We start from the raw sequence: 183,083 nt of genomic DNA, 5'->3' as shown, positions 1-183,083 counted from the left end.
GTCTAGCGACAATAGCATTGTGGTACCACCTGATCCCATGCCGAACTCAGAAGTGAAACGCAATTGCGCCGATGGTAGTGTGGGAGTTCCCATGTGAGAGTAGGACATCGCTAGACTTCTATTAAAAAGCCCAGCTCAAGTAGCTGGGCTTTACCCTGTTTGGAGGGGTTCCCGAGTGGCCAAAGGGATCAGACTGTAAATCTGACGGCTCCGCCTTCGGTGGTTCGAATCCACCTCCCTCCACCATCATTAAAAAGCCTGCTGTTTAGCAGGCTTTTTTGTTTCTGTAATCCAGAATTCAAGTTTATACGTAATGGTATAATAATTTATTAAAAATAAAAAAGCCGGTAATGTTAACTACCGGCTTAGATACTCTTTCGAAAATAAATTTATAACAAGCTATTCGCTGCTTTGCGCTAATTTACTTTCTAGTTCCGAGAGTTTTGTTTCTAATTGCGTTAATTGAGCTCGGGTTTTTAACAATACTTGAGTTTGCACATCAAACTCTTCACGGGTAACAACATCAAGTTGTGATAATTTATTTTGTAGTACTGTTTTTGTTTTTTCTTCAAAGTCATTCGCTAAGTTTTTTAAACCAGGTGGAATAGCCTCAGTTACTTGTTTTGCGATGTCTTCAATTTTTTTTGCATTTATCATGACGGTTCTCATTCGTAGTTCATTATGACTATTGTAAACACATTTACTGATTATATAAGTGATTATTTTAAGCTAACAGTATTGCCATGGCATAAAAACAGGTAAAATTGTTCTTTTGATTAATACCTAGTTATTTCCATGAAGTTAAACCCTCGCCAAGATGAAGCTAAAAAATATGTTACCGGTCCTTGTTTAGTACTTGCTGGTGCGGGTAGTGGTAAAACCGGTGTTATATGTCAGAAAATAGCTTACCTGATCCAAAAGTGCGGTTATAAGGCGCGTAATATTGCAGCCGTTACCTTTACGAATAAAGCTGCTCGTGAAATGAAAGAGCGGGTCAGCAAGATGCTAGGTCGAGATTTAACCCGTGGCTTAACCGTTTCTACTTTCCATTCTCTTGGCTTAGAAATTATCCGAAAAGAAATTAAAACCTTAGGCTATAAACCAGGTTTTACCTTATTTGATGATCAAGATACCTTATCGCTATTAAAAGAGCTGACCATTGAAGAGTTAGATGGTGATAAAGATTTATTATCTAAATGTCAGAATATGATTTCGCATTGGAAAAATGAATTAATGTTACCTGATGTCGCTGTTAAAACGTCGACAGATTCTGATACGGCACAATATGCAGAGTTTTATGCTCGCTATCAGCAACACATGAAAGCTTATAACGCCCTAGATTTTGATGATTTAATTTTAATCCCAACGTTGATGATGAAAAACTATCCGGAAGTGAGAGAGCGTTGGCAGACCAAAATTCAATATATGCTGGTTGATGAATATCAAGATACCAATGCTAGCCAGTATGAATTAGTAAAACAGATCACGGGTAAAGAAGGCTTATTAACTGTGGTTGGTGATGACGATCAATCAATCTATTCATGGCGTGGCGCTAAGCCTCAAAATCTTGTGTTATTAGGTAAAGACTACCCTAATCTTAAGTTGATTAAGTTAGAGCAAAATTATCGCTCTAGTGGCCGAATTCTCCAATGCGCTAATATTCTTATTGCTAATAATCCACATGATTATGAAAAAGCCTTATTTAGTGAGTTAGCCTATGGTCCTGAACTGAAAGTTATCGCGACCAAAAACGAAGAAAACGAGGTTGAGCGTTTAATTGGTGAACTTATTGGTCATCGTTTTATGAATCGCACTCAGTACCGTGATTATGCGGTATTGTATCGTGGTAATCATCAATCACGTTTGCTTGAAAAAGCCTTAATGACTAACCGTATTCCATACAAAATAAGTGGCGGTACCTCATTTTTCTCAAGATCAGAAATTAAAGACGTTATGGCGTATTTAAGGCTGTTAGTTAACCCAGATGATGATAATGCCTTCATTCGTGTTGTTAACGTGCCACGACGCGAAATAGGGCCTGCTACGTTAGAGAAACTTGGTAGTTATGCCAATATGCGACAGATCAGTATGTTTGCTGCCAGTTTTGAATTAGGACTTGAGCAACATTTAACAGGGCGTGGTTTAACCCACGTACAAAAATTTACCCGTTGGTTAGTTGAAACTGGTGATAGTGCGGCAAGAGGTGATACTCCTGCGGTATTACGTGGCATGATCCGCGCGATGAACTATGAAGATTGGTTATATGATTCATCACCGAGCGCAAAAGCGGCGGAAATGCGGATGAAAAATGTCACGGAACTGTTTAGTTGGGTAACCCAAATGTTAGAAGGCAGTGAAACCGACGAGCCAATGACGTTACCCGAAGTAGTTACGCGCTTAACTTTACGTGACATGATGGAGCGTAACGAAGAAGAAGAAAATACCGATCAAGTTCAATTGATGACTTTACATGCTTCAAAAGGTTTGGAGTTTCCGTTTGTTTTTCTTATTGGCATGGAAGAAGGGTTATTACCGCATCAAACGAGTATTGATGAAGGCAATGTTGAAGAAGAACGCCGGCTTGCTTATGTGGGGATCACCCGTGCGCAAAGAGAGCTTATTTTCACTTATGCTAAAGAACGCCGTCAATTTGGTGAAGTAGCGCGGACAGAGCCAAGTCGATTTTTACATGAATTGCCGCAACAAGATCTGATTTGGGAAAAAGCGCCAAGCGCAGCTTCAAAAGAGCAGATTCAAGAAAAAGGTAAAATGGGCGTTGCAAGTTTACGCGCTATGTTGAATAAAGGTAAATAGGCCAAATATGATACAGACTAAAGTCTCGAAAGAAGTACAAGAACAAGCAATGAAAGTAGCTAAAGCAACACAAAAACCTGGTCAAACAAAAGAGCAAACTAAATTAATTGCTCAAGGTATTGAAAAGGGTATTGCGGAATATAAAAAACAACAAAGTAGAAAAAACCGTGAACGGGATAAAGCCAAGAAGCAAGCACAAAAAGTTCAAGAGCAGGAAATTAAGCCTAAAGTAGAAACACCAATAACTACAGAACCTAAAATCAGATATTTGCCGTGGGGGCTCTTAATAATGAGTTGGTTGGGGTTTGTGGTTTATATAACAATGATGACTTAGGCGTGCTATATCAATAAATTAAGCTTGTTGATGCTCAAATTTTCCTTGTACTAAGAAAAACCATCTGACTAGAATAGGGGAAATATCAAAAATATATGTATTTTATATTGTTAGCTAATTTATTATCCCGTGTTTAGGTTAAATAGTTAATCGAACAAAAATGAAATATATCAGCCGGATTTTATGTCGGTGATTTACAGGATGTAATGATGAACAACGAAGTTCAAGCGCTAAAAGCAGAATTGATTTTACTCAAGTCACAATTCAGTGAACGAGTTGAGGCGGTTGAGCAGCGTTTAAATATCTTATTAGCAAAAGAATTAGCCCAGCAACAAGTAGAAAACACTTCCTCAGAGTCAGAACCGACTGAATCGAAAACGGCTAGCCGACAAGTAAAAACTCCTGAACAATCTAAGCTAGAAGATAAGCAAGTAAATTTTTCAGCTGAGCGGTCTAGTGTTCAATGGCAATTAGCTGAACAGGACGAAGTTCCGCACAAAGATCCTAGTCCAACCTTTATTTATCTGTTTTTTAAGACCTTATTAAGCGCATTATTTGATTGGTTATCGCCATTAATAACCGTTTATCACTCATATAAAGAGCGTGGCATGTTAGGTATTTTTAGCTTAACACTGGTTGGTATTGCTTTAACTCTTGCTGGCTTTGGCTATTTAATGCAGCTGTTAATTGATCAACTTGGGGTAGGCCTTAAAGTTTTATTGATGTGCATTGCCGCTGTGTCGGTTATCGGTTTGGGAATTATAATAAAATTAAAAACGCGCTTTAGTGAATTTTCAACGGCTATTGTTACTCTAGGTGTTTTGTTGTCATACAGCACTGTGTATTTTTCCGGTAGTGTTTATGGTCTTTTACCGAATATGGCCATGCTGTTGTTATATTTAGTTGTTGCGCTAACTTGTCATGGCTTAGCGTTGTGGTTAGACACCAAAATAGTAGCGGGTTTGGGTGTTATAGGTATTGCTACTATGCCGATTTTATCAAACACCTTACAATTAGCGCCTTTTTATTATTTATTATCGTTAGCGTTTATTACTGCCAGTAGCTTAATCTTGGCTTATCGACATACTGGTCGTTGGCTAGCACAGTTGAGTTTGGCGTTTACTTTTGTTGCCCTTGAATGGATCCTAAGCGTTGAACATGTCCAAATTTCTGCTTGGCTGGTAGATGTTTTCTATTTGTTATTTTTTGCTTATGTTGTGGTGGCGTTATTTCAAAATAAAGACTCAAGCAAAAGTTTATTAATATTTTTATCGGCTTTAGTTGGCGCGACTATTTTATTATTTTTTCAAGCCAGTGATGTGCTCTCGTCTAGCGTAAGTATTTGGTTTTCATTGAATGCCTTGCTAGCCATAGCAGTGAGTTATGTATTTTATAAAGTGCGTCACCAACAAAGCCATTTTCTCATTCTACTGGCGGCAATATGGTCGGTGTTAGCTGTGATCAGTGCCATCAGTGATGCTTATTGGGGCATTGCTTGGGCAATTGAAGGTTTGCTGTTGTTATTTATTGGCCGCCAATACTTGTTACCGCCAGTGGTAAATCAAGGGCAAGTGTTAGTTGCCATTGCGTTATTATATTCATGGTCAGCCTTATCGTTATACTTCCCTTTGCCTGCGTTAAAGTCGCTTGATGGCTGGCTGTTATCGTTAGTAATTGTTGGAGTTATTGCGGTTTGGCAACGAATGATTAATAGCTCTGCTGTATTTAATCAGTTGACTTTAACCCGAATAAAGCCTGTTTTACAATTGCTGGAAGTTACTTGGTTAACCATTTTGTGCTTGGCTAGTGCTCAGCTCTGGTTAGGGGAATGGACCGGGGCTGTGTTCATTTTGGTACAACTAGCGGTATTATTTCGAGCGCGTTATTACCAACAAATAAGCATCGAAATATTGGCTGCTAGTTTGATCTTAGTACCTTTGTTTTACGTTTATAATGGTGCCATGCTCGTTGGTAGTTTTCGTTTCACTGAGTTACCGTTATTTGCTCAATTATCACTGCTGTCAGCTTTTGTCCAATTATGGCTGTGGTCAGCTTTTTATCGTCAATATTATCCCAACAGTTCAGTAAAAAAGTGGCTGAAGTGGCACGTATACTGTTTTATTTATTGCTACCGGTTTGCTGGCTAGGCTCGGTAATACGTCGATTGGAAGAAGATGCTGTATTGCTGTTATGGCTGTCGCCGTTAGTCGCCTTAATTTTATCGTTAGTGATCAAACACCGTTATTTGTTACTTGAAACAAAAATTTTAACCGGCCTAGCTAGTTTAAGCTTGATCAGCTTGATTGCCTTTTTAACCCCGTTAAACAGTGTGATTGCATTATGTGGCTTTATCCTCTTCTATGGTGTGGCTTTTTATCAGCATAAACTATTAAGCCAAGCTTTAGCTGAGCCGCCTGATAGTAATGAGGAACATTCGCCTGAGGTATTTACGACTTTAAAAAATAGCTTGTATCAATTTATTTGTAGCTGGGGGTTAATCACTTTAGGCATTGCATTACCTGTTACTATGGGTGTCTATACCAGCAGCTTTTTTGTAGGCCTTATGTTTGCCGCCGTATATTGGGTAATACTGTTTAAATTATTACCGGTTTCTGCTCATGTGAGACGCAATGAAAGGACGGTAACGCTGAGTAACTTTTTACTGATTCTTAGTGCTTGGTTTTTAATTCAGCAGGATGTTTATTTTGCCTTGTTACCTGGATTATTTATTGTGGCATGTTTATATCAAAAACAGACCACGTTTAAAGACCGAATGTTAGGCAAACGTTTAGGTTTAAATAGTGATTTGTTTTTACATTCTATTGCCGCGATAACTTATGTTTTATTCTGTTTAGCGGTTAAACAATACCCTTGTGACTTATTAATTGCCCCCTTGCTTGCGGTACATGGTGCGACTATTTTATTTGTTAAAGATCGCCGCTTAACCACTGTAAAGTATAGTTTTTTCTTAATGTTGTTAGGTATTGTTAAATTAGCCTTTTTTGATGCAGCCAATGCGTTACTTTGGCAAAAAGTGATTTTATTTATGGGGATCGGTGTTTTTATTTTAGCGGCCTCATTTTGGTATCAAAAATTAGTGAGTAAAACGGAATGAAATTATTAATACTAATTTTTGTTTGTTTACTGGTGAACGTGCCTAAGGTGATTGCACAGGAAAGTGTTTGTTACGGTACTACTTTAAAAGGCTATTTAGTTAACGGTGTTGAGCTGCCAAGTTCAGGCGAAAACTTTGTTAGTTATAGTTTTATTGCTCGATTGGCGGGGCGTACTTATGTTCATTCAACAGTAAATAATATTATTGTTGACGCCTACCAAAAGCTGGCGATTGAACAGCCAAGTAAAATATATAAATATGCTGAAACCGGCTTGGAAGAGGGCGGGCAATTTAAACCTCACAAATCGCATCGTAATGGCTTGTCGGTTGACTTTATGACACCAGTCATTGATGAAACTGGTGCTTCAGTGCATTTGCCGACCCATCCTTTTAATCGTTTTGGTTACGATATTGAATTTGACAATACTCATCAATTTGACGGTTATCATATTGATTTTGAGGCAATTGCTGCACACTTAGTGGCGCTCCACCAAGCGGCAATAAGCCACGGTGTTGATTTAGGTATTATTACTTTTGATCCAAAATTACAACCGGAATTATATAAAACACATTATGCTGATTATTTAACAAAACACCTCAAGTTTTCAACAAAGCCGTCTTGGGTGCGTCATGATGAACATTATCATGTTGATTTTGCTGTGCCTTGCCAAGCCTATGATAAAAAGCCGTAAATAACTAAGCTGTTCTGCGTTATTATGTGTTATTTGTTAGGGTCTGTTGATCTTTGTTGATATTTTCAGCAATAGGCTATTTTAAGTGATAGCAAAGCAGAATGAACGTTGTTTGCTTATTCCAAATGCGTGAATTCCAAATGAGTGAAATTCTAATGCAGCTAGCGCAAAAAATAGCCATTGCCCTGTGGGCTGAGGCTAAAATCGTTTTACTGGGCGTTAAAAATTATTGGTTTAGATGACTAAACGACATAATTTCAGCCTTAATTAAAACGATTTTATCTCTCAGCTGAATTATTAAACAAAGATAAACAGACCCTAATTAATCAGGTTGGCTATGACGTTAGAAACTCAATTAAAATCCTTACTCAACGACCCTTCCATTGTTTGCCAAGAACAGCTTCAGTCGTTGTGGAGTGGTTATGGTCAGATTGTCCGCTGTCAAAGTATGGCAAAACAGCAAAGTTATATTGTTAAAGAGATAATTCCGAAAGCTGCAGGTACTCACCCTAGAGGTTGGAATACGGCAACCAGTCATCAGCGAAAATTGCAGTCATATCAAGTTGAGGCGAATTTTTATCAGGGTTATGCGGGTTTAGTGGATCAGCATAACAAAATTCCTAAGCTAATCGCGTGTTGTCAAACTAACGATGTTAATGTGCTGGTGTTGGAAGATCTTGATGCTGCCGGCTACTACATCCGTAAAGATGCAGCTTCGTGGCATGACTTAACTATTGCTATACGTTGGTTAGCCTATTTTCATGCACGATTTATGGGATGCGAGGCAACAGAGCTTTGGCCGATAGGCTGTTATTGGCATTTGGCAACACGACAAGATGAATTATCAGCCATGCCAGCAAGTGAGTATAAGCGTTATGCCCAACAACTTGATGATAAATTAAATAATGCCACCTTTAAAACGCTAGTGCATGGTGATGCTAAATTTGAGAACTTATGTTTTCATCACAATGGCAAAACAGTTGCTGCGGTAGATTTTCAGTATGTGGGGGCGGGAAGTGGTGTTAAAGACTTAGCGTATCTTGTTGGTAGTTGTTTATCGCAAGAGCAACTTATTGAGTTTGATCCGTTAATTTTGCCGGAATATTTAAATCATTTACAACAAGCATTAGCACATTACCAAGTGGCGGTTGATTTTAACGCTCTTAAAGCCGAAAGCTATCAACTTTACCCGATCGCTTGGGCCGATTTTTATCGGTTTTTACTTGGCTGGAATCCTCAAAGCTGGAAAATTTGTCAGTTTATGAAAGCCAAAGCAGCGTTAGGGCTGAGTTTACTTTAGCTTCTTAACTTACTTCAGTCGTAAACTTGGGCTGTGTTGTAACAGGTGCATATAATTATCTACTAAAGGTTCAACCATGTTATCTAAGTCAAAACTTTCAGGCAAAAATAACCAGTTGTTGATCAAACCTGCAAAATAAGCGTGTTTTACCACTGCAGCTTGATGAACATCTAGGTCTTTTGGTAATTGTCCTTTATTAATGGCATTTTGTAAGCTGCGTTGAATGCGGTTGGTGCATTCGATAAAAGATGTAATTTGTTTTTGTTCTAATTCTTCCGCTTGACCATTTTGTTCAAATTTATGAAATAAAATAGAAAATACCCGTCTTTTACTTTCATTTTGAGTAAGGTCTCGAAGGAATAAAATAGAAAAGTCACGCAGTTTACCTAAAGGGTCTGGTTCATTAATATCAGCGCATTGTTCTGCTAATGTTTCTAAGGGTAAGCGCACACGTTTAACCATAGCTTCAAATAAATCGACTTTATTTTTAAAGTGCCAGTAGATAGCACCACGCGTCATACCAACATGTTTAGCAACATCCATCAATGTTGTTTGTGAATAACCTTTATTATAAAAAACGACTTCAGCGGCTTCTAATAATTGGTTACGTGTTGCTATTGTTTCTTCTTTTGTCTTTCTAACCATGTTTTTCCCCAAAAATTACGGGCTTTTCATATTTTCAATATTTCGTTATGAATTGATTCGCATTGATCGCTTCGAGCAATTTCGAGAGTGAGGTGGCGATTGTAGCGGTTAATTGTAACAAAATACTAATAAATTAAATCAAATGAATTAATCAGTTGAAATTGTACTCAAATACATTCTAAAATACAAAACATTCATGAATGTATGTTTAATCGTTGTTCATAATTCAGACATCAAAAATTCAATTAATTGAGCGTCGGCTTGATTAATATTTTGCCATTTTAAAGACAAGTACTAATTTATTAGAGGTTTATATGAAACTAAATATCAGCTCGATATTGCTGACGACAGGGCTCGCTATTTCGATATCGGCATGTCAACCAAGTAATGCTGAAAAGCAAGCGCCTATGGCTAGACCTGCGCAACAGGTTGATGTAGTTACATTAACCGAACAAGACGTGGCTTTGACTGAAATTTTGCCAGCTCGAGCGGTTGCCTCAAAAGTTGCGGAAGTACGTCCACAAGTAACGGGTATTATTTTAAAGCGAAATTTTGTGGAAGGTGGTCAAGTAGTTGCAGGGCAAACCTTATACCAAATTGATGATGCCATTTATCAAGCGAATTTAGCATCAAGTAAAGCTCAACTTGCACAAACACAAGCAAATTTAACTACGGCAGCAGCAGAATTAAAACGCTATCAAGCGTTAATTAAAGATAAGGCGGTTAGCCAACAAGTTTTAGATCAAGCCCAAGCGCAATTTGATGCTTATAAAGCAGCGGAAGCGATGGGAAAAGCTGCCGTTCATAAAGCAGAAGTTGATTTATCTTATACCAAAGTATTAGCACCGATTTCTGGGCAAATTAGTAAATCAAACATTACTGAAGGGGCATACGTATCAGCAGGTCAAGCAAATAGCTTAGCAACAATCACTCAACTTGATCCGATTTATTTTGACATGAAGCAAGCGAGTGTTGAAATTAACACGCTTGAACAACGCATTGCTGCTGGTGAATTATCGCCATTACCCCCTAAGGCTGAACTTGAATTAGCTCATCAGACACTATCGGGAGAATTATTATTTCATGAAGTACAAGTTAATCCAGCAACAGATACGGTAACGTTAAGAGCTCAGTTTAATAACGCTTCAAAGCAACTAATGCCAGGCATGTTTGCTCGCATTAAATTAACTCAAGTGAAACGTGAAAATTCTATTTTAGTACCACAAAAAACGGTTCAGTTTAACCGTCAGGGTGAAGCGAAAGTTTTTGTTTTAGGCGCAGATAATAAAGTTGAAGAACGAATTATTACCATTGGACGCTCAATTGGTAGCGATTGGTTGGTGTTGTCAGGTTTACAAGCTGGCATGCAAGTGATCACAACAGGGCTGCAAAAAATAGCGCCTGGCGTGGTTGTTTCACCAATTCAAGCTAATTTGTCGGCGGAGTAAATCATGGCAAAAACATTTATTGATCGCCCAATTTTAGCTTGGGTAATTGCAATTATGATAATGCTTGCCGGTTTGCTGTCGTTATTTCAATTACCTATCGCCCAATATCCAGATGTAGCACCACCAGCGGTAACGATCTCTGCTAGTTATCCTGGAGCATCAAGTGAAGTAGTGCAAGATACGGTTGTGCAAGTTATTGAACAAAGCCTAACCGGTATTGATAATGTTCAGTATATTAGCGCCAGTTCTGATTCTACCGGTAATGCGAGTATTACCTTAACCTTCACTGCTGGTACAAATCCTGATACAGCACAAGTACAAGTGCAAAATAAACTGCAAACGGCAATGCCATTGTTACCGCAAACAGTACAGCAAAATGGTATTAAGGTTACTAAGTCAACCTCTGGCTTTTTAATGGTGATCGGGTTTTATTCTAATGACGGTAAAATGAACCGTAATGATATTTCTGATTTTATTGCGGCGAATATTCAAGATCAGATTAGCCGAGTTAACGGTGTTGGCCAAGTACGCTTTTTTGGTTCTCAATATGCGATGCGTATTTGGCTAAATCCTGAAAAATTAACCCAATATGCTTTAACGGCACAAGATATTACTAGCGCTATCACCAGTCAAAATGCACAAATTGCGGCGGGTGAGTTAGGTGGTGCACCGGCAGTGAAAGGGCAGCAAATAAATGCCAGTATTATTGTTGAAACGGGTTTAAAAACACCAGAAGAGTTTGGCAATATTTTGGTTAAAGTGGCTGAAGATGGCTCAACGATTTTACTAAAAGATATCGCCCGTGTTGAATTAGGTGGTGAAAGTTATCAGCTATTAACCGAATATAAAAACCAAAAAGCCGCTGGATTAGGGATTAGTTTAGCATCAGGTTCTAATGCCTTAGATACGGCTGAAGCAATTCGAGCGCGTATGGATGAGTTGTCGGAACTTGTGCCTGATGGTATTAGTGTCGTTTATCCTTACGATACTACGCCATTTGTTCGTTTGTCGATCACTGGAGTGGTACAAACGCTGATAGAAGCCATCATTCTTGTTTTCTTGGTGATGTACCTATTTTTACAAAATTTCCGCGCAACCTTGATCCCTACCATTGCAGTACCTGTGGTGCTATGTGGTACTTTTGCCATTTTATGGATGTTCGGTTACTCAATAAATACCTTAACTATGTTTGGTATGGTACTGGCGATCGGGTTGCTGGTGGATGATGCTATTGTTGTGGTTGAAAACGTTGAGCGGGTCATGCATGAAGAAGGCTTATCACCTAAAGAAGCTACCCGTAAATCAATGAAACAAATTACTAGCGCCTTGATTGGTATTGCCTTGGTATTATCAGCTGTATTTGTTCCTATGGCCTTTTTTGGAGGTTCTACTGGGGTTATTTATCGTCAGTTTTCCATCACTATTGTTTCGTCAATGGCCTTATCTGTTGTGGTCGCGTTAATTTTAACACCGGCGCTATGTGCCACTATGTTAAAACCGGTTGAGCATACGAAAAAACCACAACGAGGATTTTTTGCTTGGTTTAATCGCCGTATCGATAATTCAACTCAGCGTTACCAATCAAGTTTAGCTAAAATTTTAGCGAAAACGGGTCGTTATATGATCATTTATGGTTTGTTGATAGGCGGATTAATTTTCCTTTTTAGTCGCTTGCCAACCTCATTTTTACCTGATGAAGATACCGGTATTATGTTCACGCAAATGGTATTGCCACAAGGTGCGAGCCAAGAACGCTCAGCTGAAATTATGAACTCGGTGGAAAAGTTTTACTTAGAAGATGAAGCGGAAAATGTGGAATCTGTATTTTCTGTGATCGGTTTTAGCTTTAGTGGTAGCGGGCAAAATGCTGGCTTAATGTTTGTGAAATTAAAAGATTGGGATGAAAGAACTCGCCCGGATCAACATGTACAAGCGGTTGCTGGCCGTGCCATGGCGCATTTCTCTCAATTAAAAGAAGCATTTGTGTTTGCATTTGTGCCACCAGCTATTCGTGAATTAGGGAATGCTTCGGGCTTTGATTTTCAATTGCAGGACTTATCAGGTTTAGGACACGAGGCGTTATTAGCAGCTCGTAATCAAGTGCTTGGTATGGCAGCACAAGATCCACGTTTAATGGGCGTGCGTCCAAATGGCCAAGAAGATACGGCACAATTTAAAATTGATATTGACCAACAAAAAGCGATGGCGTTAGGTGTTGCCTTAACAGATATTAACCAAACGTTTACTACCGCTTGGGCTTCTAAATACGTTAATGATTTTGTCGATAACGGCCGAGTTAAACGTGTTTACGTACAAGCTGATGCACCATATCGCATGATGCCTGAAGACTTAAAGTATTGGCGAGTACGCAATAATAAAGGGGAAATGATCCCATTTACCGCCTTTAGTAGCGCCCGTTGGATCTACGGCCCTGCGAAATTAGAGCGATACAACGGCGCATCATCAATGCAAATATTAGGACAAGCAGCTCCAGGCTATAGTACTGGTGATGCTATGCAAGCGATGACCGAAATAGCGTCTCAATTACCTAAAGGTATAGGTTTTGAATGGTCAGGTATGTCATTACAAGAAAAACAATCAGGTGCACAAGCGCCAATGCTTTATGCTTTGTCTATTTTGATTGTGTTTTTATGTTTAGCGGCTTTGTATGAAAGTTGGAGTGTACCTTTTTCTGTCATGATGGTTGTACCGTTAGGTGTGCTAGGTGCATTGTCATTTGCTTTAGCACGAGGTTTATCAAACGATGTTTATTTCCAAGTTGGCTTATTAACGACAATAGGGTTAGCCGCTAAAAATGCCATATTGATTGTTGAATTTGCCCGTTCATTATATGAAGAAAGCAAAGGTAAATTGACCTTAGTTGCTGCCACAATAGAAGCTGCGCGTTTACGTTTACGTCCAATTATTATGACCTCGTTAGCCTTTATGCTAGGGGTAACACCATTGGTATTAAGTTCAGGTGCGGGTTCAGGCAGTCAAAATGCTATTGGTACGGGTGTATTTGGCGGTATGTTATCGGCAACAGTTTTAGCTATTTTCTTTGTACCAGTATTTTTTGTGGTGGTGATGAGATTAGCCCAAAGGTTAAACAACAAGTCAGGTGAAAGTTTATGATGTTATGTAAGTATTTAACAACAGCAGCTAGCGCGGTGATGTTATCGGCTTGTTCGCTGGCGCCTGATTACCAACAACCTGAGTTAAATGTGTTCGAGCAAAGTGTAGCTGCCAGCCAAGAGCATATAGCTGCGCTTGATTGGCAAAGCTTCTATCAAGATGAGCAACTTAAATTGTTGATCAGCATTGCACTAGACAATAATAAGTCATTAGCAATTGGTGACTTGCAGCTGCAGCAACTACAAGCGAAATATCAAATCACTCGTAGTGAAAGTTGGCCTGATATCAGTGTTAACGCTGGTGTGCAAAGACAAAAAAATTCGCTTAACCAAAGTAGCGCTTTAATGCCTGAATATAGTACTAGTCATAATGTTAACATTGGCTTTACTGCTTACGAGTTAGACTTTTTTGATCGTGTAGGCAATTTACAAGCGAGTGCTTTAGCGGAATATAAAGCGAGTGAATTTGCCCAGCAAACATTAGCGCAAACATTAGCCGCACAGGTTGCAAGTGTGTATTTTAGCTATCAAGCTAATCTTTATAAGTTAGGTTTACAGCATGACTTATTGACTAGCGCTAAAAACAAAACACGTGTTGCTAAATTGCAATTTCAGCAAGGTTTACTTGATGAAAGTGAATATCGCCAAGCAGTTAATGCTGAGCAAAGTATTAATATTCAGTTGAGCCAATTAAATAATATTCACCGCAATTATTTAACTGAGTTACAACAACTTATTGGCTATGATGAAAATATTGTACTGGATAAATTAACGGCAAATTTTAACCCTAAGCAATTAAATGCTTTACCTGCGCAGCTACCGGCGTCAATTTTATTAAATCGTCCTGATTTAGCACAAGCTGAGCAAAATATTGTTGCCGCGAATGCTAACTTAGGTGTGGCACGAGCTGCGTTTTATCCAAGTATTAGCTTAACCTCTAATTTGGGTTTTGCGAGTCAGTCGTTATCTGATTTATTTAAATCAAACTCACAAACATGGGCGTTTTCACCGCAATTAAATTTACCTGTTTTTAATTTTGGTCGTTTAAATGCACAAGAGCAAATTGCAGAGCTACAACAAACCGTTGCAGTGAAGCAGTATCAAGCTGCTGTTGAAAACGCATTTACTGAATTCAATCGCCAGTTAAATAACCAGCAAATGTTGTTACAGCAACGCCAGTTACAAGAGCATGTGGTTGAGAATAAAGCCCGTCAGTTAGCATTAAGCCAATTACGTCAGCAGCAAGGTTTAGAGGAACCAACGGTATTTGAAGAGAATCAGCAAGCGTTGCTGAGCGCTCAGCAAGTATTAGCGGATTTACAAGCTGCTTATTTACAGAGTCAGGTTGCTTTATTTAAAGTTGTTGGTGGCAATTACGAAGAAAAAAGTGATGTGCTAGCACGACATTTAATAAAATAACGGTACAAATTGTATATAAATAACCCCAGTAGATGCTGGGGTTATTATGAGTACGATTTAGTGTTTTTATGCAATTAATGCATTCTTTTCACCCATTAAAATTTATAAGTAGCGCCAATACTCATTCTTCTGTCTGGAAGCCCAACAAAACATAAAAGTGCATTATCATTTACACAATATTGGTTAATGCGTTCTTCGGTTAAGTTAACGGCTTCAATACCGACATTTAAATGTTCGTTAACATCATAGCTAACGCTGGCATTAAGTTGGCCTCTATCTGCGGTATAAACAGGGAAACTTAACGTACTACTACCACTGGTGTTAGCGCCGCCAGCAAAGTCTTGAGTTTTGAACGCTTCACGCCATGTGTAACGTAAGCGAGCAGATAAACCATATTTTTCGTAGTAAACCGTTGCGTTATAGGCATTTTCAGACAAATCAAGTAAACCACGCTCGGCACAGATATTTGCGCCTAGTACTTGCTCACCACGCCCTGAAGTACAGTCTTCAACAGAGCCACCAGAGTAATCTTGGATGGTATAGTTAGCAATAAGACCAAACCCTGATGCCCAGCCTAAGTCATCTTCGAAACTTGAAAGGTCATATTGAAAAGCAAATTCAAAACCCGATTGTGTGGTTTTTTCTGGATCATTACCTGGTGTAGAAAAATCAACACAAAGGCCTTTTGTTGAGGAGTCTCCAAAAACATTTGGTATAACTTCTGGGTTCCATAAACCGCCGCCTGGACATGTAGGATCTGTTTCACGTGCTAAGCCACCAGCAGTACTACTAGAACTCACTAATAAAGCGCCTTCAAAATCAACCCCAAAAATATTAGTACGTTCTTTGTTGAAGTAACCAATACTCGCAATGGCTGCTTCAGCAAAATACCATTCTAATGAAATATCAAATGATGTTACTTCTTCAGGCTCTAAACCTGGATTACCCAGCTGAATAGCATCATTTTCACTAGTACCAAATGAAAAGCCTGTACTTAGATCATTGAAGTCAGGACGGCGAATATCTGAACCGTAACCTAGGCGAAGGATCATATCATCAGCCACATCGGCTACTACATTTAAACGCGGTAATAAAAAGTCATAACTACCACTTGTTGTTTCTAATTTTCTCTCTGCACCGCCAACGGAAGGAGCATATCCTGTTGAATCAATATCTGTTTCTATGTAACGAACACCGAAATTACCGCGTATCATTTCCCATTCAAAGTTCGCTTGCACATATAAGGCATGAGTTTGTTCTTCTACATTGTAGTAAGCATTTTCGTCAGCTTTAAGGTTTAAAATATCAGGACTAGAAGGGTCATGTGCAATAACAGCGTCTTGTAATGCTTTGATTGTTGCATCACGGTCTGCAAAAGACTTATCTGGATCTAATAAAAGAAAATCAGCAATGAATAAATCTCTGCCATCAGCATCACCGTAGTTATTAGGGCCTTTAGTAAGTAAGTCTTCAAAAAGTGTTGCATTCGGACTATCTTTCATAAAGCCAAATCCGCCAATATTATCTTCAATATCATTGAATTCACTTGAAGACTTATTAAAGCGGTAACCAGCATCAACAGATGTAACGATACCATCATCTAAAAAGTAAGTTGTATCAACACGGAAACCATCTTCTTTATTCTCGGTGGTATTTCTACCAACAGTTACTTGGTCTAATACATAATTAGCTGGATTAGTTAAATCTGCTGAAGATGGTGCTACGGCTGAATTAGGGTCAATACCGAAAGCTAATGAACCACCTCTTAAGTCATACATAAATGGTGTTGCATTATCATTGTAGATATAGCTTTGTGCAGCGACACCACCAGTTACACTATCGGCAGCTTCTTGAATTGTAGTAATTCCTCCCATTAGTGGAACTCGATCGTATCGCTCATAGCCATCACCCTCATCATTTAATCCTCTAACTTCTACAACCAATGGTGCGTTCGGATTGATAAAGTTTAATGTTGTGCTTAAGTTAGGGTTAGAGGTTTTAGCGCTTGACGATGACACTTCTGCACTAACAAATAAGTTTTCTCCCTGCCACTCGCCACCAAATACAAAGACATTGGTATCTGTTACGCGAGCACCAGTATCGCTAGAAGTTCGGAAGTTACCATCACTTGGATCTGTGCTGCCGTCAAAAACAGGATCAAGATTACCAACAAGTGCCGCTTGTCGAGTTCCTATATTAGTGCCACCTACAGAACCATAATCGATTGTTTCGAATGCTGAAGGGATAGATAGGTTTCTCAGGTTAGAGACACCAGATGCTTGCAATCTATATGAATCTCGGCTGCGTTCTTGTTCGTTAATGATCGCATCGAAATGAAACTTCATATCATCGTTTGGTGCCCACTCTAATGTTGTTGCAAGGTTAGTAGTTTCATAATCATCATTTTCTTGTTCTTGTACAAAAAACTGAATCCCCTGAAATTCTTGTCCACCCACGCTAACTAAATTATCGCGATCAACACGTGGTCTGAATGAAACCGCTTCTTGTTCAGTGTAACTACCACTAATAACAAAACCAATTTTACCGCCTGAGTCTAGTTCCCAATTATCGCCATAAGAACCAGAAATTCTCGGGCTCATACCTTCTGTACTTAGGTTACTTTCTTCACCTTGAACACGTACAGCAGCTAAGGTTTCTGATAATTGTAGCGGGCGAATAGTGCGTAAATTTACTGTACCACCAACAGAGCCTTCAGTTGTTTTAGCTTCTGGTGATTTAGTGACTTCAACAGCAGATATTATCGACGCGTTAACATCTTCAAAACTGATGCCATTACGACCATCTCCTGCGCCAACAGTAGAAACACCATTAATTTCAACACGGTTAGCATTGGTACCACGAATTTGTACACCAGTACCTATACCAGCAGTACGAGTAATTTGTACCCCTGTAATATTTTCTAGTACTTCTGCTAAATTTTGGTCAGGTAATTTACCAATATCGTGCGCTTGAATCACTTCAACTAAATTGGTTGTGTTACGTTTTTCGGCTAATGCACTGGTAAGAGAGCTGCGAATACCGGTTACTTCAATAACTTCAATCGCTTGTTTGGCTGCTTTGGCTTCTTGTGCCTGAACAGAGGCTGTCATATTCAAAGCAGTTGCTGAAAGCACTGCTAAGGATATTTTAGATAATTTAAGACTCATGATTTTCCCCTAGTTTACTTATTATGGTTTGACAAAACTCGACAGCTTACTCATGAAAAAACATTCATTTAAATAAATATTGGTTATTAAATATTATGTTGAGAATATCGTGATAACACATTACTGCTCTTACCAATATGACGTTGATGTTAAAATCTACAAAAACATAATTTTTATTTTAATATCAGCGTGTTAGTATCTTTCATTTAACTTATGAATATTTCTTAATAAAGCTGTTAATTTAATGAAAAGTACAACAATTATTTTCATTTGCTCTTTATGTATAGCAATGAATTTGAAAACCTGCTTAAAATTATAAAAATTTTTTAAGATAAAAATTAAATATTGGTAATGTGATTTGGGTAACTAATTGGTGGGTTTTAATCGTGTTAAAATGACTGACCAAAAATGAAGGGCTCATTGCACTTTTTAGTGTGTTGCTTGATAAGGTAATTACTGTTCAGGTTTTAAGATAGAAGCTGAACAGTAACTATGTTTATATGATAAAGTATTAGGCGTAAATCTTTTTTGAATGCCGATTAAACCGCCAAGCCACACGCCATGCCTGAGCTCCACGCGAACTGAAAATTAAAGCCGCCGAGCCAACCGGTTACGTCGATGGTTTCGCCAATAAAATATAACCCCGGAACTTTTTTAGCTTCAAAGGTTTTTGAACTTAGTTCATCAGTATCTACGCCCCCTAAAGTAACCTCAGCTGTTCGATAGCCCTCAGTACCGTTTGGTTTTATTTGCCAATGGTGAAGATATTGGGCGAGGTTGTCGATTTCCGCATGGGTTAGCTGGTTAATGGCTTTTTCTGGAAGTACTTGTTCAGTCACCATTACGTCAACTAAGCGTTTTGGCAAGAGACTACTTAAACAATTTTTTAGCGCTTTTTGAGGGCTTTCTGCTCGCCAAGTTGTTATTTGTTCAGGTATTGGGTTTTCTGGTAGTAGGTTAATACTTACATACTGGCCAGCTTGCCAGTATGATGATATTTGCAAAATGGCAGGGCCAGATAAACCACGGTGAGTAAATAAAATATTTTCACGAAAACTAATACCGTTTTCTGATGATACTAAACAATCAACACTAATACCGGAAAGGCCATCAAAACGTTGTTTATCGTGTTCGTGTAAAGTAAAAGGTACCAGTGCGGCACAGGTGGGTAATACGTTTAAACCGAACTGTTCAGCAATTTTATAACCTATTGGGCTGGCACCAAGTTTTGGCATTGTTAAGCCGCCAGCAGCTACTACTAAAGCTTCGCATTCGTAGGTTTCTGAAGTTGTTGTTACTTTAAAGCCTACTGGCGTTTTTTCAACATTGATAACTTCACTGCGTAAATGTATATCAACACCAGCCCAGTCGCATTCGGTTAATAATATATCAACAATGTCTTGTGCGCTGTTATCGCAAAATAACTGTCCTAAGGTTTTATGGTGATAAGCTAAGCCATGGCGATCTACTAGATCGATAAAATCTTGTGCGCTGTAACGACTCAGTGCTGATTTTACAAAGTGTGGGTTTTGACACAGGTAGTTTTCAGGGCTGGCATTTTGATTAGTAAAGTTACAGCGGCCACCACCACTAATAAGAATTTTACGGCCGGGCTTTTTTCCCATATCAACAAGGATCACTTGTTTGCCACGATAGCCGGCTTGAGCGGCACACATTAAACCGGCAGCGCCTGCGCCAATCACAATTACATCGGTACTTATTATCTTCGTTGTCATGCTTGAAGTATTTGCCTAACCAAAAATTTCGCCAATATTAGCAAATTTTTTATCACTATACTCTTAACACTTGAGTGCTGTGTAAAACTTGCATGATTTAATGGATATTACATGATGATTATTTGAAGTGAGTAAAGTTTTACTTTATTTATAAGGTTGCTAAGCGTAGATTTTACTTAGGGTGAGTTAACCGAGGATACTGTTAAAAGAATGATTTTTTTTCATAAGCTTTTTGAATATATCAAATTAGTGATTTTTGTCGGCGCTATTTTAGTGGGTATTCAGGTGCCAGGTTTTGTTGATCAATATGGTAAAAATTTAGCGGCGCGTGTTTCTGAATCTCAACACAGTATTGCGGTTTTTCAAGCCGATGCCGATAAATACTTTGCCGGTGATCTCAATCGGCTACTTAAACATTATCAGCAGCAGGTTGATCCAGTAATTATTGCTGGTGGCGCAAGTATTGGCAGCTTAGTTGAACGAAATATCCAGTTAACACAGGCGTTACAGGCATTTAATCAGTCTATTTATAGTCCTTATCAGCAAGTGTTTTTACAACCTATTCAAGAGATCAGAGCCGAAGTTTGGCAAAACTATAGCTACACAGTGGTTTTAAATGGCACATCAATTGTTATTGGTATTTTAGTTGCTGTACTGTTGCTGGCGTTATTTGAAATGTCACTATTTAGTTGTGCCGTGGTGTGTAAAAAATGCCTGAATTTAAAGCATAAAAAACCGACCCCAAAAACTCTTCATCAATAATAGCGCTAACTGCATACTGTCAGCAGGCTAATGTGAGTATTTACATTAACCTGCTAACAAATGTCATTACTTATCTTCTATTTACTGCAAACCATTCCTTATAACAAAACTTAAGCTTCTGTTTGTTATCCGAACAACTTAATGGCTTAGGCAATGCGATAACATTTGTTAACAACAGACAACAATAAATAACAAAAGTTAAGTTTATGATTATGCCGAATATTTCATTTTAACGCGGTTTAAGAAAAGTAAAGAAGTGTAAACTTTTCACTATTTGGCGAACTTAATCTTATGTTCTGCCGTCTACCTGCTGTGATTAATGTTAGGGCCCATAACTAAGTTACTTTAATTTTTTCGAAAATCCGCATTATTTTTATAAGGTTTTATCCATGTATTTAACAAATCATTTAAGTGTGTTTAGCAAGTTTTGGCGAAAGCCTACCGCAATGGCGTTGCTGTCGGTGGTGTTTTTGGCAAGCTGCGATTCTTCAAGCGATGAAGATGATACTACCGGGGCATTGCGATTTTATAATTTATCGTCTAATTCACCAGCAATTTTTTTAACCATTGATGAAGACTTATCTGAAGATGATGATGATACTTTTGAAAATACTTATAGCGGTGTTAATTTCACCCAACTGAGTGCAAGCACCAGTATCAATACAGGTAATTATTTTTATGAAATTGCTTTTCAAGATGAAGACAGTAAATACCGTGAAGATTTAAATATTATTCTTGAAGGTGATGTCAGTATTGAAAAAGAAGCAACAAAATTAATGGTTTTAACCGGTGACATTAATGCCCCAGCCATAGTTACTTACAGTATTCCTGTGATTGATGACGACAACGATGATGAAGACGATTTGTTTAATTTACGTGTGTTGAATATGCACCCAAGTACAGATGTTGCCAGTATTTATTTGTCGAAAGACGATGAAACCTTTAATGAAGCTCAATTAATAGGGGAGTTTACTAACCAAGAGCTTTCCGACAATCAAAAATTTGAACAAGACAGCTATATTTTTTATTTAGCTGATCCGGTTACACAAGAAGTTGTTTATCAGTCAGATGAAATCAGTTTTTTGTATGCCTCTCAATATATTATGGTGATCAGAGAAAATACGGCAACGGGTGATTCGCCTTATACCTTAGATAAAATTTCAAACTCTGCGATTGTTGAATATATTGATGTTGATTCGGCCAGTAAAATTCGTGCTTACAACGCTATTGAAAGCCATGATCTTATTCCTGAATACCAAGGAAATATCGAGCTAACGTTAAATTCAGTAGATAGTTCAGTTACCACTAACAGCTTTGCATTTGGTGAGTTTAGTGAAACTTTAGTGCAAGAAAATGGTGATTACAGTATTAACATTGTGATGCCAGAAAGTGAGCAAGCATTGATCACGAATCACTTATTAACCCTGCCTGACAATTCAGATAAAACCGTTTTCTTTTATTTAACAGAAACCAATGTTGATGATGATGGCGATGGTGATTTTGATGAAAACAATGACGGTATTATTGATGAAGTAGAAGTGTCAGTTAATTCCTTAGTCATTGAAAACAGTAATGATGCGAGTATTTATGATCATAAAGTTACGCTGATCAACTTAATTAACACCGATGATTTCGACTTTGTTCGTTTCTATTTTGTCAGAAGCAATGAAATGATCTCAACAACGCCTTACAAACATTTAGTTTCGTATGCGCAACCTAGCACAGTTACTTTGTTAAATAATACCTATAAAGTGTATGTGGTAGCTGAAGATAACAGCAGTGAAATTATTTTACATTCGTTTGAATTGATACTGGATGAAGCATCCAATGCGCAGTATTTAATTCTACAAGATGATGACAGCACAGCGTCAGGTTATCGTATTAGCTTGGCAGATCAATAAACAAACCATGAGCTAAGCTGTGTTGTCTAGCTTTACGAGTTTGGTAACAACACAGTGTTAGCTCTACATTTTACTTTTGTTGTGTGATAAGTGATGTGATCTGATGAATAAGCGTATTTTAATTTTTATTGAACAAAATCGAGAGCAAGGGCAGGTTGCTCGGTATTTCACGGATAAGGATTATCAACTGACTTTTTGTTATTCCATGAGCGAACTAACGCAAAAACTAAGCACTCGTCATTTTGATTTAGTGTTAGTGAATTTAACAAAGCCAGCGAGTTATTTACTTGAAGTGGTACATCATATACGCAACAAAAGTACCTGTGTTTTATGGTTATGTACCGATAAATTACCGGAAAACACCTTAATCACATTACTTAAAGCAGGCGCAGATAATTGTTTAACCCAACGGCGTTTTAACCATGAATTGCTGGCGCGAATTGAAGTGTTTTTTCGGCGTAAGCTTTATGAACAAGGTAGTACGGAAAAACAAGTATTAACTGTGTCAGAATTATCGTTATGTTTGGTTACCCGAGCATTAACCTTTAATGGTGAGCAGGTCACAATCACAGGTATTGAGTTTGAGTTACTACAGTTATTAATGTCGAACTCAGGTTGTGTGGTATCACGTGACGCTATTGCGGAAAACATTTTTAATCGCAGCATTTTGTATTGCAGCAAAAGTGTCAATATGCATATTTCTAATATTAGGAAAAAGCTTGCGGCTTTGTCAGACCGCCAGTTATTAGCCGATGGCAGTTATATAAAAACCGTACGTGGCAATGGTTATGTGTTTGTACCGGCAACAACGGCGATTTAATTTAGAGTGAATTTTTACTATAAAAAAGGCTTCATGAAGAAGCCTTTAAATAAGTAGCGTATAACCGTGTAAAATTAATTACTTGTCATAATACTACCGCTAGTGCCTGATTTAGCCATTTCAGCTAAGTCTTTATCAACAAAAAATAGTGCGTGACCATCGTGGCCAACCAAGCTAATTTTGTCTAATACACTTTTGAATAATGTTTCTTCTTCGTGTTGCTCAGCTACATACCACTGTAAGAAATTAAACGTTGAATAATCTTGGTTACTGAAGGCTTCGTGTGCTAAGGCATTAATACGCTCAGTAATTAAACATTCGTGCTCATAGGTTTTTTCAAATACGTCAGCAAGCGAGGCAAAATCATGTGGTGGTGCATCAATAGCACCTAAAATAGGTAAGGCACCAGTTTCACTAACATAAGTGAATAAACGGGTCATATGATCCATTTCTTCAGCGGCATGTTTACGCATGAATGCCGCGGCGCCTTCAAAGCCTTTTTCTTCACACCATGCACTCATTTGTAGGTATAAATTAGATGAATAAAATTCTAAATTAATTTGGGTGTTGAGTTTTTCAACCATGGCTGCTTTTAACATGAGACTCTCTCGTTGGCGTTGGAATTAATTAAACAATGTGAATTGTGCCTGTTTCTGGCCAAACTAACAAGTGTTGATTAAAGAAAAATACCAATAAAAACAGTTAGTTATAATGATAATGGTTTTCATTTCTTTTACAACTAATGTTTGTGATTGTATTCATTATTTAGCGTTCGAGATAATATTTACCTCGAACGCTAGCTAACTATAAGTTTGCTAACACATTTTCAGCTGTACTGGCGGTAAACTCTTTTGGTTTTTCAACAAATAAGCCGGTTACTACACCATCATCAATGATCATGGCATAACGTTGTGAGCGTAACCCACCAAAAGCGCCGGTTGCCATTTCTAAACCTAATTTTTGGGTATAGCTGCCATCACCATCCGCTAACATGGTAATATTTTCGGCATTTTGCGCTTCGCCCCATGCTGACATAACAAAAGCATCGTTAACCGATAAACAAATAATTTGGTCAACACCTTTCGCTTTAAATTCATCGGCTTTAACAACAAAACCAGGTAAGTGTGATTCTGAACACGTTGGGGTGAATGCACCAGGTACGGCAAATAAAACTACTTTTTTATCTGAAAAAAGAGTGAGTGTATTGTACGTAGTTGTTTCTCCATTTTTGCGTTCTTGTAATTCGCCTTCTGGCATTGGCTGGTTTACTTGGATCATGTTAATTCCTGAAAAATATTAAGATTAAAAATGCGTGTTAATTTAAGTTTGTTGGTTTACATAAAAAGCCTTTATTATGCGCTGCTCGCGCACATTCTTTACAGAAATAGCGCGGCTTTTCAACAATCTGCATTAATTCGTGAACATGTTTTTCAATGTCCTTTTTTTTCCACTTACATAGTGATTTAGCCATAATGCGGCCTCCACTAATTGACCTTTGCTAAGTGTAGATGATTTGTTGGGCTATTGCAGCTCATTCATACCATTCCGTATAAAGAAGTGCTTACTTAGCGAGAATTTAAAGGCTTAGAGGCAAGGCATGGATTGAAGAGAATGGTTATTCTCGGTAACTGCTCCTGCGTTACCCTAATGTCCCACATCCATGTGGAAACCTTGTCAAAATCAATAACGCTGCATATAAGCCTTTAAACTCGCACTTTGGGAACGTATGGACACCATGATAACTGCACAAAATTTATTTGATGTAGAATAACTATATCTTCACAAATTTTGTTTGTTCTAATGCCGCCCATACCGTTCTAAGTGAGCACTTTCTTATACGGATTGGTATCAGTTGCTTTATTGTAACGAAGTTTTTAGTGTTTGATTAATGTCTAATACTTGAGCGGCAACATCTTGAGAAATGTTTTCCGCCAGTTCGCGCGAGTTATTTACTTCTTGATTAACACTGCTCATGGCATTTTCAAAATCAGCAAAATGTAAACGTTGCTGGTTAATTTGTTCTAAAGAATCTTGCGCTACTCGTGCTGAGGTTAATGCTTGCTCAACGACACTTTCAGCATTGATTTTTAATAGTTCAGCAATTGATTTTTGTTGGCTTGAAGCGCTTTCAATACCAAAAATATTTTGCTCTAGTGCAGCACTTGCTTGGTTCAATTGTGCTAAACGTTCACTGACTTGTTTTAACGATTCTTGCGTTTTACCGGCTAGCTGACGTACTTCATCAGCTACTACGGAAAACCCTCGGCCATGCTCACCAGCACGAGCTGCTTCAATAGCGGCATTAAGCGCTAATAAGTTGGTTTGGTCGGCAATCGAGCTGATCACATCAACAATAAGGCCAACACTGTCAACTGATTGAGTTAATGACACTATCGCTTCTTTTCCTGATTGCGCGGCGTTGTTTGTTGCTTCACTGGCAATCAATACTTCTGAAACTTGTCCTTGGCTGTTGGTCATTGCGCCTTGTGTTGCCTCGGCATTCTCTACCACTTGTTGTGACAAGGTATTCACGGTATCGGTTACTTGTGCCAAGGCTTGCATAATTTCATCAACGGCTAATAAATGCTCTGATGTACTCGACGACGAATTAAGAATATGTTGTGCTTGGCTTTCCATGGTTTGCATTGCGTGTGATACCAAGTTTAATTGTTTGGCTTTTTGCTCACTTTCTTCTGCGAGTTGGCTAACCATTTTATTAAAACTACTGGCTATTTGGCCTAGTTCAGTTTTTTCTGGGATACCAGTAATATTATCAACCCGCCCTTGGGTAACGAGTTGAACAAAACTATCACGTAATTTACGTAATGGGTTTAAAACTACTGTACGCATTAACCAATAATTTGTTGCTAAAAAGAGCACCAAAAAGAGTAACAATCCCATGACTATGGTCGCTAATGTGCCATTAATTGCTTGTTGATCATCACTGATGGTTTGCTCGGCCGTGAGAATAATATCTTCTAAAGTATTAACCGCTTGACGTAACAAGGTTAAGCCCGCTTGGCGTTGATTAAATAAATCTAAAGTGTTCTGTAATTCGTTCGAATAACGACTGGCAAGCGATTGTAATTCATTGAAAACATCAAGGCTGACATCTTCAGCCTCTTCTTCATCAAACAATAAATCGTCATCATCTTCAGTTTCTGGAAATATCGCTAATGCTGGAAATTGGTTTATTGATTGTATTTCTTTATTCAGGTTTTTAATGACAATTTTAATGGTATCTGTGTTTGTGTTATCAGCCATGAAAAGCTTTTCGCGAGCGTTAACCAAACGATGCAACGTTGAAGCAATATCGGTATTAATAGTTAAATAAGCCAATACTTGTTGTTGAGATAAAGCGTTACTTTTTAGCGCATAGTTCGCTAAGCTGTTGTTTAACGACACCATGCCTTGTTCGCTATTACGTAGTAAAGCGTAAGGGTCGCCACTTAACTTGCCAAGTGCACGAAACTTGGTTGCTAAGTTGTTTTTTAAATCATCGGTATAACTGAGAAGCTGCTGTTCAAACGCCGGTAATTTTAATTTTTTGGCACTGGTCTGTATTTCTGATAATTGCGTGTCAGCTTGAGTTAATAAGCTTGCATCACCGGTTTGTAAATAGCTGGCAACGGTACGATAAAGTTTTACCGTAGCTAACGATTTTAAATTTTGATATTGATCTTGCTGTGCTCTGCTGTCAGCTAAGGTGGTGACAACATGATACATAGTGGCAACAAAAATCACTGCAAAAGTACTTATTGCAACAACAGAAATTCGTGAAAAACTAGAAACGCGCACAGGGTTAATCCTCATAATAGAAGTTCGCACGTTAATTCTCACAAAGAATTATTGCAATATTGTTACAGTATTGTGACGGAATTATGAAGCTGTTATTTTGTATTACTTATGCTGATGAAAGTAGCCGAAATTACAAAGGCTTAAAGTAGCTGTTCATTATGGCTACTACCTTGTTAACCGTTAACTCAGCTAACGGTTCGCTTGCAGATGAAAATATGTCACCTGCTTTATTACCTTGTGCAATATCAACACTGTCAGCTTTAGAGTCATGTAATAAAAATACCAATTTTTTATCGAGCGCAGGGCAATCAATAGTTACCGCATCGGCATTCATTCCTTGCTTGCGTAGTGCTTTGTCAATAATGCCAACTAAGGTATCTATGTTGTTATTTACTTCATAAAATTTATCGTTGGCTTGAGCGATAACTTCGGACACGCTTTTTAAAGGTTCTTTCATTTATTTTTAGTCTTTTAGTCTTTTGGTATGGCTTGATTGACATAAACATCGAATCTGTTTTTTTTCATATTAATGCTCATTGACGGCTTTTTACCTGCAAGTGGTTCGGCATAGCTTGGGCGTTTAACTACCACACGGTATTTTGCGGCGGCTAAAGCAGGTGCTAATAAAGCGTCGGCATCGTTATCTTCACCCACTAAGGTTTGAAATACGCGCATTTCTTTTTTTACTAATGCTGATTTGCCTTTATGTGGATACATAGGGTCAAGATAAATAACATCAGGCTGCTGTTGTTCTGATATTGCTTCAATAGAAGAAGCATGTACCAATGACATTAATTGGGTAATTTCAGCCACTTCAGTGCTTAATTCTGCACGCGCTAAACCGTCAGCTAACATGGCTGCAACAACAGGCATACGTTCTAACATAGTAACTTGGCAGCCTAGTGACGCCAGTACAAAAGCATCACGGCCTAAACCAGCGGTAGCATCTAATACTTTCGGGGTGAAACCATGTTTTAAGCCTATCGCTTTGGCAATGTCTTGGCCACGACCGCCACCAAATTTACGACGATGAGCAACCGCGCCTTCAACAAAATCAACCTTAATCGCCCCTAATTTAGGCTCGTCACATTTGATCAGCTCTAGGCATTGATGGTTAACTTGTAAAAGAAAGGCGAGGTGAGCATGCTTATGCACAGATGTTGCGTTACCTATGTAGTTGAAGTGCCACTTGTTTGCTAAACGTTTAGCTAACTCAATATCAACAGAGTCAACATAAGCTATCGCGATATTGCTCTGAGCTTCGTTATTCGCGTTACCCAGTTTAGATTCAGCCATTATGCACTCTCAACTTGAATATGATTGTCACCAGTGGCGTAGGCAATTAAACGGCTGAGCTGGCTTAAATTGAGGTCACATTGTTGTTGCCACTCATTAAAACATTGTTGAATGGTAGCTAAGCTGCTTTTAGTTTGAATACCGCCACTAATGTGATCGTGTGATCTAAAATAGGCTTCAACATCTCGGCTTAATAAAAAGGTATCTTTACCTAAGGCTCTTAAGGCATATGGGCCGGTATTACCGCCTAAACGCGCGCCATGTTTTTTTAAGTACGCCCATAAACCAATAATGTTGTTGCTTGGCCACTGGGCAATAAATTCGGCAAAGCTATGACCGTTTTGTTGTTCTTCAAATATCATTTGGGCATTAGCTTTAATGGTTTTTACTTTATTGAAATTGCGTATGATTTTGGGATCAGCGGCTTTTTTTTCTAACATTTCTTCTGGCATCATTAATATTTTTTCTATATCAAAACGGAAAAAGCTTTCTTCAAAACTAGGCCATTTATTTTCAACAACGCGCCAGACAAAACCGGATTGAAATACTTTTTTTGTAAATGCAGATAAAATGCGGTCGTCACCTAATTCAGCTAAAAATGGATGAGAATCGTCATCGCCAAGTAATAGGTTGAGTGCGGCAGTACCGCCTTTACGTTCAGCGGCACGTTGATAAATGGTAGTAACTTTTTCTAAGCTCATGATAAAACCAAAAGAATGTAGGAGATTGACGGCGAGGTTAAATGATAATGTTTATTAGCTTTTTTAAAAAGGCTTATTCATGTTGATTTTCGTTTTGTAAGTATTCAATAAATTCATCAAGCGGTAATGGTTTGGCCCATAAATAACCTTGGCCAATATGACAGCCAGCATCACAAAGCCATTGTGCTGTTTCAGCATCTTCAATACCTTCAGCGACATTTTGAATACCTAAACTTTTACTCATCATGATAATGGCATTAACAATGTGTTGTTCATGTTCTAAATCAGCAATTTTGCTAATAAAAGAGCGATCAATTTTTAATACCGAAACGTTAAACTTATTTAAGTAGCCTAAGTTTGAATAACCAGTACCAAAGTCATCAATTGCGAAAGAGATGCCTTTTTGTTGAATTTTTCTAATTTGCGCTTGAATGTGTTTTATATCATCAAAAATAGTGGATTCTGTAATCTCTAGTTCAAGTAGGTGCGGTGACATACCTGTATGATTTAACGTATTGAAAATAATTTGTGGTAAATTGCCGCGTTTAAAATCAACCGCTGACAAATTTATGGCAACACGAATGTTGTTAAAACCTAGTTTTTGCCAAGTCATACAGTCTTGGCAGGCTTGTTTAATTAATAGTTTGGTAATATCAACAATTAAGCCGGACTCTTCTGCTATTGGAATAAATTGATCGGGCGGCACCCAGCCTTTATCGGGGTGATGCCAACGTATTAAAGCTTCGACACCAATAATTTTATTGGTGTGTAAGTTTATTTTCGGTTGGTAATTAATCGTAAATTGTTTATTTGCAATCGCATTTTTTAATGCGGTAATGTAAAAATACTTGTTGTCAACCAAGGCTTTAATTGAAGGTTTGTAATATTGAGCGCTATTTTTTTGTTCAGTTTTTCCATACTGTAATGCTAAATGGGCATTTGCTCTTAAGCTTTCTATTGAGTTACCGTCAAATGGAGAAATGGCAATACCAATAGCACAGTGCACAGCAATACTGTATTCATCAACCGTGAATTCGGCAATAATAGCCTGTAGTACTCGTTCTTTAAATACTTCAAAATCTTTAGAGCCAATAGAAATTTTGGTTAAGACAAATTCGTTACCACTAAAGCGGTATAAATATTCATTTTTTTGCAAAATAACATTTAAGCGTTCAGCGATTTCTATGATCAGTTGATCACCGGTTTTATGGCCAAAAGAATTATTGATATCGCGTAAGTTGACAATATCTAAGACCATAAAATAGACATTATGATGACCGTCAGCATTCTTTCCTAAATACTGATCCATTTCTTCAGTACAAATATGTTCATTGGCAAGCTTTGTTAAATGGTCGTATTTTAATAGCTGTTGGTTTTCCGCCAGTAAATTTAAGCAAACACTTTTCTCTAGCTGGAGTTCTTCTACACTTTCTTGAAAGCGCTTAATAAAAAAGTAGGTAATTAAGCAAAAAAATAGACAAATAATCGATAAATGAATAGTTCGAAGATTATGGTTAGCAAAGTTAGCTGAATCTGCATGAATTAAGTTGAGCTCATGTGCGCTTGTTAATGCTATTAATTGGATAAAAATACTGATAATTAGTGGAATAAACAGCATTTTAGTACCCATAAACATAGCTAATAAAATAACACAAGGATAAGCATAGATGGCAGAGTCAAAAATGCCGTTATTGAGCCAAGAAAGATAAAAAATAAGAATGGTACAGCTCCAAATAATCAGCGCATTTACAACTTGTACGGTATCTTCATTAATCCAAAAATATAGCAAGGACATTAGGGTAAGTGAGGTGAGTAGAGCTACTTCAATGTAATTAAAGGGAGTAAGAATAAGCTCTGCAATTAAAAATAGCAGTAAAGCACTTGATATTAAAAGGAGAGTTAATTTAACTCTATGTGTATCTTTGCACTCCATTATTTGTGTCATTAAAAAAGCAAAACCTTTAATTATGTTAATTGGTCATAAAAAGTAACGTTGGTTTTATTTTCTACGGCTGTTTTGGCTTGATACATTGCTTTGTCGGCGGCTTTAATAATTAACTCTTGGGTAAGCTCGTCATCAGGGTAAAAACTTGCGCCTATGCTCGCGCCAACAGACATTGAAGCTTCGCTTTTTTTCAGGAAATAAGGTTTTTCTATGTAGGAAACTATTTTGTCACAAACCTTAGTTACTTCTTGTTTATTAAGTTTTGGCAATACGACAACAAATTCATCGCCGCCCCAGCGAGATAACAGATCGCGCCTTCTTAAGCACTTGGTTAACTGGGTTGACACATAATTAAGAATTTCATCTCCGGCATCATGACCATAAATATCATTGATCGGTTTAAATTTATTGAGATCTAAAAGCAGTAATGCAAATGGAATTTTTTGCTGCATCAAGCGGCTTATTTGTTGTTCAGCCCCACGTCGGTTTAGTAGTTGCGTTAATTGATCGGTATGAGCTTTATGATCTAACTGTTCAAGTTCTTGTCGTCTTAATGAGATGTCGTGCAAGGTGATTTGATAGTATTCGCGGTACTCTTCCGTAACGGTAGGTGAAATGATAGTTTGCACCCAAACTGGCTTGTTTTGATCAAAATAGCCTAATAAAAATTCACCTGAAGCAATTTCATTATTGTTAAAGGCGGTTTCAATTAATTGATCAAGTGCAAGTTGGTTATCAAATAATTCGCGTAAATAGGGACCAAAATTTTGTTTAAACGGGATATTAAGTCGAGTTAAAAAATCAGTGAAAGCTTGATTATAAAGAATAATATCGCCATTGGGTTCTGATAACACGATAGGAGAATTAGCGTTTTCGAATAATAATTTAAAGTGTTTTGACAGTTTTTCAACTTGCTGGCGTAGCTTACGTTCTTCTGAAATTTGCAGCGTGGTTCGCTCTAGCAATGAATTAATATCGCCAACTAATAAGCCAATTTCACTTTTTTTATGAAAATTAGGTAATGATATTCGTTCATCAGAACCTATTTTTACTTCATGTAAACGTTTGGCAATGGAAATTATAGGTTCAGTAACAATGATGTAGGCAACAACAATGATCACTAAAGTAATAATTGTGGCTTGAATAGTAATTGAAATTTGGTTATCCCAACTAATTTTATTAGCGCGATTCTCAATTTCTTGAATATTAGGAGTAATAAAAAGATTGCCTACTTGGCGGTCTTTTTCAAAGGGAGAAAACAAGGCAAATGTTTGTGTTGAATCATTATATTGATAATTGTCGGATGCGGTTTTAAGTTGCTCGGTAGAAATGGACACGCCGCTGACAATGTCGTTACTGATCAAACCTGAAATTACTTCATTAACCAATTCAATGTCTTCTAAATAACTGGCAATGGAAGCAGTAGATGATACCGTTTTATAAAGTTGCTCTATTTTTCGTTGGCCGTTATCAACTTCATTAACGTAAGCAATGCGAAAAAACACTTGCGAGATAATTAAGCCGACGGCAAGCGTAGCAAAAATAACAACAATGGCTAGCCTAAGAATTAAGCCACTTTTATTCATTAAATCGATATACCACTTTTAAGTTATTTGTTAATTTTGATTCTCGTATATAGCCGATAGCAAACTTTGCACCATCAAGTTGCTCTATTACGTCATCTTCTGAATCTAATACACTGGCTTTGCGTTTTCTACCGGTAAACTTAAGTCTCGCCCAATAGGCATTGACACTAGCAACAGAGCGACCAATTAAATTTTGATAAAAACTTTCTTTTAATAGGTTGTCATCATTTAATTCTATTGGGTTGGCTAAATCACCGTTCGGATAAGCAAGGTATTTCCCCATGAAAATATCGATAACTTCAGATTTAGTTAAGCTATTTACTGGATTGTTAGCATTAACAACAACAACAAGTTTCTCTGCACTAAGCGCCATACCGCTATAAAATAGGGTACTAACAAGTATGATTAATATTGACTTTAGCTTAATCATAAGGCGAAACTCAATGTATACATTAAACTAGGTACAGATTCAGGTGATTTGCTGTTCTTAGGGTTTAACCAAAGGGTAGCACCTCCTTCTTCTATATCAGTTAGGTTAAACTGTAGTTTTGAAGCAATGGTTGGATTAATATCCCAGCGCCAACCAAGCGAAATGGTTTGTTGATTCGAACTGTAAAAGTTCATGGTTTCGGTAATGCCGGCAATTAATTCAGGGAATAGGCTAGTGTCTACACCGGCTTCATCAAATTGATAATAGTCTGATGATGTTTTTCCAAAAATACCATAATAGGTATGTTCCTTGACTTGATATGCGGCACTAATATAACCATTGTCTACAGCTGCGGTTAAAGCACTTTCTGAGGTTATTCGCGCAAGCTCAAAGCTAAAAAGCCAATTTTGCCAATATTTTTGTCCACTCAATGAAAGGTATTGTGCCGTTTCGCCTTCTATATCTAACTGTTCATTAATGTTGCTTTTATTAGGCCATAAAAAATCAGGTATTAAATTGATTTGTTCGGTAAGCGCTTTTGAAGAAGAATTGTTACCGAGAGTTGCAGTGGTATATCGGGCTTGCAAGTTCCAGTCGTTTTGATCGTAAATTAAAGAAAAACCAAATAAATTATTTAATTTTACTTTTTCTGTATATTTGTAGGGCGTGGCAACGGCTTCACTGTCACCGCCAAATACTTTTACATTTAAAGTGCCATTAGAGACACGTTGGGTATAAACTATTTCTGCCCCGTCTAGAAATTTAAATGGGGCAATGCCATAGGTTTCATTGGGAACATTAGCCCAAGTGTAAGCAAGGTTGATATTACGATATTCGGTGATCATAAATAAGTCGGGCATTAATCGCCCCACTTTTATTGACCATTTAGCAGAGGGTTTGTAACGTAAAAACGCCATGCTGACATAATCGAGCATGTCAGGATCATTTAACTCTCTTAAAACAACTTGACCGACAAAATCAAATTCATCATTGAATGATTTTTCTACTTGACCACCGAGTAGAGAAAGTGCGCGAAAATCAATATCGCCAGAAAATACGCCATATTCGTGACTAATATCAGTACGATAACCATAGTTATCTGAGTCAGATAAGGTAATGCCAAGCGTACCAAAACTACTCCACTGCACATCTTCAGCAGATGCAGCGCTAGAGATTATAATGAAAAAGGTAACTATAAAGGTTCTTAACACGCTAATATCACACAATTTTAAATAAGAATTATATACACAGCGTAGATGTTGTTTAACTTTTTATCAACAACAAAAAAGCAAGCAATGAATTGAAATTATAACAGAAAGCGTGAAAGATGGTATGCGTATTGAGCAATAAGTTAATTGCTCAATACTTAATGGTTGTTGGGCTTATAATTGTTGTATGAACTTTTCTAATCCCTTTTTAGATTTTTCAACAGCTTGCATTGGTGTTAACCCTTCAGGGTACTCTTCTTGTTCGATTACTAACCAACGCGTGCCACCAAACTCAACATTGGTTTTAATTAATGCTGCCCAGTCGTAATTGTCTTCACCAAGAATAGGGCTGTCATTTGAACCTTCATGCGTTCTAATTTTGTAATGGGTGGTCAAGGTACGACCTTCATAGCGTTTAACATACTCAATAGGATCTTTATCGGCATAATTTACCCAACCAACATCAAGTTGTAATAACATGTCTTTAGGAGTGTTCTTGGCTAAATAATCCCAGAAAGTAGCATCGTGATACGGGTCAAATTCTTTATCATGGTTGTGATAGCCAAGTGTCATGTTTTGTTTTTTTACGTTGGCCGCTAACAAATTCATTTCAACAACAAATTCTTCAATGCCATCGGCACTCATAGCACGACTATCGTAAGGGATAATAACTAAATCAGTGCCTAAGTCTTTTAAAAAAGCTAAGGTTTTATCGAGTTTATCGCCACGAAGTTGCTCAACACCAACATGAGCCCCACTTGCTTGTAAACCAATTGAGTTCAAAAAGGCTTTTAGGCCTTTAGGGTCATCGCTATAACTGCCATAATCTCCGGCAAATTCAACCCCTTGAAAGCCCATATCAGCGAGTGCTTTTAAAGTCCCTTCAAAATCATTTTTTAATGTGTTTTTTACCGACCAAAGTTGCACACTGAGGGGTGGAACTGTCATTTTTTCACCTGTAACCTTTGTGGTTGTCGAAGTATTCGTTTCTGTTGCATCATTACATGCCGATAACAAAGTTAAATTCACTATGATAAACAAGAGTGAGAATATTTTTTTCATTACATTTTCCTTTTATTGGCCTTCAGTTAGAAAACCTACTCAGTAAAGCTGAGCGATTAACAGTAAAATGTGCTTATTATTCATGTAAGCACATGGATTTTTAATTAATGAGAATTCGATTTTTCTACCCTAAGTGATTGTAAAAATGCCACTAAATCACGTATTTGTGATTGGCTAAGTAAATAGTTCATGGGCGGCATACCTGAAACGGGACGTTGAATGTTGGCAATGGCTGACTTGTTATAAACAGTTTGCTTTTCAGCTGTTTTGCCAAGCGTGATACTGGTTTCAGTTTCTCCTTGGTAGGTACCGCTAATCACGTCGCCATTTTTCATGGTTAACGAGACATTACCAAAACCTGGCGCAATCGCGGCACTTGGGTCAACGAGGGCTTGTAATAAATAAGTTGCTGAGCGATGTTTACCGATATTACTAAGATCTGGACCAACGGTTGAACCTAAACCATTAACCATATGACAGCGAATACATTGTGCGGCGCCACCGCCATAAAATATCTCTTTTCCTGTTTGTACATCACCACCAGCTAAGGCACTTTCAAATTGGGTGATAATATCGGCGGTTTTGATCTTGTTCTGGTAACTTTGATATAGCTTTTGAACATCGGCATTATCGCTGTTTTTGGCAATTTCAAGTAACTCAAGTGTTAGCTCAAGCTCTTTCGTGCCTGATAATAATGCGTTGAGCTTATCTATAATGATTTGGTCAATTTCAGGTGTTGAAGCCTTTCCTAATTGCGCTAAAACAATTTTTTTCAAAGCCACTGAATTTGATTTCAAATAGTTTACAGCCACTTTTAAGCCAGTTGTTTTATCTTGTTGCATTACCTTGGTAAATGCCGCGGCATTGATTTTAGGGTTGTTGTCATCTAATAACTTAACGGCAAGCGAGAAGGCCGCTTTTGTATCATTAGCAGCAAGTAAGTTTAGTGCTTGTATACGGATGCTTGCATTAGCGGTGGTTTGTGTTGCAATGTTAGTAAGTAATTCAGCCGACATGGTAAAGTTAACTTGTTCGGCAATACGCATGGCTTGTACCAGCGCTTGTCCTTGAACAGTTGCTAAAATACTGGGTAAGTATTGATTTACCAGCGCATTAATATCATCACGAGTTTGATTGGCGGTTGTAGGTAAGCCAGTGATGGTATCGATAGGGTTAATATCATGCCAACCTTCAATTGCCGCAAGTGCTTCTGATGCTAATCGGGTATTTAATTTAGGTGTTGCAGCATAGGTTAGCAGTCGCTCAGCATTGGCTAATTTTCCTTGATTAAAATTAGCATTAATAATGCGGTGATGAATATAAGCTTGTTCGGCTGAAGCTGCTGGCATTGCTGCCGATAATAACTGCGCCATTTGTTCACGCGCCGCTAGTAAGGCTTTATCATCAATCGCCGTAATTGTTTCGTGAACAATGTCTCTTTCTTGATCAGCTAAGAAATAAGCAATATCGCTATCTTGTAACATTCTTAAGGTTAACACCAAGGCTAAGCGAACGTCTTTTGAAGGGTGGTTTTTATGCTTAAGCCAGTGTCTTTTATCAATACCTTTTAGTGCCATGGTTAAGGCATGACGTAACCATAGATCTTTATCACTAATTTCAATTATTTTATTAATGATCGCCGGTACAGCTGTTGCGTCGTTAATTTTCCCCAAGCCTAAAGCTGCATACATAGCTACTTGGTTGTTTGAGTCAGCCAAGGCTTGTACAAAGGTAGTATCAGCAAAATTAGCAGCATGATCACCTAATACCCGCATTATTTGAATACGTACTTGTTCATTAGCATCGTTCGCTAATGGCATTAGGCTGGTTAATCGCTCACTATCAATGGTGTGATTAAAGACTAATTGGCTTAAGCCCCAAATACTATGAATACGAGAAAAAACATCTTTATTTTGGTTGTGGGCAATACGTTCAAAAGCAGTAACAGCGGCTTCACCGCGTTTAGCTAATTCAAACTGTGCACGTTGCCTGATGGTTTGATGATCAATGGCTAATAGTTCACTTAATTCAGCGATTGATTTTTCACTATAATTTGCTGTTAACAAACTATGATATTGTTGATGCGTTACTTTAATATCATTCGGTAATTCGGTGTTTTTTACCGTATAAATGGCACCTTCATCATTGTTGCTCCAACCACCAAAGTTAAATTCAGACGCATATAATCGGCCGTCGGGGCCAAAGTCAATATCCGTTACGTTAATACCCGCCATAAATACTTGGGCTGGTGTCATTAAAAATGACGCACCATTTTTTTCAGTTTTAAAAGTGGTGATTTTTGAGCGACTACCTGAGCCACCAAACAAGGCAAGGAAAAAATGATTACGCCACTGTTCACCTAAATAATTACTCGGGTTATAGGTAAAACCAGCAGGGCCAGAATAAAATTTACCAATACCAGGTAATAAATAGGCAGGTTGTTTATCATTACGCGGCTCAGAAAGTTTGTTGACTAACCAAGTCACCGGCATTTCGGTATCGCCAGTATATTTGTATGAACGCAATTCCAATTTTTTAATGGCACTCATAATACTCTGATGACCCGCATGCCAGCCTGAATCGCCACCTTCAATTAAATGATTAAGGCGTTCATAGTCTCCTTTATCACCGTCGTTGTCGGCAGTAAACAAGTTACCATATTCATCAAAAACTAATTCTTGCGGGTTACGCACGCCATGATAAAAAACTTCAATATTCGCGCCATCAGGGTCGGATCTAAAAATAGCACCTAAATTAGGACCAAAAAAAGTATTGCCTTCTTTGCTGACAAAGTTATAGCCGCGATCACCTATCGACCAGTATAAACGGCCATCAGGCCCCCAAGCGAGGCCATGCATGTCGTGTCCCATAAAGCTAATGCGGGTACCGAAGCCTTTCTGCAAAGAAGTGCGTTTGTCTGATACACCGTCATTGTTATTGTCTTCCAACAACCAAAGATTAGGCATATTGGTATAATACACCTTTCCATCACGCTCAATAACGCCAGCACCTAAACCATCCAGTAGGTCATTAAAACCGTCAGCATAAACAGTTGATTTATCAGCTTTACCATCATTGTTGCTGTCTTCTACTAAACGTATTTTGTCGGACGCTTTTGAATATAATGACTTGGGTAATTGCTCGGCATAATCCTTATACATTTGTATACGGTCGTCGAGTGATTCAATGGAAATGTCGGCAACAGTTACTTCTTTTGAAAATTTACGAATATCTTCTACACCTTGATAAATTCGATATATTTCGCTGATTAACAAACGCCCTTTAGAGTCGAAAGAAAAAAAACTAGGGTTGAGTGTTAAGCTTTGATCAGCCCAAACTTCTGCTTTCATACCATCAGGAACGGTAAAGCTTGGTAGCCTAGTTGCAGGATCTGTGTGATTAGTTTCAGCGGCAGTAGTAAACCCACTTACGCAAGCGGAGCAAATCAGGAGCTGTTTTATTTTATTTATCATCATCGGATGTATTTCTTTTTTATAAGTGCAGTTAATAATAGTCACAAAACTAATTTTATGACTAGTAGACATTCGTTTATTAATGCAACGAATTCGGCGCTGACCTATATTGTTAAATGATTTGCCTTGTTCTTTTGTTTTTGTAAGTTTTTGTTTTTATATTGTTATTTTTCTTTTTGTTTTGTTTTTTGGCTAGATTTAGAAAGATTAATATAACGTTTCAATCTTAAGTTTATATTTGGGTTGCATTTTTCATGGAGAAAAACAGATAATATTTAACTTAAAACATAGTCAGGGAATTATAAAATGAAAACATTAACTAAACTCGCTTGCATCATAATGTTAGCGGTAGGCGCACCAACCATAGCCCATGAAAATACAGAAAAAGCATGGCTGAGTTTATTTGATGGCAAAACATTACAAGGCTGGACACCGAAATTTGTTGGCTATAAAGCAGGTGTTAATTATAAAAATACCTTTCGGGTAGAAGACGGCTTATTATCGGTAAATTATGATCAATACGAAAAGTTTGCTGGCGAATTTGGTCATTTATTTTATCAAACACCTTATTCTCATTATGTGTTAAAAGCGACTTATCGTTTTTTAGAGCCTCAGTTTGAATTAGAAAAATCAATGCGTTGGGCATTTCGTAATAATGGCTTTATGATCCATTCACAACCTGTTGAAACGATGGAACTAAGTCAGCCTTTTCCAACCAGTATTGAAGTGCAATTATTAGGTGGCACTGGTGTTGGTGAGCGCCAAACGGCAAATATTTGTACGCCTGATTCCGATGTGGTGATTGCCGGTAAATTAGTGACCGAACATTGTATTAAATCTAGCTCAAAAACCTTTCATGGCGATCAGTGGGTGACCATTGAAATAGAAGTACGTGGCGATGAAGTTATCAAACATACGGTTAATGGTGAGCTGGTTTTTGAATATACTCACCCCCAATTGAGTGATGATTCAGAAAAGTTAATTAAACTGTACCAAGGCAAAGCAATGAAATCAGGCTACATTGCTATTCAAGCCGAAACACATCCAACGCAATTTAAGTCAATTGAGTTAAGGGTATTGGCGGAATAATTTATAAATACATGGTTACCATTTTTCGCCAGTAATAACCACGATGTGCTCTGCCATCCCAGTGGTGTAGCTGGTGAGGAATGTTTTTACTATGTAAAATTTGGCTTAAATGAAGGTTATTCCCGAAAAAAGGATCTTGTTTACCTATGGTCAACACAATATCGGTGTTTCTTAAGTCGGCAAGTTTTTGTGGGCAATCTAGGTTGGGTAAGTAGTGCGTTGGGGTATTGAAATAAACATCATCATTATAAAAACCGTCTAATAAATTATCGAAGCATTCTACGGCCATGGTTAAATCGTATCGGCCACTAAAGGCGCACAATTTTTGAAAAAGATGAGGGTGTTTAAAAACAATATTAGCGGCATGAAAAGCACCTAAACTACAACCATGACTAATAGTACAAGGATGTTGGTTGCGTTTGGCCATCAAGGGTAATACTTCTTGTAGAATGTATTCTTCGTAACATAAATGGCGTTGAATACGGCCAGCAGGGTGTGCCCAAAAACAGTAATAACTTTCAGTATCAATGCTATCAACACAAAATAATTGCAGTTGGCCATGGTTTATTTTGTCTTTAAGCCTTTCGACCATGCGCATGTGTTCATATTCAAAAAATCGCCCGCCGCGTGTCGGAAATACTAAAACTTTAGCGCCGCCATGACCAAAAATTAATAGCTCCATCTCGCGATTAAGATTTGGGCTCCACCATTTATGATATTCTCGATTCAATGCTTAAACGTCCTTGTTCTTATTGTGAAGTTTTATATTGCAAAAAAGGCTTCTAATTCGTGCAACAATTGCTGGTGTTGTTCATGTTTACGAGGGTATTTATCGCTATGACCTTCATCTAAAACAAATAGCTGCTTTTTGCTTTGAACATGATTATAAATGGCAAATTGCCCAGGCGGTGTAACCACAGGATCTTTTAACGCTAAGGCAAAGTGTACGGGCATGCTTATGCGTTCAGCAGCGTTTGCGGCATCATAATAGCGCAGGGTTTTTAAGGTCATTTTGGGCTGTTGACAGAAAAATTGTTGTACTGCGTGTCCGCTACCCCAAGTACTTTTTCGTAACCTTAAGCGATGATGACCAAAAGTAGGAACGTTAAAGTGAGCACGATTAATACGTGTTTCATAAGCCATAGCTAATACGCCGATACCGCCAGTAAAGCTAATGCCTAAAAAGCCGAGTTTACCGGCTAAATAAGGGAATAGGCTTAACATGCTAGAGGTTGCTAGCCATATATCTTCAACACAGCCCCTGATGATGTATTGTTTGGGTTTATCAATATCATGTAAAACATGCCAATGCGGCTCGGACGAAATGGGAGGATTGTGACTGATACCTAAACCACGACAACAAGGAAAAAAAAGTGCTGCATCGGTAAAAGGTAAGTCAAAATCAGGAGCACCTCGGCCAGCATATCCATGGCCAACAATAAACGCCCGCGTAGGGGCTTGATTAATAGGTACTAATAACCAACCGGCAATGGTGATATTGTTGGTTGAGTTATAACGCACATTAAGTACACGCCAATTTTTAACAATTTGATGACTGTCTTGTACTTGCACCTGAACATTGTGTTTGAGTATTGATGAATAAGCTGATTGCCAAAAATCATCGAAGTCATCAGGTGCTGCTGGCGCTTGTATTGCCAGTAACTCTTCTAATGGATAGGTGTTGTGCGCTTCACGCTGAAATTTTTTTCGCATATAACAGCAATACTCTCAAAGGTTGTTTGCAATTTAATGACAAGGTTTTTACATATGGTAATGCCTGCCTACATCCTTGTCGGTATTAATCTTGCTCTAAAAAGTCATCAGCTAAAGCTGCGGCTAAACGTTGTTGGTGTTTTTCTGATTTTAACGCTAGATGTAATAACACCATACACAAGGCCAAAATACTATACAGCAGCATAAAGCTTGCGCTATGCACACCAATCACCTCTTCAGCAAAACCAAAAAGTACCGGTAAAGTAAAACCGCCTAAAGCACCGATCGCGGCAACAAAACCGCCAACACTGCCCATTTGATTAGGGTAATAACCATGGATAACTTTAAAAACACTGGCTCGTCCGATTCCTTGGGCAATACCGATAACAATTAATAACGCGGTAAATAGCCAAACATTAATGCCAATACTGACATTTACATCGCCTTTAATGCCGTGAATTGTCATGGTGGTAGGTGGATAACTCAAAAAGAACAAACAAACCAGACATACCCAAAACACTCCCCAATTGACTTGTGTGGCGGCATATTTATCGGAAATTAAACCACCCAAGGCACGGACAGAACTAGAAATAAACACAAAAATTAGTGTGTGACTCATTGCCTCTGTTGGTGTGAGTTGATACGCACTCATATAATATTGTGGTAACCATAAAATGAGTGCTAAAAAACTACCAAAAACAAAGTAGTAATAAAGTGAAAAGCGCCATACTCTAAAATCACTAATTAAAGCCTTAAACGGGGTCGATTTATGCGGTTGAGCTTGATTACGCTTGGGTGCCAATAAAGCAAATAGAGCGCAAGTTATTAAGATCAATAAGGCAAAAATTGGTCCTATTGCTTGCCAACTAAAGTGTTCAATGATCAGTGGTGTAACTAATAAGGTAAAGGCGGCGCCAACATTACCAGCTCCAAAAATGCCCATGGCGGTACCTTGGTGTGTTTTAGTATACCAAGTAGAGACATATTGAATGCCGATGGTAAATGAGGTGCCAGAAATACCTAAGAATAAGCCAATCAGGACATAGTCGAGATAACTTTCTGCATAACAAAGTAACAATAAGGGGGGAATTAATAACAACATTTGCCAGATAAACACACTTTTAGCGTTAAATTTTTCCACTAAATAGCCGGCAGGAAAGCGTAAGAGGGCGCCCGTTAACATTGGAGCGGCTAATAATAAACCAAAGTCGGTTGCTGATAAGTTTAGTTGCTGGCGAATTTCTATGCCCATAACTGCGTATAAAGTCCAAATGGCAAAATTTACTGAGAAAGCTAGTGTTGCTATTGATAATGCGTTGCGAGCAAGACTTTGCTGGGAGGTCATAAGGTTCCTGAATACTTGGCTAGTATGAATGTTAATGAATTAACGAATATTATTGCATTCTACTAAATTATCATTAGTTTATGATAGCGCTAGTTTGCGTTATATTACGCGCATTAATCGCGAGCGATAGGTTTGAAGGTTTTTTTGAAGCAGTTAAAAGTTAAAGTCAGTGTGGCAACTACCGCAGGGATTAAAGAGATCAATGAAGATGCCATTAATCATTATCTGCCTGAGCAAAGTTTTGAGTTAGCCTCTAAGGGCATAGCCTTTGCCCTCGCGGACGGTGTTTCAAGCGCTGAAGCGGGCAAAGAAGCTAGTCATACCGCGGTACAACAGTTTGTTGAAGAGTATTATCAAACGCCTGAAAGTTGGTCGGTCAGTCAAGCCGGGCAAAAACTGCTGACCACGATCAATTTAAACTTGTATAAAAAAAGCCACCAGTTTACTAGTGATCTCAAAGGTTTTTTATGTACCTTTAGTGCTTTAGTACTTAGGTCGAATATTGCCCATTTCTTTCATGTTGGTGACAGTCGTATTTATCATATTCGTGACGGTAAAATGCAACAAATCACTACAGATCACGTTGCTATTTTAGGTAAAGATCCAACATTGGCCCGAGCATTGGGTATGGATAGCAGTTTACATATTGATTATTGCCAACTGACCTTGCAAGAAGGAGATCGCTTTGTTTTGTCGAGTGATGGTATTCATGACTTTATTACCGATCAAGATATTCAAGCATTCGCTGAAAATGGGCAAGTTGATGCGGCCCAGCAATTAATTGAGCAAGCATTATCGGTCGGTAGTGACGATAATATTAGTTGCCAGATCATAGAAATTGAATGTTTACCTGAGCAGGATGACGCCGACTTAAATAGCCAGCTGAACGATTTGCCATTACCGCCATTATTAGAGGTGGGCGATGTACTTGATGATTACCAAGTGTTGGAGGTATTGTTTCACTCTCGCCGAACTCATGTTTATAAAGTACTCGATACTATTAGCCAGCAAATATGGGTATTAAAAGCTGCAAGTGAAGAATGCGCTCAAGATAAACATTATATCGACCGTTTTATTCAGGAAGAATGGGCGGCAAGTCGAATTAAAAATCCCAATATAGTGGCTATTCCTACTCAATCTCGACATCGTAATTATTTATATTATTTGATGGAATATTTGCCGGGTTTACGATTAGACCAATGGATGATTGATAACCCAGTACCATCGCCTAAAAAGTCGATTAAAATTGTTAAACAAATTGCAGCTGCATTACAAGCCTTACATGAGAAAGAAACCTTACATCATGATTTAAAGCCAGGTAATGTCATTATTGACGATGATCTTAATATAAAAATTGTGGGTTTTGGCGCGGTTTATATTTCAGGTGTTGCGGGTATGTATGGCCTCGATGAAGATAGAGATAAGCAGCTATATAACTATATTGATCCGCAAATGTTATTAGGAAAAAACTCCGGTATTCAGCGTGATGTTTATGCTTTAGGTGTGATTACTTATCAGTTATTTACCCGTTCATTCCCTTATGGTGAGGATTATTTACATTGTAAAAATCAAGCTGACATTGACCGTTTAACTTACATCAGAGCAACCGATATCAATCCGCGTATTCCTAAATGGTTTGATAAAGCATTAGAGAAATCAGTGAGTTTAACCTTAGATGAACGCTATTATACAACCGATGCGTTTATTGCTGATTTAGTTCAGCCAAATCCGAGTTTTGTTTGGCAAGAGGTTAAAGGTGAGGTTGATAAGTCTAAGTTATTGTTTTGGCAAATACTTAGTGGTTTTTGGCTGCTGATGTTAGTGGTGTTTATTAGCTCGTTTAGTTGATTTTTACTTGATTAGCGGGTTATTCGTGGTTAAAAAAACAGCGCTTAAATAAGCGCTGTTTTTAGTGATAGAGATTATTGAATACCACTATGTCTTAATAAGGCATCAATGGCTGGCGCGCGGCCACGGAAGTTAGCAAATAAGTTTGCAGGCTCATCTGAACCCCCTTTTTCTAAAATATTATTTAAAAAGCTTTGGCCGGTTTCAGGGTTAAAAATACCTTCTTCTTCAAATCGGCCAAAAGCATCAGCAGATAATACTTCTGCCCATTTGTAACTGTAATAGCCGGCCGCATAACCACCACCAAAAATATGACCAAAACCATGTTGAAAACGGTTAAAGTCAGGTGTTTTTATCACCGCCACTTCAGCACGTACTTGGTCAAGTACTTGTTGAATTTCATCACCTTTTTCTGGATTGTATTGGGCGTGCATACGAAAATCGAACAAACTAAACTCTATTTGACGTAACATTTGCATCGCGGATTGAAAGTTTTTCGCCGCTAACATTTTGTCTAACAAATCTTGAGGTAAAGGCTCGCCCGTTTGGTAATGGCCTGAAATAAACGCCAATGCTTCAGGTTGCCAACACCAGTTTTCTAAAAACTGGCTCGGTAATTCAACAGCATCCCAAGGTACGCCGTTAATCCCAGCAACACAGCTAGCTGAAATTTGCGTTAACATGTGGTGAATACCATGACCAAATTCGTGGAATAAGGTCACTACTTCGTCATGGGTAAATAATGCGGGTTTATCACCAACAGGGCCATTAAAGTTACAGGTTAAATAGGCAACCGGTAATTGTATGGTACCGTCAAGCAATTGAGATCGGCCAACGCAGTCATCCATCCAAGCACCGCCACGTTTATGTTCACGAGCGTATAAATCTAAATAAAAGCTACCACGTAGTTGTCCGGTTGCGTCAAAAATATCGTAAAACTTAACGTCTTTATGCCAAACATCAACACCTTCACGTAATTTTACTGTCATGCCAAAAAGTTTGTTCACAACGGTAAACAAGCCAGCTACCACTTTGTCTTCAGGAAAATAAGGACGTAATTCTTCATCTGAAATGGTGTAGCGTTGTTGTTTTAATTTTTCACTGTAATAAGTTAAGTCCCAAGCTTGTAAGTCAGTTTGTTGGTATTCTTGCTTGGCAAAGTCATTAATTTCTTGAAAATCTATTTTGGCTTGTGCTTTTGACTTATCGGCTAAATTAGTTAAAAAACTAAAAACTTCTTCAGGGTCATTTGCCATTTTGGTGGCGAGTGATTTTTCTGCAAAATGTTTAAAACCTAATAATTGGGCCAGTTGATGACGTAGGCTTAAAATTTCTGCCATAACTTCACTATTATCAAATTCACCTGCGTTTGGTCCTTGCTCCGAAGCACGCGTAACAAAGGCGCGATAAATTTTTTCACGCAATTCTCGGTTATCGCTGTAGGTCATTACCGGTAAATAGCTTGGGAAGTCTAAAGTAAATAACCAGCCGTTTTGCTCTTTGCTTTCAGCAAGCGCTTTGGCGGCATCTTGCGCACTTTGAGGCAAGCCAGCGAGTTCACTTTCGTCAGTAATTAATACGCTAAATGCTTGGGTAGCATCTAAAACATTGTTACTAAACTTAGAGCTTAATTCAGACAAACGACTAACAATTTTACCGTAAGTTTTTTGGTCGTCTTCATTTAAAGCGATGCCGGATAATTGAAAATCACGTAACGCATTTGAAATAACTTTTTGCTGTGCTTGGTCTAGTTGTTTGAACGCTTCACTATCAGCAATTTGTTGATAAGCATTGTACAAACCTTTGTGTTGGCCAACCCAGGTTCCGTACTCTGAAAGTAGAGGTAAACATTCTTCATAAGCGTCACGTAGTGCTTCGCTGTTTACAACAGAGTTCATGTGTGACACCGGAGACCACAGTTTAGCTAAAATATCATCAGCTTCATCAATTGGCATTACTAAGTTTTGCCAAGTGTAAATGGTGTTTTCACTTAATGCTTTTTCGATGGCGTCACGGCCCAATTTAATCGCATGTTCAACAGCAGGTTTTACATGCTCAGGTTTAATTTTTGAAAATTGAGGTAACGACGAAGACTCAAGTAAAGGGTTTGACATAAAAAGCTACATTTTATTAAAAGGTTATATAAACCATGTAGTGTTATTTGTTCTAAAATTCAAGAGCAAAACGTTTTCAAGCGCAATTTTTTATTGGAATAATGACTTAACGAATTTAGTCGATTACGACAATCGAATTTATTTTCTTGAATAAAAGTGCGTAAAGACTCACATTATTAACATGACATAAAGTTAGTACTAAACTAAGTACTATTAGCAACTAACTGAGCAAATTCACAAATTTAGTAATTAAATAGGCAGAAACTATGACACAACATTTTGATTATCTCGCTATTGGTGGCGGCAGTGGCGGTATCGCGTCAGCAAACAGAGCTGCAATGTACGGACAAAAAGCCGCGGTTATTGAAGCCGTTGCGGTAGGTGGTACTTGTGTCAATGTTGGCTGTGTTCCGAAAAAAGCCATGTGGTACGCCGGACAAATTGCCGATGCGTTAAGTTATGCCAAAGATTATGGCTTTAATGTTGAGCAAAAATCGTATAACTGGGCAAAAATGGTGGCAAACCGTGAAGCCTATATTGAACGTATTCATGCAGCTTATCAGCGTGGTTTTGATGCTAATAAAGTCACTTTAATTAACGGTTTTGCTAAGTTTATTGATAAAAACACCGTGGAAGTTAATGGTGAAAAAATTACCGCTGATCATATTGTCATTGCAACAGGTGGCCGCCCGAGTATTCCTGATATTGAAGGGGCTGAATACGGTATTGATTCCAATGGCTTTTTTGCCTTAACCGAGCAACCTGAAAGTGTGGTTGTAATTGGTGCAGGTTATATTGCTGTAGAATTAGCCGGTGTTTTTAATGCGTTAGGGACTAAAACGGATTTAGTGGTACGAAAAGAAAAGCCGCTACGAGGTTTTGATCCTATGTTATCAGACACCTTAGTTGAGCAAATGGCAAAACATGGGCCGCAGCTTCATACCAACAGCACACCAAGTAAAATTGTGAAAGGTGATGATGGTAAATTAACTTTACATTTAACCAATGGTAAAACCTTAGGCCCTGTTGATGAAGTTATTTGGGCGATAGGGCGTGAACCGGCAACCGATAATATTAATATTGAAGCAACCGGCATTAAGTTAAACGAACGTGGCTTTATTGAAACTGACAAATATCAAAATACCAGCGTACCGGGTATTTATGCGGTAGGTGATAATACGGGACGTATTCAATTAACACCAACCGCGGTTGCAGCCGGTCGTCGTTTATCAGAACGCTTATTTAATAATAAACCGGATGAGCATTTAGATTATTCGAATGTTGCTACTGTGGTGTTTAGTCATCCGGTTATTGGCACAGTCGGTTTGTCTGAGCAAGAAGCCATCGATGAATACGGTGAAGCGAATGTTAAAGTATACACCTCGCAATTTACGTCGCTATATCAAGCCATTACAGAAAATCATCGTGACCCAACGCGCATGAAATTAGTATGTGCAGGCAGTGATGAAAAAATTGTCGGTATACATAGTATTGGTTTTGGCAGTGACGAGCTCTTACAAGGTTATGCGGTAGCATTAAAAATGGGGGCAACTAAAGCCGATTTTGACAATACCGTGGCCATACATCCAACCTCAGCGGAAGAGTTTGTTACCCTTTAGATTGGGGTCTGGAAAACTTACTGTGTAGATTTGCATAGTCTGGAAAAAGTACTAACCTCAATAGAGTTCATTTCTCTGAGGGGTTAGTATGGTTTCAGTTATTCACTCAAAAAACTTCTATGTTCCCCGTATATATCCTACGTCAAAAGTTTTAAAGCCTTTTTTACTAAAAGGTTTTCCTACATTTTATTCAAAAGAAAACGAGTATATTCTTCCCGTTAATCTATGGCTTAATTATCTTCAAAATATTCGAAGAGTATCTGATATTTCTTGCTGTGTTAGAGCGATAAAAAGATACTGGCTGTTTCTTGAAAGTACAGGGTGTGAGTGGAATGCTTTTCCCCCGACTGACTACCTCAAACCCACTTATAGATTCAGAAACGATGATTTACTAAAGTCGGCAAAAGCAGGAGAGATAGCATATTCAACAGCATCGTTATATATGCTTCAAATTATCAAATTTTATGAGTGGGCTGCTCACGAGCGTTTTATAACTTTTACGGAAGACAATAAGCCATTTAATTACCAATTAGTTCACATCGCAAACACAGGGATGATGAACCACAATAACCCTAAGTTTGCTGTTCGCTCTACAGACCTGAGAATAAGAAAACCAACTAAAAATGAAAATCAAAGTCTAAACCCTTTATCCAAAGAAGAACTGGCTCAGTTCGCTACTTGCTTAACTAAATACTCTGATGAATTCATCATTCATCAACTACTACAGCTTCAAGCGGGCTTAAGGGTTGAAGAGGCATGCACATTTCCAGTTGCATCAATAGAAAAACCAGATTCAAGTACAAAAAGATATGAGGTGGAGATCGGTCCCTCAAATGGAGTGCATACAAAGTTTAATAAAACCAGAAAAGTTGAAATCCCATTCTTATTAATGCAAAGAATGTATTACTACAACATCTCAGAGCGTCGATTCAAAAGAGCACAAAAAACCGATCAAAAGCATACTTATCTTCTGCTCAATAATCGCGGAATGCCTTTTTCTAGCAATAACATTCAGCAGCACTTTCGACGCATTCGCAAAGATATTAAAGATAAATATAAGACTTCATTTAATCATAGAACACATGATTTGAGAGCAACCTACGGAACTTACAGACTAGATGTTCTTCTGGATCATCTACCCGTTGGCGATGCTTTAGCTTTAGTCATGGCCTGGATGGGACATAAAGATGATAAGACGACATGGAAATATCTAAAGTATCTAAGAAAAGAAAAAGCTAATCAGTCTGCGATTGTTCTTCTTGATCAAATCATGGAGGAATCATTAAGATGAGTTATTCGCCTCCTACGTTGACTATCAGGTTGCGAACGGGAATCGATCAGTATTTTACATACGATTTCACTCGATTCTTTTATAAAGGAGTCGCATTTAAGAAAGACTTTGGGTCTGCGTTTTCCGCTAATCGCGACGATGATGTACTGCGTTGGTACCGCTTTTTTAAGGAAACTAATGAATACTCAGACCTGACCAAGCAAAGTTATCTCAGAGATTTCGCATTATTTGTTCGACACTGTGATTCCAAAGGAATTAATCCTGAAAGTTCAGAAGCGGTTGAATCATTAGAGAGGCACTTAATTGAGCAAGTAAGAATTGAAAAAATGAATGTAAACTCTGCAAGAAAGCAGATTTCATGTATTAAAAAATGTTTAGAAAAATTAGGAAATCCGAGCTCTAGCTGGTTTTCGTCTTATTCTTTATTTCGCTCAGAAGCAAACCCAACCGAAAGTTATTCTGACCAAGAGTTAACTACTCTTATTAAAATTATCTATCGCTTTTTTAATCAGCTATCAAAACAAATTTTAGATGAGCCTGACAAGTACATGCAAGCAGCGACTAATAAACGCGTTGGTACTTTTATGTACCAAGGTTTTACCCATGATGTTACGACTCCTGTCACAAAATGCTTTAGTGCTGCTTATTTCTTGCTTGCTTATTACACGTGGGGAAATACAACAGTTCTCCTCAACATGACTAAACCAAAAGAAAAAATCTATGAAGATGGAATTTGGTTTGAACAAAGCGTCCTAAAGCCAAGAGCAAACAAATTTGTATCAATCTCGATAGGTGACAATGGAACCTACCATGTCCCAAAGATTGCCTTACGTTTTTTTGAACAACTACTTAAACTAAGTGCAGTTGTATCACTGAATAATCATCTTTTATATCAGGTGAAAGCAGGAAAGGTTGCTCCACTGGAGCAAAATCATATCCAAACGTTCTCTAAGTGGCTTCAGCGCACATTTTCGCTAACAACTGATGACAATAAACCACTTAAGCCGACAGCATCAAAATTTAGAGCAAGTGGCAGTTATCGTTATCTAGCTAAAACCGGAAATGCGGTAGAAACCTCACTTTTACTAGGAAATACCCCACGAACTCTAAATAAGCACTATTCATCTGGAAACACCATAGAGAATGAAACGCAACTGTTAGCTGCGACATATACGTTAGAAGGAGCAGTTAAATGCTCCAGTATTAACCAGGCCAAAGAGTATGCGAAAAAAGAGCTAGGAATTGAAGTCCTTCCATACGAAGAATTTTTGAGTAAATATTCCGACTCAAATGGTCAAAAAACGGTACTTGGTACTGGTTGTAAAAATGTGTTTTCTTCACATGTTGAAAGGTACCGTAAAAGAAATCACTTTAATCCAAAGGACTTCATTGTAGATCACCTAGCATGCTCTGATATTCATAACTGTTTCAACTGCGAGAACCAAGTAATCATAGAAAATACTGAGGATATATGGTGTTTATTGAGTTATCGAGAATCAATAAAAGATTCAAAGGTCTATCACTTAAATGAAAATCATTTTTCTAATAATTACTCACGGCTTCTCGATTCGATAAATCGAGTTATCTTCACTATTCACCCCAAAGTCAAAAGACTTGCTGAGAAAAAGCTTAAAAACGAAGGTCGACATCCACTTTGGCCAGAAGGTATTAATATAGACTTTTAGGAATAAAAACATGAGGCCTCTTTTTGAGCTACCTAAAAATATTTTGCAAGAAAACATCTCAGAATATAAGAGAATAATTCAGCTCTATGCAGATAATAATTACAGAGAGTTGGAAGATGTTGTAGTGACCAAAAATTACGACGGCTCACCTAGGAGTTATATGGGGGACGAAGAATGGAATTTTCAAGCTTATCTTGATGCGAGAATAACCTACAAAAAAAGTATCGTATTCTCGAAAATTGTAGATGATAATTTAGCGAGAGAAATGAAACTAATTTGTTTTTCGTGGCTATATATTGCTGGTCACCACAGGAAAGGAGCGGTAATAAAACCATCTACACTTATCGCTCGATATTCAAAGTTATGTATTGTATACAAATTCTTAGATGCCGAAGGCTATTCCTCTATAGAAAATTTAACTTCGAGTTTAGTTTTCAGTCAGTTTTGCATTTATATACGAAATCTAAATTACAGCATAGCTCAAGTAGAGGGGCTATTTAATGCCCTTATGCATGCAGCCAAAGTAGCGAGATACCTACCTATCGAATTTTTAATCCCCGAAGGTTATTCACAAACCAAATTTTCTAGAGAGATTACGGGTAAAGCTAAGTTCGAAACAAAGAATCAATTCTACGCAATACCTACCCGTTTAATGGAGAAAATTTATGGCCATTGCTTTGGGTTAGTCGAAAAATACCACCCGCATAAAGAAGCAATAAATGAACTATTGCACGATATGAGACAGAATTATGAAGAAGGTAAACGAAGAATTGACGACAAAATTAAAACCGGTATTTGGAATTGGCTTGATGAAACATCTCCAAATTATCGGGTAGAAGTTAATAAACACCAACCATTTAGCTATAGAAACCTATTTGAAGCGCACATAGATAATACTGTACTTGCTGAGCTATTACCGAAGCATACATTAAAGGCTCAAGGGAAAATCATTGAGTTACAGACAGCTTGTTACATAGTATGTGGAGCCTTGACAGGAATGCGTCGTTCGGAGTTATTCTGCCTTCATTCAAACAGCTACAAAGAAAAAGAAGTATATGGGAGAACGTATAGTGTCCTTCAATCTGAACAGCACAAATTTAGTCAAGGTACAGGGAGGAGTGCCGAATGGGTTACTACTCCTCTCGCGCGAAAAGCAATCGAACTTGCAGAAGCAATATCTCGCCATATGAGAATTCAATTGATCGAAGACGATGACCCTATGAGTAATCATGACTCAAGTTGTTTGTGGCTAGGGCAAATCAAGAAAGCTAGAAAACCTATTATTCGTCAAGATGCAAGCTTACGTCGACACTTCAATCAATTATGTAAGGATGCGGGAGCAATCATTACTAAACAAGACTTAATTGAGTTTGAAGTTATCAACCCTAATAGAGAGCCAAATCATGCAGATGAAAGAATTGCTGAAGGTTGCGTGTGGCCTTTAACAACTCACCAATTACGGAGAACATTCGCCGTATTTTCCAAAAGACACAACTTGTGCCATGACATTGCAATTAAACAACAATTTAAACATTTAGATTTGCCAACGACAGAATGGTATGGAGAAGGTGGCCTTGCAAGCAAAATGAAAGCCTTACAAATAGATACAGAATTACAATCTTTTTTAAATGATGTAATTCAAGAGTCTACAACTCAAAAGATTTATCAATGGTATGAAGAAAAAGAATCAAGCAACCTAATGGGGCACATGGCAGGTTCCATTAATAAAAACCGACTTTCATTGCACAAAAAATACAGATCTTGGGATGCTATCAACGAGCATGTAAAGGCTGGACGGTTAACTTTAGTAGGAACTTTACATTCGTACTGCATGGCAGGGTATGAATGCCAAATGCATAAGGTGAGCTCTCCAGCTAACTGCATGAATTGTGAGAACCAATTAATAGGTAAAGAGCAAATTGAAAGTTGGCAAAAGCGACATGAATGGGTAACAAAGCAAGTGAAAGATATGGATGCAATAGGAGCATTAACAAGCTCTATGTACTCTCATTTCATCACTCAGATCAGAGCCGCTGAGAAAGTGTTACACCGATTCAAAATACCATTTGAAAAATTCGACATAGGTAATGAGAAATATGAACAAGTCCCAAATTACGAGAGTTGAACTTGAAGATGCACTTAAACGCATACTAAGTGAGAAAACCGAACGTATAGATCCCAATAGGAAATTATCAATAAAAGCTGTTGAAGAAGAAGCTGGGTTAGGTGATGGCTCTGCTTATTACTACAAGGATGTTGTAGCGAAAATTAAAGAGGCTGTGATTCAAAACTCACCAAAAGTCAGGAAGCAGAACATCTATGAAAACAAAATCGCAGAACTTAGAGAGCGTCTAGCTAATGAGAAAAGATTAAAAGAAAAATATTATAAGCAGGTAGAAGAATACAAAGATAAGTTAAGTGAAATGGCTAGTCAGCATAACCAACTGGCATTGATGATCCAGCAGTATCAGTATCAAGTTGCTGAACTTGCTCACAATATAGTGCCACTGAAGCCCCCAAAAATGTAGTTATCTAATCTGCCGGCAGATAGGAGATGTTAGATCAATTGGTCATCAATCCCCTGATGAATTTGAAATGCAGTATTTATCAGCTAGCTAGGTGTCTACGTAATTGGGGGAAGATCACACCTCAGTGTTTTATTTAGTCTATCTAGCTATGAAGCGTCTAGGAAACTAGTGTAGAACCAACGCGTTCAACTGTGACACATGCCTTACTTTCTTGAGTGAGGCGTACATCTTACTCTTAGTGAATTGATTTCAAGCTGAGTAGTTGATAGATTGGCTTTAACTCGGTTTAAAAGTAAGCGCCTAATTAGCCCCACATACCAATATTAATCGAACCTACACATAATTAGCTCAGCACATTAACCTGAGATTATTATGAAAAAACAGCAAAAAATAAAACACTGGCAAGCCATCTTTGAACAACTGGAAAATAACATGTAGGTCCGCCACCAAGTTACATTTTGTGTCGCCACTCAATTACATAAAGCTTTGCCACCTCAGAGCCTGATATAGTCACCAACCTTAACTCGCTTTTGGACACAAATGAGTTAGGACGAATGCGTGCTTTGTGCCATTAGCCGACATTCATTAACTCTTTATTCATGGCAACAATGAGCCTAAAGCGGTCGTTATTTACAAGTAAAAACAGCTCCAAATAAGTATCACTTTGATACGAAACCGGACATTAGCCTTGGCGTATCTCATGACAAGTGTTCCAACAATATAGTCGTTGCTCTTACTTTTAAATTTAAATCTTGTTTTATATCCTCTGTACAATTAGTAACTCCACACCAACGCGACTTTAATGTGGAATTAGGATCCTCGGTTAATTTTTTCTATCTAGATAGCTCTTCTATTTTTTATCTTAGATAAACATCGGTATAAAACGGGCAGTCCAAATAATGTTAGCCGTGTTTGCTGTCACTACCCCCTAACAATTATTTTCTTGGAATAGCTATTTGAGTTACTTCCCAAACTTTTCATATTGAATAATTTTTATTTGACTCTATAGCCACTATAGGCTTTATACTTATTTTGTTATTGTTACGGAATGTGAAATATGTCAGAGAAATGTAGCGGTCAGTGTCAATCATCTCCTATCAACGAAGATGTAAAAATTGATACACAACTAGATAACTATAGTGGCGCGTTTGTCAGTACATTTAAAGTACCTCAAATGGATTGTCCTTCAGAAGAGAGATTGATTAGGTTAGCACTTGACTCAATTGAGCCTTCAGTTGGGTTGCAATTTGATATTCCTAGCCGTTTAGTCAAAGTTTTTCACGATGAAAATTTAGATGAGATAACAAAAAGATTACAACAGCTCAATCTCGGTGCAGAACTAGAATCAACCCAAAATAGTTGCAGTACGGAAGCTGCAAAAGCAAAAGACTTAGCTCAAAAAAATGAGATGAAAGAAGCATCAATTCTAAAATGGCTGTTAGCCATTAATGGCGTCATGTTTTTTATAGAAGTAATTGCTGGGATTATTGCACAGTCTGCTGGCCTAATTGCAGACTCATTAGATATGTTTGCTGATGCTGCTGTGTATGGTTTAGCTATTTATGCCGTAGGTAAAAGTATCAGCATGAAACTTAGAGCAGCACATATATCTGGTGTGCTTCAAGTAATTCTAGCGCTAGGAGCTTTGAGCGAAGTCGTAAGACGCTTTGTTTACGGTAGTGAACCGATCTCTTCTTTAATGATGATATTTGGTGGAATAGCACTAATCGCTAACGTTGCTTGTCTGTTTTTGATATTTGGCAACAAAGAAGACGGCGCTCATATGAAAGCGAGTTGGATTTTTTCAGCAAATGACGTTATCGCAAACGTTGGTGTAATTTTAGCTGGCTTATTAGTTACAGCAACAAGCAGTCGTTATCCAGATTTAGTGATTGGTTTGATAATTGCTCTTGTCGTTTTAAACGGTGCTCGCCGTATTTTACAGTTAAAGTATTAATTAGAGAGCCAAGAAAAGAATGCGCCGTTCATATATCAATTCAAATATATCCTACGTGATAATGATTTTAATTGCGGTGCAGTCTGTATTTTTTTCTATAGAAGAATATAAAGAAGACTTAGTTGAAAGTTCTTTTAATACATCTTCATCTGAGTCTATTACTGAATTAGCTGCTTCAGAAAGTTCAATATTAATTGAGAATAATAATAGCAGCGACTCTTTCGATAATTGCCACTTTTGTTGCTGTTGTCATTTATTCTTAGTAAATGATTATTCCTGTAATATTTTACAAGAAGTAGACTATTTACCTACCTACGCCTTAGTTTCTTCTGAGCTAAAAGGCTATATGTCGGTGCCATTCCGCCCACCTAAATACGCCTAAATTTTATAGAAAATTATGAAAGGTCAAATGTTAATGACCGAAAAAAACATATAAATTTATAGGAAAGTATACATGGCACTTAATACCTGTGTGCATCGCAAGATAGCAATTTTGAGGTGTGTAACACCTCGGCTTAAATATATCGCGTTTCTCGCGTTGTCACTTTTTACATTTAATGTTTATGCCTTCGAAAAGCCGTTAAATCTTCAAGAGGCAATTCAGTGGACGCTTAAACAAAATCCCGAACTTAAAATATTTGATTTCAAGCAAACGGCATTAACAGGACAAGAACAAACAGCAAGTTTAAATCCCGCATATGAACTAGAAATTGAAGCTGAGAACTTTGCAGGCTCAGGTGAATTTAATGCATTCGACAGTGCTGAATTAACCATTGCCCTATCTTCAGTTATCGAAATGGGAGATAAACGCTCAGCGCGAATTGGACTTGTTTCAAAATCCAGAGCACTACTCAATGCTGAAAAAGAGGTGGCAGCGCTTAACTTAATGGCTCAAGTCACTGAGAAGTACGTGGAAGTACTTGCAGCCCAACAAAGAGTAATATTGGCAGAAAATGCGCTGAGTTTAGCTAAAGAAACGTTAGAGATTGTATCTCAACGTAACCGCGCAGGTGCTACTCCTGAGGCTGAAGTGAAACGCTCAAAAGCAGTTATTGCTCAGGCTAACCTCACCCTTCAATCTGAACAAAAGCGCTTGGAATATTTGAAGCTCTCATTAGCAGCCTACTGGGGGGAAAACTCTGTAACCTTCTCTGAAGTAAAAGGTGATCTGTTTCAGTTTGGCAATGATAGTGATTTTAGTAGTCTCTTTGCGAAATTAGAGAAAAACCCTGCTATTCAAGTTTATGCAAGTGAGCAGCGACTAAAAGAGGCCGAATTACAGTTGGCTAAAACAGAGTCAACGGCCAATATCAAATGGTCTGTTGGTGTTAGGCGCTCTCAAGAAGTCAATGATACGGCACTGGTCGCAGGCTTTAGCTTACCTTTGTTTGCTGAAAAGCGAAATTCTGGTGCAATCGCTAGTGCGCTAGCAGAGCGTGACCAAGTTGCCATAGAGAAAGAGGCGACTAAGTTGAGGTTTAGAAATCACTTACTACGAGCATACTCCAATAGAAAACAAGCCATATTAACAGCTAATTCATTAAAGCAGTCGGTTATCCCAATGCTTGAAGATGCACTGGAAGATACTCAAGACGCCTATCAAAAAGGTCGATATGGATATCTTGATTATGTATCGGCTAGACAAGAGCTGTTAAATGCTCGGCGAACCCTCATTGATGCGGCATCTGCTGCCCTAATTTATGGCGCAGAGATAGAAAAACTAACAAACGAAGCGCTGTCACTCTAAATAAACATCACTTTAAGTTTAATAACAATTTATTGATTCAGTTATTAACTGAATCGTTTAGGAATTCAAAATGAAAAACTATTTACTCGCACTATTGATTTTTATTGGGTATCTATCACCCATTCAAAGTGTTATCGCTAGTGAAGATGAACATGAAGGCGAAGAAGGCATTAGCAAAATAAACAATAACATGGCAAAAAGGCTTGGTGTTGAAACAGCCTATTTAGCTTCAAAAACGTTGAACCAAACTATCCCTGTATACGGCGCTACGACGATAGGCGCTGAACAATTATTTCAAGTTGGCGCTAGATATAACGGCGTTATAAAGACAATTAACTCCACTGTTGGTGATAAGGTAAAAAAAGGAGATCTATTGGCCGTTATTGAATCTAACGAAAGCTTAAATACCTATAAAATAACGTCCCCTGTTTCTGGGGTAGTTTTACAGAGAAATGGAAATGTTGGCGGTATCACGCAAAACACTAGCTTGTTTGAAATCGTCAATTTTGACACCTTGTGGGCTGAATTTAAGGTGTTTACCAGCCAATATAATCAAATCAAAGTCGGTCAGCATGTTGATATTGAGCAAGGTGAACACGCATTCAGTTCAGTCATCACTAATATTATTCCAGCTAAAGACCAACCTTATGTATTGGCACGGGTACGATTAAACAACACTGAGTTAAAGCTAACGTCAGGTCAATTATTAAAAGGCAACGTCAAAATAAATCAATTCAAGGTGGATTTAGCCGTTGAGAAAGTTGCTATCCAAGAACTGGGGGGACAATTAGGTGTATTTGTTAAAGAAGATGAAGAGTACGAATTTGCACCGCTTGTATTAGGACGTTCAGATAAGAACTATATCGAGGTTATTGGTGGCCTCAGTAAAGACACTGAATATGTAAACAAAAACAGTTATCTGATAAAAGCAGATATATTGAAATCTGAAGTAGAAGACGACGATTAGGAGACGCAATATGATTGAATCAATTTTGCGTCTTGCAATAAATAGGCGCTATTTAGTATTAAGCTTGCTGATGGTAATCATCGGCGTTGGTATGTGGAGTTATCAAAAACTTCCCATTGATGCTGTTCCAGATATAACAAACGTGCAGGTACAAATAAACACTTCTGCCCCCGGTTATTCACCTTTGGAAGCGGAACAAAGGGTGACCTTTCCTGTAGAAACAGCCTTAGCCGGATTGCCAAAGCTGTCTCACACCCGCTCCCTGTCAAGATATGGATTATCTCAAGTAACCGTTATCTTTGAAGAGGGAACCGATATTTATTTTGCTCGCAACTTAATCAATGCAAGATTAGCTGCGATAAAAGGCGTTATTCCCTCTGGCTTAGAGCCAGAAATGGGTCCTATTTCGACAGGGCTTGGCGAAATATTTATGTATACCGTACAAGCTTCTCCTGACGCTAAAATGCCTAATGGAGAGCCTTATACCGCTATTGCCTTAAGAGAAATACAAGACTGGATCATTAAACCGCAATTGGCTCAAGTTAAAGGCGTCATTGAGGTCAACAGTATCGGCGGCTACAACAAGCAATATCACATAACGCCTAAACCCGAAAAATTACTTTTTCATCAGGTAACCTTTGAAGAAATATCTGATGCATTACGTAAAAACAATGACAACCGTGGCGCAGGTTATATCGAACAAAACGGACAGCAAGTGTTAGTGCGCTCCATTGGGCAACTTGAGACAATAGATGAGATCCTCAATGTCATCATCAAAAAGAACAATGGTATTCCTGTAAAAATAAGTGATGTTGCCAATGTTGCTATTGGCAAAGAACTTAGAACAGGGGCTGCTACTCGTAATGGCATTGAGACAGTGCTTGGTACAACCATGATGCTGATTGGTGAGAATTCTCGCACCGTTGCCTTAGCAGTTGAACAGAAGCTCAGCGAAATACAAAAATCTCTGCCAAAGGGCATTACCGCTGAGCCTGTTTACGACAGAACAACATTAGTAGATAAAGCGATTGCAACCGTTACCAAAAACCTCGTTGAAGGTGCGCTTTTAGTTATTGTTGTGTTATTTATTCTACTTGGAAATTTACGTGCAGCTCTCATTACCGCTGCTGTTATCCCTATTTCCATGTTAATGACAATCACAGGTATGGTGCAAGCAGGAGTATCTGCCAATTTAATGAGTCTCGGCGCATTGGACTTTGGCTTGATAGTGGACGGGGCTGTAATCATCGTTGAAAACTCTGTCCGTAGGTTAGCACAGGCCCAACACAACGGTCATAGGCAAGACTTAAGAGAACGCCTAAATACCGTTTTTGAAGCCACTTCAGAAGTGATACGTCCAAGCTTGTTTGGTGTGGCAATTATCACTGTTGTTTACATCCCCATTTTCACGCTAACTGGCGTTGAAGGGAAAATGTTCCACCCTATGGCGGCAACTGTCGTTATGGCGTTAATTTCCGCAATGATCCTTTCAGTTACACTGGTTCCTGCTGCTGTAGCTGTGTTTATGAAAGGTAAAATCAGCGAAAAAGAAAGTGTAGTTATTCGTTCAACCAAGTCTATTTATGAACCATTGTTAAAAATGGCGATGAAATTTCGTTGGATTATTGTTTCATTCTCAACGCTGTTAATGGGGTATAGCCTTTGGTTAGCAACTACGCTTGGGACAGAATTTGTTCCTCAATTAAATGAAGGTGATATTGCACTACAGGCATTAAGAATTCCATCGACTGGCCTAGAGCAATCAGTAGAAATGCAAGAAGTACTTGAGCAACGTATTAAAGCGTTTCCTGAAGTTGATAAAGTATTCTCGCGCATCGGCACACCAGAAGTAGCAACTGATCCAATGCCACCGAGTATTGCTGATATCTTTGTTATTTTAAAACCACGTAAAGATTGGGCCGAACCTTCAAAGCCAAAGAGTGAATTAGTTGAAGAAATGGAAGAGGTACTGAAAAACATTCCGGGCAACAACTATGAATTCACTCAGCCTATTCAAATGCGTTTCAATGAATTGATTTCTGGCGTTAGAGCTGATGTGGGCATCAAAGTATTTGGCGATGATTTGGATCGGTTATTACTTACCGCAAAAGATATTCTAAATATTGTGAAAACCGTAGATGGTGCAGCAGATGCCAGAATGGAACAAGTCACAGGTGTTCCATCTTTATCGGTAATCCCTAAACGCGAAGCACTTGGTAGGTATGGATTGAACGTTACCGAATTGCAAGACTGGGTTGCCACTGCAATAGGGGGGGAATCTGCGGGGATCATTTATGAAGGAGACAGACGATTTGAGTTAGTTGTTCGTCTACCGGAGCAAACTAGAACGGATATTGATGGTTTGAAATTTCTGCCGCTTCCACTTGAGAATGGTAACTATGTGCCACTTGAAGAAGTTGCAGAGCTTAAATCTGAGTCTTTACCTGCTCAAATTAGCCGTGAGAGCGGTAAAAGAAGAGTTGTGGTTACCGTCAATGTTCGTGGTAGAGATTTAGGCGGTTTTGTCAAAGAAGTGAAAGCTAAAATTAATCAGGAAGGAGAAATTCCAGCAGGATACTGGCTTGATTATGGCGGAACCTTTGAACAGCTAGAGTCAGCGAGTAAAAGATTAAGCTTAGTTGTGCCGATCACACTAATTGTTATCTTAGGTATTTTGGTTATTGCATTTGGTTCATTAAAAGATGCATTGATCATTTTCAGTGGTGTACCGTTAGCATTAACTGGGGGCGTAATTTCTCTTTATTTAAGAGACATGCCTTTATCTATTTCGGCAGGTGTCGGCTTCATAGCATTGTCAGGTGTTGCCGTATTAAATGGCTTGGTTATGTTGGCTTTTATTCGAGATCTTTGGCATGAAAAAGGCGACCTTTACGTAGCGATCATTGAAGGTGCCATCATTCGTTTAAGACCTATTTTAATGACGGCACTGGTCGCAAGTTTAGGTTTTATTCCAATGGCGTTAAACACTGGAATTGGTGCAGAAGTGCAACGACCACTAGCAACAGTTGTTATCGGCGGTATTATATCTTCTACAATTTTAACTTTGTTTGTATTGCCTATTTTATATCAATGGGCGCATGGCGCTGAGAGTAGTAAACAGCAATCTGACGAAATTTAAAAACAAAAAAGCAGCTTAATTTATGTTTAAGCTGCTTTTATATTTAATCTTTTTATTTTAATTTTTAAAGTTTAATTCGCATCATCTCGGCAAGTTTCTTTAGGAAACTCAAATTCAATGGTTGTATGAGACAAGCGATAGGCAGAAAGTCTCTTAGCCACTTGTTCCTTAAGTTTAATTAATTCATCAACGTCAATTTTTTCGACTAATTCTATGTGAGCGGTTAATACGTGACTTTCGCCATCTAACGACCAAAAATGCAGATGATGTACGCCATTAACTTCTGGAAGGTTAGTTAGCGACTCTTTTATACTTTCTTGAGTTTCTTCATCTGGCGCGGCCTGAAGAAACAAGACAATTGTTGATTTCAGATTTTTAAAAACATTGAACAAGATAAACAATGTGAAGCCAATAGATAGTAACGGATCTAAAATGGGCAAATCTACAAATAACAGCACAATAGATACAATAAGCACAGCAACCCAGCCAAGTACGTCTTCAAGCAAGTGCCATGTAAGTACTTTTTCATTTAAGGTTTCTCCAGCTTTTAATTTTAATACAGCATATCCGTTAACGGCAACGCCGAGTATCGCTAGCCCTAACATCCCCTCGACAACAGGCATTTCAGGATTGGACAGCCTTGGAATTGCTTCAAATAAAATCCAAATTGAGCCAATGATTAAAACAATACTGTTTATCAATGCGCCAAAGAGTGTAAGTCTACGATAACCATAACTAAACTTATCTGATGCTTCTTTATCTGAAAAACGACTTAAAATCCACGCAAAACCTATTGAAAGACTATCACCAAGATCGTGAACTGCATCTGCCATTATCGCCGTACTGTTAGTGAGCCAACCACCTATAAATTCTATAATAGTGAATGTCACATTAAGGAAAAATGCCCAACCAATACGGTCATCTTTACCATGTTGATGACTATGATTATGGTTGTGCATTTTGCACCTCCAGTACTGTCGTCTTTCTAATGTTGGCGACATTGAAGTTGATCAGGTGACGGATCACTCGTTGATACATCCAACGTTTAACGCCTGACAAATTAGTGCCTTTTTCTTGGTAGAACTTATCAGGAGAGTCATAAAGTCCGAAATCATCATGAATACCTTCTTTTTGAATATAGGTATCAGTTCCGCGCCAATTTATATCTGGAGTAGAGAAGCATTTTGTCGCAACACCATAACCACAAAAGTTATCTTTTTCTTCGCTAAATTTCTGTTGTAACGAAGTGAGATATTGCTCATCCAAGATAAAGCCTTCTAAGTTGATCCAACGTCCATCAAAGTAAACCTCTACCCAACTGTGGATAATGTATTTCGGCGCTAACCAAAAGACATACGTTGGAATAGCACCTTTTTGCAATTGCTGAGCAATGGTGAACCCGTGAAATCGGCATTGAATACCTAACCCTCGTAACAAGGCCATCAGTAAGTTACCTTTGGTATTACATTGTCCGTAACCATCCGCTAAAACATTGCTTGCAGAAATGTCATCGCTTTCATTGTAGCCAAATAATATTTCATCTTTAACAAATTGGTAGGCCGCACCAATTTTGTTGAAATCATCCAAGCTTTTCCACCTTCGTTGATTTATGAGGGATTGGATATTTTTGTGTTCAAAATTGACTATGCTGGTCTTGGTTAGATACTTATCACACATTTTTACCCCTTATTAACTTGTATGCTTTAACTATAAAACCTATAGTAACTATAGAGTCAAGTTTATTGGAAAGGTTTATGAAAATTGGCGAATTATCGAAAACATCAGGCTGTTCAATACAAACAATTAGGTATTATGAAAGAGAAGGGTTGCTTTCAGATCCTGAGCGCTCTGAGGGTAACTTTAGGTTGTATTCCAATAAGGCGTTAAAAGAGCTGGAATTCGTTAAGCATTGTCGCAGCCTCGATATATCTCTTGATGATATCAAACGTCTTATTGAATTAAAGAATAAGCCAGAAGAAAGCTGCTCTAGTGTGAATGAATTGATTAAGCAGCAATTAAATTTAGTCAACAAACGCATGAAAGAATTAAAGGCCTTAAAAAATGAATTACAACATATGGCAAGTACATGCAATTCTGATAATACCATTGAAGGATGCGGTATTATTAAGTCGTTGGATAGTTAATCTAAATTCTGCTTTGAGCTATTCTTAGTCGCAAAGGCAATTATGAAAACCATTGGTAAATTAGCACAATCATTAAATTTAAACGTAGAAACCATTCGTTTTTATGAGCGAGAAGGACTTATTACACAACCTACAAAACCAATATCAGGTTATAGACAATATGACGAAACAATAGCAGGACAACTTAGGTTCATCACAAAAGCCAAAATGCTCGGCTTTACGTTAAAAGAAATTAAATCGCTAATGTCTATGGACAACGACTGCGCTCAAGTTGAGTTATTAAGCCGACAAAAGTTAGCAATCATTCGAGAAAAAATTAGCGACCTTCAACGTTTAGAGAAAGTAATTGTGGATATGACAAATACCTGTATACAAAACGATGATCCAACATATTGCCCTATTATTGATTCATTAAAATGATTGACTCCGTACTCATGTACGGAGTTTAAAGTGCTGGTAATATCAACCAATAGACTTTCAAATGATAAATAAAATTTTAGATAAAGTTGGCTCATGCGGGGTTTGGCTTGCAGCACTTAGTTGTACAGGGTGTTTCCCTGCACTTGGTTCATTAGCATCAGCGTTGGGGTTAGGTTTTCTTTCTCATTTTGAGGGGATTGCTGTAAATACCTTGTTACCTATATTTGCAACTCTGGCGCTACTAGTAAACTTATACAACTGGCACAAAAATAAAAGCCATACCAGAGCTGCCTTCAGCATTCTTGGGCCTGTAGCAGTGCTATTAACGCTTTATCCTCTTTGGCAATATGATTGGAGCACATACCTATTTTACTTTGGTATTTGCTTAATGGTCGTTATGTCGGTTTTGGATATCGTAAAACCAGTAAGGGAGCAAACATGCAACGTATAGAGCTAAAGTCGACTATTACATGTCCAGAATGTGGGTATAGTAAAATTGAAGAAATGCCGACAAACGCTTGTCAGTGGTATTATGAATGTGAATCGTGCAAAGTTTTGTTAAAACCATTAAAGGGTGACTGCTGTGTTTACTGTTCATATGGAACAGTAAAGTGTCCACCAATTCAGGAAGGACATAATTGTTGCTCTCATACTGGTGATTAATTAGTTATTTTTTCTCGACTATATTCACTATTCTCCTGTATTAATCAAAATTTTTAAAAGCACCACGGTTTATCATTTACTTAGATATGACTTTAATTTAGTATTGTGATGGTATTTTTCTTAAGAGAACTTTATGTTTAAACCACTTTCAAAAGTCTTAGTAATAACGCTTATGCTGGTTGCCTTTGTAGGGCAAGCATTTGCGTATTCTGCTATGTCTTGCGAAATGTCATTAGGTTCTCACGAATCACACATGAACATGGAACATTCCAAGATGAGTCATCATGAAGGAATGGAGCATGGTGATATGAATAAAAGCAGTAACGGTCAATCAGAAGATTGTTGTGGTGTTGAATGTGTTTGTCCTACAAATGCTTGCTCATCTACGGCAGTCCTAAATTCCAGTATTGATTCGACAGATATTCAAATATTCAGTGAATCTGTAGCTGCTCTGCAATCTAAACAACCTCATTCAATTTCCACTTCCCTTTATCGTCCACCAATTTTTGCCTAATACAGGATTAGTGCGTCCAAATTTCGCGCACATGTAATTAATTTTTCTGTTAGTCAATATAGCGTCGTAGCGCTATAGATATTTTCCAGCGATGTCTGGGGGGCAAAAATGATCAATAAGTATTTAAAAATAGCAGTAGTAATGCTGCTTTCACCTGCGTTTGCAAACGCCAACGAACATAACCATGCACACAATAACGACGTAACACCTTTGGAGTTAATCGTTTATAAAACCCCTACTTGTGGGTGTTGTAAAAAATGGATAACTCATATTGAAGACAAAGGGATCGTTGCGCATTCCAAAGATTTCCGAAACATCGGCAACATCAAAACTAAGTATGGTATCAAACCTAATTACCGTTCATGCCACACGGCAGTGAGTAGAAATGGATTTGCCTTTGAAGGTCATATACCTGCTAAATTTATTCAGCAGTTCTTATCAGAAGAACATCCCAATGCGATTGGGCTTTCAGTTCCAGCAATGCCAGTTGGCTCTCCCGGTATGGAAGTCGATGACCGCTTTATGCCATACAACGTGTTAATTCTATTTAAAGATGGAACGAGCAAAGTTTATGCAAAAGTTAAGACATACGAGGAGCAATTCTAATGAAATTGAACTCTTCAAACCTTACTTCACTTTCAACTGCATTAATACTCGGCTTATCTGTATTCTCAGCTCAAGCTGAGAAAGTAGTGTCGCTTGAACAAGCTATCACCTTAGCTCAGCAAAATGATCCTTGGCTTCATGGTAGCCGATTGAAACAAAGTGCAGTTGAAAATAGAAGTATTGCTTCAGGTACTTTGCCTGATCCGAAAGTATCGCTAGGGATAATGAATTTACCAACAGATACTTGGGATTTAGATCAGGAAGGAATGACTCAGCTAAAGGTTGGCGTCTCTCAAATGTTTCCGAGAGGCGACAGTCTAGAGATCAAGAAAGACCAGTTACAAATTGAGTCCACGAAATTTCCACTGTTACGAGAGGATCGTAAAGCTAAGTTGAAAAGCCAAGTGTCACAACTTTGGTTAGATGCTTACTTAGCCCAACAAACTATTAAATTGATTGAAGATGATTGGTCTCTCTTTGAGCAGATGGCGGAAGTGGCTAAAGCTAGCTATTCAAACGTTGTTGGTAAAACTAGACAGCAAGATGTTATTCGTGCTCAGTTGGAAATCGTGCAGTTAGATGACAGATTAACTTCGCAAAAGCAGAAACTAGAAACGACAATCGCTCGTCTCAATGAGTGGCTTCATATTTACGATGCGGATCGTTTGAATGAATCATTCAACTTTGACGCGCAACCATTAGAGTTTAGGGTTTCTAAAAAGTTACCTGCAATTACTTTGAATAATCCAACAGTCCTAAAAGCATCTAATTACTCAAGAAATCTATTGGCTCAGGAGCTTTCGAATCACCCAGCCATACTTGCAATTGATATAAAACGCAAATCTTCAGAAAAAGGAATTGAATTAGCTAAACAGCAATATAAGCCGCAATGGGGTGTTAATGCGAGCTATGCCTATCGTGACAATATGCCTTCTGGTGATAGCCGAGCTGATTTATTTTCTGTTGGGGTAACGTTTGATTTACCGTTGTTTACCGAGAACAGACAAGATAAGCAAGTTGCAGCTTCTATTGCAGATTCAGAGGCTGTTAAAACCGAGAAACTATTGCTGACAAAGCAAATGATCAGTGCGGTGGAAAAGGAACTTAGACAGCTTAAGCGTTTATCTGATAGACAATCTATCTATCAAGAACAACTCCTTAAACAAACTCATGACCAAGCGGAAGCGTCTTTGACGGCTTACACCAATGATGATGGCGATTTTGCCGAAGTTGTTCGAGCAAGAATTGCCGAATTAAATACCAGAATATCAGCTTTAAGAATTGATGTTGATGCACTTAAAACAGTTACTCGCATCAACTATTTCTTTGCGCATTCTCAATCTAAATCAAATGCTGAACATAAGCCATTGCACACTTCGCACAAAACTAATCAGCACTTATCCAATAAGCAATTTGGAGAAAAATAATGTCAACGAATACGAAAACAATTATTGCCGTCATTATTGGGGCAGCACTAGGTGCAGGAGCATTGAGCTTATATCAAGGTGCAGGCTCAAACAGTGATACTGATGAAGCTACATCAGCAGAGAAACAACCGCTGTATTGGGTTGCACCGATGGATTCTAATTACCGCCGGGACAAGCCCGGTAAGTCGCCTATGGGGATGGATTTAATTCCTGTGTATGAGGAAGGATCATCTGGTGATGACTTTGGCCCCGGAGCAGTAAAAATTGCGCCTCATGTAGTGAATAACCTTGGGGTTCGCACTGCACCTGTTGAACTGAAAAATATGCATACTGAAATCTCAACGGTAGGTTACGTTCAATATGATGAAGATAAGCTAATTCATATCCACCCACGGGTTGATGGCTGGATTGATAAACTTTACATCAAAGCAGCAGGTAACCCTGTAGAGAAAGGGCAACCTCTTTATACACTATATTCTCCTCAGTTAGTTAATGCTCAGGAAGAGCTGTTAATAGCGTTAAAGCGCAACAATAGTTCTTTAATTTCAGCAGCCAAAGATCGCCTAAAAGCGTTACAGCTTTCAGCAGACTTTGTTCAAAAGCTAGAAAAGACACGAAAGGTTCAGCAAACAATTACCTTTTATTCACCACAAGCAGGTGTTGTCGATGGTTTGAAGGTTAGAGAAGGTTTTTATGTAAAGCCGGGAAACACCTTATTAAGCATTGGCCAGCTAGATCAAGTTTGGGTTGAAGCAGAAGTGTTTGAACGTGACGCAGCCTTAATTAAAAAAGGACTTCCTGTATCAATGACACTGGATTATTTACCCGGTGAGGACTGGGCTGGTGTCGTTGATTATGTTTATCCAACATTGAACAGTAAAACACGCACACTCCGAGTGAGATTGAAATTTGATAACACAGACTATCAATTAAAACCAAATATGTTTGCACAAGTATCTATTCACGCTAATCAAGCTGATAGCACCATCCTCGTGCCTAAAGAAGCCGTTATTAGAACAGGTAAACAGGACAGAGTAGTACTTGCGTTAGGTGATGGGCAATTTAAATCTATTGAAGTGACTATTGGCCGGGTTGATATCGACAGCATCGAAATATTAGACGGCTTAAATGAAGATGACGTTGTGGTGACATCTGCCCAATTCTTGATTGATTCTGAATCAAGTAAAAGCTCTGACTTTAAACGAATGACTCATGATGAAGTGCCTAACTCTGTTTGGATGCAAGGGGATGTTAATAGTGTTATGGCAGGGCACCGCATGGTTAATATTTCACATGGCCCTGCTGAAGCTTGGGATTGGCCTGAAATGGTTATGGATTTTACTGTGGCTGAAAAAGTCGATATTGACTCATTAAAGTCAGGTCAATCTTTGCACTTTGAAGTGAGCAAAACCGAAGACGGTGGATATGAAATTACTGGAATTCATATCATGAGTGAGCCTGAAGTATCATCAGCAACAGTATCTGGTTTGATCAATGCGATTGATATTGATACACGGATTCTAAATATTAGCAGAGGCCCAATAGAGAAATGGGATAGACCTGCTGCGACGATGGATTTTATCATCGCGGACAATATAGAAATGGTTGATTTCAATGTCGGTGATAATGTCACTTTCACTTTTGAGGTTAGAGATGACTTAGTTATCACTGACATTTCTCTTGAATCAGATGAACAACACGGCAAGGAAAATAAAGCTGCTGTTGATCATTCTAATCATTAAGTGGGAGAAAAATAATGATTGAATCAATTATTAGATGGTCTATCGGCAATCGTTTCTTTGTTTTGTTGATTACCTTAATTATCGCGTTTGGTGGTTTGTATTCATTACAAAAAACACCAGTAGATGCACTCCCCGATCTTTCTGATGTGCAGGTGATAATTAAGACGAGCTATCCGGGACAGGCACCACAAGTAGTGCAAGATCAAGTGACGTTTCCCCTTACTACAGCCATGTTGTCAGTACCGGGAGCGCAAACTGTTCGTGGTTACTCATTTTTTGGTGATTCCTACGTCTATATCATTTTTGATGATGATACTGATTTGTATTGGGCTAGAAGCAGAGTACTTGAATACTTAAGCCAAGTAGCATCAAGCCTGCCTGATTCGGCAAAACCACAATTAGGACCTGATGCGACAGGTGTGGGTTGGGTATACATCTACGCTTTAACAGATAAGTCAGGAAACCATGATCTAAGCCAATTAAGAAGTATTCAAGACTGGTTTTTAAAGTATGAACTACAAACTGTTCCGGGCGTGTCTGAGGTTTCCGCCGTTGGCGGTATGGTTAAGCAATATCAGGTACAAGTCGATCCCGACAAGCTCAGAGCTTATAACGTGCCGTTAAGTCATATCCAAATGGCACTTAAACGAGGCAATAAAGAAACTGGCGCATCCGTTGTGGAAATGGCGGAAGCTGAATATATGGTTACTGCTACGGGATATATTCAATCAGTTGGAGACATAGAGAAAATTCCACTTGGTATTAACGAGCAAGGCACGCCATTGCGTATTGGTGATGTTGCTACCGTAAATTTAGGGCCTCAAATGCGCCGTGGTATCGCAGAACTTAATGGCGAAGGCGAAGTTGTTGGTGGTGTTGTCGTTATGCGCTTTGGTGAAAACGCTCAACAAACCATAAATGGGGTAAAAGAAAAGCTTGAGTCGCTCAAATCTTCTTTACCAGAGGGGGTGGAGATTGTTCCTGTCTATGACAGATCGAAGTTAATAGATCGTGCTGTTGATAATCTTTGGAGCAAGTTGCTAGAGGAGCTTGCAGTCGTTGCTATTGTCTGTGTGGCTTTCCTATTTCATCTTCGCTCATCTATTGTGGCAGTTGTTACTCTGCCATTAGGTATCTTGGTGTCGTTCATTATCATGTATATGCAAGGCATCAATGCCAACATTATGTCTTTAGGCGGTATCGCTATTGCGATTGGTGCGATGACTGATGGTGCAATAGTGATGATTGAAAATATGCACAAGCATATGGAGAAAACACCACTAACAGATGAAAATCGCTGGCAAATTGTTGCTAAGGCTGCGAGTGAAGTAGGCCCTGCACTATTTTTTAGCTTACTGATCATTACAGTCTCATTCTTACCTGTATTTATCTTGGAAGCGCAAGAAGGAAGAATGTTCTCTCCGCTCGCCTATACAAAAACCTATGCAATGGCGGCATCAGCAGGTTTGGCGATCACATTGGTGCCTGTTTTGATGGGCTACTTTATTCGAGGCAAAGTTGTTTCTGAAAAGAAAAACCCGTTAAACCGATTATTGATTGCTATCTACATGCCTGTTTTAAAGCAAGTCATGAAGTTTCCAAAATCGACAATAGTAGCAGCAATATTAGTGACTATCGTTGGCTTTTGGCCTGTCGATAAAATTGGTAGTGAATTCATTCCGCCATTGGATGAAGGCGATCTCATGTATATGCCTACTACCTATCCCGGTATTTCAATTGGTAAAGCAAGGGAGTTATTGCAGCAAACAGACAAGCTTATTCGCACTGTGCCAGAAGTTGAAACTGTATTTGGTAAAGTAGGAAGAGCTGAAACTGCAACCGATCCTGCACCTTTAACCATGATTGAAACCTTTATTCAATTGAAGCCACAAGAGCAGTGGCGAGAAGGTGTGACTACTGAATCGTTAAAAGCTGAGTTTGATAAATTGGTTAAGTTTCCGGGCTTAACGAATGCTTGGGTTATGCCAATCAAGACCCGAATCGACATGTTAGCAACAGGCATAAAAACGCCTGTGGGTATTAAAGTCGCCGGACCAGAGCTTGATGTGATTCAGGAAATCGGCCAACAAATAGAGCAAATTTTACCCGAAGTTACAGGCACAGCATCAGTTTACTCAGAGCGAGTTGCAGGTGGACGATATATCAAGGTTGATATTTCACGCGATAAGGCAAGTCGCTTTGGGTTAAACATCGAAGATGTTCAACAAGTGGTTTCTACAGCTATTGGTGGTATGAACGTTACCCAAACGGTAGAAGGTCAAGAGCGTTACCCTGTTAACTTACGCTATCCGCAAGACTATCGAGACTCTCCTGAGCAGCTATCACGATTACCTGTTGTAACACCAAGTGGTCAACGCATTGCACTAGGTGATGTCGCAGATATCCGAGTAGAAAATGGTCCGCCGGGGATTAAGAGTGAAAATGCTCGATTAAATGGCTGGACGTTTATCGACATAGACGGTGTTGACGTAGGTACTTATGTTGAAAGTGCAAAAATACACTTGGCTAATAAACTAAAACTACCAGCAGGTTATTCAATTACTTGGGCTGGGCAATACGAATATATGGAAAGAGCGAAAGAAAAGCTCACCTATGTATTGCCTTTAACACTCGCCATTATTGTTATTCTACTTTACTTAAACTTCAGAGCGTTTAGTGAGGTGGCTATCATTATCGTTACCTTGCCGATGGCGATGATTGGTGGCTTATGGTTGATGTATCTGGAAGGGTTTAACTTCTCTGTGGCTGTTGGCGTGGGCTTTATTGCTCTAGCTGGGGTAGCGGTTGAGATTGGTGTGATAATGTTGGTCTATCTCAATCAGGCACTTGCTGAGCTTAAGGAAAAAGCTGAAGAGCGAGCTGAACCTATCTCTGATGATGCATATCAAGATGCATTATTGCACGGTGCAGGCTTACGAGTTCGTCCAGTAATGATGACAGTTGCAACAATCATTATCGGCTTGATGCCCATTTTATATGGTACAGGAACAGGTTCGGAGGTTATGAGTCGTATTGCTGCACCTATGGTAGGCGGAATGACAAGTGCTGTGCTACTCACTCTTATTGTGCTCCCAGTAATTTACTCAATCGTTAAAAAGCCAGAATTAAACGCCTTTAACAAGGAGCTTTCTAAGGCGGAGCTAAAAAGTAATGCTTAGCGAAGTTAAGAAACCATAAATAGCAATTTCAATAAACTAAAATAGAGGTAAATATGAAAAAACTAATTAAATTTTTAACCGTAATCAGTGTCGTTTTTAGTAGTGCGGTATTTGCGCATGTGCATCTTGAAAAAAGTGTGCCTGCTGATAATGCAATGCTAATGAATCCTCCAGAAGAGTTAACTTTGGTGTTCACCAAAGAGGTACGGGTTGTAAAAGTTTCATTGGCCAATAAACAAGGCGAAGAATTTAAATTTGGATTCGAGCCTTCTAAAGTCGCTACTAGCAAATTTACATGGAAACTACCTAAATTAGCTCCTGCAAACTACGCTGTGGATGTAACCTTCTTAGGTAACGATGGTCATAAAATGAAACATAGCTTCGGCTTTATGGTTCACTAAAATAGGCGGTGTGATTGATATGGAAATGTATATCTGGAATACAGTCATTGTACTGTCAAAAATTGTATTTTACGTCGGCTTTGCCTGTATTGCAGGTTATACATTTTTCAGGCAAATATTTGAGAATAATGAATCTCATACTAATGCTGTAATAGCGAATTTAACGTGGACAAGAACTTATATAGTTATGGCTTTGATCGCTAATATTACTTGGTTCTTTGCCAGTACTGGTGCAATGGCAGAAGAGGGAATTCAGGGGGCGATAGACGCTGATATATTGGCTATTATGTGGGACTCCTCTGTCGGCACTGGAGCTTTGCTTCGAGCGCTTGGGCTAGTTACCGCAATAATCGCTTTAGCTTTAAGGTTCAAACTCGCTGTGAACTCGTACTTAAAACAAAGCGCTTTAATGTTGAGTTTATTAATCCTTGCATACTCATTCACGTTACTGGGTCATATTTCTGAGTTAGGCACAATTGAAAAAGGCTTGCTTATTTTGCATGTGCTCGTTATGGCATGGTGGTTTGGGGCGTTATTGCCACTAAAACAGGCTTGCCATCAGCTAAGTTATGCAGAACTTCATTTGCTGATGGAAAGCTTTGGCAAACAAGCAAGTTTTACATTGAGCCTATTGTTGGTAGCAGGCCTCTGGCTCGTGATTCAATTGGTCGGAAGTCTTGACGCACTAATAAGCTCAAGTTACGGACAAACACTGTTGTTTAAATTGGCCCTTGTAGTGTCTATTTTGGCACTTGCTGCTAAACATAAACTAATACTCGTTCCACAACTTAAAAATAGTCAAGGCAGAGAGGCTTTATCTAAATCTATCTCGATAGAAATGGTAGTAGCTTTTGCCATTTTATCTGTAACGGCTGGGCTTACTAGTGTTGTTGGCCCTGCAAATTAAAACCTAAAAGAGAGAATGAAAATGAAAACAATAAATATATTACTCGTTTTATTAATGACGTTTAGTTTCGCAGCAAACGCTCATGGTGATAAGAACAAAGACAAAGGTTTATTTAAAGGTATAGATACCCCTGCCGCAAAAGTTGTTTTGGCATTTCATCAAGCACTTGAAACTGGCAATCAAAAACAGGCTAGAGCGCAGTTAGCGGATGATGTCACCATTTTCGAGTGAGGCCGCGTTGAAAGGAGCGCTGATGAATATGCTCATCATCATATGTTGTCGGATATGAAGTATTTAGCAGCGATGAAGAGCGACACACTTGAACATCAAGTGACGATACTTGGAAATACCGCTATCTCTGCGTCGCGTAGTCAAACTACAGGTACTCATAAAGGTGTTGAACGCGATTATCAAGGCATGGAAACGATGGTGCTGGAAAAACAAAATGGTGAATGGAAGATTAAGCACATTCATTGGTCACATTAATTTATTGGTTAAATAACGGAGTACAAAATGAGAATTAAAAGTCCATTACATCAAGTTTCTACGCCACGTAGACGCTTTGTACAAGGTGTAATTGCTGGCGGTGTATTAGCTGCTTTTCCAAGTGTTCTTCATGCAGCTTCATCTTTGATTGCTGGAACTTCAACAGGTACTGCGCCCGAACTAAGTGGAGAAGTAATAGATTTAGTGATAGATGAGTCACCAGTAAACTTCACAGGTGTTGTAAGAATGGCTACAACAATCAATGGCTCAATACCAGCTCCTACCTTGCGCCTCAGAGAAGGTGATGACGTTACTATCAGGGTAACTAATAAATTATCAGTGCCGAGTTCAATTCATTGGCATGGGATCATTCTTCCGTATCAAATGGATGGCGTACCGGGTATTAGCTTTAAAGGTATAATGCCGGGTGAAACCTTTGTTTATAAATTTAAGCTGCAACAAAGCGGCACATATTGGTATCACTCACACAGTGGCTTTCAAGAAATGACAGGTATGTACGGCGCATTAATTATTGAGCCAAGAGAAAAGGATATTATTAGTGCTGACAATGAGCATGTCATCCAATTGTCTGATTGGACTGATGATGACCCAATGGATTTGTTTCGCAAGTTAAAAGTACAGAGCGATGTATTTAACTTTAATCAACCTACTGTTCCAGAGTTTTTTGATGACATTTCAAATAGCAGCGTTTCAAATGCGCTACAACGCCGGGAAATGTGGAATAAAATGAGAATGAACCCTACAGATCTTGCAGACTTATCAGCATCTGCAATGACTTTTTTAATGAATGGTTGTGCGCCTTTGACAAACTGGCGTGGAATGTTTAAAGCTGGCGAAAAGGTTAGGCTTAGATTTATTAACGGTTCTAGCAATACGTTTTTTGATGTAAGAATACCTGAGCTGAAGTTAACAGTTGTACAAGCTGATGGACAAAATGTTGAACCTGTGACAGTAGATGAATTTAGATTTGGTCCCGGTGAAACTTATGATGTACTTGTCGAGCCAAAAAATGATGCATATACGATTTTTGCACAAAGCATGGATCGCTCAGGTTATGCTAAAGGTACTTTATCAATGGTACCTAACGTTGATGCACCAGTACCTTCTTTAGACCCCGTTGAGTGGTTAACGATGACAGATATGATGGGCAATATGACCCATGATAGTGTGCATTCTACAATGGCTGATACGGCAGGTATGTCGGGCATGAATTCTAATAAAATGGATCATAGTGCAATGGGTCATGGAGCGATGGCAATGGATCATAGTAAACATGGAATGACTAAAAACCCATTAGCTGTTGCTAGCACTAAAGTGCGTCATGCAAAAACAGAGTATGGAGCTTCTGTTGATATGCGTGTTGATATGCCTAGAACAAACCTTGATGATCCCGGTATAGGTTTACGTAAAAATGGACGCCGTGTTTTAACACTTGCAGATTTACATTCTCTTGAGGGAATTACAAACCAGCAAGAGCCAGAGGCTGAAATTGAATTACATTTAACTGGAAACATGGAGCGTTATAGCTGGTCATTTGATGGCTTGGAATTTGGAAAAAGCACGCCAGTTCACATGAAGCATAATCAACGTTTAAGAGTTATTTTACAAAACGATACAATGATGACACATCCCATGCACCTGCATGGTATGTGGAGCGATTTGGAGAATGAAAAAGGTGATGTACAGGTTCGTCGCCATACTATCCCTGTACAACCAGCGCAAAGAATTAGTTTTTTAACAACACCTCATGACGTAGGTCGCTGGGCATGGCATTGCCATTTATTATTCCACATGGATGCAGGTATGTTTAGAGAGGTAGTTGTATCATGAAAAAATTAATACTAACCAATACCTTAAGACTATTATTAATAGGTTTGCCCCTTATAAGTGTATCTGTATCTGCAAAAGATGAGATGACTGAGATGGGTGATCCTAAAATGCAAGCACAAGGTGGAGATGCACCTAAAGATGCTAGAGACCCCCATGCTTATGCAGCAGGTACAACTTTGACTGAAGGCCCTTATGCACTCAGTAGCGACAAACGACTGACTTTGGCAGATGAGCATTCATTTTACGCGCTACTAGGGGATCGTCTTGAATATAATGAGCAAACAAACGCAGGTGTTTTTGACTTTCAGGCATGGTATGGCACTACTTTTGATAGATTAGTCATCAAAACTGAAGGAGATTTTAGCGAAGGTAATTTAGAGGAGAACCAAACAGATTTTCTATGGGGCCACGCAATATCTGCTTATTGGGATACACAAGTCGGTATTCGACTTGATTACAATAACGAAGGTGAAAACCGCAAATGGCTAGCTTTTGGTTTACAAGGTCTAGCCCCCTACTGGTTTGAAATTGATATGACTGCGTATTTAGGAGAGCAAGGTAATAGTGCATTTTCGATCGAAGCTGAGTATGAGCTATTACTTACTCAAAAGTTAATTGTTCAACCACGAGCAGAGTTGACGCTTTACGGTAAGGATGACGTCCAAAATAACCTTGGTAGTGGCTTGTCTAGCAGTGCTATTGGTTTTCGGGTTCGTTATGAGTTTACCCGCCAGTTTGCTCCCTATGTTGGCGTTGAGTGGACAAATAAATTTGGTAATACAGCCGACTTTGCTAAGTTAAATGGGAAAAATACTCGTGATACTGCATTTGTTGCTGGTATCAAGTTTTGGCTTTAATGCGAAGAAATAACTACATTGATTTAATGAGAGCTACCGCAATTATATTGATGGTAGCTTTTCATTTTGTCTGGGATTTAAACTATTTTGGTTATATTAGAACAGACATACCTAACGGCTTTTTCTGGAAAGAGCTAAGAGCAATAATTGTAAGTTTGTTCTTGTTTTCTGTTGGTGCCAGTCTGGTTTATTCCTATCAAGGTGGTATATCAGCGAAGAAATTAGCTTGGCGAACGGTTAAGATATCTAGTGCTGCGTTACTAGTGACTTTATCCTCACTATTTACCTTGCCAGAACATTGGATTTACTTTGGTATTTTACACTTCATAGCAGTTGCAACACTTCTATTAGTTTGGTTGGTGGGGAAACCTAAACTTGCTTTGCTGCTATCTTTATTTATTTTTAGCGCATACATAGCGATAGAAATACCGTGGAATTGGCCTTTTAGCTATATTGAACAATATATTTCAAAACATCCTAGTGACTTGGTTACTCTTTTTCCTTGGTTGGCTTTGCCCTTGCTCGGTATCTGGGCTGCAAATTTCCGAATCTTTCGTCTGGCTCCCGCCAATCAACATGCGATAAACCCTTATTTGACATTGCTTAGTCAACACTCTTTACTGATTTATTTACTTCACCAACCTTTGATTTTTGCTGGCTTTAGCGCTATCGAATGGATCAATTGAATATGAAAGTCCTCTATTTCGGAAATAATCTCTTTTCAAACTGTTTAACATTTATGGTTAACCAAGGCTTTAGTGTTGAAGCTGTTTATATTAATGATGTAGAGGAAAACGCAAGTATCGTTAAACGAATTTGTGGCATACATAAGATAATGACACATTCTTTAAGACCGACTAAAGAAGAACTTGATGAATATATAAAATCTGGAGTAACTCTTTTTGTCGTTGCTGACTATGGATATAGACTGCCCATAACAGATATAAAATATGCCTTTAATATTCATCCCTCACTTTTACCTAAAGGTAGAGGCCCTACGCCATTAACTTACATTGTGGATCTACCAGAATTTGCAGGTGTAAGCATACACAAAATCACATATATGCTTGATGGCGGAGATATCTTACTCCAAGAACAATTTGAAGTAGGACAAAATGAATCCATTTCCTCCTTAATGGTGAAGTCAAGCTTACTTGCGGAATCTTTACTGCAAACCTTGTTAAATGATCTCGAAACTATCTATGAGAGTGCTACGCCACAACAAAAACGATTAGCTACTTATTGGAAGCAACCTAGTATAGAAAGGAGAATCATGTCGTGGCTCAATGATACTCAACAATTTAGGCAAGCAATACGTCAATATGGGCATTTTGGCATCTTAATAACAATTTATGAAGAGCTTTTTATTGTCAGCCAATTAGAGGTGGCCGATTTCAAACATGACTACAAGCTAGGCAGCATAATTTTTGAAGACCAAGCGCTGATTAGCGTGGCTATCAATGGTGGCTTTGCTGTTGTTTTTAAAAGTTCTATGGTGCTAGTAAACTCAGCAGTACTAGAGTAATTCGTATATTAAAAGTGTGTATAAAATGTTTTGAAGCAGACTTTAAGGGCTAGGTTAGAACGTAGGTTTTAGTTCAAACTTTGATCAAGATCATAAAATTATTTTTATAAAGTGGCTAATATTGTAGGTGATAAATAAGGAATTAAAATGTTTGGACTTTTCAAGTGGTTTAAAATAGTGGTAATTACTCTGTTGCTTACGCAGCACGGATTTACCGTTGCCAAACCAATGAATTGTGAAGAACACCATAAGGACTCTTCCGATACGCATATTATGCAACCAAGCAAAGATATACATCATCAAACAAAGGATAGCAATAGTCACCATCACGCTGAAAATTCACAAGATGCTAAGCACAATCATGCTGATGAGGGATGTGAAAAATGTAAAGCTGGTGATTGTCTTTGCTGCGAAGGTGGTTTTTGTGCAAGCTTTCATTTAAATGCCTATCTTGTGCAAGTGGAAGAAGAAAGTAGCAACAATAGTAACTTAGACTTAATTATTCAACGGATACCCCCGCCAGCCTCTGGCATCCATCTCTTACCTTATCGTCCCCCAATTATTGGCTAATCACAGGATCAGTGCGTCTTTTTTTCGCCACTTCCATCAAAAATAGAATGACTTATTCATTGATTTAAATAATCAATTGTTTTGAACGATTAGTACGATATTTGGAAAGGCACTATGAAAATTCTCAAACTATTGCAATTTACAGTACTTAATGCTGTCGATTTTGACCGAGATTTCTCTTTTACCAAAAAATTAGTTTTTAGCTTATTCACTAGAATTAGTACTTGACCTGTGTCTTAGACACAGGTCTAAGCTGAAGATGAGAGTACAAACTTAGCTAAAAAACTGAGGAGTGAATATGAAAGTTGCGGAGCTGGCAAAAAGCCTTGGAACGACTGCTGATACGGTGCGCTATTACACCAGACTAGGATTGTTAAAACCTGCTAAGTCAGTGAACGGCTACAAGTCATACTCGAATAAAGAAGTATCGAGACTTAAATTCATTTTAAGTGCCAGAAACCTTGGTTTTTCCGTTGCAGATATCAAGGAAATTATTAATGAATCTGAAGATGGTAAAAGTGCATGTCCATTAGTCAGAAGTCTTATTAAAGAGCGGCTTGAAGAGACAGAAAAACAGTTTCAAGCAATGTTGGCACTTCGAGGAAAAATGTCTTCAGCTCTTTCTCAATGGGAAGAAATGGAAGACAAAGCACCGACTGCAAACATGGTTTGTCATCTCATCGAAAATTTTGAACAAATAAAAAAGGCATAGGAGGAAAAATGGTGACTACTAATACAAATATTGAAACCGAATCAGGCTGTTGCTGTCAGTCAAAAGCTCAATCCTCTTCGTGTAAAAGTAAGGAGAATACGTTGGAGAAAGTATCACATAACCAACAGCTCATCATTGAAGGAGCTGGGTGTGCTAGCTGTGTAGGCAAAATTGAAGGGGCGTTAAAGGCAACTTTTGGTGTAGTCAGTGCGGAAATGAATTTTGCTGATAGGACTGTAATAGTTTCTGGGACAGCAAAAACAGAAGAATTGATCAAAGCTGTTGAGTCTGTGGGGTATAACGCGAAGCCAATTGATGATAGCTCTGCAACAGATGCGCTTGACGAGAAAGAAGCGGCTGATTGGGCATATTATAAAAAGCTAATGCGCGATACATTTATTGCCCTTTCACTCGGTGTTCCTTTGATGATCTACAGTATTGTAGTTGGAGAAATGACGGTTGAAACCAACCTTGAACGCATGTCTTGGCTGGTTGTAGGCATTTTAACTTTTGGTGTTATGTATTTTTCAGGTAAGCATTTTTATGTTGGCGCTTGGAAAAGCTTTAAAAATCACTCCGCTAATATGGACACTCTAATAGCTTTAGGAACAGGTACAGCTTGGGTGTATTCGATGGTTGTCGTGTTTGCACCTGACGCCGTTCCATTGATGGCACGTCATGTTTATTTTGAAGCTACCGCCATGATCATCGGCTTAATTGATCTAGGTCTAGCATTAGAAATAAAAGCCAGAGGAAAAACCTCTGAAGCCATCAAGCGCCTTATCGGCTTGCAGGCTAAAACTGCAACAGTAGTTCGTGATAACAAAGAGGTTCAGATTGGTATTGAGCAGGTTTTGCTGAATGATGTTGTGAAAGTTAAGCCCGGTGAAAAAATCCCCGTCGATGGTGTGGTATTGGAAGGACACACGTCTATTGACGAGTCCATGCTTACGGGCGAACCCATGCCTGTTGAAAAAGCCGAAGAAGATGAGGTTGTTGCTGGTACTTTGAACAAATCAGGTATGATTTTGTTTAAAGCGACACGCGTCGGCAAAGACACCGCACTTGCGCAAATCATCAATATGGTCAAACGAGCGCAAAATTCAAAACCGCCGATTGGGCGCTTGGCCGATGTTATTTCAGCTTATTTCGTTCCTGTTGTCATGATCATCTCTGTGTTAAGTGCGCTAGCATGGCTTAACTTTGGACCTGAGCCTGCAATTGCTTTTGCCATCGTTTCAGCAACTACCGTACTCATTATTGCCTGTCCGTGTGCTTTGGGCTTGGCAACGCCTATGTCTGTTATGGTCGGAGTAGGAAAAGCAGCAGAAGCAGGAGTGCTAATTCGAAACGGTGAAGCACTGCAAACCGCCTCTAAAATCACTGCCATGATTTTAGATAAAACGGGCACTATTACTGAAGGGGCACCTAAGGTAACCGATATTGTTTTAGCAAAAGCTACTGACGAAAAAGACGTACTACAGCTTGCAGCAAGTTTAGAAAGCGGCTCAGAGCACCCTTTAGCGCAAGCGATTGTTGAAAGTGCATTAGATAAGGATATTGAGTTACTAAAAATTGAAGCCTTTAACGCCATCACGGGTTTTGGTGTAGAAGCAAACTGCAACAATAAAGCCCTGCTTTTCGGTAACGATAAACTAATGAAGTTAAAAGGCATAGACCTCACTGGCTTTGTTGGAAAAGCCCAGTCTTTAGCAAAAGAAGCTAAAACACCTATGTATTTTGCTGTTGATGGTGAGCTTGCCGCAATAATTGCTGTTGCAGATCCAATCAAGTCTGACTCAATCTCTGCTATCCAACGTCTTCAGGCCAATGGTATACGCGTCATCATGCTAACGGGGGATAACAAGGAAACCGCTGCCGCTGTTGCCAAAAAAGCGGGCATTAGCGAGTTTTTTGCTGAAGTGCTGCCAGAAGACAAAGCCAACAAGGTGAAAGAGCTACAAGGCAGTGGCGAAATCGTTGGTATGACAGGTGATGGCATCAACGATGCTCCGGCGCTAGCGTTAGCTGATGTTGGTTTTGCTATAGGCACAGGTACAGACGTTGCGATTGAAAGCGCGGATATTACCTTGATGCGTGGTTCACTTCATGGCCTTGCTGATGCCATCGCGGTAAGCAAAGCGACTTTACGAAATATCAAACAAAACTTGTTTGGCGCGTTTGTCTATAACGTAGCCGGGATTCCTTTTGCTGCGGGGGTTCTATACCCCTTCTTTGGCATTCTGCTTAGCCCTGTAATTGCTGGTGCTGCAATGGCGTTTTCGTCATTGACCGTAGTGTCAAATGCAAATCGACTTCGCTTTTTTAAAGCCCAAAACTCATAGAAAGTAAGCATTAGGAGAATCACAATGATGATAATTAACTTATTAGGCTTAGTGTTAATTGCAATGATTGTTTGGTGGTTTTGGCTATACAAACCCAATAAAACAATTGTTCAAGATAGTGAAGTACTCATTGAAGTGAGGGATGGCGTGTATTCACCATCCTCAATTCAAGTGTCTGCTAGCCAGCCTGTCACTCTGAAGTTTATGCGCAAAGATCAATCACCCTGCGCTGAAACAATGCTTATTCCATCATTGGAGATAAGTGAGCAGCTTAAATTAAATGAAATTACTCAAATTACCTTATTGAACTTATCACCGGGAGAGCATGAGTTTCATTGTCAGATGCAAATGTATCGCGGTGTCTTAAAGGTCGTTTAGGAGGGCAATATGAAAAATCAACACCCTAATTTTTGGTCAACACCTACAGGTTGGGCTGCATTGGTGCTTATTGCCGCAGCCACCTATTTTTTAATCTTTGAACATGGACAACATGTTCTGCAATTTCTTCCCTATTTAATTTTGCTGTTATGTCCTTTGATGCATGTATTTATGCATGGCAGTCACGGCAAACATGGTCACGATCATTCACATGCGCCTGATGACAAAAAGGAAGAGAGCTTTCAAGAACTCACGGATAAAAATGAAGCCTATCGCGATGGCTACATACAAGGGTTAGAAGAAGGACGCAAGGAATTGCATAAGAAGGAGAACAGTGATGAATGAGACATATGATTATGGCTTATGGTCAATGGTGATACTGAATTCAGCAATTTTTATCTTTTTTGCCTTTAGTTTTGTCAAACCAAAAACATCAACTGATTGGCGAAGCCTAGGAGCGTTCTCCGCCTTTATTGTCGCCCTATTTACTGAAATGTATGGCTTTCCTTTAACTATCTATTTTTTGTCTGGATGGTTAACTGAAAATTACCCAGAAGTTAACTTCTTTGCGCATGAAAATGGGCACTTATTACATACTTTCTTTGGTTTGGAAGGTGATGCCCATTGGGACCCATTTCATATAGCGAGTATGGTGTTTATTGTGGCAGGTTTCTTTATGTTGTCTTCAGCATGGAACGTATTGCATCACGCGCAAAAACACCATCAATTGGCTACTACAGGATGGTACGCGAGGTGTCGTCACCCACAGTACGTAGCTTTCATTCTAATCATGTTCGGCTTTTTATTGCAGTGGCCGACCATCCCAACACTTGCGATGTTTCCAATCTTAGTCGTTGTTTACGTCAAGCTAGCGAAACGCGAAGAGACACAAGCTATTGCCGAGTTTGGTTCGGAGTACCATAGCTATATGGAATCGACACCAAGTTGGATTCCAAATTTTAATAAGAACATAGAAGGTAAAAATCATGAAAATGTTAGGTAAATCAATTTTATTTGTCAGCTCACTATTGGCGGCCACAAGCTTATTTGCTCAAAACAATGAGAATAAACATGAAGGTGCGAACAAATCGGATATGCATCAAGGCATGGCAATGTCGCATGAGAACATGGGAAAAATGCATTCAAAAATGATGGAAATGAAAAAGGAAGTCCATGCCATTAAAGCTGAAAAAGATCCTGAAAAGCAAAAGCAGATGATGGCTGAACATCACCGCTCAATGATGAAGATGATGCAATCCATGCACAAAAACATGGAAGCAATGCCAATGCATAAGCAAATCAAGATGGCTGAACATCATTTAGAAATGATGGGGAACATGATGCCGCAGATGAACCGCAAAATGGAAGAAATGAAAGATAGCAATCAACAGCATTCACACAAACATTAGGAGAAAAATTATGAGCGATTTAGATCATAGAGTTGGCGTTAGAGAGCAGAATTTAGTTGTTCGAAATTTAAGACTAAGTAATGTCACAGAAGAAAACTGTGACGAGTTAGTAAAATCAATTGATCAGCTTTTTGGTATAGATGAAGTTAGTTACAACATCAAAGAAGGTGAAATACACCTAGCATATGATGCGGCAAATATAAACCTTGATGGGATTGAGGAAGTTATTCGCAAACATGGTGCCGATGTTCATGATGATTGGTGGACGCACACTAAAGAAAGTTACTACAAATTTGTTGATCAGAATGTTAAAGACAACGCTGCTCATAAACCGTGGAGTTGTCACAAAGTTCCTCCGGGTGCAAGCCGGAAAAATAAGTAAGCTTCCAAAGAGCTTGCTCAGTTAATAAGTTAGATGAGGAAAAAATGATGAAAACATCCAATATGAAAATTCTTTTGCTTGTTGTATTCGGTATCTTTTTAGCAGGCTGTTCGAATACTGCGTTTTATCACAAAAATATGATGAGGGGCCAAGTGGTTGAGCAGTCTACTGATCGAACTCTGATTTGTATTGGTGCCAAACATGGTGCAGAGGTTGGACAAAAATACAGTGTTATTAGATTCCATGAGGAAATTGCGCCGGGTGAAGGTGATGATCCGTACACTATTGAAAAAGTGGGAACGGTACAAATTACTAAAATTGTAAATGATCACTTCGCAACGGTAAAACTGCTTTCAGGTGATATTGCAGCGAAAGATATGGTTGAACTTGAAAATTAATCAAGTGGTGGCGAAAGCCACCACGGGAGAATTATGATGAAACTTAACGAAAAAGCTTTTGCAATAGCATCTGCCGGATCTTTTAGCATTGTTTGGATTGTTTGTTCACTTTTAGTAATGGTTATGCCTGACATGATGTCAAATATGAGCGGTAAAATGCTGCATACAGATTGGAATACTATGGGATGGCATATGACTCTAATGGGTGTCATAGTAGGAGGAATACTCTGGACACTATTGGCTGGCATTACTGGTTGGTTGATAGCTAAAATATATAACATCCAAGTTCGTAAATAGATAATGCTAACTTTAATTGAGTTGCTTTTTAAGGTTAGCAATGTCTTACGCTGACGTAAAAAGAGCCTTGGTAATTACTTTTAGTTTACTAAAAGGTACATTATTTGAATCGACACTAATGAACTAGACATGTTTTAAACATTGGTTTTCATCTCGCTTTGGGGGCGGAAGAGCCTTAGAGTATACAGTCTATAAAATTCCTTTATCTCATCTATTTCTAACTCGCAAAGGGGGCGAAACCGCCTTAGATTTTTTACTCTAACTTAGTACATCAAAGGTGATTCTAATGTCCGCTATTTGAAATAGGGAAAATAATAGTACGTTCAATATAGAGTGAATTTTTGAGTACAAATAAATTAAATTAGTTGTAGTAGCTTAGACCTGTTCTGCCCTCAGTAACTCAAAAGTTAATGTCGGTTTATGGCTAGGAGCCGAAGTATTGATTGAGTCACTCGTAACTTCCGCTAAGCGCACAAAGTAATCGTTAATATTTTAAACGTGACCGACCGCAATGGTGGCAGAGCGGACTATTTTTAGCGGTAAATCCACGACTAAATTAGGTCGTCTTTGTGGCAACTGCTGCCATTTCAACGTTTCACTTTTCCTACTTTAACTTGATGTTTGGTTGATTTGTAGTCAGAATCGATATTTAGCTAATTCAATGCATAGCACTTTCTGGCCATAAATTCTGTTTGTCTTCAGGTAATTCTTCTTTAGTCATAAACACTTGTATTTTGATAATTTCACCGTCTTTTTTTGAACATTCACAAACCATTAGCCCCAAACTATCCATTGAAGCTGTATCCCAATTCAAAAAACTGCCATGGGACTTTTTCTTCCGTGTTAACCGTTTGTCGTCTGCTCTTAGTTTTATCATTTGTAGAGTAAATTCAAAACTCATATTACAAGCCTTGGCAAGACGACAAATCCGAGTGTAAAAAACTTTCAGCTTCTTAATTGTTTTTTTCATTTTAATCTTTCTCATTAGACATCACTAACTTATCCAGTCGGCATCAATCAATTATTTAGAGTCCTGCTGCTGATTAAGTCTTTTGACTAATTCATCATCTTCAATATAAAAAAGTTCAGGGCATGGCTGTTCAAGGGGCATAGCATTTACCAATAGCTGCCCCAGTCGTAATTCAGGATATTTAGCCATTACATTGACAATACTTTCTATCAGGTGTTGTTTGGCATCATCAAGGCGAATCTCGTCCAGAGCTGAACCTCTTGATGCCTCATCATCAATCTCATGTTTGATAGGAATACTCGATAACATACCACTTGCAGTTTGTTCTTCGTCACAAGAGAACTTTGATTTAAAATCCAACCTGCCAGGCATAAAATCATCATCCGCTAACGGGGCTTCTTCAAAATAACTGTTCCAATCTTTTTTCTCGTAAGCACAAATCAAATTGGCAAGTTGATGAAGCTCATTACCTTCGGCTGATTGGTACTGTGCATCCCAAAGTTGCTCTACACGTTTCAGAGCCGTGGTTAATTCATTGTTATCGGCAATTTTATTTTTTGATAATATCTCCCTAGCTGCCAACCTTAAATCGCAACTATCTTTTAGCTGTAACGTCTTATTTTTTGCTTGGCAAATCACCTCAAAAATATTGTTATATTCCCTCGGGTTTGTTTCACTTATACCATTGTCCTCAGTAATACTATTGCTATCATCAGTTACCCTGAGACTATTACCGCACATATCAGCAAAACATTGCTGGCATAAATCAATGTTTATCTGTTTACCATCACCATGAATCGAGCCATAACCACAACGCTGATTAACGGAAATAAATTCATTAAACTCATAGTCGGCGTTAGCACTTGCTTGTAAACCACAACCATCACAAACTAAAGTTGTTAATGCTTGTGTTGTGACCGTTTTAAATGTTTTCATCACAGCTCCCGTTGCTCATTTTTATCTAATCGGTTTTGCTAAAACTTTTCAAAAATACTCGTGACTTTAGCAAGCTAATTGATTAACTATTGAGTGATTAGTCATTCACCTTATCTAAAATAGTGAAATAATAAACGATCGCATTTTGATCAAGTAACATTCTTGTTTTTTCTGCCTTAACTAACTGCCCAGCGGCTATCATATCCATAACTGCTTGTGTTATCTCAGGCCCAAACTTGTCTATCAATACTGAAATAGTAGTTCCCATACCACCGTTGCCAACAATGTAAAATAGATCCGCATCTGTAGCATCTACAGCAACATGTAAATGATAAGGACTATTAAAATTTACAAGCTTCTGTTTAAATTCGTTTACCGTCAACATAACTACCTCAACTCACTTAACCCTAAAGCAATAGCCTCTTGCTGAAACCGGCCAAAAATATTCACCACTTTTTCATAAGAACTTGTTAAAAAATGGTCTTCAACTACGTCATAAGCTTTTTCAAAAACAGGACGTTCACTAAGGTTAGCAAAATCACTAAACTCTAATTTAGGCTTAGCGCTTATTTTTATTGTTTTGTCGAATGTTACAACGTCAGAAGCTGCATCATCAGTATTATCTTCAACCTGATTATTCATCTTCTCAAACTTAACCACATCAGCCTCAAAAGGCACGTCTTGCTTAACGCGATAAGCATATTCCAAGAGCTTAGGCTCAGCTGGCATATACATAATAGCCTCTTGGCTCTTTGAACCAGTCATTCTGAGTATTCGACCTAAAATCTGCCGGAAATGCATTTCCGTTTTTATATTGGTCAGGTGACAACAAATTTGTAATCGGGGAATATTCGTTCCCTCGCTGATCATTCCTACAGAAATAATCCACTTAGTATTTGCATGTCTAAATTGTTGAATAATTTTAGTAGGTTCATTTTCTCGGTAAGTAACCATCACCGCATTTTCATTAAAATAAGCCTTCATTAATGTTGAAATATATCGTGCATGCTCTACCGATGACGCAACAATTAATCCGGCAGCATCAGGGTTAACTGATCTAATATTACTTAGTTTTTTATCTGCTGAAGCAATGACATATTTAATGACATTTTCATTTTCAATGATTTCTTGATAAGGAATGATAGACTGCGAAAGCAAGGCTTTAAAACTATCAAACGTTTTCGTTTCCTCAATATCAACAACAGAAATATTATTATTATCGATAGCAATTATCTGCGGAACCCGACATACATCGTCTTTAATCGCCTCAGAAAGCCCATAAATGTAATCGCACGATATTTTATTACTAGGGTGTAAGTATTTAGAAAGAACGATAGGTGCAGCGTCTGAGCGCCAAGGCGTACCTGTTAACGCCAATGTATATTCTGCCTTATCTTGAATATTCAATATTATTTGTTCACCCCACGCATTCGCATTATCAATGTTAGATCCTGCACAGTGGTGAATTTCATCAAAAATTACAAATACTCGGTACCGGTGGAATAACTGCCAAAAGTTGTCACCTAAATATTGTAAATTTTGATAGGTCAGCGAATGTCCTTTAGCGCCCAGCAATCCATCAAATCGTTCATTGATCCTTACCTGTAAACTTTCACTAAAATCTTGTGAAACGATAGTCGAGGGGGAAAAACAAATAACTAAATCAATTAGCCTGTTTTTTAATAAGTTATCCGCCAATTCCGAAGCCATCAATGTTTTACCTGCGCCAGGTGTCGCTAGGGTTAAAAAGTGGTTGTGGCCATGCAAGTATTGATTTAACGCTTTATTTATACAGCTAACTTGCCATTGTCTTAATTTCATATTGTCTCTATTGGCTTTCTTTTTTGAGTAAGCCTTCAATGGCTCTGATCTTCCCTAAAATCCTCGTGTTGTTGTCTCTAGCTTTATTGTATTGCGGCTGAATTTCATCAACCAATTCAGGGAACTCTGAATAAAGCTCTTTGTATGCTTCAGACTCTCCAATATTCAGCAATAGTTCAGCTTTATAGTGATTCAATTTGCCCAGTAATTGCCCTTCTTTATCATTATCCAACTTTACTGAATTGGGTGATTTGCACTTTGCTTTCAATTCAATTGTTTTAACGTCAAAAATTTCGGTTTTTCTAAAACGAGTGAAGCCTTTTTTATTTGGTATAACCTTTTTGAGCCAGCCTTTTTTTACTAACTTTAAAAGCTCGGCATATATCTTTCTTCTGACGGTTGAAGGTTCTAAAGAAGAGTCATTTTTTAAAGCTATATATGCTGACCGGACATCACTTGTTGTGAAATGATCAAAGTTTGTTGCGGCAATAATTTGAGCTACAAAAGGGTCTAGTTTCATTTTTATTATTGCTATGAAAGTTAATTATTTGATAAAAAAGTAATTAAATTGATATATATGTAAATTAGTTTCATTATATGTCATGGGTTGGTTATCTGCAATATGGGAAGATTTATTCTTTTCTCTGTGGAAATTTTGAATGCAGCCCGTACAAAAATTAATTGGCATGAATATCAAAATTGCTCGAACGAAGCGCTCCATAAATCAAGCTGAAATAGCTAATAAATTGGGCATAGAAGCAAGCTACCTAAGCCGAATTGAAAGAGGCACTGTGCCTGTTTCATGCGAAAGGATATATGAAATAATTCACCTTCTTCAGTGCGATATAAACGAAATTTTTCCGTTGCCTGGAGAAGTAGAAACCCAATTTAATTAATAATCATAACAACAAGCTATTGAGTTGCTATTTAGATATTTAATTTAAGAAATATCTTAATCTTCTCTTTTTTCGTAGTTAGCACAATGAAATAACTCAATAGCAAACAAGGACTACACCAACATGTTTGAACAAGTATTTAAAAACGTCGACGATATTTTCTACAAAGACGCAGGATGCTCCTCTGAGCTAGATTACACCGAACAATCATCATGGATGTTATTTTTAAAGTACCTCGACGACCTTGAATACACCAAGTCGCAAGAAGCTGAAATGATGATGGAAACCTACGACTACATCATCGACGAGCAATACCGTTGGAGCAAATGGGCAGCACCCAAAGACGCTGACGGCAAGTTTGATCACAACAACGCCTTAACGGGTGATGACCTGATGGACTTTGTTGATGGTCAACTGTTCCCTTACCTAAAAGGCTTTAAGCAACGTGCCGATAACGCCAATACCATTGAATATAAAATTGGTGAAATTTTTAGTGAAATAAAAAACAAAATTCAAAGTGGTTATTCTCTGCGTGACGCACTGGAAAAAATTGACTCATTACGTTTCCGCTCACAGCAAGAAAAACACGAGCTTAGCCACTTATACGAAGCAAAAATTAAAAACATGGGTAACGCTGGTCGTAACGGTGGCGAATACTACACACCGCGCCCATTAATCCGTGCGATGGTTGACGTTATTCAACCGAAAATTGGCGAAACCATTTACGACGGCGCTGCCGGTTCAGCTGGCTTTTTATGTGAAGCATTTGATTATTTGCGTCAAGGTGGGCGAGATAAGATTAAGTTAAGCACCAGTGATTTAGATACGCTGCAAAACGATACCTTTTACGCGAAAGAGAAAAAGTCACTCGCTTACGTTATCGCCATCATGAACATGATATTACACGGTATAGAAGCGCCTAACGTATTACACACCAATACCTTATCTGAAAACCTACAAGACATTCAGCCAAGTAACCAGCACGATATCATTTTAGCCAACCCGCCATTTGGTGGTAAAGAGCGTAAAGAAGTACAAGAAAACTTCCCTATTCAAACGGGCGAAACCGCATTCTTGTTTTTACAGCATTTTATTAAAATGCTTAAACCCGGTGGTCGTGCAGCCATTGTTATTAAAAACACCTTTTTAAGTAATACCGACAATGCCGCTATTGCCTTACGTAAAGAGCTACTAGAAAACTGTAATTTACATACCGTGCTGGATTGCCCTGGTGGTACCTTTTTAGGTGCGGGAGTAAAAACCGTAGTTCTCTTTTTTACCAAAGGTGAACCGACGCTTAATACATGGTTTTACGAACTCAATGTTGGCCGTAATATGGGTAAAACCAACCCTTTAAATGACAAAGACTTAAAAGAGTTTGTTGATCTTCAAAAAGGCTTTTCTGATTCTGATAAGTCATGGTCATTAGCGATTAGTGATATTGATGAAAGCACTTATGATTTATCAGTTAAAAACCCTAATGTAGAAGAAGCAGCCCCATTACGTGAGCCTAAAGTGATTATTGATGACATTATTGCTCTAGATAAAGAATCTGAAGCGATTTTAGCTAAGATTCAGGAGTTGTTGTAATGGAGTGGCCTTTAGTTAGATTGGATAGCCTTTATGACATTGCTAGAGGCGGTTCACCAAGACCTATTAAAGATTATATTACAGAAGACCCTAATGGAATCAACTGGATAAAAATTGGTGATGCTACGGCCAGCGGCAAGTTTATCTACGAAACAAAGCAAAAAATAAAACAAGAAGGTATTCAGAGGTCTCGATTAGTTAATAAAGGCGATTTTATTTTGTCAAACTCCATGAGTTTTGGCCGCCCTTATATCATGGGCACTTCAGGTTGTATTCACGATGGATGGTTAGTGTTAAGCGCAAAAGATGAGCGAATAGACCAAGATTTCCTTTACCATATGTTAGGTTCACCTTTTGTTTTTAGTCAGTTTGATGCGCTAGCAGCAGGCTCAACTGTTAGAAATTTAAATATAGAGTTAGTTAGTCGTGTGAAAATACCATTACTTCCTCTTGCCGAACAAAAACGCATTGTGGCATTGCTCGACACCGTGTTTGCCGACTTAGAACAAACCCGTTCTAAAACCGAACAAAACCTAAAAAATGCTCGCGACTTATTCGACAGCTACCTACAACAAGTCTTCAGCCAAAAAGGTGAAGGTTGGGTTGAAAAAAGTATTGAGGACATAACAACTAAGTTAGGTGATGGGTTGCACGGCACTCCAAAATATTCTGAAGATGGTGAGTATTATTTCATCAATGGTAATAATTTGAATGATGGTGTTATTGAGTTTAAAGAACGGACTAAAAAAGTATCTGAAATTGAATTTGATAAATATAAAAAGACATTGAATGATCGAACTATTCTAGTTTCTATAAATGGGACATTGGGTAATGTGGCATTTTACAATAATGAAAAAGTGGTTCTTGGGAAAAGTGCATGTTACTTTAATTTGAAGGAGGACATTAATAAAGAATATGTGAAGTTCGTAATTGAAAGCCAAATTTTCCAAGATTATGCAGAGAGGAATGCTACGGGAGCAACTATAAAAAATGTTTCCTTAAAGTCAATGCGAGCTTTCCTTGTGCCTATAGCTCCTACTCACTTACAAAGTGAAATAGTAAGTGAACTTAATCAAATCAAACTTTCTTATATATCATTAGATAAAATATACAAAGCGAAGTTAGTAGCACTTGACGAGCTAAAAAAATCCATTTTACAAAAAGCCTTTAGTGGTGAACTAACCACAACGACTAAGTAAACACCGGTAAAAATTTTATAACACAGGTAAGTGTCATGAGTAGAAACGAATCTGAAACCCTAGCTGAGTTAATCTCACCCAAACTGACTTTAGATGGTTGGGGTGCTAATTCCCCAAAAAATAGTGGTCACAGCATCATCCGTCGTGAGGTGAGTAGGAGTAATGATGTTTGATATTAACGACCAAATAGATTTACAGACACTATCTGAATCAGCGGAGTTAGAATTTAAACTTGCGCAAGGCGAGGATGGCAAAGGTAAACTACCTAATGATTTCTGGCCTACTTACAGTGCTATGGCGAATAGTCGTGGTGGTTATGTAGTGCTAGGTGTTCGCGAAAAAAAGGGGCATTTAACACTAGCTGGTATTGAGGATATTGAAACCGTTCAAAAGCAACTTTTCGATATTGCTGACAACACAGGCAAAGTAAACATCAATTTACTTAGCAACGACAATGTGAAAGTAGTCATTATTGAAGAAAAGCCATTATTGGTTATTTATATTCCCGCCGCACGAAGAGAGCAAAAGCCTGTTTATTTAAAAAACCAACCGATGAAAGAAACCTTTGTTCGGTTACACGAGGGTGATCATCGCTGTAGTGAAGAGCAAGTAAAGCGCATGTTTGCCGAACAAGTGGAAAACAGTCGCGACGATAAAATACTTACAGGCTTTAATTTTGATGATATTGATAAGGATAGCCTAAGTGCTTATAAAAATTTATTGGCAACGGCTAAGCCTCAGCATCCGTGGTTAGAGCTTGAACTTTTTGAAATGTTTAAGCAAATAGGTGGCTGGAGAAAAGATCGTCAAGCCGGAGAAGAAGGAATAACCTTTGCCGGTGTAATGATGTTTGGTACATGGGACGCTATTCAAGAAGCTGCGCCCAACTACTTTGTCGATTATAGAGAGCGTGATGAAGCTAACACCCAGCGTTGGATTGATCGCGTTTATCCTGATGGTTCTTGGTCTGGCAATGTATTCGATTTTTACCGCCGAACTTACCGAAAATTAACGACCGACCTTAAAGTACCATTCGAATTACAGCAAGGGATACGTCTAGATGAATCTAAAACTCATGAAGCGATTCGTGAAGCATTAGTTAATACGTTAGTTCATGCTGATTACACCGGCAGAAGTTCTATTCTAATTATTAAACGCCCCGATTTATTTGGTTTTCGTAACCCCGGCTTAATGCGGGTTCCTCCTGAAATTGCTGTTAAAGGAGGAGAAAGTGATTGTCGTAACAGAAGAATGCATCAAATGTTTTTGATGATTGGCGCAGGTGAACGAGCAGGTTCAGGTATTCCGAAAATATACAGTGGTTGGGAGTGGGCAAAATGGAGAAAACCCAAACTGTATGAAAAACAAGTCCCTTCTGAGCAAACATTACTAGAGCTTTCTACCGTAAGTTTAATTCCTAAAGAAGTAACCGATCTATTAAGTAGCTTATTTGGTAGTCGCTTTTATGACTTGAATGAACTAGAGCAAATGATCGTGACTACAGCGGCTATTGAAGGTTGGGTTAACCACGAACGAGCATGTCAGTTAACTAGTAAACATTCTAGAGATGTTACTTTGGCCTTACCTAAACTTGTAGATAAAGGTTTTTTAGTTGCTAATGGTATAAAAAAAGATAAATCTTATAGCTTACCAGGCATGGAACCTCTTTCTCCGGAAGATATATTTACCAATACGTTAACTACTTTGGATAACTTAACGCATAACTCAGCAAGCTTAACGCATAGCGAGACAAACTTAACGCATAGTGACTTAAGTCATGAAGCAAAACAATGTGATCAACGGGACGCTGAAGGCCGTTTTATCAGCGAAAAACTGAATAAACCATTTGTTGATCAACTTGATGAATTGACTGAAGCATTTAGAGTTAAACTTAACGCATTAGGCGCTCAGGCTAGAGAGCATAGTCGTTTAGATACAGATACAATGAAACAGCTTATTAATGAACTATGTAAAGGGCATTATATTTCGGTGTCAGTACTTGAAGTGTTGCTTGATAGAAAAGCACAAAGTATTCGTCAGAACTATTTAAAACAAATGATTGCTGATGGTGTGTTACAGATGGCTTTTCCGCATAAGCCAAATTCGCCCTTACAAGGTTATAGTACTGTTGATTAGGGGCTTGAACAGTTCTATGCATTCTCGATTTATAGCTCTATTAAATATAACAGCGACAACTAAATTTTTTGTTCACAGGTAAGTGTCATGAGTAGAAACGAATCTGAAACCCGCGCCGAACTAATTTCGCCTAAATTGGTGTTAGATGGTTGGGGTAAGGCAGACCATAGTATTATTCGCCGTGAGGTAAGTATTACCGCTGGCCGTATTTTAGGTGGTGGTAAACGAGGATCAAAGCTCAGTGCAGATTATGTTTTAGAGTTTCAGGGCAGAAAACTTGCCGCAGTTGAAGCCAAACGTGAAAGCCTAAGTTATACCGAAGGTGTACGCCAAGCAAAAGACTACGCACAACGTTTACAGTGCCGTTTTGCTTATGCCACAAACGGTCATGACATTTACCAGATAGATATGCTAACGGGTGACGAGCAGTTAGTAGACCGTTATTTGAGTCCTGAAGAAATGTGGGCAATTGCCTTTAACGGTGATGATGGAAACAGTGAACCTGAATTTACCAGCACTTGGCGTGAAAACTTCTCAAAAATCCCCTTTGAATGTAAAGGCGACTGGCAACCACGTTATTATCAAGAAAACGCTATTAACCAAGCGTTAGAATCCATCGCTCAAGGTAAAGACCGTATTCTACTAACACTTGCAACAGGCACAGGTAAAACCTGTATTGCGTTTCAAATGTCGTGGAAGTTATTCCAAAGCCGTTGGAGTTTACAAGCAGCTAAAAATCCTAGTAATGCTAAAAAACGTCCACGTATTCTATTCTTAGCCGACCGAAATGTATTAACCAAACAAGCCTTTAACGACTTTGGTGCTTTTGGTGAAGATGCAGTAGTGCGCATTACCCCTAATGAAATTAAAAAAGCTAAAGGGGTACCTAAAAACGCCAGTATTTTTATGGCTATTTTCCAGACCCTAATGACAGACTCTGCCGGTAATGAAGATCCTGAGGAACTGGAGAGTGAAGAATTTGATTCTGACCAAATAAAAGATACGAGCAACTGCAGATTTAGAGAATACCCAGAAGACTTCTTCGATTTTATCATTATTGACGAATGTCACCGTGGCGGTGCAAATGACGAAAGCTCATGGCGTGAAATTCTTAACTACTTCTCTCCCGCAGTTCAATTAGGTTTAACTGCCACACCAAAGCGTACCGACAATGCCGACAGTTATAAATACTTTGGCGACCCAGTTTACAGCTATACCTTAAAACAAGGCATTAGCGATGGCTTTTTAACGCCATTTAAAGTCTATCCGATTGTCGGCACTATGGATGAATATGTTTATACACCCGGCGATGCCGTTACCTTTAAAGGCGAACCTGAAGCTGGCAAAGTGTATAAAGAGAGCGACTTTAATCGCATTATCACCATGCCACAACGTGAACAAAAACGCGTGCAGTATTGGATGGACCATATTAATCCAAAAGAAAAAACTATCGTATTTTGTGCTACACAAGAGCACGCAGGTATGGTGCGCGATTACATTAATCAATACGCGGTTAAACAAGGCTGGACGACTAATCCAAGCTATTGTGTGCGTATTACCGCTAACGATGGTGCGGCGGGTGAAAACGACTTGCGTACATTCTGTGATAACGAGAAAACCATTCCGACCATATTAACCACTTCACGTAAGTTATCGACAGGCGTAGATGCTCGTAATGTGCGCAACATTGTATTAATGCGTGAATGTAAAAACATGATTGAGTTTAAACAGATCATTGGCCGTGGTACGCGAATGTACGACGGTAAGTCATTCTTCACCGTGTATGACTTTGTAAAGGCGCATCATAACTTCTCTGATCCCGAGTGGGATGGTGAACCATTGCCGCCAGAAGATAAACCCGATCAAGAGCCTTGCGATATTTGTGATGCTAACCCTTGCACTTGTGTGTGTGAAACTTGTGGTTTTAACCCATGTAACTGTGTTGATGACACCCCAGATGAGCTATGCAACGAATGTAATCAAACTCCTTGTCAGTGCCTTGATGAACCCTGTAATAACTGCGGTGATACACCATGCAGCTGTGATTACGGTGGCGAAGATAAACCCGACAGACCAGAGAAGATATTTATCACCCTTAAAGACGGAAAAGTACGTCAAATACAGCACATGAAAAGCGTATTGTTTATGGGCCCAGACGGCGATATGCTCACAGCTCATCAGTTTGTTGAACAGTTGTTTGGTGAGCTACCACGCTTTTTTGGTAATGAAGACGAATTGCGTGATATATGGAGCAACCCAAGCACTCGAGAGAAGCTACTAACTGACTTACAAGAAGCCGGTTACGACGATGAAAAACTTGATAGCATGAAAGATATTATCGACGCCAAAGACAGCGATGTGTACGACCTGCTAGCCTACGTTGCCTACGCCAGAGAAACCCACACACGTAAAGAACGTGTTGCAACCGCAAAGCCAGGTATATCAAAAGAATTCACCTACAAACAAGTTGAGTTCATCGAATTCATTTTAGATAAATACATAGAAGATGGTGTAGAAGAACTGGCGGCTAAAAAAATGCGCAGTTTGGTCGAGCTCAAATACAACACCATAAGTGACGCCACTGCTGAGTTCGGCTCACCGGTGGCTATCAGAGAAACCTTTGTAGGGTTTCAGAAGTATTTGTATGAGTAGGGAATAGCATATGCCAGCTATAACATTATCTATGACAGAGTATGCATTCTCTCAATCATTACTTGTAACTCAAGGCAAATTAACTCGGATGGAAGCTGTTGAGAAAATTGTCACGCAATCAGGTATGAATGAAGGTTCAGCAAAAGATTATGTTGTTGGGATAGGAAAAATACTATCGGGACAATTATATAAAAGAACTTTCAATACAGAAGCTACTGATTATATATTAACTAGAATAAGTCGGGATTTTTCTGCTTCCGTTTATGAAACATCATTGAAATCTATTGAACTACATATCGATTATTATGAAAGTCTGCGGCATGGAAGACTAAATTCAATTAGATCTATATTAGATAAACACAGAACTGCAGTAATCCTTAACTCAAACTATAAATCTCCGGATGAGTTAGATGAAGGTTTAGCGTTAGTGGAAGGGTTGAAAAAGACTATTTCGGTGAATGCTTACGAAAGAAACGCAGCGGCTAGACAAATATGTATTGAGCACTATGGTTCTATTTGTAATGTATGCCAATTTGACTTTGAAGCAGTTTACGGAGATGTTGGTTCTGGTTTTATACATGTTCATCATATTGTGCCATTGCATGTAATTAATGAGTCTTACATTGTTGACCCTATTAAAGATCTTCGCCCTGTATGCCCTAATTGTCATGCGATGCTGCATAGAGAGAGCACAACTCTTAGCATTGAAGAGTTGAGGAATATAATGAATAAAAAAATATCTGATACATATCCTAATTCTTAGCTTCCCTACTGTGAAAAACAAACGACCGTTTACTTTTCATACACCCGATCATCAATATCCTCATTAAAACAACTTGTTTCTATGTAAATAAACCCGTAAAGTTTTCTACGTAAATAAAACCTACCTTTGTTTAAGGTGATTTAATGAAGATTGGCTATGCAAGAGTAAGTACCGATGAGCAATCATACAATGCACAAATTGACGCTTTAGAAGCAGCTGGGTGTGAACGAATATTTAGCGAAAAATATAGTGGTAGGTCAAAGTCACGACCAGAACTTGAACGTATGATTGATGTTCTCCGAGAAGGTGATGTAGTGGTTGTCCAACGTCTTGATAGACTTGGCAGAAGTTTAAAAGACTTAATAGAACTATTAGATAGTTTTAAGTCCAAGCAAGTACAGTTTATAAGTTTAAATGAAAGTATTGATACAACTACGGCTGTGGGCGAGCTGGCTTTTCACATGATTGGTTCTATTGCCCAGTTTGAGCGCAGACTTATTTCAGAGCGAACTAGAGCTGGATTAGATGCTGCACGTGCGCGGGGAAGAAAAGGAGGAAGGAAACCAAAACTTACACCTACTGATATTAAGAAGGCAAAAGCAATGTTAAGTGATCCCGAAATGACAAAATCTGAAGTAGCAGAGCATTTTGATGTTAGTAGACCAACTTTAAATAACGCTTTAAATAAGAACATGTAGAAAATAAATAGAGTTTAAATTTTTACTTTTGAAAACTCTGCTCACTAAGGAAGCGCCAATGTATATCTCCAAATTATTACTTTCATAATATAATCAACTATATTATTGAAATTATTACGATTTACCCTCATTATATAAATTAAAGGAATAATAATTTAATCAAATGGCAGCAACAATTCAATTTAAACCCCAGCAAAAAGGTCGTTGGGTATCTGGCTATCAACTTGAGCAGCTCTTAACCGAAGCCAAAGATGATATTTTTAGTAACAAAAAATCTCTAACTATTGTCATCCAAGCCAGAGCTAATGCACCAATAAACACCTTAATACGTTTAATTAATATAGTAAATCAACTAGATGAAAAAGGGGTGAAAGTAACTCTGGATTTCTCTGGTAAAACCAACAAATTACTTGGTTATTGCGAGACTATGGGATTCTTTGATTGCTTGGCTGATGGTGTCAAATTTAAATCTCCCAATGGAATTAATAAAGTCAGTAGGGTAAAAAAATCTGGCAATTCTTATATCTCAATTAATAAAATATCTGGTTCAGTACATGATAAAACTTTGCCAAAAAACTTGGCGAAGAAAATTACAGATAAGATCCCTCAAATTACTGAAGAACAGCGCAGCGAACTCTATATCCAGTTTTTTTCATTGTTTAGCGAGCTAACTAGAAACGTTTGCGAGCACAGCCAGACAGAGTTAAATGGATTAGCAGCATTACAAATATATAAAAATAGAGCTGAAATTGTTGTTTGTGATAGTGGGATTGGATTGCTAGAGTCGCTCAAGCCTAGCTTAGCAAGTCATAATGAAGCCTATACTGGGTACTCTGATGTTGAATTAATATTAGAGATGTTAACTAAAGGTATTTCAAGTAAAGAAGGCGATCAAGGTGGTAATGGACTATGTACTTGCTTTCATCATGCGAAACTAACTAATTCAGACATGCATATTAGACTTGCAGATACTTACTATCACTTTTTTAAAGTTGCTGAGAAGCCAAATTTAGTAGACTCCCTAATGGTTAGCGAGGAATTATTAGAACTCACAGGAACATTTATATCTTTCGCTGTACCATTTAACAAATAATTTGACAAAATAGGGTGTTATCTGCTTCAATATAAAATATGAAACAGAATGAAAGTGTTATAAGTCTCATAAGGATTTTTGATAAAAATTCTTTGACAGGGATCGGGGACGATGAAGGCAAGCAAGTTTTTAACGAGCTTGTTTTTTTTATCGATAAAAAGCCTGAATATAAAATCTTCTATATCTCAATTAAAGATGTTGTGTTTGACGCATCTTTTGCGAGAGAGGCGCTTGTTCGTCTAGCAAAGCATTATAGAAAAGAGAAAGGGATCTGCCTCGTCGATGCTGAAAAAGAAATGTTAAGACTTAATATCCTAGCTCCTGTCTTGAGTTTAAATCAACCAATGCCTTTTTATAATGGTGATCATTTTGATCATATTAAAATGAATAAAGTTGGTAGCCCTTCTAAAACAAATAAACCTATATTTGATTTTGTTTATAAAAATGGTATTTCTAGTGCAAGTGATGTTGCGGAATACCTTGATTTTAAAGTTAATAACGCAAGTACAAAACTAAAGTCGCTATATGAAGATGGCTTCTTACTTCGAGTAGAAGATAAGTCTGAAACTGGCGGTGTTGAGTTTAAATATTACGCCATAAAATAGTCCATCAAAAAAAACTTTGATCCTTTTGTTCAAATATGTATACTTAGACCATCAAAATTTATTTTGATGGTCTAGCTTTGTTGTACATTAGATTGAATCTCTAGATTTATGAAAGTCAAAAAAGCTTATCAAGGGAAGGATTGCCTGATCGAGTTACCAGCAAGATCAGGCAAAGATGAACCACACTTGAGAGGCACATCTAAGGAATTTTTTACGTTCCAAGCGAGACTAAATTTAGTCTATTTCGTAATTAATTTCAACCTTTAGCCTCTCTTTAAACTTTAAGGAGTTGGCGATGGCCGATAAGAAAAAAAAGATCCGTGTCCCTAAGGGCATGAAGCTGATTTTTCGCAGATATCGAAAAGATCCCAAGTCAAAACAACTATTAGATGCTCGCAAATATGGTTGTAAGGCTTGGCCTATTTTGGTTCCAGCGAAGTAACAGCTAGCTAAAACTAGGGCATTAAGCGTGAGGTTTCATGCCCATATTCTTATTAATTTTTACGGAGTAGTTAAAATGACTAATTCAAAACAATCTTCAAAGGCGTTGGCTTCAAAAGCTGCGTCCACATTAAACGATCCATCTGCATCCCAAGTGCAAAAATCGCTAGCTGCATCAGTGCTAAGCCAGTCAAGCTCAAGCAACCAGACAAGTAGTAAGATGGAAACAAAAGCTTCTGATGTATTAAAAAGCAGTAAATATAGCGATGACACCAAGTCATTCGCAGCGTCAGTGTTATCTCAGTCAAATAAAGCAAGATAACAAATATTAACAACCAATAACTGCGCTACCTATTAGCGCAGGAGGGGGGACGTATGTCTTTTAATAATTTAGCAGTACAAACTATGAGCACATCTAAGTGGGAAGATAAATTTAAAAACTGGTCAACAGGGCCGGGTAAAACAGAGCAAGAGCGCTGTGAAAACGCCATTAATATGATTAAGAGCGCAATAAATGCATCTGAAAAATTAAAGAGCAAGTCGATAAAAGTTTTCTTGCAAGGATCTTATCGAAACAAGGTAAATGTTCAGGCCGACTCTGATGTTGACGTTGGTATTGTTTGTTCTGATGTCTTTTTTGGAGATTACCCGAAAGGATACAACAGAGACTCATTCGGTTATGTAGCTGCATCTTACACCTTTAATGATTTCAAAAATGATATAGAGGAAGCCTTAATTGAAAAGTTCGGTAAAGCTGCGGTAACACGTGGTAGCAAAGCATTCGATATTAAGGCTAACACCTATCGAGTTGAAGCAGATGTTGCCCCTTTTATGGATCATAGACGTTTTAAAGCGGATGGTAGCTATATTACAGGTGTTCAACAATTTTCAGACGATGGTAAAAAAGTCATTAACTGGCCTGAACAACACTATGAAAACGGTGTTAGTAAAAACACTCTTACTTCACGAAGATATAAACGAACAGTACGTGTCTTAAAAAAATTAACTAATGAAATGACCGCAAATGGAGTTGAGGATGCCAAAGGCATTCCGGGCTTTTTATGTGAGTGTTTGATGTGGAATGTACCGAATCATTACTTTAGTTCCGCCTCATTTTATGATGTTTTACGCAACGTGATCATATACCTTTACGAAGAACTAGGAAAAGAGTCTTCGGATGAATGGGGTGAAGTGAGTGAACTAAAATATTTATTTGGACCAAACCAAAAATGGACAAAACAACAGGCTCGTAAGCTATTAGTAGCAGCATGGAATTACGTTGGGTACGAGTAATGAAAAATATAGTACTCAAAAGCACCATTTACGTTTTAATTGGCGTGTCCGCGCTAATCTGGTTTGGATTAGCTTGGGCAGGTGATCTAAACCTATCATTGGCTAAAGATTTCTTTAGCCTTGTACCTAAAGTTGTTAGTGCAGACCTTTTACTTATCGCCGTTTTTGTTAAATGGGGATGGAAATTTAAAATTTTTAGAGGCTGGTTAGTACCGTTTCCCGACCTAAATGGTACTTGGGTTGGTTACGTATACTCTAACTGGGTTGATGAAGCGACAGGTAATAAAATAGCACCTATTCCTGCAATGCTTACCGTTAAACAAACATTTTTTACAACATCATATGTTGTTCGAACATCCGAAATGCAAAGTGACTCCTATGTTGAGGGCTTTTTAATTGACGAGCAACGTCAGCAAAAAGAACTTACTTACAGTTATACAAGCAAACCACGCGTTAGTTTGAATCACCGAAGTAACCCTCATGACGGTGCATGTGTCTTGTCTATTATTGAAAGCCCCAAGCGTAAACTAAAGGGCCGTTATTGGACTGAGCGAAAAACAACAGGCGAGCTGATATTTGATTTCTACAACGATGGTTTACTTGAAGAACTGCCCGAAGAATACAGTGAGCATCCAAAAACTGAGTCTGAAAATCAGAGAAATTAACATAATTGGCTAATAACGTTGTACCGGAAAGTATTACACGACATATAATTTAATTACTGCTTTATTACTTAATAAATTCTGGAAAATATAATTTCCAGAATTAATTTATTTGTATAATAATTGGTAATTATTCAAATTTCTGGAAATGACGTGTATCGCCTGAATAACTTGAGTTTCCAGAGTTTTTCCAGAAGTTAATGTCAAGAGTATAGGTGGACTATGCGATAGTGATTGCTTTTAGCAAAATGCTCACATCAGGTTAGATAATAAAAAACGAGTCAAGCAGACTCGTTTTTTATTGGGAGAATTTCAGGTGCGGTTAAAACCGAGTGCTTTATACTGAATGGTATTACTCTTTTTTAATCGATAAAATATAGTTCGCTATTTTTTTACGTTCTTCTAGCGTTAAAAAATTATGAGCAGGCATCAAATGTTGCCCCCATTTGCCAGAACTACCGGCAGCAATGGTGTTAGCAATATACGCTTGAGCATCGTCTTGTTTACCATATTTTTCCGCTATTTTAACAAAGGCGGGACCAACTGATTCACTATGTTCAGTATGACAAGCAACACAGCTGTTATCTTTAGTCGCTTGTTTTCCTTGTGCAAGAAGTAAACGGGCTTGGTGATCTAAGCCGTCATCTACTTGGCCTTCTTCAGCAGGTGTTAATTCTTCCGCTTGGGGTAACTCGCCAGCGGTAAATTCAATAATGCTAAGCGAGGCATTCGCTTTATTTGGCCACCATTGGCTACCATATTCTAAAACCCATAGGTGACCATCAGCGGTTATTTTAAGGTCTAGTGGGCCAGCTATATTTAAGTTTGAGCCTAAATCTTCTATTTTAATGACATCGTCAAATTCATCGACAGTAACTACTTTTATCCAGCTACGCATAAAGTCACTGATAAATAATTTTCCTTGGTAATAGCTTGGGTAAGCTAAATTATCACCTGCCGGGTAAATACCAGCGACTAAAGCATTTCGTCCGCCTTGGCCTAGCTCAGGAAAGCGAGATGATCGGGCATACGGATACCACAATAATGCTGGCTGAGCCGGTGGTAAGGTTTTTAATCCGGTATTACGTGGAGAAAAATTTTCAGGAGCGAGTGGATTAAAAAGCTTGCCGGTTTTTTGGTTTTTATAATCATACATACGATAAGGTATATTATTAGCCAGTATGGTTGGCCAGCCAAAATTACCTGCTTTAGTTACTTTGTTGATTTCGTCGTAGCCACGGGGACCAAATTCAGCGGTGTCTTCCTTACCATCTGGCCCGATATCACCATAATATAAATGACCGGTTTGATTATCTATGGCGATGGTATACGGGTTACGAGTACCCATCACATAAATTTCAGGTTGTCCCTGTTCTTTTGAAGTAAATAAATTGCCGCTAGGAATGCTATAACCGCCTTGATGATCAGGCGTTATACGTAAAATTTTACCGCGTAAATCTTGGCTATTAGCCGAAGTTCTTAAAGCGTCATGATATTTTCTATCAGCAATATTACTCATTGGTCCTGAGTCATTTGATTCAAAAGGGTTAGTATTGTCACCAATAGCAATGTAGAGGTTGCCTTGGTTATCAAATTCTAAGTTACCGCCGGTGTGGCAACAGGTATTATCAAATGGAATTTCAAGCAGCACTTTTTCTGAGTTGATATCTAAGGTTTTATCAACCACGTTAAACTGAGAAATCCTTTGAATAAGTTCATGCTGGCCTGATTGGTCAGCAATGTCATACATTAAATAAATTAAGCCATTATTTGCAAAGTGTGGCGCTAACGCTAAGGCGATCAAACCAAATTCAGATTTTTCGTTTTCGCCAAATACTTCAAATTTTGCCATGGTATGTTGGCTGTTACTGGCAATATCTAACCAAATGAGTTTGCCATTGCGTTCAGTGATAATGGCGGCAGAGTTATCGGCGGTTAGGTCAAAACTGACCGGTTCAATAAAATTGTCTCCAACAACACGACGGCTAAAGCGCTGAGGATTTGGGCGTGATTTTGAGTAATCTAGTGCTTTTTGCTCACCTAGGGCATAACGTAAGCCACCCGTTAAATGCTCTAAATAGATGGGATTTTTATAGGTTTCAATACTGTGGCCAATACCAGTGTAAAACACTCTACCACCATCAAATTCGTGAAACCATGAAAGTGGATGATATACACCATTGTCGCCTCCCTGATAGCTGCGTTCATCAATGGTTAACAGGTCATGACGGCGATCAGATAAGTCGATAAAGTCATACCATTCATCGGTAATTGAAAATTTCTCTGGCAAGTTAGCTGTGGCTGGATGACTATTATTGACCACTCGTATTTTGGCGGTTTGTACATTGGATGGGTCACCAGGGTGCGATTTAAATACACCACCTACTAAACGACGATACCAGTACCAATTACCTGCTTGCTCAGTATCTGTTGCGGAATGAATACCAACAAAACCACCACCGGCTTGAATATAGCGTTCCATAGCAATTTGTTGTTGTTCGTTTAATACATCACCGGTGGTATTAACAAAGACGATGGCCGCGATATTTTTTAAATTTTCATCGTTAAAAGCATTGCTATCTTCCGTTATTACCGCGTTTAAACCTAATTGCTTAGTTAGCTTACTAACCGTTTCTACCGCGACCGGAATCGAATCATGCCGCCAACCGGTTGTTTTTGAGAAAATTAATACCGTGTTTATATTGGCTTGCGGGCTGTTTGAGGTTTTGTGATCTTCAACCGGTGCTTTAATTGATGATTCTGATTGATTGCAGGCAGCAAGAAATAACGGCAAACATAAACACAAGAGATAATTTTTTAGTTTAATTTTCATAAAGGCATAACTCGCTGAATATAATCGTAATAGTGTAGTTCAACCACAGTAATATAGATTAGTTCAATAACCAACCAATTCATTATTACGAAATCTTTTATCTCTATTGCTTAATCTTGAAATTTGTATGTTTTTTAAGCTTTGTGATGTGAACTTGCAATTGATAATAATTTTATTGATTTATCAAATTCTTCCTATAAAATGCAAGGCCAATCATTTTTGGTCTTTTTAGATAAAAACAATAATCATAAGATCATTTAATTACCCAATGTAGAAGGAATTACACTTTGAACTCAAAACCGTTCGCTTTAGCTTGTCTGTTGTTGTCAATCGGCTTAACAGGCTGTCAAACCACTCAAACCCCTTATGAAGTTAGTTCTTTAGATCAGTATAAAAAAGGCCGTTCCAGTAACTTTTATAGTTTAGGCGTTACTGAAGAAAAAGTTAACGATCGTATTTATCACGTTACTGTGAAATTAGCGGGAACCAGTAGTCAAGAACGTGCCAAAGACATGTTTTATTTACATGCGGCTAACCTAACAATGAACAATAACTTTGAAAAATTTGTTATTGAAAAAAGAAAGGGTGGCAGATGGTGTTATGTGACAAAAACTTATTATGGCGGGCAGAAATCAGCAGACGAAGCCGGGCCGATGTATTCTGGGTTTGTGTTGTTAATGAATGATAAAAAAGAAGTGACTAGTAAGCAAAAAGTACATATTGCAAAAAACATTAAAAAAATAGCAAAGCCAAAGGTTGAGGCGAAAATTGACGAAGCAACCATGTTAAAAAACGAAGAGCGTTATTTAACTGCTTGTGAAAGTAAGTAAAGGATTATATTAATGAATTTTATTAAATGTTGTTGTTTAGGTATTGCCATGAGTATTGTTGGCTGTGCTTATCATCCCGCGCCTTATCAAGTCGTTGATTCGTTACCGTACAAACGTGGCTATATGAGCGGTTTTTATAAAGAAGGCGTTACGGAAGAAGTGGTTAAAGCCGAGCACTATTACAAAATAACAGTGCGGCTTGATAATGGTAGCAGTAAAGCTCGCGCGAAAAATATGTTGTTATATCATACGGCTAAATTAGCTCAAGCTAATGGCGTTTTAGCTTTTACCATCAAAAAAATTAATAATAGTGTTTGGTGTAGTTACTCTAAGTTTGGTGATAAAAATCCTTATATCGCTGATAGTGGCTCAAGCGCAAGTGCTTTTATTACGCTGATTCAACCGACAACCCCTGAGGAAATGTTAGCTAGGCCAACCTATCAAGCGGCTGAAATGATTGCGCAATATGAACATAATGTCTTGCAAGGGGAATCTAAAGCCGACGCTGTAATTAACCGTAAAGCAAATGAAGAAGAATGTAAGGCGCGGTTTAATGATTCTTAAAAAATATTTTATTTCAATGGCTTACATATAAAATAAAAGCCACTATTATTCATAGTGGCTTTTTTATGTGACTTTTTTAAGCAATCTCATTGTGATCTTGACTTGTTTTTCGTGAATATAAATATCTATATAGATAAAACGGTTTAGTTAACCTGAACTCGGGATAAGAAATTAGCTAACTATATGAAATACATATGATTTTATGTTTCCTCTGTTCTAGCTTGATGTTTTTTCTTAGTACAAGGCAAATTTAAGCGCCAATAGCGAGCCTCGGCTTTGGTTCAAACGTCGCTCTACCTTCCCCATCCATGGGGGCGTATTGCAATTAAATTTAACGTAGTAATAAGGAAAAACAGCTGCTAGAAAGCAAGTTGTTATCCCTAATTCAGGTTATTTATATTCTACGGTTTAATTAGCTATTTTTTTACATGATTGCCTGATCATTAAGTTACACGGGATCATAATTTTATGGCTTACCTTATCTTTATTATTAATATTGTTTAATAATACTTTTGTGGCTTCAGCCCCTATTTTATATGACTCTTGTTTGATAACCGTGATCGGTACTTTAAAAAATTCAGCCATAGGTAAATCATCAAAACCTAATACGGAAACATCATCGGGTATTGCAATATTGCGTTGATTTAACTGGCTAAGCAATTCCGTGGTTATAGCTAAATGTTGGCTGAAAAAGGCAGTTGGCGGATTATCTGTAGCTAGCATTGCTAATGGCGATTGCTGAAAGCCGCTTGCTCGGTGCCAATATTGAATTAAATGTTCATCTAATGGTAGGTTATGTTTTTCAAGTGCAGCGGCATAACCTAAGTAGCGTTCAGTTCTTGATTTTACCGTTTGAAAATCTTGCGTTAGAAAACATATGCGTTGATGACCAAGTTGAATTAAATATTCAGTGGCATCAAAGGCCGCTTGTCGGTAATCAGAAACAATTATATTTTTTTCATTGCCATCATATTCAATTTGAAATTGAACTATGGGTAAGCCTTTTTCACTATATTTATTGATAAGTGGCGCATTTTGTCCTGACGAGGCAATAATAATGCCGTCTACCCGTAATTGATATAATGATTCTAATGCCCGTGCTTCAACGGCGGGATCAAAATCGGTATTGTAAATAACCACGTTGTATTCACTGGTTTTACAGTAGTCATCAATACCGCGAATTGTTCTACTCGTGTAATAACCGGTCACATCTCTAACGATAACTCCAATGGTTTTCGTCTTATTTGTTTTCAGGCTTTGTGCTATTGGGTTAGGCACATAATCTAACTCTTTAATTGCTAGCTGAATGCGCTCTTTTGTTGCTTTTGACATGTAATCAAAACGGCCGTTAAGGTACTGAGAAACTGTGCTTTTTGAAACACCAGCGCGTTGAGCAACGTCAATTAGTTTAATTTTTACCATGCTATGTTTATTAGAGGAACACCAAAAATGAAGTGTTGACATAGTGCAACATTATGGTAATTTATTCAACTAAACCGGTTTAGTAAATGTTTTTTAAGTGAGGCCAAGGTTGAAAATTAAAGAAATCAAAGTGGTGGTTTGTAGCCCAGGTAGAAATTTTGTCACCGTAAAGGTTATTACTGACGAAGGCATTTATGGTATTGGTGATGCAACACTCAATGGTCGTGAAATGGCCGTGGTTACCTATTTAGAAGAACATATTATTCCTTGTTTGATTGGTCGAGACCCCAACGACATCGAGGATATTTGGCAGTATTTATATAAAGGTGTTTACTGGCGTAAAGGGCCGGTAAATTTAGCCGCCATTGCCGGTATTGATATGGCACTTTGGGACATTAAAGGTAAACGAGCGGGCATGCCTGTATATCAATTGTTGGGGGGCAAAAGCCGCAAAGCAGTTACCTTATATGCTCACGCAAATGGTGAAAGCATCGATGATACTTTAGATAAAGCACAAACACTTATCGACCAAGGGTTTAAAGCTATTCGATTACAATCAGCTATTCCGGGCTTAAAAGTGACCTACGGCGTTTTGGGAGATAAAAAAGATTATTTTGAATTACAAGGTAACCGCCCATTGCCACCAGAAGAAGAATGGTCAACACAAAAGTATTTTAATTCTATTGTTGAATTATTCCGTCAAGCAAGAGCAAGATTTGGTCATAATGTTGAGCTATTGCATGATGTTCATAGCCGCTTAACACCAATTGAGGCGGCACGCTTAGGTAAATTATTGGAAGAATTTAATTTACTGTTTTTAGAAGATGCAGCGATTGCGGAAAATCAAAATAGCTACCAAGTGATCCGTCAGCACACCACAACGCCTTTGGCAATTGGTGAAACCTATAACACCATTTGGGAATGCAAAGATTTAATTCAAAATCAGTTAATTGATTACGTTAGAACTGCAGCAACTCATGCTGGTGGTATTACTGCATTACGCCGAATTGCTGATTTTGCCAGTATTTATAATGTTAAAACGGCACCGCATGGCGCACCGGATCTTTCTCCAATTTGTTTTGCTGCCCATATGCATTTAAATATTTGGACACCAAATTTTGGTATTCAAGAGTTTGTTGGCTTTGGTAACGAAAAATCTCAACAAATTTTCAAACATAATTACACCGTTAAAGATGGTATGGCTTATATCAGTGAAGCGCCGGGCTTAGGTATTGATTTTGATGAAGAAGCGGCAGCTAACTATCCCTATAAACGTTCTTATTTGCCGGTTAGTCGTTTAGAAGATGGCACAGTTTGGAACTGGTAAAAGTTGAGCTTAACAATAGCTAAATTAATGAATAATAAACTATTAAAGCATTAGGAAAGATCATGAGTAATAAAGTTAAAGTATTAGTACACGGTACGGGGTTTGCGGGACAAGGGCATGCTGAAGCCTTTAGATACGCGGGTGCTGAAGTTGTTGGTATGGTTGGAAGAACCGAAAGTGTTGTTAAACAAGTGGCTCAAGATACGGGCATTCCCTATGCAGGTACCAATTGGCAACAAGCGCTAGTAGACTGCAAACCTGATGTAGTGTCTATTGCAACCCCAGGTGGTGCCCACGTTGAGCCAATCAAACAAGCCATCGGCGCAGGTTGCCATGTATTTTCAGATAAACCGTTAACAGCTGACGGCAGCACCTCAAAAGAATTATATGACTTAGCCGTGGCCAAGGGGGTTAAAACCGCTTTTGCTTCAAGCTTTAGATATATGCCAGAAATATTACACGCTAAACGGCTAGTGGCTGCGGGCGCTATTGGTGAGCCGTTAGAAGTGGAATGTATTTCACATTTTAATTTAGAACGCGATATTCCGTTTGGCTGGTCACACCGCCAAGAAGATGGTGGTGGCCGTTTAAATAATAATTTTACCCATATGATGTCGATAGTGACTTCAGTAGTTGGTGAGAAAATATTATCTATTATGGGGGAAGTACGTGATGATTTAGGGCGAGCGCCAATTGTTGAAGGCGTGCATAACTTCAAAACTCGTCGTGACTTTATTCCTGAAGACATTAATGACCCTGCGTTAAAATGGGGCGAGTCTAATGTTGAATGGTCTTATAACGTTTTAGCGCAGCTAGAAAGTGAATTTGCTAAAAAACCGGTTTCGGTAATGTTTAAACATGGTGGTTTACACCCACGTTTTAACGAAGATCATATTGTCTTTTATGGTAGTAAAGGCGCGATTTACATTAAAGGTCATTATGGTGCGGGTCCTCTTTATTTATATGGTGAGCACAATGGTGGTAATGCTAACGAGTGGCTAGAGCAAGCATTACCAGCAGATATTGCCGCCGACATTCCTGACGTTGAGGGCGATACCGAGCGAAACTGGCGTTACCTAATTCGTGAAATGGTGAAAGATATTCAAGGCGAAGATGTACCGCCGTATCAAACCTTTAAAGAAGGTAGCCAATATCAGCAACTTATCGATTTAATTCGTAAAAATGATTATTGGGTAGACGTAAGTAAACTTTAATTAAAGGGTAATAACATGATCTATGATTACGCAGTAATAATTGGTTATTTCCTTTTAGTTGTTGGTATTGGTTTTACCTTCAAAAAAATGGCAGCCAAATCAACCAGTGACTACTTTCGTGGTGGCGGCAGAATGTTGTGGTGGATGGTTGGCTCTACCGCCTTTATGTCTCAATTTTCTGCATGGACCTTTACTGGTGCTGCCGGCAAGGCTTTTACCGACGGCTTTGCGGTTTGTTTAGTGTTTTTTGCTAATACCTTTGCTTACTTTTGTGGTTGGGCATATTTTTCTTATCGCTTTCGGCAAATGCGTGTTGATACCCCAACCGAAGGTATTAAGCGCCGCTTTGGCAGTCAAAATGAATTGTTTTTCTCATGCGCCTTAATTGTTTTTAGCTTTTTAAATGCGGGTATTTGGTTAAATGCTTTAGGGGTTTTTACCAGTGCAGTGTTTGAAGCGGATATTAACCTCACCATAATTGTTACAGGTTTGTCGGTGTTGTTTATTTCTGTGCTGTCGGGTGCCTGGGGCGTTGTTGCCTCTGACTTTGTGCAAACCTTAGTTGTGGCTGTGGTGTCTATTGCTTGTGCTATTGTTGCCCTTGTGATGGTAGGTGGCCCAGTTGATCTTGTTAATAACTTCCCATCAGACTTTATTATGGGGCCGGACATGAATTATGGTTTGTTGTTAGTAGGAACTTTTGTCTTTTTCCTTGCAAAGCAGCTTATTACCATTATGAACCTGAATGATTCTTTTCGTTTTTTAAATGCTAAAGACTCCGACAATGCGCGTAAAGCCTCATTACTTGCTATGGCATTAATGGGCGTCGGCAGTATTATTTGGTTTATTCCACCTTGGGCATCAGCCATCTTATATCCAGATGCAGCGGTAGCATATGCTGATTTGGGAAATAAAGCGGCTGATGCGGTTTATTTAGTTTTTGCTAGAAACGCCATGCCGATTGGTACTGTTGGGTTATTGTTAGCGGCATTATTTGCTGCTTCGATGTCGTCAATGGATTCGGCGTTAAACAAAAACTCAGGGATTTTTATTCGGAGTATTTATCAGCCGTTTTTAGCTAAACGCAATAAGGTGGTTGACGATGCCTATTTGTTAAAAATGGGTAAGTTATTAAGTTTGATCAGTGGCTTAGCGGTTATTGTTATTGCATTATTTTTTAAATCATTGAAAGAGCTGAGTTTGTTCGATTTGATGATGTCTTTTTCGGTGATGATCCAAGTACCAATTTTAATTCCTTTAATCTTCGGTTTATTTATTAAGAAAACGCCACAATGGGCACCATGGTTAACAGTAGTTATTGGTTTATTTGTTTCTTGGTTTGTCATGAATGTATTAACACCTGATGTGTTTGCAGGGTTTATGGGTATTGAGTTTACTGCGCGTGAAGCAACAGATATGAACTTGATTTTAACCATAGGCGCACATTTAGTGATAACGGCGGGTTTCTTTTGTTTAACGTCATTATTTTATAAAGAAGAACAAGATCAATATAAAGCACAAACTGATGCGTTTTTTAAAGATTTAGCTACTCCGGTTATTGCTGATAATGAGCAAGACGATTATGACCGCCAACAACGTAATAAACTCGGCTCTATGGTTATTTATATGGGCATAGGGGTGAGCTTAATGATGCTGATCCCAAACCCGATGTGGGGAAGGGGTGTCTTCTTATGTTGTTCACTTACTATTTTAGTAGTTGGTGTTATGCTCAAAAAAAGTGCCCAGCCAAAATTAAAGCATGAAAAAGTGAATAAGCTAGAAGGGCTTAGTTAATGAAACATGTGTTTGCTGTTGTATTCATCCTGTGTTCTCTGGCCTGCCGAGCAGAAAATACAACGCCCGCTGTGCAATTAACTCATGGTGTCGATCAATCTGCCGGCGGTGTTGCTGCATATATTGTTACCATAACTAACGCTACTTTTTATCTTGAAAAAACCGGCGGTGGTTTATCAAGTATTGTCGATACTAATGGTGTGGATTGGCTGGGTTTTCACCCCAAACAAGGTTCAGGTCATCAGGGTGAATATCGCGGTTTTCCTAATGCCATACATAAGCAAGATGGTAACTATTTTCATGCCATGAATTCAGCTACCGATATGTCGAGCTCGGTGGTTGATTTTGTCAATAAGCAGCATATACGCATAACATTTACCTCAGAAAATGAACAGTGGCAAGGACAATGGGATTTTTATCCAGAGCGTTGTGATTTTACGATGAAAAAAGTTAGCGCAGGCTACAAATACTGGGTGCAATACGAAGGCGTTCCAGGGGGTGAGATGGATAAAAGTGATTTTTGGTATGCATCAGTTGATCGCCAAGTGCATGCTATTGATGAAGTTTTTTTAGGGGATTTACCGGCACCAGAATGGATAGCTTTTGGTGATGTCAACTCAACGAGAATGCTTTATATCTTGCATCATGAAGATGATAAGCAACCTGACAACTATGTCAGTAGAGCCGACATGACAGTGTTTGGCTTTGGTCGTCAACAAAAAGAAAAATACCTTGATACACCACAAACATTTTCTATTGGCTTTGTTGAGTCAGTTGTTTACAACGAGGTTGAACGAGCCGTTCATGCACTACTGGATTAACGCTGCAGAGTTAACAACAATTTTATGAGTGCCGAGCATAAAGCGGCTAACGCTTTTTATTTACGTAAAAACCTCTCATTAGCATGGCCTTTGGCGTTAAATGCGTTATTGATGCAATCAATGTTGATCATCGACATTTTAATTGTTTCTCCACTTGGCGAAGTTGCGCTAGCAGGCATGGGGATTGCTACCACTATTATTGCCTTTTTTATTGGGCTGCAATTTGCGCTAGGTAATGGTACCCAGCTTATTATTGGTAGAATGTTTGGTGCCAACAATACACAAGGTTTATTTAGCGCGGTATCTTGTGGCTTAGTGATTAACGTGTTGGCAACATTAGGTTTTGTTTTAAGCCTGGTCTTTTTTAGTGATGGTTTGGTGGCTATGTTAACCGCCGATAGTGCCATTGCTGAGCAGGTTGCTCGTTACTTGTCAGTCGCTCAATATATTTTATTGTTTAATGCCGTAACCCAAGTGATCACTGTGTTGTTGAATGGGCAGGGCAATACCAAAACACCGTTAAAAATATACTTGATAGAGTTACCGGTTAATGCCTTGGTTAGTTATCTCTTAACCTTTGGTATTGCTAGTTTGTCGTTTAATGGCTTAGGTTTGATTGGCGCTGCTTTTGGTAGTTTAGTGGCAATTGTGTTGCGCCTCACCTTGCTGTGGCTGCATATTAAAGATCAGCCTGTATCTGCAGCATTTCAGCTTAAACCGTTATGCACCGCTAAGGTAATAGGGCAGCATTTTCGTGAAATATTACCCGTAGCAACAAACTTTCTGGTGTTGTCGGTGGGAAATACGGTTTATCAGTTATTATTTGCACAGTTAGAATTAGCTTCTTATGTTGCCATTACTTTGGTCTTTCCTTGGCTGCGAATTGCAACGCAGTTTATTGTCGCGTGGGGACAAGCGAATGCTATCACGATCACCCAAGCCATAGGCCAAGGTAATACGGCTGATGTGCAGCCACTGATCAAGAATGCAATTAAACTAGGGATGTTGCTTGCTATTATTGTGGCAGCGGCACTTTATGGTTTTAGCTTAATGGCAGCCTTTATTTACCCGCATGTTGAACTAAGTGTTCTACAAGCTTTAACTATTATTATGCCTTTGTACGTGATGTTACCCTTGATCCGTACGTTTAATACTATTGCTGGTAATTGCTTGCGAGCCATTGGCCAAAGTGTGTATGTACTGAAAGTACATGCGATTACTCAATGGCTAGTAGTTTTACCTTTATGTGCCTTATTGACCTTATATTTTCAACTACCATTGTTTTGGATTTTTGCTTTATTGTTATTGGAAGAACTGCTGAAAGCGCTGCCGTTTTATTTAAGATTGAAGACGTTGCCTAGGGTTAGTTTATCTTTGTTTAATAATTCAGCTGAAAGATAAAATCGTTTTAATCAAGGCTGAAATTATCTAGTTTAGTCATCTAAACCAATAATTTTAACGCCGAGTAAAGCGATTTTAGCCTCAGCCCTCAGTGCATAGTGCAATGGCTATTTTTTGCGCTAGCTGCATTAGAATTTCACTCATTTGGAATTCACGCATTTGGAATAAGCAAACAACCTTCATTCTGCTTTGCTATCACTTAAAATAGCCTATTGCTGAAAATATAAACAAAGTTCAACAGACCCTAGGTATTTTTAGCGGCTATTTTTTGTAAAGTCGACAAACCTTCTTCTTGTAAATATTGATGAAATAATTCCGCTAAAATGGTTTGGTGTCGATTTTTAGCTCTTACCAAATACCAATGATTTTTAATGGGAAAATGCTCAACATCTAACCTTACTAAACTTGTATCTTGCATATAATCTAAGGTATGACTACTTAAAATAGCTAAGCCGAGATCTGCGGCAACGGAATGTTTAATTGCTTCGTTGCTTTCAATGGTCATTTTGGCGTTTAACTTAAATTTATGCTGCTTACAAAAATCATCAATTGAGCGCCGTGTACCTGAGCCTATTTCTCTTAATAAAAACGGATAATGTGATAAACGATTTAAGCTGATTGGCATTTTTTTGGTTAATTCGTGGTTTGCTGGCGCCACTACCACCAAGGGGTTGTCTAAAAAGGGTTCTGCAATAACATTATCAGATTCAGGGCATTGGCTGAAAAAATAATAATCATCTTTATTTTGGTTAAATCGGTTGATCATTTGCTGGCGATTGCCAACTTTTAATTCGACATCAATTAATGGATAACGCTTACAAAACTGCCCTAACAATATCGGTAAGAAGTATTTAGCGGTTGATACCACAGCAAGTTTTAAAACACCGGCTTTAGCACCTTTTAAGTCATCTAATTCTATTTGTAGTTTATTCAGTGAAAAGAACATTTCGCGCGCGGTTTTTACTGTCGCTTCACCCGCTTCTGTTAACGTTATATGGCGACCATTAACTTGAAATAAGGTGATACCAAATAGCTCAGTTAAGTTTTTTAATTGAATAGAAACAGAAGGTTGTGAGATATGCAAGGCTTCCGCAACCCGAGAAATATTATTATGCTCAGCAAGTGCCAGTAATATTTGTAATTGCCTAAGGGTTGGCATTCTAGTCATTATTCAATTCTCGCCACAGCGTTTACAACTATAAGTATATATAAATATTTATACTTATAATAAAAAATATATATTTTTTATTATAAGGTGGTTTGATTAATATTAGCCACCTTATTATTTTCATCTTTAACCATAAATTGTCGTTTTCTTTCGAAGCGGTTTAATTTTTATAGGTATTATCATGTTAGAAAACATTCAACAGAATGTCCGTGAATTGGGTATTTTATTAGGCCAAACAATTGCTGGCGATCAAGGTGAGCAATGGCTTGAAAACATCGAAAAAATGCGTTTGCAAGGGCGTGATATTGCCGCTGGCGATTTATCTGTAGTTGAACAATTACAAGAAAATATTGCCAATTGTTCAGAAGCCGATTTATTAATTTATGCTCGCGCTTTTAGCCAGTTTTTAAACTTAGCCAATGTGGCAGAGCAGCAATACACCACTAGCCCACAAGGCTTAGACGAATTAGACCATGCTCATCCGTTAGAAGATTTAAAAGATAAATTAGGTGATGTTTGCCCTGACAAATTTACTCAAGCCTTAGAAAAATTACATATTGAGTTAGTACTTACTGCGCATCCAACAGAAGTAAATCGTCGTACTTTTATTCATAAATACAATCAAATTGCGGGTGAGTTAGATCATAACAATGATGCTTCATCTCCACGTATTGCTGAGCTTGTTGAACAGGCTTGGTATACCGATGAAATTCGTCAGCAAAGACCTACTCCATTAGATGAGTCACGTTGGGGTTTAAATACTATTGCCAATAGTTTTTGGTTTGCAGTACCTAAATTTTTAAAAGAGTTAAACCAGTTAAGCCAAGATATTACCCAAAAAGATTTACCGATTGATTATAACCCGATAACTATGGGCAGTTGGATGGCTGGTGATCGCGATGGTAACCCGTTTGTTACTGCCAAATTAAGTGAGCAAGCGTTATTAAATGCACGATTAATTGCCGCCAAGCTTTATCTTACTGATTTTGAACGTTTGTATTTAGAGCTATCGATGCGTAAAGCATCAGAAGAATTGCTTGAAGCCGATGTTGATAATCTTGGTCCGTATCGTCAACAGTTACAGCAAGTAATTGAACTATTAAAAGTCACAATTGAACAGCTTAAACAGGGCAAAACAGACGGTATATTAAACCACTCAAATCAACTGAGAGAGCCATTAATTGCTTGTCGTGATAGCTTATTAGCCGTGGGCTTAACGCATGTGGCTAATTCGTTAGTGTTAGACATGATCCGCAAAGTAAATTGTTTTGGTATTTCGTTAGTTAAACTTGATATTCGCCAACACAGTGAACGCCATGACAGTGCGCTAGCTGAAATTACCCAAGCGTTAAACATGGGGGATTATAATGAGTGGAACGAACAACAACGCCAAAGCTTTTTAATACAAGAGTTACAAAACCCACGCCCACTTTTACCGAAAAAAGCATGGTCGGCTGATACCCAAGAAGTATTAGACACTTTTGCTATGATAGCGCAGCAACCGTCTGAATTATTTGGTATTTATATTATTTCAATGGCAAGTAATGTTAGCGATATTTTAATTGTTAATTTATTAATGAAAGCGGCAGGTGTGCCGTGGAAAATGCCAATTGCGCCATTATTTGAAACCTTAGAAGATTTAAATAATGCCCCGACCGTAATGGCTGAATTATTTACCATTGATAGCTACAAAGAATATTGTGAAGAATCGCACTATGTGATGATTGGTTACAGTGATTCAGCCAAAGATGCCGGTGTATTAGCGGCTACTTGGGGTCAGTATCAAAGCCAAGAAAAACTAGTGGAAGTGTTTGTTGAACAAAACATTGAGTTAAAATTATTCCACGGTCGTGGTGGTACAATTGGTCGTGGCGGCGGTCCAGCACATGATGCTATTGCTTCACAACCGCCAGGCACTTTAGATGGTGGTTTACGAGTAACCGAGCAGGGTGAAACTATTCGTCATAAATTTGGTTTACCTAACTTAGCAACACGTAGTTTACACTTATATGCGTCGGCCATTTTAGAATGTTTGGTAACACCACCACCAGCTCCAAAGGCTGAATGGCGACAATTAATTGAAAAAATGGCGCAAGACAGTTGTGATATTTATCGTTCGTACGTACAAACTAACGAAAATTTTGTTAAATATTTCCGACAAGCAACACCAGAGCAAGAGTTAGCCTCATTACCTTTAGGCTCTCGCCCAAGCAAACGTAAATCAGACGGTGGTATTGAATCTTTACGTGCAATTCCGTGGATTTTTGCATGGAGTCAAAATCGCTTAGTTGTACCAAGTTGGTTAGGTTTAGGTGGCGCAATCGAAAAAGCCGCGCAAGAAAACAGTGCCTTAATGCAAGATATGTTAGCGCAATGGCCGTACTTTAAAGCTCGAATTTCATTAACTGAAATGGTTTATACCAAATCAGACAGCCAAGTTTCTAGTCTGTATGATGAAGCCTTAGTAAGCGATGATTTGAAATACATGGGTAATGATTTACGAGTACAACTTGAAGCAGATAAGAAGACCTTGTTGAATTTACTTTCACAAGACAGCTTACTTGAAAGTGATCCATGGAATGCCAGCTCATTTGAATTACGCAGAGGTTATTTATCACCACTACACTTAATTCAAATAGAAGCCTTAAAACGTTTACGAGCACAGCCTGAACACCCTGAAAATGAACAGTTGTTGATGGTAACTATGGCAGGTATTGCTACAGGTATGCGTAATACTGGTTAAAGTAAAGGCTGTTTAGCAAGTTTGATAGCATAAGGGCGAATAATTCGCCCTTATTTTTTGGCAATTTATCAATCTGAAAATTGATTGAAAGCTTTAGGCTTGATATCACTTTTTACATTTTATCTGTTTTTACCCCTACGCAATTGTGCGTTTACCAAGTAAAATAGCGCCATGAAAGCAATAATCTGTAACCTTTATGACTAACACGCTAACAGAGCAACCGCCATTACTTAATTCTGAGACTAAAGTGGCTATTATTGGTGGTGGGGTTGCTGGTTCAACCATTGCGCTGCGCTTTGCCGAATTAGGTATTGACACTACGCTGATTGAAAAAGGGCCAAGTTTAGTTAATGGTCCGCCAATTTGTCATTTACATGCGGGTGGTAATTTATACCGAGAAATATCGGATGAACAATGTCTTACTTTATTGCAGCAATCGATAGACACGGTCAAAGTCTACCCTCATAGTGTTAATATTAGGCCCACGGTGATTGCATTACCGCTGACAGATCAAGGTAAACCGGCAGATTTATTACCACGTTTAGAGCTGTTACGCGCTAAATACGCAGCATTAGTTGCCCAAGATAAAAGCAATAAAGTTTTGGGTGAGCCTGAAGATTATTTTCGATTTTATTCTCGTGCCGAGCTTGAAAGTTTACGTGAACAACCAATCCCAACTTACGCTCAACAAGAAAGTGATTGGTTAATTGCTTTTGCACAAAAGGTTGATTTAGCGCGTTTGCAATTCCCCGTTTTATTAGTACAAGAATATGGTTTGTCGGCATTTCGTTTTGCGGCAATAGCCAGTTTAGCGATAGAAAAACTGCCGAGTTGTCATTTACAAAGCAATCAGCAGGTGATTGCGATAACCCCAAAAACCAATAGCCAAGGTTGGCAAGTGGTTACTCAAGATCGCTTAACCGACGCCATAGCGCATAACGATTATGATTATGTTATTAATGCTTGTGGTTTTAAAAGTGGTGAAATTGATGACATGTTAAGTGCTAAACGCCAACGTATGGTGGAGTTTAAAGCGGCTTATGTTGCGCATTGGCCGCAATGTCAGGGGTTGTGGCCGGAAGTGGTATTTTATGGCGAACGTGGCACACCACAAGGTATGGCACAATTAACGCCTTATCCTGATGGTTATTTTCAACTGCATGGCATGACACAAGATATTACTTTATTTGACCAAGGCTTAGTGGCAAGTTGTCAACAAAGTGCTCAGCCTAAATTAGCCGATAAATTTATCGATAAAATAGATAAACATTGGCCAGAGCAGTTAGTTAATCATCGCACCTTAGGCTCAATTGAACATCTTGCGCAATTTATTCCTGCTTTTAGTAGCGCTGAAACTGCCGCCGCGCCACTTTTTGGTGCCCAACAAATTCCAGGTAATGATCCTGAGTTACGGGCAGCGGATGTTTCTTTTCATGGTAAAAATTACGCTCGTGCTGAAATTGTTAAGGCTTCATCAGCCTTGGCGGCAGCTGATGCTATTTTAGCGAATTTAGTTACAGCAGGCTTAATCTCGTCAACAATGATAAGTGATTATTTAACCCATCATTATTTTCCAATAACGTTACAATGTACTGAAGATGAAGTGACTCAACGGGCAATTATTTTAGCTGAGCAGCGTAATTACCCTAGCGCCTTGGCAAAAAACTTCTAATGGTCTGCTGTTAATAATACATTCGTTAATTCACTAAAAGTATCAAAACATAGATCAGGGTTAGAATTCGTAATACTTTCACCATAATTATAACCATAGCTTAAACCGATACTTGCTATGTTGGCTGCTTTAGCGGCTAAAATATCATTTTTAGAATCCCCAATCATCCAACATTGCTCGGCGTTGACATCTAATTGTGTTATTGCATGGTATAAAGGCGCTGGGTGTGGTTTTTTCTCTGCTAAGGTGTCGCCACCAATCAACAACTCAAAAGTATTGTCAAGGCCTAAACCCGTTAAGATAGGTTGAATAAACACTGCCGGTTTATTGGTAATTATAGCAAGGCGAAAACCAGCTTTTTGTAATGCTTGTAAGCCATTTTTTACTCCTGGATATAAAACAGAATCAATGCATAAACATTGCTCATAATGTTTTAAGAAAATTGCTAGAGCATCTTGAACCAGCGCGTTATCGAGTTGAGGGTTAATATTGGCTGAGCCTGATAAAGCACGCTCAATTAATACTTTCGCACCATTACCAACCCAATGATGGATTGTTTCACCATCAAATGTTTTACGGCCTAAGCTTTCAAGTGTTCTATTAACGGCTAATGCGAGATCAGGAGCACTGTCTACTAAGGTGCCATCAAGGTCAAAGAGTAATACATTTTTTTGTTGTAACATCAAAAAATTCTCAGTGGGAAATAAAGGTAAATTTATTACGTTATTCTATCACTCTAACGAGTTGGCTTCATGCTGAAATACTTACCGTATGAATTGAGTAGGGCTCATTTTATTGTTTTAATTTTTTTTAAATAAAGCTTGTACATGCAAATGATAATGATTACTATTTACTTATTGGTTGGGCAAGGCAATTTCACCAAGTTACAATGTCCAACTAATGACGGGAGTTAGTACAGTAATTATGTTCCAGGACGCATAATTACTGCACCCTCTTTTATGATATGAAGAAGCGCTAGCCGATTTTGTTTTCCTAACGACAAAGTCGGCTTTTTCATATCTAAGATAAAAGGCAAATGGGATATTTTTAACCAAGCGGCGCTTAATAAAAATAGCCTTGCTTATGATGACTTAATGAAAGGGCTGGAAAGTGAATTTGCGCGTGTTATGCAACAGTTTTAATCTTGATTTGTTAACATTTCGCTAAGTTTATTCAGCGTATTTAAATTACGGCCTGTTGCCGGTACCGCCAAGCACTGTTCAATTTTGGCGACTAATTTAGAACGACCGATACCATCAGGGGCATAAAGATAAAACACGTTATCAATCAGTTCATATTGCTCGGTATTTGCCGCTAACGTGGTTAGTTTATCATGATCTATTTTCGGTGGTGTTTGACAAAAATAAGCATGAACATACTTGCCTTCGTATTCTGAATACGGATTATTAGCGGCAGCAGTGTGAAAATCTGCTTGGCTTAATACCATAATGTCAGGGCTAAAACCAAAATGTTCTTTAATTAATTTAGCAATACTAGCACTAGGGTGAGTTTGGGAATTCAGCACAATATTGCCACTTTGAATATAGGTTTTAACGTCCTGAAAACCGTTATCAGTTAATAAGGTACTAAGTGCTTTCATTGGTAGTAGGTTATTCCCGCCAACATTTACACCTCGTAATAAAACGACGTAAGTATTCATAAGTACCTCAAAAGTTTATATTTATGCTAGTTTGATGTTTTTTCTTATTACAATCAAATTTACCCTAGTCATAAGCAAAACTACAGCCTGATTTATATTGAAGATGATATTAAAAAATTATGATGCTAACTTAACATTTGGCTTATAACTTAAAGGTGCTTTCTATGGAAAAGATAATATTTTTATGTACTTTGATAATAGCCTCAATAGGCGTAGTGGCGGCAGATGAAATGACAACAAAAAAAGAAAAGCATACCTTTGTGCTGGTTCATGGCGCATCTGGTGGTGGCTGGGATTGGCAAACGGTTGCTAAACAGTTAACAGCCAAAGGGCATACTGTTTATCGACCAACACTGACGGGCTTAGGCGAAAAATATCACCTTGCTAGCCCTGATATTAACTTAACGACACACATCAATGATGTTGTTAATACCATTATTTTTGAAAAATTGCATAATATTATTTTGGTTGGCCATAGTTATGGCGGTATGGTGATCACAGGGGTGATGGATCGGCTCCCTGAACGCATTCAACATGTTACTTTTTTAGATGCTATGGTGCCAGATGATGGGATGTCAGTAACTGATATCTTTCCATTATCACCTGATCGTAAGGTGATTAATGGCCAAATCTATTTTCCATGGCTTGATGAAAATGCGCCTTTACCGCGTGATTTACCTCAGTCGTTAAAAACCTTTACTGAGCCTGTTTCATATAAAAATCCAATCGCTAAAAAGTTAGATGTTACTTATGTTGCTTTTGTGCCTCAAGGTATGAGCGAAGCCGAGCGTGCACAAGACCCTTCTTGGCAACGCGCAGTTCAGCGCCAATGGACGATCCGAACCTTTGCCGGAGATCATGTAGTTTATCGGGTAAAGCAGGGTGAGTTTTCTGACTTTCTTGAGCAAACCGTTAACGATAAAAATGGCCTGTAATTGGCGAGTTTGGGTTATTTTTTCACTGGTGGACATAAAAAAGTGAAGGTAGCGATACCTTCACTTAGCTTGCACAAATTTTTTGTTACAGGATCTTTTTGTTAACTAACAATTTAGTCCATCAGAGCTGATTGATTAATCTTGGTCTTGCTCTTGTTCTTGGTTTTTTTTATGTTTTCTTTCGCCTTTGTGTTTTCTCTCACCTTTTTCACCTTTGTGGTGTTTGTGCTTTCTTTTCATGCCAGATTTTAGCGCTTTAAGCTCAGTTTTTAAGTCTTCGTTGTTTTCGATATATTCTTTAACTTTAACTTTTTGAGCTTCACTTTTTGCCTTTAATTCAGCACGTTTTGCTTCAAATCCGTCTTTGTCGCCAGAGTCTTTTAGGGCTTTTAAGGCTTCGCGATCAGCTTGCTTTTCTGCTTTATTAAGATCGATTTCGTCTTGTGTGATATAGCCATTTTCTAGCATGTGCTTGATCACGATATCTTTACCAGGAAAGTCCATTCTATGGCCACGTTTAACGTCTTTTTTGGCTATTTTCATCGTTACGTCATCTAAATTATCGCCCGCGCTTACATTAAAGCCGGAGATTAACGCTAATGACATTGCAATTGAAATTATTTGTTTTTTCATTATCTTACCCTTCTTGTTTAAGTATTAGTGATTAAGTATTCAGCGCTTAATAACCTGTCATGGCTGAAGACAAAATGTGTTTATGGTTAACTTTTGGTCATCCCGATATCTATTTCAAAATTACGTTCATTGGCCTCATGATAAAGTGTTGCCATGATACTTAGCGGTTGCTCTAATGTTTTATTCATATTAACCCTAATGGGTAATTCTAAGGTGTTAACACCTTTTTTAAGGTCAACCGGCCAACTTAATTGTTGAATATTCTCTAAACCAACAATGGTTACCTCTTCGGGCAGTACTAAATCTAAATCTGCACCTGATATGTCGGTTGGCGAATTAATAACTAAAACTACCTCAGTATCAATTACGTTGTTGTTTTCGCTTGATTCTGTTGTTGTAACGACAAGCTCGTTAGTTTGTTCGTTGTTAGTGAATACTGTATAAGTGCCTAAAATTGAAATAGCCAATACAGACGCAGCAATAAAACCTTGAATAAACGTAGCGCTAGGTTTTGTGGTTTGCTTTTGTTCACCAGCAGTACGTAACATTTTTGACGCTGCTGCCGGATGTAAATCAGGCGTTTTAACGGTTCGCATTAACTGTAAATAAGCTAGTTGCTGCTGATAATTGTGCTGACATGTTTCGCACGTTTCTAAATGTGCTTGTATTGTTGGCAACACAGTGGCAACTTCCGCTAACGTTAGTGTTTCAATTTTTTGATTAACAAGTTCACAATTCATTTTTCTTTCCTCTGTTAATACTGACGAACACTTAAGTCAGAAGGTTGCAATTTAATTTGTTTTTTTAAGTTGGCGCGTCCGCGATGTAAATTGGATTTCAATGTTCCTAGCGGTGTTTCCATAATTTCTGCTAGTTCTGGCAAGGTATAACCATTAATATCATGCAAGGTAACAACGGCACGTTGATCGGCACTTAACGTTTGCATAGCAGCGAATATTTCATTTTTTTGTTCATCAGCTTGATGATTGTCAAAGTGTTTAAATAACGGCTGAATTTTTTCGTCGTCAATATCGTCAAAACTTGGTTGACGTTTATTTTTACGGTAAAAATCAATAAAACGATGGTACAAGCAACGCATTAACCAAGGCTTGAGTTGTTCAACCGTGGCAAGTTCATCTTGCTTAGTGAATAAATAAATGAACAAATCTTGTAGTAAGTCTTCTGCATCGTGTTGATTCCCTGTGTATTGGTAAGCAACTTTAAATAAGGCGTTACTGTGTGGCGCAAGTAAACCTTCATATGTTTTCTCTTGTGATGGATTTTTTTTACGACGAAAAAAAGATAATACTTGATTCATGTAAGAGAAATTTCCTTAAGATAACTGGCCGATATGGATAATAACGATAAGCGTTGCTAAAAGGTTGCAGTTGTTGATAAAAATTCTGTTAAAGAGTTGACGAACTAAACAGATATCATTGAATAAGTCTTCAGATGGTGCTAAAGATTAAGGTATATAAGCGGCTAAACTATTTCTACTTTTTATGAAAACTTTCGTAAACCCTTTTTGTTATTCTCCTTTTTACGTTATTTATTTTATCGTTTTGATACTTGCCACTGTCTCCACAACAACCACAGCGAAAGAGCTTATTACCATCAATGAAATCCAAGGAAAAAGTGAAAGACACAGCTATACCCAAGAGCTATTAATTGCGGTTCTTGATAGCACAGTTGATAGTCACGGTGAGTATACCATTCAAACCTTAGCTCATTTAAATGCGCCAAGAACGTCGTCGATGTTAAGGCGTCGTGAAGGCTATGGTGATATTGTACAAGGTGCAACAAGAAAAGATTGGGAAGCTCATTTGCTGCCAATAAAAATTCCAATCATGAAGGGGGTTTTAGGATTAAGAGTGTTATTAATTCGTAAAGACAGACAACCGGAATTTGCTGCAATTAATTCATTAGAGCAATTGAAAGAAAAGTTCGGTGCTGTTACTAATTATTGGTCCATTACGGAGATATTTGAGCATTATAAATTCAACATTGTTCGAACTAATCGACAAGATAGTATGTTCGCTATGCTCGAAAAACGTAGGTTTGATTATGTTAGCCGTGGTATTAACGAAGTATTGATAGAATACGAGCAATTTAAACCTCAAAATCCGAACCTACACATTGAAAATAGCTTGCTAGTTAACATTCCTTTGCCGGTCTATTTTTTTGTTAATCCGAATAAACCTCATTTAGCAGCACGTATTGAAGTTGGTTTAAAAGAGATTATCAATAATGGCGTATTTGATTCGATTTTTATTAAACATTTTAAGGATAAATTTCAACAGTTGAATTTATTAGAGCGTAAAGTGTTTGAGTTAAAAAATCCTAATTTAACATCGCCATATTATTTTTATAAATCAGACGAATTTAAATTATTGTTTGCTGATAAATAATAGGTAAATCGAACTCGAGTAACAACTTGCTTTTTAGCGGCCGTTTTTCCTTATTGTGGCGTTAAATTTGATTGTAATACTCCCCAAGGACGGGGAAGGTAGGGCAAATTATTGATAATAAAAAGCCCTGTTATTAACAGGGCTCTAATAAGTTTTCAGTGGTTGTATTTATTTAGCTAAAAACGCTCGATATGCAGGGTTTTCAGTTTCTTCATGCCATTGATACCCTAAGGTTTTTAAATGGCGGAAAAATTCTAATTGCTCTGCTTCAGAGACCTCAAAACCGGCTAATACTTGGCCAAAAGCTGCACCGTGATTACGGTAATGGAACAAGGTAATATTCCATAATTCACCTAAGGTATTTAAGAAGTTATCAAGTGCACCTGGGTATTCAGGAAACTCAAAACGAAATAACCTTTCGTTGGTTGAATTAGGATTTGCGCCACCGACCATGTAACGGACATGCAGTTTCGCTAATTCATTGTCGGTTAAGTCACAAACAGTTAAAGATTTTGCTTCTAACTGTTCAATTAAGGTGTTTTTTTCTGTTGCGTTAGCAACGCGAACACCAACAAAAATATCAGCTTGTGCTTTACCGGCATAACGGTAGTTAAACTCGGTAATGACGCGACCTTCCAAGGTATGACAAAAGTGACGGAAACTGCCTTTTTGCTCAGGAATAGTAACCGCTAAAACCGCTTCTTTTTGCTCACCTAGTTCACAACGTTCAGAAACATAACGCAAACTATGAAAGTTCATATTTGCACCGGAAAGAACGGCTAATAGTGACTCATTACCAACACTGGTTTGGCAATATTTACTTACGGCTGCTAGTGATAAGGCACCGGCAGGCTCAGCAATAACACGAGTTTGCTCGAAGATGTCTTTAATGGCGGCGCAAATTTCATCGCTACTCACGGTAATCACATCATCACAAAAGTGTTTAATCACGTTAAAGGTATGTTCACCAATGCGCTTTACTGCAACGCCATCAGCAAAAATGCCGACTTCATTTAAATCTGTTGGTTGGCCAGCGGCTAAGGCAGCTTTTAAACAAGCCGAATCTTCTGCTTCAACCCCAATCACTTTAATGTCAGGGCGAATTTGTTTGATATAAACCGCCATGCCAGCTAATAAGCCACCACCACCGACAGGTACAAAAATGACATCAAGTTTCGGGTGTTGTTGTAAAATTTCTTTTGCAACAGTCCCTTGCCCAGCAATCACATCAGGATCATCAAAAGGATGGATAACTTTTTTCTGGTGCTCTTGGGCAAAAGCGATGGATGCGGTTTGTGCTTCGTTAAAGCTTTTACCCACCAGTTTAACTTCTGCGCCAAGTCGGCGGACGTTATCCACTTTAATGTCAGGTGTGGTCAGCGGCATAAAAATAGTCGCTTTAATGCCTAATTTACTCGCCGCTAACGCTAACCCTTGTGCATGATTACCCGCTGAAGCGGCAACAACACCATGGATACATTCACTTTCGCTTAAGCTAGCAAGCTTGTTATAAGCACCACGTAGCTTAAATGAATGTACCGGTTGTTGGTCTTCGCGTTTAAGAAATATTTGATTTCCTAAACGGCTTGAGAGTTTAGTCAGTGGTGTGATGTCACTTTCAACAGCAACATCATAAACTGGCGCAAGCAAAATTCGACGTAAATAATCAAAGCCTAATTCTGCTTTTGATAAAATTGTGCTGGTTTCGTCGAGCTTGCTTGTTGTCATTAGTCTTCACCATCCAATAATTTACGGTTACGTACTGCGCCTTTGTCAGCACTAGTAGCTAACATTGCATAGTTTTTAAGGGCGTAGCTGATTGGGCGAACACGGTCAACTGGTTTCCAACCGGCCTTACCTTTAGCGTCCATAGCAGCTTTACGCGCAGCTAATTCTTCATCTGATACTTGTAACTCAATACTGCGGTTAGGGATATCAATATGAATAATGTCACCTTGCTCAACTAAAGCGATTGTTCCGCCGTCAGCCGCTTCAGGTGAAACATGACCGATTGATAAACCTGATGTACCACCTGAAAAACGACCGTCAGTTAATAAAGCACAAGCTTTGCCTAAGCCCATTGATTTTAAGTAAGTGGTTGGATAAAGCATTTCTTGCATACCTGGACCACCTTTAGGGCCTTCGTAACGAATAACAACAACTTCACCTGCGACAACTTTGCCATCAAGAATACCAGCTACAGCAGCATCTTGGCTTTCAAAGATATGGGCAGGGCCGGTAAACACTAAGTTATCATCAGCAACACCAGCGGTTTTTACAACACAGCCATCAACAGCAATGTTGCCAGAAAGTACCGCTAAGCCACCTTCGGTAGAAAAGGCATTATCTATACTACGAATACAACCTTCTTCACGATCATCATCTAAGGTGTCCCAACGACAATCTTGGCTGAATGCTTTAGTAGTACGAATACCAGCAGGGCCAGCACGATAGAACTTTTTCACGTCTTCATCGTCAGTCACTTTAATGTCATATTTAGCGATAACGTCAGCGAGTGTGGTACCGAGTATATTTGGTACATCAGTGTTTAATAAGCCGGCACGAGCTAATTCACCTAAAATACCAATAACGCCACCGGCACGGTGAACATCTTCCATATGATATTTTTGAGTTGAAGGTGCTACTTTACATAACTGTGGTACACGGCGTGATAATTCATCCATGTCAGTCATGGTGTAATCAACTTCCGCTTCTTGTGCGGTTGCTAATAAATGTAAAATGGTATTGGTTGAACCGCCCATGGCAATATCTAAACACATGGCATTATGTAATGCTTCTTTACTGGCGATATTACGTGGTAATGCAGACTCGTCGTTATCTTGGTAATAACGTTTTGTTAAATTAACAATTTCTTTACCTGCACGTAGGAACAATTGTTCACGATCGGCATGCGTTGCTAACATAGAGCCGTTACCTGGTAAGGCTAAACCTAACGCTTCGGCTAAACAGTTCATAGAGTTTGCGGTAAACATACCTGAACATGAACCACAGGTTGGGCAAGCAGAGCGTTCTACTTGATCTGATTGTTCGTTTGAAACTGTTGGATCAGCACCTTGGATCATGGCATCAACTAAATCTAGTTTAATAATTTGATCTGAAAGCTTGGTTTTACCTGCCTCCATTGGGCCACCAGAAACAAAGATCACCGGAATGTTGATACGCATTGCTGCCATTAACATGCCTGGGGTGATCTTGTCACAGTTTGAAATACATACCATGGCATCAGCACAATGTGCATTAACCATGTATTCAACCGAGTCAGCGATTAAATCACGTGATGGTAAGCTATAAAGCATACCACTGTGACCCATAGCAATACCGTCATCGACGGCAATGGTATTAAATTCTTTCGCAACACCGCCGGCTTCTTCAATGGCGCCAGCTACAAGTTGTCCCATATCTTTTAAATGAACATGGCCAGGTACAAACTGAGTAAAAGAGTTAACAACGGCAATAATCGGTTTACCAAAATCACCATCGGTCATACCTGTTGCACGCCAGAGCGCACGGGCACCGGCCATATTACGGCCTTGAGTTGAAGTTGCTGATCTTAATTTAGGCATAGTTTGTATCCATTAAATTGTTCATTTATGTGTTAAAAAAGCAATGCTTTAACACGTTAAAATTTGCGACATATAATCAGTGTAGTCGGTGTTATGCTACCGGTTCTAACCAATTATATTTATCTTCTGTTTCGCCGGTAAATAAGCCGAAGAAACGTTCTTGTAATTGTTTAGTGATCGGGCCTCTGTCACCGGTACCAACAGGTAATCCATCAACTGTTTTAACCGGTACAATTTCTGTTGCCGTACCAGTCATGAAAAATTCGTCAGCTAAATAAAGCGCTTCACGGGCAATTGATTCTTCACGTACTTCATAACCTAAGTCTTTTGCAAACGTGATCACTACATCACGAGTTAGGCCTTGTAAAATTGAAGCGGTACCTGGTGGTGTGTAAATTACGCCTTTGCGTACTAAAAACAAGTTTTGACCGGCACCTTCACTGACCATGTTATTTACATCTAAGGCTATGCCTTCGGTGTAACCATGGCGTGCAGCTTCGGTTGAAATTAATTGTGAAGATAAGTAGTTACCACCGGCTTTAGCGGCTGTTGGCATAGTGTTTGGTGCTAAACGATTCCAGCTAGAAACACCAACATCAACACCGTGTTCAATGGCATCAGCACCTAAATACGCTTCCCAGCTAAAAGCGGCAATCATCGCATCAGCAACAGCATCAATGGGTGGACGTAAACCCATACCAATATCACCTAAGAAAAATAATGGGCGTAAATAGGCTGATTTTAAGTTGTTTTTAACAACTGAGTCTTTACAAGCTTGAATGATTTCTTCACGAGTAAACGGCACATTCATACGGTAAATTTTAGCTGAATCGAATAAACGATCAACGTGTTCTTCTAATCGAAAAATACAAGTTCCTTTGTGAGTATCATAGGCACGAATACCTTCAAATACTGACGAACCATAATGTAATGCATGGCTCATAACGTGAACAGTGGCATTTTGCCAAGGCATTAATTCACCGTTAAACCATATTAAATCTGCACCTACTTTTGCCATAATTTTTCCTAAATAGTTAAATGCTTAATTATTGTGTACGCGAAACTACTGAGTTAAGCGCGGCATTGTAATTGTTCGGTAGTCGCTACCTTAATTGTATTTACGTCGTATAACTTATTAAGTTGTACGGTTAGCTTGTCGATCGATTGTACTGAACTTACTGATAATTCAATATCTAAAAGAGCAGTGTCGACGTTTGGAAACATTGTCATACCATTGACTGCAAAACCACGGTAACGTGTTGCTTGAAGTAATTTTTCCAACACCGTTGGTTGCTGTTGGGCGGTAATTTTTAAAGTATGTTGTTTCACGTTGTTCTCTCCAGTATTTTCGATCTTGCTTGTACTCATATCTTACGATGCGTCTTCAATCATTTCGTGATTGGCGGTATTTGGCGGAACTAAAGGCCAAACATTATCTTGAGCGTCAATTTTTACTTGTAATAAATATGGGCCATTATGACTTAACATGTCATCAATAGCGGCCGATACTTCTGCTTTGGTGGTAATTTGTTTTGCTTTAATATCAAAAGCTTGTGCCAACATGACAAAGTCAGGGTTGTCTGATAAATCAGTTTCACTTAAACGACCATCAAAAAACAAGTCTTGCCATTGGCGTACCATGCCTAACTTGCTGTTATCAATAAGTAATATTTTTACTGGTAACTGAAAACGTTTAATTGTTGAAAGCTCTTGGACATTCATCATAAATGAACCGTCGCCCGTGACCGCAATCACGGTATCGGTTGGGCGGCTTATTTGTGCGCCAATAGCCGCAGGCAAACCAAAGCCCATAGTGCCTAATGAACCACTTGATAAGAAGTTTTCAGGCGCGGATACATTCATGTGCTGAGCAGCCCACATTTGGTGTTGACCAACATCCGTGGTAACAATGGCTGAATGTGGCATTTTTTCGCTAATTTCATTTAACACGGCCGGTGCATAAATGGTCTCACCTGGGTGATTATAATCCCAAGCACATTCTGCTTGCATGGTTTGGCATTCTTGTTGCCAATCGGCAATATCAATGTCACACACTAGCGATAATAAGTTATCTTTTAAATCGCCCACAATTGAGACATCGGCATCACGGCGTTTATTAATTTCAGCTTGATCAATATCAAAATGAATCACTTTAGCATGTGGAGCAAATTCATCTAATTTACCAGTAACTCGGTCATCAAAACGGGCGCCAACAGCAATTAATAAATCAGACTCTTGAACCGCAATATTTGAAGCGCGCGTACCGTGCATACCTAACATGCCCATATAATAAGGCGTGTCTTTTTCAATCGCGCCTAAACCTTTTAATGTCGCCACGCTAGGGATTGGCATTTTAGCCATAAATTCACGTAATTCAGGTACAGCATTGGCCATGCCTACACCACCACCAACATATAATACTGGTTTTTTGGCTTGCTTGATTAAAGCAACTGCAGCACTAGTGTCTGCTGGTGCAAAGGCATCAGATAATTTATTTTTGGTTAAAACATCTAATTTTTTTGTTACTTGTGCAATTTGAATATCTTTAGGAATATCAACCAATACTGGACCTTGGCGGCCAGATAATGCAATTTCAAAAGCTTGATGAAGAATTTTTCCTAAATCATTTACGTCACGTACTTGGAAGCAATGTTTAGTACAAGCTAATGCCATACCGACAATATCAACTTCTTGGAAGGCATCAGAACCCATGGCTGAAGTTGGTACTTGGCCAGTAATTGCAATAACTGGAATCGAATCAGCCATGGCATCTGCTAAGCCGGTTAATAAGTTGGTAGCACCGGGGCCCGAAGTTGCTAAACAAACGCCAATTTTGCCAGAAGCACGAGCATAACCAACAGCAGAAAAAGCAGCACCTTGTTCATGACGGCATAAAAAGTGATTTACATCACTGTCATACAAAGCATCGTATATCGGCATGATGGCGCCACCTGGATAGCCGAAGACATGCTCGACACCGTGCTCTTGTAATACGGTGAATAATAATGATGCCCCTGTTTGTGTGCTTGTACTTGTCATTAAACTGCTCTACTTCTTCTTTAAAATTTCAAATGTGCTAAAAGCAACGAACCCCCAGACCTTACGGTGCGGGGGTTCGTTTAAATTTGTGCATAATAATTAACGCAATAAACAGCCCCGCAGTGGTTTTTCCACCACGACGACGAGAATAATGTTGATAATTAAAGCGTTAAAAATGCGCATAATTTTGTTTCTCTAGGTCTTGTTAAAACGAGCGTATTCTACATGTATTTTTAAATTATTACCATAGCTCTGTTGTTTTTCGCAAGCGTTTTAATTTTTTTGTTATAAAAAAGATTAAAACCGTGTTTTTTATTATAATCGCACAACGCTTAGTGTTAAGCGTATTTTTTTATGTTGCAGTGATTAAACAGGATTTTTATGAAACATTTATTAATAAGCAGTATTTCGGCGTTAATGTTAACCGCGTGTGTTAGCAATGATTTATCAACAACTCAGATAGATAGCGCAGTACAAAAAAAATTATCGGAATCATCAATTACACCAGAACAAGCACTTAATAATGCCCGTGCCGCTATGGCACAAGCAGGAATTGATGAGTTAAATTTTTATACACCTTTACATTATCAAGATGCGCAACAGCATTTAGAGGATGTTGAAGCGTTACAGAAAAAACAAAATGTCGCTGATAAAAATACAGAAATTCTTAAATTAGCGTTAAAAACAGAAACGTTAATTGCAAATGCCTATCAAGTTAAAACAACGATATTATCCACATTAGCTGAATCATTAAGTCATAAAGAAGTGTTATTGGAACTTGGTAGTAAAACGGAATTTCCTCGTGATTATCAAAACCTGATTGAGGATTTAGAAGATTTATTTAAGCTAATTGAAAATAACAAGGTAGAGCAGGCGAGAAAAGAACAGGTTGCTTTACTTGCCGATATGGTTGAGGTTGAAGTTGATACTTTAATTAAACAACAAGTATTTCCGGCTGAGGTGATTTTAGATAAAGCGGAAGATAACGATGCTGATGATTATGCCGAACAAACTTATGAAAAAGCCGAATTAGCGATTGAGCGGGCGAAAAAATTTATTGCGAGTAATTATCGTCAACGCGACGAGGTTTCTGCAATCGCGAATGAAGCGGTAATTGCTGCTAAACGCGCCTTAAATATTGGTGCAGAAGCAAAGTTAATGGTAGAAATGAATGAAGAAGCCGCTGAGCAAAAAGCACTCGAGCAAGAAGCCTTGATTGCGATGATTATTAAAGGCATGCAACTGGAAGGGTTAGCGGGTTTAACCTTACGTGAACAAGTACAAAAAATTACTGAGCATGGTCAGTTTACTAAAACTAAAGTGACACAATTAACTGAGCGTTTGTCTCAATTAGAACAAGCCCAAGCAGTAAGTACCGAACGCTTAGTAACTAAAAACTGAATTTTTTATTGAAAAATAAGTTCGAGTAAGCGCTATTTCAAGGTAATGAAATGGCGCTTTTCGTTTATAGGCATTATATTTAAAGTTTACAGGGATTAGAAAAATGGATTTTTTATGTCACTTGCTTGTGTTTATAGCCGTGCTAGAGTGGGGTTGGAAGCCCCGTTAGTTACAGTCGAGGTACATTTAGCGAACGGATTGCCTGCCTTTAATATTGTTGGTTTACCTGAAACTTCGGTTAGAGAAGCAAAAGATCGTGTTCGCAGCGCTATTATTAATTGTGGCTATGAGTTTCCTGCTAAACGCATTACTATAAATTTAGCGCCTGCTGATCTGCCAAAAGAAGGTGGACGTTTTGATTTACCTATCGCGGTTGGTATTCTTGCCGCATCCGCACAAATTCCTATCGACACCTTATCACATTATGAGTTTGCCGGTGAGCTTGCACTTTCTGGTGAATTAAGAAGTGTTATTGGTGAAATACCTTTAGCTATGGCCTGTAAAAATAGCGGCCGAAAATTAATTTTACCGAAAAAAAGTGCAGAAAAGGCTTGTTGGGTTGAAGGAGCGCAAGTGATTTCGTTAGATCATTTATCACAACTTTATCCGCACTTTATTGGCCAACAGAATTTACCTATTTCTGAAACAAAAAAGCCCGCCGAGAAAAACAATTTAGCCAGCTATGGCGATTTATCTGATGTGGTTGGTCAGCCATTGGCAAAACGGGCTTTAGAAATTGCAGCATCAGGTAATCATAATTTATTATTTATTGGCCCGCCCGGCACGGGGAAAACTATGTTGGCGAGCCGCTTACCAGGTATTTTGCCGCAAATGAGTAATGATGAAGCCTTGTCTTCAGCGGCTATTCGTTCCATCAGTAATCAGTATTTTGATGAGCAGGCGTGGTTAATTCGTCCGTTTCGTTCACCGCATCACACAGCCTCGTCAGCAGCACTCATTGGTGGTGGTAGCCAGCCACAACCAGGTGAAGTATCACTGGCACATAACGGCGTATTATTTTTAGATGAATTACCCGAATTTGAGCGCAAAGTACTGGATGTTTTACGTGAGCCGTTAGAGTCAGGTGAAGTCACTATTTCTCGGGCGATGAGTAAACAAACTTTTCCGGCAAGGTTCCAATTAGTCGCGGCCATGAACCCCAGTCCAACGGGGTTTTATAACGATAATCGCAGTACACCAGAGCAAGTGTTACGTTATTTAAATCGCTTGTCAGGCCCGTTTTTAGACAGAATTGATATTCAAATTGAAGTGGCGCGTTTACCGCGAGGTATGTGGGCAAATGAGCAAACAGATAATGAAACCAGCGAACAGGTACGGATGCGAGTAGAGCATTGCCGTGCTCGTCAGTTAGCTCGGCAACAAGTTCCTAACGCCCATTTGTCGAGTAAACAATTAAAAGCGTATTGCCAGCTAAGTGAGGCTGATAATGAATTTTTAGAATTAGCGGTTGAAAAGTTAGGTTTATCTACCCGAGCGCACCACAAAATTTTAAAAATTGCCCGAACCATTGCCGATATGGCTGACGCGGATGTTATTGAACATAGCCATATTATTGAAGCATTATCGTATCGTGCCATGGATAGAATTTTACGACACTTAACCGAAGCTGTTTCTGCATGATGATGAACAAAACTTAGTGTTATAAAGAGTACTAACACCGGTTAGCACTCTTTATCATGTTAAGGCTGGTAGGTTTTTATCGGGGTATAAATTTTATTTTCTTCGATAATGGCATTTAACATGGTATTTGGTGTTTTAATGGCGATGCCATCTTCATTTGCTGTTGTTTGTCTTATGCTTGATTGCGTTTGAGCTTGGACTGGGCAAGACCCTGTTTGAGCATAATTAATGGCCGCTGCGAACAAAGCTTCGTTTTCATCACCTAACGGATAATTATAATCATCAGCCACTTGGCAGCCTAATACGTCGGCCGGAGCTACTGGATTTGGTGTTGGTTTAAAGCCTTGGCTATATTCACCAAAACCTTTCTCATTCACTCCTGAAAACTGAATAGTAAAATAAGTAGTGCCACAGTTGTCTTGTGGATAAAAACCGTATGGCTTACCACAGGTGGTATCACCAATTAAGATCACTTCAACATCAATGCCACGTAAACCATTAATTAATGCTTCACTGGCTGAGCAGGTATTTTCAGTACTCAGGATAAATACTCGTGCTAAGTTTAAACTAGGTAAGCTTGTGGTGGTAAAAGCACCAATACTCCAGTCAATTTCTTTATCGTAAAACGGGGTTGGTGTTAAGGTTTCGTTAGTGATCGGATCTTTGCTTGGGTATTTGTCGTTAAACTTGGTGGTTTCAAAAGTTAAACCGCTACTTTGTGCTTGTCCGGCAACCATATAAGCTAACTGAGACGACATTACTAACAAACCACCGCCGTTGTAGCGTAAATCGATGACTAAATCACTGACATTGGCATTGCTGAACTGGTTAATGGCTGAAATTAATTGGGATTGGCCATTACGGTTAAAGCCGTTCAGCTGTAAATAACCAATGCTGTTTTGTCCGCTATCGACTTGTTTAACATTTTGTACGTAGTTTACCGCAATATCAGCGGAGGTTAATGTGACTGTTATTTCTGTATTATTATTTGGATCGGCAAAGGTAAAGTCGTGACTCAGACCGTTAACACTAGGGAATAAGGCATTGTTGATTTTATCAATGTTGCTGATGGTATTAGTGTTAATAAAATCAATGCCATCAATTTCAACCAGTTCAAAGCCCCTTTTTACATTCGCTAATGCGGCCGGAGAATTATCTTCAGTGTAATTAACTATGAGTTTACGTGGCGGCATTGTGCTGACAAAATTCCAATCAATACCATAACCGGATACTGTGCCACCTTGACTGGCAGCATTATATTCGTCAGTAGGCTGGGTAAAATGAAAATTGTCTTTTAGCTCGCCACTTTGATTACGTTCTTTGGTTTTTAGATGATCAAAATAACTGAGAACAGAATACGATTGAGGATTTACGTCAATTATTTCGTTATACCAAAGGTAAGTATCATTGCTCCATGAGCGCAGCCACATTTTTTCATGCATGCTGCTACCGGCCTTATCTGGAAAGTTAGAATTTGTGTAGGGATCAATACCTGTTCTAGGGTTATGGCATTGATCTTTATAGTTTACTGCGGGCTCAAAAACACCTTTAGTCCATAATGAGGTAATAGTAGTTGGATCGTTAAATTTTACGTTATCAGTTTGATCATCATTTGATGTTGATGAGAAACCACCACCACCTCCGCCACAACCAATTAAAAATAGCGTCGGCAAGGAGATCCTAAGACCCTGTTTAAATAAATTAATTAACATAAATGAATTCCTTTTTCTTATTTGTATATTTGTAGAGCATTATAAACAGCTGGCTAAAAACGCTTTGATCAGTAAATTTTCTCGTTTGATATTTAAACAACAAAGCCCTAATGTTAAAGGCGAAAAATAATTGTAAGCCACTAAATTATAAATCCGTTCTTTTACCGGGCTATTTTCTACCACAACTTTCGGCGCAATGCCAATTCCACAGCCTAATGCAACCATGGAAACGATTGCCTCATGGCCAGAAACCGTGGCATAAATATTGGGTTTACCAAATTGTAAACTACGGAACCATTTTTCAAAACAAGTTCGGGTTGAGCCTGATTCAGGCAATATAAGAGGGACTTTCGACCAATCAACAAATTTCTCTTTTAGCTGTTGTTGAACCTTACAAGTAATGGTTGGTGCAATAACCGATAACGGAATTTCGGCTAAATGATGAAAAAAGTAACTTGCGGGTAAATTGTCTGGTTTGGCAGCAATGGCAATATCCACTGATTGATTTTGTACTTGCTGTAAAGCGTCAGAAGCATCGCCTGTGGTTAGCATAATTTCAACTAAAGGATGTTGCTGGCGAAAGTTATCAATCAGCTCAGGTAAATGGCTATATGCAGCGGTTACTGAACAATAGATATGTAATTTACCGGTTAATTCTGCTTGCTGTTGGTTAAGTGATAGCTGCAATAATTTATATTGTTCAAGTTGTTGCTCAGCATACACTTTTAATTTTTCGCCAGCGGGTGTCAAAGTAACTGAGCGGTTATCACGGATCAACAATTCACAGCCCATTTCTTCTTCTAAACGTTGAATGGCTCGGCTGAGTGTTGATGGGCTCACATGGTTTTTTTGTGCGGTTTGTGAAAAGTGCAAACTGGTGGCCAGTTGTTGAAACAAACTTAATGATTTTAAATTCATACACTTCTCTTAAAAATAATTGAAATTTAGCAACAGCAATAAGTATGTTGCAATTATTGCAATGCGATAGTGCAAATATATCATTTTAAGCAACGATAGATCTAGGGTAAAGTGCTTGCACTGAAAAATCCAAATAACGTTTGTAGGAATACTCATGGGTCAAAATTACTTTAATACTTTAAGTTTACGTGAAAAATTAGACCAATTAGGTCAATGTCGTTTTATGAAGCGCGAAGAATTCGCTGACGGTTGTAACTTCTTAAAAGGTTGGAACATTGTTATTGTTGGTTGTGGTGCTCAAGGTTTAAACCAAGGTTTAAACATGCGCGATTCTGGCTTAAACATCTCTTACGCTTTACGTGAAGCTGCTATTGCTGAAAAACGTCAATCATGGCAGTGGGCTACTGAAAACGGTTTTACTGTTGGTACTTATGAAGAATTAATTCCTACCGCTGACTTAGTATTAAACTTAACGCCTGACAAACAACATACTTCTGCTGTTTCTGCAGTTATGCCGTTAATGAAAAAAGGCTCTGCATTAGCTTATTCTCACGGTTTTAATATCGTTGAAGAAGGTATGCAAATTCGTGAAGATATCACTGTTGTAATGGTTGCTCCTAAGTGTCCTGGTACTGAAGTTCGTGAAGAATACAAGCGTGGTTTTGGTGTACCAACACTAATTGCTGTTCACCCAGAAAATGACCCAGAAGGTAACGGTTGGGCTATCGCTAAAGCATACGCTTCAGCAACTGGTGGTGACCGTGCTGGTGTTTTACAATCTTCATTTATTGCTGAAGTTAAGTCTGACCTTATGGGTGAGCAAACTATCCTTTGTGGTATGTTACAAACAGGTGCTATTTTAGGTCACCAACAATTAGTGGCTAACGGTGTTGATGCCGGTTATGCCCGTAAGTTAATTCAATTTGGTTGGGAAACGGTAACTGAAGGCTTAAAACACGGCGGTATCACTAACATGATGGATCGCTTATCAAACCCTGCTAAAATCAAAGCGTTTGATATGTCTTTAGAATTAAAAGAAATTTTACGTCCTTTATTCCAAAAGCACATGGATGACATCATTGAAGGTCGTTTCTCTGCGACTATGATGGAAGACTGGGCAAATGATGACGTTAACTTATTAACTTGGCGTGCACAAACTGCTGAAACTTCTTTTGAGCAAGCGCCAGAAGTTGATACAGAAATCACTGAACAAGAATTTTACGACAAAGGTATTTTCTTAGTTGCTATGGTTAAAGCCGGTGTTGAATTAGCGTTTGAAGCTATGGTTGATTCTGGCATTATCGCTGAATCTGCTTACTACGAGTCATTACATGAAACTCCGTTAATTGCTAACTGTATTGCGCGTAACATGTTACACGAAATGAATGTTGTAATTTCTGATACAGCTGAGTACGGTAACTACTTATTCAGCCATGCTGCGGTACCATTACTTTCAGACTTCGTAAGCAAGTTAACATTAGCTGACTTAGGTGAAGGTTTATCAGGTTCAAATGGCGTTGATAACAAACGTTTAATTGAAGTTAACGAAGAAATTCGCAGCCATGGCGTTGAAGCTATCGGTAAAGAATTACGTGGCTACATGACAGATATGAAAAAAATCGTTGAAGGTTAATTAATCTTTAATGCTTAAAAAGCGGCATTTGGTCAATCCAGATGCCGCTTTATTATTTTAGATACAGGATGTATGTTCTGCCGTTACAGGATGTAGACAAACGGCCCCAACACAACTTAAGGAATTCCAATGAGCGATTTTACTAACGTATCAATCCCAAGAGCAGCTAATGTATATTTTGAAGGTAAAGTAGTTAGCCGTACTATCACTTTTGCTGATGGTAGCTTTAAAACTTTGGGTGTTATGCAAGCAGGTGAGTATAATTTTGGTACAAAAGAAGCTGAGTTAATGGAAATCACTGCCGGTGATTGTGAAATTTTACTTGCGGGTGAAACTGAGTGGAAAACCATTAAAGGCGGTGAGTCATTCAATGTTGACGCTAATAGCTCGTTTGACATCAAAGCTAAAACAATTATTGATTACTGTTGTACCTATATTGCTGAATAAGCAGTAATCGTTTAATCATCTTTAAAAAGCCGTTATTCAGTAACATGAATAGCGGCTTTTTAGTTTTCCTAAATCTAAAAGGCCAATTGGTAACCAACGGTGAACATATTGTCCATGTCCATTTGTACACCATTAACCTTGTTATCTACTGGCACAACATATTCAAAAGCAATACGATGCTGATTAGCGATAACCGTATTTAAACCGAGTGCTAAGTCTATCCGTTCACCACCATAGTTTTGTGGATTAGCTGTGGTAACTGGTGCCATGATCATCTTATCCATGCCATCAATTGCATCCTGATCAAGGTAATTCACTCTTACCGAAGCGCTATACGAATCAGCAAAACGATAAGCGTACCATGCCGTTAAGTTAAGTTTGTCACCAACTTGGTAATTTTCATCGTTATCATCAATAGCTGCGCTGTATAACATTTGCGCGCCCCAATTAGTACGATCAGCATAACCATTGTAGGTAGTACCTAGCTCGATAATATTTGAACCACTACCAAGTTGCATACCATAAGGTAGGCGCATACTCATTTGCATATTCATTGGCGTTAGGGCGGTGTCAGTTTCATCAATTGAACCGGTTGGAATAGACCAGTTGGCATTTAAATGAAAGTGATGCGTTTGGTTATCAAATAAACGGTATAACAAGCCTAATTTAGTATCACCAAAACCCGAACTTTTGGTGGTGAAATCACCTAAGGTATTAGTTCCCATCATGCCTTGATAAGTGGTTAAATCCATATCTTTAGTTAAATAATTTACCATCGCCATTAAGGTAATATCATCACTAGGTGCATACATAAAACCGAGCATATGCATATTGGTGCTCATTTTTTGTGGTACAACCCGTACTGTTGGCGGCATCATTGGCATGCTAGCAAAAGGGTTGGAAACAGTAGTGGCAATTTCGTCAGACGAAATACTGTTGTCGCCTTGTAAGTTACCAGACATAGACATAGTCATGAGGCGGTAAGAAAACATAAACTCACCTGCTTTATGCATGTGATCGCCCATTACGCCAATAGGAGCATGGGTTTCAGGTAAGGTAGTGTTATGATTCTGGTCGGCAAAAACATTTGGAGACAATAATACGAATCCAACAGCAAGGGCTGCTTTATTAAAAGTAGACATAGGTTTTCCTAAAAAATTAAAAGTTAAAAAATAAGATTAAATTTCTAAGAAAATAGCGGCGGCGCACGCGCATTGGCGCTAGCAACTTCTTGTTTAAAGTAGGCTTTAGTGAGGGAACTAATGGATGAAAATACGGCTTTATCGAAAAGCAATATTGCGTTTGTTAACGCTAAATTATCATCCAGTTGTGTGAACAAAGAGCAAATAGGGCAGGAGTTATTCGAGTTGCTGGCATTGTCATTTGTAGGGTTTGGTAATTCAACAAAGGTGAGCTTACCGGTTTGATAATAGTCTGATAATTTGATCCAACGAATTTTACCTGTGCCATTACATATAGGGGCATAATCTTCATTTTGAACCGTATTATGTAAATTTTGCATGCTGGCATTTGCTGGCGCAATTATAGCCAGTAAATGTGATACTAAAAGTAAAATTAGCAATACGGATTGTTTAAAATAAAACTTAGGCACTAATGGCTACTATGTTGATTCAATAGAGATAAGTAGAATTTATTCTACAGCTTAACGCTTAAACCGCAATCAATTATTTATGCTTATACCAATATCTTGAATGAAATTAGTATAACTAAGCCTGGCACAAAATACCTGCATAAAAAAACGCGCAATAACAGCCGTTAATGCGCGTTTTTATCAAAAGCTTAAAATTAGCTCCTTACTTGACCATCACCAATAACAACAAACTTTTCAGTTGTTAACGAGCTTAAACCCATAGGGCCATAAGCATGCAATTTACTGGTTGAAATACCAATTTCAGAACCTAAACCTAATTGACCGCCATCAGAAAAACGTGATGACGCGTTCACCATAACTACAGATGAGTTAATTTGGCGGACAAATTTTTGGCTGCGGCTAGTGTCTTGAGTAACAATAACTTCAGTGTGATCAGACGTATATTTATTGATATGTTCAATGGCATCGTCATAACTTTCAACCACTCTCACCGCAATTTCTTGTGCTAAATACTCAGCATGAAAATCTTCTTCGGTGGCTAAACTCGCATCAGCAAAGTGTGGTTTACTTAATTCACAAGCGTGCACTTTAACATTAAATTCCGCTAGCCCTTCTGCGGCAATCGGTAAAAATTGCTCAGCAATATCTTGATGAACTAATAAGGTTTCAAGTGAGTTACAAGCACTTGGACGCTGGGTTTTACCATTAACTAATATATTGGTCGCTTTAGTTAAATCGGCAAATTTATCAACAAATAAGTGACACACACCTTTAAAGTGTTGGATCACCGGAATTTGGCTGTTTTCAGTTACATAACGGATCAAGCCTTCGCCACCACGTGGGATCACTAAATCAATTGATTCACGTTGCTTTAATAAGCCTTCAATCACAGTTCTGCTGGTATCAGGAATAACACAAACAATGTGCTTGTCTAAATCGTTTTCAATTAATACTTTATGTAAACAATTGGCGAGTGCTAAGTTACTATGAATTGCTTCAGAGCCGCCACGTAAAATAACTGCATTACCTGATTTTATACAAAGTGCTGCAGCTTCTGCGGTGACATTTGGGCGTGCTTCATAAATCATAGCAATAACGCCTAAAGGAATGCGCATTTTACCTACTTGCATGCCATTTGGACGTAAAATAACATTGGCCATTGAGCCAACAGGATCCGCCAAACTAACAATTTCACGCATAGCATCGGCAATGTCTTTAATGCGTTGTTCGGTTAATAATAGGCGATCAAGCATAGCATCAGACAAGCCTTTATCACGGCCTGTTTGAATGTCTTTTTCATTTTCTTTTAAAATGTCAGCGGTTTGCGCTTCAATACCAGCAGCCATTGCCAATAATAAATTGTCTTTTTCAGTAGTGGTTAACTGAGCCACTTCTCTGCTTGCGATACGTGTTTTTGCTGCCATGTCGGCAATATCAAATTTGCTTGTCATGTTTCTTTCCTTCGTTGGATGCATTGGTGATATACATACGCTGTAAGAATTAAGCGACGATCACCATATCGTCGCGATGCACAATTACTTTACTAGGACAATAACCTAAAAGTAGATCAATTTGATCACTTTTATGACCTTTTATTTTTTCTAAATCACGATAGCTATACTGGCTAATGCCTTTGGCGATCACTTGCTGATTTTCCCCATTGATAATATCAATAGACTCGCCAGCGGCAAAATGACCGATCACCTTTTTAATGCCTGAAGGTAATAACGAAGCACCTTTGTGCAACACTGCATTGGTTGCGCCCGTGTCTAAAATAAGCTGGCCATTGCTTTTTAAGGTATGCTTTAACCATTGCTGTTTGGCTTTGGTTGCCGCTTGTTTCGCTATAAAGCGAGTACCTGGGTTTTGACCCTGTAATAATTGTGTAAAAACGGCAGGATTACTACCGTTGATGATGTAAGTATCTATCCCATTTTCGGTTGCTTTGTCAGCTGCCTGAATTTTGGTTTTCATACCGCCAGTGGCAATGACATTGGTTGTTGAACCTGCCATAGCGTAAATTTCAGGCGTAATGTCAGGTATTTCACTGAACATTATAGCATCAGGATTAGAACGCGGATCAGCGTTATAAACACCATTAATATCACTTAAAATAAATAAGCAGTCAGCTTCACTGACTAAAGCGACTAAAGCGGCTAAGTTATCGTTGTCTCCAACTTTTAACTCATCGGTAGCTACTGTGTCGTTTTCGTTAACTATGGGTAATACGTGATTTTCTAATAAAACCCGTAAGGTGTTTTTAATATTGATATAACGCTGGCGGTTTTTTAAATCGGCATGGGTTATCAATAATTGGCTACACGGTTTTTCAATGTATTTTTGCCAATTAGCCATCATTTGCATTTGGCCGACTGATGCCATTGCTTGTTTTGTTGGAATTGATGGAATAGGCGAGCCATGCTGAATTAATGTACGACCAGCAGCAACACTGCCAGATGACACTAAGATGATTTCTTTACCAGCTTGTTGACATTGATTAATAAAGTCAGCAATAGCGGCGACATATTGCCCGCTACAACCATTGGCATCAGGCGCAACCAGCGCACTACCTACTTTAATAACCGCACGGTTAAAGTTCATTTTGGCTCCCAATTCCTACCGAGTAAGCAAGTCTTAAAAATTGGTAAATGCGCTTGTTTTATTCGCATCTACTTTTTAAGAATGTTGATTTTAACGCTTTTAGCGATAAAAAGCACAATATTGCTCATTTTTAATGTTTGAATCACTAATAAAAGGCAATATTGTGCAACTTGATACTAAATGTGTTGTAAAAACACACACTTAGTTATTTGGCTTGAAACGCTTTTTTGACAAAGTTTGGTAGCGCTTTTGCCCCTTGGTGAATGTCACTATTGTAATACAATGTGTCTAATTCAGCATTGTCAGCATCATTACGTCTGAAATCACCAAATTGCTCGCCTTTTATGGCAAAAGTACAACTCCACCAACCACTTGGGTAAATAGGTTGTGGAAAACTTAACGTTTGTAAATCGGCAAAACCTGAATCTGTCATGGCGGTGCGCATACTGGTTAATAACTCTAAGTGGTATAAAGGAGATTCACTTTGTTGTACTAAAATACCACCTGTACGTAATGCTTTAAGGCATGAGCTATAAAATGCACGATTAAATAAACCTTCACCCGGGCCAATTGGATCCGTTGAATCAACAATAACAATATCAAATGATTCAGCTTCGGCTTCCGCCATAAATTTAATGCCATCATCAAATAAGATGTGGGCGCGTGGGTCACCATTTGACTCACATAATTCAGGGAAGTATTTTTCTGACATGCGGGTAACAACTTCATCAATATCAATTTGATGAACACTTTCAATGCCAGGGTGTTTTAATACCTCTTTTAAGGTGCCACAGTCACCACCACCAATAATAACAACATTTTTAGGGGCTTTATGAGTAAACAGCACCGGATGTGTCATCATTTCGTGATATAAAAAGTTTTCACGTGTTGACACCATAGTGCAGCCATCTATGGTCATTAAGTTGCCAAATTGCGTAGTTTCAAAAATTTCAACTTTTTGAAATGGTGATTGCTCTTCATCAACTTTTTTGCTGATTTTTAATGAATAAGCACTATCTACGTCATGGTGAACTTCAGTAAACCATTCGTTTGTATTAAAAGACGCCATGCGATCCTCGATATGTTGGATTAATTTTAACTATTTTGGCGATTTATACTGAAAGAAAGATAAAATGTCATTAAAATTATTCGTCTTCTTTAATTTAGAGTTTTTATCGTGGCGTCAAAAAGTTTACAAGCTGAGCAAATTTACAATGTTGATGAATGGAGTTCAGGCTATTTTTCAATTAATAATCAAGGTCAATTAGTTGCTCACCCTCATGGTCGAGATGATAATCGCGACATCATTCTTGATGATTTAATTGCGCAATTTTCTGATAAAAATTTAACGCTACCGGTTTTGGTTCGTTTTACTGATATTTTGTTGCATCGTATTGATCGTTTGATCAATGCGTTTGCTAATGCCAACGAGTACAAAGAATATCGCGGAAAATATACCGCAGTGTATCCTATTAAGGTAAACCAGCAACGCAGTGTGGTTGAAAAACTGTTGAGCCATGACAGTAATAATGTTGGTTTGGAAGCCGGTAGTAAGGCGGAAATGCTTGCTATATTAGGTGTTTCTACTAAGCCTATTCGCATCATTTGTAATGGTTATAAAGATACCGAGTTTTTGCGTTTGGCAACTATTGGTAGCCATATGGGGCACCAAGTATGCATTGTGATTGAAAAGCTCTCAGAGCTGAAAAACTTTTTAGCGGACTTTGATGCCAATAAAGCGCACCCTGAATTAGGTATTCGCATTAAACTCAATTCTGCCGCAAAAGGTAAATGGCAAAATACAGGTGGTGAAAAAGGAAAATTTGGCTTTACCGCCAATCAATTATTACAAGCGATTGAGCTGTTAAAACAAGCTAATGCTTTGCACTTATTAACCTTAGTGCATTTTCATATTGGCTCTCAAGTGGCGAATATTCGTGATATCCATAATGCGGTTGGTGAGTGTGCTCGTCATTATGCCGAGTTACGTCAGCTAGGCATCAATATTACCACGGTTGATGTTGGTGGTGGGTTAGGGGTTGATTATGAAGGTAGTCGCTCAAGAAATGCCTGTTCAATGAATTATTCTATGGAAGAATATGCCCGTAACATTGTTGGCGCGTTTGCTGATATTTGCCAACAGTTAGAGCTACCACATCCCGATATTATCAGTGAATCAGGTCGGGCAATGACAGCACACCATGCAGTGTTATTAACGAATGTTATAGAATGTGAAAGTGCACCAGGTTTAACAACACCTAAAGAACCTAATGAAGAAGCAGCATCGGTTATTCAAGCATTGTGGCAAGCAAGCCAAAACTTGACTGAACGCTCTGCAGTTGAGGGTTATCATAATGCCCTACATTTTTTTACGGATGCCCATTATCAATATACCAGTGGCACTTTATCGTTAATGGAGTGGGCACACGTAGAACAATTATATTTTTATGCCTTACGCAAAACCCAAGCGATATTAAACCCCGCCACCAGAGCGCATCGTGAAATATTAGACGATTTAAATGAAAAATTAGCCGATAAAATGTTTTGTAATTTTTCATTATTTCAATCGTTACCTGATGCTTGGGGGATTGAGCAATTATTTCCAATATTGCCGACCTCAAGAATGGATGAAGATTTAACTCAACGTGTTATTATTCAAGATATTACTTGTGATTCTGATGGCCAAATTAAACAATATGTGGATGGTGCAGGTATTGAGTCTAGTTTACCATTGCCACAATTTAACTCGGGTAAACCATACACTTTAGCGATGTTTATGGTGGGAGCTTATCAAGAGATACTGGGTGATTTACATAATTTATTTGGTGATACAGATTCAATTCATGTTGAATTGACGGAGCAAGGCTATCACATTGGTCAAGTCTTAAAAGGAGAGTCAGCCGAAGATGTATTAAAAACAGTACATTTTGATAAACCACAACTATTAAGGAATTACCAACAGCTCTTGAGTGCACAAAAGCATGACGCCTTGGTAATAAATGAGTTAATGTCAGAGCTTGAAAATGGCATTGATGGGTACACTTATTTCGAAGAATAAATACTATGTTGAGTTTTTTACCTAGCCCGATCACTGGGCTGCTTTCATTTGTTTTTTATACCGCGAACACCTTGTTTTGGGTGATTCCAATTATTGTTTTTTCGTTACTAAAGGCTTTAGTGCCGTTGGTGTTTTGGCGAAAAATGTTAAGTTATTTATTAGATCATAGCGCCAGTGGCTGGGTTGCGGTTAACACGCTGATTCAAAAGTTATTCATTAATACCAAAATTAACGCGACCTGGTCAGGTGACTTAGCGATGCATGATTGGTACATGGTAATAGGTAATCATCAAAGCTGGGTAGATATTGTGATTTTGCAGCGTTTATTGCATGGTAAAATTCCTTTTTTAAAGTTCTTTTTGAAAAAAGAGTTAATGTATGTGCCAATTTTAGGTATTGCATGGTGGGCGTTAGATTTTCCTTTTATGAAACGCTATAGCCAGTCATTCTTACGAAAAAACCCGCATTTGATCGGTAGTGATTTTGAAACAACTCGTAAGGCTTGCGAAAAATTTAAATATAAACCTGTTAGTATTATGAACTTCATTGAAGGTACACGTTTTACTGACGAGAAACACCAAAAGCAGCAATCGCCATTTCAGCATTTATTGCGTCCGAAAGCGGGTGGTATTGCTTATGCGTTAGATGCGATGGGACAACATTTAACTAAATTAGTGAATGTAACCATCCATTATCCTGATGGTATTCCAACGTTTGCCGACTTTTTATGTGGAAAAGTTAAAGCGGTGAATGTTGATATTGAAGTATTACCGATCCCTGAAGAAATGATTGGTGATTATTTCAACGATAAAAAATTCAAACAAAGCTTTCAGCAATGGTTAAATGTTCAATGGCAAGAGAAAGACAAAAAATTATCAGAATATAATCAATAATATTGTCGCAATAGTAGGAATAAATAATGGTTAATGAATTAATCGCATCATGGTTAGCAGCACAAGGTATTCCTGAGCAATGGCTGGCTAGTAGCGCTGCTGCTATTGGCGTGATGTTGATTATTATTAGTGCGTTATTGAGTCATTATATTGCTAAATATCAATTATTATATTTTGCTCAGCGTTGGGCATCGAAAACGAAAAATACTTTTGATGATAAATTAATAGATCATAAAGTTTTTGCTCATATTGCTTCACTCGTGCCGAGTGTATTGATCATCGTCATTACCCCTTACATTATACCTGCAGAGCATGTATTAAATGGCTTGTTAGTGGTGTTGGCAAAGATTGCCATTTGTTTTCAAGTAGCTGCTAGTATTAGCGCTTTTTTAAATGTTTTTAACTATATTTACCGAGATAAAGCGCATCAAAAATATATTCCTTTAAACTCCACCATTCAGGTGATCAAATTAATTTTGTATATTATTGCGACTATTTTGGCCGTTTCTTACATTATTGATAAATCACCTATCTATTTATTAAGTGGTTTAGGTGCATTAACGGCGGTGTTAATTTTAGTGTTTCAAGATACCATCAAAGGGTTAGTGGCCAGTATTCAAATATCAGCTAACCGTATGGTAGCACCAGGCGACTGGGTTGAGTTACCTCATTATGGTGCTGATGGTGATGTTATTGAAATAGGTTTAAATACCGTAAAAATTCAAAACTTTGATAAAACCATTACCACAGTACCAACTTATGCCTTGATCAGTGGCTCATTTAAAAACTGGCGCGACATGTTCCATTCTGGTGGTCGTCGTATTAAACGGGCAATTATTATTGATATTAGCAGTATTCAATTTTATCAATCTCAAGATATTGAACGATTGAGTTCGGTAAGGTTATTGAAAGATTATTTAGCGGGAAAACAAGCAGAAATAGCAACATGGTGTAATGATAAAGGCATAGCTGATCATGATGCGGTAAATGCCCGACAGTTAACTAATATCGGCACGTTTAGAGCGTATATTGAAGCTTATTTAGCTTCCCATGAAAAAGTACATAAAAATATGACTTGTATGGTTAGGCAGTTACCGGCAACGGCAGCGGGTTTACCATTAGAATTATATTTTTTTAGTGCCGAACAAAACTGGGTAGCGTATGAAGGTATTCAAGCCGATATTTTTGATCATTTATATGCGATGGCACCGGTATTTAATTTACGTGTGTTTCAACATCCAACGGGCTATGATTGGCGGGATAAATCGCATCAAACAATCGGAAAATAATGTTGTTTAGTTTAGCTCAAATAATAAACAACAAATTAGCAGCGGAATTGTTGAATTTTCAATCTACCTAGGTTAATGTGGCAGCATTAACGAATACGAAAATATAATTAGAAGTCGGGGACGCAAATGCAAGCATTATTAGAGCGTGAAGTGTTGCTTGAAAGAAGGCAATACACACCAGAAAAAGCAATGTTGTGGGATAAGCTAACGTTAGCGCAAAAATTTGCTGCGAGTAGTTTAACGCAATTTGGTTATGATCTTGCCTTTATTCGTAGTAGCAGTGCTGGTAGTTTAGCTATTTTATTATGTGATGGTAATGCTGCAACTATCCATGATGATGGCCAGATAGATACCGCACCTAATATTCATATTCGTCCGTAATCATTTACCGTATCTGATTTTAAATAAAGCACTTAAATAGTGCTTTTTTTATGTCTTAATTTTTTTATTCAGCTGAAGTAATAAGGCTTCAACTAAGGAAATAAATCCTTGTAAATTATTACTTAACCACATTTTTTTTAAAGCGCTGTCTTGATTAGTAATAAAAAGCGTAAAACAATTAAATGTGCCGGCGGTATAATTATCTAAACAGTTTTTTGTAACTGTTTTTAATTGTACATTACCTTTTAAGCATTCTTTATAAATGGTGCCGTAATTGGCGGTTAACAGAGTAATATATTCTAGTTCCTCTTTTAGGGTTTCTGCTAGTTTCTCATCCATATTATTTTTCATTTCTTGTAAGCGAAATTTAGCAAATTCTTCATTTTTGTTTGCTGAAATAATCATGGCATCAATTAAAAAGCCATTCTCTTTTTTAACTTTTTGCGCTTCGCGCTTAGATAATGTTAACTCAGATTGCAGGCTTTCAGCGCGAAAATACAAGTAGATACTGATCATAACAAAGACAGCAACCAATGAAACAACAATAAACATATGTTAATTACTCCCCGTAATTAAAAATTATTTTTTTACCGATTCGGTTAATCGAGACAAAAATATAAAAGGATCTATATCTTGAATATTCAGAGTTTCCAAACCGTAATTGATATTAACAGCAACTTCACCTAAGTTGGCAAAAAACCTTACTTTGAGAGCTTCAGTTAAAGCGGATACTAATTTATTAACTTGTTCTTTATCTTGATGTGGAAAAATCAATATATACTCACCGTCATTTAATAAGCCCGCTAAATCAAACTCGCCTTTATATTCGTTTATTACGGTAGCGAGTGTATTACGTACTTCATTTAATTCTTTTTTATTGCACTTAAAGGTGAGTTCTTGCCAGTTGTGAATAATTAAATACGCGACACTTAATTTATATTGATATTTTCGCGCCATTTTATAGGATTTTTGATAAAGCTGTTTAGTTTGTGCGCTATTGGGCAGTATATGGAGAGGTTGCTCGATATCATTTTGGCTATCGCTTAAGCGCTGATTTCGCCTTTTCAGTAATGTCATAAGTAATAAGCCGGTTAAAATAATAATCACCAGCACTAATAAATCAGTTAACTGTTTACGTTCACGAAACTTTTCTGCGTATTGCGCTTGTAATTCGCTTTTAAGTGCCAGCTGTAATGTGACCTTACGGTTGTGTTGACTCGCCTGTTCGGTTTGTAACTGCTGTTCAAAGATTGAGTGTCGTTGTTTATGTAATTCTCGGTATAACGAGATATATCGATTTAACATTTGCCAAGCTTTTTTCTGTTGATTTTGCTTAGCATACATTTCTGACAAGAGCTGATATAACTCGATTTGTTCAGCGGATAAATCTAAATGCTTGGCAATATATTCGGCGCGAACTAATAATTGATCTGCAATTTTATGTTTTTTTAATTGTATATTTACTTTAGCTAAAGTGATCAAAGTACTTAAATAAGGTTTTGATAAATTACGGCCACTAAATAATTGTTTCGCTTTGCTTAATCGTTTAAATGCTTGTTGATAATCTTTTTGTAGAAATAATACTTCACCTAAGCCTAATTCAGCATAAGCTTGTTTGATGGGAGAGTTAGCTGCCTCAGATGCTTTTTTAGCTTGCCAGAAAGCATCATAAGCATCATCCAGTCGATTAAGCTGCTTATATGCCGAAGCGAGAGCAAAGTAGCTATTACCAATATCACTCGTTTTAGCAAAACGATAACGTAAATTGAGTAACTTTAAATGCATTGAAATGGCGGTTTCATAATCACTTAAATAATGATGTGCAGTAGCTAATATCTCTAATAGATCAATATGATCTAAGAACTCTTGATGAATATCTAGGATCTTTTCAATTTGTGCTAAGTCTTTTGAGGCGTTGGCATAATCGACAATAAGCGCGTAAACAACGGCACGATAACCAAGTGCCTTTAAACGATAATTGATTAAGCTTTCGTCTTTTGCTAGCAGTATAATGTTATCTGCTATTTTTTTTACTTCTTGAAACTTACCTTTTGCGTAATAACCTGATGCGGTTTTAAGCAATAGATTTAGTTTAATGCGTGGCTCTGTAATATTAAGGCTGAGACCATCTTGCGAAAATTGCAGTGCTTTTGCTAGATCGCCGCGATTAATCGCAATGTCAGCTAATAAAATATAACTTTTTGCAAGAGTGGTTTGATCGTAATAATGACGCTGTTGAATGATATGACTTGTGAGGGCTAATACTTCTTGATGGGGTAATTCCTCACTATCCAATTCTAAAAAACTACGTATTTTTAATATGTTAGCATCAATATCTTCTAATGAATTATTGTTGGCTTGAGAAAAAAAGGGAATAATTGCAAATAAAATAAATAGTAAAATTTGGCTTGTTAAGTTGTTGAATATCAAGTCTCTTTCTCACAGTCAAACCGATGAATCTGTAACTAATCAGAACTTAAGATGGTTGTTCCTAGTATTAGGGGAAACTATCTAAAGTTAGAATTAAATAGCAAAAGCATATTTATTTCATACGGTTAGTTAAACTCTTTTCTCATCTTTTCTTAATCTAAGAGTCGTTAAATTAAAAACAATCAGGATAAATAACACTATACTTTAGCTTTAAGGGTTTACAAGTCCTTTGGCTTGATTAATAATGCCAATAGAGCTACTAAAGCTTGAAAAGGCAAATCTAGTGAAAACTAGAGACGCAAAGTTACCGGTCTAAGGGGAAACCTAGGACAGCGGAACTGCCAAATTTAGATATAGTGGGGGCTTATCTTTATTAAGTCAGTTGGCTATACGGTACTTTGCGTGCTTCCTTTTCCTTTCTTCACTTCAATTCCTTAGTTAATTTCATAAAAATGCAAGATAAAGCTTTACAATATTTTATCTAAAATTCAGAATGGTTAATAAGTCATCAACATTAGATGACATTTTTTAATAATAATAATAAAAAAGTTAGCTAATTATTTTGAAGTATAAAGATAATATACCACAAGCTAAAAATAAGATGGCGCTGGCTATTCAGCAGCTTGAAGAGTGGTGTATTCCTGCAAACCCTATAAACTATTCAATCAGTTATCATTACGTTGCTGGCAGCCATGATAAACTGATGAGTGATATCGACTCCTATTTACAAGTACAAAACTCCCTCGATGAATTTTTTCTTGAAGAGCTATTTCGGCAATATATTTTAGGGCAGAGCCAGTTTCGTGATGATTTAGTAACAGATTTAGCCAATGTCTTATCTGAAGTTAAGCAGCAATGTGAAACATCATCAGGTTCAGTTAATCAGTTCATCAATCATATCAACGAAAATCTCACTGATTTACAATCCAAAAATAAAGTAGAAATTACTCAAGCTATATCATCAATTTATCATGCCTCTAACGCTCTTAAAGTTAAGCAAGAAGCGGTAGCTAAACAATTAGCGGTAACGCAAGAGCATACTGAGCAGCTAAAAGCGGAACTTGAAGAGATCAGAAAAGAAATATTTTTAGACCCGCTAACCGGTTTATACAATCGTAAAGCGTTAAATAAACATATGGAAACCTGGGTAACTGAAAATCCAGAGCAAAATATTGCTGCGATTGTTATTAATGTTGATCATTTTAAACAACTGAATAACAAATTTGGACCACTTATTGGCAATGTTCTATTATCTAAAGTGGCTAAAAAGGTCACCAGTTATGTTGGAGAAAGTGGCTTGCCGGTAAGAACGGGAAGCGATGAGTTTTTAATTTTATTACCGGGTGTAGAAAAAGCTACCGCGGCTGAAATAGCTGAAAAAATACGTCATGGGGTAGAAAAGTTAAGGTTTATTAGTAGTAAAACCGGTGTTCGTTTACCGCAATTAACTATTTCTCTTGGTGTAAACGAATTAAAAGCTAAACAAAACGTACAAGCTTTGTTAGCCAAAACGCGAATTTTATTAAAAAACTTCCAACGTCAACAGCACAATCAAGTATTAGCTAGCTAACTTTCCCGCAGCTTTAGGTCAGCAATCAGTTCGGCTATATTTTCTTCTGAATATACGCGTATGTTATTTTTTCTTAATAATTGGGTGGTTATGCCCGCTCCTGCAATTTTTTGTTGAGAAAAACTGCCATCATATATGGTATGGCTGCCGCATGATGGACTAGATTCTTTTAATAATGCAAATTCAATGTGATGATTTTTGCATAATGTAAGCGCTGTTTTGGCGCCTAATTGAAAAGCATGAGTGACATCAGCACCAGTTGAGGTAATGACTTTATCAAGCTGTTTATTATATTCTGCAGGCGCTCGTGGGGTTGATAAGCCGCCAACAACCTCAGGGCAGATCACTACTAAGCGATTTTCTGCTTGCCATTGCTTCAGTACTTGGTGTTCTAATTTTTTGATTATGCCGTTATAACGCACGTTTTCGCCTAACAAACAGGCACTAATTAAAATTTTATGCATTTAAACTAGGTGGCCTTATTAACAGTTAATGGTTTTGCTGCGCTATATTCAGAAATTACCGTGATGTTTCTTCCCTTGTCTTTAGCGCTATATAAAGCTAAATCAGCATTTTTTAACAAGGCGTGAGTGTCTTTACCATGGATTGGATATATTGAAATACCAGTGGAAATCGTGATATTCCCTAAAATGTTGTTATCAAAAATAACAGATAAGTTATTAATGTATTCTCTAATTTTTTCAGCTAGAGCATATGCACTTTTTAAATCACTGTCGGGACAAATAATACAAAATTCTTCACCACCTAAACGACAGGCTATATCTTCTAGTCTACTTTTAGTATTTAGAATGTGAGCAATTTCCATTAATACATGATCGCCGGCATCATGACCGTGAATATCATTAAATTTTTTGAAATCATCAATATCTATCATTAACACGGCCAGCGAACTATTGTGTCTTTCTGCTCGATTTATTGCTTGTTCAAAAGTTTCAAACATAAAGCGCCGGTTATATAGGTTTGTTAATGGATCTCGAATGGCTTGGTTACGCAATTGATCTTTAACGGACAGGTTAACGAGGGCTAAGCTAATTTGTTGGGTAATATTTTTTAATAGTTGTTGCTCTGTTTCCGAAATATCGGCTGTTGGACTAATTAAATAGATGACTCCTAAGTCAGTATCTTGAGTTTTTAAACCGGCATAAATAACATTATTAATAATGTGTAGATCATCTGTAACGATCAGATCTATTTCGGATGCTATTTTTTGCCGCCATCGGCTTGGCACTGAAATGTCATCAGACCAACTTTTTCCCCAATGTGAAAGTTGCTGTAATAAGCGATTGTTTTCTTCTTGCAAAAAAATTGCACCACTATAGTTTGGTAGTAATTTGGGTAAAATATTGCTGATAACTCGATTGGCATCGTGAATACAGGTTAAGCCGTTTAACATGGTCGATAAGGTTTGTATTAATGTTATTTCTCGCGTTTTTTTGGCTAATACTTGTGTTTGTGCCTCGCGTTCTTTATCTACCGCTTTGGTAATTAAACGCATCGAAAAAACACCAAAAATCACCATAACAATGATGGTAATGATACTGATAATGGTAAACCGCCAACGTAAATTTATGATGGTGTGATGGTATATATTACTATTAAGGGCAACACGGGCAATGTAGCCAGTTTTAGCGTCATAAGAAGCAAAATAAGCCATATTTTGCGCCAAAGTTTGACTATAACGAATACTGGAACCGGTACCAAATTTGATAGCATTAATAATTTCTGGCCGGTTATTATGGTTTTCAGCATTAGCTAATTCATTTAAAGCTAGCTCTGAGTCTCCTATTATCGTGCCGTTTTGATCAATAAAAGTAACTCTAATATTGTTTGAGTTACCAATTTGGTCCGCTAATAAGTCAAATTTAGGGTTAGTTGTTTCAGATGATGAATTATCAATAAGTTCTATGGCTGCAAGTGAAAACGAAGATAAATTCTGAAGGCGTGTTTGTAGGTTTTTAGTGAGTTCATTTTTTAAATAAAACTCGATACTTATCATGCCGACAATAAAAATAGCCAACATGATAATAGTTGGTAATATAATGACTTTATTACGTAAATTCATTTTAATCATACGGCCTTTTTGGCTCTTTGTTGTTATTCTGGTTTTTATTGCTCAACAGTTCAGTATAGCTGATAAATATTAGTTGTAATTTTTTATTAATTTATATCAATTTGGCTGAAAGGTTGCTATCAATTTTGACAATAAAGGTTGATCGCTTGCCGCTTCAACATTAAACCAGCAAGACTGGCTGTAATAATCGAAATGTAATAAGACATACTGATTATGACAGGTTAATCGATAGGTTTGACGATCGGCACCTAATAAGGATTCAACCAAGCTAAAGTCGGTTAATTGTTCAAACAATAATTGATAAAGCTGTTCAATATCTTCTTGATACCAATAATCTTTAAAACGAATTTCTAGGTTGTCATCGACAAGGCTTACACTGATTAACTGCTGCATGATATTTCCAATTCTTTACTCCAACTAGGTGGTTTTTTCGCATAAGCCGCCATGTTGGGTTGTTCGTCAAAAGGTCTAGATAAAAGCTTTCTTAATAGCTCAATTTCTGAAAAGTCCCCAGTATTGGCTGAACGTATGGCGGTTTCGGCTAAATAATTTCTTAAAATGTATTTCGGATTAGCGCTGTTTTGTTGGCGATGACGAGCAGCATCATCAAGGTTTTGGCTTTGTATACGCGCTTGGTACTCAGCTAACCAAGCTAAAATGTCATCATTATTAAATAATGCAAGAAAGGCTTGGCAATGGGTGTTTTCATTGTCGTTAAGCATGATGGTATTTAATGATCTAAAGGTATTGGTGTAGTCAGCGTTGTTTTTTTCCATCAGTTTTAACAGCTTACCGAGCAGGTATTTATCTTCTGCTTGCCATGATAATAACCCTAATTTGGTTCGCATTAATTCATGATAATGGTTTAATAATGTCGTTTCATAACGGCTTAAAACAGTGCGAATATCGTCTGGTGACAACCATCTTGAAAAGGTATAAGCGAGTGCATTTAAATTCCATAAACCAATACTAGGTTGTTGCTCAAAAGCATAGCGCCCCTGATGATCGGAATGATTACAAATATATTTAGGCTGGTAATTATCTAAAAAGCCAAAGGGGCCATAATCTATGGTGAGCCCTAAAATCGACATATTATCGGTATTCATAACGCCGTGAGCAAAACCTACCGCCTGCCATTTTGCCATTAATACGGCTGTGCGCTGAGTAATTTTGTCTAACATGGCTAGGTGCGGTTGCTCAGTTTGCAGACATTCTGGGTATAATTCATTTAGGCAATAGTTGGCTAATTGGTCGAGTTCATCGAGCTTGTTATGGTGAAAAAAGTATTCAAAATGACCAAAGCGGATATTTGACGGCGTGAGCCGAGTCATGATGGCACCGTGTTCAGCCTGTTCGCGAAAAACGGGCTGATTTGTTGAGGTAATGCATAAAGCACGAGTGGTAGGAATATTAAGTGCCGCCATCGCTTCACTGGCCAAAAATTCGCGGATACAGGAACGTAATACAGCTCGACCGTCACCCATGCGTGAATAAGGTGTTGGTCCTGAGCCTTTTAACTGAATATCAATTACTTTCTGTTGATTATTTTCTACTTCACCTAAGGAAATGCTACGGCCATCACCTAGTTGTGGCACAAAGTGGCCAAATTGATGGCCGGCATAGACTTGTGCTGTATATCGACCCCCTTTGGGTAACAGTTCACCACTAAAAATTTTAACAAAATCAGGATGCTTATTAATTGTTTTAGGTAGCGCGATATATTCTGCTGCGGCTGGGCTGTATGCCGCTAAATAGTTATGACTGAATGGCGTGGTGTTAACATCTTGAAAAATAAATGGCAGTGCTGTCGTGGTGATATTTTTAAAAGATAAGTTGAGCGATTCAGACATATTTTGACTTCAATTTTAAATTCAGTCGCTATGATACGAAAAAAAACCAACGACAGCCCAGTAGTTTTTACATATAATCAATTTAGCTTTGTAAATCAATTCATAAAATAGAGGGAAAAAAGCTATGAAAAAACTTAGTTTAGCTGTTGCCGCTACGGTTTTAATGGCAGCTCCTAGCTTTGCTGCTGACGTTGCAGCAGGTAAAGCAAAAGCAGCAATGTGTTCTGCTTGTCATGGTGCAGAAGGTGTTTCTGCCGTACCTATGTATCCAAACTTAGCGGGTCAAAAAGAAATGTACCTTGCTAAGCAATTAAAAGATTTTAAATCTGGCGCTCGTAAAGATCCTATCATGGCACCGATGGCAATGGCGTTATCAGATGCTGACGTTGCCAATATTTCAGCCTATTTTGCTAGCTTAAAATAAGACTTAATTTCAAATTTAGTTTTAAATTAAGCTAAAGGGCGTGACTATTTTATAGTTCACGCTTTTTTTATGCCGAATTTTAATACCTTGAGGTGTATTAAAAGCCTTGGTGTTCATGAATAACATCTAAAAATGGTCGTCCATAGCGTTGCAGCTTAGTATCACCAATACCACTTATCGACAACATTTCCATTTCTGATTGTGGCTGCACTCGCGCCAATTCCGATAATGTTTTATCGTTAAAAACAATAAAGGGAGCAATATCTTCGGCATCAGCAATGGTTTTTCGTAAACTACGTAATTTAGCAAATAACGCTTTGTCGTATTGTTTTTCAGCTTTGTTATGACGCCAATAATTGGCATTTTGTAATCTTGGCGCTGCCAGCATTAAGGGTTCAGTGGCTTTTAAGATGATCCTTGACGCTTCCGTTAAGCAAAGTGCTGAATCGTTGGAAATGTCTTGCTGTAAATAACCTAAATGAATCAGTTGGCGAATAATAGCAAACCAATAACTAGCCGGTTTATTACTGCCAATACCAAAAGTTGAAACTTGTTGGTGATCGAGCTGGATCATCTTAGGTGTTTTTTCACCCCGTAGTACATCAATAACATGGGTGATATCGCCTTTTTGATTGATGCGATAGACGCATGATAATACTTTTTGTGCTGGCTCGGTGGCATCGAATTGACTGGGAGGATCAAGGCAAATATCACAGTTACCACAAGCATCTTGGGTATATTCGGCAAAATAATTTAACACTACTTGACGACGGCAGGTTTGTGCTTCGATAAAACCTGACATGGCATGAAAGCGCTGTAATTCCACTTTAACTCGCTGTTCGTTTTCACCTTCATTAATGCGTTTTTTAATGCGAGTAACATCTTTTTCATCATGTAAAAATATTGCCTCTGCCGCTAAGCCATCACGTCCAGCTCGGCCAATTTCTTGATAATAAGACTCTAATGTACGAGGGGGCTCATAATGCAATACAAACCGAATATTGGGTTTGTTAATGCCTAAGCCAAAAGCAACTGTGGCAACAACAATGTGAATATTGTCTTTGGTAAAGTCATCTTGAACTTTATTACGTAAGCTAGTATCTAAACCGGCATGATAAGCGGCGGCTTTAATGCCTTCATCCTTTAATATTTCAGTTAGCTTCTCTACTCGCCAGCGGCTATTACAATAAATAATGCCACATTCATCTTTCTTCTGGCGCACGTAACCGATGACTTGTTGCTCACCTCGATATTTTTCTGCCAGCGTAAAACGAATATTCGGTCGGTCAAAACTATCTAGATGAACATAAGGTTGCTGCAATTGTAATTGCTGTAAAATATCTTTACGAGTGGTGACATCAGCTGTTGCCGTAAGTGCCATCACCGGAATATGCGGGAACTGGCGCTTTAAACAACTCATATTAGTGTAAGCGGGTCTAAAATCGTGACCCCATTGAGAAATACAATGGGCTTCATCAATAGCAAATAAGCTGATCGACAAATTAGCTAAGCCTTCTAAAAAGTACGGACTGTTTAGGCGTTCTGGTGAAATATAAATTAGCTTGATTTCACCGTTGGCCATTTGCTGAAAAATTTGATTAATTGCCGATTGCTCTAATGACGAATTAATATAGGCGGCAGGAATGCCTTGTCGTATCAAACCATCTACTTGGTCTTTCATTAACGCAATTAAAGGAGAAATAACAATGGTAATACCGGGTAATAAGGTCGCGGGTAATTGATAACATAAGGACTTACCACCACCTGTTGGCATTAATACTAAGCTGTCTTGTCCGTTTAGCATGGCTTCAATTACGGCTTGCTGCCCTGTGCGAAAAGAGCTGTAACCAAAATAATGCTTTAAAGCATCGTGTAAAGAAGCAGAAATAGAGGAATGCGACACAGAAAAAATTCATTAGCTAATATTAACTACATTTTACCTCAGCTTGCCCATCAAAACATGCCTTATTTTTCCAGCTGACATTTTTAAAATTAAGGTTTACACTAGATGTCCGACCAGATTGAGTTGTGATATGTTTGAGGTGGTTATGACATTAGATAGTATTTATCAAGAATTAGCGGATGCATGGACTAACCAAATGCCTTTTAATCAACTATTAGGTTTAAAAATCACCTATTGTGATAAAGATCGGGCAGAAGTCCATTTTGATTGGCATGAAAAGCTTATTGGTAACAAATTACAGAATATTCTTCATGGTGGTGTTACCGCATCAGCGCTTGATTTAGCGGGTGGTGTGGTAGCGGCGGCGAATATTATTTCGCAATTAGAGGATCACTCAAAAGCCAACTTAATAAAAAACTTAGGGAAATTAGGTACTATTGATTTAAGAACTGATTTTTTACGTCCTGGCCGTGGTGAAAAATTTATTGCGACATCGCATATTATTCGTAGTGGCAATAAGGTTGCTGTTGCGAGAATGGAGTTACATAACCAAGACGGTACTCATATTGCCTTTGGTACCGGTACTTATATGGTAGGTTAAGCTTTGTGAATGTGAGTTAATATGAAAAAGTTAAGAGCAGACTTATTCACTCTTAACTTAGCTTTTCACTTAATTTATCCTCTATATATTATAAAATATTAACCAGTTCACCTTGTTGGTCAAAGGTAACCGCTTGTGTTGCTAATTTGTTGTTTGCTAAATATTTGGCAATGGTGGTAAAAGTTGCCGTTTGTATTCTGCCCTGATGATCTTTAGTGGTAACGTCATCCATAAAGATACTGCCCAAGACTAATTTAAAACGATTAGTACTAACCACTTGCGGGCTAAAATGCTGCTTAGCATTTAATTTTAATTGCTGCTTGTTAGTGCTTTGATAAATCGCAGCATTAATAACATCTAAGGTATGCTCGGTACAGTTTTGCAATTCATTGGTAAAAGGATTGGCAATGACCGAGTAATTTTCATTGTGCAGTGTTTTATTTTTGCCACTGGCAATAAGTTTTATTATACTGTTTTGTAATTCTGGTGTCGGAATAATAATACCCGCTTTCATTTCTTGCGCGCCCCAAAAAAAGTCGACCGGATAATCGATAACTAAATCACTTTTATCTAATTTACCTTCACGCTGGTAAAGATTGTGAATGGCGTAACCTTTTACCGTTTTACCATCCTCTAGAGTAATGGCCGAATAAACCGCAATTGCAGTATGAGTAAATTTAATGCCTTTGGGTAATTCTTTTTCTGGCCTACCAACACGAGCAATAATAAAGGCACGTGCTTGTTGTTGGGCGGCATATTTTTCAACACTTTTAGCAAACCTAGTAATTTCGTCAGTTTGAAAAACTGCCTGAGCTTCTTGTTGGCTGCCAGCAAAACTGCTGATTGAAGTACAGGCAATGGCTAAAATAACGAGATGAAGATAAAGTTTCATTATTTTTTCTCCACGGTTGTTGTTGTCACCATCACTTTATTAGGGGCTGGATCCGCAGTAATGGTGATTTCAGTAATTTCAATAGGCTCTACTTTTTTACTTTTATGATGTAGTGAATCAGCAGCAGCCACACTGGCTACACCTGCGCTACCGGCAACAACTAAAGGTACTGCAACGGCAACACTGGCAACTTTCGCGGTCGAAACAACACTTGTGCCTACGGCTAAGGCTGAATGTTTAATGGCTTTCCCTGAATGTTGAACGGAATCGGCTGCACATGCTTGGTTTGCCAATAATGCCATGGTAGTAAAAGTGATTGATTTGAATAAGTTCATTGTTCTCTTCCTTATAGAATATAAATTATGTCGGCACTTAATTGTGCTGACGGAAAAGAGAATAAAGATGAGAATATATAGTGTAAACTTTGTTGGTAAATGTAGCGTTTAATACCACCTAAAGTATACTTATAGTATCCTTTTGGGGTTTTGAATAAATATATGAGTTGTGAAATTTTTTATATGAGCCAGATAAAACAAATTAGCCAAGTGTTAAAGCAGCAATTACGGCAACATCAGATCACCTATAAACAGGTGGCAGGTGCTTTAGGTATGAGTGAAGCTAACATTAAACGTATGTTTGCCCATGATAATTTTTCCATGAGCCGTTTAGAGCAAATTTGCCAATTGGTTAATTTAACCCTCTCGGATTTTTTTCAGTTAATTGCCCAAACACAAGCGCGTTTAACACAATTAACCGAAGAACAAGAGCAAGAATTGATTAATGATACTAAACTGTTTTTAGTGGCGGTTTGTGTTCGTGATGCTTGGAAATTTTCAGAAATTATTCAACATTATCAAATTACCGAGCATGAATGTATTCGCTTGTTGGCTCGCCTAGATAAGTTAAAAATGATCCAGCTGCTACCGAATAATGAATACAAATTATTAATCGCACAAAACTTTCGCTGGCGAGTGAATGGGCCGTTAGAGCGGTATATGGCTAATGAAGTTATTTCGCAATTTATGGTTTCTCGGTTTAATGAAAAAAACAGCTTTCGTTTTTATTTACGCGGGACTTATTCACAATCATCGATTGATGTTATTAGTAAAAAATTAGATCAATTAACCAACGAAGCGGCTTTTTTAAATCAAGAAGATGCTAAACTACCATTAGCTAATCGGCAACATGTTGGTTTACTGATAGCGATGCGGCCGTGGGAATTATCAAGATTTGCAGCATTAAGAAAAGCATAAATTATAAGAATAATAAGGAAATAAGAAGTAGATGTTAAAAAAAATCTTAGTTTTTTTATTTATTATCAGTGGGATAGTATCTTCTTTTGCCAATAGTAATAATTTACCAACCGAATTATATGGCCTTGATTGTTTATCGATTAATCAAAATACTGATGCCTTAGTTGATTATATTGATGATGGTACCTTCCGTGAATCATTTGATGTTGATAGCCAATTATTGCCAGAATTTAGTTATGATAAAAATATACCTTTTACTGACTATATTCATTATGCCAGCCAAGTTGTCGCCTTAAAGAAGCCGTTTGCGCAACTACCTTGTCCACTTTATACCGACACTTATAAAGTTATTGCCATGCAAAATAATTGGTCGGATATTACTAAAGTTAAACATCTTGTTTCGCCTTTTGAATTGCAACAAGCCGATAGTAATAAAGCCATTTTGTTGATCCATGGATTAACCGATTCTCCTTATTTATTCCATGATCTTGCTTATTTTTATTATCAGCAAGGGTTTAATGTGCGCACTCTTTTATTACCAGGGCATGGCACCTCACCGAGCGACCTTATGGATGTTGACTATCATGATTGGCAAGCGGCAACAGCTTATGCCATAGATCGTACCTTGCTTGATTATGAGCAAGTGTATCTAGGTGGGTTTTCAACCGGCGGGGCATTAATTTTTGATTATTTAATTAATCAGCCAGAGGTTAGTGAAAAAATTACCGGCTTAATGATGTGGGCGCCAGCGTCAAAAGCAAAAAGTGAGTTGGCTTGGCTTGCCGGTTATATTGATTATCTGCCCTTTGTAAATTGGGTTGATAAAGATGCAGATATTGATTTTGCCAAGTATGAATCTTTTCCCTTTAATGCTGGTGCACAAGTACATGCTTTAATGAGTGAAGTGACAGATGCTTTTGAAAATGATGCTTACTTTCATGATATTCCTCTGTTTGTGGTAGCAAGCGAACATGATCAAACAATTGCAACTGAGGCAACTATTAAGTTGTTAAATCTTTGGCATAGTCCTCAAAACAGCGAAAAAAACACAGCAACAACCTTATATTACCTTGGTGAAAGCGATAGCCTAACAGAAAGTTTGGCTGCGTCTATTACACAAATAACCCCGACTTGTCAGCAAGGTATTTGTTTAATGATTCATGATGTGGCTCATACCGCCGCTACGAATTCACCGGAAAATCCACATTATGGTATAGCAGGTCAATACCGAAATTGTGGTCATTATATTTCAGACATTGAGCAATATTTACGTTGTAAAAACAGTCGGAAAATTGCCGTTGGAGAGGTAACACCAGAAAATTTAGCGAAGCACAAGTTAATGCAGCGATTGACCTATAATCCTTATTATCAAGACATGCTAGCGGCGATAACCACATTCATTCGCCAAACGAGTGCTGAGCATTAATTATGTGGCTCCATATCAAAACATAAGACATGGGTTTTCCCTAATATTTTAAACGCCACTGAGATAGTCGAACATAGTCCGTCGCCAGTAATTGAACGGTAAGGGCGTGAAATATACATCCGGCTTGGGTGTTCAATGGCATGACGAATGTAATGCTTACGAAACCAGTTGGCATTTTCGCTTAGCTTTAACTGCTTAAATTTACCATTGCTAAGCGAGTTATCTTTGAATAAGAGTGTATTGGTTATTTGATTACCTAATTCATCCGTTAAAAAGCAGCGGATACTTTTATTCAGCTCAGCTAATGGCTGGCAGGCGGTAATAAAGTTTAGCCCTTGTTGTAAATTTAAAACAGCTTCTCTAAAACTACGGCAATAGCTTTCCACAGAATCGGCATGTTTTTCATTAATTTCTTTTTGTTGATTAATATATTTATTTGCCAGTTTTTTAAAAATATCTGTTTTTTCTAGTGACGCGAGTGCTTTTTCTTGCGGCTTGGCAAAATAATATCCTTGAATAAAGTCAGCACCACTGTCCATAGCGATTAAGGCTTGCTCTTCGTCTTCAACGCCTTCTATTACCACTAAACAGCCTGCTTGATGTAATAAATCTACTAAGCTATTAAGCAAGTTTTGTGTTTTATCAGAGCTTAAGGCTCGAACTAATAATGTTCTATCTAATTTGACGATGTCAGGCTTTAAATTCCATACCCGTTCAAAGTTTGAATGACCTGCACCAAAATCATCAATGGCCAATAAACAGCCCATATTTTTGTAATAATTAGCTGACGCTAATAATTGGTCATTATCTGTGGTTGGGTCTTCTATTATTTCTACCACGACATTCTGTGGTTTGATATTAAAGCGTTTTAATAATTCAGCAAAAAATAAGCCGTAGCTTCTGCCTTTTACTGAAGCTTGCGCTGATATATTTAAAAATAGCCAGTTATTATCGTCACTTATTTTTTGAAAGTTATTAATATGTAAATAGCGGCATAACCTGTCGAGATGAATACTTTCTTCTTCGTTACTTGGAATATCTAATAAATCAATTGCTGAAACAGGTTGAGCATTTTTATCTTTGCCTCTTATTAAAGCTTCATAACCGATAATTCTTTGATGATCGATGCTAAAAATAGGTTGCAAAGCGGTTGCTAGCGTTAAACCCGCATAATCAGCGTTAAAGTGATCTTGATGTTTTTGAGTCACTTTTTCAAAGTCAGTTAGGTCGAGCTGTTGCCCAATAGTAAAGCACTGCCAATGTTGTGGAACTTTATGTACAAAACTTGTCATGTTATTAAATAGGATACCGATGGTTAATATCGGTAATCATGCTCCAAACAAAAAATATGGTAATTAGTAAGCAGTTTTCGTACCTAATAGTTAATGATGTTAGTGCACAAAAATAAACATAATAATATCAGTAGTATAGTTGTTTCCCTCTACTTTTTTTAAACCGAGATTATTAATTTTGCACCATAATCGAGCGTAAAGTTTTGTTTGTTGCTCGTAAGAAAGGAGGTTGACCTCTTGCTGCGAAAGCGCCGCACTAAAATAATATTAAGGTCTGTTGATATTTGTTTATATTTTCAGCCTTGATTAAAACGATTTTATCTCTCAGCTGAATTATTAAACAAAGATAAACAAACCCTAGGCGTTGGAATATTTTTCCTTGTTACCTAACCAGCGATTAATTAATGTCACGGCATTCTCTGGATATTGCTGCCAGATTTGATAAGCACTTTGTTGAACTTGGGCGATAATGTCGGCGTCTCGTACTAAGTCAGCAATTTTTAGGTCAGCTAAGCCCGTTTGTTTGGTGCCTAGAAGTTCACCAGGGCCGCGAATTTCGAGATCTTTTTGTGCAATGACAAAGCCATCGTTGCTGTCGCGTAATACGGCTAAGCGTTTGGTGGCGGTTTTTGATAACGGACTTTTGTACATTAAGACACAATGTGACGCAACCGCACCCCGACCAACACGCCCTCGCAATTGATGTAATTGGGCCAAGCCTAAACGTTCAGGGTTTTCAATGACCATTAAACTGGCATTAGGAACATCAACACCAACTTCAATGACTGTGGTGGCAACCAGTAAGTGTAATTCGGCAGCTTTAAAGGCTTCCATTACTTGTTGTTTTTCTGCCGCTTTCATTCGGCCATGAACTAAGCCGACTTTTAAATCAGGTAGTTGTGCTTGTAGATAAGTAGCCGTGTCTTCAGCTGCTTGGCATTGCAACACTTCAGATTCTTCGATCAGGGTACATACCCAATAAGCTTGACGATTATCTTGCTTACAACCTTGTCGAATGCGCTCAATAACATCATCACGGCGTGAGTCGGGCAGTGCAATGGTTGTGATTGGTGTTCTGCCGGGCGGTAACTCATCAATTACGGATGTGTCTAAATCAGCATAAGCTGTCATGGCTAAAGTACGAGGAATAGGGGTTGCTGTCATGATCAGTTGATGTGGATAATTGCCATCAAAGGCGCCTTTTTCACGTAGGGTTAACCGTTGATGAACACCAAAACGGTGCTGTTCATCAATAATAATTAAGACGAGGTTTTTAAATATTACTTGTTCTTGAAACAGCGCATGAGTACCAATGGCAAGCTGCATTTCACCGCTGGCCATTTGCTCTAAAGCAATACGGCGCTCTTTTACTTTACTTTTACCGGCTAGCCAACCAACTTTAATCCCTAATGGCTCAAACCATTTTTGAAAATTTAAGGCATGTTGCTCAGCTAAAATTTCAGTTGGGGCCATGAGGGCAACTTGATAACCTTGACCGATAGCAGTAATCGCCGAAAGGGCGGCAACGAGGGTTTTTCCTGAGCCAACATCACCTTGTACTAAGCGCATCATCGGAATATTTTTTGCTAAATCTTTTTGTACTTCATTCACCACTCTTGCTTGTGCGTTGGTTGGGGAAAAAGGTAATGAAGCTAAAAACTGCTGATTGAGCTGTTCTTTTAAGGTTAAGGCAATCGCTTGATGTTGATCGCTCGATTGCCTGAGCTTAAGCATACTTAAGTTATGCGCTAATAACTCTTCCCTAATTAAACGCAGCTGCGCTGGGTGTTTCCCTTCTTCTAATTGTGATACTGAGGTGTCGGGTGGTGGCCGATGAATTAAGGTCAACGCTTGAGCTAAGGTATAGTGTTCGTTTAAAAACGTTTCAGGAACCAGTTCTTCTACCTGACCACGTTGCAAACGAGCTAATGCTTGTTCAGTTAAATTACGCAGGGTAATTTGGCGTAAGCCGTCAGTAGTTGGATACACTGGCGTTAAGGTTTCTTCAACGGGGGTTAACTGATTGTCTTGTGCTAATGGCTTATATTCAGGGTGTACTATTTGAAAACCCTGTGGGCCACGTTGTATTTCACCATAACAACGAATGTCAGTGCCTATGGCTAAATTGTTTTTTTGTGCTGCGGTAAAGTGAAAAAAACGCAGCGTAACAGTACCACTACCATCATTAATGGTAACCACTAACATGCGGCGTTTACCTTGCACTATTTGGTTATTGGTAACCTCGCCAATAATGTTGGTATGAATGCCTGGAATTAAATCACGGATCGCCATTACACGAGTACGATCTTCATACCTGAGCGGTAAGTGAAATAATAAATCTTGTAAGCTTAGTAGGCCAATTTTTTCTAACTTAGCCGCCATGCTTGGTCCGACACCTTTTAATGTGCTGGTTGCAATGGTAGCTAAGTTAGTGAGACCTTCCCTTTTCATGGTTCTGTGCGGTTAGTCGTCTAGTGCTTGCCAAGCATCTTGGGTCATTTGCATTTTTTGCCACCAGTCATCAGAGGCTTCAATTTGACCATCTTCAGTAATGTGTGGGTAAGGTAAACCTTTACGCTGACAGGCTTGAGCAAAAATAGGGTGACCGCCTTCAAACAAAACTTTTTGGCGTACTTGCTCAGAAATGGTTGCTCGTTCATACATGCCGGCTAATTGGCGTTGTCGTTGTGCTTCATATAACACTACCGAGCAGGCGACTGAAACGTTTAACGATTGTACCATGCCGACCATAGGAATAATGATGTCTTGATCGGCAAGTTCTAGCGCTTTTTCTGACGCGCCAAACTTTTCTTGACCAAGAATAATCGCGGTTGGTTTGGTGTAATCAATTTCACGAAAATCTACTGCACTATCAGAAAGGTTAGTCACAAGCACTTGCATGCCTTGTTTTTTTAACTCGCCAATGGCGGTGCTAGTATCTGAATAGTTATGCACATCAACCCAGTTTTGGCTACCGGCGGCACTGCCACCACGAACTTGCATTTCTTTACTTTTCCAAACAGCGTGAACATCACTAACGCCAATAGCGTCACAAGTACGGACTACGGCGGCAAGGTTATGATGTTTATGAACACCTTCCATACAAACCGTAAGGTCAGGCTGGCGGTGGTTAAGCATGTTGTTAATTCGTTCTAATCGTTCTGGTGTCATCTTTTTCACATTTTGCATTGGTACTGCATGACATAGCGTTTTTATTGTCATATATCGCTAGGTAGTATGACAATAAATAGTTGGGTCATTGCCTAAATGCAAACTGTTTATTTAAAGGGTTTGCTTTTAGTTGGTAAAAATTAGGGATGTTAGGTAGATAAATGTTTTTGCAAAGGTGACTATTTATCTACCTTGGTTGTTAATTAACGTTTGGTAATTCCATCACGCCATCAATTTCAATAGCAACCGCTTTAGGTAAGGCTGAAATTTCGATGGCAGCACGTGCTGGGTAAGGTTCTTGGAAATATTGACTCATGACTTCGTTAACCGTGGCAAATTTAGACAAATCCGTTAAAAAGATATTTACCTTTACCATGTCGTTAATGTTACCACCAGCTGCTTCACAAACACTTGAAAGATTTTTGAATACTTGGTGCGCTTGTTCAGCAAAATCGTCAGAAATAACTTCCATTGTTTCAGGTACTAAAGGAATTTGGCCTGATAAATAAACGGTATTACCCACTTTAACGGCTTGGCTATAAGTACCAATAGCACTTGGTGCTTTGTCAGTATTAATAATTGTTTTCATAGTATGTCCTAAATTATTTGTTACGGATGACTTTTTGTACGTCAACCATAACTTTGATTTTACGAATAATGTCAGCGAGATGAACCCTGTTACGACAGGTTATTTCCATATCGATGGCGTATAAATTAGAGTCCTTTTCACCGGAATTGAGTGAATGAACATTTGAGTCACATTTGGCAACAACATTGGTTAATGCGGCTAAAGCCCCTTGATGATTGATGATTTCAATGCGGAGTTTAGCGATAAAATCACGGGTAATATCACTATCCCATTTTACTGGGAATACTTTTCCTGGTTCTTGGCCTTTAATGTTTCGACAATTTTGTTGATGCACGATCAAGCCTTTACCTGGGCTAAGATAAGCAACAATGCTATCACCAGGAATAGGGCGACAACATTTGCCATAGCTCACCAACATACCTTCAGTACCTTTGATCGGCATTTTTACTTTTGAATGTGTGCTGGCGGGCGATTCATGATCTTCAGTAAATTCATCGGTTAAACGGCGGGCAATACCAATACTTAAGGTATTACCTAAGCCAATATTAATTAAGAGGTCTTCTAACGATTTGTGACCACTTTCTTTGATCACTTGGTTAAATTTGTCTTGGTCAATATCGTCAAACTTAGTATTACCTAAAGCATGGCTTAATAAGCGCTTACCTAAGGTGAGCGATTCATTTTTTTCTTGTGATCGTAAGTATGTACGAATTTGTAAACGTGCTTTAGCTGTAACAACAAAGTTTAACCAAGAAGCATTTGGTCTTGCTGCAGGTGAAGTGATCACTTCAACGGTTTGGCCAGAATCAAGCGGTTTACTTAATGGGAAAGGTTTGCGGTCAACTTTCACACCAACGCAGGCATTACCAACATCCGTATGTACGGCATAGGCAAAATCGACAGCTGTTGCCCCCATAGGTAATTCAATAATGCGGCCATCAGGCGTGAAAACATAAATTTCTTCTGGAAATAAATCAGTTTTTACGTTTTCAATAAATTCAAATGAGCTACCGGCACTCTGTTGTAATTCAATTAAACTTTGCATCCAACGACGAGCTTTCATTTGTGCTGTGGTACCAGATCCGGCTTCACCATCTTTTTTGTAAAGCCAGTGTGCCGCTACCCCTTTATCCGCCATTTGATCCATGTCGTGGGTACGAATTTGAATTTCTACTGGAATACCGTGCGGGCCAATAAGTGAAGTATGTAAAGATTGATACCCGTTAGTTTTTGGAATAGCAATGTAATCTTTAAAGCGGCCTTCAATGGGTTTAAATAAATTATGAACAGCACCTAATGCGCGATAACAATTATCAATTTTTTCTGCCACAATAATTCTAAACGCATAAACATCCATGACTTCATTGAACATCAATTCTTTGTTCTGCATTTTGCGATAGATCGAATAAAGGTGTTTTTCGCGGCCAATAATTTTGGCGTTGATACCACATTCAGCGATCCGAGAAATGAGCTCTTCTTGTATATTATTGATAATTTCTTTGCGATTACCACGAGCTTGTTTAACTGCAGATTTTAAGGCGCGAGAGCGCATTGGGTACATAGCTTCGAAACCTAAGCGTTCAAGTTCATTTTTAATATCATGAATACCTAAACGGTTGGCAATTGGTGCATATATTTCAAGGGTTTCGCGCGCAATACGACGACGTTTTTCAGGTCGTAATGACTCTAACGTGCGCATATTATGGGTACGGTCAGCTAATTTGATTAAAATAACACGAATGTCTTGCACCATGGCAAGTACCATTTTGCGAAAGTTCTCCGCTTGCATTTCTTCTTTGTTATCAAACTTTAATTTGTCGAGTTTACTAACCCCTTCAACTAATTCTGCAACTGTTGAACCAAATAATTCAGCAAGCTCATCTTTAGTAACTGGCGTATCTTCGATAACATCATGCAACAAGGCCGCCATTAAGGTTTCGTGGTCAAGGTGCATTTTTGCTAAGTTAATCGCAACAGCGACAGGGTGAGTGATATAAGGATCGCCACTTGAGCGCATTTGACCGTCATGAGCATCACGCGCGACGATATAAGCTTGTTTTAACAAATCTATCTGAACTTTAGACAGATAAGTTGAGACCAATTCTTTTAACGGTTCAAATAGGTACACCTATTAGCTCCTTAACAGCAGAGAATTTTCAGGAGTTTGCATTGTTAGAATACGTTTATTTATGCGGTATGCCAATAAATTATTACGAGTTAATTTAAACGAATTTTAGCGAAAAAAAAACGTGTAATAGTTATTACACGTTTTTCATAAAATATTAGGTATTATTAGCTGTTGCCACCAACAATAGCAGCAACCGCCGCTAATTCAGCTGATTCTTGTTGTACTTGCTCATATTTGTCGGCTTCGTTCATCACTTCAGTGGTGATCAAACCTTCTTCAATTTCACGAAGTGCAAGTACCGTTGGCTTGTCGTTTTCACGCTCAACTAATGGCTCTTTACCGCCAGTTGCAATTTGACGAGCACGACGTGATGCAATTAATACTAAGTCAAAACGATTGCCTACTTTATCTACGGCATCTTCTACTGTTACGCGAGCCATTAAGTTACTCCACTTAAAAAAATTTATATCGAATAGCCGCGCATTGTACTATGCGCTTAATCGTTAGCCAATAGATCTTTGAATAAATCTTGATGTTTTTCTATTTGCTGGCTGCGTTTTAAGCGTTGGTTGTTTACTATGGTGGTTAAATCATTAACGGCTTGCTCAAAATCATCGTTAACTATGATGTAATCAAACTCTTGGTAATGAGAGCATTCTGACTGTGCTTGCGCCATTCTGCCGGCAATAATTTCATCGCTGTCTTGGCCTCGGCCACGCAAACGTTTTTCTAATTCAGCTTGTGAGGGCGGAGCAATAAAAATAGTGGTTACTTCAGGCTTTTTCATTCTAACTTGTTGTGCGCCTTGCCAGTCGATATCTAAAAACACATCAATGCCTTGGGCTAGTTGCTCATCAATAGCTTGCTCAGAGGTGCCATAATAATTACCAAATACTTCTGCATGTTCATAAAACGCTTTTTGACTAATGAGTTTTTCAAAAGCACTTTTATCAACAAAATGATAATGAACGCCGTTTTTTTCACCTGGACGAGGGTTACGGGTGGTATGAGACACGGAAACTTGCATTGGCCTAGCTGATTTTTGCTTTAACAGTGCTGAAATAAGGCTGGACTTACCGGCACCACTTGGAGCGGATAAAATAAATAAATTTCCTTTGACGGTCATAACTTGTTCACTCTGGCAACTTCACTTGATAATTAAGGCGGCACTATACCGTAAAATTAACGTGTTTTTCTACGGTAAAGCATAAATAGCCTTTATTTAGCCCGTAATTTTGGTATGGTTATTTTACGATTTTTTAACATTTATTATTTATTATAAAAAAGTCTGCAATAATTTTCCTCGAGACTAGGGTTCATATATGCAAAAAAATTGGTGGGAAAAGTTTATAAGTTTAGAATCTAGTGAAAGTGTTGATATTAAACGTAAACAGTTAGTGCTTAATACCTGTAGTTATATTGGCGGCACTATTATTTTATATTTTGGTGTGCAAACATCATTTGAGCAGCAGTTTTTATTAAAGTTAGCGTTGTTTTTTTCTGCCGCCTTTTTATATGGGAATGTCCTTTTATCGTATCTCCATAAAAAAAAGCAATTAGCAATTACCATTTGTGGCTTAGGCATTATTCCCTTAGTGTTTGCCATTGTTTATACCGGTGGATATGAAAACACAGGTTTGTATTGGACATATCCATTCCCCATCACCATATTTGTTTTTTTTGGTTATTACCGCGGTTTATTACTTAATATCTTTATGTTTTTGGTAATTTGGCTGATGTTGGCTAATCCTGAATTAATTGACGCAAATTATCGACCCGAAGAAATCTCTCGTTATGTTGCTTCATATATAGTTAACATTCTATTTTGTTTAATCAATGAATTTTTCCGTTCTCGTAGTCATGAAGAGTTGGCAGAAATTAATTTTGATAAACAACGGCAAGCAAATTCAGATGTATTAACTGATTTACCCAATCGTCGATTTATAGATTCAGTATTTTTTCAAGCGAGTAAATCTGAGCCAAAAGCTTATTTTCCAATGACCTTGTTGTTATTAGATATTGATCATTTTAAAAAAGTGAACGATCAATATGGCCATGATGTTGGTGATAAGGTATTAACTCATTTTGCTGATGTTTTAAAACAACATACACGGGCTACTGACGTAGTGGCGCGAACTGGCGGCGAAGAATTTATAATTGCCTTTCCTAAAACCGAAATAACTCCAGGGTTAAAAATAGCAGAAAAATTACGAGAAACGGTCAGTGAAAGCCATTTTCAAGAAGAAACCAAAAAGCAAAGTTTAGATATAAGAATTACCGTAAGTTTAGGCGGCGTTTGTGTTGAACGCTATGAAGATATAGAAACAGGGTTGAAGCAGGCGGATGACTTATTGTACCAAGCGAAAGCGAATGGTCGTAATCGCTTAGAGCATCAAATAGCTAAATAGGTCAGCTTAATAGATCAAAAAAGCCACTTCAGTAAAATTGTACTGTAAGTGGCTTTTTAAAGGGGAGTGTTGAGCTTTAAAGCTTATAAAACTTTAGCGATAGACTCTGCTAAGTAATCAACATTCGTTGGCGAAATACCAGCAATACTCATGCGGCTTGAACCTACCATGTAAACACTGTATTCGTCTTGTAACTGTTGTACTTGCTCAGGGCTTATACCTAAGAAAGAGAACATACCTTTTTGTGTTGAAATGTGGCTAAAGTCACGAGTTACACCTTTCTCAATTAACTTGTTCACAATAACAGCACGGTTATCGTTAATGCGGTTACGCATTTCAGCTAATTCTTGATGCCATTCTTGCGTTAACTCGTCTGAGCTTAAAATAGTTTCAACTAAGGCAGCACCGTGTGCTGGTGGCATTGAGTAAATTGTACGTGCAACATTTAAAACAATCGATAAAGCGATATCTGTTGTTGCTGGTGTTTCACCAATAACAGTACAAGCACCAATACGTTCACGGTATAAACCGAAGTTTTTCGAACATGAACTACATAAAATCATGTTTGTAACAGTGTCAGCCATTAAACGAACGCCGTAAGCATCTTCTTCTAAGCCGTCACCAAAACCTTGGTAAGCCATATCAATTAATGGTGTAAAACCAACTTCTTTTGCAACTTCGGCAACTTGTTGCCATTGCTCTTGTGATAAATCCATACCTGATGGATTATGACAACAAGCATGTAAAAGTACGAAATCTTCAGCATCAACTTGTTTTAATGCCGCTAACATAGCATCAAAATCTAAGGTTTTGTTTTCGTAATCGTAATAAGCGTATTCTTGGATCTCTAAACCAGCAGCACTAAATACACCTTTGTGATTAGCCCAAGTTGGGTTTGATAACCAAATTTTAGCACCTTTTTTACAACGACCAATAAAGTCAGCTGCTACACGTAAAGCACCTGTACCACCTGGCGTAGATACTGTTCTTACACGGTTTTCAGCTAATACTTTGTGATCACCAAAAATTAATGATGTCATTTTTTCATTGAATAAAGCAGAGCCACCACCGCCAATATAGGTTTTGGTCGTTTCATTTTCTAAACGAAATTTTTCAGCTTTTTTGACACAATTTAAAATGGTGGTTTCACCGGCTTCGTTTTTATAAACACCAACACCTAAATCAATTTTTAACGGATTCGTATCCGCTTTATATTTAATCGATAATCCTAAAATTGGATCTTCTGGTAAAGCTTTTAAGCGACCAAACATGGCTGAAATCACCTTATTACAAAGAGGGGGATTTTAACTAAAACGCACTATTGTGTGATAGTTAAGCATTATCCCAAGAAAATAAAGCGCAAGGATACCTATAAAAGGGCGAAAATTAAAGAGTAAGCGCTAAAAAATGAGCGATTTTATTATGCTATTTTTAGCGCTTTTTAGCTGAAAAGGTATGAATGGTTAATTATGCTTTGTTAAGTTATTAAAAATTATTCGTTAATGCGGCAATGGCACCAATAAGGCCACCAAAAACACCACCCCAAACAACTAACCAACCTAAGTGTTTTTTGATCATCGCTTGAATAATTTCTTTCACTAATTGTGGTGTTAATTCGTTCAGGCGCTGCTCGATAATATCGCTGACTTTCTCGCGAATACCATCAACAACACTCGGTTGCTCTAATGAACTGCGCAAGTTTTCCCGAAATTCTTCGGTTTGTGCAATTTGTTTGACCGATTCTTTCATTTTTTCAATAAAAGGTTCACGCATAGGTTGCAAAGCTTCACTCCCACCTACCATAGCTAACATGCCGCCAAAAGAGGAGTTTTCGATAACTTCCACTAAGCTATCAAAGGCTGGGCTTAAATTGACGGTGTCAATCACCGGTGCTAAATCTATGCTAGCGGCTTTGCCTTGGCTGTCAGATAAAAATCGGTCGATGTTATCTTGGGTAAAAAATTGCTCCATCATTAACTGACGAATACCGAGCTTAAAATCTTCAAAACGTGATGGAATCACCCCTGAGCCATATAAACCAGGCACTTTTTCAAACAACATATGAATAGCAACCCAGTTGGTAATAGCACCAGATAAAGCAAATAAACCAATTGAAAAGATAAGTGGCTGGGCAAAAAAGTAGCCAAATAAAGTGCAAAGTAATGCTAGTAGGTTAGTAATAAAGCTTTTGTTCACGTTAATTTCCAAGCAATGAAAAATTGTCGCTATGGTATCTCATCGCCTGATAAATTCAATAGTGGGCTGATGAGCTAGAGACTAGGGTTTTTGCTCACTTTTTTACCAAGCCAATAAGCATGACAACTTGCTGTCAACCAAACAAGCAGCAAATAAGTGGTTAGGTTATTTAAGGCAGCCATAGTTAAACTGCTGGGAGCATTATTAATTGCTTGCTCAATGGCGGTGATAGTTAACGTAATTTCACCTTGTTGTAGTTTAGCCATCACATATTGCGTTTTTTGACTGACATTTTGAATAATAAACGCGAAGCCAATGATAAAGCTGATAAAAAACAGTGCGCCACTGTAATACTTTTTTAACCAAAACTGGCCGGCACCAGGGCAAACAAGTGCTGATAATAACGCTGCTTTTGTTGACTTTTTCATCCTGAACCTGCCTGTTGTTCATAAGGGTAATGTAGATTTATTGTTGGTATAACTCTAATGGTAAGCCATCAGGATCATTAAAAAAGGTATAAGCTTTACCGGTATATTCATCAATTCTTATTGGTTCAACCTTGATACCTTGGCTGATCAGATATTGTGCGGTTTCTTCAACAGAGTCTACTAAAAAAGCTAAATGCCGTAAGCCTTGAGCTTCAGGATAGCTCGGCCTTTTAGGGCGATTAGGAAATGAAAATAATTCAATTTGGCTGTTATCGGGTAATTGTAAATCTAACTTATAAGAATTACGCTCAGCGCGATAATTTTCAGCCAGTATTTTTAAACCTAAAATTTCACTGTAAAAATGTTTTGACCTGTCATAATCAGCGCAAATAATTGCGGCATGATGAATAGCTTTTAACATGCAATATTTCCCTTGTTGGGTACTAGCTAATTTTGTACGAGTTATTTATAGCGAATCGCAATTACATCAAAATAACGTTCACCTTCTGGCGTTTTCACCATTACTTCGTCATCAACCTGTTTACCAAGTAGCGCACGCGCCATTGGTGAATCGATACTGATTTCTCCTTTTTTTACGTCCCATTCATCAGGACCTACTAAACGGTAAGTAACTTCTTTATCTTGCTCGTTTATTAAGGTAACCCAAGCACCAAAGTACACTTTGCCTTCTTGTTGTTTTTCAGGATAAACAATTTTTAAGTCGTCTAAGCGTTTCATTAAAAAACGCACACGACGGTCAATTTCACGTAACCGCTTCTTACCATAAATATATTCTGCATTTTCACTGCGGTCGCCTAAAGCCGCGGCTTCTGAAACTGAACGGGTGATCCTTGGACGCTCTTCTTTCCACAAGTATTTTAATTCTTGGTCTAATCTATCCCAGCCTTCGCGGGTAATGTAATTACTTTTCAATGGTATTATTTATAACTTAATTAAACAGGACGTTGTCCTAGTTTACTGGAAATTACCGGTAAATAGCTATGTTTGTTAGCAATGTGTTTTATTGAAATAATTATTTACTTACTATGGCTGAAAAGCCTTGCTTATTATTGTTTAGGTTGTTGATAATAGCGGCATTGGGAATGCGTTTCCGTAACGGTTTTTCACCTTATTATTTTAAATTTTATCAAAAGATATTCTTATGACCTTAATTGCTGAGCAAATCGCTCAAGAAATTCAAGTTAAACCTGCTCAAATTCTCGCGGCTATTGCCTTATTAGATGAAGGCGCAACTGTGCCTTTTATTGCTCGTTACCGTAAAGAAAAAACCCAAGGCTTAGATGACAGTCACTTACGTTATTTAGCACAGCGTTTAACTTATTTACGTGATTTAAATGAACGACGCGAAGTAATCCTGACTAATATTGAGCAGCAAGGTAAATTAACCGCAGCATTAAAAGCGGAAATAGAACAAGCAGATAATAAAACCCGATTAGAAGATTTATACCTACCGTATCGTCCTAAACGTCGTACCAAAGGGCAAATTGCTATTGAAGCAGGGCTTGAACCATTAGCAGACAAACTTTATCAAAATTGGCAATTAGTGCCAGAGCAAGAGGCTAGCGCTTATCTTGCTGACGGCTTTGGCGATGAAGCCGCAGTACTTGAAGGAGTTACGGCAATTTTGTCGGAACGTTTTGCGGAAGATGCGAATTTAATTCAAAAATTGCGTCAGCATTGTTTAAAACAAGCGCATTTAGTTAGTAAAGGGGTAAAAAGTAAAGCACAGGAAGGAGCGAAATATCGTGATTATTTTGAGCATTCTGAAAAGCTACAAAAAGTACCATCGCATCGCGCTTTAGCCATGTTTCGTGGTCGTAACGAAGGCTTTTTACGTTTATCGTTAGATGTTGATCCTGGCCAAGAAAATAACAGCACCTCAAGTGCTGAGCAGCTAATTATCGAGCATTATCACTTGCGGTTATCAAGCCAAGCAGGCGCGCCTTTTATTACATCAGTTGTACGTAGCGCATGGAAAAATAAACTTAGCAGTACGTTAGAAACTGAATTATTAGGTAAGCTGCGTGAAGATGCGGAAAAAGAAGCGATTAAGGTGTTTTCTACCAACTTAACTGATGTTTTGATGTCGGCTCCGGCTGGTGAAAAAATTACGTTAGGGATTGACCCTGGTTTACGCACCGGTTGTAAAATTGCCGTAGTTGATGCTACCGGTAAGTTATTACAAACCGCCACCATATTCCCGCATGCACCACAAAACAGTTGGGATAAGTCTGCCCGTACTATTGTCAATTTAGTGAAGCAATTCAAAGTAGAACTGATTGCGATAGGTAATGGCACGGGTTCACGTGAAACCGACAAATTAGTTGCCGAAGTTATTAAATTATTGGCCGATGGCGAAAGCACGCTTAAACCGGCAAAAATTACGGTAAGTGAAGCGGGCGCGTCAGTTTATTCAGCGTCAGAATTTGCCGCCAAAGAATTCCCTGATTTGGATGTTTCTATTCGTGGTGCTGTTTCTATTGCGCGCCGTTTACAAGACCCATTAGCCGAATTGGTAAAAATTGATCCCAAAGCTATTGGTGTTGGGCAATATCAACATGATGTTAGCCAAAGTCAATTAAGCCAAACCCTTGATGAAGTGGTTGAAGATTGTGTAAACGCGGTAGGTGTTGATCTTAACAGTGCTTCAGCGGCGTTATTAACTCGTGTTGCTGGTTTAAATAAAACCATGGCGCAGAATATTGTTAATTACCGTGACCAACATGGTCGTTTTGAAGAGCGGCAACAATTGTTGAAAGTAGCACGTTTAGGACCAAAAGCTTACGAACAAGCGGCTGGTTTTTTGCGTATTCGTGACGGTAAAAACCCATTAGATCAATCCGGTGTTCATCCTGAAACCTATCCGGTCGTTGAAAATATTATTGCCCAGTTAAACCGCCAACTTACCGATATTTTAGGTAATAGTGAGGCGTTAAGTCAGGTTGATATTAGCCAAGCAAGCAGTGCTGATTTTGGTGAAATAACCATTAAAGATATTATTGCCGAGCTAGAAAAACCCGGACGTGATCCGCGACCCGAATTTAAAACAGCGAGTTTTCAAGAAGGCATTGAAAAAGTTTCAGACCTTAATGTGGGGATGATTTTGGAAGGGGTAATTTCCAATGTTGCTAACTTTGGTGCTTTTGTTGATATTGGTGTTCATCAAGACGGCTTAGTGCATATTTCATCGTTAACCGATAAGTTTGTTAGTGACCCACGTGAAGTGGTCAAAGCTGGCGATATTGTTAAAGTGAAAGTGTTAGAAGTTGATGAAGCCCGTAAACGCATTAGTTTAACCATGCGTTTAGATGAAAAAGTGATGGCTAAGCCAGCACATGCAAACAAGTCAAATAAAGCAGAACATCATTCGAAGGTGAACAAGCCGGCACATCAAGCATCAAACAAGGCCCCTAAAAAACAACGTGAGCCAAGTAATGCTATGATGGGCAACGCCTTTGCAGAGGCTTTTGCTAAGCTGAAAAAATAACTTAATACGCATTCTAGCTAGACTTTTGAAACAGGTGGTAAGTTTTTCGCCACCTGTATTACCTTCAATATCTTCTTAAGTTCGATAACTTCCTAAATTTTATTTTGATAATCAGCAGATTAGAATAACTATACCGCTAAAATTTTTTAGCTGATTTCTTGTTAGTCAATAATCTTGTCCTATACTCAATGTTCGTGAAAACAAATTGTTTTACTTAACCTTACTTAATTAAGGCGAAACTTAATTGTTAAGTTCATTGCTCTCCCATTGGAGCCGATGAATTTATCGTCATAAATTAGGTGCCACTAACCTTATTAATTTAATTATTGATACTTGCTGATGGATTATTATTATGAACACGGATGTAAAAGAAAAGAAACAAAACACTCAGTCTGATTATAATGCTGCTTTGTGTCTGCATAGTGCTTTAGATCTTTCACTCACGCCTTTTTTAATTATTGATCAGCAGTTAAGAATTAATTATTTCAACCAAGCTTTTATCGATTTTTTACAAGCCAATATAACAGCGTTTAAAGCTCAGTGGCCGCGCTGTACGGTAAATAAACGCTCACTGTTAGGCTTAGATATTTCTGATATTGTTGAAGAGGTTAATAATAGTGAAACCTCGTTAACCAATGTCAAAAATTTACCTTGGCAATCTGCGATTGTATTAGAAGAAATTTCATTTAATGTTTCAGTATCAGCGATACTTGACGATCATGATAAATTAGCCGGTAATTTAGTTGAATTTAAGCAAAGCTCAGCACAAGAAAATATCGATATCGCGGAATACTCAGCCAAAATGGCGGCTATTGATAAAGTTCAAGCGGTGATTGAATTTAATATGGACGGCACCATTATCACCGCCAATGACAATTTTTTACAAACCGTGGGCTATCGCTTAGAAGAAATTGTTGGCCAGCATCACAGTCTTTTTGTTGATGAAGCCACGAAAGCTAGTCAAGCCTATCGTGATTTTTGGCAAAAACTTAATCGTGGTGAGTTTGAATCACAAGAATATAAACGCTTTGGCAAAGGTGGTAAAGAAGTGTGGATTCATGCTTCATATAATCCCATTTTTGATGCTAATGGCCAGCCTTATAAAGTGGTGAAATTTGCAAGTGATATTACAGAGCAAAAATTACAGCAAGCAAACTTTTCTGGCCAGCTTGCTGCAATAAACAAATCCCAAGCGGTAATTGAATTTAATATGGATGGCACCATTATCACCGCCAATGATAATTTTCTTAATACCTTAGGTTATCAGCTTGATGAAATTCAAGGCCAGCACCATCGCATGTTTGTCACACCAGAAGATAAAAACAGTGCTGAATACCAAGACTTTTGGCAGCAATTGAATGACGGAAAATATCAAGTAAATGAATATAAACGACTTGGTAAAGGAGGCAAAGAAGTTTGGATACAAGCCTCATATAATCCGATTTTAGATCTTAATGGAAAGCCTTATAAAGTGGTGAAATACGCCACAGATGTCACGGCAGAAAAGCTTAAAAGTGCTGACTTTTCTGGTCAACTTGATGCCATCAGCAAATCTCAAGCAGTGATCGAATTTAATATGGATGGCACCATTATTACTGCCAATGATAATTTTCTAAATACCTTAGGTTATCAGCTTGATGAAATTCAAGGTCAGCATCATCAAATGTTTGTTACGCCTGAAGATAAAAACAGTTATCAATATCAAGAATTTTGGCAAAAATTAAATCAGGGTGAATATCAAACCAATGAATATAAACGGCTTGGTAAAGGCGGTAAAGAAGTGTGGATTCAAGCCTCGTATAATCCGATTTTAGACCTCAATGGTAAACCGTTCAAAGTAGTGAAATACGCCACGGATGTCACGCAAGAAAAATTGAAAAATGCTGACTTTTCCGGGCAAATTAGTGCCATCAGTAAAGCACAAGCAGTGATCGAATTTAATATGGATGGCACCATTATCACAGCCAATGATAATTTTTTAAATGCTATGGGGTATCGTTTAGATGAAATACAAGGTCAACACCATAGCTTGTTTGCTACGCCTGAATATAAACAAAGTCAAGAATACCGTGAATTTTGGCAGCAGCTTAACCAAGGCGAGTATGATACGAATGAGTATTTGCGTTTAGGTAAAAATGGCAAGCAAGTATGGATTCAAGCGTCTTATAACCCCGTACTCGATTTAAATGGTAAACCGTTTAAAGTGGTTAAATATGCCACGGATATTACAGCAAGAAAACAAGCGGTTGCTGAAATAAAAGATATTTTAATGTCGATGTCTGAAGGTGATTTATCTAAAAAAATTGAACATGAATTAACCGGTGAATTTGGCATTATCGGTGAAGCAATGAATGGTTTAATGACTATTTTAAATAACATGGTTGGTGATATTAAACAAACTGCTACCACGGTTTATGATTCATCGCGCGAGTTAGCTCAGGGTAATACGGACTTAAGTAGTCGTACGGAACGACAAGCGGCAAGTTTAGAAG

The 183,083-nt window shown here is 38.3% G+C and carries 160 protein-coding genes, 1 tRNA gene, 1 rRNA gene, 1 pseudogene and 1 riboswitch (1 of these 164 only partly in view); of the genes and pseudogenes, 94 read left to right on the top strand and 69 right to left on the bottom strand.

All coding sequences use genetic code 11. The annotated features are described in order from the left end of the window. The first annotated feature begins 1 nt into the window (after nucleotide 1). A 5S ribosomal RNA gene (rrf, locus tag ACSLUO_RS08570) occupies nucleotides 2–116 on the top strand. A gap of 45 nt (nucleotides 117–161) precedes the next feature. Continuing rightward, nucleotides 162–246: transfer RNA gene (locus ACSLUO_RS08565), tRNA-Tyr, on the top strand. Nucleotides 247–399: 153 nt separating this feature from the next. On the opposite strand, the gene ubiK is transcribed toward ACSLUO_RS08565, so the two are convergent. Next, a complete protein-coding gene (ubiK, locus tag ACSLUO_RS08560) occupies nucleotides 400–657 on the bottom strand; it encodes a ubiquinone biosynthesis accessory factor UbiK (RefSeq protein ID WP_448247940.1) in 258 nt (85 codons plus the stop codon). A 138-nt stretch (nucleotides 658–795) separates the two neighbouring features. Between ubiK and rep the strand changes: the two genes are divergently transcribed. From rep to ACSLUO_RS08525, 7 genes are all read left to right on the top strand, one after another. Beyond that, entirely contained in the window at nucleotides 796–2,814 is a 2,019-nt protein-coding gene (rep, locus tag ACSLUO_RS08555) for a DNA helicase Rep (RefSeq protein ID WP_448247938.1), read from the top strand. A 49-nt stretch (nucleotides 2,815–2,863) separates the two neighbouring features. Next, nucleotides 2,864–3,148, top strand: a complete 285-nt coding sequence (locus ACSLUO_RS08550) for a DUF2956 domain-containing protein (RefSeq protein WP_448247936.1) — start codon at nucleotides 2,864–2,866, stop codon at nucleotides 3,146–3,148. Nucleotides 3,149–3,354: 206 nt separating this feature from the next. After that, nucleotides 3,355–5,295, top strand: coding sequence for a DUF2339 domain-containing protein (locus ACSLUO_RS08545; protein WP_448247934.1), 1,941 nt, complete (start codon nucleotides 3,355–3,357; stop codon nucleotides 5,293–5,295). After that, complete coding sequence (locus ACSLUO_RS08540; protein WP_448247932.1) at nucleotides 5,250–6,263, top strand: hypothetical protein; 1,014 nt, start codon at nucleotides 5,250–5,252, stop codon at nucleotides 6,261–6,263. The genes ACSLUO_RS08545 and ACSLUO_RS08540 overlap by 46 nt, the downstream gene beginning before the upstream one ends. Further along, entirely contained in the window at nucleotides 6,260–6,955 is a 696-nt protein-coding gene (locus tag ACSLUO_RS08535; RefSeq protein WP_448247930.1) for a penicillin-insensitive murein endopeptidase, read from the top strand. The genes ACSLUO_RS08540 and ACSLUO_RS08535 overlap by 4 nt, the downstream gene beginning before the upstream one ends. A gap of 101 nt (nucleotides 6,956–7,056) precedes the next feature. Continuing rightward, nucleotides 7,057–7,197 (top strand): hypothetical protein, encoded by a 141-nt coding sequence (locus ACSLUO_RS08530; RefSeq protein ID WP_448247928.1) that lies wholly within the window; start codon nucleotides 7,057–7,059, stop codon nucleotides 7,195–7,197. A gap of 95 nt (nucleotides 7,198–7,292) precedes the next feature. After that, on the top strand, nucleotides 7,293–8,255 hold the full coding sequence (locus ACSLUO_RS08525) for a phosphotransferase (RefSeq protein ID WP_448247926.1): 963 nt from the start codon (nucleotides 7,293–7,295) through the stop codon (nucleotides 8,253–8,255). A gap of 9 nt (nucleotides 8,256–8,264) precedes the next feature. Here ACSLUO_RS08525 and ACSLUO_RS08520 read toward each other — a convergent pair whose 3' ends face one another. Next, complete coding sequence (locus ACSLUO_RS08520) at nucleotides 8,265–8,900, bottom strand: TetR family transcriptional regulator (protein ID WP_448247924.1); 636 nt, start codon at nucleotides 8,898–8,900, stop codon at nucleotides 8,265–8,267. A 314-nt stretch (nucleotides 8,901–9,214) separates the two neighbouring features. On the opposite strand from ACSLUO_RS08520, the gene ACSLUO_RS08515 reads away from it, so the two are divergent. From ACSLUO_RS08515 to ACSLUO_RS08505, 3 genes are read left to right on the top strand one after another with little or no spacing between them, the layout of a single operon-like run. Beyond that, on the top strand, nucleotides 9,215–10,348 hold the full coding sequence (locus ACSLUO_RS08515) for an efflux RND transporter periplasmic adaptor subunit (RefSeq protein WP_448247922.1): 1,134 nt from the start codon (nucleotides 9,215–9,217) through the stop codon (nucleotides 10,346–10,348). A gap of 3 nt (nucleotides 10,349–10,351) precedes the next feature. Continuing rightward, nucleotides 10,352–13,483 (top strand): efflux RND transporter permease subunit, encoded by a 3,132-nt coding sequence (locus tag ACSLUO_RS08510; protein ID WP_448247920.1) that lies wholly within the window; start codon nucleotides 10,352–10,354, stop codon nucleotides 13,481–13,483. After that, nucleotides 13,480–14,901 (top strand): efflux transporter outer membrane subunit, encoded by a 1,422-nt coding sequence (locus ACSLUO_RS08505; protein WP_448247918.1) that lies wholly within the window; start codon nucleotides 13,480–13,482, stop codon nucleotides 14,899–14,901. Before ACSLUO_RS08510 ends, ACSLUO_RS08505 begins: the two co-directional genes overlap by 4 nt. 95 nt (nucleotides 14,902–14,996) lie before the next feature. Here the strand turns inward: ACSLUO_RS08505 and ACSLUO_RS08500 are convergent, their stop codons facing one another. Together ACSLUO_RS08500 and ACSLUO_RS08495 are read right to left on the bottom strand one after the other, a co-directional pair. After that, complete coding sequence (locus tag ACSLUO_RS08500; RefSeq protein WP_448247916.1) at nucleotides 14,997–18,068, bottom strand: TonB-dependent receptor; 3,072 nt, start codon at nucleotides 18,066–18,068, stop codon at nucleotides 14,997–14,999. A gap of 539 nt (nucleotides 18,069–18,607) precedes the next feature. After that, nucleotides 18,608–19,804: a BaiN/RdsA family NAD(P)/FAD-dependent oxidoreductase gene (locus ACSLUO_RS08495; RefSeq protein WP_448247914.1), complete on the bottom strand. Its 1,197-nt coding sequence runs from the start codon at nucleotides 19,802–19,804 to the stop codon at nucleotides 18,608–18,610. A gap of 210 nt (nucleotides 19,805–20,014) precedes the next feature. On the opposite strand from ACSLUO_RS08495, the gene ACSLUO_RS08490 reads away from it, so the two are divergent. The 3 genes from ACSLUO_RS08490 (at nucleotide 20,015) to ACSLUO_RS08480 (ending at nucleotide 23,287) form a co-directional block, all read left to right on the top strand. Further along, complete coding sequence (locus ACSLUO_RS08490) at nucleotides 20,015–20,566, top strand: DUF2937 family protein (protein ID WP_448247912.1); 552 nt, start codon at nucleotides 20,015–20,017, stop codon at nucleotides 20,564–20,566. A gap of 389 nt (nucleotides 20,567–20,955) precedes the next feature. Then, nucleotides 20,956–22,467 carry a hypothetical protein gene (locus ACSLUO_RS08485; protein ID WP_448247910.1) on the top strand — a complete coding sequence of 504 codons (1,512 nt, stop codon included), beginning with the start codon at nucleotides 20,956–20,958 and terminating at the stop codon, nucleotides 22,465–22,467. Nucleotides 22,468–22,570: 103 nt separating this feature from the next. After that, nucleotides 22,571–23,287 (top strand): response regulator transcription factor, encoded by a 717-nt coding sequence (locus tag ACSLUO_RS08480; protein WP_448247908.1) that lies wholly within the window; start codon nucleotides 22,571–22,573, stop codon nucleotides 23,285–23,287. Nucleotides 23,288–23,361: 74 nt separating this feature from the next. Here ACSLUO_RS08480 and ftnA read toward each other — a convergent pair whose 3' ends face one another. The 13 genes from ftnA to ACSLUO_RS08415 form a co-directional block, all read right to left on the bottom strand. Beyond that, nucleotides 23,362–23,886 (bottom strand): non-heme ferritin, encoded by a 525-nt coding sequence (ftnA, locus tag ACSLUO_RS08475; protein WP_448247906.1) that lies wholly within the window; start codon nucleotides 23,884–23,886, stop codon nucleotides 23,362–23,364. 205 nt (nucleotides 23,887–24,091) lie between these two features. After that, nucleotides 24,092–24,565 (bottom strand): peroxiredoxin, encoded by a 474-nt coding sequence (locus ACSLUO_RS08470; protein WP_448247904.1) that lies wholly within the window; start codon nucleotides 24,563–24,565, stop codon nucleotides 24,092–24,094. 37 nt (nucleotides 24,566–24,602) lie between these two features. Beyond that, nucleotides 24,603–24,758, bottom strand: coding sequence for a hypothetical protein (locus tag ACSLUO_RS08465; RefSeq protein ID WP_448247902.1), 156 nt, complete (start codon nucleotides 24,756–24,758; stop codon nucleotides 24,603–24,605). A gap of 386 nt (nucleotides 24,759–25,144) precedes the next feature. Further along, on the bottom strand, nucleotides 25,145–27,085 hold the full coding sequence (locus tag ACSLUO_RS08460) for a methyl-accepting chemotaxis protein (RefSeq protein WP_448247900.1): 1,941 nt from the start codon (nucleotides 27,083–27,085) through the stop codon (nucleotides 25,145–25,147). 130 nt (nucleotides 27,086–27,215) lie between these two features. After that, on the bottom strand, nucleotides 27,216–27,542 hold the full coding sequence (locus tag ACSLUO_RS08455; RefSeq protein WP_448247899.1) for a hypothetical protein: 327 nt from the start codon (nucleotides 27,540–27,542) through the stop codon (nucleotides 27,216–27,218). A 14-nt stretch (nucleotides 27,543–27,556) separates the two neighbouring features. Further along, on the bottom strand, nucleotides 27,557–28,381 hold the full coding sequence (locus tag ACSLUO_RS08450) for a class I SAM-dependent methyltransferase (RefSeq protein ID WP_448247898.1): 825 nt from the start codon (nucleotides 28,379–28,381) through the stop codon (nucleotides 27,557–27,559). Next, nucleotides 28,381–29,082: a DNA-3-methyladenine glycosylase I gene (locus tag ACSLUO_RS08445; RefSeq protein WP_448247896.1), complete on the bottom strand. Its 702-nt coding sequence runs from the start codon at nucleotides 29,080–29,082 to the stop codon at nucleotides 28,381–28,383. The genes ACSLUO_RS08450 and ACSLUO_RS08445 overlap by 1 nt, the downstream gene beginning before the upstream one ends. 73 nt (nucleotides 29,083–29,155) lie before the next feature. Then, nucleotides 29,156–31,027 carry a putative bifunctional diguanylate cyclase/phosphodiesterase gene (locus ACSLUO_RS08440; RefSeq protein WP_448247894.1) on the bottom strand — a complete coding sequence of 624 codons (1,872 nt, stop codon included), beginning with the start codon at nucleotides 31,025–31,027 and terminating at the stop codon, nucleotides 29,156–29,158. A 20-nt stretch (nucleotides 31,028–31,047) separates the two neighbouring features. Then, a complete protein-coding gene (locus tag ACSLUO_RS08435) occupies nucleotides 31,048–32,613 on the bottom strand; it encodes a GGDEF domain-containing protein (RefSeq protein ID WP_448247892.1) in 1,566 nt (521 codons plus the stop codon). Continuing rightward, entirely contained in the window at nucleotides 32,606–33,043 is a 438-nt protein-coding gene (locus ACSLUO_RS08430) for a hypothetical protein (protein WP_448247890.1), read from the bottom strand. Before ACSLUO_RS08430 ends, ACSLUO_RS08435 begins: the two co-directional genes overlap by 8 nt. Continuing rightward, nucleotides 33,040–34,191: a hypothetical protein gene (locus ACSLUO_RS08425; RefSeq protein WP_448247888.1), complete on the bottom strand. Its 1,152-nt coding sequence runs from the start codon at nucleotides 34,189–34,191 to the stop codon at nucleotides 33,040–33,042. The genes ACSLUO_RS08430 and ACSLUO_RS08425 overlap by 4 nt, the downstream gene beginning before the upstream one ends. Before the next feature lie 234 nt (nucleotides 34,192–34,425). Next, a complete protein-coding gene (locus ACSLUO_RS08420; RefSeq protein WP_448247886.1) occupies nucleotides 34,426–35,313 on the bottom strand; it encodes a sugar phosphate isomerase/epimerase family protein in 888 nt (295 codons plus the stop codon). Nucleotides 35,314–35,417: 104 nt separating this feature from the next. Beyond that, nucleotides 35,418–38,789: a DUF7133 domain-containing protein gene (locus ACSLUO_RS08415; RefSeq protein WP_448247885.1), complete on the bottom strand. Its 3,372-nt coding sequence runs from the start codon at nucleotides 38,787–38,789 to the stop codon at nucleotides 35,418–35,420. 303 nt (nucleotides 38,790–39,092) lie between these two features. Between ACSLUO_RS08415 and ACSLUO_RS08410 the strand changes: the two genes are divergently transcribed. Beyond that, a complete protein-coding gene (locus ACSLUO_RS08410) occupies nucleotides 39,093–39,875 on the top strand; it encodes a 3-keto-disaccharide hydrolase (protein WP_448247884.1) in 783 nt (260 codons plus the stop codon). Between the two features lies 1 nt (nucleotide 39,876). Here ACSLUO_RS08410 and ACSLUO_RS08405 read toward each other — a convergent pair whose 3' ends face one another. From ACSLUO_RS08405 to ACSLUO_RS08395, 3 genes are all read right to left on the bottom strand, one after another. Beyond that, a complete protein-coding gene (locus ACSLUO_RS08405) occupies nucleotides 39,877–40,605 on the bottom strand; it encodes an esterase family protein (protein WP_448247883.1) in 729 nt (242 codons plus the stop codon). A gap of 32 nt (nucleotides 40,606–40,637) precedes the next feature. Next, a complete protein-coding gene (locus ACSLUO_RS08400) occupies nucleotides 40,638–41,588 on the bottom strand; it encodes an acetylxylan esterase (protein WP_448247882.1) in 951 nt (316 codons plus the stop codon). Nucleotides 41,589–41,673: 85 nt separating this feature from the next. After that, the gene (locus tag ACSLUO_RS08395) at nucleotides 41,674–42,933 is read right to left on the bottom strand and encodes a nitrate/nitrite transporter (protein ID WP_448247880.1); all 1,260 of its coding nucleotides are present in this window, start codon (nucleotides 42,931–42,933) and stop codon (nucleotides 41,674–41,676) included. A 144-nt stretch (nucleotides 42,934–43,077) separates the two neighbouring features. On the opposite strand from ACSLUO_RS08395, the gene ACSLUO_RS08390 reads away from it, so the two are divergent. Further along, on the top strand, nucleotides 43,078–44,781 hold the full coding sequence (locus ACSLUO_RS08390; protein WP_448247878.1) for a bifunctional protein-serine/threonine kinase/phosphatase: 1,704 nt from the start codon (nucleotides 43,078–43,080) through the stop codon (nucleotides 44,779–44,781). Between the two features lie 74 nt (nucleotides 44,782–44,855). Here the strand turns inward: ACSLUO_RS08390 and prlC are convergent, their stop codons facing one another. Next, on the bottom strand, nucleotides 44,856–46,895 hold the full coding sequence (gene prlC / locus ACSLUO_RS08385; protein ID WP_448247876.1) for an oligopeptidase A: 2,040 nt from the start codon (nucleotides 46,893–46,895) through the stop codon (nucleotides 44,856–44,858). 266 nt (nucleotides 46,896–47,161) lie between these two features. Between prlC and gorA the strand changes: the two genes are divergently transcribed. From gorA to ACSLUO_RS08335, 10 genes are all read left to right on the top strand, one after another. Next, entirely contained in the window at nucleotides 47,162–48,514 is a 1,353-nt protein-coding gene (gene gorA / locus ACSLUO_RS08380; protein ID WP_448247875.1) for a glutathione-disulfide reductase, read from the top strand. Nucleotides 48,515–48,602: 88 nt separating this feature from the next. Beyond that, nucleotides 48,603–49,805 (top strand): tyrosine-type recombinase/integrase, encoded by a 1,203-nt coding sequence (locus tag ACSLUO_RS08375; protein ID WP_448247874.1) that lies wholly within the window; start codon nucleotides 48,603–48,605, stop codon nucleotides 49,803–49,805. Next, nucleotides 49,802–51,490 (top strand): hypothetical protein, encoded by a 1,689-nt coding sequence (locus ACSLUO_RS08370; RefSeq protein ID WP_448247872.1) that lies wholly within the window; start codon nucleotides 49,802–49,804, stop codon nucleotides 51,488–51,490. The genes ACSLUO_RS08375 and ACSLUO_RS08370 overlap by 4 nt, the downstream gene beginning before the upstream one ends. 10 nt (nucleotides 51,491–51,500) lie before the next feature. Next, nucleotides 51,501–53,615 carry an integrase gene (locus ACSLUO_RS08365; protein ID WP_448247871.1) on the top strand — a complete coding sequence of 705 codons (2,115 nt, stop codon included), beginning with the start codon at nucleotides 51,501–51,503 and terminating at the stop codon, nucleotides 53,613–53,615. Next, nucleotides 53,587–54,018 (top strand): hypothetical protein, encoded by a 432-nt coding sequence (locus ACSLUO_RS08360; protein WP_448247869.1) that lies wholly within the window; start codon nucleotides 53,587–53,589, stop codon nucleotides 54,016–54,018. Before ACSLUO_RS08365 ends, ACSLUO_RS08360 begins: the two co-directional genes overlap by 29 nt. Nucleotides 54,019–55,075: 1,057 nt before the next feature. Next, a complete protein-coding gene (locus tag ACSLUO_RS08355) occupies nucleotides 55,076–55,975 on the top strand; it encodes a cation efflux transmembrane domain-containing protein (RefSeq protein WP_448247868.1) in 900 nt (299 codons plus the stop codon). Nucleotides 55,976–56,051: 76 nt separating this feature from the next. Beyond that, nucleotides 56,052–56,357, top strand: a complete 306-nt coding sequence (locus tag ACSLUO_RS08350) for a hypothetical protein (protein ID WP_448247867.1) — start codon at nucleotides 56,052–56,054, stop codon at nucleotides 56,355–56,357. A gap of 72 nt (nucleotides 56,358–56,429) precedes the next feature. Beyond that, nucleotides 56,430–57,722: a TolC family protein gene (locus tag ACSLUO_RS08345; protein WP_448247865.1), complete on the top strand. Its 1,293-nt coding sequence runs from the start codon at nucleotides 56,430–56,432 to the stop codon at nucleotides 57,720–57,722. Nucleotides 57,723–57,792: 70 nt separating this feature from the next. Beyond that, on the top strand, nucleotides 57,793–58,689 hold the full coding sequence (locus tag ACSLUO_RS08340) for an efflux RND transporter periplasmic adaptor subunit (protein ID WP_008128679.1): 897 nt from the start codon (nucleotides 57,793–57,795) through the stop codon (nucleotides 58,687–58,689). Between the two features lie 10 nt (nucleotides 58,690–58,699). Continuing rightward, complete coding sequence (locus ACSLUO_RS08335) at nucleotides 58,700–61,828, top strand: efflux RND transporter permease subunit (RefSeq protein WP_058405782.1); 3,129 nt, start codon at nucleotides 58,700–58,702, stop codon at nucleotides 61,826–61,828. A 71-nt stretch (nucleotides 61,829–61,899) separates the two neighbouring features. Here the strand turns inward: ACSLUO_RS08335 and ACSLUO_RS08330 are convergent, their stop codons facing one another. Both ACSLUO_RS08330 and ACSLUO_RS08325 read right to left on the bottom strand, forming a co-directional pair. Then, nucleotides 61,900–62,787, bottom strand: a complete 888-nt coding sequence (locus ACSLUO_RS08330; protein WP_058405783.1) for a cation diffusion facilitator family transporter — start codon at nucleotides 62,785–62,787, stop codon at nucleotides 61,900–61,902. Further along, entirely contained in the window at nucleotides 62,774–63,505 is a 732-nt protein-coding gene (locus tag ACSLUO_RS08325) for a transglutaminase-like domain-containing protein (protein ID WP_058405784.1), read from the bottom strand. The genes ACSLUO_RS08330 and ACSLUO_RS08325 overlap by 14 nt, the downstream gene beginning before the upstream one ends. 77 nt (nucleotides 63,506–63,582) lie before the next feature. Between ACSLUO_RS08325 and cadR the strand changes: the two genes are divergently transcribed. The 26 genes and pseudogenes from cadR (at nucleotide 63,583) to ACSLUO_RS08195 (ending at nucleotide 85,041) form a co-directional block, all read left to right on the top strand. Next, nucleotides 63,583–63,972 (top strand): Cd(II)/Pb(II)-responsive transcriptional regulator, encoded by a 390-nt coding sequence (cadR, locus tag ACSLUO_RS08320; protein WP_008128687.1) that lies wholly within the window; start codon nucleotides 63,583–63,585, stop codon nucleotides 63,970–63,972. A gap of 42 nt (nucleotides 63,973–64,014) precedes the next feature. After that, entirely contained in the window at nucleotides 64,015–64,392 is a 378-nt protein-coding gene (locus tag ACSLUO_RS08315) for a MerR family transcriptional regulator (RefSeq protein ID WP_058405785.1), read from the top strand. A 61-nt stretch (nucleotides 64,393–64,453) separates the two neighbouring features. Further along, nucleotides 64,454–64,843, top strand: coding sequence for an organomercurial transporter MerC (merC, locus tag ACSLUO_RS08310; protein WP_448247861.1), 390 nt, complete (start codon nucleotides 64,454–64,456; stop codon nucleotides 64,841–64,843). After that, a complete protein-coding gene (locus tag ACSLUO_RS08305; RefSeq protein WP_082653641.1) occupies nucleotides 64,831–65,055 on the top strand; it encodes a GDCCVxC domain-containing (seleno)protein in 225 nt (74 codons plus the stop codon). Before merC ends, ACSLUO_RS08305 begins: the two co-directional genes overlap by 13 nt. A 133-nt stretch (nucleotides 65,056–65,188) precedes the next feature. After that, nucleotides 65,189–65,569 carry a hypothetical protein gene (locus tag ACSLUO_RS08300; protein WP_448247859.1) on the top strand — a complete coding sequence of 127 codons (381 nt, stop codon included), beginning with the start codon at nucleotides 65,189–65,191 and terminating at the stop codon, nucleotides 65,567–65,569. Nucleotides 65,570–65,677: 108 nt separating this feature from the next. Then, the gene (locus tag ACSLUO_RS08295) at nucleotides 65,678–66,175 is read left to right on the top strand and encodes a DUF411 domain-containing protein (RefSeq protein ID WP_004589252.1); all 498 of its coding nucleotides are present in this window, start codon (nucleotides 65,678–65,680) and stop codon (nucleotides 66,173–66,175) included. Next, nucleotides 66,175–67,602, top strand: a complete 1,428-nt coding sequence (locus tag ACSLUO_RS08290; protein ID WP_448247856.1) for a TolC family protein — start codon at nucleotides 66,175–66,177, stop codon at nucleotides 67,600–67,602. Before ACSLUO_RS08295 ends, ACSLUO_RS08290 begins: the two co-directional genes overlap by 1 nt. Further along, nucleotides 67,602–69,344: an efflux RND transporter periplasmic adaptor subunit gene (locus ACSLUO_RS08285; protein WP_448247854.1), complete on the top strand. Its 1,743-nt coding sequence runs from the start codon at nucleotides 67,602–67,604 to the stop codon at nucleotides 69,342–69,344. Before ACSLUO_RS08290 ends, ACSLUO_RS08285 begins: the two co-directional genes overlap by 1 nt. A gap of 14 nt (nucleotides 69,345–69,358) precedes the next feature. Then, nucleotides 69,359–72,523 (top strand): efflux RND transporter permease subunit, encoded by a 3,165-nt coding sequence (locus tag ACSLUO_RS08280; protein WP_448247853.1) that lies wholly within the window; start codon nucleotides 69,359–69,361, stop codon nucleotides 72,521–72,523. 53 nt (nucleotides 72,524–72,576) lie between these two features. After that, nucleotides 72,577–72,924, top strand: coding sequence for a copper resistance CopC family protein (locus tag ACSLUO_RS08275; protein WP_010558032.1), 348 nt, complete (start codon nucleotides 72,577–72,579; stop codon nucleotides 72,922–72,924). Nucleotides 72,925–72,943: 19 nt separating this feature from the next. Then, complete coding sequence (locus ACSLUO_RS08270) at nucleotides 72,944–73,831, top strand: CopD family protein (RefSeq protein ID WP_024596191.1); 888 nt, start codon at nucleotides 72,944–72,946, stop codon at nucleotides 73,829–73,831. 15 nt (nucleotides 73,832–73,846) lie between these two features. After that, nucleotides 73,847–74,317 (top strand): annotated as a pseudogene (locus ACSLUO_RS08265) (DUF4440 domain-containing protein). A 27-nt stretch (nucleotides 74,318–74,344) separates the two neighbouring features. Continuing rightward, nucleotides 74,345–76,168 (top strand): copper resistance system multicopper oxidase, encoded by a 1,824-nt coding sequence (locus ACSLUO_RS08260; protein WP_448247851.1) that lies wholly within the window; start codon nucleotides 74,345–74,347, stop codon nucleotides 76,166–76,168. Continuing rightward, nucleotides 76,165–77,025 carry a copper resistance protein B gene (locus ACSLUO_RS08255; RefSeq protein WP_448247849.1) on the top strand — a complete coding sequence of 287 codons (861 nt, stop codon included), beginning with the start codon at nucleotides 76,165–76,167 and terminating at the stop codon, nucleotides 77,023–77,025. The genes ACSLUO_RS08260 and ACSLUO_RS08255 overlap by 4 nt, the downstream gene beginning before the upstream one ends. Next, the gene (locus ACSLUO_RS08250; RefSeq protein ID WP_448247950.1) at nucleotides 77,025–77,711 is read left to right on the top strand and encodes a heparan-alpha-glucosaminide N-acetyltransferase; all 687 of its coding nucleotides are present in this window, start codon (nucleotides 77,025–77,027) and stop codon (nucleotides 77,709–77,711) included. The genes ACSLUO_RS08255 and ACSLUO_RS08250 overlap by 1 nt, the downstream gene beginning before the upstream one ends. Continuing rightward, nucleotides 77,699–78,550 carry a formyltransferase family protein gene (locus ACSLUO_RS08245; RefSeq protein ID WP_448247848.1) on the top strand — a complete coding sequence of 284 codons (852 nt, stop codon included), beginning with the start codon at nucleotides 77,699–77,701 and terminating at the stop codon, nucleotides 78,548–78,550. The genes ACSLUO_RS08250 and ACSLUO_RS08245 overlap by 13 nt, the downstream gene beginning before the upstream one ends. 147 nt (nucleotides 78,551–78,697) lie before the next feature. Further along, on the top strand, nucleotides 78,698–79,120 hold the full coding sequence (locus ACSLUO_RS08240; protein ID WP_448247846.1) for a hypothetical protein: 423 nt from the start codon (nucleotides 78,698–78,700) through the stop codon (nucleotides 79,118–79,120). A 298-nt stretch (nucleotides 79,121–79,418) separates the two neighbouring features. Further along, a complete protein-coding gene (locus ACSLUO_RS08235; RefSeq protein WP_016708244.1) occupies nucleotides 79,419–79,832 on the top strand; it encodes a MerR family transcriptional regulator in 414 nt (137 codons plus the stop codon). 101 nt (nucleotides 79,833–79,933) lie between these two features. Further along, a complete protein-coding gene (locus ACSLUO_RS08230; protein WP_448247948.1) occupies nucleotides 79,934–82,177 on the top strand; it encodes a heavy metal translocating P-type ATPase in 2,244 nt (747 codons plus the stop codon). Nucleotides 82,178–82,201: 24 nt separating this feature from the next. Then, nucleotides 82,202–82,555 (top strand): cupredoxin domain-containing protein, encoded by a 354-nt coding sequence (locus tag ACSLUO_RS08225; protein ID WP_029773135.1) that lies wholly within the window; start codon nucleotides 82,202–82,204, stop codon nucleotides 82,553–82,555. 9 nt (nucleotides 82,556–82,564) lie between these two features. After that, complete coding sequence (locus ACSLUO_RS08220) at nucleotides 82,565–82,900, top strand: DUF2933 domain-containing protein (protein WP_254856203.1); 336 nt, start codon at nucleotides 82,565–82,567, stop codon at nucleotides 82,898–82,900. Continuing rightward, a complete protein-coding gene (locus tag ACSLUO_RS08215; protein WP_184424896.1) occupies nucleotides 82,893–83,558 on the top strand; it encodes a methyltransferase family protein in 666 nt (221 codons plus the stop codon). The genes ACSLUO_RS08220 and ACSLUO_RS08215 overlap by 8 nt, the downstream gene beginning before the upstream one ends. Beyond that, entirely contained in the window at nucleotides 83,542–83,964 is a 423-nt protein-coding gene (locus ACSLUO_RS08210; protein WP_448247844.1) for a hypothetical protein, read from the top strand. Before ACSLUO_RS08215 ends, ACSLUO_RS08210 begins: the two co-directional genes overlap by 17 nt. A gap of 10 nt (nucleotides 83,965–83,974) precedes the next feature. Then, nucleotides 83,975–84,346, top strand: a complete 372-nt coding sequence (locus tag ACSLUO_RS08205; protein ID WP_448247842.1) for a cation transporter — start codon at nucleotides 83,975–83,977, stop codon at nucleotides 84,344–84,346. A gap of 152 nt (nucleotides 84,347–84,498) precedes the next feature. Then, entirely contained in the window at nucleotides 84,499–84,744 is a 246-nt protein-coding gene (locus ACSLUO_RS08200; protein ID WP_448247840.1) for a hypothetical protein, read from the top strand. Nucleotides 84,745–84,777: 33 nt separating this feature from the next. Continuing rightward, nucleotides 84,778–85,041, top strand: a complete 264-nt coding sequence (locus ACSLUO_RS08195; RefSeq protein WP_448247838.1) for a DUF5676 family membrane protein — start codon at nucleotides 84,778–84,780, stop codon at nucleotides 85,039–85,041. Nucleotides 85,042–85,699: 658 nt separating this feature from the next. On the opposite strand, the gene ACSLUO_RS08190 is transcribed toward ACSLUO_RS08195, so the two are convergent. From ACSLUO_RS08190 to ACSLUO_RS08170, 5 genes are all read right to left on the bottom strand, one after another. Continuing rightward, a complete protein-coding gene (locus ACSLUO_RS08190; RefSeq protein ID WP_448247836.1) occupies nucleotides 85,700–86,011 on the bottom strand; it encodes a hypothetical protein in 312 nt (103 codons plus the stop codon). 51 nt (nucleotides 86,012–86,062) lie between these two features. Next, nucleotides 86,063–86,947: a hypothetical protein gene (locus ACSLUO_RS08185; protein ID WP_448247835.1), complete on the bottom strand. Its 885-nt coding sequence runs from the start codon at nucleotides 86,945–86,947 to the stop codon at nucleotides 86,063–86,065. 97 nt (nucleotides 86,948–87,044) lie between these two features. Further along, complete coding sequence (locus ACSLUO_RS08180; protein ID WP_448247833.1) at nucleotides 87,045–87,332, bottom strand: hypothetical protein; 288 nt, start codon at nucleotides 87,330–87,332, stop codon at nucleotides 87,045–87,047. 2 nt (nucleotides 87,333–87,334) lie between these two features. Further along, entirely contained in the window at nucleotides 87,335–88,768 is a 1,434-nt protein-coding gene (locus tag ACSLUO_RS08175; RefSeq protein ID WP_448247831.1) for a DEAD/DEAH box helicase, read from the bottom strand. Between the two features lie 7 nt (nucleotides 88,769–88,775). Then, nucleotides 88,776–89,288 carry a VspR family transcription factor gene (locus ACSLUO_RS08170; protein WP_448247829.1) on the bottom strand — a complete coding sequence of 171 codons (513 nt, stop codon included), beginning with the start codon at nucleotides 89,286–89,288 and terminating at the stop codon, nucleotides 88,776–88,778. A gap of 139 nt (nucleotides 89,289–89,427) precedes the next feature. Between ACSLUO_RS08170 and ACSLUO_RS08165 the strand changes: the two genes are divergently transcribed. The 14 genes from ACSLUO_RS08165 (at nucleotide 89,428) to ACSLUO_RS08100 (ending at nucleotide 102,799) form a co-directional block, all read left to right on the top strand. Beyond that, nucleotides 89,428–89,664, top strand: coding sequence for a helix-turn-helix domain-containing protein (locus tag ACSLUO_RS08165; protein ID WP_448247827.1), 237 nt, complete (start codon nucleotides 89,428–89,430; stop codon nucleotides 89,662–89,664). Nucleotides 89,665–89,787: 123 nt separating this feature from the next. After that, nucleotides 89,788–91,254 (top strand): class I SAM-dependent DNA methyltransferase, encoded by a 1,467-nt coding sequence (locus ACSLUO_RS08160; RefSeq protein ID WP_448247826.1) that lies wholly within the window; start codon nucleotides 89,788–89,790, stop codon nucleotides 91,252–91,254. Further along, nucleotides 91,254–92,453 carry a restriction endonuclease subunit S gene (locus tag ACSLUO_RS08155; RefSeq protein WP_448247824.1) on the top strand — a complete coding sequence of 400 codons (1,200 nt, stop codon included), beginning with the start codon at nucleotides 91,254–91,256 and terminating at the stop codon, nucleotides 92,451–92,453. The genes ACSLUO_RS08160 and ACSLUO_RS08155 overlap by 1 nt, the downstream gene beginning before the upstream one ends. 35 nt (nucleotides 92,454–92,488) lie before the next feature. Beyond that, a complete protein-coding gene (locus tag ACSLUO_RS08150) occupies nucleotides 92,489–92,626 on the top strand; it encodes a hypothetical protein (RefSeq protein WP_448247823.1) in 138 nt (45 codons plus the stop codon). Then, a complete protein-coding gene (locus ACSLUO_RS08145; RefSeq protein WP_448247821.1) occupies nucleotides 92,616–94,589 on the top strand; it encodes an RNA/DNA-binding domain-containing protein in 1,974 nt (657 codons plus the stop codon). The genes ACSLUO_RS08150 and ACSLUO_RS08145 overlap by 11 nt, the downstream gene beginning before the upstream one ends. An 87-nt stretch (nucleotides 94,590–94,676) precedes the next feature. After that, complete coding sequence (hsdR, locus tag ACSLUO_RS08140) at nucleotides 94,677–97,241, top strand: EcoAI/FtnUII family type I restriction enzme subunit R (RefSeq protein ID WP_448247819.1); 2,565 nt, start codon at nucleotides 94,677–94,679, stop codon at nucleotides 97,239–97,241. A gap of 10 nt (nucleotides 97,242–97,251) precedes the next feature. Next, nucleotides 97,252–98,004, top strand: coding sequence for an HNH endonuclease (locus ACSLUO_RS08135; protein WP_448247818.1), 753 nt, complete (start codon nucleotides 97,252–97,254; stop codon nucleotides 98,002–98,004). 143 nt (nucleotides 98,005–98,147) lie between these two features. Next, nucleotides 98,148–98,702, top strand: coding sequence for a recombinase family protein (locus ACSLUO_RS08130; protein WP_448247817.1), 555 nt, complete (start codon nucleotides 98,148–98,150; stop codon nucleotides 98,700–98,702). 163 nt (nucleotides 98,703–98,865) lie between these two features. Further along, on the top strand, nucleotides 98,866–99,795 hold the full coding sequence (locus tag ACSLUO_RS08125) for a hypothetical protein (RefSeq protein WP_448247815.1): 930 nt from the start codon (nucleotides 98,866–98,868) through the stop codon (nucleotides 99,793–99,795). Nucleotides 99,796–99,833: 38 nt separating this feature from the next. Next, a complete protein-coding gene (locus tag ACSLUO_RS08120; protein WP_448247813.1) occupies nucleotides 99,834–100,400 on the top strand; it encodes a hypothetical protein in 567 nt (188 codons plus the stop codon). A gap of 295 nt (nucleotides 100,401–100,695) precedes the next feature. Beyond that, a complete protein-coding gene (locus tag ACSLUO_RS08115; RefSeq protein ID WP_211866864.1) occupies nucleotides 100,696–100,842 on the top strand; it encodes a hypothetical protein in 147 nt (48 codons plus the stop codon). Between the two features lie 75 nt (nucleotides 100,843–100,917). After that, complete coding sequence (locus tag ACSLUO_RS08110) at nucleotides 100,918–101,163, top strand: hypothetical protein (protein WP_448247812.1); 246 nt, start codon at nucleotides 100,918–100,920, stop codon at nucleotides 101,161–101,163. A gap of 53 nt (nucleotides 101,164–101,216) precedes the next feature. Continuing rightward, the gene (locus ACSLUO_RS08105; RefSeq protein ID WP_448247810.1) at nucleotides 101,217–102,134 is read left to right on the top strand and encodes a nucleotidyltransferase domain-containing protein; all 918 of its coding nucleotides are present in this window, start codon (nucleotides 101,217–101,219) and stop codon (nucleotides 102,132–102,134) included. Beyond that, complete coding sequence (locus ACSLUO_RS08100) at nucleotides 102,134–102,799, top strand: Cap15 family cyclic dinucleotide receptor domain-containing protein (protein ID WP_448247808.1); 666 nt, start codon at nucleotides 102,134–102,136, stop codon at nucleotides 102,797–102,799. Before ACSLUO_RS08105 ends, ACSLUO_RS08100 begins: the two co-directional genes overlap by 1 nt. Before the next feature lie 349 nt (nucleotides 102,800–103,148). On the opposite strand, the gene ACSLUO_RS08095 is transcribed toward ACSLUO_RS08100, so the two are convergent. After that, entirely contained in the window at nucleotides 103,149–105,629 is a 2,481-nt protein-coding gene (locus ACSLUO_RS08095) for a ThuA domain-containing protein (protein ID WP_448247806.1), read from the bottom strand. A 287-nt stretch (nucleotides 105,630–105,916) separates the two neighbouring features. Here ACSLUO_RS08095 and ACSLUO_RS08090 point away from each other — a divergent pair, with 287 nt between their 5' ends. Both ACSLUO_RS08090 and ACSLUO_RS08085 read left to right on the top strand, forming a co-directional pair. Beyond that, on the top strand, nucleotides 105,917–106,459 hold the full coding sequence (locus ACSLUO_RS08090; RefSeq protein WP_448247804.1) for a hypothetical protein: 543 nt from the start codon (nucleotides 105,917–105,919) through the stop codon (nucleotides 106,457–106,459). Nucleotides 106,460–106,471: 12 nt separating this feature from the next. Further along, nucleotides 106,472–107,023, top strand: a complete 552-nt coding sequence (locus ACSLUO_RS08085; RefSeq protein ID WP_448247802.1) for a hypothetical protein — start codon at nucleotides 106,472–106,474, stop codon at nucleotides 107,021–107,023. 408 nt (nucleotides 107,024–107,431) lie between these two features. Here the strand turns inward: ACSLUO_RS08085 and ACSLUO_RS08080 are convergent, their stop codons facing one another. Then, nucleotides 107,432–108,445, bottom strand: coding sequence for a LacI family DNA-binding transcriptional regulator (locus ACSLUO_RS08080; protein ID WP_448247801.1), 1,014 nt, complete (start codon nucleotides 108,443–108,445; stop codon nucleotides 107,432–107,434). A gap of 109 nt (nucleotides 108,446–108,554) precedes the next feature. Here ACSLUO_RS08080 and manD point away from each other — a divergent pair, with 109 nt between their 5' ends. The 5 genes from manD to ACSLUO_RS08055 all read left to right on the top strand — a co-directional run bounded on the left by manD (nucleotide 108,555) and on the right by ACSLUO_RS08055 (nucleotide 115,002). After that, on the top strand, nucleotides 108,555–109,772 hold the full coding sequence (manD, locus tag ACSLUO_RS08075; protein WP_448247799.1) for a D-mannonate dehydratase ManD: 1,218 nt from the start codon (nucleotides 108,555–108,557) through the stop codon (nucleotides 109,770–109,772). 62 nt (nucleotides 109,773–109,834) lie between these two features. Next, nucleotides 109,835–110,986, top strand: a complete 1,152-nt coding sequence (locus ACSLUO_RS08070) for a Gfo/Idh/MocA family protein (RefSeq protein ID WP_448247797.1) — start codon at nucleotides 109,835–109,837, stop codon at nucleotides 110,984–110,986. 15 nt (nucleotides 110,987–111,001) lie between these two features. Beyond that, nucleotides 111,002–112,780, top strand: a complete 1,779-nt coding sequence (locus ACSLUO_RS08065; protein WP_448247795.1) for a sodium:solute symporter family transporter — start codon at nucleotides 111,002–111,004, stop codon at nucleotides 112,778–112,780. Further along, the gene (locus ACSLUO_RS08060) at nucleotides 112,780–113,601 is read left to right on the top strand and encodes a hypothetical protein (RefSeq protein WP_448247793.1); all 822 of its coding nucleotides are present in this window, start codon (nucleotides 112,780–112,782) and stop codon (nucleotides 113,599–113,601) included. The genes ACSLUO_RS08065 and ACSLUO_RS08060 overlap by 1 nt, the downstream gene beginning before the upstream one ends. A 24-nt stretch (nucleotides 113,602–113,625) precedes the next feature. Next, nucleotides 113,626–115,002, top strand: a complete 1,377-nt coding sequence (locus ACSLUO_RS08055; protein ID WP_448247791.1) for an MATE family efflux transporter — start codon at nucleotides 113,626–113,628, stop codon at nucleotides 115,000–115,002. A 244-nt stretch (nucleotides 115,003–115,246) separates the two neighbouring features. On the opposite strand, the gene ACSLUO_RS08050 is transcribed toward ACSLUO_RS08055, so the two are convergent. Beyond that, nucleotides 115,247–116,170, bottom strand: a complete 924-nt coding sequence (locus ACSLUO_RS08050) for a LysR family transcriptional regulator (RefSeq protein WP_448247789.1) — start codon at nucleotides 116,168–116,170, stop codon at nucleotides 115,247–115,249. Nucleotides 116,171–116,351: 181 nt separating this feature from the next. Between ACSLUO_RS08050 and ppc the strand changes: the two genes are divergently transcribed. Further along, nucleotides 116,352–118,913 carry a phosphoenolpyruvate carboxylase gene (gene ppc, locus ACSLUO_RS08045; RefSeq protein WP_448247787.1) on the top strand — a complete coding sequence of 854 codons (2,562 nt, stop codon included), beginning with the start codon at nucleotides 116,352–116,354 and terminating at the stop codon, nucleotides 118,911–118,913. A 196-nt stretch (nucleotides 118,914–119,109) separates the two neighbouring features. Next, nucleotides 119,110–120,585, top strand: coding sequence for an FAD-dependent oxidoreductase (locus ACSLUO_RS08040; protein WP_448247786.1), 1,476 nt, complete (start codon nucleotides 119,110–119,112; stop codon nucleotides 120,583–120,585). On the opposite strand, the gene ACSLUO_RS08035 is transcribed toward ACSLUO_RS08040, so the two are convergent. Together ACSLUO_RS08035 and ACSLUO_RS08030 are read right to left on the bottom strand one after the other, a co-directional pair. Continuing rightward, entirely contained in the window at nucleotides 120,582–121,271 is a 690-nt protein-coding gene (locus ACSLUO_RS08035) for a phosphoglycolate phosphatase (RefSeq protein ID WP_448247784.1), read from the bottom strand. The genes ACSLUO_RS08040 and ACSLUO_RS08035 overlap by 4 nt on opposite strands. A 452-nt stretch (nucleotides 121,272–121,723) precedes the next feature. Further along, nucleotides 121,724–122,245, bottom strand: coding sequence for a DUF1697 domain-containing protein (locus ACSLUO_RS08030; RefSeq protein WP_448247783.1), 522 nt, complete (start codon nucleotides 122,243–122,245; stop codon nucleotides 121,724–121,726). Between the two features lie 164 nt (nucleotides 122,246–122,409). On the opposite strand from ACSLUO_RS08030, the gene ACSLUO_RS08025 reads away from it, so the two are divergent. Further along, entirely contained in the window at nucleotides 122,410–123,180 is a 771-nt protein-coding gene (locus tag ACSLUO_RS08025) for an alpha/beta hydrolase (RefSeq protein ID WP_448247781.1), read from the top strand. Between the two features lie 135 nt (nucleotides 123,181–123,315). Here the strand turns inward: ACSLUO_RS08025 and ACSLUO_RS08020 are convergent, their stop codons facing one another. The 3 genes from ACSLUO_RS08020 to ACSLUO_RS08010 form a co-directional block, all read right to left on the bottom strand. Then, entirely contained in the window at nucleotides 123,316–123,813 is a 498-nt protein-coding gene (locus ACSLUO_RS08020) for a hypothetical protein (protein ID WP_448247780.1), read from the bottom strand. 86 nt (nucleotides 123,814–123,899) lie between these two features. Then, the gene (locus ACSLUO_RS08015; RefSeq protein WP_448247779.1) at nucleotides 123,900–124,553 is read right to left on the bottom strand and encodes a hypothetical protein; all 654 of its coding nucleotides are present in this window, start codon (nucleotides 124,551–124,553) and stop codon (nucleotides 123,900–123,902) included. Between the two features lie 14 nt (nucleotides 124,554–124,567). Continuing rightward, nucleotides 124,568–125,131: an RNA polymerase sigma factor gene (locus tag ACSLUO_RS08010; protein WP_448247777.1), complete on the bottom strand. Its 564-nt coding sequence runs from the start codon at nucleotides 125,129–125,131 to the stop codon at nucleotides 124,568–124,570. 184 nt (nucleotides 125,132–125,315) lie between these two features. Between ACSLUO_RS08010 and ACSLUO_RS08005 the strand changes: the two genes are divergently transcribed. Next, entirely contained in the window at nucleotides 125,316–126,221 is a 906-nt protein-coding gene (locus tag ACSLUO_RS08005) for a substrate-binding periplasmic protein (protein WP_448247775.1), read from the top strand. A 168-nt stretch (nucleotides 126,222–126,389) separates the two neighbouring features. Here ACSLUO_RS08005 and ilvA read toward each other — a convergent pair whose 3' ends face one another. The 5 genes from ilvA to ilvG form a co-directional block, all read right to left on the bottom strand. After that, the gene (ilvA, locus tag ACSLUO_RS08000) at nucleotides 126,390–127,949 is read right to left on the bottom strand and encodes a threonine ammonia-lyase, biosynthetic (RefSeq protein WP_448247774.1); all 1,560 of its coding nucleotides are present in this window, start codon (nucleotides 127,947–127,949) and stop codon (nucleotides 126,390–126,392) included. Then, a complete protein-coding gene (gene ilvD, locus ACSLUO_RS07995; RefSeq protein ID WP_448247772.1) occupies nucleotides 127,949–129,805 on the bottom strand; it encodes a dihydroxy-acid dehydratase in 1,857 nt (618 codons plus the stop codon). Before ilvD ends, ilvA begins: the two co-directional genes overlap by 1 nt. Nucleotides 129,806–129,896: 91 nt before the next feature. After that, the gene (locus ACSLUO_RS07990) at nucleotides 129,897–130,823 is read right to left on the bottom strand and encodes a branched-chain amino acid transaminase (protein ID WP_448247771.1); all 927 of its coding nucleotides are present in this window, start codon (nucleotides 130,821–130,823) and stop codon (nucleotides 129,897–129,899) included. Nucleotides 130,824–130,876: 53 nt separating this feature from the next. Beyond that, nucleotides 130,877–131,134, bottom strand: a complete 258-nt coding sequence (gene ilvM / locus ACSLUO_RS07985) for an acetolactate synthase 2 small subunit (protein ID WP_448247769.1) — start codon at nucleotides 131,132–131,134, stop codon at nucleotides 130,877–130,879. A gap of 42 nt (nucleotides 131,135–131,176) precedes the next feature. Further along, on the bottom strand, nucleotides 131,177–132,844 hold the full coding sequence (gene ilvG / locus ACSLUO_RS07980) for an acetolactate synthase 2 catalytic subunit (protein WP_448247768.1): 1,668 nt from the start codon (nucleotides 132,842–132,844) through the stop codon (nucleotides 131,177–131,179). Between the two features lie 381 nt (nucleotides 132,845–133,225). Here ilvG and ACSLUO_RS07975 point away from each other — a divergent pair, with 381 nt between their 5' ends. Together ACSLUO_RS07975 and ACSLUO_RS07970 are read left to right on the top strand one after the other, a co-directional pair. Beyond that, a complete protein-coding gene (locus tag ACSLUO_RS07975) occupies nucleotides 133,226–134,245 on the top strand; it encodes a hypothetical protein (RefSeq protein ID WP_448247766.1) in 1,020 nt (339 codons plus the stop codon). 114 nt (nucleotides 134,246–134,359) lie between these two features. After that, entirely contained in the window at nucleotides 134,360–135,886 is a 1,527-nt protein-coding gene (locus ACSLUO_RS07970) for a YifB family Mg chelatase-like AAA ATPase (protein WP_448247765.1), read from the top strand. Nucleotides 135,887–135,945: 59 nt separating this feature from the next. Here the strand turns inward: ACSLUO_RS07970 and ACSLUO_RS07965 are convergent, their stop codons facing one another. Together ACSLUO_RS07965 and ilvY are read right to left on the bottom strand one after the other, a co-directional pair. Further along, on the bottom strand, nucleotides 135,946–137,598 hold the full coding sequence (locus tag ACSLUO_RS07965) for a S41 family peptidase (protein WP_448247764.1): 1,653 nt from the start codon (nucleotides 137,596–137,598) through the stop codon (nucleotides 135,946–135,948). Nucleotides 137,599–137,637: 39 nt separating this feature from the next. Then, nucleotides 137,638–138,516, bottom strand: coding sequence for an HTH-type transcriptional activator IlvY (gene ilvY, locus ACSLUO_RS07960; protein ID WP_448247762.1), 879 nt, complete (start codon nucleotides 138,514–138,516; stop codon nucleotides 137,638–137,640). A 154-nt stretch (nucleotides 138,517–138,670) separates the two neighbouring features. Between ilvY and ilvC the strand changes: the two genes are divergently transcribed. Continuing rightward, the gene (ilvC, locus tag ACSLUO_RS07955) at nucleotides 138,671–140,149 is read left to right on the top strand and encodes a ketol-acid reductoisomerase (protein ID WP_448247760.1); all 1,479 of its coding nucleotides are present in this window, start codon (nucleotides 138,671–138,673) and stop codon (nucleotides 140,147–140,149) included. A 129-nt stretch (nucleotides 140,150–140,278) separates the two neighbouring features. Continuing rightward, the gene (gene ppnP / locus ACSLUO_RS07950) at nucleotides 140,279–140,596 is read left to right on the top strand and encodes a pyrimidine/purine nucleoside phosphorylase (protein WP_448247759.1); all 318 of its coding nucleotides are present in this window, start codon (nucleotides 140,279–140,281) and stop codon (nucleotides 140,594–140,596) included. 74 nt (nucleotides 140,597–140,670) lie between these two features. Here the strand turns inward: ppnP and ACSLUO_RS07945 are convergent, their stop codons facing one another. From ACSLUO_RS07945 to speE, 5 genes are all read right to left on the bottom strand, one after another. Beyond that, nucleotides 140,671–141,738 carry a transporter gene (locus ACSLUO_RS07945; protein ID WP_448247757.1) on the bottom strand — a complete coding sequence of 356 codons (1,068 nt, stop codon included), beginning with the start codon at nucleotides 141,736–141,738 and terminating at the stop codon, nucleotides 140,671–140,673. 44 nt (nucleotides 141,739–141,782) lie between these two features. Then, entirely contained in the window at nucleotides 141,783–142,118 is a 336-nt protein-coding gene (locus ACSLUO_RS07940) for a hypothetical protein (RefSeq protein WP_448247756.1), read from the bottom strand. Nucleotides 142,119–142,402: 284 nt separating this feature from the next. Then, nucleotides 142,403–143,659, bottom strand: a complete 1,257-nt coding sequence (locus ACSLUO_RS07935) for a glutamate-5-semialdehyde dehydrogenase (RefSeq protein WP_448247754.1) — start codon at nucleotides 143,657–143,659, stop codon at nucleotides 142,403–142,405. Nucleotides 143,660–143,708: 49 nt separating this feature from the next. Then, on the bottom strand, nucleotides 143,709–144,809 hold the full coding sequence (proB, locus tag ACSLUO_RS07930; RefSeq protein ID WP_448247752.1) for a glutamate 5-kinase: 1,101 nt from the start codon (nucleotides 144,807–144,809) through the stop codon (nucleotides 143,709–143,711). A 205-nt stretch (nucleotides 144,810–145,014) separates the two neighbouring features. Next, complete coding sequence (gene speE, locus ACSLUO_RS07925; protein WP_448247750.1) at nucleotides 145,015–145,878, bottom strand: polyamine aminopropyltransferase; 864 nt, start codon at nucleotides 145,876–145,878, stop codon at nucleotides 145,015–145,017. A gap of 108 nt (nucleotides 145,879–145,986) precedes the next feature. On the opposite strand from speE, the gene speA reads away from it, so the two are divergent. The 4 genes from speA (at nucleotide 145,987) to ACSLUO_RS07905 (ending at nucleotide 150,430) form a co-directional block, all read left to right on the top strand. Continuing rightward, on the top strand, nucleotides 145,987–147,867 hold the full coding sequence (gene speA, locus ACSLUO_RS07920; RefSeq protein WP_448247749.1) for a biosynthetic arginine decarboxylase: 1,881 nt from the start codon (nucleotides 145,987–145,989) through the stop codon (nucleotides 147,865–147,867). 5 nt (nucleotides 147,868–147,872) lie between these two features. Then, the gene (gene yihG, locus ACSLUO_RS07915; RefSeq protein ID WP_448247747.1) at nucleotides 147,873–148,760 is read left to right on the top strand and encodes a 1-acylglycerol-3-phosphate O-acyltransferase, YihG family; all 888 of its coding nucleotides are present in this window, start codon (nucleotides 147,873–147,875) and stop codon (nucleotides 148,758–148,760) included. Nucleotides 148,761–148,786: 26 nt separating this feature from the next. Beyond that, on the top strand, nucleotides 148,787–150,049 hold the full coding sequence (locus ACSLUO_RS07910; protein WP_448247745.1) for a mechanosensitive ion channel family protein: 1,263 nt from the start codon (nucleotides 148,787–148,789) through the stop codon (nucleotides 150,047–150,049). Nucleotides 150,050–150,175: 126 nt separating this feature from the next. Then, nucleotides 150,176–150,430 (top strand): hypothetical protein, encoded by a 255-nt coding sequence (locus ACSLUO_RS07905; RefSeq protein WP_448247744.1) that lies wholly within the window; start codon nucleotides 150,176–150,178, stop codon nucleotides 150,428–150,430. Nucleotides 150,431–150,478: 48 nt separating this feature from the next. On the opposite strand, the gene ACSLUO_RS07900 is transcribed toward ACSLUO_RS07905, so the two are convergent. Then, entirely contained in the window at nucleotides 150,479–150,982 is a 504-nt protein-coding gene (locus ACSLUO_RS07900; protein WP_448247742.1) for a hypothetical protein, read from the bottom strand. Between the two features lie 27 nt (nucleotides 150,983–151,009). After that, a complete protein-coding gene (locus tag ACSLUO_RS07895; protein WP_448247741.1) occupies nucleotides 151,010–152,860 on the bottom strand; it encodes a tetratricopeptide repeat protein in 1,851 nt (616 codons plus the stop codon). 263 nt (nucleotides 152,861–153,123) lie between these two features. Next, nucleotides 153,124–153,206: riboswitch (cyclic di-GMP riboswitch) on the top strand. A 216-nt stretch (nucleotides 153,207–153,422) separates the two neighbouring features. Between ACSLUO_RS07895 and ACSLUO_RS07890 the strand changes: the two genes are divergently transcribed. Beyond that, nucleotides 153,423–154,430 carry a GGDEF domain-containing protein gene (locus ACSLUO_RS07890; protein WP_448247739.1) on the top strand — a complete coding sequence of 336 codons (1,008 nt, stop codon included), beginning with the start codon at nucleotides 153,423–153,425 and terminating at the stop codon, nucleotides 154,428–154,430. On the opposite strand, the gene ACSLUO_RS07885 is transcribed toward ACSLUO_RS07890, so the two are convergent. The 4 genes from ACSLUO_RS07885 to ACSLUO_RS07870 all read right to left on the bottom strand — a co-directional run bounded on the left by ACSLUO_RS07885 (nucleotide 154,427) and on the right by ACSLUO_RS07870 (nucleotide 158,372). Next, complete coding sequence (locus ACSLUO_RS07885) at nucleotides 154,427–154,894, bottom strand: 2-thiouracil desulfurase family protein (RefSeq protein WP_448247737.1); 468 nt, start codon at nucleotides 154,892–154,894, stop codon at nucleotides 154,427–154,429. The genes ACSLUO_RS07890 and ACSLUO_RS07885 overlap by 4 nt on opposite strands. Nucleotides 154,895–154,899: 5 nt before the next feature. Next, on the bottom strand, nucleotides 154,900–156,513 hold the full coding sequence (locus ACSLUO_RS07880) for a sensor domain-containing diguanylate cyclase (protein WP_448247735.1): 1,614 nt from the start codon (nucleotides 156,511–156,513) through the stop codon (nucleotides 154,900–154,902). Nucleotides 156,514–156,618: 105 nt separating this feature from the next. Beyond that, the gene (locus ACSLUO_RS07875) at nucleotides 156,619–156,915 is read right to left on the bottom strand and encodes a DUF3630 family protein (RefSeq protein ID WP_448247733.1); all 297 of its coding nucleotides are present in this window, start codon (nucleotides 156,913–156,915) and stop codon (nucleotides 156,619–156,621) included. Beyond that, nucleotides 156,903–158,372 carry a protein adenylyltransferase SelO gene (locus ACSLUO_RS07870; RefSeq protein WP_448247731.1) on the bottom strand — a complete coding sequence of 490 codons (1,470 nt, stop codon included), beginning with the start codon at nucleotides 158,370–158,372 and terminating at the stop codon, nucleotides 156,903–156,905. Before ACSLUO_RS07870 ends, ACSLUO_RS07875 begins: the two co-directional genes overlap by 13 nt. Before the next feature lie 124 nt (nucleotides 158,373–158,496). On the opposite strand from ACSLUO_RS07870, the gene ACSLUO_RS07865 reads away from it, so the two are divergent. Next, entirely contained in the window at nucleotides 158,497–158,796 is a 300-nt protein-coding gene (locus ACSLUO_RS07865; protein ID WP_448247729.1) for a c-type cytochrome, read from the top strand. Between the two features lie 97 nt (nucleotides 158,797–158,893). On the opposite strand, the gene recQ is transcribed toward ACSLUO_RS07865, so the two are convergent. Further along, nucleotides 158,894–160,699: a DNA helicase RecQ gene (gene recQ / locus ACSLUO_RS07860; protein ID WP_448247727.1), complete on the bottom strand. Its 1,806-nt coding sequence runs from the start codon at nucleotides 160,697–160,699 to the stop codon at nucleotides 158,894–158,896. 145 nt (nucleotides 160,700–160,844) lie between these two features. Between recQ and ACSLUO_RS07855 the strand changes: the two genes are divergently transcribed. Beyond that, complete coding sequence (locus ACSLUO_RS07855) at nucleotides 160,845–161,300, top strand: thioesterase family protein (RefSeq protein ID WP_448247725.1); 456 nt, start codon at nucleotides 160,845–160,847, stop codon at nucleotides 161,298–161,300. 88 nt (nucleotides 161,301–161,388) lie between these two features. Here the strand turns inward: ACSLUO_RS07855 and ACSLUO_RS07850 are convergent, their stop codons facing one another. Both ACSLUO_RS07850 and ACSLUO_RS07845 read right to left on the bottom strand, forming a co-directional pair. Beyond that, the gene (locus ACSLUO_RS07850) at nucleotides 161,389–162,192 is read right to left on the bottom strand and encodes a DUF2145 domain-containing protein (RefSeq protein WP_448247723.1); all 804 of its coding nucleotides are present in this window, start codon (nucleotides 162,190–162,192) and stop codon (nucleotides 161,389–161,391) included. Then, nucleotides 162,192–162,527, bottom strand: a complete 336-nt coding sequence (locus ACSLUO_RS07845) for a hypothetical protein (protein ID WP_448247721.1) — start codon at nucleotides 162,525–162,527, stop codon at nucleotides 162,192–162,194. Before ACSLUO_RS07845 ends, ACSLUO_RS07850 begins: the two co-directional genes overlap by 1 nt. 183 nt (nucleotides 162,528–162,710) lie before the next feature. On the opposite strand from ACSLUO_RS07845, the gene ACSLUO_RS07840 reads away from it, so the two are divergent. Together ACSLUO_RS07840 and ACSLUO_RS07835 are read left to right on the top strand one after the other, a co-directional pair. Next, complete coding sequence (locus tag ACSLUO_RS07840; RefSeq protein WP_448247719.1) at nucleotides 162,711–163,445, top strand: helix-turn-helix domain-containing protein; 735 nt, start codon at nucleotides 162,711–162,713, stop codon at nucleotides 163,443–163,445. Between the two features lie 31 nt (nucleotides 163,446–163,476). Beyond that, complete coding sequence (locus ACSLUO_RS07835; RefSeq protein WP_448247717.1) at nucleotides 163,477–164,871, top strand: alpha/beta hydrolase; 1,395 nt, start codon at nucleotides 163,477–163,479, stop codon at nucleotides 164,869–164,871. On the opposite strand, the gene ACSLUO_RS07830 is transcribed toward ACSLUO_RS07835, so the two are convergent. The 7 genes from ACSLUO_RS07830 to gmk form a co-directional block, all read right to left on the bottom strand. Further along, entirely contained in the window at nucleotides 164,868–166,163 is a 1,296-nt protein-coding gene (locus ACSLUO_RS07830; protein ID WP_448247716.1) for an EAL domain-containing protein, read from the bottom strand. The genes ACSLUO_RS07835 and ACSLUO_RS07830 overlap by 4 nt on opposite strands. Before the next feature lie 357 nt (nucleotides 166,164–166,520). Further along, nucleotides 166,521–168,614 (bottom strand): ATP-dependent DNA helicase RecG, encoded by a 2,094-nt coding sequence (recG, locus tag ACSLUO_RS07825; protein WP_448247714.1) that lies wholly within the window; start codon nucleotides 168,612–168,614, stop codon nucleotides 166,521–166,523. Nucleotides 168,615–168,626: 12 nt separating this feature from the next. After that, nucleotides 168,627–169,334 (bottom strand): tRNA (guanosine(18)-2'-O)-methyltransferase TrmH, encoded by a 708-nt coding sequence (trmH, locus tag ACSLUO_RS07820; RefSeq protein ID WP_448247946.1) that lies wholly within the window; start codon nucleotides 169,332–169,334, stop codon nucleotides 168,627–168,629. 199 nt (nucleotides 169,335–169,533) lie between these two features. Continuing rightward, the gene (gene ridA, locus ACSLUO_RS07815) at nucleotides 169,534–169,923 is read right to left on the bottom strand and encodes a deaminase RidA (protein WP_448247712.1); all 390 of its coding nucleotides are present in this window, start codon (nucleotides 169,921–169,923) and stop codon (nucleotides 169,534–169,536) included. 13 nt (nucleotides 169,924–169,936) lie between these two features. Then, nucleotides 169,937–172,051 carry a bifunctional GTP diphosphokinase/guanosine-3',5'-bis pyrophosphate 3'-pyrophosphohydrolase gene (spoT, locus tag ACSLUO_RS07810; protein ID WP_448247711.1) on the bottom strand — a complete coding sequence of 705 codons (2,115 nt, stop codon included), beginning with the start codon at nucleotides 172,049–172,051 and terminating at the stop codon, nucleotides 169,937–169,939. A gap of 164 nt (nucleotides 172,052–172,215) precedes the next feature. Further along, nucleotides 172,216–172,491: a DNA-directed RNA polymerase subunit omega gene (gene rpoZ / locus ACSLUO_RS07805; protein WP_448247710.1), complete on the bottom strand. Its 276-nt coding sequence runs from the start codon at nucleotides 172,489–172,491 to the stop codon at nucleotides 172,216–172,218. 56 nt (nucleotides 172,492–172,547) lie between these two features. Then, nucleotides 172,548–173,177, bottom strand: a complete 630-nt coding sequence (gene gmk / locus ACSLUO_RS07800; RefSeq protein ID WP_448247708.1) for a guanylate kinase — start codon at nucleotides 173,175–173,177, stop codon at nucleotides 172,548–172,550. A 196-nt stretch (nucleotides 173,178–173,373) separates the two neighbouring features. Here gmk and ACSLUO_RS07795 point away from each other — a divergent pair, with 196 nt between their 5' ends. Next, nucleotides 173,374–174,459, top strand: coding sequence for a GGDEF domain-containing protein (locus ACSLUO_RS07795; RefSeq protein ID WP_448247706.1), 1,086 nt, complete (start codon nucleotides 173,374–173,376; stop codon nucleotides 174,457–174,459). A gap of 83 nt (nucleotides 174,460–174,542) precedes the next feature. Here ACSLUO_RS07795 and ACSLUO_RS07790 read toward each other — a convergent pair whose 3' ends face one another. From ACSLUO_RS07790 to greB, 5 genes are all read right to left on the bottom strand, one after another. Next, nucleotides 174,543–175,730, bottom strand: coding sequence for an amino acid aminotransferase (locus tag ACSLUO_RS07790; RefSeq protein WP_448247704.1), 1,188 nt, complete (start codon nucleotides 175,728–175,730; stop codon nucleotides 174,543–174,545). A gap of 214 nt (nucleotides 175,731–175,944) precedes the next feature. Next, complete coding sequence (locus ACSLUO_RS07785) at nucleotides 175,945–176,655, bottom strand: DUF445 family protein (protein ID WP_448247703.1); 711 nt, start codon at nucleotides 176,653–176,655, stop codon at nucleotides 175,945–175,947. A 74-nt stretch (nucleotides 176,656–176,729) separates the two neighbouring features. Beyond that, nucleotides 176,730–177,083 carry a hypothetical protein gene (locus ACSLUO_RS07780; protein WP_448247702.1) on the bottom strand — a complete coding sequence of 118 codons (354 nt, stop codon included), beginning with the start codon at nucleotides 177,081–177,083 and terminating at the stop codon, nucleotides 176,730–176,732. Between the two features lie 37 nt (nucleotides 177,084–177,120). Beyond that, nucleotides 177,121–177,504, bottom strand: coding sequence for an SMU1112c/YaeR family gloxylase I-like metalloprotein (gloA2, locus tag ACSLUO_RS07775; protein WP_448247701.1), 384 nt, complete (start codon nucleotides 177,502–177,504; stop codon nucleotides 177,121–177,123). Between the two features lie 41 nt (nucleotides 177,505–177,545). Beyond that, entirely contained in the window at nucleotides 177,546–178,016 is a 471-nt protein-coding gene (gene greB, locus ACSLUO_RS07770; protein WP_448247699.1) for a transcription elongation factor GreB, read from the bottom strand. A gap of 229 nt (nucleotides 178,017–178,245) precedes the next feature. Here greB and ACSLUO_RS07765 point away from each other — a divergent pair, with 229 nt between their 5' ends. Continuing rightward, entirely contained in the window at nucleotides 178,246–180,591 is a 2,346-nt protein-coding gene (locus ACSLUO_RS07765; RefSeq protein WP_448247697.1) for a Tex family protein, read from the top strand. A 352-nt stretch (nucleotides 180,592–180,943) separates the two neighbouring features. After that, nucleotides 180,944–183,083: the 5' portion of a methyl-accepting chemotaxis protein gene (locus ACSLUO_RS07760; RefSeq protein ID WP_448247696.1), read on the top strand. It continues 656 nt past the right edge of the window; only the first 2,140 of its 2,796 coding nucleotides appear in the window; it begins with the start codon at nucleotides 180,944–180,946; its stop codon lies beyond the right edge, outside the window.

It is taken from the genome of Thalassotalea agariperforans (genome assembly GCF_053470345.1).
This window is presented reverse-complemented; position numbering and strand designations above follow the sequence as displayed.

What these genes read in the sequence shown, in the direction of transcription:
- ubiK (WP_448247940.1), bottom strand. Translation starts at nt 657, where the DNA reads ATGATAAATGCAAAAAAAATTGAAGACATCGCAAAACAAGTAACTGAG.
- rep (WP_448247938.1), top strand. Translation starts at nt 796, where the DNA reads ATGAAGTTAAACCCTCGCCAAGATGAAGCTAAAAAATATGTTACCGGT.
- ACSLUO_RS08550 (WP_448247936.1), top strand. Translation starts at nt 2,864, where the DNA reads ATGAAAGTAGCTAAAGCAACACAAAAACCTGGTCAAACAAAAGAGCAA.
- ACSLUO_RS08545 (WP_448247934.1), top strand. Translation starts at nt 3,355, where the DNA reads ATGATGAACAACGAAGTTCAAGCGCTAAAAGCAGAATTGATTTTACTC.
- ACSLUO_RS08535 (WP_448247930.1), top strand. Translation starts at nt 6,260, where the DNA reads ATGAAATTATTAATACTAATTTTTGTTTGTTTACTGGTGAACGTGCCT.
- ACSLUO_RS08530 (WP_448247928.1), top strand. Translation starts at nt 7,057, where the DNA reads ATGAACGTTGTTTGCTTATTCCAAATGCGTGAATTCCAAATGAGTGAA.
- ACSLUO_RS08525 (WP_448247926.1), top strand. Translation starts at nt 7,293, where the DNA reads ATGACGTTAGAAACTCAATTAAAATCCTTACTCAACGACCCTTCCATT.
- ACSLUO_RS08520 (WP_448247924.1), bottom strand. Translation starts at nt 8,900, where the DNA reads ATGGTTAGAAAGACAAAAGAAGAAACAATAGCAACACGTAACCAATTA.
- ACSLUO_RS08515 (WP_448247922.1), top strand. Translation starts at nt 9,215, where the DNA reads ATGAAACTAAATATCAGCTCGATATTGCTGACGACAGGGCTCGCTATT.
- ACSLUO_RS08510 (WP_448247920.1), top strand. Translation starts at nt 10,352, where the DNA reads ATGGCAAAAACATTTATTGATCGCCCAATTTTAGCTTGGGTAATTGCA.
- ACSLUO_RS08505 (WP_448247918.1), top strand. Translation starts at nt 13,480, where the DNA reads ATGATGTTATGTAAGTATTTAACAACAGCAGCTAGCGCGGTGATGTTA.
- ACSLUO_RS08500 (WP_448247916.1), bottom strand. Translation starts at nt 18,068, where the DNA reads ATGAGTCTTAAATTATCTAAAATATCCTTAGCAGTGCTTTCAGCAACT.
- ACSLUO_RS08495 (WP_448247914.1), bottom strand. Translation starts at nt 19,804, where the DNA reads ATGACAACGAAGATAATAAGTACCGATGTAATTGTGATTGGCGCAGGC.
- ACSLUO_RS08490 (WP_448247912.1), top strand. Translation starts at nt 20,015, where the DNA reads ATGATTTTTTTTCATAAGCTTTTTGAATATATCAAATTAGTGATTTTT.
- ACSLUO_RS08485 (WP_448247910.1), top strand. Translation starts at nt 20,956, where the DNA reads ATGTATTTAACAAATCATTTAAGTGTGTTTAGCAAGTTTTGGCGAAAG.
- ACSLUO_RS08480 (WP_448247908.1), top strand. Translation starts at nt 22,571, where the DNA reads ATGAATAAGCGTATTTTAATTTTTATTGAACAAAATCGAGAGCAAGGG.
- ftnA (WP_448247906.1), bottom strand. Translation starts at nt 23,886, where the DNA reads ATGTTAAAAGCAGCCATGGTTGAAAAACTCAACACCCAAATTAATTTA.
- ACSLUO_RS08470 (WP_448247904.1), bottom strand. Translation starts at nt 24,565, where the DNA reads ATGATCCAAGTAAACCAGCCAATGCCAGAAGGCGAATTACAAGAACGC.
- ACSLUO_RS08465 (WP_448247902.1), bottom strand. Translation starts at nt 24,758, where the DNA reads ATGGCTAAATCACTATGTAAGTGGAAAAAAAAGGACATTGAAAAACAT.
- ACSLUO_RS08455 (WP_448247899.1), bottom strand. Translation starts at nt 27,542, where the DNA reads ATGAAAGAACCTTTAAAAAGCGTGTCCGAAGTTATCGCTCAAGCCAAC.
- ACSLUO_RS08450 (WP_448247898.1), bottom strand. Translation starts at nt 28,381, where the DNA reads ATGGCTGAATCTAAACTGGGTAACGCGAATAACGAAGCTCAGAGCAAT.
- ACSLUO_RS08445 (WP_448247896.1), bottom strand. Translation starts at nt 29,082, where the DNA reads ATGAGCTTAGAAAAAGTTACTACCATTTATCAACGTGCCGCTGAACGT.
- ACSLUO_RS08440 (WP_448247894.1), bottom strand. Translation starts at nt 31,027, where the DNA reads ATGACACAAATAATGGAGTGCAAAGATACACATAGAGTTAAATTAACT.
- ACSLUO_RS08435 (WP_448247892.1), bottom strand. Translation starts at nt 32,613, where the DNA reads ATGAATAAAAGTGGCTTAATTCTTAGGCTAGCCATTGTTGTTATTTTT.
- ACSLUO_RS08430 (WP_448247890.1), bottom strand. Translation starts at nt 33,043, where the DNA reads ATGATTAAGCTAAAGTCAATATTAATCATACTTGTTAGTACCCTATTT.
- ACSLUO_RS08420 (WP_448247886.1), bottom strand. Translation starts at nt 35,313, where the DNA reads ATGAAAAAAATATTCTCACTCTTGTTTATCATAGTGAATTTAACTTTG.
- ACSLUO_RS08415 (WP_448247885.1), bottom strand. Translation starts at nt 38,789, where the DNA reads ATGATGATAAATAAAATAAAACAGCTCCTGATTTGCTCCGCTTGCGTA.
- ACSLUO_RS08410 (WP_448247884.1), top strand. Translation starts at nt 39,093, where the DNA reads ATGAAAACATTAACTAAACTCGCTTGCATCATAATGTTAGCGGTAGGC.
- ACSLUO_RS08400 (WP_448247882.1), bottom strand. Translation starts at nt 41,588, where the DNA reads ATGCGAAAAAAATTTCAGCGTGAAGCGCACAACACCTATCCATTAGAA.
- ACSLUO_RS08395 (WP_448247880.1), bottom strand. Translation starts at nt 42,933, where the DNA reads ATGACCTCCCAGCAAAGTCTTGCTCGCAACGCATTATCAATAGCAACA.
- prlC (WP_448247876.1), bottom strand. Translation starts at nt 46,895, where the DNA reads ATGTCAAACCCTTTACTTGAGTCTTCGTCGTTACCTCAATTTTCAAAA.
- gorA (WP_448247875.1), top strand. Translation starts at nt 47,162, where the DNA reads ATGACACAACATTTTGATTATCTCGCTATTGGTGGCGGCAGTGGCGGT.
- ACSLUO_RS08375 (WP_448247874.1), top strand. Translation starts at nt 48,603, where the DNA reads ATGGTTTCAGTTATTCACTCAAAAAACTTCTATGTTCCCCGTATATAT.
- ACSLUO_RS08370 (WP_448247872.1), top strand. Translation starts at nt 49,802, where the DNA reads ATGAGTTATTCGCCTCCTACGTTGACTATCAGGTTGCGAACGGGAATC.
- ACSLUO_RS08365 (WP_448247871.1), top strand. Translation starts at nt 51,501, where the DNA reads ATGAGGCCTCTTTTTGAGCTACCTAAAAATATTTTGCAAGAAAACATC.
- ACSLUO_RS08360 (WP_448247869.1), top strand. Translation starts at nt 53,587, where the DNA reads ATGAACAAGTCCCAAATTACGAGAGTTGAACTTGAAGATGCACTTAAA.
- ACSLUO_RS08355 (WP_448247868.1), top strand. Translation starts at nt 55,076, where the DNA reads ATGTCAGAGAAATGTAGCGGTCAGTGTCAATCATCTCCTATCAACGAA.
- ACSLUO_RS08345 (WP_448247865.1), top strand. Translation starts at nt 56,430, where the DNA reads ATGGCACTTAATACCTGTGTGCATCGCAAGATAGCAATTTTGAGGTGT.
- ACSLUO_RS08340 (WP_008128679.1), top strand. Translation starts at nt 57,793, where the DNA reads ATGAAAAACTATTTACTCGCACTATTGATTTTTATTGGGTATCTATCA.
- ACSLUO_RS08335 (WP_058405782.1), top strand. Translation starts at nt 58,700, where the DNA reads ATGATTGAATCAATTTTGCGTCTTGCAATAAATAGGCGCTATTTAGTA.
- ACSLUO_RS08330 (WP_058405783.1), bottom strand. Translation starts at nt 62,787, where the DNA reads ATGCACAACCATAATCATAGTCATCAACATGGTAAAGATGACCGTATT.
- ACSLUO_RS08325 (WP_058405784.1), bottom strand. Translation starts at nt 63,505, where the DNA reads ATGTGTGATAAGTATCTAACCAAGACCAGCATAGTCAATTTTGAACAC.
- cadR (WP_008128687.1), top strand. Translation starts at nt 63,583, where the DNA reads ATGAAAATTGGCGAATTATCGAAAACATCAGGCTGTTCAATACAAACA.
- ACSLUO_RS08315 (WP_058405785.1), top strand. Translation starts at nt 64,015, where the DNA reads ATGAAAACCATTGGTAAATTAGCACAATCATTAAATTTAAACGTAGAA.
- merC (WP_448247861.1), top strand. Translation starts at nt 64,454, where the DNA reads ATGATAAATAAAATTTTAGATAAAGTTGGCTCATGCGGGGTTTGGCTT.
- ACSLUO_RS08305 (WP_082653641.1), top strand. Translation starts at nt 64,831, where the DNA reads ATGCAACGTATAGAGCTAAAGTCGACTATTACATGTCCAGAATGTGGG.
- ACSLUO_RS08300 (WP_448247859.1), top strand. Translation starts at nt 65,189, where the DNA reads ATGTTTAAACCACTTTCAAAAGTCTTAGTAATAACGCTTATGCTGGTT.
- ACSLUO_RS08295 (WP_004589252.1), top strand. Translation starts at nt 65,678, where the DNA reads ATGATCAATAAGTATTTAAAAATAGCAGTAGTAATGCTGCTTTCACCT.
- ACSLUO_RS08290 (WP_448247856.1), top strand. Translation starts at nt 66,175, where the DNA reads ATGAAATTGAACTCTTCAAACCTTACTTCACTTTCAACTGCATTAATA.
- ACSLUO_RS08285 (WP_448247854.1), top strand. Translation starts at nt 67,602, where the DNA reads ATGTCAACGAATACGAAAACAATTATTGCCGTCATTATTGGGGCAGCA.
- ACSLUO_RS08280 (WP_448247853.1), top strand. Translation starts at nt 69,359, where the DNA reads ATGATTGAATCAATTATTAGATGGTCTATCGGCAATCGTTTCTTTGTT.
- ACSLUO_RS08275 (WP_010558032.1), top strand. Translation starts at nt 72,577, where the DNA reads ATGAAAAAACTAATTAAATTTTTAACCGTAATCAGTGTCGTTTTTAGT.
- ACSLUO_RS08270 (WP_024596191.1), top strand. Translation starts at nt 72,944, where the DNA reads ATGGAAATGTATATCTGGAATACAGTCATTGTACTGTCAAAAATTGTA.
- ACSLUO_RS08260 (WP_448247851.1), top strand. Translation starts at nt 74,345, where the DNA reads ATGAGAATTAAAAGTCCATTACATCAAGTTTCTACGCCACGTAGACGC.
- ACSLUO_RS08255 (WP_448247849.1), top strand. Translation starts at nt 76,165, where the DNA reads ATGAAAAAATTAATACTAACCAATACCTTAAGACTATTATTAATAGGT.
- ACSLUO_RS08250 (WP_448247950.1), top strand. Translation starts at nt 77,025, where the DNA reads ATGCGAAGAAATAACTACATTGATTTAATGAGAGCTACCGCAATTATA.
- ACSLUO_RS08245 (WP_448247848.1), top strand. Translation starts at nt 77,699, where the DNA reads ATGGATCAATTGAATATGAAAGTCCTCTATTTCGGAAATAATCTCTTT.
- ACSLUO_RS08240 (WP_448247846.1), top strand. Translation starts at nt 78,698, where the DNA reads ATGTTTGGACTTTTCAAGTGGTTTAAAATAGTGGTAATTACTCTGTTG.
- ACSLUO_RS08235 (WP_016708244.1), top strand. Translation starts at nt 79,419, where the DNA reads ATGAAAGTTGCGGAGCTGGCAAAAAGCCTTGGAACGACTGCTGATACG.
- ACSLUO_RS08225 (WP_029773135.1), top strand. Translation starts at nt 82,202, where the DNA reads ATGATGATAATTAACTTATTAGGCTTAGTGTTAATTGCAATGATTGTT.
- ACSLUO_RS08220 (WP_254856203.1), top strand. Translation starts at nt 82,565, where the DNA reads ATGAAAAATCAACACCCTAATTTTTGGTCAACACCTACAGGTTGGGCT.
- ACSLUO_RS08215 (WP_184424896.1), top strand. Translation starts at nt 82,893, where the DNA reads ATGAATGAGACATATGATTATGGCTTATGGTCAATGGTGATACTGAAT.
- ACSLUO_RS08210 (WP_448247844.1), top strand. Translation starts at nt 83,542, where the DNA reads ATGAAAATGTTAGGTAAATCAATTTTATTTGTCAGCTCACTATTGGCG.
- ACSLUO_RS08205 (WP_448247842.1), top strand. Translation starts at nt 83,975, where the DNA reads ATGAGCGATTTAGATCATAGAGTTGGCGTTAGAGAGCAGAATTTAGTT.
- ACSLUO_RS08195 (WP_448247838.1), top strand. Translation starts at nt 84,778, where the DNA reads ATGATGAAACTTAACGAAAAAGCTTTTGCAATAGCATCTGCCGGATCT.
- ACSLUO_RS08190 (WP_448247836.1), bottom strand. Translation starts at nt 86,011, where the DNA reads ATGAAAAAAACAATTAAGAAGCTGAAAGTTTTTTACACTCGGATTTGT.
- ACSLUO_RS08185 (WP_448247835.1), bottom strand. Translation starts at nt 86,947, where the DNA reads ATGAAAACATTTAAAACGGTCACAACACAAGCATTAACAACTTTAGTT.
- ACSLUO_RS08180 (WP_448247833.1), bottom strand. Translation starts at nt 87,332, where the DNA reads ATGTTGACGGTAAACGAATTTAAACAGAAGCTTGTAAATTTTAATAGT.
- ACSLUO_RS08175 (WP_448247831.1), bottom strand. Translation starts at nt 88,768, where the DNA reads ATGAAATTAAGACAATGGCAAGTTAGCTGTATAAATAAAGCGTTAAAT.
- ACSLUO_RS08170 (WP_448247829.1), bottom strand. Translation starts at nt 89,288, where the DNA reads ATGAAACTAGACCCTTTTGTAGCTCAAATTATTGCCGCAACAAACTTT.
- ACSLUO_RS08165 (WP_448247827.1), top strand. Translation starts at nt 89,428, where the DNA reads ATGCAGCCCGTACAAAAATTAATTGGCATGAATATCAAAATTGCTCGA.
- ACSLUO_RS08160 (WP_448247826.1), top strand. Translation starts at nt 89,788, where the DNA reads ATGTTTGAACAAGTATTTAAAAACGTCGACGATATTTTCTACAAAGAC.
- ACSLUO_RS08155 (WP_448247824.1), top strand. Translation starts at nt 91,254, where the DNA reads ATGGAGTGGCCTTTAGTTAGATTGGATAGCCTTTATGACATTGCTAGA.
- ACSLUO_RS08150 (WP_448247823.1), top strand. Translation starts at nt 92,489, where the DNA reads ATGAGTAGAAACGAATCTGAAACCCTAGCTGAGTTAATCTCACCCAAA.
- ACSLUO_RS08145 (WP_448247821.1), top strand. Translation starts at nt 92,616, where the DNA reads ATGATGTTTGATATTAACGACCAAATAGATTTACAGACACTATCTGAA.
- hsdR (WP_448247819.1), top strand. Translation starts at nt 94,677, where the DNA reads ATGAGTAGAAACGAATCTGAAACCCGCGCCGAACTAATTTCGCCTAAA.
- ACSLUO_RS08135 (WP_448247818.1), top strand. Translation starts at nt 97,252, where the DNA reads ATGCCAGCTATAACATTATCTATGACAGAGTATGCATTCTCTCAATCA.
- ACSLUO_RS08130 (WP_448247817.1), top strand. Translation starts at nt 98,148, where the DNA reads ATGAAGATTGGCTATGCAAGAGTAAGTACCGATGAGCAATCATACAAT.
- ACSLUO_RS08125 (WP_448247815.1), top strand. Translation starts at nt 98,866, where the DNA reads ATGGCAGCAACAATTCAATTTAAACCCCAGCAAAAAGGTCGTTGGGTA.
- ACSLUO_RS08120 (WP_448247813.1), top strand. Translation starts at nt 99,834, where the DNA reads ATGAAACAGAATGAAAGTGTTATAAGTCTCATAAGGATTTTTGATAAA.
- ACSLUO_RS08115 (WP_211866864.1), top strand. Translation starts at nt 100,696, where the DNA reads ATGGCCGATAAGAAAAAAAAGATCCGTGTCCCTAAGGGCATGAAGCTG.
- ACSLUO_RS08110 (WP_448247812.1), top strand. Translation starts at nt 100,918, where the DNA reads ATGACTAATTCAAAACAATCTTCAAAGGCGTTGGCTTCAAAAGCTGCG.
- ACSLUO_RS08105 (WP_448247810.1), top strand. Translation starts at nt 101,217, where the DNA reads ATGTCTTTTAATAATTTAGCAGTACAAACTATGAGCACATCTAAGTGG.
- ACSLUO_RS08100 (WP_448247808.1), top strand. Translation starts at nt 102,134, where the DNA reads ATGAAAAATATAGTACTCAAAAGCACCATTTACGTTTTAATTGGCGTG.
- ACSLUO_RS08095 (WP_448247806.1), bottom strand. Translation starts at nt 105,629, where the DNA reads ATGAAAATTAAACTAAAAAATTATCTCTTGTGTTTATGTTTGCCGTTA.
- ACSLUO_RS08085 (WP_448247802.1), top strand. Translation starts at nt 106,472, where the DNA reads ATGAATTTTATTAAATGTTGTTGTTTAGGTATTGCCATGAGTATTGTT.
- ACSLUO_RS08080 (WP_448247801.1), bottom strand. Translation starts at nt 108,445, where the DNA reads ATGGTAAAAATTAAACTAATTGACGTTGCTCAACGCGCTGGTGTTTCA.
- ACSLUO_RS08070 (WP_448247797.1), top strand. Translation starts at nt 109,835, where the DNA reads ATGAGTAATAAAGTTAAAGTATTAGTACACGGTACGGGGTTTGCGGGA.
- ACSLUO_RS08065 (WP_448247795.1), top strand. Translation starts at nt 111,002, where the DNA reads ATGATCTATGATTACGCAGTAATAATTGGTTATTTCCTTTTAGTTGTT.
- ACSLUO_RS08060 (WP_448247793.1), top strand. Translation starts at nt 112,780, where the DNA reads ATGAAACATGTGTTTGCTGTTGTATTCATCCTGTGTTCTCTGGCCTGC.
- ACSLUO_RS08055 (WP_448247791.1), top strand. Translation starts at nt 113,626, where the DNA reads ATGAGTGCCGAGCATAAAGCGGCTAACGCTTTTTATTTACGTAAAAAC.
- ACSLUO_RS08050 (WP_448247789.1), bottom strand. Translation starts at nt 116,170, where the DNA reads ATGACTAGAATGCCAACCCTTAGGCAATTACAAATATTACTGGCACTT.
- ppc (WP_448247787.1), top strand. Translation starts at nt 116,352, where the DNA reads ATGTTAGAAAACATTCAACAGAATGTCCGTGAATTGGGTATTTTATTA.
- ACSLUO_RS08040 (WP_448247786.1), top strand. Translation starts at nt 119,110, where the DNA reads ATGACTAACACGCTAACAGAGCAACCGCCATTACTTAATTCTGAGACT.
- ACSLUO_RS08030 (WP_448247783.1), bottom strand. Translation starts at nt 122,245, where the DNA reads ATGAATACTTACGTCGTTTTATTACGAGGTGTAAATGTTGGCGGGAAT.
- ACSLUO_RS08025 (WP_448247781.1), top strand. Translation starts at nt 122,410, where the DNA reads ATGGAAAAGATAATATTTTTATGTACTTTGATAATAGCCTCAATAGGC.
- ACSLUO_RS08020 (WP_448247780.1), bottom strand. Translation starts at nt 123,813, where the DNA reads ATGAAAAAACAAATAATTTCAATTGCAATGTCATTAGCGTTAATCTCC.
- ACSLUO_RS08015 (WP_448247779.1), bottom strand. Translation starts at nt 124,553, where the DNA reads ATGAATTGTGAACTTGTTAATCAAAAAATTGAAACACTAACGTTAGCG.
- ACSLUO_RS08010 (WP_448247777.1), bottom strand. Translation starts at nt 125,131, where the DNA reads ATGAATCAAGTATTATCTTTTTTTCGTCGTAAAAAAAATCCATCACAA.
- ACSLUO_RS08005 (WP_448247775.1), top strand. Translation starts at nt 125,316, where the DNA reads ATGAAAACTTTCGTAAACCCTTTTTGTTATTCTCCTTTTTACGTTATT.
- ilvA (WP_448247774.1), bottom strand. Translation starts at nt 127,949, where the DNA reads ATGACAACAAGCAAGCTCGACGAAACCAGCACAATTTTATCAAAAGCA.
- ilvD (WP_448247772.1), bottom strand. Translation starts at nt 129,805, where the DNA reads ATGCCTAAATTAAGATCAGCAACTTCAACTCAAGGCCGTAATATGGCC.
- ACSLUO_RS07990 (WP_448247771.1), bottom strand. Translation starts at nt 130,823, where the DNA reads ATGGCAAAAGTAGGTGCAGATTTAATATGGTTTAACGGTGAATTAATG.
- ilvG (WP_448247768.1), bottom strand. Translation starts at nt 132,844, where the DNA reads ATGACAAGTACAAGCACACAAACAGGGGCATCATTATTATTCACCGTA.
- ACSLUO_RS07975 (WP_448247766.1), top strand. Translation starts at nt 133,226, where the DNA reads ATGAAACATTTATTAATAAGCAGTATTTCGGCGTTAATGTTAACCGCG.
- ACSLUO_RS07970 (WP_448247765.1), top strand. Translation starts at nt 134,360, where the DNA reads ATGTCACTTGCTTGTGTTTATAGCCGTGCTAGAGTGGGGTTGGAAGCC.
- ACSLUO_RS07965 (WP_448247764.1), bottom strand. Translation starts at nt 137,598, where the DNA reads ATGTTAATTAATTTATTTAAACAGGGTCTTAGGATCTCCTTGCCGACG.
- ilvY (WP_448247762.1), bottom strand. Translation starts at nt 138,516, where the DNA reads ATGAATTTAAAATCATTAAGTTTGTTTCAACAACTGGCCACCAGTTTG.
- ilvC (WP_448247760.1), top strand. Translation starts at nt 138,671, where the DNA reads ATGGGTCAAAATTACTTTAATACTTTAAGTTTACGTGAAAAATTAGAC.
- ppnP (WP_448247759.1), top strand. Translation starts at nt 140,279, where the DNA reads ATGAGCGATTTTACTAACGTATCAATCCCAAGAGCAGCTAATGTATAT.
- ACSLUO_RS07945 (WP_448247757.1), bottom strand. Translation starts at nt 141,738, where the DNA reads ATGTCTACTTTTAATAAAGCAGCCCTTGCTGTTGGATTCGTATTATTG.
- ACSLUO_RS07940 (WP_448247756.1), bottom strand. Translation starts at nt 142,118, where the DNA reads ATGCAAAATTTACATAATACGGTTCAAAATGAAGATTATGCCCCTATA.
- ACSLUO_RS07935 (WP_448247754.1), bottom strand. Translation starts at nt 143,659, where the DNA reads ATGACAAGCAAATTTGATATTGCCGACATGGCAGCAAAAACACGTATC.
- proB (WP_448247752.1), bottom strand. Translation starts at nt 144,809, where the DNA reads ATGAACTTTAACCGTGCGGTTATTAAAGTAGGTAGTGCGCTGGTTGCG.
- speE (WP_448247750.1), bottom strand. Translation starts at nt 145,878, where the DNA reads ATGGCGTCTTTTAATACAAACGAATGGTTTACTGAAGTTCACCATGAC.
- yihG (WP_448247747.1), top strand. Translation starts at nt 147,873, where the DNA reads ATGTTGAGTTTTTTACCTAGCCCGATCACTGGGCTGCTTTCATTTGTT.
- ACSLUO_RS07910 (WP_448247745.1), top strand. Translation starts at nt 148,787, where the DNA reads ATGGTTAATGAATTAATCGCATCATGGTTAGCAGCACAAGGTATTCCT.
- ACSLUO_RS07905 (WP_448247744.1), top strand. Translation starts at nt 150,176, where the DNA reads ATGCAAGCATTATTAGAGCGTGAAGTGTTGCTTGAAAGAAGGCAATAC.
- ACSLUO_RS07900 (WP_448247742.1), bottom strand. Translation starts at nt 150,982, where the DNA reads ATGTTTATTGTTGTTTCATTGGTTGCTGTCTTTGTTATGATCAGTATC.
- ACSLUO_RS07885 (WP_448247737.1), bottom strand. Translation starts at nt 154,894, where the DNA reads ATGCATAAAATTTTAATTAGTGCCTGTTTGTTAGGCGAAAACGTGCGT.
- ACSLUO_RS07880 (WP_448247735.1), bottom strand. Translation starts at nt 156,513, where the DNA reads ATGAATTTACGTAATAAAGTCATTATATTACCAACTATTATCATGTTG.
- ACSLUO_RS07875 (WP_448247733.1), bottom strand. Translation starts at nt 156,915, where the DNA reads ATGCAGCAGTTAATCAGTGTAAGCCTTGTCGATGACAACCTAGAAATT.
- ACSLUO_RS07870 (WP_448247731.1), bottom strand. Translation starts at nt 158,372, where the DNA reads ATGTCTGAATCGCTCAACTTATCTTTTAAAAATATCACCACGACAGCA.
- ACSLUO_RS07865 (WP_448247729.1), top strand. Translation starts at nt 158,497, where the DNA reads ATGAAAAAACTTAGTTTAGCTGTTGCCGCTACGGTTTTAATGGCAGCT.
- ACSLUO_RS07855 (WP_448247725.1), top strand. Translation starts at nt 160,845, where the DNA reads ATGACATTAGATAGTATTTATCAAGAATTAGCGGATGCATGGACTAAC.
- ACSLUO_RS07850 (WP_448247723.1), bottom strand. Translation starts at nt 162,192, where the DNA reads ATGAAACTTTATCTTCATCTCGTTATTTTAGCCATTGCCTGTACTTCA.
- ACSLUO_RS07845 (WP_448247721.1), bottom strand. Translation starts at nt 162,527, where the DNA reads ATGAACTTATTCAAATCAATCACTTTTACTACCATGGCATTATTGGCA.
- ACSLUO_RS07840 (WP_448247719.1), top strand. Translation starts at nt 162,711, where the DNA reads ATGAGCCAGATAAAACAAATTAGCCAAGTGTTAAAGCAGCAATTACGG.
- ACSLUO_RS07835 (WP_448247717.1), top strand. Translation starts at nt 163,477, where the DNA reads ATGTTAAAAAAAATCTTAGTTTTTTTATTTATTATCAGTGGGATAGTA.
- ACSLUO_RS07830 (WP_448247716.1), bottom strand. Translation starts at nt 166,163, where the DNA reads ATGACAAGTTTTGTACATAAAGTTCCACAACATTGGCAGTGCTTTACT.
- recG (WP_448247714.1), bottom strand. Translation starts at nt 168,614, where the DNA reads ATGAAAAGGGAAGGTCTCACTAACTTAGCTACCATTGCAACCAGCACA.
- trmH (WP_448247946.1), bottom strand. Translation starts at nt 169,334, where the DNA reads ATGACACCAGAACGATTAGAACGAATTAACAACATGCTTAACCACCGC.
- ridA (WP_448247712.1), bottom strand. Translation starts at nt 169,923, where the DNA reads ATGAAAACAATTATTAATACTGACAAAGCACCAAGTGCTATTGGTACT.
- rpoZ (WP_448247710.1), bottom strand. Translation starts at nt 172,491, where the DNA reads ATGGCTCGCGTAACAGTAGAAGATGCCGTAGATAAAGTAGGCAATCGT.
- gmk (WP_448247708.1), bottom strand. Translation starts at nt 173,177, where the DNA reads ATGACCGTCAAAGGAAATTTATTTATTTTATCCGCTCCAAGTGGTGCC.
- ACSLUO_RS07795 (WP_448247706.1), top strand. Translation starts at nt 173,374, where the DNA reads ATGCAAAAAAATTGGTGGGAAAAGTTTATAAGTTTAGAATCTAGTGAA.
- ACSLUO_RS07790 (WP_448247704.1), bottom strand. Translation starts at nt 175,730, where the DNA reads ATGTTTGGTCGCTTAAAAGCTTTACCAGAAGATCCAATTTTAGGATTA.
- ACSLUO_RS07780 (WP_448247702.1), bottom strand. Translation starts at nt 177,083, where the DNA reads ATGAAAAAGTCAACAAAAGCAGCGTTATTATCAGCACTTGTTTGCCCT.
- gloA2 (WP_448247701.1), bottom strand. Translation starts at nt 177,504, where the DNA reads ATGTTAAAAGCTATTCATCATGCCGCAATTATTTGCGCTGATTATGAC.
- ACSLUO_RS07765 (WP_448247697.1), top strand. Translation starts at nt 178,246, where the DNA reads ATGACCTTAATTGCTGAGCAAATCGCTCAAGAAATTCAAGTTAAACCT.